This window comes from Clostridium pascui (genome assembly GCF_016908015.1).
Lineage (GTDB): Bacteria > Bacillota > Clostridia > Clostridiales > Clostridiaceae > Clostridium_AK > Clostridium_AK pascui.
The window spans coordinates 576715-780054 of the sequence record NZ_JAFBDB010000002.1; the positions used below are offsets into that span (position 1 = coordinate 576715).

189 protein-coding genes, 3 tRNA genes, 2 other RNA genes, 3 riboswitches and 1 other annotated feature (1 of these 198 only partly in view) are annotated in these 203340 nt (G+C 30.7%); of the genes, 170 read left to right on the forward strand and 24 right to left on the reverse strand.

Translation table 11 applies throughout. The features are described from left to right. From spoIIAB to spoVAE, 5 genes are all read left to right on the forward strand, one after another. Positions 1-401: the 3' portion of an anti-sigma F factor gene (gene spoIIAB, locus JOC70_RS07815; protein ID WP_204598318.1), read on the forward strand. Its footprint begins 28 nt before the window's first position; the window shows 401 of its 429 coding nt (coding positions 29-429); its start codon lies beyond the left edge, outside the window; the stop codon is at positions 399-401. A gap of 9 nt (positions 402-410) precedes the next feature. Beyond that, the gene (sigF, locus tag JOC70_RS07820) at positions 411-1163 is read left to right on the forward strand and encodes an RNA polymerase sporulation sigma factor SigF (protein ID WP_204598319.1); all 753 of its coding nucleotides are present in this window, start codon (positions 411-413) and stop codon (positions 1161-1163) included. Positions 1164-1244: 81 nt separating this feature from the next. Further along, positions 1245-1700, forward strand: coding sequence for a stage V sporulation protein AC (gene spoVAC, locus JOC70_RS07825; RefSeq protein WP_204598320.1), 456 nt, complete (start codon positions 1245-1247; stop codon positions 1698-1700). Positions 1701-1722: 22 nt separating this feature from the next. Beyond that, positions 1723-2757 (forward strand): stage V sporulation protein AD, encoded by a 1035-nt coding sequence (gene spoVAD / locus JOC70_RS07830; protein WP_204598321.1) that lies wholly within the window; start codon positions 1723-1725, stop codon positions 2755-2757. Between the two features lie 2 nt (positions 2758-2759). After that, a complete protein-coding gene (spoVAE, locus tag JOC70_RS07835; RefSeq protein ID WP_204598509.1) occupies positions 2760-3116 on the forward strand; it encodes a stage V sporulation protein AE in 357 nt (118 codons plus the stop codon). Between the two features lie 32 nt (positions 3117-3148). On the opposite strand, the gene JOC70_RS07840 is transcribed toward spoVAE, so the two are convergent. Further along, complete coding sequence (locus tag JOC70_RS07840; protein ID WP_204598510.1) at positions 3149-5527, reverse strand: transglycosylase domain-containing protein; 2379 nt, start codon at positions 5525-5527, stop codon at positions 3149-3151. 220 nt (positions 5528-5747) lie between these two features. On the opposite strand from JOC70_RS07840, the gene yunB reads away from it, so the two are divergent. Continuing rightward, a complete protein-coding gene (gene yunB / locus JOC70_RS07845) occupies positions 5748-6419 on the forward strand; it encodes a sporulation protein YunB (RefSeq protein WP_204598322.1) in 672 nt (223 codons plus the stop codon). A gap of 797 nt (positions 6420-7216) precedes the next feature. Here yunB and hpt read toward each other — a convergent pair. Further along, the gene (gene hpt / locus JOC70_RS07850; protein WP_204598323.1) at positions 7217-7744 is read right to left on the reverse strand and encodes a hypoxanthine phosphoribosyltransferase; all 528 of its coding nucleotides are present in this window, start codon (positions 7742-7744) and stop codon (positions 7217-7219) included. Between the two features lie 109 nt (positions 7745-7853). Here hpt and hflX point away from each other — a divergent pair, with 109 nt between their 5' ends. From hflX to JOC70_RS07895, 9 genes are all read left to right on the forward strand, one after another. Continuing rightward, entirely contained in the window at positions 7854-9632 is a 1779-nt protein-coding gene (gene hflX, locus JOC70_RS07855) for a GTPase HflX (RefSeq protein WP_204598324.1), read from the forward strand. A gap of 174 nt (positions 9633-9806) precedes the next feature. After that, positions 9807-9968 carry a rubredoxin gene (gene rd, locus JOC70_RS07860; protein WP_081957132.1) on the forward strand — a complete coding sequence of 54 codons (162 nt, stop codon included), beginning with the start codon at positions 9807-9809 and terminating at the stop codon, positions 9966-9968. A gap of 415 nt (positions 9969-10383) precedes the next feature. Further along, entirely contained in the window at positions 10384-13824 is a 3441-nt protein-coding gene (locus JOC70_RS07865) for a pyruvate carboxylase (RefSeq protein ID WP_204598325.1), read from the forward strand. A gap of 188 nt (positions 13825-14012) precedes the next feature. Further along, on the forward strand, positions 14013-14234 hold the full coding sequence (locus tag JOC70_RS07870; RefSeq protein WP_204598326.1) for a hypothetical protein: 222 nt from the start codon (positions 14013-14015) through the stop codon (positions 14232-14234). A gap of 82 nt (positions 14235-14316) precedes the next feature. Then, the gene (locus JOC70_RS07875) at positions 14317-15213 is read left to right on the forward strand and encodes a nucleotidyltransferase domain-containing protein (RefSeq protein WP_204598327.1); all 897 of its coding nucleotides are present in this window, start codon (positions 14317-14319) and stop codon (positions 15211-15213) included. 70 nt (positions 15214-15283) lie between these two features. Next, complete coding sequence (gene pdxR, locus JOC70_RS07880; protein ID WP_204598328.1) at positions 15284-16681, forward strand: MocR-like pyridoxine biosynthesis transcription factor PdxR; 1398 nt, start codon at positions 15284-15286, stop codon at positions 16679-16681. Between the two features lie 20 nt (positions 16682-16701). Further along, the gene (locus JOC70_RS07885) at positions 16702-17370 is read left to right on the forward strand and encodes a helix-turn-helix domain-containing protein (protein WP_204598329.1); all 669 of its coding nucleotides are present in this window, start codon (positions 16702-16704) and stop codon (positions 17368-17370) included. Between the two features lie 20 nt (positions 17371-17390). Then, the gene (locus JOC70_RS07890; RefSeq protein WP_204598330.1) at positions 17391-18038 is read left to right on the forward strand and encodes a YigZ family protein; all 648 of its coding nucleotides are present in this window, start codon (positions 17391-17393) and stop codon (positions 18036-18038) included. 191 nt (positions 18039-18229) lie between these two features. Next, positions 18230-18970: a YebC/PmpR family DNA-binding transcriptional regulator gene (locus JOC70_RS07895; protein WP_204598331.1), complete on the forward strand. Its 741-nt coding sequence runs from the start codon at positions 18230-18232 to the stop codon at positions 18968-18970. A 376-nt stretch (positions 18971-19346) separates the two neighbouring features. On the opposite strand, the gene JOC70_RS07900 is transcribed toward JOC70_RS07895, so the two are convergent. After that, positions 19347-20144, reverse strand: a complete 798-nt coding sequence (locus JOC70_RS07900; protein ID WP_243429071.1) for a potassium channel family protein — start codon at positions 20142-20144, stop codon at positions 19347-19349. A 194-nt stretch (positions 20145-20338) separates the two neighbouring features. Here JOC70_RS07900 and JOC70_RS07905 point away from each other — a divergent pair, with 194 nt between their 5' ends. The 19 genes from JOC70_RS07905 (at position 20339) to ssrS (ending at position 39129) form a co-directional block, all read left to right on the forward strand. After that, a complete protein-coding gene (locus tag JOC70_RS07905; RefSeq protein ID WP_204598332.1) occupies positions 20339-20953 on the forward strand; it encodes a hypothetical protein in 615 nt (204 codons plus the stop codon). An 85-nt stretch (positions 20954-21038) separates the two neighbouring features. Continuing rightward, positions 21039-21629: a Holliday junction branch migration protein RuvA gene (ruvA, locus tag JOC70_RS07910; RefSeq protein WP_204598512.1), complete on the forward strand. Its 591-nt coding sequence runs from the start codon at positions 21039-21041 to the stop codon at positions 21627-21629. 15 nt (positions 21630-21644) lie between these two features. Then, the gene (ruvB, locus tag JOC70_RS07915) at positions 21645-22682 is read left to right on the forward strand and encodes a Holliday junction branch migration DNA helicase RuvB (RefSeq protein ID WP_204598333.1); all 1038 of its coding nucleotides are present in this window, start codon (positions 21645-21647) and stop codon (positions 22680-22682) included. Between the two features lie 24 nt (positions 22683-22706). Further along, positions 22707-23732 carry a tRNA preQ1(34) S-adenosylmethionine ribosyltransferase-isomerase QueA gene (gene queA / locus JOC70_RS07920; RefSeq protein ID WP_204598334.1) on the forward strand — a complete coding sequence of 342 codons (1026 nt, stop codon included), beginning with the start codon at positions 22707-22709 and terminating at the stop codon, positions 23730-23732. A gap of 80 nt (positions 23733-23812) precedes the next feature. Continuing rightward, a complete protein-coding gene (gene tgt, locus JOC70_RS07925; protein WP_204598335.1) occupies positions 23813-24943 on the forward strand; it encodes a tRNA guanosine(34) transglycosylase Tgt in 1131 nt (376 codons plus the stop codon). A gap of 68 nt (positions 24944-25011) precedes the next feature. Further along, a complete protein-coding gene (gene yajC / locus JOC70_RS07930; RefSeq protein ID WP_204598336.1) occupies positions 25012-25407 on the forward strand; it encodes a preprotein translocase subunit YajC in 396 nt (131 codons plus the stop codon). A 60-nt stretch (positions 25408-25467) separates the two neighbouring features. Further along, entirely contained in the window at positions 25468-25836 is a 369-nt protein-coding gene (locus tag JOC70_RS07935) for a TIGR04086 family membrane protein (RefSeq protein WP_204598337.1), read from the forward strand. Positions 25837-25905: 69 nt separating this feature from the next. Further along, on the forward strand, positions 25906-26043 hold the full coding sequence (scfA, locus tag JOC70_RS07940) for a six-cysteine ranthipeptide SCIFF (protein WP_035308289.1): 138 nt from the start codon (positions 25906-25908) through the stop codon (positions 26041-26043). A 55-nt stretch (positions 26044-26098) separates the two neighbouring features. After that, positions 26099-27466: a thioether cross-link-forming SCIFF peptide maturase gene (gene scfB / locus JOC70_RS07945; protein ID WP_204598338.1), complete on the forward strand. Its 1368-nt coding sequence runs from the start codon at positions 26099-26101 to the stop codon at positions 27464-27466. A gap of 681 nt (positions 27467-28147) precedes the next feature. After that, entirely contained in the window at positions 28148-29413 is a 1266-nt protein-coding gene (gene secD, locus JOC70_RS07950) for a protein translocase subunit SecD (protein WP_204598339.1), read from the forward strand. 1 nt (position 29414) lies between these two features. Next, on the forward strand, positions 29415-30290 hold the full coding sequence (secF, locus tag JOC70_RS07955) for a protein translocase subunit SecF (protein ID WP_204598340.1): 876 nt from the start codon (positions 29415-29417) through the stop codon (positions 30288-30290). A gap of 212 nt (positions 30291-30502) precedes the next feature. Then, positions 30503-31357 (forward strand): DHH family phosphoesterase, encoded by an 855-nt coding sequence (locus JOC70_RS07960; protein WP_204598341.1) that lies wholly within the window; start codon positions 30503-30505, stop codon positions 31355-31357. 182 nt (positions 31358-31539) lie between these two features. After that, positions 31540-32058: an adenine phosphoribosyltransferase gene (locus JOC70_RS07965; RefSeq protein ID WP_204598342.1), complete on the forward strand. Its 519-nt coding sequence runs from the start codon at positions 31540-31542 to the stop codon at positions 32056-32058. Between the two features lie 168 nt (positions 32059-32226). Then, on the forward strand, positions 32227-34416 hold the full coding sequence (locus tag JOC70_RS07970) for a RelA/SpoT family protein (RefSeq protein ID WP_204598343.1): 2190 nt from the start codon (positions 32227-32229) through the stop codon (positions 34414-34416). A gap of 11 nt (positions 34417-34427) precedes the next feature. Next, positions 34428-34877, forward strand: a complete 450-nt coding sequence (gene dtd / locus JOC70_RS07975; RefSeq protein WP_204598344.1) for a D-aminoacyl-tRNA deacylase — start codon at positions 34428-34430, stop codon at positions 34875-34877. Between the two features lie 17 nt (positions 34878-34894). Continuing rightward, positions 34895-35500, forward strand: a complete 606-nt coding sequence (locus tag JOC70_RS07980; protein ID WP_204598345.1) for an MBL fold metallo-hydrolase — start codon at positions 34895-34897, stop codon at positions 35498-35500. Between the two features lie 20 nt (positions 35501-35520). Continuing rightward, complete coding sequence (locus JOC70_RS07985) at positions 35521-36957, forward strand: coproporphyrinogen III oxidase (RefSeq protein WP_204598346.1); 1437 nt, start codon at positions 35521-35523, stop codon at positions 36955-36957. A gap of 95 nt (positions 36958-37052) precedes the next feature. Continuing rightward, the gene (gene aspS / locus JOC70_RS07990) at positions 37053-38837 is read left to right on the forward strand and encodes an aspartate--tRNA ligase (protein ID WP_204598347.1); all 1785 of its coding nucleotides are present in this window, start codon (positions 37053-37055) and stop codon (positions 38835-38837) included. Positions 38838-38911: 74 nt separating this feature from the next. Then, positions 38912-39129, forward strand: a non-coding RNA gene (ssrS, locus tag JOC70_RS07995) — 6S RNA. Between the two features lie 112 nt (positions 39130-39241). Here the strand turns inward: ssrS and brnQ are convergent. Beyond that, the gene (gene brnQ / locus JOC70_RS08000) at positions 39242-40528 is read right to left on the reverse strand and encodes a branched-chain amino acid transport system II carrier protein (protein ID WP_204598348.1); all 1287 of its coding nucleotides are present in this window, start codon (positions 40526-40528) and stop codon (positions 39242-39244) included. A 478-nt stretch (positions 40529-41006) separates the two neighbouring features. On the opposite strand from brnQ, the gene ndk reads away from it, so the two are divergent. The 9 genes from ndk to JOC70_RS08045 all read left to right on the forward strand — a co-directional run bounded on the left by ndk (position 41007) and on the right by JOC70_RS08045 (position 45064). Beyond that, a complete protein-coding gene (gene ndk / locus JOC70_RS08005) occupies positions 41007-41429 on the forward strand; it encodes a nucleoside-diphosphate kinase (protein ID WP_204598349.1) in 423 nt (140 codons plus the stop codon). 87 nt (positions 41430-41516) lie between these two features. Next, the gene (locus JOC70_RS08010; RefSeq protein ID WP_204598350.1) at positions 41517-41792 is read left to right on the forward strand and encodes a hypothetical protein; all 276 of its coding nucleotides are present in this window, start codon (positions 41517-41519) and stop codon (positions 41790-41792) included. Between the two features lie 82 nt (positions 41793-41874). Next, the gene (locus JOC70_RS08015; RefSeq protein ID WP_204598351.1) at positions 41875-42027 is read left to right on the forward strand and encodes a hypothetical protein; all 153 of its coding nucleotides are present in this window, start codon (positions 41875-41877) and stop codon (positions 42025-42027) included. Between the two features lie 121 nt (positions 42028-42148). Then, positions 42149-42295: a CPC_1213 family protein gene (locus tag JOC70_RS08020; protein ID WP_204598352.1), complete on the forward strand. Its 147-nt coding sequence runs from the start codon at positions 42149-42151 to the stop codon at positions 42293-42295. A gap of 88 nt (positions 42296-42383) precedes the next feature. Then, positions 42384-42527 (forward strand): hypothetical protein, encoded by a 144-nt coding sequence (locus tag JOC70_RS08025; protein WP_204598353.1) that lies wholly within the window; start codon positions 42384-42386, stop codon positions 42525-42527. 169 nt (positions 42528-42696) lie between these two features. Next, entirely contained in the window at positions 42697-43356 is a 660-nt protein-coding gene (locus JOC70_RS08030) for a DUF4397 domain-containing protein (protein ID WP_204598354.1), read from the forward strand. A gap of 277 nt (positions 43357-43633) precedes the next feature. Then, the gene (locus tag JOC70_RS08035) at positions 43634-44068 is read left to right on the forward strand and encodes a gamma-glutamylcyclotransferase family protein (RefSeq protein WP_204598355.1); all 435 of its coding nucleotides are present in this window, start codon (positions 43634-43636) and stop codon (positions 44066-44068) included. Between the two features lie 426 nt (positions 44069-44494). Then, positions 44495-44635: a hypothetical protein gene (locus JOC70_RS08040; RefSeq protein ID WP_204598356.1), complete on the forward strand. Its 141-nt coding sequence runs from the start codon at positions 44495-44497 to the stop codon at positions 44633-44635. 57 nt (positions 44636-44692) lie between these two features. Next, on the forward strand, positions 44693-45064 hold the full coding sequence (locus JOC70_RS08045) for a pyridoxamine 5'-phosphate oxidase family protein (RefSeq protein ID WP_204598357.1): 372 nt from the start codon (positions 44693-44695) through the stop codon (positions 45062-45064). A 105-nt stretch (positions 45065-45169) separates the two neighbouring features. On the opposite strand, the gene JOC70_RS08050 is transcribed toward JOC70_RS08045, so the two are convergent. Beyond that, positions 45170-45256 (reverse strand) — tRNA-Leu (locus JOC70_RS08050). Between the two features lie 303 nt (positions 45257-45559). On the opposite strand from JOC70_RS08050, the gene glsA reads away from it, so the two are divergent. The 12 genes from glsA to JOC70_RS08110 all read left to right on the forward strand — a co-directional run bounded on the left by glsA (position 45560) and on the right by JOC70_RS08110 (position 58438). Continuing rightward, positions 45560-46477 carry a glutaminase A gene (glsA, locus tag JOC70_RS08055; protein ID WP_204598358.1) on the forward strand — a complete coding sequence of 306 codons (918 nt, stop codon included), beginning with the start codon at positions 45560-45562 and terminating at the stop codon, positions 46475-46477. 96 nt (positions 46478-46573) lie between these two features. Continuing rightward, the gene (aroC, locus tag JOC70_RS08060) at positions 46574-47719 is read left to right on the forward strand and encodes a chorismate synthase (protein ID WP_204598359.1); all 1146 of its coding nucleotides are present in this window, start codon (positions 46574-46576) and stop codon (positions 47717-47719) included. Positions 47720-47799: 80 nt separating this feature from the next. Beyond that, complete coding sequence (gene polA / locus JOC70_RS08065) at positions 47800-50433, forward strand: DNA polymerase I (RefSeq protein WP_204598360.1); 2634 nt, start codon at positions 47800-47802, stop codon at positions 50431-50433. A gap of 85 nt (positions 50434-50518) precedes the next feature. Continuing rightward, positions 50519-51118: a dephospho-CoA kinase gene (gene coaE / locus JOC70_RS08070; protein ID WP_204598513.1), complete on the forward strand. Its 600-nt coding sequence runs from the start codon at positions 50519-50521 to the stop codon at positions 51116-51118. A gap of 5 nt (positions 51119-51123) precedes the next feature. After that, positions 51124-51666: a lytic transglycosylase domain-containing protein gene (locus JOC70_RS08075; RefSeq protein ID WP_207755252.1), complete on the forward strand. Its 543-nt coding sequence runs from the start codon at positions 51124-51126 to the stop codon at positions 51664-51666. A 71-nt stretch (positions 51667-51737) separates the two neighbouring features. Then, a tRNA-Leu gene (locus tag JOC70_RS08080) sits at positions 51738-51822 on the forward strand. A gap of 131 nt (positions 51823-51953) precedes the next feature. Further along, a complete protein-coding gene (locus JOC70_RS08085; protein WP_204598361.1) occupies positions 51954-54167 on the forward strand; it encodes a YhgE/Pip domain-containing protein in 2214 nt (737 codons plus the stop codon). 563 nt (positions 54168-54730) lie between these two features. Then, positions 54731-55153 carry a hypothetical protein gene (locus JOC70_RS08090; protein ID WP_204598362.1) on the forward strand — a complete coding sequence of 141 codons (423 nt, stop codon included), beginning with the start codon at positions 54731-54733 and terminating at the stop codon, positions 55151-55153. Positions 55154-55340: 187 nt separating this feature from the next. Next, a complete protein-coding gene (locus JOC70_RS08095; protein WP_204598363.1) occupies positions 55341-55889 on the forward strand; it encodes a GNAT family N-acetyltransferase in 549 nt (182 codons plus the stop codon). Then, on the forward strand, positions 55861-56499 hold the full coding sequence (locus JOC70_RS08100) for a lactate utilization protein (protein WP_204598364.1): 639 nt from the start codon (positions 55861-55863) through the stop codon (positions 56497-56499). Before JOC70_RS08095 ends, JOC70_RS08100 begins: the two co-directional genes overlap by 29 nt. Before the next feature lie 169 nt (positions 56500-56668). Further along, positions 56669-56816, forward strand: a riboswitch (cyclic di-AMP (ydaO/yuaA leader). A gap of 3 nt (positions 56817-56819) precedes the next feature. Continuing rightward, a complete protein-coding gene (locus JOC70_RS08105) occupies positions 56820-57425 on the forward strand; it encodes a C40 family peptidase (protein WP_204598365.1) in 606 nt (201 codons plus the stop codon). A 278-nt stretch (positions 57426-57703) separates the two neighbouring features. Continuing rightward, positions 57704-58438, forward strand: coding sequence for a hypothetical protein (locus JOC70_RS08110; RefSeq protein ID WP_204598366.1), 735 nt, complete (start codon positions 57704-57706; stop codon positions 58436-58438). 95 nt (positions 58439-58533) lie between these two features. On the opposite strand, the gene JOC70_RS08115 is transcribed toward JOC70_RS08110, so the two are convergent. Both JOC70_RS08115 and sigI read right to left on the reverse strand, forming a co-directional pair. Next, complete coding sequence (locus JOC70_RS08115; protein WP_204598367.1) at positions 58534-59424, reverse strand: anti-sigma factor domain-containing protein; 891 nt, start codon at positions 59422-59424, stop codon at positions 58534-58536. Beyond that, positions 59417-60103 (reverse strand): RNA polymerase sigma-I factor, encoded by a 687-nt coding sequence (gene sigI / locus JOC70_RS08120; RefSeq protein WP_204598368.1) that lies wholly within the window; start codon positions 60101-60103, stop codon positions 59417-59419. The genes JOC70_RS08115 and sigI overlap by 8 nt, the downstream gene beginning before the upstream one ends. A gap of 188 nt (positions 60104-60291) precedes the next feature. Between sigI and JOC70_RS08125 the strand changes: the two genes are divergently transcribed. The 26 genes from JOC70_RS08125 to JOC70_RS08250 all read left to right on the forward strand — a co-directional run bounded on the left by JOC70_RS08125 (position 60292) and on the right by JOC70_RS08250 (position 84040). Beyond that, positions 60292-61422: a DUF5667 domain-containing protein gene (locus JOC70_RS08125; RefSeq protein ID WP_204598369.1), complete on the forward strand. Its 1131-nt coding sequence runs from the start codon at positions 60292-60294 to the stop codon at positions 61420-61422. A gap of 348 nt (positions 61423-61770) precedes the next feature. Then, a complete protein-coding gene (locus JOC70_RS08130; protein WP_204598370.1) occupies positions 61771-62337 on the forward strand; it encodes a Maf-like protein in 567 nt (188 codons plus the stop codon). A gap of 116 nt (positions 62338-62453) precedes the next feature. Next, a complete protein-coding gene (gene radC, locus JOC70_RS08135; protein WP_204598371.1) occupies positions 62454-63140 on the forward strand; it encodes a RadC family protein in 687 nt (228 codons plus the stop codon). Positions 63141-63159: 19 nt separating this feature from the next. Continuing rightward, positions 63160-64173, forward strand: a complete 1014-nt coding sequence (locus JOC70_RS08140; RefSeq protein WP_035308344.1) for a rod shape-determining protein — start codon at positions 63160-63162, stop codon at positions 64171-64173. 2 nt (positions 64174-64175) lie between these two features. Next, complete coding sequence (gene mreC / locus JOC70_RS08145) at positions 64176-65021, forward strand: rod shape-determining protein MreC (RefSeq protein WP_204598372.1); 846 nt, start codon at positions 64176-64178, stop codon at positions 65019-65021. 10 nt (positions 65022-65031) lie between these two features. Further along, positions 65032-65523 (forward strand): rod shape-determining protein MreD, encoded by a 492-nt coding sequence (mreD, locus tag JOC70_RS08150; protein ID WP_204598373.1) that lies wholly within the window; start codon positions 65032-65034, stop codon positions 65521-65523. 14 nt (positions 65524-65537) lie between these two features. Next, positions 65538-68381, forward strand: a complete 2844-nt coding sequence (locus JOC70_RS08155) for a penicillin-binding transpeptidase domain-containing protein (RefSeq protein ID WP_204598374.1) — start codon at positions 65538-65540, stop codon at positions 68379-68381. Between the two features lie 207 nt (positions 68382-68588). After that, entirely contained in the window at positions 68589-69221 is a 633-nt protein-coding gene (gene minC / locus JOC70_RS08160) for a septum site-determining protein MinC (protein WP_204598375.1), read from the forward strand. Between the two features lie 13 nt (positions 69222-69234). After that, complete coding sequence (minD, locus tag JOC70_RS08165) at positions 69235-70032, forward strand: septum site-determining protein MinD (RefSeq protein ID WP_204598376.1); 798 nt, start codon at positions 69235-69237, stop codon at positions 70030-70032. Between the two features lie 11 nt (positions 70033-70043). Then, positions 70044-70310, forward strand: coding sequence for a cell division topological specificity factor MinE (minE, locus tag JOC70_RS08170; protein ID WP_204598377.1), 267 nt, complete (start codon positions 70044-70046; stop codon positions 70308-70310). 102 nt (positions 70311-70412) lie between these two features. Further along, positions 70413-71534 (forward strand): rod shape-determining protein RodA, encoded by a 1122-nt coding sequence (gene rodA / locus JOC70_RS08175; RefSeq protein WP_204598378.1) that lies wholly within the window; start codon positions 70413-70415, stop codon positions 71532-71534. 18 nt (positions 71535-71552) lie between these two features. Further along, complete coding sequence (locus JOC70_RS08180) at positions 71553-71924, forward strand: methylglyoxal synthase (RefSeq protein WP_204598379.1); 372 nt, start codon at positions 71553-71555, stop codon at positions 71922-71924. Positions 71925-72124: 200 nt separating this feature from the next. Next, entirely contained in the window at positions 72125-72886 is a 762-nt protein-coding gene (locus JOC70_RS08185; protein ID WP_204598380.1) for a M23 family metallopeptidase, read from the forward strand. 18 nt (positions 72887-72904) lie between these two features. Continuing rightward, on the forward strand, positions 72905-73750 hold the full coding sequence (locus JOC70_RS08190) for a M50 family metallopeptidase (protein WP_204598381.1): 846 nt from the start codon (positions 72905-72907) through the stop codon (positions 73748-73750). Between the two features lie 74 nt (positions 73751-73824). Continuing rightward, complete coding sequence (locus JOC70_RS08195; protein ID WP_204598382.1) at positions 73825-75681, forward strand: TIGR03960 family B12-binding radical SAM protein; 1857 nt, start codon at positions 73825-73827, stop codon at positions 75679-75681. Then, the gene (locus tag JOC70_RS08200; RefSeq protein ID WP_204598383.1) at positions 75650-76363 is read left to right on the forward strand and encodes a TIGR03936 family radical SAM-associated protein; all 714 of its coding nucleotides are present in this window, start codon (positions 75650-75652) and stop codon (positions 76361-76363) included. Before JOC70_RS08195 ends, JOC70_RS08200 begins: the two co-directional genes overlap by 32 nt. A 15-nt stretch (positions 76364-76378) precedes the next feature. After that, positions 76379-77821: an Rne/Rng family ribonuclease gene (locus JOC70_RS08205; RefSeq protein ID WP_204598384.1), complete on the forward strand. Its 1443-nt coding sequence runs from the start codon at positions 76379-76381 to the stop codon at positions 77819-77821. A gap of 123 nt (positions 77822-77944) precedes the next feature. Further along, positions 77945-78259 (forward strand): 50S ribosomal protein L21, encoded by a 315-nt coding sequence (rplU, locus tag JOC70_RS08210; RefSeq protein ID WP_035308372.1) that lies wholly within the window; start codon positions 77945-77947, stop codon positions 78257-78259. A gap of 2 nt (positions 78260-78261) precedes the next feature. Further along, a complete protein-coding gene (locus tag JOC70_RS08215) occupies positions 78262-78588 on the forward strand; it encodes a ribosomal-processing cysteine protease Prp (protein WP_204598385.1) in 327 nt (108 codons plus the stop codon). A 3-nt stretch (positions 78589-78591) separates the two neighbouring features. Further along, positions 78592-78897 (forward strand): 50S ribosomal protein L27, encoded by a 306-nt coding sequence (rpmA, locus tag JOC70_RS08220; RefSeq protein WP_035308377.1) that lies wholly within the window; start codon positions 78592-78594, stop codon positions 78895-78897. Between the two features lie 159 nt (positions 78898-79056). Further along, entirely contained in the window at positions 79057-80331 is a 1275-nt protein-coding gene (gene obgE, locus JOC70_RS08225; protein ID WP_204598386.1) for a GTPase ObgE, read from the forward strand. Positions 80332-80353: 22 nt separating this feature from the next. Continuing rightward, the gene (gene yhbY, locus JOC70_RS08230; RefSeq protein WP_204598387.1) at positions 80354-80644 is read left to right on the forward strand and encodes a ribosome assembly RNA-binding protein YhbY; all 291 of its coding nucleotides are present in this window, start codon (positions 80354-80356) and stop codon (positions 80642-80644) included. A 23-nt stretch (positions 80645-80667) separates the two neighbouring features. Beyond that, positions 80668-81270 carry a nicotinate-nucleotide adenylyltransferase gene (gene nadD / locus JOC70_RS08235; protein WP_204598388.1) on the forward strand — a complete coding sequence of 201 codons (603 nt, stop codon included), beginning with the start codon at positions 80668-80670 and terminating at the stop codon, positions 81268-81270. Between the two features lie 19 nt (positions 81271-81289). After that, positions 81290-81862 carry a bis(5'-nucleosyl)-tetraphosphatase (symmetrical) YqeK gene (gene yqeK, locus JOC70_RS08240; RefSeq protein WP_204598389.1) on the forward strand — a complete coding sequence of 191 codons (573 nt, stop codon included), beginning with the start codon at positions 81290-81292 and terminating at the stop codon, positions 81860-81862. A 1-nt stretch (position 81863) separates the two neighbouring features. Further along, a complete protein-coding gene (locus JOC70_RS08245) occupies positions 81864-83111 on the forward strand; it encodes an LCP family protein (RefSeq protein WP_204598390.1) in 1248 nt (415 codons plus the stop codon). A gap of 23 nt (positions 83112-83134) precedes the next feature. Beyond that, positions 83135-84040, forward strand: coding sequence for an RluA family pseudouridine synthase (locus tag JOC70_RS08250; RefSeq protein ID WP_204598391.1), 906 nt, complete (start codon positions 83135-83137; stop codon positions 84038-84040). Here the strand turns inward: JOC70_RS08250 and JOC70_RS08255 are convergent. Then, a complete protein-coding gene (locus JOC70_RS08255; RefSeq protein ID WP_204598392.1) occupies positions 84037-85287 on the reverse strand; it encodes a D-alanyl-D-alanine carboxypeptidase family protein in 1251 nt (416 codons plus the stop codon). The two genes, JOC70_RS08250 and JOC70_RS08255, sit on opposite strands and share 4 nt — an antisense overlap. A 132-nt stretch (positions 85288-85419) precedes the next feature. On the opposite strand from JOC70_RS08255, the gene JOC70_RS08260 reads away from it, so the two are divergent. From JOC70_RS08260 to holA, 15 genes are all read left to right on the forward strand, one after another. After that, complete coding sequence (locus JOC70_RS08260; RefSeq protein WP_204598515.1) at positions 85420-86019, forward strand: helix-hairpin-helix domain-containing protein; 600 nt, start codon at positions 85420-85422, stop codon at positions 86017-86019. A gap of 102 nt (positions 86020-86121) precedes the next feature. Continuing rightward, positions 86122-87129, forward strand: a complete 1008-nt coding sequence (gene selD / locus JOC70_RS08265; protein WP_207755274.1) for a selenide, water dikinase SelD — start codon at positions 86122-86124, stop codon at positions 87127-87129. A 32-nt stretch (positions 87130-87161) separates the two neighbouring features. Beyond that, a complete protein-coding gene (selA, locus tag JOC70_RS08270; protein ID WP_204598394.1) occupies positions 87162-88547 on the forward strand; it encodes an L-seryl-tRNA(Sec) selenium transferase in 1386 nt (461 codons plus the stop codon). A gap of 32 nt (positions 88548-88579) precedes the next feature. Then, positions 88580-90487 (forward strand): selenocysteine-specific translation elongation factor, encoded by a 1908-nt coding sequence (gene selB, locus JOC70_RS08275; RefSeq protein WP_204598395.1) that lies wholly within the window; start codon positions 88580-88582, stop codon positions 90485-90487. A gap of 48 nt (positions 90488-90535) precedes the next feature. Beyond that, positions 90536-90632: transfer RNA gene (locus JOC70_RS08280), tRNA-Sec, on the forward strand. 246 nt (positions 90633-90878) lie between these two features. Next, on the forward strand, positions 90879-91001 hold the full coding sequence (locus tag JOC70_RS19395; protein WP_279381240.1) for a hypothetical protein: 123 nt from the start codon (positions 90879-90881) through the stop codon (positions 90999-91001). A gap of 185 nt (positions 91002-91186) precedes the next feature. Beyond that, positions 91187-91498: a hypothetical protein gene (locus JOC70_RS08285; RefSeq protein ID WP_204598396.1), complete on the forward strand. Its 312-nt coding sequence runs from the start codon at positions 91187-91189 to the stop codon at positions 91496-91498. A gap of 232 nt (positions 91499-91730) precedes the next feature. Further along, positions 91731-92849: a glucose-1-phosphate adenylyltransferase gene (locus JOC70_RS08290; RefSeq protein WP_204598397.1), complete on the forward strand. Its 1119-nt coding sequence runs from the start codon at positions 91731-91733 to the stop codon at positions 92847-92849. Between the two features lie 22 nt (positions 92850-92871). Next, positions 92872-93981 (forward strand): glucose-1-phosphate adenylyltransferase subunit GlgD, encoded by a 1110-nt coding sequence (glgD, locus tag JOC70_RS08295; RefSeq protein ID WP_204598398.1) that lies wholly within the window; start codon positions 92872-92874, stop codon positions 93979-93981. A 13-nt stretch (positions 93982-93994) separates the two neighbouring features. Beyond that, entirely contained in the window at positions 93995-95434 is a 1440-nt protein-coding gene (glgA, locus tag JOC70_RS08300) for a glycogen synthase GlgA (protein ID WP_204598399.1), read from the forward strand. A gap of 151 nt (positions 95435-95585) precedes the next feature. Next, positions 95586-95867, forward strand: a complete 282-nt coding sequence (locus JOC70_RS08305; protein ID WP_204598400.1) for a DUF503 domain-containing protein — start codon at positions 95586-95588, stop codon at positions 95865-95867. Between the two features lie 140 nt (positions 95868-96007). Next, complete coding sequence (locus JOC70_RS08310; RefSeq protein WP_204598401.1) at positions 96008-98515, forward strand: P-type ATPase actuator domain-containing protein; 2508 nt, start codon at positions 96008-96010, stop codon at positions 98513-98515. Positions 98516-98578: 63 nt separating this feature from the next. Beyond that, positions 98579-98863: a hypothetical protein gene (locus JOC70_RS08315; protein ID WP_204598402.1), complete on the forward strand. Its 285-nt coding sequence runs from the start codon at positions 98579-98581 to the stop codon at positions 98861-98863. Positions 98864-98922: 59 nt separating this feature from the next. Beyond that, positions 98923-100632, forward strand: coding sequence for a ComEC/Rec2 family competence protein (locus JOC70_RS08320; RefSeq protein WP_204598403.1), 1710 nt, complete (start codon positions 98923-98925; stop codon positions 100630-100632). 5 nt (positions 100633-100637) lie between these two features. Then, positions 100638-101657: a DNA polymerase III subunit delta gene (gene holA, locus JOC70_RS08325; RefSeq protein WP_243429085.1), complete on the forward strand. Its 1020-nt coding sequence runs from the start codon at positions 100638-100640 to the stop codon at positions 101655-101657. A gap of 31 nt (positions 101658-101688) precedes the next feature. Here holA and rpsT read toward each other — a convergent pair whose 3' ends face one another. Then, complete coding sequence (gene rpsT / locus JOC70_RS08330; RefSeq protein WP_204598405.1) at positions 101689-101955, reverse strand: 30S ribosomal protein S20; 267 nt, start codon at positions 101953-101955, stop codon at positions 101689-101691. A 201-nt stretch (positions 101956-102156) separates the two neighbouring features. Here rpsT and gpr point away from each other — a divergent pair, with 201 nt between their 5' ends. From gpr to ppdK, 26 genes are all read left to right on the forward strand, one after another. Next, the gene (gene gpr, locus JOC70_RS08335; protein WP_204598406.1) at positions 102157-103131 is read left to right on the forward strand and encodes a GPR endopeptidase; all 975 of its coding nucleotides are present in this window, start codon (positions 102157-102159) and stop codon (positions 103129-103131) included. Positions 103132-103194: 63 nt separating this feature from the next. Beyond that, complete coding sequence (locus JOC70_RS08340; protein ID WP_204598407.1) at positions 103195-104295, forward strand: stage II sporulation protein P; 1101 nt, start codon at positions 103195-103197, stop codon at positions 104293-104295. 63 nt (positions 104296-104358) lie between these two features. Beyond that, a complete protein-coding gene (locus tag JOC70_RS08345) occupies positions 104359-104730 on the forward strand; it encodes a hypothetical protein (protein ID WP_204598408.1) in 372 nt (123 codons plus the stop codon). Between the two features lie 62 nt (positions 104731-104792). Next, positions 104793-106601, forward strand: coding sequence for a translation elongation factor 4 (gene lepA / locus JOC70_RS08350; protein WP_204598409.1), 1809 nt, complete (start codon positions 104793-104795; stop codon positions 106599-106601). Between the two features lie 279 nt (positions 106602-106880). Beyond that, the gene (gene hemW / locus JOC70_RS08355) at positions 106881-108011 is read left to right on the forward strand and encodes a radical SAM family heme chaperone HemW (protein WP_204598410.1); all 1131 of its coding nucleotides are present in this window, start codon (positions 106881-106883) and stop codon (positions 108009-108011) included. Positions 108012-108216: 205 nt separating this feature from the next. Further along, a complete protein-coding gene (gene hrcA, locus JOC70_RS08360) occupies positions 108217-109242 on the forward strand; it encodes a heat-inducible transcriptional repressor HrcA (protein WP_204598516.1) in 1026 nt (341 codons plus the stop codon). A gap of 49 nt (positions 109243-109291) precedes the next feature. Beyond that, positions 109292-109906 carry a nucleotide exchange factor GrpE gene (gene grpE, locus JOC70_RS08365; protein WP_204598411.1) on the forward strand — a complete coding sequence of 205 codons (615 nt, stop codon included), beginning with the start codon at positions 109292-109294 and terminating at the stop codon, positions 109904-109906. 78 nt (positions 109907-109984) lie between these two features. Continuing rightward, the gene (gene dnaK / locus JOC70_RS08370) at positions 109985-111832 is read left to right on the forward strand and encodes a molecular chaperone DnaK (protein ID WP_204598412.1); all 1848 of its coding nucleotides are present in this window, start codon (positions 109985-109987) and stop codon (positions 111830-111832) included. A 137-nt stretch (positions 111833-111969) separates the two neighbouring features. After that, positions 111970-113082: a molecular chaperone DnaJ gene (gene dnaJ, locus JOC70_RS08375; protein ID WP_204598413.1), complete on the forward strand. Its 1113-nt coding sequence runs from the start codon at positions 111970-111972 to the stop codon at positions 113080-113082. Positions 113083-113304: 222 nt separating this feature from the next. Further along, a complete protein-coding gene (prmA, locus tag JOC70_RS08380) occupies positions 113305-114252 on the forward strand; it encodes a 50S ribosomal protein L11 methyltransferase (protein ID WP_204598414.1) in 948 nt (315 codons plus the stop codon). 12 nt (positions 114253-114264) lie between these two features. After that, complete coding sequence (locus JOC70_RS08385; RefSeq protein ID WP_204598415.1) at positions 114265-115017, forward strand: 16S rRNA (uracil(1498)-N(3))-methyltransferase; 753 nt, start codon at positions 114265-114267, stop codon at positions 115015-115017. Further along, positions 115017-116318: a tRNA (N(6)-L-threonylcarbamoyladenosine(37)-C(2))-methylthiotransferase MtaB gene (gene mtaB, locus JOC70_RS08390; RefSeq protein WP_204598416.1), complete on the forward strand. Its 1302-nt coding sequence runs from the start codon at positions 115017-115019 to the stop codon at positions 116316-116318. The genes JOC70_RS08385 and mtaB overlap by 1 nt, the downstream gene beginning before the upstream one ends. A 131-nt stretch (positions 116319-116449) precedes the next feature. Next, the gene (locus JOC70_RS08395) at positions 116450-116794 is read left to right on the forward strand and encodes a histidine triad nucleotide-binding protein (RefSeq protein WP_204598417.1); all 345 of its coding nucleotides are present in this window, start codon (positions 116450-116452) and stop codon (positions 116792-116794) included. A gap of 135 nt (positions 116795-116929) precedes the next feature. Further along, positions 116930-117106: a 30S ribosomal protein S21 gene (rpsU, locus tag JOC70_RS08400; protein ID WP_010292600.1), complete on the forward strand. Its 177-nt coding sequence runs from the start codon at positions 116930-116932 to the stop codon at positions 117104-117106. A gap of 27 nt (positions 117107-117133) precedes the next feature. Further along, the gene (locus tag JOC70_RS08405) at positions 117134-117580 is read left to right on the forward strand and encodes a GatB/YqeY domain-containing protein (RefSeq protein WP_207755253.1); all 447 of its coding nucleotides are present in this window, start codon (positions 117134-117136) and stop codon (positions 117578-117580) included. Between the two features lie 105 nt (positions 117581-117685). Next, positions 117686-117970, forward strand: a complete 285-nt coding sequence (yqfC, locus tag JOC70_RS08410) for a sporulation protein YqfC (RefSeq protein ID WP_035308446.1) — start codon at positions 117686-117688, stop codon at positions 117968-117970. Continuing rightward, positions 117963-119108: a sporulation protein YqfD gene (yqfD, locus tag JOC70_RS08415; protein WP_243429072.1), complete on the forward strand. Its 1146-nt coding sequence runs from the start codon at positions 117963-117965 to the stop codon at positions 119106-119108. Before yqfC ends, yqfD begins: the two co-directional genes overlap by 8 nt. 20 nt (positions 119109-119128) lie before the next feature. Next, a complete protein-coding gene (locus JOC70_RS08420) occupies positions 119129-121228 on the forward strand; it encodes an HD family phosphohydrolase (protein ID WP_204598419.1) in 2100 nt (699 codons plus the stop codon). Further along, the gene (ybeY, locus tag JOC70_RS08425; protein ID WP_204598420.1) at positions 121225-121725 is read left to right on the forward strand and encodes an rRNA maturation RNase YbeY; all 501 of its coding nucleotides are present in this window, start codon (positions 121225-121227) and stop codon (positions 121723-121725) included. The genes JOC70_RS08420 and ybeY overlap by 4 nt, the downstream gene beginning before the upstream one ends. 22 nt (positions 121726-121747) lie before the next feature. Next, the gene (locus tag JOC70_RS08430) at positions 121748-122449 is read left to right on the forward strand and encodes a diacylglycerol kinase (RefSeq protein WP_035308455.1); all 702 of its coding nucleotides are present in this window, start codon (positions 121748-121750) and stop codon (positions 122447-122449) included. 114 nt (positions 122450-122563) lie between these two features. Continuing rightward, the gene (locus tag JOC70_RS08435; protein ID WP_423880668.1) at positions 122564-122968 is read left to right on the forward strand and encodes a cytidine deaminase; all 405 of its coding nucleotides are present in this window, start codon (positions 122564-122566) and stop codon (positions 122966-122968) included. Between the two features lie 10 nt (positions 122969-122978). After that, on the forward strand, positions 122979-123860 hold the full coding sequence (gene era / locus JOC70_RS08440) for a GTPase Era (protein WP_204598422.1): 882 nt from the start codon (positions 122979-122981) through the stop codon (positions 123858-123860). Positions 123861-123875: 15 nt separating this feature from the next. Next, positions 123876-124631: a DNA repair protein RecO gene (gene recO / locus JOC70_RS08445; protein ID WP_204598518.1), complete on the forward strand. Its 756-nt coding sequence runs from the start codon at positions 123876-123878 to the stop codon at positions 124629-124631. Further along, on the forward strand, positions 124624-125226 hold the full coding sequence (locus JOC70_RS08450; protein ID WP_204598423.1) for a DUF4342 domain-containing protein: 603 nt from the start codon (positions 124624-124626) through the stop codon (positions 125224-125226). The genes recO and JOC70_RS08450 overlap by 8 nt, the downstream gene beginning before the upstream one ends. 307 nt (positions 125227-125533) lie before the next feature. Continuing rightward, positions 125534-126169, forward strand: a complete 636-nt coding sequence (gene ccpN, locus JOC70_RS08455) for a transcriptional regulator CcpN (RefSeq protein WP_204598519.1) — start codon at positions 125534-125536, stop codon at positions 126167-126169. 79 nt (positions 126170-126248) lie between these two features. Beyond that, positions 126249-128882: a pyruvate, phosphate dikinase gene (gene ppdK / locus JOC70_RS08460; protein ID WP_204598424.1), complete on the forward strand. Its 2634-nt coding sequence runs from the start codon at positions 126249-126251 to the stop codon at positions 128880-128882. A 42-nt stretch (positions 128883-128924) separates the two neighbouring features. Here the strand turns inward: ppdK and JOC70_RS08465 are convergent, their stop codons facing one another. Then, entirely contained in the window at positions 128925-129992 is a 1068-nt protein-coding gene (locus JOC70_RS08465; protein ID WP_204598425.1) for a CotS family spore coat protein, read from the reverse strand. Between the two features lie 135 nt (positions 129993-130127). Between JOC70_RS08465 and JOC70_RS08470 the strand changes: the two genes are divergently transcribed. The 7 genes from JOC70_RS08470 to rnpB all read left to right on the forward strand — a co-directional run bounded on the left by JOC70_RS08470 (position 130128) and on the right by rnpB (position 137149). Continuing rightward, positions 130128-131162: a deoxyguanosinetriphosphate triphosphohydrolase gene (locus JOC70_RS08470; protein WP_204598426.1), complete on the forward strand. Its 1035-nt coding sequence runs from the start codon at positions 130128-130130 to the stop codon at positions 131160-131162. Between the two features lie 239 nt (positions 131163-131401). Beyond that, positions 131402-133168: a DNA primase gene (dnaG, locus tag JOC70_RS08475; RefSeq protein WP_204598427.1), complete on the forward strand. Its 1767-nt coding sequence runs from the start codon at positions 131402-131404 to the stop codon at positions 133166-133168. A 24-nt stretch (positions 133169-133192) separates the two neighbouring features. After that, positions 133193-134257 (forward strand): RNA polymerase sigma factor RpoD, encoded by a 1065-nt coding sequence (gene rpoD / locus JOC70_RS08480; protein ID WP_204598428.1) that lies wholly within the window; start codon positions 133193-133195, stop codon positions 134255-134257. A 68-nt stretch (positions 134258-134325) separates the two neighbouring features. After that, a complete protein-coding gene (locus tag JOC70_RS08485) occupies positions 134326-135033 on the forward strand; it encodes a tRNA (adenine(22)-N(1))-methyltransferase (protein ID WP_204598429.1) in 708 nt (235 codons plus the stop codon). Next, entirely contained in the window at positions 135033-135842 is an 810-nt protein-coding gene (locus tag JOC70_RS08490) for a Nif3-like dinuclear metal center hexameric protein (protein ID WP_204598430.1), read from the forward strand. Before JOC70_RS08485 ends, JOC70_RS08490 begins: the two co-directional genes overlap by 1 nt. 125 nt (positions 135843-135967) lie before the next feature. Continuing rightward, on the forward strand, positions 135968-136693 hold the full coding sequence (locus JOC70_RS08495; RefSeq protein ID WP_204598431.1) for a zinc ribbon domain-containing protein: 726 nt from the start codon (positions 135968-135970) through the stop codon (positions 136691-136693). A gap of 113 nt (positions 136694-136806) precedes the next feature. Further along, an RNA gene (gene rnpB, locus JOC70_RS08500) (RNase P RNA component class A) lies at positions 136807-137149 on the forward strand. A gap of 94 nt (positions 137150-137243) precedes the next feature. On the opposite strand, the gene JOC70_RS08505 is transcribed toward rnpB, so the two are convergent. Together JOC70_RS08505 and mscL are read right to left on the reverse strand one after the other, a co-directional pair. Continuing rightward, positions 137244-137390: a polynucleotide phosphorylase gene (locus tag JOC70_RS08505; protein ID WP_204598432.1), complete on the reverse strand. Its 147-nt coding sequence runs from the start codon at positions 137388-137390 to the stop codon at positions 137244-137246. Between the two features lie 186 nt (positions 137391-137576). Then, positions 137577-137999: a large-conductance mechanosensitive channel protein MscL gene (mscL, locus tag JOC70_RS08510; RefSeq protein WP_204598433.1), complete on the reverse strand. Its 423-nt coding sequence runs from the start codon at positions 137997-137999 to the stop codon at positions 137577-137579. Positions 138000-138163: 164 nt separating this feature from the next. On the opposite strand from mscL, the gene JOC70_RS08515 reads away from it, so the two are divergent. Continuing rightward, a complete protein-coding gene (locus JOC70_RS08515) occupies positions 138164-139129 on the forward strand; it encodes an aromatic acid exporter family protein (protein ID WP_204598434.1) in 966 nt (321 codons plus the stop codon). Positions 139130-139132: 3 nt separating this feature from the next. Here the strand turns inward: JOC70_RS08515 and sdaAA are convergent, their stop codons facing one another. The 3 genes from sdaAA to JOC70_RS08530 all read right to left on the reverse strand — a co-directional run bounded on the left by sdaAA (position 139133) and on the right by JOC70_RS08530 (position 143922). Further along, on the reverse strand, positions 139133-140005 hold the full coding sequence (sdaAA, locus tag JOC70_RS08520; RefSeq protein ID WP_204598435.1) for an L-serine ammonia-lyase, iron-sulfur-dependent, subunit alpha: 873 nt from the start codon (positions 140003-140005) through the stop codon (positions 139133-139135). Positions 140006-140321: 316 nt separating this feature from the next. Beyond that, on the reverse strand, positions 140322-142502 hold the full coding sequence (locus JOC70_RS08525) for a cell wall-binding repeat-containing protein (RefSeq protein WP_204598436.1): 2181 nt from the start codon (positions 142500-142502) through the stop codon (positions 140322-140324). A 121-nt stretch (positions 142503-142623) separates the two neighbouring features. Continuing rightward, the gene (locus JOC70_RS08530) at positions 142624-143922 is read right to left on the reverse strand and encodes a hemolysin family protein (protein ID WP_204598437.1); all 1299 of its coding nucleotides are present in this window, start codon (positions 143920-143922) and stop codon (positions 142624-142626) included. Positions 143923-144121: 199 nt separating this feature from the next. Between JOC70_RS08530 and JOC70_RS08535 the strand changes: the two genes are divergently transcribed. The 9 genes from JOC70_RS08535 (at position 144122) to trpA (ending at position 153943) form a co-directional block, all read left to right on the forward strand. Continuing rightward, positions 144122-145843 carry a [Fe-Fe] hydrogenase large subunit C-terminal domain-containing protein gene (locus tag JOC70_RS08535; RefSeq protein ID WP_204598438.1) on the forward strand — a complete coding sequence of 574 codons (1722 nt, stop codon included), beginning with the start codon at positions 144122-144124 and terminating at the stop codon, positions 145841-145843. Then, positions 145840-147012 (forward strand): SpoIIE family protein phosphatase, encoded by a 1173-nt coding sequence (locus JOC70_RS08540; protein ID WP_204598439.1) that lies wholly within the window; start codon positions 145840-145842, stop codon positions 147010-147012. Before JOC70_RS08535 ends, JOC70_RS08540 begins: the two co-directional genes overlap by 4 nt. A 148-nt stretch (positions 147013-147160) precedes the next feature. Beyond that, positions 147161-147414 (forward strand) — a binding site (T-box leader). A 127-nt stretch (positions 147415-147541) separates the two neighbouring features. Continuing rightward, entirely contained in the window at positions 147542-148969 is a 1428-nt protein-coding gene (gene trpE, locus JOC70_RS08545; RefSeq protein WP_204598440.1) for an anthranilate synthase component I, read from the forward strand. Further along, entirely contained in the window at positions 148970-149566 is a 597-nt protein-coding gene (locus JOC70_RS08550; protein WP_204598441.1) for an anthranilate synthase component II, read from the forward strand. 19 nt (positions 149567-149585) lie between these two features. Further along, on the forward strand, positions 149586-150605 hold the full coding sequence (trpD, locus tag JOC70_RS08555; RefSeq protein WP_204598442.1) for an anthranilate phosphoribosyltransferase: 1020 nt from the start codon (positions 149586-149588) through the stop codon (positions 150603-150605). Continuing rightward, a complete protein-coding gene (gene trpC, locus JOC70_RS08560) occupies positions 150602-151378 on the forward strand; it encodes an indole-3-glycerol phosphate synthase TrpC (protein WP_204598443.1) in 777 nt (258 codons plus the stop codon). Before trpD ends, trpC begins: the two co-directional genes overlap by 4 nt. Further along, positions 151378-151989, forward strand: coding sequence for a phosphoribosylanthranilate isomerase (locus JOC70_RS08565; protein WP_204598444.1), 612 nt, complete (start codon positions 151378-151380; stop codon positions 151987-151989). The genes trpC and JOC70_RS08565 overlap by 1 nt, the downstream gene beginning before the upstream one ends. Continuing rightward, complete coding sequence (trpB, locus tag JOC70_RS08570; RefSeq protein WP_204598445.1) at positions 151986-153161, forward strand: tryptophan synthase subunit beta; 1176 nt, start codon at positions 151986-151988, stop codon at positions 153159-153161. Before JOC70_RS08565 ends, trpB begins: the two co-directional genes overlap by 4 nt. Then, positions 153158-153943 (forward strand): tryptophan synthase subunit alpha, encoded by a 786-nt coding sequence (trpA, locus tag JOC70_RS08575; protein ID WP_204598446.1) that lies wholly within the window; start codon positions 153158-153160, stop codon positions 153941-153943. Before trpB ends, trpA begins: the two co-directional genes overlap by 4 nt. Before the next feature lie 106 nt (positions 153944-154049). Here trpA and JOC70_RS08580 read toward each other — a convergent pair whose 3' ends face one another. Genes JOC70_RS08580 through nuoE form a run of 3 tightly spaced genes read right to left on the reverse strand, consistent with a single transcriptional unit; the run spans position 154050 to position 158202 of the window. Beyond that, positions 154050-155786: an NADH-dependent [FeFe] hydrogenase, group A6 gene (locus tag JOC70_RS08580; protein ID WP_204598447.1), complete on the reverse strand. Its 1737-nt coding sequence runs from the start codon at positions 155784-155786 to the stop codon at positions 154050-154052. A 24-nt stretch (positions 155787-155810) separates the two neighbouring features. Then, positions 155811-157706, reverse strand: a complete 1896-nt coding sequence (locus tag JOC70_RS08585; protein ID WP_204598448.1) for an NADH-quinone oxidoreductase subunit NuoF — start codon at positions 157704-157706, stop codon at positions 155811-155813. 13 nt (positions 157707-157719) lie between these two features. Next, positions 157720-158202: an NADH-quinone oxidoreductase subunit NuoE gene (gene nuoE / locus JOC70_RS08590; protein ID WP_204598449.1), complete on the reverse strand. Its 483-nt coding sequence runs from the start codon at positions 158200-158202 to the stop codon at positions 157720-157722. A gap of 484 nt (positions 158203-158686) precedes the next feature. Here nuoE and JOC70_RS08595 point away from each other — a divergent pair, with 484 nt between their 5' ends. The 3 genes from JOC70_RS08595 (at position 158687) to JOC70_RS08605 (ending at position 162808) form a co-directional block, all read left to right on the forward strand. After that, positions 158687-159229 (forward strand): ECF transporter S component, encoded by a 543-nt coding sequence (locus JOC70_RS08595; RefSeq protein WP_204598450.1) that lies wholly within the window; start codon positions 158687-158689, stop codon positions 159227-159229. Between the two features lie 199 nt (positions 159230-159428). Then, a riboswitch (glycine riboswitch) is annotated at positions 159429-159499 on the forward strand. A 14-nt stretch (positions 159500-159513) separates the two neighbouring features. Further along, positions 159514-159613: riboswitch (glycine riboswitch) on the forward strand. A gap of 98 nt (positions 159614-159711) precedes the next feature. After that, positions 159712-161115, forward strand: coding sequence for an alanine/glycine:cation symporter family protein (locus JOC70_RS08600; RefSeq protein ID WP_204598451.1), 1404 nt, complete (start codon positions 159712-159714; stop codon positions 161113-161115). 247 nt (positions 161116-161362) lie between these two features. Further along, a complete protein-coding gene (locus JOC70_RS08605; protein WP_204598452.1) occupies positions 161363-162808 on the forward strand; it encodes an NCS2 family permease in 1446 nt (481 codons plus the stop codon). Between the two features lie 419 nt (positions 162809-163227). Here the strand turns inward: JOC70_RS08605 and JOC70_RS08610 are convergent, their stop codons facing one another. Further along, positions 163228-164151: an AraC family transcriptional regulator gene (locus tag JOC70_RS08610; RefSeq protein ID WP_204598453.1), complete on the reverse strand. Its 924-nt coding sequence runs from the start codon at positions 164149-164151 to the stop codon at positions 163228-163230. Positions 164152-164382: 231 nt separating this feature from the next. Between JOC70_RS08610 and JOC70_RS08615 the strand changes: the two genes are divergently transcribed. From JOC70_RS08615 to JOC70_RS08635, 5 genes are all read left to right on the forward strand, one after another. Further along, positions 164383-164763 (forward strand): RidA family protein, encoded by a 381-nt coding sequence (locus JOC70_RS08615; RefSeq protein ID WP_204598454.1) that lies wholly within the window; start codon positions 164383-164385, stop codon positions 164761-164763. 27 nt (positions 164764-164790) lie between these two features. Further along, positions 164791-166011, forward strand: a complete 1221-nt coding sequence (gene dpaL, locus JOC70_RS08620) for a diaminopropionate ammonia-lyase (protein WP_204598455.1) — start codon at positions 164791-164793, stop codon at positions 166009-166011. Positions 166012-166114: 103 nt separating this feature from the next. Then, positions 166115-167527, forward strand: coding sequence for an alanine/glycine:cation symporter family protein (locus JOC70_RS08625; RefSeq protein WP_204598456.1), 1413 nt, complete (start codon positions 166115-166117; stop codon positions 167525-167527). Between the two features lie 92 nt (positions 167528-167619). Next, positions 167620-168867, forward strand: a complete 1248-nt coding sequence (locus tag JOC70_RS08630) for a Zn-dependent hydrolase (protein ID WP_204598457.1) — start codon at positions 167620-167622, stop codon at positions 168865-168867. An 80-nt stretch (positions 168868-168947) separates the two neighbouring features. Further along, on the forward strand, positions 168948-170111 hold the full coding sequence (locus tag JOC70_RS08635; protein ID WP_204598458.1) for a M20 aminoacylase family protein: 1164 nt from the start codon (positions 168948-168950) through the stop codon (positions 170109-170111). 235 nt (positions 170112-170346) lie between these two features. On the opposite strand, the gene JOC70_RS08640 is transcribed toward JOC70_RS08635, so the two are convergent. After that, complete coding sequence (locus JOC70_RS08640) at positions 170347-171102, reverse strand: ATP-binding protein (protein WP_204598459.1); 756 nt, start codon at positions 171100-171102, stop codon at positions 170347-170349. Between the two features lie 177 nt (positions 171103-171279). Here JOC70_RS08640 and JOC70_RS08645 point away from each other — a divergent pair, with 177 nt between their 5' ends. The 3 genes from JOC70_RS08645 to JOC70_RS08655 all read left to right on the forward strand — a co-directional run bounded on the left by JOC70_RS08645 (position 171280) and on the right by JOC70_RS08655 (position 173445). Next, a complete protein-coding gene (locus JOC70_RS08645; protein ID WP_204598460.1) occupies positions 171280-171960 on the forward strand; it encodes a Crp/Fnr family transcriptional regulator in 681 nt (226 codons plus the stop codon). 97 nt (positions 171961-172057) lie between these two features. After that, on the forward strand, positions 172058-172630 hold the full coding sequence (locus tag JOC70_RS08650) for a YdcF family protein (RefSeq protein ID WP_204598461.1): 573 nt from the start codon (positions 172058-172060) through the stop codon (positions 172628-172630). Positions 172631-173199: 569 nt separating this feature from the next. After that, entirely contained in the window at positions 173200-173445 is a 246-nt protein-coding gene (locus JOC70_RS08655; protein WP_204598462.1) for a hypothetical protein, read from the forward strand. A gap of 102 nt (positions 173446-173547) precedes the next feature. Here JOC70_RS08655 and JOC70_RS08660 read toward each other — a convergent pair whose 3' ends face one another. Then, entirely contained in the window at positions 173548-174222 is a 675-nt protein-coding gene (locus JOC70_RS08660) for a hypothetical protein (RefSeq protein ID WP_204598463.1), read from the reverse strand. A gap of 335 nt (positions 174223-174557) precedes the next feature. Here JOC70_RS08660 and hisS point away from each other — a divergent pair, with 335 nt between their 5' ends. From hisS to JOC70_RS08675, 3 genes are all read left to right on the forward strand, one after another. Beyond that, entirely contained in the window at positions 174558-175880 is a 1323-nt protein-coding gene (gene hisS, locus JOC70_RS08665; protein WP_204598464.1) for a histidine--tRNA ligase, read from the forward strand. A 138-nt stretch (positions 175881-176018) separates the two neighbouring features. Next, positions 176019-178307, forward strand: coding sequence for an RNA polymerase recycling motor HelD (gene helD / locus JOC70_RS08670; RefSeq protein ID WP_204598465.1), 2289 nt, complete (start codon positions 176019-176021; stop codon positions 178305-178307). A gap of 9 nt (positions 178308-178316) precedes the next feature. Next, positions 178317-179549 (forward strand): NRAMP family divalent metal transporter, encoded by a 1233-nt coding sequence (locus JOC70_RS08675; RefSeq protein ID WP_204598466.1) that lies wholly within the window; start codon positions 178317-178319, stop codon positions 179547-179549. 155 nt (positions 179550-179704) lie between these two features. On the opposite strand, the gene JOC70_RS08680 is transcribed toward JOC70_RS08675, so the two are convergent. Then, the gene (locus JOC70_RS08680) at positions 179705-180592 is read right to left on the reverse strand and encodes an MBL fold metallo-hydrolase (RefSeq protein ID WP_204598467.1); all 888 of its coding nucleotides are present in this window, start codon (positions 180590-180592) and stop codon (positions 179705-179707) included. A 388-nt stretch (positions 180593-180980) separates the two neighbouring features. On the opposite strand from JOC70_RS08680, the gene JOC70_RS08685 reads away from it, so the two are divergent. The 9 genes from JOC70_RS08685 to pepV (JOC70_RS08725) all read left to right on the forward strand — a co-directional run bounded on the left by JOC70_RS08685 (position 180981) and on the right by pepV (JOC70_RS08725) (position 190922). Continuing rightward, entirely contained in the window at positions 180981-182276 is a 1296-nt protein-coding gene (locus JOC70_RS08685; RefSeq protein ID WP_204598468.1) for a GntT/GntP/DsdX family permease, read from the forward strand. 13 nt (positions 182277-182289) lie between these two features. Continuing rightward, on the forward strand, positions 182290-183072 hold the full coding sequence (locus JOC70_RS08690) for a serine hydrolase (protein WP_204598469.1): 783 nt from the start codon (positions 182290-182292) through the stop codon (positions 183070-183072). 250 nt (positions 183073-183322) lie between these two features. Next, entirely contained in the window at positions 183323-184705 is a 1383-nt protein-coding gene (gene pepV / locus JOC70_RS08695) for a dipeptidase PepV (protein ID WP_204598470.1), read from the forward strand. 44 nt (positions 184706-184749) lie between these two features. After that, the gene (locus tag JOC70_RS08700; protein ID WP_204598471.1) at positions 184750-185910 is read left to right on the forward strand and encodes a DUF819 family protein; all 1161 of its coding nucleotides are present in this window, start codon (positions 184750-184752) and stop codon (positions 185908-185910) included. A gap of 30 nt (positions 185911-185940) precedes the next feature. Further along, on the forward strand, positions 185941-187353 hold the full coding sequence (locus JOC70_RS08705) for an SH3 domain-containing protein (RefSeq protein WP_204598472.1): 1413 nt from the start codon (positions 185941-185943) through the stop codon (positions 187351-187353). Between the two features lie 34 nt (positions 187354-187387). Next, a complete protein-coding gene (locus JOC70_RS08710; protein ID WP_204598473.1) occupies positions 187388-187714 on the forward strand; it encodes a DUF3870 domain-containing protein in 327 nt (108 codons plus the stop codon). A 133-nt stretch (positions 187715-187847) separates the two neighbouring features. Then, on the forward strand, positions 187848-188936 hold the full coding sequence (locus tag JOC70_RS08715) for a dipeptide epimerase (RefSeq protein ID WP_204598474.1): 1089 nt from the start codon (positions 187848-187850) through the stop codon (positions 188934-188936). Between the two features lie 226 nt (positions 188937-189162). Further along, positions 189163-189423, forward strand: a complete 261-nt coding sequence (locus JOC70_RS08720; protein ID WP_204598475.1) for an ATP cone domain-containing protein — start codon at positions 189163-189165, stop codon at positions 189421-189423. Between the two features lie 107 nt (positions 189424-189530). Further along, a complete protein-coding gene (gene pepV, locus JOC70_RS08725) occupies positions 189531-190922 on the forward strand; it encodes a dipeptidase PepV (protein ID WP_204598476.1) in 1392 nt (463 codons plus the stop codon). 466 nt (positions 190923-191388) lie between these two features. Here the strand turns inward: pepV (JOC70_RS08725) and JOC70_RS08730 are convergent, their stop codons facing one another. Next, complete coding sequence (locus JOC70_RS08730; RefSeq protein WP_204598477.1) at positions 191389-193245, reverse strand: LTA synthase family protein; 1857 nt, start codon at positions 193243-193245, stop codon at positions 191389-191391. A gap of 431 nt (positions 193246-193676) precedes the next feature. Between JOC70_RS08730 and JOC70_RS08735 the strand changes: the two genes are divergently transcribed. From JOC70_RS08735 to JOC70_RS08745, 3 genes are all read left to right on the forward strand, one after another. Continuing rightward, entirely contained in the window at positions 193677-193991 is a 315-nt protein-coding gene (locus JOC70_RS08735; protein WP_204598478.1) for a hypothetical protein, read from the forward strand. A gap of 54 nt (positions 193992-194045) precedes the next feature. Next, on the forward strand, positions 194046-195446 hold the full coding sequence (rlmD, locus tag JOC70_RS08740) for a 23S rRNA (uracil(1939)-C(5))-methyltransferase RlmD (RefSeq protein WP_204598479.1): 1401 nt from the start codon (positions 194046-194048) through the stop codon (positions 195444-195446). Between the two features lie 76 nt (positions 195447-195522). Further along, positions 195523-195798: a flavodoxin gene (locus JOC70_RS08745; RefSeq protein ID WP_204598480.1), complete on the forward strand. Its 276-nt coding sequence runs from the start codon at positions 195523-195525 to the stop codon at positions 195796-195798. Between the two features lie 130 nt (positions 195799-195928). On the opposite strand, the gene JOC70_RS08750 is transcribed toward JOC70_RS08745, so the two are convergent. Then, the gene (locus tag JOC70_RS08750; protein WP_204598481.1) at positions 195929-196927 is read right to left on the reverse strand and encodes a linear amide C-N hydrolase; all 999 of its coding nucleotides are present in this window, start codon (positions 196925-196927) and stop codon (positions 195929-195931) included. Between the two features lie 413 nt (positions 196928-197340). Here JOC70_RS08750 and JOC70_RS08755 point away from each other — a divergent pair, with 413 nt between their 5' ends. From JOC70_RS08755 to JOC70_RS08775, 5 genes are all read left to right on the forward strand, one after another. Then, on the forward strand, positions 197341-199062 hold the full coding sequence (locus JOC70_RS08755; RefSeq protein ID WP_243429073.1) for a sigma 54-interacting transcriptional regulator: 1722 nt from the start codon (positions 197341-197343) through the stop codon (positions 199060-199062). A gap of 299 nt (positions 199063-199361) precedes the next feature. Next, positions 199362-200906, forward strand: a complete 1545-nt coding sequence (locus tag JOC70_RS08760; protein WP_204598482.1) for an acyl CoA:acetate/3-ketoacid CoA transferase — start codon at positions 199362-199364, stop codon at positions 200904-200906. A gap of 37 nt (positions 200907-200943) precedes the next feature. Continuing rightward, complete coding sequence (locus JOC70_RS08765; protein ID WP_204598483.1) at positions 200944-202314, forward strand: GntP family permease; 1371 nt, start codon at positions 200944-200946, stop codon at positions 202312-202314. A 19-nt stretch (positions 202315-202333) separates the two neighbouring features. Further along, complete coding sequence (locus JOC70_RS08770; RefSeq protein WP_204598521.1) at positions 202334-202753, forward strand: MaoC/PaaZ C-terminal domain-containing protein; 420 nt, start codon at positions 202334-202336, stop codon at positions 202751-202753. A 47-nt stretch (positions 202754-202800) separates the two neighbouring features. Continuing rightward, a partial coding sequence (locus tag JOC70_RS08775; protein ID WP_204598484.1) for an acyl-CoA dehydrogenase family protein occupies positions 202801-203340 on the forward strand: 540 nt, incomplete at its 3' end.

The window sequence follows — 203340 nt, forward strand, 5'->3', positions numbered from 1 at the left end:
TTGCAAGTAAGTCACAAAATGAAAGCTTTGCTAGAGTTGCAGTGGCAGCTTTTGCATCTCAATTAGATCCCACTATTGATGAATTGACTGATGTAAAGACTGCAGTATCAGAAGCGGTAACTAACTCAATTATACACGGATATGAAAGTAAGGATGGCACTGTAAAAATAGAAGCTTATATTAAAAACAGAGAACTTACCATAATAATTTATGATGATGGCAGAGGAATAGATAATATAGAACTTGCCATGCAGCCATTGTACACTTCAAGACCAGATCTAGAACGTTCAGGTATGGGATTTACTGTTATGGAGTCTTTTATGGATGGGCTAAAGGTAGAGTCTGAAAAGGGCAAAGGAACTAAAATAATAATGAAAAAAACTTTTAGAGCTATAAGTTAGGTGAATATTATGAGTGAAGAAGCAGTAAACAGGAGTACGTATGGTTATGAAGAAAACCTAGAGCTCGTTGAAAAAGCACAAAAAGGAGATAAAAATGCCTTAAATAAACTAATAGAGATAAATCTACCTTTAGTATCGGCCATAACTAAAAAATTTTTAAATAGAGGATATGAGTATGAGGATATATATCAAATTGGATGTATGGGGCTAGTAAAGGCAGTAAATAATTTTGATGCTAGTTATGGGGTAAAATTTTCTACTTACGCTGTTCCTATGATAATGGGCGAAATAAAAAGATTTATAAGAGATGATGGAATGATTAAGGTAAGTAGAAGTGTAAAAACAACAGCTAGAAAGTTACATTATGATAAAGAGATACTTACTAAAGAATTAAATAGGGAACCTACTTTAGAGGAGTTATCCAATTATTCTGGTGTAGAAAAAGAAGAAATTATATTTGCTACAGAATCAGCAAATAGTATGCAGTATTTATATGATACTATACATCAACAAGATGGTGCACCTATTATGCTTATAGATAAGATAAGTGATAATTATGAAGAAGATTCAGAACTCGTAAATAGGCTTGCTTTAAAAGAAGTTATAGGAACTCTAGATATAAAATCGAGGCAAATAATAATGCTTAGATACTTTAAAGATAAAACTCAAGTAGAGGTAGCGAAGATGCTTGGAATAAGCCAAGTTCAAGTTTCAAGAATAGAAAAAAAGGTACTTAAAATATTGAAAGAAAAATTGGAGTAATAGGATAAGGGAATTATCCTATTACTTCTTTTTTGAATTAAAAATCTTTTTATGCACAAAATAAGTATCGGAGGGGATTTTATGAAAAAAAGTGAGAAAGAAGTTAAAGAGAAATTTGATGAGATTTCTGTTCAAGCTGAACCAAAGCATAACTTAGTTAAAAATTGTGTGTATGCTTTTATCATAGGAGGACTTATATGTGATGTAGGACAGTTTTTTAATAATTTCTTTATAAATATGGGGGTACCCAGCGAAGAAGTTGGTACTTATGTGGCAATAGTTATGGTATTTATAGGAGCTTTTCTGACTGGACTTGGAATATACGATAAAATAGCAAGCTATGCAGGAGCAGGTACAGTAGTACCTATAACTGGTTTTGCCAATTCTATTGTTTCTCCTGCTATGGAATTTAAAAGAGAGGGTTATGTATTTGGAGTAGGAGCTAAGATGTTTACTATTGCAGGACCAGTGCTAGTATATGGAATAAGTAGCTCGGTAGTTATAGGAATTATATATTACTTTTTTAAAATGCTATAGATAAAAGAGGGTGGTGTTAGCCTTGGATAAATTAAAGTTGATAGGAAAGCAAACATTGAAAATAGAAAGCAAACCTAGAATAATTTCAACTTTTAGTGTAGTTGGACCTAAAGAAGGGGATGGACCACTTAAAGATTATTTTGATTTAATTTTAGATGATGATCTAAATGGTGAGGATAGTTATGAAAAGGCAGAAAGTACTTTGTTATATACATCTGTAACAGAAAGCATAAAGAAAGCGAAATTAAAGCCTCAGGACATCAATTTTTTATTTGCAGGAGATTTGTTAAATCAGATTATATCATCTACTTTTGCTGCAAGAGATTTAGAAATTCCCTTTATAGGATTATATGGTGCTTGTTCTACAATGACAGAATCATTATGTATGGCATCTATTACAATGGACGGAGGTTTTGCAAGGAATGTTATAGCAGCTACATCATCCCATTTCTCAGCAGCAGAAAGACAGTTTAGATATCCATTAGAATTTGGAAATCAGAGGCCGCCTACAGCTCAATGGACAGTGACTGGGTCTGGATCAATGGTGCTTGCTAGGGAAGGTAATTATCCGTATATTACTTACGTAACTATTGGAAAAGTCAAAGATTATGGTATAAAGGATGCAAATAATATGGGAGCAGCCATGGCACCAGCAGCAGTTTCAACTATATATCGACATTTTAAGGATACAGGGAGAACTCCTCAAGACTATGACTTAATAGCTACAGGGGATTTAGGGAAAATAGGCAGAGAAATTACTCAAAAACTTTTAAAAGAATATGGGTATGATATGTATTCTAATTATATAGATTGCGGAGAAGAGATATTTGATAATGAAAGACAAAAAACTGATTCTGGTGGGAGTGGATGTGGATGCTCAGCGGTAGTAGCTAGCGGATATATATATAAAAACATGCGCAAAGGAAAATTTAAAAGGGTGCTATTGGTTTCAACAGGAGCTCTGTTAAGCACGACATCTTCACTCCAAGGTGAGAGTATACCAGGTATTGCTCATGCCGTATCTATAGAATATGGTACTGGAGGAGATAAAGCATGAATATGGATTATGTGAATGCATTTGTAGTTGGAGGAATAATATGTGTAATTGCACAAATACTTATGGATACTACAAAGCTTACTCCAGCAAGAATACTTGTTAGCTTTGTAACTATAGGAGTAATACTTGGAGCTTTAAATGTTTATGATGTTGTAGTTAAATACGGCAAGGCAGGTGCAACAGTGCCCCTACCTGGATTTGGATATTCATTAGCTAAGGCTACAATAAAAGAAGTTAATGAAAAAGGATTAATAGGGGCGTTCACAGGAGGAATAAAAGGAGCGTCAGGAGGGATAAGTGCAGCTATAATATTTGGATACATAATGGCACTATTATTCAATCCAAAAACAAAAAAATAAAAGATTAAGATGCTATTTAGCATCTTAATCTTTTATTTTTTACCCTTAGGTTTAATGAAGTTATTGATAACATTGTTATTATTAGAATCAGTGTTGTCTGGTGGAGTACTATTATTGGTATTGCCTTCATCTGTATCGGTGTTAGTATCATCACCAGAATTATTATTTGAATCTGAAGAATTTTTATCCTTATCTATGTCATCTTTATCTTGGACTTTATCTTTATCATCTTTTGAATCATTATCATCTTTATCAGGTTTTTCATCAGGGACTCTAATATGATAATCGCATATTTCAGTAGGTACAGTACCTTCTATAAATAGTTCATTACGAATAGTAGTAGAAGGACAGGCATCTGTAGGAATTTTTCCTGTAACTGTGCATATAGGAACTTGAACAATTCCAGAAGGCATAGGTATTTCTTTATATGCTAAGTTTTTATGCGCATCTTGCATAATAATTCCCCAAAGTCTTGCAGCATCATTACTTCCTATATATTTTCCGAATGTATAATTTTCATTAAAACTTCCATGATCATCCTTACCAATCCATACAGCAGCAGAGTAGTAAGGGGTTAAGCCTGTGAACCATAAATCTATGGACATATTAGTTGTACCTGTTTTACCGTGTGCCATAGGACTAAAGTTTGCAGCAGTACCTGTACCACCTACTCCAGAAACAGGACCTCTTAAAAGATCATACATAATATAGGCTGCTTGTGGAGATAAAACCTTAGTAGAATTAAATTTGCTTTCCAATATAGATTTACCTGTTCTATCTAGCACCTTTGTATATATAATAGGATCTACTTTCATACCACCATTTCCAAATACCCCATAAGCTGCAGCCATAGCTAGTGTATTAGTACCACTAACTCCAGGATTACCCCCAAGCTGTCCAAGTGACATAGCGGCCATACTTGCTTCATCTGTATTTTTATCTATTTTAAGTCCAAATTTTCTAGCGTAATCAGCACCAGTACTAAGACTCAATTCATGCTCGATTCGAACAGAAATAACGTTCTTAGACTTAGTTAATGCTTCTCTTAATGTCATAGGACCCTCATAAATAGCAGGGCTATTACTAGGATTGTAAGGCTTACCGTTATCAGGATAAAATCTTCCTATTTCTGCAGGAACTGGAGCATCGTCGTATATCTTAGCAGCGGTTGCAAGTTTTGAGTCTATAGCGGGGCCATATACACTTATTGGCTTTATACTTGATCCCGCAGCTCTATAAAATTGTGTAGCCCTATTAAAGGAAAGGGGGGGCTGATTGCCGCGACCGCCAACAATAGATTTAACTTCACCAGTACGATAATCCATAATAACTGCAGAGGCCTGAGGTTGAGCTATCTTATCTACATATTTAGACTTCATGCCAAGTATAGAATCCATATTATCTAGTGTGGTTTGGGTATGTTCTTGCATATTCTTATTCATGGTCGAATATATTTTAAGTCCACCATACATTATCATTCTATTTGCATCATCTTCATCTATATGATATTGAGCCATAAGATCTTGTTTTACTCTTCTTATTACTTCTCTGGAAAACCATTCATACTTAAGGCTATTACTTTGTCTAGTAAAGTTAAAAGCTAGTTTTTTATTGTTTAAATCTGATAATGCTTTACTATATTCAGTTTGAGATATATATCCATTTTCAAGAAGTTTGCTTAAAACTGATTTAGTTCTATTTGTATATGAAGAAGTATTCTTTTGCGTTACAACTGCGTTATAAAACACAGATGGACTTTGAGTAAGACCGGCTATAAATGCACACTCTAATAAACTTAATTTGGAAACACTTTTATTAAAATATTGGAGTGATGCAGCTTCTACACCATAAGCAGGTCCTCCTAGTGGAATAGTATTCATATAGGCTTCTAAAATCTGATCTTTACTTAATTGCTTTTCTAGCTGTAAAGATAAATAAGCTTCTTGTACTTTTCTCTTTAACTTAACTTCATTACTAAGCATAGTATTTCTTACAAGCTGTTGAGTGATAGTGGAAGCACCGTGGAGCCCTCGCTTTCCTGTAAGCTTATTACTTATATTTGTAAGTGTAGATCCAACTATTCTTTTAATGTCTATGCCATTGTGCGTTTTAAATCTCTCATCTTCAATAGCAATAAAGGCATCTTTTAAATCTTGAGGCATATCTTTAAAAGATACTACTTTTCTATTTATATCAGAAATAACAGTATCCATAAATTGTCCACTATCATTATATATTATCGATGGTTCATTTAAACTTAATACTTTATTTACATCAAGTGTCGGAGCTGTCTTTATCATGGCAAGTACTACACCCATAGTTGCTACAGCTCCAAATACAAAAAGTAAAATGAGAGTAACAATGGTAATTTTAAAAACTTTAAAACGGGTATTCTTTGCTTTCTTCCCCATTTTTGTGTTGCTCATAATTTTCCTCCTGAAATTTTATATTATTAATTCTAACCAACTTTAAAATATTATAACACATAAAAGGATTTTAATAAAATATATGTTCAGCCATGGATATATATATATACTTGGAATAAAAAAAATAATAAGAAGGGTTATTTAGTAATAAAATTAAAAATCTCGTAATAAGTAAGTATTAGAAATATGTTAGTAATACAAGGAAGTGAGAATTATTAAGAGAAGAAAAATTAGCCTTAAGATTAAAGTATGGATAATTATAATGCTTATAGGTGTTATGATAAATGTTTTTATATATGCTTTTGATAAAATAGTTGCTTCTAGGGTATTAGATGTTGCAAATGTTGAAATGAAAAGAAAGGCAATAGAAACTTTAAATCAGTCTATTATGAGTAAATATTTGGAAAGTTTTCAGTATGATGACATAATTAAGATAGAAAAAGATAATTCAGGAAATATAACATTAGTTAAGTCTGATACTTTAAAATTAAATAAATTGGCTTGCGATGTAGCATTAGAATCTCAGCAAAAGCTAAAGGATATGGGTGATGTTGGAATGAAAGTTCCTATGGGATATATTACTCAAAATAATGTGATTGCCTATTTTGGACCAAGTATCACAGTAAAAATGAATCCTATCGGATACATTGAAACAAAATATATATCTGATTTTGAATCTGTAGGATTTAATCAAACAAGGCATAAAATTTATATACAAGTAAAGAGTAATATAAGGGTTATAATACCTACCAAAAGTGAGGATGTACAAATTTTAAGTGAAATACCAGTTTGTGAAACTATAATAGTAGGAAAGATACCGGAAAATTTCCTAGGAGGAAGTCTAGAAAATTCAGGATTTAGAATTAGGGGAAATTAAAAGGATATTACGACATATTTAATGTTGAACCTATCGTATGGGATTTGTATTTAAGAAGGCGTTCACTACGTAAAGAAGCTCTAATATTTATGAATTTAAATCACCTAAACTTTTCAAACTCGCTGTCGCTCAGACAGTAAAAAGTTCTTTACGGTGTTTTAAATTCATAAATAAAGAGCTTCTAATTGCTTGTTCAAAGTCTTCTACAATGCAAATCCCATACTAAATTCAACATTAAAATGTCTTCATGCACACTGCTGAAGGAAGAAATTTCGCTTTGGGGAAATTTCTTTTCAATTACCACTTATCAAAGGGCTGATAAGCCCACAGACCGATAGATTGGAAAGCATTAATGATGTAATTTTTTATTAAGAACCATTAATCATATTATTTTATCTTTGACTTGTAAATTAAATTTACTCATTTATTTAATATAAGTTCTTGTAACGTTACGGGCTACCGCCCTAAAAGATCTTTAAGTGCTACTTCGTAAAACATCTTAGAAATTCAGTTAGCTGAATTTCTTCCTTCAGCAGTTCATATGAAGAACTTTTTAATGCTCTGGGAGTATAGAATTTTCATCGTAGAAGAGATTGAATAAGCTTTAAAACGGCTTTATTTATAAATTTAAAATACCGTTAAGAGCCACCTACTGGTTGAGTGATAGCGAGTTTAGGCGGCTTAGGGATTGTAAATTTATAAATATTAGCCGTTTTAGCGAGATGAACGTCTTCCTAGATGAAAAATATATGAAACCCAGAGCATTAAAAACCGTCGTGATATTTCTATAATATGTATTATTTTTCTTCCCAATTAAATATGTATGGAACATTTCTGTAGTAATCTCCATAATTAAGTCCATATCCTACAACAAATACGTCTGGGATTTGGAAACAACAATAATTAGGAGTAATATCTACTTTTCTTCTCTCTGGTTTATCTAAAAGTACGCAACAGTTAACAGAAGAGGCACCTAAGGATTTAACATGATTAACTACAAAATCCATAGTAATTCCTGTATCCACTATATCGTCTACAATTAAAACATCAAAGCCTTCGATATTGTCTGGAATGTCGTTAACAATTTTCACACTTCCTGTAGAAACTTCAGAATGACCATAGCTTGAAGTAGTCATAAATCCTATTTTTGTAGGAACAGTAATATGTCTTACTAAATCCGCAGCAAAGATAAAGCTTCCTCTTAATAGAGATAAAACATATAGATTTTTGCCTTCATATTCTTTAGAAATTCTGGAACCTAATTCTGCAACCTTTTTTTCGATTTCTTCTTTAGAGATTAATATATTTTCTTTTTTTCCTTCCATAAGTGCCCTCCAAATATACATAATTATATGTTATTTACAATATTGCTTTTATAGTATAAAATAATATGAAAGTTGTCAAGGTATAGTAATTTTTATGGGAGTGATTTAAATGATAAATGGGAATATAGAAGGTATAAAAGACAGTACATTGAAAAAATTAGAAGCTATATATGATTTGAAGATTCCGAAAGATGAAGTATTTACGGAAGAATTAATTAATATAATTGTAGGTGTCACATTAGATGTTAATAGAGAGGTAAGTGTAGCTATAAGCAGGAAGGGAATGGTTGAAGGGGTCGCAATTGGTGACAGTACTTCTGTAGAAATGCCTATGATAGATATAAAGGAAAGAAAACTATCAGGAGTAAGAATTATTCATACTCATCCAAATGGTAATTCTCATTTATCTGCTTTAGATATATCAGCCTTAATAAAGTTGAAATTAGACTGTATTGCAGCAGTTGGAGTGGATGAAAATGATATTACAGATATAACACTTGGATTTTGCAATGTAAAGGATAACATGCTTGTATCAGAAACTACTAAGAAACTTATCCTAGAAGAAGCTATAAATTATCCTATATTAGATAAAATTAGATATATAGAAGAGTTAATTAAAAGCACTTCTGTAGAAGAAGAAACTGGTGAAAAGGCAATACTTGTAGGAGTAGAAAGTGAAGAAAGTTTAGATGAATTAGAAGAGCTAGCAAGAGCTTGTGATGTAGAAGTAGTAGATAAAATGCTTCAAAATAGATATAAAATAGATACGGCTTATTATGTTGGAAGTGGTAAGGTAGAAGAAATAGCGCTCTTAAGGCAAGCGAAAAGGGCGAATGTAGTTATATTTGATGATGAACTTACAGCATCTCAAGTAAGAAATTTAGAAGATATAATAGGAGTTAAAGTTATTGATAGAACTACATTAATACTTGAAATATTTGCAAAGCGAGCTAAGAGTAAAGAAGGGAAAATACAAGTAGAGCTAGCTCAGCTTAAATACAGACTTCCAAGACTTTCAGGGCTTGGAACAGTGCTTTCAAGAACAGGTGGAGGAATAGGCACAAAGGGACCTGGAGAAAAGAAACTTGAAACAGATAAAAGACATATAAAAGAAAGAATATATGACTTAAAAAGTGAGTTAGAAAAGACAAAACAAACAAGAATGACGCAGAGAGAAAGTAGAAGCGAAATTCCTAAAGTATCCCTAGTTGGATATACAAATGCAGGAAAGTCAACTTTAAGAAATACTTTATGCACTATAGCTGCAAAGGAAACTATTAAAAAAGAAAGCGTTTTGGAAGCAGATATGCTTTTTGCTACACTGGATACTACAACTCGTGCAATAGTTCTTCCAGATAACAGAACTATCACACTAACAGATACAGTAGGTTTTATAAGAAAACTGCCTCACGATTTGGTAGAGGCATTTAAGTCAACATTAGAAGAGGTTATATATTCAGATTTATTACTTCATGTAGTGGATGTATCTCAAGAAAATTATTTAGAGCAAATTGAAGCAGTAAATAAGGTTTTAGAAGAATTAGGAGCTATTGATAAGCCTTATGTTTATGTTTTAAATAAAATTGATAAACTTAGTGAAGAAAAGCTTGAGGAAATAAATGAATTATTTAAGGATAAAATGAATATTAAAGTTTCAGCAAGGCATAATATAAATCTAGAGGAACTTTTAAGCCTTATAAGTTCAAAACTTCCAAATAAGCTTAGAAAAGCAGAATATTTAATTCCTTATGACAAACAATCTATGGTAGCTTATTTTCATAGAAATTCTAACGTTATATCTGAGGAATATAAGGAAGATGGAACTTATATATGTGCAGAAGTAAGCGAAATGGTATATAACACTTGTGAAGAGTATATGACTAAGTAACATATTATTTATTAAAAGCATTAAAATAGATAATATAAGTAATTGGTTTTCAAAAAATGAAATTAAACTATTAACAAATAACAAATATTACATGATAAATATTGATAATTAAAGTTTTGTGTAGTAAAATAAAGGAAAGAAAATTTTACATGAAGCCTTAAGGAGGATTTAATTATGGATAAGTACGTTTGTGTAGTATGTGGATATGTTTATGACCCAGCAGAAGGAGATCCAGATAATGGGGTAGCTCCAGGAACATCATTTGCCCAAATACCAGATAGTTGGGTATGTCCACTTTGTGGAGTAGGTAAAGATCAATTTGAAAAAGAAGCTTAGTAAATAAAAAACTAAAAGGTCACATCAAAATGAATTGATGTGACCTTTTAGTTTTAATCAGTAGTAACCAATCTTTAATATAGATAATAATATAATTTAAGAAACTAGAGACTAGAAATTATAGATTATAAAAATTATGTTGTATCTTTTTTAGTATTGATTATTATGCAACTTTGAGATATTATATTTGCAAGAGGGTTTCGTTATAAATTTCAATTTTGTAAAATAAAATAATGTAAATGTATTCATAAATCGGATTAAATATTAGCTTTTTCAATTTCAAAGTTAATTATAAGTGAAGTTTTTATATAATTATTAATTCATATACATAATAAAATGGGAGATATATGCAGTTAATATTCACGAAAATTTATAATTATACATAAAGTATTAATGCAAAAGGAGTTGTTTAAGGGTGGTAAAAAAGTTTAAAAGAGTTTTAGTTGCTAACAGAGGAGAAATTGCCATAAGAATATTTAGAGCATGCCATGAATTAGGCATTAGAACAGTGGCTATATATTCAAATGAAGATAAATGCGCTTTGTTTAGAACAAAGGCAGATGAATCTTATTTAATAGGTAAAAATAAGGGACCAGTAGAAGCGTATTTAAATATAGATGAAATAGTTGAATTAGCGCTTAAAAAAGGTGTAGATGCAATTCATCCTGGATATGGATTTTTATCTGAAAACCCTGAATTTGCACGTAAATGTATTGAAGCGGGAATAGAATTTATAGGACCTACTCCAGATATAATGGAAAGATTAGGAGATAAGATAAATTCTAAGATAGTTGCAAAAGAGGTGAAAGTTCCTACAATTCCAGGAGTAGAGAGAGCTATCGCATCAGAAGAAGAAGCTTTAAATATAGCGGAGGAATGTGGATATCCTGTAATGATTAAAGCTGCGGCTGGCGGCGGCGGCAGAGGTATGAGAATAGCTAAAAACAAAGAGGAACTTGTAAAAACTTTTAAAAATGCCAAGGATGAAGCAAAAAAAGCATTTGGAATTGATGATTTGTTTATAGAAAAATATATAGAAGGACCTAAGCATATTGAAGTTCAAATACTTGGAGATAAATATGGAAATATAGTTCACTTATATGAAAGAGACTGCTCTGTTCAAAGAAGGCATCAAAAGGTAGTAGAGTTTGCACCAGCTTTCTCATTAAGTAAAGAAAAAAGAGAAGAAATATGTAATGATGCACTTAAAATTGCTAAGCATGTGGGCTATAGAAATGCAGGAACAGTAGAGTTTTTAGTGGACATTCATGGGAATCATTATTTTATTGAGGTGAATCCTAGAGTACAGGTTGAGCATACAGTTACTGAAATGATCACAGGTATAGATATTGTGCAAAGTCAAATACTTGTGGCCCAAGGATATAAATTAGATTCTAAAGAAATTAATATAAAATCTCAAAGTGATGTAGAAGCAAGAGGATATGCTATACAATGCAGAATTACCACAGAAGATCCTGCTAACAATTTTGCTCCAGACACAGGAAGAATAGACATATATAGAAGTGGTTCTGGTTTCGGCATTAGACTAGATGGAGGAAATGGATTTACAGGTTCTGTAATAAGTCCTTATTATGACAGCTTACTTGTAAAGACAACTGCTTGGTCAAGAGATTTTAAAGATGCAGCAAGAAAAGCTATAAGATCTATAAGAGAGCTTACAGTTTCAGGGGTAAAAACCAACGTAGGATTTTTAATAAATGTGCTTAATCATGATATATTTCTTGATGGAAAATGTACTACTAGCTTTATAGCTGATAATCAGGAACTTTTAGAAATAAAACCTAAAGCAGATAAAGAATTAAGAGTACTAACATATATAGGCGAAAAAGTAGTAAATGAAACTCATGGGAATAAACCAAGTTTTGATGTGCCTCATGTACCTAAGTATAATCATGAAGATAAATTAAGAGGAACAAAACAAATACTAGATGAAAAGGGTGCTAAGGGAGTAGTTGATTTTATTAAGGATCAAAAGAAGCTTCTTATAACAGATTCTACAATGAGAGATGCTCATCAATCTTTAATGGCTACAAGAATGAGAAGTAAGGATATGATAAAGATTGCTAAGGCGGAAGCAAATTTAGCAAGTGACCTTTTCTCTATAGAAATGTGGGGAGGAGCAACCTTCGATGTAGCATACAGATATTTAAAAGAAAATCCTTGGGAAAGACTTGAAGAACTAAGAAAAAGAATTCCTAATGTATTGCTTCAAATGCTTATAAGAGGATCAAATGCAGTAGGATATAAAAACTATCCTGATAACGTAATAAGAAAATTTATAAAGGAATCTGCCGATAGAGGAATAGATGTATTTAGAATATTTGACTCATTAAATTGGCTTAAAGGCATGGAAGTTGCAATAGATGAAGTACTTAAAACTGGTAAAATAGCAGAGGCTTGCATATGTTATACAGGTGATATATTAGATGAAAAAAGGGATAAATATTCACTTAAATATTATGTTGATATGGCAAAAGAAATAGAAAAATCAGGAGCACATATTTTGGGAATTAAAGATATGTCAGCATTATTAAAGCCTTATGCCGCATCAAAACTTATAAAAGCGTTAAAAAATGAAATTTCAATTCCTATACATCTTCATACTCACGATACTACAGGAAACGGAGTAGCCACAATACTTATGGCTGCAGAAGCGGGAGTTGATATTGTAGATAGTGCTTTTAGCAGTATGTCAGGACTTACAAGTCAACCTTCTATGAACTCTATAGTAGCTGCACTTAAGAATACTGAAAGAGATACACTACTTAATATAGACAATCTACAAAAGGTATCTGATTACTGGAGTGCTGTAAGACCTGTATACGCAGGATTTGAGACAGGATTAAAGGTGGCTTCTGCTGAAATTTATAAATATGAAATTCCAGGAGGACAATATTCAAATTTAAAGCCTCAAATTGAAAGTTTTGGATTAGGTCATAGATTTAATGAAGTAAAAGAAATGTACAAAAAGGTAAATGATATGGTAGGAGATATAGTTAAAGTAACTCCTTCATCTAAAATGGTAGGAGATTTGGCTATATTCATGGTTAAAAATGATTTAACTCCAGAAAATATATATGAGAAGGGTAATAACATGGCATTCCCGGATTCCACGGTTTCATATTTTAAAGGGATGATGGGGCAGCCTAGCGGAGGATTCCCTGAAAAATTACAAAAGCTTGTATTGAAGGGAGAAGAACCTATAACAGTTCGCCCAGGTGAATTACTTCCTCCAGAAGATTTTGATGGTATAAAAAATCATTTAGATACTATGTACAATATAAAAGCTGATGATAAAGATGCTTTAAGTTATGCTCTTTATCCAGATGTATTTGATGAATATATCAAGTATAAAAAAGAATATGGTGATTTGAGCCATATGGGAAGTGATGTGTTCTTCCATGGATTGTATGAAGGTGAAACTAGTGAAATAGAGATTGCAGAGGGTAAGACATTAATAGTAAAATTACTTCAAATTGGAAAACTTAACAAAGGAAAGAGAAGCTTAGTCTTTGAAGTAAATGGAAATAGAAGAGAAATAGAAATAACTGATAAAGCAAATCAAATGAAAAATTTGTTGGAAGATGTAGAAGCTCCTATGGCAGATCCTGAAGATATATATGAAATTGGAGCAAGTATACCTGGAAACATGTATAAGATATTAGTTAAAGAAGGAGATATAGTACAAGAAGGGGATAGTATAGCAATAATTGAAGCTATGAAGATGGAAACCAATGTAGTATCTTCTGTAGATGGAAAAGTAGAAAAGATATATGTAAAAGAAGGAGAGCAGGTTAAGACTGGACAGCTGGTTGTTAAGTTGAGCAATCAATAAGAAAGTATTAGATAAAATAAAAGGAAGTTTGAGAAAACAAACTTCCTTTTTAATATACTAACATAACTTCAGATGGATTTATACTTAAAGTATAGAGACTATTAACTAAAGTATAAATTTTTATGTATAAATATCAGCTAAAAAAGGTAAAGTAATATATGGTAAAAAGTCTCAAGGAGGAATTTTAAATGAGTAAGGTTTGTCCGGTGTGTAATGAAATAAAAGATATAAGGACTATATGTGGTAACTGTGGGGGGAACTGCGTAGATAAGGGTAGAGTACAGGACTATTTTGATGATTATAGTGCGGATATGCCAATACAAGATACAGAAAATTATTGCTTTCACGTATTCCAGTGTGAAAGTTGCAATGAATTAATGCGTAAAAGTGTGTTAAAAGTTGATATATAGTATTTTAATTTACTTAATAATATTATATAATTAAGAATAATTTAATTTTTAGTTGTGGATATACCAAAAAGGGGGAAGACGGGTGGAAAAGACAATTTCTCAATACCAAAAGGCGTTCAATTGTATGGTAGAAAGATTAAAAAATAATGAACAAATTCTTGCAGCTATGGTTTTTGGGAGTATGGTTACAGGAGATTTATGGGATAAATCCGATATAGACATGTTTGTTGTAACTAGCGAAAGAATTAGTGATATAAAAAATATATACATGGAAGAAATAGAAATACCAGTACATGTAAAATTTATGAGCAAAAGTAAGTTCTTGAAGCTTCATACAATGGATTTAAAGGGGGGCTTTATGCACAGAATTTTTGCCTCATCTAGATTAGTATTTTCAAAAGATCAAGATATAACTGGTTATTATGATAAAGGTAGATTTTATCCGGACCTAGACAGAGAAAGATGGAATATGGTTTATTTTGGAAAACTATTAAAATGTATTGATGTTTGTAGGAAGTATTTACATAATGATGGTGTATATACTGCGTATACATCAGCTATGAAATGCTCTGAAGAATTTGCAAAATTATATGTAAATTTATTAGGATATATGATAAGTAAAGATGCTACTATAATGGCTATGGATTTAAATGATGCTTTTAAAGAAAGAGTAGATGAGCTTTTCTTTAATAAAGAAGATACAATAAAAGCAATTGAAAATATGTTAGCTTTTATAGAAAAATATGTGGAGGCTAATCTAAAGGATATAAATTCAATATTATTAGAGTATATGCAAAGTAAGGATTCATTTTTAAGTGCGGAAGATATAAAAAAGGATGCCCTTTTTTCAGATTTTGATATAGCTATAGAAGCTGTTTTGGAAAAACTTTCAGAAAAGGAAGTTATAAAGAAAGAAACAAGACCATTTAAAACTAATAATGGCAAAGTGTTGTTTAATGAAATAGTATTCTTTGTATAACATTTTAATTAAAAGCGAACTTGATTTTAAATTAAGTTCGCTTTTAAAATAAGTAATTGGGGATAAATCTATGAAAAAATATAAAATAAGTTTTAAAGATAATGATACTCCTAAGTATGTTCAAGTAGTTCAGCATATAAAAAAGTTAATAGAGGGAAATGTGATAAGAGATGGTGAAAAGCTTCCCCCTATTAGAGATATGGCAAGTATTCTTAATGTAAATAGAATTACTGTAGTAAATGCCTATAAGAAGCTAGAAGGTGAAGGATACGCCGTTCAAAAAATAGGTAGCGGGACTTATGCCAAAAGGAAAGAAATTGTTTTGAATTTTAGAAGGAGATATGGAGAGGTAATAAGAAAAAGCTTGGATGATAAGTCTCTCAATTATATAGATTTTACTGGAGAAAGCATATCAAGTGAATTATTTCATATAGATATTTTTAAAAATATAATAGATGAAGTTTTGGAAAGAGATGGAGTAAAAGCTTTAGTGAATCAAGAGGCACTAGGATATGAAGGGCTTAGAAAGACCATTGATGATTTTTTTTGGAATGGAAATGTGGGCAGTGATAATGTTTTAATAGTTTCAGGGGCCCAGCAAGGAATAGACATAGTTTCTAAAGCTTTGATTAACGTAAATGATAATATAGTTGTTGAAAAGCCAACCTATGGAGGAGCGCTTACTGTATTTAAGTGGCGTAGGGCAAATATATTTGAAGTGCCTATTGAAGAGGATGGAATGAATCTTGACCTATTAGAAAAACTAGTAAAGAAAAATAAGATAAAATGTGTATATATTATGAGTTATTTTCAAAATCCAACGGGTATAAGCTATAGCATTGAGAAGAAAAAAAGACTTCTAAATATGGCAGAAATATATGACTTTTATATTATAGAAGATGATTATTTATCAGAACTCATATATAATGATATGGAATATAAAAGCTTTAAAAGTATGGATATAAATGATAGAGTTATATATATAAAAAGTTTTTCTAAGGTGTTTTTACCAGGGATAAGACTTGGGTATTTAATAAGCCCTAAAGTCTTTAGAGAAAATATACAAAATTCAAAGGTGAGCACAGACATAGCTACATCAAGCTTAATGCAGAGGGTATTGGAGTTATATGTGTGCAATGGACTTTGGAAAGGATATATAAGTAATCTAAATAAATTTTATAAAGAAAAATATGAGATTATTGCTAATCAATTAAAAATAAAGCTTTGTAACAAAGCAGAAATCATATATCCAAATGGAGGACTTTATTTTTATATTAAAATCTTAAATGATAATATAGATTGTATAAAGTTGTTTTATAAATGCAGAGAAAACGCACTACTTATAACTCCTGGGGTATTATTTTATTTAAATCCTGAAGAAGGGAAAAAATATTTTCGAATGGGATTTTCTCAAGTTAAAGATGAAGATATAGAAAAGGGAATTGACATATTAAATACACTATTATGAAAAGAATAGGGGAATTTTAATTGAGTTTAGGATTTGTAAAGGTAAATTGGGATGATATAGACTTATATTCTAATGAAGAAATAACTTATTTTTTATTCCTAGAAGGAAAGTCTATAAATGCTATATGTAAAATAAGAAACTTAGATAAAAGCATAATTCAAAAGCATATCGTAGAAGGTAAGATAAAATATAGACTTCTTGCTAGAAGTAGTAACGAAAAAGAACTCATCCATAATATAAGCAAGGCAGGAAAGATGGATAAACTGGACATTATAAATTCATTAGATGAAGATACTAAGAATAGATTAATTCAATATATAAAAAGTAATTATGTAGACATGTATTCAAGAGATAAAGAAACTGCTATATGGATTATAGGTGAGCTTAAAGAAAGAGGATGTAATGAAATACTTACAAAAGCCTCTGTTCATAAATTTGTAAATGTAAGAAGAATGGCAATATCAGCCATGAGAAAAATAAATGATAAAAGCTTTGAAAGAGCCTTAATTAGGGCACTTGAAGATGAAAATCCCCAGGTGCTATTATATGCCATAAAGGGACTCGCAGAAATTAAAAGTGATTTTGCAAAGGGAAAAATTTTAGATATTTTACAAAATACTGACAAGGAATATTTAAAAAAGGCTTGTGAAGTTTTTCTAAGTGAGAAGGATAATTCTGAGCAAGAATAAAGAGCATAAGAGGTGATTGTATGGGTTACTTTACTATAAAAAATGAAGTTAGTAGTGAATTTGAAGAAAAGAAATCTATATTTATAGGACATGCCAAAAGAGTGTATACTGATGAAGAAGCAAGAGTCTTTGTGGATAAAATAAAAGAAGAATATAAAGATGCAACTCATAATGTTTATGCCTATATTATAGGAGAAAATATGGGAATTCAAAGATATAGCGATGATGGGGAACCTCAAGGTACTGCAGGCGTACCTGTACTTGATGTAATAAAAAAAAATGGTGTTACAGATGTAGCGGTAGTTGTTACAAGATACTTTGGCGGAATACTACTTGGCAAGGGAGGCTTAGTGAGAGCTTATAGTAAAGGTGCTGCAGAGGCTTTGAAGGAAGGAGAAATAGTAGAAAAGGTTATAGGATGTGCTCTACATATAACAATAGAATATGATCTTTTGGGGAAAGTTCAATATACCTGTGTACAAAACATGTGGTACATAGAAGACACAGAGTATACAGATAAGGTAAAGATCATTATTTTATGTACCTTAGAAGATGCAGAAGTTATAAAAAAAGAAATAACACAAATTACATCTGGGAAATGTGAATTTAGTGAAGTAAATAAAAAGTATTATTTTAGATTAAACAATAGACTTATTGAAGAAGTTTAAGTTACTAATGTGAGCTTTGAGTCATAAAATTCACTTAAATTTGAGTTTATATTATAAAATATGATATAATATTTGAGGTATTTTTATGAAAATTAGTGATGGTTTAGCAGAATATTGATTTATTATTATGTTGTCCTAAACTATTACTTAGGAATTTCTAAATTTTTTAATTTTATGAGGAGGAAGGTACTATGTCAGGACATTCTAAGTGGCATAATATACAAGCTAAGAAAGGTAAAACAGATGCAAAAAGAGGTAAAATATTTACGAAGATAGGAAAGGAACTTGCGATAGCTTCTAAAAATGGCGGTTCTAATCCTGACACTAACTCTAAATTAAGAGATGTTATAGCAAAAGCTAAGTCAAATAATATGCCTCAAGACACTATTATGAGAGCAATTAAAAAAGGTGCAGGGGAAATGGAAGGTGTAAACTATGAAGAAATAGTTTACGAAGGATATGGCCCTTCAGGAGTTGCTGTAATAGTAAAGGCTTTAACTGATAATAAAAATAGAACTGCAGGTAATGTAAGACCAGCATTTTCAAAATATGGTGGAAATCTTGGAGCAACTGGCTGCGTAGGCTGGATGTTCCAAAGCAAGGGACAGATAGTTATAGAAAAGAAAGAAGATATGGACGAAGATGAAATGATGATGATAGCACTAGAAGCTGGTGCTGAAGATATGCAAGTTTCAGATGAAGTATTTGAAGTTATTACAACTCCAGAAGATTTCTCATCTGTAAGAGAAGAGCTTGAAAAAGCAGGTTTTGAATTCTTATCAGCAGATATAACTATGATTCCTGACACAACAGTTAGTCTTTCTATGGAAGACTCAGAATTATTCCAAAAGCTTGTAGATAAACTTGAAGATGACGATGATGTTCAAGATGTTTATCACAATGCTGAATTCCCAGATGAGTTTGAAGGATAGCAGTAATATCAAGGATTTTCAGAGTTGAATGATTTTAAAGTATGATGATATACGTCTTTTTAATCGTTTTGTGATGAAATACAACACTTCTAAATGTATGTATAAAAATTACTACATTTAGAAGTGTTTTTATTTATGGTAACTGAATAGTTATGCAAGTTATTTTAATAACCTTTATAGACTAGGATATAATTTATTGTGCAGTGACATTATTAAGTTCAATTGTAATTGCATGTACAGTTGCAATTGTTGATGCTATAAAAAAGAACACTTAATAAAATATTGTATATAAATATTAAAAAGTAAGAAGTGATAGTAAAAAATCACTCTTTGAGTTATATGAAAACAGCAAAAGGAGTGATTTTTTATTTATAAATTATTTTAATGACTTTAATAATTTGTAAATATTGTCTATATCTTCATTGCTAAGATTATCAAAATCATCAAGACTTCTTTTTATACTTTCTATCGTATTTACTTTAAGGGATTTACTGCTGACTTTTTTATTTATGAAAAATGTTGAAATTGTACCAGTGAGCATACCGATAACCCCTATCCCAATTAACATAATTATTGAAGCAAGAACTTTTCCACCACCTGTTTTAGGTGACATATCTCCATATCCCACGGTTGTTACAGTAACGAAACTCCACCAAAGTCCATCTAAAAATGACTTGTTTTCTATTATTGAAAAACCTAAAGCTCCAATTATTACAGTGAAAATAGAAATCCAAAGTACATAATTAAAGTTATTAGTTTGTAAGAACTTATCCATATTCTTTTTAAACTTCCGAATCAAAACAAGTGCTCGAAACAAGCTTGTCAATTTTGTAAGCTTTGAAAGTTTGATAAATTTTATTATTCTAAGGATTCTTGCAGTTTGAAACAAGTAATTAAAAGGAATTATTGAAATAAGATCTATTATATTGTTTTTAAAAAAATGAAGTTTATTTTGAGATAAAATAAGTCTTATAAAGTAATCTAATGCAAATACTACTAATATAACAGTATCAATTATATTAAAAACATAAACTTCATAAGATTTTTGTTGAGTAAAATAGTTTAATACAACTATAACAATTGCAATTATAGTTAGAATTGTCATAATTACTTCGTAAAGCAAGATAATATTTTTATTTTTAAGTTTATTCATTATTTTCATAGAGGAATCCATATTTTCTCATCCTTTTTAGTATGAAATAAGCTAGAATTCTAAAATTAATTATTTTTATAATCATATCATATAAAAACAGAGCTATTTTGTAAATTCATTTTAGTTTAATTTAGGTAATTTTTAAATACAAAAATTTGTTGAGTAATGAATAAAAGGTTAGCGAAAGGTCCATAATAATCCCTAGGAGGGATAATATGGAAAAGAAGTATTCAAAAGGTATGTATGTAATTTTAGCAATTATGCTGGGTATAGCAATTTTTAGTATAAGCTATTATATAACTTCGGAAAGATTTAAGACTAATAAAGACAATTATGGCAATGGAACTGAGGTAAAAAATAATACTTATGAAGAAGATAAGATGGCTTTAAGTAGTGGAGAAAATTATGTGCTTGATTCTAAATGTGAAATTTTATTTTATACTAAGTATAAGAAAAGTGGAGATTTAATTCTTGTTAAAAAAGAAGCTGCAAGTGCTTTAGGACTAAAAGATAAGAAGCAAGTTGAAGAAAAATATAAACCGGAAGGATACAAAATTCAAGAGGGTTCTAAAACTCAAATTAAGCTTCAAAATGAAGTAGAGAAATATGTTCCTAATAAATATGTGTTAGGTATATATGGAGAATATCTTGCTATTTTTAAAACAGATAAAAATGGTGACATGCATATTGAAAACGAAAAGGAAGATATTACAGAAAAAAAAATAGAGAACTTGAAAGAACAGGATATATATTTGCTTACTACAGGAAGTAAATATTTTCAATGTGACACTAGAGACGAAGTACTAGCACGCCTTGAGGATTATGAATAATCCTTAAGGTTTTTTTGTTGAATTAAACTTCTTTAAATGATAAAGTATTAAGAGGAAAACTTTGATAAATGAAAGGACGAATACTGTGTACGAGTATATAAAAGGTATTTATAAGGGATTTAATAAAGAATATATAGTAGTAGAAAATAGCGGAATAGGATATAAGGTACATACATCTGGAAATACCATTGCAGATATGCCTAAAATAAATGAGGAAGTAGAAGTTTATATTCAACAAATTGTAAGAGAAGATTTTATAGGATTATATGGATTTTCATCTCAAGATGAAAGAGATATGTTTAATTTACTTTTGAGCATAAATGGAGTGGGCGCAAAGGCTTCATTATCTATATTATCTATAAGCAATATAAATAATTTAAAATATGCAATATTTACTGGAGATGAAAAGGTTCTTATAAAGGCTCCAGGCGTTGGTAAAAAAACTGCTCAAAGAATTATATTAGAATTAAAGGATAAGATAAAGTTGGATGAATTCATAGAAAATGAAGATGAAGAAAATATTCAAGGAATATCTAATAGCTTAGATGAAGCATTGGAAGCTTTAGTTTCATTAGGATATTCCGATAAGGAAGCAGCTAAGGCATTAAAAATGGTAGATGAGAAAGATTCCATAGAAAATATAATAAAGCAGTGTTTAAAGTTTTTAATGAATTAAAGGGGGTAATGGTTTATGGAAAACAGATTTGTTACCGCTGAAACTCTCAATGAAGATAATGATATAGAATATAGTTTAAGACCTCAAAGGCTTAAAGAATATATAGGGCAACGTAAGGTGAAAGAGAAGCTAGATATTTTTATAAAAGCTGCAAGGATGAGAGAAGAGGCATTGGACCATGTATTATTATATGGGCCTCCTGGACTTGGTAAGACAACACTTGCTAATATAATAGCTAAAGAAATGACTGGAAATTTAAAGGTAACTTCAGGCCCAGCAATTGAAAGAGCAGGAGATTTAGCAGCAATTCTTACAAGCCTAAATGATTATGATGTGCTTTTTATAGATGAAATTCATAGGCTAAATAGGTCTGTAGAGGAGATACTTTATCCTGCTATGGAAGATTATGCTTTAGATATAGTAATAGGGAAGGGAGCAGCAGCTAAATCAATAAGATTGGACCTTCCTAAGTTCACATTAATAGGTGCTACAACTAGAATAGGACTTCTAACAGCTCCTTTAAGAGATAGGTTTGGAGTGTTATGTCCTATGGAATTTTATGAAGAAGAAGAATTGAAAGAAATAATAGTGAGATCTTCTAGTATATTAAATGCTGAAATAGAAGAGGATGCTGCTTATGAATTAGCTCGCTCATCTAGAGGAACTCCCAGAATTGCAAATAGAATACTAAAAAGAGTAAGAGATTACTCAGAAGTAAAGGGAAATGGAGTTATAAATACTCAAATAGCAAGAGATGCTTTAGATTTATTAGAAATAGATAGAGAAGGGTTTGATAGTGTAGATAAAAGAATACTTTTATCTATAATTGATAATTTTGGCGGAGGACCTGTAGGTATAGAAACACTAGCCTATTTTATAGGAGAGGAATTGGGTACCATAGAAGATGTATATGAGCCATATTTATTGCAAAAGGGATTTATATTAAGAACCCCAAGAGGAAGAGTTGCAACTGATAAGGCATATACACATTTAAAAAGAAGAAGAGGGAAAAGTAGGAAGATAGAACAGGTTGGCATTGATTTAAATGATTGATAATTTTACTAAAGGAGAGATAACATGCAAGTAAAGGATTTTGATTATTACTTACCAGAGGAGCTTATTGCACAACATCCTACAGCAAAAAGAGATGAAGCAAGGCTTATGATTTTAGATAAAGCTACAGGAGAATTAGAACATAAAGTTTTTAAGGATATAATAAATTACTTAAACCCAGGAGATTGTTTGGTTTTAAATGATACAAGAGTTTTACCTGCAAGACTTATAGGGGAAAAGGAAGAGACTCATGGAAAGATTGAGTTTTTGCTTTTAAAAAGGACTGATAAGGATACTTGGGAAACTTTAGTTAAACCAGGTAAAAGAGCAAAAATAGGAAGTAAATTTGCTTTTGGTAATGGAGAACTTAAAGCCGAAGTAATAGGGCTTGGAGAAGAAGGAAGCAGAATTGTAAAGTTTGAATATGAAGGTATTTTTGAAGAAGTTTTAGATAGGCTAGGACAAATGCCACTTCCTCCATACATAACAGAAGCATTAGAAGATAAGGAAATGTATCAAACAGTTTATTCAAAGGAGCAAGGCTCGGCGGCAGCACCTACAGCAGGACTTCATTTTACAGAAGAACTTTTAGAGGATATAAAAAATAAAGGGATAAAACTTGCATTTTTAACTCTTCACGTAGGACTTGGAACTTTTAGACCTGTAAAGGTAGATGAAATCGAAAATCATACTATGCATTCAGAATACTATAGTATGTCTAAAGAAACTGCAGAGATAATAAATTCTACAAAAGAAGCAGGTGGAAGAGTTATAGCAGTAGGAACAACTTCTAATAGAACATTAGAAACTATAGCTGATGAAAATGGTAGAGTTAAAGAACAATCAGGATGGACAGATATATTTATTTACCCAGGATATAAGTTTAAAGTGGTAGATGCATTAATAACTAATTTTCACTTACCACAGTCTACTCTTTTAATGCTCATAAGTGCTTTAGCAGGAAGAGATAAGATTATGAATGCATATGAAACAGCAGTAAAGGAAGAATATAGATTTTTCAGCTTTGGAGATGCAATGTTTATCAAATGATTCTTATAAAATAGTTAGTAGAAAGATTAGAAATTTTATATTTGTTGTTTTAAAATTGATAACTAAGAAGGAGTGTACATATGTATAAACTTTTAAAAAAAGACGGTAATGCAAGAAGAGGAGAGTTTACGACACCTCATGGAGTGGTTCAAACTCCAGTATTTATGAATGTTGGAACCTTAGGGGTTATAAAGGGAGCAGTTTCTTCTATGGACTTGAAGGAAATAGGATGTCAAGTAGAACTTTCAAATACCTATCATTTACATTTAAGACCAGGAGATAATGTTATAAAAAAATTAGGTGGTTTACATAAATTTATGAATTGGGATAGACCAATTCTTACAGATTCAGGTGGATTTCAAGTGTTTTCTCTTGCAGGTATAAGAAAAATACAAGAAGAAGGAGTCTACTTTAACTCTCATATAGATGGAAGAAGAATCTTTATGGGTCCTGAGGAAAGTATGCAAATACAAAGTAATATTGCATCAACTATTGCTATGGCTTTTGACGAGTGCATACCAAACCCTTCTACAAGAGAATATGTAGAAAATTCTGTAGCAAGAACAACAAGATGGTTAGAGAGATGCGTAAAGGAAATGGATAGATTAAATACACTTCCTGATACAATAAATAAAAAACAAATGCTCTTTGGTATAAATCAAGGAGGAACTTATGAGGATATTAGAATAGCACATGCTAAAGAAATTGTTAAGATGGATTTAGATGGATATGCCATAGGCGGCCTTGCAGTAGGAGAAACTCATGAGGAAATGTATAGAGTTATAGATGCTGTAGCCCCTCACCTTCCAGAGGATAAACCAATATATCTTATGGGGGTTGGACTTCCAAGTAATATATTAGAAGCTGTTGATAGAGGGATAGATTTCTTTGACTGCGTACTTCCAGCTAGAAACGGAAGGCACGGGCATGTATTTACTAAGGAAGGTAAGATAAATTTAATTAATGCTAAATTTGAATTAGATGATAGACCTATTGATGAGGGATGCCAGTGTCCAGCTTGCAGAGATTATTCAAGAGCTTATATAAGACACTTATTTAAAGCTAAGGAAATGCTTGCTATGAGATTATGTGTACTTCATAATTTACATTTTTATAATAATCTTATGCAAGAAATTAGAGATGCTATTGATGCTGGTAATTTTAAAGAGTATAAAGAAAGAAAATTAGCTGAGTGGGGCGGAAGAGCGTAAAATGGAAATAAAAATACTTTACAAATTTTTCTAAAAATTATAAACTATAGTTAGGGGGAGGTGAGTATATGGCGGCAGCACAACAAGGAGGAAGTTTAGTAGGATTGATACTGCCTTTTGTTCTAATGTTAGCTTTCTTTTATATAATAGTATACATACCAGAAAATAAGAGAAAGAAAAAGTATAAGTCAATGCTGGATACTTTAAAAGTAAATGATGAGATTATAACTAAAGGTGGTATTTTAGGGAAAGTTATAACTATACAAGATACATTTATAGTATTAGAAACAGGTCCTAGCAAAGCTAGAATTAAGCTTGACAAGAATGGAATATTATCAGTTTTGAATACCTCAACTGTTTCTGAAAAAGAAGCTAAAAGGGAAGATAAGAAAATAGAAGCTAGTAAAGAAGAAGCAGCAAATGATTCAATAAATGAAAATACAGTTGAGTTTAAAGAAAATTAAAAATTAATCATAAAACACCTCCATTTAACATAGATAGTATTAAGTGGGAGGTGTTTTTATATGGGGAGAAGTACTTTTTTACCAATAGGAGATGGACTTCTTAGAAGTACAATACTTACAGTGGCTTTGATGGTTGTGTATGCTATAATCATGACATTTTCAGAATTAAGCCCGCAGGCAAATTCATTATTTTTTTTAGCGACAACTATTCTTAGCATAATGTATGGCACAATTTACTCTGTAAGAAAAATAAATAAAAAGGGATGGCTAATTGGCATTATAGTAGCTGCATTATATATGCTTATAATCTATGTATTATCTATTGTAGCAGGTAATTCACCTATCATAGAAGTTACCAGATTGATTAGATTTTTACTTGCTTTGGGCGTTGGGGCTTTATCTGGTATGCTTGGAATAAATCTATCCTAGTTACTTTATTTTCTTATTATTATATGATATAATCAAACAGAAATATTTTTGGGAATGGAGGATTACGTAATGAAACACATAAAAACTATAAACAAGACAAATATAAAAAATAGCTTGGCAAAGCCAGGTTGCAAAGAATGTGCAAATTCATGCCAATCAGCATGTAAAACTTCTTGTACAGTTGCAAATTTAGCATGCGAAAATTAATATAAAAGCAGTAACGTAAGGTTACTGCTTTAAGTTTAGTTAGGAGGAAAATAAATTGGCTGATATTCATAAGTTTATCCAAGATGGTGAGTATTATATTGTAGACGTTAATTCAGGTGCAGTACACATTGTAGACGAGCTTGTATATGATTTACTTGATGAAGATGGAATAAAAGAAAAAGAAGAACTCTTAGCAGAGTATGCAGAAAAGCACAACAAAGAAGATATAGAGGAAGCTTATGAAGAGTTAAAAGAGTTAGTAGAAGAAGGGGTTCTTTACTCAAAGGACTTGTATGAAGATATAGGACTAAAGGCTTATGAAGGAACTTCTTATATAAAAGCTTTATGTTTAAATATAGTACATGATTGCAATTTAAGATGCAAATATTGTTTTGCAGATGAAGGAGAATATAGAGGACATAAGGGTATAATGACCCCAGAAGTGGGAAGAAAAGCAATAGACTTTGTTATCAAAAATGCAGGACCTAGAAAGCATATAGAAGTTGATTTGTTTGGTGGAGAACCTTTAATGGCCTTTGATGCTATAAAAGAAATTGTTGAGTATGCAAAAACACAGGAAAAAATACATAATAAAACTATAAGATTTACTATGACTACAAATGCTACTTTACTTAATGATGAAATAATGAATTACTTAGATGAAAATATGGGTAACATTGTTCTAAGTATTGACGGAAGAAAAGAAATAAATGATAAAGTAAGAATGAGAGCAGATAAAAGCGGAAGCTATGATGCAATACTGCCAAAAATAAAAGAAATGGTAAATAGAAGATCAAAGGACAAGCAGTACTATGTAAGAGGTACTTTTACCCATGAAAATCCAGACTTCTTTGAAGATGTTATGCATCTTGCAAAAGAAGGCTTTGATGAAATATCTATAGAACCTGTAGTACTTCCAGACGACCATGAACTTGCTCTAAAGGCTGAAGATTTACCTAAAATATTCGAGCAATACGATAAACTTTATGATGAAATGTTAAAAAGACATAGAGAAGGTAGTGCTTTTAAATTTTATCATTTTAACATAGATCTTCAAGGGGGACCTTGTGTATATAAGAGAATTTCAGGTTGTGGAGCAGGACATGAGTATGTAGCTATTACTCCAACGGGAGATATATACCCTTGCCATCAATTTGTAGGAAATGAAGATTTTAAAATGGGAAATATTTTTGACAATACTTTAGACTCAAAAATATCAGATGACTTTAAAAAGGCCAACATTTACTACAAACCAAAATGTTTAGATTGCTGGGCAAGATTTTATTGCAGTGGCGGATGTCAAGCTAATAACTACAACTTTAATAAAGATATGAATGTTCCTTATGAACTAGGCTGTGAAATGCAGAAAAAGAGAATAGAATGTGCAATTGCACTTAAAGCAAAAATTATGGAACAACAATAGAAATATTGCGACGGCTTTTAATGCTCTGGATTGCATAGAATTTTTATCTAGGAAGACGGTCATTTTGCTAAAAATAGCTAATATTTATAAAATAAAAATTCCTAAAACTCCTAAGCTCGCTGTCGCTTAGACAGTAGGAGGATCTTAACGGAATTTTCAATTTATCAATAAAGCCGTTTTAAAGCTTATTCAATGCTTTCTACGATGAGACTTTTAATGTGGAACACAAGTATGTAATTTGCAATGTAGAAAACACTGAGCAAGCAATTAAAAAGCTCTTTATTTCTGACTTTAAAGCACCGCTAAGAACCTTCTACTGTTTGAGCTGAAGCGAGTTTAGAAGGTTTATGTGCTTTAAAACGAAGAAATATTAGAGCTTTTTTGCGTAGCGAACGGTTGCATAATTTATACAAATCTATGACTTTGTTATAAATTAGCATATCTCAGTATCTGAGATGTTTCATTAATTATGCAAAGCCCATATTATAGGTTCAACATTAGAAACGTCGTAATATCCTTTTTGGTTGACTATTATTTACAGAAGCTATATAATTTTTGTATGCGTGGAACGTAAAAAATAGTAATTAATATAAAACATACTATAGTTTAGAAGAGCTTTTAATAATACGGCTAAAACTGTAGTAAACTAATTAACAATGGATAAAGTAAAGGGGGAGAAAGATGAAAAATAACAATACAGGAAAAAGTGCACTAATCTTTATTATTTTTGTTCTACTTATAGGTTTTATAGCATATGTAGGATCTTATGGAGTGGGAAATATATTTGGCTCAGGATATAGAATAAAGCCTTTTTCAGAAGCTATTAAAAGAGGCCTAGATCTTCAGGGTGGTGTATCCTTAGTAGAAGAAATACAGGATGAAAATGTTGATAATGATACTATTGAAAGAACCATAGAACTTTTATCCATGAGAATAAATAAGCTTGGAGTAAGCGAAACTGTAGTAACACGTGAAGGACAAAAGAGAATAAGAATTGAAATTCCAGGAGTATATAATGCTAAAGAAGTTATAGATACCGTTGGGAAAACTGGAGAACTTAAATTTGTAGGACCGGATGAAAAGGTAATACTTACAGGAAAAGATGTAAAGAATGCAGTAGCACAACTTAATTCAGATACCAATCAACCTATAATAAGTTTTGAGTTAAATGACGAAGGAACTAAAAAATTTGCTGAAGCCACAAAAAAGTTTATAGGTCAGCCTATAGCAATTTATATGGATGAAGAAATGCTTACTAATCCCACAGTAAATAGTATAATTCCAAATGGAAAAGGTATGATTGAAGGAAGTAAGTCTCTAGAAGAAGCCAAAAGACAGGCTAGTATTATTAAGTCAGGTGCTCTTCCTGTTGTAGTAAAACCTGTGGAGGTTAAAACTGTAGGTGCAACACTTGGAGCTAATGCATTGCCATTGAGTATTAAAGCTGGTGCAATAGGAGTAGGACTGGTATTATTATTCATGCTCTTATACTACAGAGTACCTGGTTTTATTTCGGATATAGCACTAGTATTTTATATAATATTGCTTTTGGGTACATTTGTAGCTATTGAAGCGACTTTAACATTATCCGGTATAGCAGGGTTCTTATTAACTGTAGGTATGGCGGTAGATGCAAATGTACTTATATTTGAAAGAATAAAAGAAGAGTTAAGAAGTGGAAGATCTGTAAGAGCTGCAGTAGACACAGGATTCCATAATGCACTTTCCTCAATAATGGATTCTAATATAACAACTATAATATCCGGATTGGTTTTATATAATTTAGGGTCAGGTGCAGTAAAAGGTTTTGCCCTCACTTTAATGATAGGTGTAATTCTTAGTATGTTTACGGCGATTGTAGTAACTAAGCATCTTTTAAAACTGGCTGTAAACATAGGACTATTAAAGAATTTATCAGCTTTTGGCGTGAAAAGGAGGGTGGAATAGCATGAAATCTTTTAAAATTATGGAGAAAACTAAAGTATGGTTTGCAATTTCATTGTCAATAATTATAATAGGTTTTATATTTTTTATAAAAAATGGATTAAATTACGGTATAGATTTCCGAGGTGGGACATTAGTTCAAATAAATATGAAGCAGGATTTTAATAAACAAGATGTAGAGAAAATAATTGCTAAGTATGCAAATGATTATACGACCAATACTGCTGTAAATGAAAAGAATGAGGTTCAATTAGAAATAAGGAGTAATTCTTTAGAAGAAGGCGAAGTACAACCTTTATTTAAAGAAGTAAAGGATAAATATAAGTTGGTAGATAAAGATTTAATTTCTCAGCAGACAATAGGACCTGCCGTAGGCCAAGAATTAAAACAAAAGTCAATATTAGCCTTTATACTTGCTAATGTGGCAATGCTCATATATGTTGCAATAAGATTTGAATTCAAATTTGGAGCAGCTGCAATACTGGCTATAGTACATGATATATTAATAACAGTATCTGTGTATGCAATATTTGAAATCCCTATAAATTCAAGCTTTATAGCGGCTATACTTACTATAGCAGGATACTCTATTAACGATACTATTGTTGTTTTTGATAGAATAAGAGAAAATTCTAAGAAAATTAGAAGAGTTGGCAGTAAAGAAATTGCAAATATAAGTATAACTCAAACTATGTCTAGATCTATAAATACAACTCTTACAACTTTAATTACTATAATATCGGTATATATATTTGTACCATCTGTAAGAGAATTTGCTTTTCCGATAGCAATAGGAATTGCTTGCGGAGCATATTCTTCCGTGTTTATTGCGAGCCCAATATGGGTTCTACTTAAAAATAGAAAGATAAGAGAAGCTTAAAATAGGGACTAAGAATTAGGTGCTAGATAACAGGTACTAGGATAAAAGAAATTTTGCTAGGGTAAAATTTCTTTTATCCTAGTATCTTAATCCTAGCACCTTTTTTAATCGTTAATAAAAGTTATTTGTAAAAAATCCTCGAAAATGTTTGTAAAATCTCATATTTTAAATTATAATATATATTGCTTTTTACTTTTTTGGAGGATATTATTATGGAGAAAAAGATTTGCAATATTGGACTACAGAAGCTTTCCTCCTTACATAACCCATTTTTATTAAAGGGCATGGGGGAGGCCTTAAGAAGAATAGTTAAAGCTGTTAATGAAAGAGAAAAAATAGTTATATATGGTTGTTATGATTTGGATGGTGTAACAGCTGTGTCTGTGCTTTTTTTGGTATTAAAATACCTAAATGCTGATGTAGAATACTTTATATCAGAGGGTAGTGATGGAAGTTTTGATATAGATGCAAATACCATTGAAAATCATGTAAAATTTTTAGGAGCAAATCTTCTTATAACTGCTGGATGTGGTATAAACTCTTATAATCAAGTAGAGCTATGTAAAAGCCTGGGTATAGATGTAATAATTACTGATAGTCACCATGTCAGCAATATTATTCCTGAAACCATAGTAATAAATCCAAATCAGATAGATTGTAATTATCCCTTTAAGGAGCTTTCGAGTGCAGCAGTAGCCTATAAATTGGTACAGGCAATTTCATCTTATTATCAAATGAAGAGTGTAAGTAAATATTTAGACTTAGTTATGCTTGGTTCTATAGCTCGTAATGTTCCTTATGTAGGTGAAAATAAGATTATTATAGATGAGGGGATTTATCACATGAATTATACAAATAATTATGGATTGAAAGCTCTCATGAATTTGAATAATATGAAATATGTAAATATAAATAATTCCTATAGCCTTGCGAATAGTCTTATGCCATTTTGGAATAGTTCAAGGGGACTTGACAATGCACGGATAGCAGTAGAATTATTTACTACAAGCAATAGTGATCGTGCTTTGCAAATTGCTAAATACCTAAAAAATGAAACATCTCAATAATTTCAGACATGATGATTTATAACAAAATCATAGGTTTCTATAAATTATAGAAATCATGAGTAAAACGTTTTAGTAAAATGTTTTTAAGATTATGTTATTATATTGAATATCTATCATAATTTAATATATAATAATAAATGCTAAGAAGGATTATATATTTAAGTAGTAGGGGGAAAAAGTAAATGGAATTAAAGGAAAAGATTCGTATTATAGAAGGATTTCCAAAGGAAGGTATTAGTTTTAAAGATGTAACAACAATACTTGATGATAAAGACGCTTTTAAATATACTGTAGATACTATTGCTGAACATCTTAAAAATAAAAATGTAGATGTAGTAGTGGGACCAGAGGCTAGAGGATTTTTATTTGGAGCACCTATAGCATATGCTTTAGGAGTTGGTTTTGTTCCTGTTAGAAAGAAAGGTAAACTGCCTTGCGAAACTGTAAGTGTTAGTTATGACTTAGAATATGGAACAGATATATTAGAAGCTCATAAGGGTTCCATAAAGCCAGGGCAAAGAGTGGCTATTGTTGATGACTTGCTTGCAACAGGAGGAACAATACAGTCCGTAGCAAAGCTTGTAGAAGCATTAGGTGGAGAAGTAGTGGCTATGGATTTTGTTATTGAACTTACTGAATTACACGGAAGAGATAAACTTGAAAAATATGATGTAATGTCTCTTGTGGAGTATGATATATAAATTAATATACACTAAATAAATTGGCGTATGTTAATTTATAATGAGTAAAAGTCTTTACAAATTATGAAAAAATAAAAGTTTGAAAGTCTATACTAAATAGTATATAATGGTAAGTAAAATATGATGGCTGGTTAGTTAAACCAGCCTTTGATTTTAGGGGAGTAAAATATGCTTGAAAAACTGTTAAATAAAGTAGAAAAAAATTGTATAAATTATGATATGGAACTTATAAAAAAGGCATATAATTTTGCTTTCAATGCACATAAGGATCAAAAAAGAGAATCTGGAGAGCCTTATATTATTCATCCTATAGAAGTGGCAGGAATACTTGCTGAAATGGGGTTAGATACCAGTACTATTGTTGCAGGTCTTCTTCATGATGTAATTGAAGATACTGAGTATGGATATGCATATTTGGAAAAAGAATTTAGTAAAGAAGTAGCAGATTTAGTAGAGGGTGTAACAAAACTTGGAAAAATTCAATATAAAACAAAAGAAGAGCAGCAGGCGGATAATGTAAGAAAGATGCTCTTAGCTATGGCTCGTGACGTAAGAGTTATACTTATAAAATTAGCAGATAGATTACATAATATGCGAACCCTAAGGTACATGACCATAGAAAAGCAAAAGGAAAAGGCTAAAGAAACATTTGACATATACGCACCACTTGCACATCGGCTAGGTATTTCCAAGATAAAATGGGAATTAGAAGACCTAGCTTTTAGATATATAAACCCTAATGAATATTATGACTTAGTGAAAAAAATTGCAGAAAAAAGAGCTGAAAGAGAAGCGTACATAGAAATGATAACAAAATCGCTTAAGGAAAATCTCAAAAAAACAGGTATTGAATCTGATATAGAGGGACGCCCTAAGCATTTTTATAGTATTTATAGAAAAATGGTAAATAAAAATAAAACTTTGGAACAAATTTTTGATTTAACAGCAGTAAGAATATTGGTTGATAGTGTGAGGGATTGCTATGCAGCACTTGGAATCGTACATACTATGTATAAGCCAATTCCAGGTAGATTTAAGGATTATATTGCCATGCCAAAACCTAATCTTTATCAATCTTTACATTCCACAGTAATAGGTCCACAGGGAAAGCCATTTGAAATACAGATAAGAACTTTTGAAATGCATAAAACGGCTGAATATGGTATTGCTGCACATTGGAAGTATAAGGAAAACAAGAGCCCTAGTACTAACATGGATTTAAAGTTATCTTGGCTACGAGATATGTTAGAATGGCAAAGAGAAACTTCTGATGCAGCAGAATTTATGGAAGGTTTTAAAATAGATTTGTTTTCCGATGAAGTATTTGTATTTACTCCAAAGGGAGCAGTTATAGATTTACCAAGTCATGCAACACCTATTGATTTTGCTTATAAGATACATACTGATATAGGAAACAAGTGCATAGGAGCTAAGGTTAATGGGAAGATGGTACCTTTGGATTATAAGCTTAAAACTGGTGAAATTATAGAAATTGTAACAGCATCAAATTCAAAAGGACCTAATATAGCTTGGCTTAATATAGTAAAAAGCAATCAAGCAAAGAGTAAAATAAGGGCTTGGTTTAAGAAGGCAAAAAGAGAAGAAAATATTAGTAAGGGAAAAGAACTTCTAGAAAGAGAAACTAAAAAACACGGATATAATTTTGGTGAAATAGCTAAAGGAGAAATATTATCTGCTATTCTAAAAAGATATAACTTTAATAGTATAGATGATATATATGCAGGAGTAGGGGTAGGAGATATTAGTTCATCTTCGTTGGTGTCTAAGATAAAGGAACAATATGAAAAGGGTCATAAAACATCTATTAGTAATGAAGATGTGATAAATACTTCCTTGGGCAAAAACTTAAAGCAGTATGATGAAAGAATAATAAAGAAAAAGTCAGCAGATATGGGAATCATAGTAAAAGGAGTAAGTAATCTTTTAGTTAGGTTTTCTAAATGCTGCAACCCAGTACCTGGAGATGAAATAGTAGGTTATATTACCAAGGGAAGAGGAGTATCCATACATAGAAAAGATTGCAAAAACGTTGAAAATCTTATGAGTGATTTGGAAGGGAAGCTAGTAGATGTAAGTTGGGGGAATGCTAAGGCTTTATCATATATTGCAGAAATTCATGTTAAGGCTGAAGATAGAGATGGAGTTTTATCAGAGATAATGGATATTATTTCTCAATCAAAGGCACATTTATATGCTATAAATGCTAAAACCACTAAAGACAAATTAGCTTTTGTAAATATAAAACTTAAGATTTTCGATATAGAACAATTAAAAGAATTAATAAAAAAGGTTAAAAAATTAAATGGTGTGATGGAAGTTTATAGAACAAAAAACTAGAGGGTGATGATTTGAGAGCAGTAGTTCAAAGAGTTAATTTTTCCAAGGTGGAAGTAGAGGGAAAAGTAATAGGAAGCATCAATAAAGGACTTAATGTTTTATTAGGTGTGTCAAAAGAAGATTCTATAGATGACATAAAATACTTAAAAGATAAGATATTAAATTTAAGAATATTCGAAGACGAAGAAGGTAAAATGAATAAATCCCTTATAGATGTAGCAGGAGAACTTTTAGTTATTTCTCAGTTTACGTTATATGGCGACTGTAGAAAGGGAAAAAGACCAAGTTTTATAGAAGCCCTAGGTGGAGAAGAAGCCAAAAAGTTTTATGAGGAATTTGTAAAAGAGTGCAAAGAAGTGCTAGGAAATGTGGAAACAGGTGAATTTGGAGCCGATATGAAGGTTACAATTGAAAATGATGGACCTGTAACTATAATTTTAGACAGCAAAAAAACATTTTAATATAGGAGTGTATGGATATGAAGATTTCAAGAATACCAGTAGGTGCATATGCGGCTAACTCATACATTGTAATGGATGAAAACACAAAGGATGCGTTAATAATAGATCCCGGTGATGATTATTTAAGTATAAAGCATGCTATAAGCAAGCTTGAGGTAAATCCAAAGTACATATTTATTACCCATGGACATATTGATCATACAGGGGCAGTAGCAGAACTTAGAAATCTATATGAAATACCTGTATGTATTAATGAAAAAGATGAGTATTTAATTATGAATGGAGGTTATATGTTCGGAAATCCTGAAAATTGTGGAGCGGCAGACATTAAAATAAAAGAAAATGATACTTTTGATATAGGAAGCATGAAGCTTAAGTGTATTGAAACACCAGGACACTCAGAAGGAGGAATGTGTTTTCTTATAGATAACGTAGTATTTACAGGAGATACTCTGTTCCAAAGTTCCATAGGAAGAACAGATTTTACAGGTGGAGATTTTGATACAATAATTAATAGTATAAAAACTAAGCTATTAACCCTACCAGATGAAACGATAGTTTTGCCAGGACATGGTCCTGAAACCACTGTGAAAAATGAAAAGGTGTATAATCCATTTTTATAGGAAGGAAGCATCTCAGTAAAATGAAAATAAATATAAATTTAAATGAATTAGCTTATAGGTATGAAATATATCAAATAGTCAATATATTTTATCCTTTTAGCGAAATAAATTTTAATATTAGTGATTCCTGTGATTTAAATATAGATATAAATGTTAGTGTTAGCGAAGATTTAGCAATTATATGGGATGGATTCAATAAGGATGAATTTAACCTTAAATGTGAGTTTACTAAAAAAGAAGTAATAAAAAATCACCTTTACCTGTTTTTAAGTTTAAAGACAGGTAAAAGTTTTCCATGGGGTACTCTTATTGGTATAAGACCAAGCAAAATAGCACTCGCACTTATGAATGAAGGCAAAGATTACAATGAAATAATTAAATACTATGAGAAGCGCTATTTAGCTAGTAAAGAAAAAGCAGAGCTATGCATAAAGATAGCTAAGCGAGAAAAAGATATAGTCAATAAATCAAGTAAAAATATATCAGTTTATATAGGAATGCCATTTTGCCCTACAAGATGTTTATATTGCTCTTTTGCGTCTAACCCAATTAAAGGGTGCAGTAAACTTGTAGAGCCATATTTAGAGGCGTTAACATATGAAATTGAGAGAATAAGTGAATTTATAAATAAAAAGCGTTTAATAATAGAAAATGTGTACTTTGGAGGGGGAACCCCTACATCGGTAAGTAATGATCAGTTTGAACAAATAATGAAAAATATATATAATAAGTTCATATACAAAAATAATATAAAAGAATTTACGGTAGAGTGTGGGAGACCTGATAGTATAAGTTTTGAAAAGTTGGATACTATGAGAAGATATAAGGCTACACGTATAAGTATAAATCCACAGACTATGAATGATGAAACTTTAAAGCTTATAGGCAGAAATCATACTTCGGAGGATGTTGTTGAAAAGTTCAACTTAGCGAGAAGTATGGGATTTGATAATATAAACATGGATTTAATAGTTGGACTTCCAGGTGAAAGATTAGTACATATGAAAAAAACTTGTAGTGAAATACTGAAATTAAAGCCTGATAGCTTAACAGTGCATGGTATGTCTGTTAAAAAGGGATCAAAGCTTCTAGAAAATTTAAAGCAAAATCTTAACCTCGTGGATTTGGATGAGCTAATTGGAATGCATAATGAAACCGTTAAACTAGCAGAAGCTTTAAAAATGGAACCATACTATATGTATAGACAAAAGAATATGCTTGGGAATATGGAAAATGTAGGTTATTCATTGGCTGATAAGGAAAGTCCTTATAACATACAAATGATAGAAGAACGTCAAACCATAATTGCAATGGGTGCAGATGCTATTACAAAAATTGTATTTTTAGAAGAAAATAGAATTGAGAGAGCTCCAAATTTAAAGGATATAAGAGAATACAATAATCGAATAGAAGAGCTAATTGAAAAAAAGATAACCATGTTAGAGGATCTATATTAATTTACAAACTATTTGATATAGGAGACATAATTGTCCCTGATATTTTAATATAAATTTTAATTACTAACTTCGGATTAATATGAGGAGGAAAACAAATGGGAGAAGCATTAAAAGGATTGAAAAGAACCATAATGTGTGGCGAATTGAGAGAATCCCATGTAGGTAATAAATTTACTGTAATGGGTTGGGTACAGAGAAAAAGAAACTTAGGAGGATTAATATTCGTTGATTTAAGAGATAGAACAGGAATCCTTCAAGTAGTTTTTGGAGAAGAAATAAATAAGGAAGCTTTTGAAAAGGCAGATACTGTTAGATCAGAGTATTGCATAGCAGTAACTGGAAGCTTAGTAAAAAGAGAATCTGCAAATGAAACATTACCAACTGGTATGGTAGAGCTAAAGGGAGAGAGCATAAAGATCTTATCAGAATCAGAAACTCCACCAATATACATAAAGGAAAATTTAGATGCAGGTGAAAATATAAGGTTAAAACATAGATATTTAGACTTAAGAAGACCAGATATGCAGAAAATTTTAATGATAAGACATAAGGCATCTAAGGCAGTAAGAGATTTTATGGATGGAGAAGGATTCCTTGAAATGGAAACTCCAATACTTACTAAGAGCACACCAGAGGGTGCAAGAGATTACTTAGTACCAAGTAGAAATTATCCAGGAATGTTTTATGCACTGCCACAGTCACCACAGATATTTAAGCAACTTTTAATGGTGTCCGGTTATGATAAGTATTTTCAGATAGCAAAATGCTTTAGAGATGAAGATTTAAGAGCAAATAGACAGCCAGAATTTACTCAGGTTGACTTAGAAATGTCTTTTGTAGAAGCAGATGATGTTATGGGATTAACTGAAAGATTAATTCAACATGTATTCAAAACTGTAAAGGGAATAGATGTTAAGCTTCCAATGGAAAAAATACCTTACAAAGTAGCTATGGAAAAATATGGTAGCGACAAACCGGATTTAAGATTTGGAATGGAAATTAATAATTTAACTGATGTGGTTAAAACGTCTGATTTTAAAGTGTTTAAGGATGCTATAGAAAATGGTGGTTCTGTTAGAGCTATTAGAGTAGAAAACTCAGCAGATATGGGAAGAAAGCAGTTAGATAAGTTAACTGAATTTGTTAAAGGGTTTAAAGCTAAGGGATTAGCTTGGATTGCTTATAAACAAGATGAAATAAAATCTCCAATAGCTAAGTTTTTATCTGAAGATGAATTAAAGGCTATTTTAGACACAATGAATGCTAAGGTGGGAGATCTTATACTAATAGTTTCAGATGCTAAAGATAAGGTGGTTTTCCAAAGTCTTGGACAGTTAAGATTACATGTTGCCAAAGAACTTGAGATTTTAAAGAATAATAAAGAATATAGATTTGCATGGATTACAGAATTCCCACTAGTTTCATATAATGATGAAGAAGAAAGATGGGAAGCAGAACATCATCCATTCACAGCACCAATGGATGAAGATATTCAGTATTTAGATACTAATCCGGGTAAAGTAAGAGCCAAGGCTTATGATATGGTGTTAAATGGAGAGGAACTAGGCGGAGGAAGTATAAGAATACATGACTCAAATCTGCAAGAAAAAATGTTTGGTGCTATTGGATTGACTAAAGAAAAGGCTTGGGAAAGATTTGGATTCTTACTTGAAGCATTTAAATATGGCCCACCACCACATGGTGGATTAGCATTTGGATTTGATAGAATGACAATGTTCCTTGCTGGGACTGAGAACATAAAGGACGTAATCGCATTCCCTAAGAATCAAAATGCATATTGCCCAATGTCAGAAGCTCCTAATGTAGTAGATGAAGATCAGATAAAGGAACTTGGAATAGAAATAATAAAAAATTCATAAAGAATTTTTGATAAATTTAAATAAAAAATGCTTAAATTGAGTATAATAATATTATAAAAATAGATAATTAAATAAAGATCCTGCTGTGTGCGTGGAGTGAGTTAATATTGAGCCAACATATTTTTGAACGGGAATCTAACTCTTTTAGTGGAATGATGCTTAAGCTAAACTTAGTCGTTAATAAATATATTAAGGTTAAGTTTATATACTTGAGAACAAGAAGCAAAAAGGTGATGCCCACCTGCTTAGTCAGGTTCAACAATAACTCACATAACGGCATGGCGGGATTTTTTAGTTTTTTAGAAAATAGGTTCAAGAAGATAGGAAATTTGTGTAGAAAAGGCTTCTAATCTGAGCACAAATTACGTTAAATCTAATTATAAAAATAGAGTTTCGGTTTAATATTAAACCGAAACTCTATTTTTTGTAACTAGGCTTGATATGATGAATGATATTAAAGCGGGTATAACCCAGCTAAATCCTTGTCTAGAAAGCGGAATATATGAAATAAAATTTACTATAGGAGATATAGTAAATCCTATGTTCTTAAGATTATCTAATATACTTATTGCTAAAGTAGTATAAACAGTAGCTTTTAATACAGAATTGTTTCTTACTAATTTGCTCATTAATGTAAGTATAACAAGTACCATTACTATAGGGTATAATATTTGTAAAATAGGTACAGCTAAAGCTACGATTGTATCAACTCCAAGCAGTGATATTAAAATACTTATAACAGATATAATTATAGCGTTAAAGGTATAAGAGACTTTATTATTGAAAAGATCACTAAAATATTTTGCAGCAGATGATGTTAAACCTATAGAAGTAGTTAAACAAGCTAGAGCTACAACAATACTTAAAAATATAATTCCTGTATTACCGAGTACCCTTTGTACTATATCTGTAACTAATTGAGTTTTTGTAATATCTTGTGGAAATATAGAAACGGTTTGACTTCCAAGATATAAAAGTCCACCATAAATTACTCCAAGTCCTATTACTGCTATTATTCCAGCTAATGAGGTTATTTTTATTATGTCAGAAACCTTAGAATATCCTTTAGCTCGTACAGAAGATAATATTATAGATGAAAATATAACTGAGGCTATAGCATCCATAGTTTGATAACCTTCTATTAATGAAGTTGAAAATACATTTTTTACATTTGTATTTACAATAGGTCCGATAGGAGATAATACTCCTTTGGCTATTATTACAAGTAAAATTACAAGTAATAGAGGGGTGAGTAACTTTCCAATATTGTCTATTAGTGATGAAGGTCTTAAAACAAATACTAATGTTATTATAAAATATATAATAATAACAGGAAGCATTCTCACATTTGGAAATAGTGGTAAGACACTTAATTCATAGGTAGTAGCTGCAGTTCTAGGAATAGCAAGCATAGGACCTATGGCAAGTATTATACTTGTAGTAACTATAATAGAAAATACTTTACTAATAGGACTAGATATTTCTTTAAATGTACCATTTATTTTAGCACAAGCAAGAATGCCCATTAACGGAAGTCCTACTCCTGTAATAACAAAGCCTAAAATGGCTGTAAAAAAATCACTACCAACAGTTTTACCTAAATACGGAGGAAATATTAAGTTTCCAGAACCAAAAAACATAGCAAAAAGGGCAAGTCCGATTATTAATGAATCTTTAATAGATTTACTCATATAATTCTCCTTTTCTAAATGATATTAATTATCATAAATTATAAGCATAATTATAGCATATAAATAGTTTAACACGCATTTTTAGTATTATATGAAAATTGGAAAAAATAAATATTTAGATATAAACTAAGCCGGCAAAAATGGATTCATACTTACAAAAAACAACTTTATATACTTAAATTATACATTAAAAACATATATAAAGATACATGTAAATAATATCAGAAAATTTAAGGGAGATACTTGAGTATACTTATTAATATATTATATCTAAAAGAATGCCTAAAGGAAAATGGATTAGAAATAAGTACGTGAATATATTTGTAAAATAATAGGAAGTTGATGAAAAATTGTGAAAAATCAAAAAAAACCGAGTATTTGCTTCCATTTTTTTATAAATCTGCCTTAGAAATATTTAACATTTCCATAAATTGTTGTATAATATATATACAACAATTTATGGAAACGGGGAGATTATATGGAACGTACTTTAGCTTTAATTAAACCAGATGGATTTCAAAGAGGACTTATAGGAGAAATTATATCTTTATATGAAAAAAAAGGATTAAAGGTTACTGCTTTAAAAATGACAAAGCCTGAAATTAATATGGTAGAAGAACATTATATAGAACATAAAGGAAGGCCATATTATAAAAGTTTAATAAAATATATTACAGAAGATAATATTATCGCTATGATATTAGAAGGAGAAAATGCAGTAGAAGTTGTAAGAAAAATAAATGGAGTTACTAATCCTTTGGAAGCAGATCTTGGAAGCATAAGAGGAAGATTTGGATTAAGTAAAGAAAGAAATTTAGTACATGGTTCGGATTCTACAGAAAATGCTTTAAGGGAAATAAATATATGGTTTCCAGAAATAACATTAGAAAGCTATCAATAATTGAGATTTAACTCAAATTTTCGAACTATTTTGAAATATAAGTGATGTATAAATCAGATTAAGAGAGCAAGGAAAGGCGTGTGGTTTATGTTTCGAGTTGAAGAGGAAGTAAAAAAGATAGCAGAAGAAATATTATGTATGCTTGTGGTTGACGGATATAATATAGATATAATGACTAAGGAGGAAGTGGGACAGCTTGTGGACAGGTATCTTCAAGAAATATATGATGATTATTTGAATGATGATAATTATAATGATACTTGCTTTGAAGAAGAAACCTACGATGGATTTGAAAGCTTTTATAAAAATTTTACAACGAAAGTAAAAGGAAAAAATGTACATATTGAAGAATATTTAAATTAAAAATTACATATTTAGCTTAAAATTGATTGAACAAAAATATCAGGTAAACAAAATATGCTTATTTATAAAGAGGTTAAAACATATGAAGGCATTAATAAGTTACAAAACAAATGAACATATAATTTGTTTGAGAGAAGATGGAATAATAATAGAAATACTTAAAAAATTCTTAGACAAATTCTATGAAGGAGAAATTATAAATTTACCAGATAACAAAAAAACTAATATAAATTAAAATTAATTTAAGTACATGTTGACTTATTGAATTGAGATGTTTAATCTAAAACATGAATTAATAGCCAGGTATAAAACTCCTTTTTGTACAAAAAATATGTGTACAGAAAGGAGTTGTTTTTATGTCTAATAATAAAATGAGATGTACTAAAAATAACAAAAAACAAGATGGTCATTTTAAGAAAAAGAATATAAAACATGATCCTCAAGCAGAAAGTGCCAGATCGGTTTTTGAAGATCCAAAAGCATATCCAGAAAATGATTTTTAAAATATATGGTTTGTAAATATTAGGATGAAACTCAACATTAAATTTGCTGAAAAATATGTTTATATTGAAATTTAAGGAGTGATTATAGATGAATGAAAATAAGGAACAATTAAAAGAAAGAGCAAGGCAAATGCTTATAGAGGGAAAAACACATAAAGAAATAAGGACAGAAACTCATTTAAGAGAAAAAGATATAGGAAGAATACAAAGAGAAATCACTAATAGATTCTAATGACTAAAGTTAGTAGTTGGTAGCCAGTAGTTTGCTAAGATTAAATATACGCTACTGGTTGCCTTTATACTGATTGTTAAAAAAAGTCAGTGTATAACTTTTTGTGAACACTTTTAATAAATGTTTCATACTTTATTAGGGTGAGATATTTTAAGAAAGGTGTTAATATATGTTTTATTGTCCATATGAAATATGTGATCCTTATTTTTATAGACAACAACAATTACAACCTAATTCTTTTGTAAGGGTGCTTCATGCTGCACCTGGTGCTCCAATAGTAGACATATATGCTAATGATAATTTAATTATAAAAAGAATTAGATATCAACAATTTACTCCATATTTTCAATTACCAGCAGGTAGATATAATATTAAAATTTATCCAAGTGGTACAAAAATAAATCCTATATTAAATTCTGAGGTAAATATACCATCTAATATGATTTTCACAGTAGCTGCAATTGGAAATTTACCCAATATAGAATTATATGCTGTGCCAGATGTAGCAACTATTAATCAGAGTAAAACTCTTATAAAATTTGTGCACTTATCACCTAATACCCCCAATATTGATATTGCATTATCAAATGGTACAAAGCTTTTTGGCGATATAGGTTATAAAGATACAACAAACTATATTACTGTCAATCCGTCTACTTATACAATACAGGCAAGGCCTACAGGTGCTCAAAATGTAATTCTGACTGTCCCCAACATAAGATTAAAACCAAATAGATCATATACAATTTATATAGTGGGACTTACCGGGGGTGACCCACTGATTCAAGTGCTTATACCACTAGATGGATCTTCCTACATTGGAAGATAACTGATAATTTAGTATCTAAATGGGCTAGTAAGGTTGCGAAGTAATTTATTTATAGTTAATAGGTAAAGAATTCACTATTAACTATAAATTAAAAGTTGCTTCGTAATTTTTATTTTTATATTAATATTAATTACTTTTATTAATATTGATAAAATGCTTCATTTTTTAAAAATGAAAAGTTAAGTATAGAACTAAAGATTAAGTATAAACAATAAAATTTAGAGAAAAATAAATTAGTAGTTTTTCATAAATATATAAGAATCGAGGGAGTGAGATTATGCTAGGGCCAAGGGAAAAACTTCCATTGTTTGTTTATGGGAGTTTATCAGAAGGATTTTATAATCACGATATATATTTAAAGGGAAAGGTTTTAACAAAACATGAAGCTAAAACAAAAGGAAAGTTATTTCATTTGGAGAATAAAGGATATCCAGCAATGATTGATGGTGATGAATGGGTTTATGGAGAATTAATTACTATAGAAGATTATGAAAAAACAGTAGAAGAAATGGATGAAATGGAACATTATTATGGAAAGGATAATAATCAAAATGAGTATAATCGTGTTATATTAGAAGTAGAACTTATAGGTACAAGCGGAAAAGTTAAAGCATATACTTATAAGTATAATGAAGAAAGTGAACATGAACTTAAAAATAGACATGAAGAAGTATCGCATGGAGATTGGAGAAAGTTTATGAAAGACGAATGAAGATAAGAAGAAAACATAATTGAGAGGATAAATTTTTAGATTTATCCTTTTTAGCATTTGTAACATAAATTGGGTTTTTTAAGATTTTAAAAAGATTAAGCTATAGGTACTTGTTAAAATCAATTAAATTGTTATATTATCTGATTTTAATTTTTGTATGATAATTATCTTCGGTACAGTCAAAATACAAAAGAATAGAACTAGAAAGGGGTCTAGTCTATCCTTTATACATTATAGGGGGCGGGGACAATTTATTTTATATCTTAATTATATCCATGCTTTTAAATCTTAAACATAATTTATAAAAATATCAATGAGAAAATTTACATCGCTGAATAGGTAAGAATTAAATCTGAACTGTAGGTAAAACTATAAAAAAATATCTTTTTTACAAATAAAATTTAACCATAGAAAGGAGTAATTAAAATGGTTAACAAACGCAGTTTTACTCAAAAGCAAATGGCATCACTTGGAATTAGAAAAAATGAAAGGGGAGATTACGAATATATAAATTCTGAAGATAAGAATAAGTCAAAATATAAAGAAATAAGGAAAGAAAATAAATAAGAAATATAAGCAGCAAGAAAATATTATAAAATTGAATAATTAAGGAGGGCTATAAATATGATTCCACAGAAAATGAAAGAAGTATTAAAATATGAAGGGGTAGTTGCTATTGCAACACAAGGAGAAGGTAAGGCGCATTTAGTAAATAATTGGAATAGTTACATACAAGTTATTGATGATAAAAAGGTATTATTTCCTGTTGGTTTTATGAATGAAACTGAAGCTAATATAGAGAAAAATAATAAAGTTGAAGTTACAATAGGAAGCAGGGAAGTTCAAGGATTTCAAGGCCAAGGCACAGGGTTTTTAATTAATGGAACCATGTGCTTTATAAAGGAAGGTAAAGAATTTGATTTAATTAAACAAAAGTATCCATGGGCAAGGGCAGCAGGAGAAATAAAAATTAATTCTATAAAACAAACTTTATAACATCGTAAATCAGTAGTGTAATGAAAGATATGGTTATTAATAATGAGGAAGGTATTGTTTATATAGAATAAAAAGCACTTTAGATTAAATCTAAAGTGCTTTTTATGGTGCCGAAGGCGGGAATCGAACCCGCACGGTATTGCTACCTCCGGATTTTGAGTCCGGCGCGTCTGCCAGTTCCACCACTTCGGCATATCGTATATCAATAATACCATATATAGGGTTATAAGTCAAGAATATTTAATGATAAGTTTATACAAAGGTTTATTTATATAATTAGGCAAATATTTTTAGCTTTAGTTATTTAATATATAAACAATCATATTCATTAAATAGAAAGAAATGATATTTATCGTAAAAAGGAAATTGATAATGAGGTATGGAATATATTTAATATTAAAGATTATGTTGAGGTTAGATTAATACATTAAGGTGAAAAAATTGCCTAAGAAGACTTTAAAGCTATAGAAGATTATACTATAGGAGGAGTATGTTATGAGTAGATTGCTAAAAACTATAATTGAAAACAATAAAAATTATACTAAAGACGGGGAAGTAGCATCTTATATACCAGAGCTTGCTAAAGCAAACAGGGATGCTTTAGGGATATATATATGTAATATTGATGGAGAAGAGGAATTTGCAGGAGATTTTGAAACAAAATTTACTATGCAAAGTATTTCAAAGATAATATCTCTTATGGTTGCTATTTTGGACAATGGTGCTGATTATGTTTTTTCAAAGGTAGGAGTAGATTCTACTTCAGATGCATTTAATTCGATAGTAAATTTAGAAATAAAAAACTCACATAAACCATTAAATCCAATGATAAATGCAGGAGCTATTGATACTGTAGGGTTAATAGAAGGGAAAAATTCAGATGAAGTTTTTAATAAAATATTGAAGTTTACAAGAATGATAACTAATAATGCTGATATTACAATAAATGAGGAGGTTTATAAATCAGAAAAAATAACTGGTAATAGAAATAGATCTCTTGCATATTTTATGAAAAGTACAGGAGTTATAACAAAAGATGTAGAGGAAATTCTAGATGTATATTTTAAACAATGTTCAATGGAAGTGACTTGCAGGGATATTGCTAGGATAGGAGCAATGCTTGGAAATGATGGGGTAATGCCATGGAATGGTAAAAGAGCTATTCCAAGACATGTTGCTAAAATAATAAAAACAATTATGGTAACCTGTGGTATGTATGATGGTTCTGGAGATTTTGCAGTTAATGTAGGGGTGCCAGCAAAGTCAGGAGTAGGTGGCGGAATACTTGCTGCTGTTCCAGGAAGAATGGGAATAGGGGTTATAGGGCCTTCATTGGATATTAAGGGGAACAGTATAGCGGGAATAAAGGTTTTAGAAGATTTATCGAGGGAACTTGATTTAAGTATATTTTAAGAAATTGCCTAAGGGCAATTTTTTTGTGGGTGATTTTTTGGCTAAAAATGTGTAAACTATATATAGTTACCAAAGTAAATTTTAGGAGAGATAATTATGTTGAGATTTTTAGATGCTGGGGAATCCCACGGAAAGATGATTTTAGCTATAATAGATGGAATTCCATCCAATTTTGATGTTGATATAGATTTTATAAATAGTGAACTTAAAAGAAGACAGTACGGATATGGACGTGGAGAAAGAATGAACTTTGAGGATGATAAAATAGAAATTATCACAGGGCTTAGAGGGGATAAAACTACGGGAAATCCAATAACTTTAGCCGTATATAATAAAGACTATGAAAATTGGAAACATATATTAGAGGTTAAAGCGGGGCCTGAGGATAGAATAACTGTGCCAAGGCCTGGGCATGGAGATATGGTTGGGTATTTTAAATATGGCACAGGAGATATAAGAGATGTTATTGAAAGAACCTCAGCTAGAGAAACCACTATAAGAACTGCTGTTGGAGCAATGTGTAAACTTATATTAAAGAGTATTGGAATAGAAGTTAGAAGTGTTGTACATAGCATAGGAAACTTCCATGAAGAAGAAATTGATTTGTTTGACGATAATATATATGAGAAAATAGAAAAAAGCCCAGTTAGATGTTACAATGAAGAAATGTCAAAAAACTTTATGAAAAAGATAGACATATGTAAAGAGCAGGGAGAAACTATAGGAGGAAGTGTGAAGATTTCTGTAAAAGGAGTACCTCTAGGGATTGGAAGTTATACTCAATGGGACAGAAAACTAGATGCTATATTAAGCTATGCGATTATGTCTCTCCAAGGGGTAAAGGCAATAGAATTTGGAAATGGACTAGATTTAAGCCGTAGAGGAAGTAATTTTAATGATGAAATATATTATGATGGCAATAATATAAAAAGATATTCAAATAATTCAGGAGGAATAGAAGCAGGAGTTTCCAATGGAGAAAATATAGAAGCTAAGGTATTTATAAAACCTATTCCTTCTGTAAAAAAGGATTTAAGAACCATAGACCTTAGAAAAAGAAAAAATACTGAAACTAGATATGAGAGATCGGATGTGTGCGCAGTAGTACCGGCTTCAATAGTTCTTGAAAATATAGTAGCCTTTGAAATTTTAAAGGAAATTTTAAATAAATTTCCGGCAGATGAATTTTATGAGCTTAAAAGAAGTATAAATTTTTATAGAGAAACCGTATATTTAAGGTAGATAGCTAATAATTACAATCACAAATGTTATTAAGATATTGGATAGAGATTAGTGATTTAAAAATAAGGGAGATGAACTAATTGAACAAAGAAAAACTGATAATTTTAGATGGAAATAGTCTTATGAATAGAGCTTTTTATGCATTACCACTGCTTACGAATAGAGAAGGCATTCATACAAATGCTGTGTATGGATTTACAAATATGCTTTTAAAAATGAAAGAGGAAATAGAGCCAAATTACATAGTATGTACCTTTGATAAAGCTGCTCCTACCTTTAGACATAATGAATATAAAGAGTATAAAGCAGGAAGAAAAAAGATGCCATCAGAGCTTGCAGAGCAATTTCCTATAGTGAAAGAACTTTTAAGTAAATTTGATATAAATATATTTGAAATAGAAGGATTTGAAGCGGATGATTTAATAGGAACGTTATCTTGTAAGGCGGAAGAACAAGGGATTGAGGTTTATATTGTTACAGGAGATAGGGATGCACTTCAGTTAGCAAGTGATAACATAAAAGTGGTTTTGACTAAAAAAGGAATTACAGAAAAAGAGATATATGATGCAAATAGAATGGTTGAGGAATATGGTGTTACCCCTAAGCAATTTATAGATGTAAAAGGGCTTATGGGAGACGCCTCTGATAATATCCCTGGAGTTCCTGGTGTTGGAGAAAAAACTGCTTATAAGCTTATTAAGGAATATGGCAGCATAGAAAGTGTACTAAATAATATTGAAAATATAAGTGGGAAAAAGATTAAGGAATCTCTTATAGAAAATAGTGAGCAGGCTATATTTAGTAAAAAACTTGCTACAATAATGTGTAATGTTCCAATTGAAATAGATTTAGATTCTATAAAATCCAATGAAAATTATGATGCAGAAGCTATAAGAAAGATGTTCTTGGATTTGGAGTTTAAATCATTGCTAGATAAAATATATTATGAACAAAAGGAAGAAAATAAAATACTTGAGGAAGAAACAATTGAATTTAACGTAATACATAATAATGATCAATTAAAAAATCTTATAAACAATATAAACGATAATAAGGAAAAAGAAATATTATTTTTATTATTTAATACAGAAAATGAAAGTACTTATTCCTTAGTAAACATAAAAGATATATACATAAATTTTTTAGGTAAAAACTATGCTATAAATATAGAAAGTTTACAGGATAAAGAAGAGTTTTTAAAAGATTTTAAATATATTTTAGAATCAGGGGATATTAAAAAAGTATCTTATGATGTAAAGGCTCCTTATGTGGTTTTAAATAAATGGGGAGTAGATTTTAAAAATGTAATATTTGATATTAAGATAGCAGCCTATTTAATCGAGCCTTCAAGAAGTGACTATAATTTAAATATTTTAATTCCTCACTACTTAAAGCGTGAAATAAGAGCAGAGGGAGAAGAAAAATTCATAAGACAAGTTTCAGCTTTAAAGGATTTATACGAAGAAATAAGAGACGAAATAAAGTCACTAGATATGGATATGCTTTATTATGAAGTAGAGTTACCGCTAGTTAAAGTACTCTCTTTTATGGAACAAGAAGGATTTAAAGTTGACAGAGAAATGCTTCAACAAATAGGAGAAAAATTTCAGATAGAAATAGATAAAATGCAAAAGGAAATTTATGCTCTGGCTGATGAAGAATTTAATATAAATTCACCAAAGCAGCTTGGAAAAATACTATTTGAAAAACTTGATTTACCTGTAATAAAGAAAACAAAAACGGGCTATTCTACTAATGCAGAAGTTTTAGAAGCACTTAACGACAAACACCCTGTTATAGAAAAAATAACATATTATAGACAGCTTACAAAGCTTTATTCAACTTATGTGGAAGGACTTAAAAATGTGATTGATACCGATGAGAAAATACATTCAACATTTAATCAAACAGTAACTACTACAGGAAGGCTTTCAAGTACAGAACCAAACCTTCAAAATATACCTATTAAATATGAAATGGGTAAGGAGATAAGAAAGGTATTTGTAGCAGAAGATAAGAGTTCACTATTGTTATCTGCGGATTACTCTCAAATAGAACTAAGAGTACTTGCTCATATTTCAGAAGATGAAAATTTAATTGATGCTTTTAAACATCATGATGATATCCACACAAAAACTGCTTCAGAAGTATTTAACGTACCATTAGATGAAGTAACATCTACCATGAGGAGTAATGCTAAAGCTGTAAACTTTGGAATAGTATATGGTATAGGAGACTTTAGTTTAGCCCAGGATTTAAAAATTTCTAGAAAAGAAGCAAAAGCATATATAGATGCTTATTTTGATAGATATCCTAAGGTAAAAGAGTATATGGATAAAACTATACAGCAGGCTCATAGGGAAATGTATGTAACAACTATATTAAATAGAAGAAGACATATTCCTGAAATAGCAGACTCTAAAAAAATGATAAAGGCACTAGGAGAAAGGCTAGCGATGAATACTCCTATACAGGGAAGTGCTGCAGATATTATAAAAATGGCTATGGTTAAGGTATATAATAGCCTTAAAGAAAATAAATTAAAGAGTAAGCTGATTTTACAGGTACACGATGAACTTATATTAAATGTAGAAAAAAGTGAATTAGAACAGGTAAGGGAAATTGTAAAAAATTCCATGGAAAATGTAATGCCTCTTAATGTGCCATTAGAAGTAGATATTCATGAAGGAGAAAGCTGGTATGATGCAAAGTAGAGAACTGAATGAAGATGGGAAGAATATCAGATTATATAGTTTTTACCAGTTGAAAACAGAGTGCTTAAGAAGGTATAATGGCAATATGCTAAGAATTGGGTTAACTGGAGGGATTGGTAGTGGAAAAACTACCATATCTTCCTTATTAAAAGAAAAGGGTATACCTATAGTTGATGCAGATATTATAGCACGAGAGGTTTTAAAGGAATATCCCATAATTATTCAAACTATTAAAGAAAAATTTGGATCGGAATTTATAGATAAAAATGGAGAACTAATTAGAAGAAAATTTGGGAACTTTATATTTAAAAACCCACTAAAAAGGTTAGAGTACGAAAAAATTATAATTCCATATATAAAAAAAGAAATATTTGATCAAATGAATCAATATGAAAAGCTGGGAGAGATGGCATGTGTAGTAGATGCACCAACTCTTATAGAGCAGGGACTTAATGAATGTATGGATTTTAATATATTAGTTTGGGTAGATAGGGAGACTCAAATTGAAAGAGTTAAGGAAAGAGATAAATTAAAATATGAAGAAATTTTGGACAGAATTAACTCGCAAATGTCATTAAACGAAAAAAGAAAAATGGTAGATTTTATTATAGATAATACCTTTACTATAGAAGAAACTAAAAAACAAGTTGAAAAGCTTGTTAGAGTGATAAAATCGGGGGTGTAAGTTTTTTGAAAAAAGTCATAAAAATCATCTTAGTAATAGTTGTAGCATTTTATTTGTTTAAAGTTCCATCTATAGTGAGAAGATTTTATCCATTAAAGTACTCTGAAAGTATATATAAATATGCAGATAAATATAAAGTGGATCCATATCTAATAGCTGCAATTATAAGGACAGAAAGCAGTTTTAATCCAGGGGCTGTTTCTTCAAAGGGTGCACAAGGATTGATGCAAATCATGCCTGAAACCGGAGAGTGGATTTCCATGAAAATGGATATAAAGGATCATAGCGAAGAAAAACTTTTTATACCAGATTATAATATAAATATGGGATGTTGGTATATAAGTGATCTTATTAAGCAGTTTGATAATTTTGATTTAGCATTAGCTTCGTATAATGGGGGTAAGGGAAATGTACAAAAATGGCTAAAGGACACTAGATATTCAAAGGATGGAGAAACTTTAAGTTATATTCCATTTAAAGAAACAGATAAGTACGTGAAAAAGGTTAAGGTAAGTTATAATATTTATAAGTTTTTATATGGAAGATAAAATTTAATCTATGCCACTTGACTGTTAACAGTGATGTTGATATAATGAAAATGCATAATTAATAATGATTTGCAGATGTGGTGGAACGGCAGACACGCTATCTTGAGGGGGTAGTGTCCACAGGGCGTGCGGGTTCAAATCCCGCCATCTGCACCAAATATGATTTAAGACTACCTACTAGATAGGTAGTTTTTTTGCATTTCCTATTTAAATTTGTTGTACTCAGTAGTATAATAAATGAGGTGAGTTTATACTATTAATTTTATCGAAGAAGGGTTGCAAAATTTATGAAAAAATTTAAAGATAGCTTAAAAAGGATTTTTAAAATCTACAAAAGGGATATAAAAAATATAACTACAAATTATGTGGCAATAATTATAATAATTGGAATAACTGTACTACCGTCTCTTTATGCGTGGTTTAATATTAAAGCTTCTTGGGATCCTTATTCAAATACAAAAAATCTTTCTGTAGCAGTGGTGAATTTGGACAAGGGTACTGAATTTAGAAACGTGAAAATTAATGTTGGAAATGAAGTGATAAATAAATTAAAAAGTAATCAGAATATAGGATGGAAATTTGTAAATGAAAATGAAGCTGAAAATGGTGTAAAAAGTGGAAAGTATTATGCCACTATAACAATTACAAAGGATTTTTCAAAGAACTTGCTTTCTATTGTAACTGAAAAAAGTCCTAAAAAATCTGAACTAATTTATACAGTTAATGAAAAAGTAAATGCTATAGCTCCTAAAATCACTGGAAAGGGAGCAAGTAGTTTACAAGAAGAAGTTACAAAAACATTTATTAAAACAGCTAGTGATACAATCTTATCTATGAGTAATCAACTTGGAGTTACATTAGAAAATAATAAGCCTCAACTAAAGAAACTTGCAGATAGTATTATTGAAATAGATAATAGAATGCCTGAAATTGCAAAACACATAGATAATGCTTATTCAGGATCATTAGTTTTTAAAGAGTATATGGAAAAGGTTCAGGGCAATACAAAAAATATATCTGATACATTAAATAAAACTATTAATATTGCTAAAACAGGAGATGAAGCTTTAGGAAAATCAATAAATATCATGGATAATATATCTCCAGCTATTAAGTCAGATTTAACTCTTTTAAAAGACACAACAAATTCCGCTAAAACACTTTTAAATTCAGCATATGGCTTTCAAAATAATAGTGGAAGTTTGAGAAGGATTTTAGATAATGTAAGTGATATATATTCAGATGGAATAAAGAAACTTAATTCACAAATAAATCGCCTAAATTCACTAGATAAAAAACTTAATAGTGTTGATACAATTATAACAAAAAATGGTAGTAAAATTATAAGAAAATTTGTTAGTAATCTTTCAGCTATTAAAAGTGAAATGTCAGGACAAAGGAAAGTTATTAACTCTATAATCACAACGATAGACGAAGGAAATGAGGTTTTACCTGAGAGCATACGCGCAGCAATTCAAGGTGCTGATGATATTATGGATTTTACAGATGAAATTATTAACACTTTTGATACTGAAACTGAACCTGCAATTAATGATTCTCTAAAGGATCTTCAAGGTATATCTAGTAATGGCATTGCTATGCTTGAAAATTTTCAAGATAATATTCCTTTAATTGATAGTTTACTTCAACTAGCCAGCGATGGAGTAGCCATGGGAAGTGACAGATTGAAGGAAATAAAAGAGGAGTTTCCTGGGATTCAAAATGATATGCATGAAAGAGCTGAAAAATTACGAGGATTAAGTGATGATGAAAAAATTAATGAGGTCATAAATATATTAAAGAGAGATGCAAAGGCAGAAAGTGAGTTTTTAGCAAATCCTATAGAGATGAAGGAGAATAAGCTTTTCGCAATACCTAATTATGGTTCAGCTATGGCTCCGTTTTATACAGTGCTTGCTTTATGGGTAGGGGGACTTATTGCGCTTGCTTTACTATCGGTAGAGGTAAATAGTTTTGAGGATGGATTAGAAATATCTCCAACCCAAGAGTTTTTAGGAAGATATCTTACATTTGTAACAATTGGAATTATGCAAGCGTTAGTAGTGACCCTAGGTAATTTATACTTGCTTAAAACTTATGTTATAGCACCACTTCCGTATATAGTGTTTGGAGTATATACAAGTATTATATTTATGATGATTATATACACATTGGTTTCTGTATTTGGGAATGTGGGTAAAGCTATAGCCATGGTAGTTATGGTATTACAAGTCGCAGCATCAGGAGGCACGTTTCCAATACAGCTAACTTCCCCATTCTTTCAAAGTATAAACCCTATGCTGCCTTTTACTTATGCTATAGGAGGCATGAGAGAAACTGTAGGGGGAATTTTGAAGGAGTTATTAATTTTCAATATATATAAATTATCTATATATTTTGTTATATCTTTAGTGATTGGAATATTCTTAAAGGAAAAGGTAAACAAAATAATGAAAAAGTTCATCTTAAAATTCAAAGAAAGTGGACTTGCAGAACATTAAAAGGAAATTGCGACGTTTTTAATGCTCTGGGCTTTATAAAATTTTCATCTAGGAAGACGTTCATTTCGCTAAAAACGGCTAATATTTATAAATTAAAAATTCCTAATCCTCCTAAACTCGCTGTCGCTCAGACAGTAGGAGGTTCTTAACGAAATTCCTTGAGTTAGTAAGCCTGAAGGATATTTTTAATGTTGAACACAAGTATGGGATTTGCATTGTAGAAAGCATTGAGCAAGCAATTAAAAGCTCTTTATTTCTAATTTTAAGGCGCCGTATAGAGCCTTCTATTGGTTGAGCTGTAGGCGAGTTTAGAAGACTTAGGTGCCTTAAAAGGAAGAAATATTAGAGCTTTTTTGTGTAGCGAACGGTTGCATAATTTATAGAAATCTATGATTTAGTTATAAATTAGCACATCTCAGTGTGCTGAGATGTTTCATTAATTATGCAAATTCCATACGACCTGTTAAACATTAAAAATGTGTCGTCTTATTTCTAAAAGTTGTAACTAATTTTTAACTTTTGCATATATATATAATGATGAGAAATTTATTTTAGGGGGAAATATGCAATATAATTGTCCTTACGTATGCTATTGTGGAATGCCTATGTCTAACATGCCAGAAGAAATTGATAGAGATGAAGATGATGAAAAGCTAAAGGGAATGTATCCTGAGCTTTATAATCAAGTTATGCCTATGATAAAGTATCATTGTAATGTTATGGAATATAAATATGGTAAGGAATATTGTCCATCCAAGGACTGGGTTAAAAAAGTTTGCGATGACATAATGGATAAATGCCATATAAAAGATGATGATAATGATAATAATTTAAACGATTATAGAAGCCCTAATGGAATATGGTGGGGGCCAAGATCTTTACTTGAAATACTTTTACTTAGCGAACTTCGTGGAAGAAGAAGACGTAGAAGAAGACGAAGGGGAAGAAGACGTAGAAGAGATCGTGATTGGAGAGATTGGGATTAGTAAGTTTAATGGCTGCTTTTTAGCAGTCATTTTTATTTTAAATCAATAGTTAAAAGTAAATTAAATTTTATAAGTAATATACAAGGAGATTTAAATTATATGTAGAATAATTTAATAATGAAATGCCTGGAATGAATTTAACCATGCTGATTTGTAATAAAATCATGTAGGAAATGGGGTGAGGGTAATGTTAGGTATAAATTTAATTATAGATAATATGACTATTTTGAGTATACAAAAAGAGGATGTGATATATGTAGGTGATTATTTAAAAAATCAATGCATATCACAGAATGAAGAATTAGAAATAAGTGATATTTATGAAAAGTTTTTAGAGTATTATGTAAGTGAAAATGAGTTCTTTTTGAAGATAAATGATAAAGAAACTGACGAAATTTTAGGAATCATAAAAGGTAGAGTTGAGTTTAAAAATCCTCATGAAGCATGGATATGGTCTATTTCTTTAAATAAGTCTATAAGAAGTAAGGGAATAGGAAGCATAATTTTAAAAAAATTGAGTATTTATTTAAAAGAAGAGTATGGAGTAAGAGATTTTTATACACGAATTATAAAAGAGGATGGTTCTAAGTTTAAATTTTGGACTAAAAATGGATATGAAGTTATAAGAGTTTCCGAAGAACTTTATAACACAAATGATAAAAAAACCAGTGTGTTTATATTAAAAAAATCCTTAGGGAGGTATAATAATGGACAAATTTATGCAATGGAGAAATGAAAATTTAATAGAAAGAACTATTGAAAATTTAAAACGAAATAATATGGAAGCAGTTTTAGTGCAGGATGAAGTAGAACTAATTGAAAAGTTAAAAGAGTTAATAAAAGAGGGATCTGTAGTATCTGTTGGGGGGTCTGAGACTTTATTGGAAACGGGAGTAATAGATTATCTAAGAAGCGGTAAATTTACATTTTTAGATAGATACAATCCTAATTTGACAGTCGATGGAAGAAAGGAACTTAATAAAAAAGCTTTTGGTGCTGATACTTATTTATGTAGTTCTAATGCTCTGACTGAGAATGGAGAACTATTTAATGTGGATGGAAATGGCAATAGGGTAGCAGCTATGCTTTTCGGACCAGATCAAGTTATTGTAGTATGCGGTGTAAATAAAATAGTAAAAGACTTAAAGGAAGCAGAAGAGAGAGTAAAGAAAATTGCAGCGCCTGTAAATGCAAAAAAATTAAATAAAAATACCCCCTGCGCAAAAGTTGGATATTGTATGGATTGTAATAGTGATGATAGAATTTGTTGCGATTATGTAGTAATGAAAAAACAAAGAAATGATAGAATAAAGGTTATCATATTAAACAAAGACTTAGGATATTAAAAAATTAAACGAAATATACTGATAATTTTAAAAAAGGTGTTAACTTTTATTGACTAAGTATTAACAAATCATGTATAATAAAACAAGGAAATATATGAAACAAACTCAAACTAATCATTTCGATAAAATCATATATAAAAATACTCATGAAAATCAAGAAAATATAAACTATACAAACAAGCTGAATCCCGGAAAATATCTGGGTACGGAGGAACCAATGTATTGGGGTTAATCTTAATATGCTATTAAATATATTAAGTAGGGTTACCTTTACCCGAACCCGTCAGCTAACTTCGGAGGCAAAGAAAGGCGGATAATAAATGAATAACAAAAGACAAAGCATAGTGATAAGTGTAATTTTCTTCTTATCATTGACATTTCTAGGAGCGCTAAAAAATAATAGTGTACAAGCTGATTCGGTAAATTTAACTTCTAAAAATTTAGCTGTTCGTGCAGCAACAGTTAACAGGAATAAAGTTATAGTAGTACCTAAAAAAGAAACTGTAAATCCAACTGTTAAAGCAACAGCCAAAAAAGCTACTGTAAGCAGAGGCTCAAATGGAAGAGTAGATGTAGTGTCTTATGCATATAAATTTATGGGAAAACCATATGTTTGGGGTGCAGCTGGCCCATCAGCTTTTGATTGTTCAGGGTTCACTTTGTATGTATATAGAGCATTTGGCGTGAATTTAGGCCATTATACAGGAACTCAATTTTCTACAGGACAAGCTGTATCTAAAGAAAATTTATTACCAGGAGATTTGGTGTTTTTTAATACAGATTCCTCGATTTCACATGTTGGAATATATGTAGGTGAAGGACAATTCATTCATGCATCATCAGGAAGTGGTAAAGTTATCGTAAGCAGTCTTTCAGGAAGTTATTATGATTCCAGATATGCAGGAGCTAGAAGAGTACTTCAATAAATGATAGATAATAAGTAATGATTAATATATAAAGTCAGTTTTTAACTGACTTTTATTTCATTTAGGAGCAATATATTATAAATTAGTAGTAAGTTTAGTACTAAATGATTAGGAAGTTAAATTTTAATATTAATGATAGAATCTCTTAATCATAATTTTAAGTAAAGTGTAATATTATTATATAGGTAACATATGAGGAAAATTTATATATAATTTTTATAATAAGGTGGAGGATATTTTAGCATGGTTTCAATGTATTGAATACTTAAGAGGGAGTGGTGAATATAAAGTATACAAGATATGATTTAAAGAAAAAAAGAAAAGATAATGTTATTTTTTTGATTATACTTATAATGATACTTATACTTTCATTCTTAATAGGAAGTATATTCTTCAAATTATTTATTAAGAATTCCTCCATAATAAAAACACAAGGAAAGGTTACAGAAACTAAAGTTAATGATAAAAATATAAATAATAAGGGTAAAGCACCTAAGGAATCCATAGTAAGTAGTAATAGCTTTATTTATGTGGCAATACAGGGCGGAATGTTTGGGAATGACACTGGCGTAGAAAAAACTAGAAGTCAATTAAGCGCTTATGGAAACCCATTTGTTATAAATGATGATAAATATAAGAGGGTTTTTCTAGGTATATATACAGAGGATGCTGCAAAAGTTGTAATAAACACTTTAAATACTAATAAAATATCAAATTCAACTATGAAGTTTGAAATAAAGGTAAATAATTTATGTGATATGGAAATAAGTGAAATATTAAATGGATATATACAAGTCCTTGGGAAACTATCTGAAAAGAATGTAAAGGCAATACAAACTCAAGACTTTAAGAATTGGTGTAAATCCCTAGAAGTAGTAAACCAAGAAAGCCCCAATATTAAAACATTAAATGAATTAAAGGATAAAGTGGCAAAATTGCCAAATGAATTAAGCAATGATAAAACAGCAGAAAATTATACATTTATCTATTCTATACTTCAAAAAATGAAATAAAAATGCGAAGCGTTTTTAAATTAATAATCTCTAATCTTCAACTGCTAGAACATAGATTTAGCAATTGTGATTAGAGATTAAAAATGCCCGTATTTTTATTTTTCCTTTTTTAAGGATTTATCTGAAGAAGCCTTATTTTTTTTTTTAGGTTCTGAGTTAGAATTATTAATTTCATTAAAATTTTTCTTAGAATTTGCATCTTTTATATTCTTACTATTAGCATTGCCATTGTTTTTGTTATCATTGGTTTCTGTTTTTATATCATTGTTTTTGTTATAGGAGTTATTAGTAGATGGTTCAGAGTTTTTTATGTTAGAATTTGAATTAGTGCTTTCTGAATTATCTTTTGTTCTATTTTCAATATTTAATTTATTAGAGTCTTTATTTGTATTTATTAAGTTAGTGTCTTTGTTATTTAATTTTTTATTGTTTTCAGAAGTTTTATTATTAATTTTTACTTCAAGTGAAATTCCATGTTCCTGAACGATAGTTTCGAAGGCAGATACATTTAAATTTTTACCTGTTACTTCTAAATTAATAGATTTACTTGCCTTATAATCTTCTGTGATAAATTTTTGATGTTCACTTTCTGTTACGATTAAGCATAGTGCATCATTAAAATTTTTATTTTTGATATTTATACTATCTAATATAACTTTACCATCAGAATTTAAGGCACTAGATTGGATAACTTTATTAAATAAATTAGTCTTTAATTGAACAGATGGGTTTATGTTGAGATTTAAAGTTGCAACTGGAGTATAATAAGCACCCAATCCACCGCCCAACACTGTAAACATAATAAGTGCAGCAACTAATGCCTTAGGTATATTTCTAATAAAGTTAGTATGACTGATAGTTTTAATATACTCCTCCCCTACATTCATGTCTTTAGTAGCAAGCACTTCTATAAATTCACCTGTAGAGGTTAAAAGCACTGCTTTATTTTTTTGAATTTCAATTATTATACCTTTAATACTATTCATTTTTATCACCTACACTTATATTAAGATAAGACTTTAGATATAAATACTCATCATTTGACATTATTAAAAAAAGTACAATTATGTATTTTCTCCATCGTTCTAATAATTTTCTGTTGCAACCAGTTAAAACAGTTATTTGCTTTATAGGAAGAGCTTTATTTTCTCTTATATATGTACTTATATCATCGCTTTTAGTGCAGCATAAGGCGATGTTTAACAGATGACTTCTTGTATCTATGTGTTTAGGAGAATGATTTATCAAATCCGTAAATGTCAGCTTAAAATTAGCAAGCTCATTTTTAAGTGCATTAATTTCATCAATTCTTTGTTCGCTTTCCTTTTGGATTTCATATTGATTAATAGAGTTTTTATAATCAATATATGTAAAAGATTCTTCATTATTATCAAATACTAGTAAAGAATTATTCTTATCTTTTCTAAAAAAATCAATTATTGAATTATTTATAAGTACTTTAGCGTAGCTATGAAAGTTTCCTTTAGTATGATTATAAGTATCTAAGGCTTTATTAAATGCAATCATTGCTATACTTAATTCATCATCATTTTCCCAATGAAGTATTCTTTTGCATATTTTATAAGTGCACCCATATATAAAATTTTTATTTTCTTCTATAAGTTTATTTTTATCTTTAACTTCAGAAGGATTTATATTATCCATAATCTCACCCCTTCTTATAAGTATATACGTTCATTATAATAAATTTTAGAGGGTTAGGTAAAACTTAAAATTTGGCAATGCTCACCCCCTTAAAAAATATATGACTTCCCGTATTGATAAGTGAAAATGATAAACAGTGAAATGTTTCAAGTACTTGAGATGTGACAATTTAAGGAGGATATTAAATTATGAAAAAATCTATAACATTATTAACAGCTTTAGCAATTGCTGCTACAATTAACACTAATACTTTTGCTGCAGGGGAGGTATCTCTAAAGGAGACTGCTGGTGTGACACCTGACAGTATTATGTATAAATTAGACTGCCTAGTTGATAGTTTTAAAATAAAATTATCCAAGAATGGGGAAGCAAAAATTAAATTATTACTAAATATTGCTCAGGAAAGACTTGGAGAAAGTCAAGTAATGGCAGAAGAAGGTAATGAAGAGTTAGCAAAAGAATCTATTGAAAAATATGAAGAGAATATGGAAGAAGCTGAAAAAGCTTTAGAAGAAATGCAAGAAGATACTGTAATAGGCGATGAATCACAAGATGATAAAGATTTAGCAGATGAAGAGAATGTTGAAGAAGCAACTGAAGAAAATACTCAGGAAAATGAACAGGTTGAAGATAATAATACAGAAGATACAGAGGTTGTAGAGAATGAAGAATTGGAAGAAATTGAAGATGAAATATTAGAGAGCCAAAAAAACTCAATTGAAGTTTTAAAAATCGTTAAAGATAAAGTTTCTGAAAATGCACAAGATGTAATTGCAAAAGTTATAGAAATGCAAACACAAAAGATGGAAGCTATGGTTGAAATAAAACAAGCAAGAGAAGAATTAAAGGAAGCTAAAAGAGACCTTAATATAGTTAAAGGGAGTCTAAACGAAGCTAATAAATCAGGAGATGATGAAGCAATAAAATTAGCTAAAGATTCTTATGAAAAAAGTCTAGCTGATTATAATAAACAAAAAGAAGAGCTGAAGGTTTTAGTACAAGCTAAAAATGCAAATAAGATGAGTGTAGGGCAGTTAAAGAAAGAAGAAAAGAAATTAGAAAAATCAGCAAGCGATGTAAACGAAACAAAAACTAATACTAAAGAAACACAAGTTAATAACAAAGAAGATAGCTCCAATGATGATATAGTTGATGAAACTAATACTACAGTTAAAACTAAAAATGTGAATAATAATCAAACTAAAATAAAAGCCGAAGTTAAAGATAAAGATGAGTCCATAAATAATAAAAGAAAAGACATTAATCCACCATCAAATAATGAAAAGGCTAAGGAAAAAACAGCAAAAGAAGCTAAATAAATAACTATAAAAATAAATAAAATTTAAATGCGAAGTACTTTCAAGATGTTAGTTTCTACTATTTAATCGCTTAAAGGATTATTAAATCCATTATTAGTGATTAAATAGTAAAGATTAGTAATTGAAAGTTATTTCGCATTTTTTCAATATACGACAATACTCTCCATAAACAAAAAAAATTTAACAATATTGTATATGGACTTGTTTAACAAATTATTAAATGTTAAACTATTAAAAGACATAAAGTAAATGATATTAATTTATTTATAAAACCTGTTCTGAATAAGATATAAATCAGGTGAAAATGGAAATAATATTACATGCAAAACTTAAAAAGGTGATGATAACATGGAAATTATATTAGCATCAGCTTCTGAAAGAAGAAAAGAACTGCTAAAAAGAATAATTAATGACTATGAAGTAATTACAAGTGATTTTGATGAATCTGAAGTTGAATTTCATGGAAATGAAGCTGAGTATGTAATGAAAATTGCGGAAGGAAAATCTTTAGCAGTAGCAAAAAAATTCTCAAACTCAAACAAGATAGTCATTGGATGTGACACAGCAGTATTTTTTGAAAACAACGTATTAGGTAAGCCTAAAAATTCTCAAGATGCTTTTGAAATGCTTAGTATGTTAAGTGGTAATATTCATAAAGTGTATTCAGGGTTAGCTATAGTTGATATATCAAAAAATATAGTGAAAAAAGACTATGTGTGTACAGAAGTAAAGTTTTCAAAGCTATCTACTGACCAGATATTAAATTACATAAAAACTGGAGAGCCTATGGATAAGGCAGGGGCGTACGGTATACAAGGTTATGGTGGAATTTTTGTTGAAAAAATTCACGGATGTTATTATAATGTTGTAGGATTACCAATAAACAAATTGTATGGAATGTTAAAAGAATATTAGTACAGAATTAAAATTAAACATGAGCTATATGATAGATATGGATTTACAAGAAATTTGTAAATTTCTGAAGGTTATACAGGGATGGGGGTAAAACTGATCTATAGGGAGTAATTAAAATGAATGATTCTTTAAAGATTATGGATTTACCTGAAAGTGAAAGACCTAGAGAAAGACTTTTTAGATATGGTCCAGAGGCGTTGTCCAATACAGAACTTTTGGCAATTATCCTTAGGACAGGAACTAAAAAGGATAATGTGTTGAACCTCTGCAGTAAGCTTATGAAGGGTTTAGGAGGATTAAATGGTCTTATAAATTCTTCAACAAATGAGCTAATGAATATCCAAGGTATAGGAAGTGCTAAGGCTTCTCAAATAGTGGCATTAAGTGAACTATCAAAGAGATTTAAGGCCTATAAGTCTGGGGAAGAGTATAAAATTACTAAACCTCAAGATGCAGCAACCATTGTAATGGAAGAAATGAGATGCTTAAAAAAAGAAATTCTGAAAGTAATAATGCTAAATACAAAAAATGTAGTAATAAGGGTTAAGGATGTTTCTATGGGAAGTTTAAATTCTTCTATTGTTCATCCTAGAGAAGTATTTAATGAAGCAATTAAAAATAGCAGTTTTTCAATAATTATATGTCATAATCATCCATCTGGTGATCCGAGTCCAAGTAATGAGGATTTAAATATTACGAAAAGACTCAATGAATGTAGCAAAATAATAGGAATAGAGCTATTAGATCACATAATAATTGGAGATGGAGTTTATATAAGTTTAAAAGAAAAAGGTATATTGTAAATTGAAAGGAGAAAATTAGATGCGTTTATTTGGAATGTCTAGGGATTTAGGTATAGATCTTGGAACAGCTAACACTCTTGTATATGTAAAGGGAAAGGGAATACAGCTCCGCGAACCATCAGTAGTTGCTATAAATACTAATACTAAGAAGGTTTTAGCTGTAGGGGATGAAGCAAAGCAAATGATAGGAAGAACTCCAGGGAATATTGTAGCCATAAGACCAATGAAAGATGGAGTTATTGCAGATTTTGACGTAACACAAGCGATGATTAAGAAATTTATTGAAAAAGTAAGTCCTAAGAGTGCTTTTACAAGTCCAAGAATAGTAATATGCTATCCATCAGGAGTAACACAGGTAGAAAAAAGATCTATTGAAGAAGCTGCAAAATCTGCAGGAGCAAGAGAAGTGCATCTTTTAGAAGAGCCAATGGCTTCAGCAATTGGAGCAGGTCTTCCAGTAAATGAGCCAACGGGAAGCATGATTGTAGACATTGGAGGAGGAACTACAGAAGTTGCTATTATATCTTTAGGAGGAATAGTTACAAGTAAATCCTTAAGAGTGGCTGGAGATGAACTTGATCAATCTATAATAGATTACGTGAAGAAGCAATATAACCTTATGGTAGGTGAAAGAACGGCTGAAAATATAAAAATAGAGTTAGGTTCTGCTTATGTATTAGAAGAAGAAATTTCAATGCAAATAAGAGGTCGTGATTTAATAACAGGACTTCCAAAGGTTATTGATATTACAAGCACTGAAGTTAGAGAAGCGTTAAGAGAGCCCATAGCAGCTATTGTTGATGCTATAAAAAGTACGCTAGAAAAAACACCACCAGAACTTGCAGCAGATATAATGGATAAGGGTATAATGCTTGCAGGTGGAGGAGCAATGCTCAGAGGACTTGACAAGCTTATATATGATGAGACACACATGCCTGTTCATACAGCTGAACTTCCTATTGATTGCGTTGCTCTTGGAGCAGGAAAAGCATTAGATACTTTAGATAAGCTTTCAGCAAGCAAGAAAAGGTAAGTATGAGATTTTTCAAAAATAAACTGACAGTAACAATAATTGTTCTGTCAGTTACATTTTTAATATTAATTGGTTACAGTGCAAAAAGAGATAAGGTATCTTTTGCTGAGAGTAGTGTAGGTGGAGCTTTAAATACTGTACAAGGAGGCTTGTACAATTCAGGCAGTGGTGTGAAGGATTTTTTAGGGTTTATTTTAAATTTTAATGTAATAAGAGAAGAGAACAATAACCTTAAAGCTAGGAATAATGAGCTAGAAAGTAAGGCGTTAGAGTATGATGCTTTAAAAAATGAAAATGAAAGGTTAAGAGAAATGCTTAACTTTAAAAATCAAAACTCCCAATACAATTATATAGGATGTGACATAATTGGTAAAAGTGGAGGAAATTTTTTAGATGAATTTACTATTAATAAAGGAAAAAATGACGGAATAGAGAGACAGATGGTAGTAGTTACCTCCCAAGGATTAGTAGGGCAAGTTACATCTGTAGGCAATAGTTGGGCTATTGTACAAACTCTTTCTAATGAAAATATTGCAGTTAGTGGAATTGTTCAAAGCACTAGAGAAAGTGTAGGAATTATAAAAGGATATAGGGATAGTGATAATACACAGTTAGCAAAAATATATTATTTACCTTTGGATTCAAAGATAAAGGAAGATGATGTGATACTTACATCAGGACTTGGCGGACTATATCCTAAAGGTATCAGAATTGGTTATGTTATAGGTGTAGAGGAAGATAAAGGAAAAGTAATGAAAAATGCAATTATTAAGCCCTATATAAATTTAAATAAGTTAGAAGAAGTTTTTGTAGTAGTTCCCAAAAATAAAATAGACAAAACATATTAAGGTGATAAAAATGAAAAAAATTTTAACTTTGGCAGGTTTGACTATTATTATGCTAATTTTAGATAATTCGGTGGTGCCCTTTTTTTCTATAAAGGGGTTTTCACCTAGTTTATTATTTACATTTATAATTAGTTATTCTATAGTAAACGGATATTCAGAAGGACTTTGGCTAGGGGCATTTGCAGGATTGTTTCAAGATATTTATTTTGCAAATATTCTTGGAGTAAATGCTTTAACTAATATGATATGTGCTGTGATATCAGGTTTTATAGGGGTGAGTATATTTAAAGAAAAAACTCTTATACCTGTACTATCAAATTTTGCTATAAGTATATTTAAAGGAATTTTGGTTTTTGTAATTCTATATGTAGTAGGAGTAGGAATGAGTTTTAGATTTGTGTTTTTTAACAGCTTATATAATTTATTTTTATCTATACCTGTATATAGATTAACTCATAAGTTATGTAGTATAGATTATATGAGGCGAAATTGGAAATTTTAAAGGAATGGTGAGCTATGAAAGAAAAAAAGAAAAAACTTAATAGATATACCGCTTTTTTTGTAGTAATGGCTGTAATTTATTCTATCATTGGAAGTAAACTTATTAGCCTACAAGTAATTAAAACAGAGGAATACAAAGAAAGAGCAAATACTAGAGCAATTACAGAAGTGCCAGATCCAGCTCCTCGTGGAAATATTGTAGATAGAAATAATATAGTGCTTGGGACTAGCCGTCAAAGTTATATGCTTGTATACAATGAAACAGATGAAAGTAAAAAGTACTTTTTTGAAACTATGGATAAGGTGTTTAAACTTCTTGATGATAATAAAGAGCAACAACAAGATGAATTTGAATTAAAGGTAAACCCTTTTAGATTTGAATTTAAAACAGATGATGTAAATGCTAGAAAAACTTTAGAAGTAAGATTTAAAAGAGATAGAGGATTGAATGAACAAGTACAAAAAGAATTATTTCCAGGTAAAAAGGAAAAGTTAACTAAAGAAGAAGAAAAGCAAATAGATGAAGAATTACTGAAGATTTCTCCTGAGGAAACCTTTAACTATTTGATAAAACAATATGATATAACTCCAAAAAGTGATTTTAAAAATCTTTTAGCCCAATACAAGATATCACCAAATGAAGCTCTAAGTGATATTATTAAAAGGTTTAATATAAAAGATGCTGCAAATTTAAAGATTAAACTAGATGAGTATAAAAACAATACTAAAGATTCAAAGGCTATTTTAGAAGGATTAATAGAACAATATGATATAGAAAAGTTTCAATATAGTCTAGAAAAACAGCGGAAATATATGATTATAAAAGATACAATTAAAATGCAGAGTTTTTCTGGCTATAAACCTGTAACTATAGGAAGTAATATAAAAAAGGAAACCGCTTTTATATTTTTGGAAAGATTAAATGATCTTCCAGGTATAGATGTGAGCACACAGCCACTAAGAACGTATCCTTATGGAGAACTTGGTTCAGCATTTTTAGGATATATATCAAAAATTAGTGGAAATACAGAAAAATACAGCGAAAAGGGATACGATGTAAGCAGTGATTATGTAGGAACTGCAGGACTTGAGTATGTATATGAGGATAGACTTAAGGGTTCTAAAGGTGGAAGAATAGTTAAACTTAATAAGCAAGGTAGAATAATAGAGGAACTAGGAAGAAGAGAACCGTATCCTGGAGAAACACTTAAACTTACTATTGATAAGCATGTACAATTAGCAGCAGAAAAATCTCTGGACCAAGTAATGGCAAATTTAAGAGCAAATCCAATAAGTTATGATGGAGCCAATTCTAGTAATGCAACCAGAGGAGCCGCTGTAGCTATCGATGTAAATACTGGTGGAGTATTGGCACTGGTAAGTAGACCAGGCTATGATCCAAACATATTCTCTACCCCAGGGAAACTTACTACAGAACTATATAATAAGTTTTTTAATCCCGATTTAGAGGCGTTTGCAAAAGATTATATAGGTAGTAGAGGACTTCCTGTAACTGTAGATGAAATATTTCCCCCAGTAGATAAATCAAGTAAGGGAAGTAAAGTTTTAAGAAAGGATCCATACGATATTTATCCGAAGCCTTTTTATAATTATGCTACTTCATCACTTACTGCGCCAGGATCTACCTTTAAACCATTGACTGCTATAGCAGGTATGGAAGAGGGCGTATTGTCGCCTAATGAGACAATATATGATGCACTAGTATATACAAAACACGGATACAATGGTAGAAGTTGGAATGCATCAACTAAAGGAAATATAAATGTAGTTGAAGCATTAGCATATTCTAATAACTACTTTTTTTATGAGGTAGGAGATAGACTTTACCAAAGGGGACTTGATACTTTAGCAGAATATGCATGGAAATTTGGACTTGGAGTAGACCCAAATTCAAAAGAAGATCCATCTACAGGTATTGAAATACCAGAGAACTACGGACAAGTATTTAATGTTCAATCTGTAAAAAATACATCTTCTATATATCATTTATGGAATTTATATGAAGATCTAAGGAAAATTAAGAAAAATAAGAGCACAGGTGAGTATGAAGGAATAGACATTGAGATAAAAAAGGGAGAAGGCAAACAGTTAACAGAGCTTAAAGAAAAAATACAAAATACCATAAGACAACAAATGAGATATAAGAATGTTAAAGACTTTTCTAAGACTATAACGGGATTGTTCAAAGAACTCATATCAGCTGATGAAAAATTAAAAAATAAAAGTTTTACAGATGGTGATATAAATATTGCAATAAGTAAGATTAATCAATCAGTAAATTCGGTAACTGAAGAAGCAACTAGACCAGGTAATGTATATAATGCATCTATAGGTCAGGGTACAAATCAATTTACGCCACTTCAATTAGCAAATTATATGGCTATGATTGCTAATGGAGGTAAGAGATATAAGCTTCATTTAGTAGATTCATTTTTAGATTCAAATAGTAAATTAATTCAAAAGGTAGAGCCAGAAGTTATAGATGAAATAAAATTAAAGCCTGAAACGTTAAAGACAGTAAAAGAGGGAATGCTTGCGGTTACGTCCTATGATGAAGGAACAGGATCTACAGTGCTTAAAAGCTTTCCTATCCAAACTGCAGGTAAAACTGGATCAGCTACATTTAACGAGCAGATACAGGATAGAATAGGTAGAACTTCATCTGGAGTATATGTTGGATTTGCGCCATATGATAATCCTCAAATTGCGATATGTGTATTAATATTTGATGGAGCTCATGGAGGTTCTGTCGCTCCGGTTGCAAAGGCTATGTATGAAGCATATTTTAAAGAAGAACTAGCTAAAATGAATTACACACCAGAGTTTAAATTTGACTAATTAATAATAGGGCATGTACATAATAATGTATGTGCCCTGCATGATTTACATGATCTATAGGGATCTATGATTTCGTTATAAATCAGCACATCTCAGCCATGGTGAGATGTTTCCATTAAAAATTTTTCAAGATTTATCGTTATGGTTAGAAGGAATTGAGAAGAATTTGTTGAAATATAAACATAAGCCCAGTTTTGGAGGTTAGCTATGATAGATGACAGCATAATTATTAAGGGAAATAGAGAAGGCTTAAATGCAGTTATTAATATGAATAAGTTCAAAGACGTTGACGAAATGCTGGACTCGCTCATTGAAAAGTTGTCTAGAGGAAAGGTATTTTATAGGGGGGCTACTCTAAAAGTAACTACTCAACTAAAACACATTAATGAAAGAGAATTAAGGAGACTTAAAGACATTCTTTTTGATGAGTTCTTGATAAAAGATTGTATATTTGAAAATTCTGAGGAAACAATAACTAAAGTATTTTCAGGTGTGAACGAAGGTAGAACTAAGTTTGTAAAAAGAACTGTAAGAAGTGGACAAGTTATAAATTACCCAGGAAATTTAGTCATAATAGGCGATGTAAATTCAGGAGCAGAAATTTATGCTTCTGGTAATGTAATAGTTCTTGGCGCATTAAGAGGCTATGTTCATGCAGGCTATGAAGGTAATTCAAAAGCAATTGTAGCAGCGTTTTATCTTCAGCCTCAAATACTACAAATTGGCGATGTAGCTACTAGGGCACCTGAAGATAATATTAAGCCTCAATATCCTGAAGTAGCAAAAGTAAGAGGAAATAGTATAATAGTAGAGCCTTACTTGCCAAACAAATTTATCTAATGGAGGGAAATATATGGGAGACGCTATTGTAATAACATCTGGTAAGGGGGGAGTAGGAAAAACTACTACTACTGCCAATATTGGAACAGCCCTTGCAGCAATGGGTAAAAAAGTAGTTGTTGTTGATGGAGATACTGGACTCAGAAATCTAGATGTTTTAATGGGACTAGAAAATAGAATTGTGTTTACGTTGATGGATGTTATTGAAGGTAACTGTAAATTAAAGCAAGCACTTATAAAAGATAAAAGATTTCCACACCTTTTCTTATTGCCTACTGCTCAAACAAAGGATAAAGATGATATTTCTAAAGAAAATATGTTAGATTTAGTGGAGACATTAAAGAAGGAATTTGACTACGTGCTGTTAGATTGCCCAGCTGGAATAGAGCAGGGGTTTGAAAATGCTATAGCAGGTGCAGATAGAGCACTTATAGTAGTAAATCCTGAAGTTACATCTATAAGGGATGCTGATAGAGTTATAGGAAAGCTGGAAGCTAAGGGAATAGAAGATCATCAGCTTATAGTGAATAGAATAAATGCTGAAATGGTTAAGAATGGGGATATGTTAGACGTAAACGATATATTAGATAGTTTAGCAATAAAACTTATAGGAATAGTTCCAGACGATAGAAATATTACTGTTTCTACAAACAGAGGTGAGCCAATAGTGCTTACTGAAGGTACAATATCAGGACAGGCCTTTAAGAACATTGCTTGCAGGGTTCTAGGAGAGAATGTTCCGTTTTTATCTTTAGAAACAGAAAATAAAGGATTTATACAATCCTTAAAAAAGTTATTTGGAATGAAATAGGGGGGATATAAATGGATTTTCTTAATTTTTTCACTCCTAAATCAGCATCCAAGAATGTAGCGAAAGAAAGACTTAAACTAATACTTATACATGATAGGGCAGATTTTTCTCCAGAATTACTAGAAAGTATAAGAGAAGATATTATGAAGGTAATTTCAAAGTATGTTGAAATAGACAGGGAAGATATGGAGATCAAAATGACATCCAGTGATGAAGAACAGAGTTCTTCTCCAGCACTAGTTGCAAGTATTCCTATAAAGAGTCTCAAAAGAAGATAATAAGGATTTAATTTAAAGCTATGTATAAATTATACATAGCTTTTTTCGATGTATATTGTTATAATTTTATAAGTAACATGCCAAGTGAATGGGGGGAGAAATGTGCTAGAAAAATTAAAAATAAATAAGAAATTATTGAGAGAATTAGATTTTAGCATAATTTTAATAGTAGCGATTATAGGATTGTTTGGAGCTTTAAATATATATAGTGCAACCAATACAAGGGCAGGGATAGCTGTATTTAAGTCTCAGCTTGTATGGCTTACCATGGGATTTGGTGTTATGTATTTTATATTAGTATTTGATTATTCTTTGATACAAGGATATGCAAATATAATATATTGGTTAGGCGTTATACTTCTTTTTCTAAATGATACTATATTTAAGTCTACAGTAAATGGGGCAGGGTCATGGATGAAAATCGGTTCTGTAACAATAGGACAGCCTTCGGAGCTGGCAAAGTTAGGGCTTATAATAATGCTTGCTAAAGAATTAGATAGTATGGAGTGTAACATAAATAATCTTAGAAACTTCTTTAAGTTATTAGGATATGCTGCTATTCCGATGATACTTATAATAATACAGCCAGATATGGGTATGACCATGGTGTGCTTCTTTATAGTTCTAGGAATATTTTTTGCTGCAGGACTTGATTCTAAAATTATAGGCGGTGGAATAGCATCAGTTGCAGTTTTAATTGCTATAGTATGGAATTCACCTATTATGCATGAATATTGGAAAGTGCGACTTACCTCCTTTTTAAATCCAGAGAAAGATGAGTTAGGATCAGGTCTTCAACTTATACAATCTCAAATAGGAATAGGGTCTGGTGGAATGCTAGGTAAAGGATTTTTAAAAGGAACTCAAATAGAGGGTGGATTTATACCGGAGTCTCATACGGATTTTATATTTTCAGTAGTAGGAGAAGAATGGGGACTTATAGGAGCTATATTTTTATTATTAATGTATGGAATACTTATATACAAGTTTATAAATATAGCCAAGACCTCAAAGGACGTGTTTGGGTCAATGGTTACTATTGGAGTGGTTTCTACATTTTTATTTTCAATAATGCAAAACATAGGTATGACTATAGGAGTTATGCCTATTACAGGAATTACATTGCCGCTTATGAGTTATGGAGGAAGTTCCATGCTGACGGCATTTATGTCTATTGCATTAGTAATAAATATTGGGATGAGAAGGAAAAAAATTAACTTCTAAATATTTGGAGGGATTTAAATGAATATAGCTTTTATAGCGCATGATAAGAAGAAAGATGACATGGTGGATTTTGTAAAAAGATACAGGGAAGTATTTGAGGATCATAACTTATTTGCAACTGGAACTACGGGTAAAAGAATAAATGTGGAATTAGATCTTGATGTAAAAAGACTTTTATCAGGTCCTCTAGGTGGAGATCAACAAATAGGAGCAATGGTAGCTGAAGGCAGGATGGATTTTGTAATGTTTTTAAGAGATCCCCTTACATCTCAACCTCATGAACCAGATGTAAATGCACTACTTAGAATATGTGATGTACACCATGTACCTCTAGCTACAAACTTAGCATCAGCAGAAGTTTTTGTTAAAGCATTGAAGGCATATATGTAGGATATTACGGCGTTTCTAATGTTGAACATATAGTATAAGATTTGTATCGTGGAAAGCGTTGAATGAACTTTCTTAGATGCAAATCCTATACGGTAGGTTCAACATTTTTTATGTAATAACTTTCCCTTCTTATAAATATATATATATCAGAGATTTTTACAAGTGTTGTAAAAATGAGTGATACTGAAGGAGGAGAAAGTATGGGAAACTATAATAATCAGTATGAGGATTATTATAAAATCTTAAGAAAAAGTTTTAATACAGGATATACAAGCTCACAAAGGAAAAGTTCAAGTGGAGTAGGAGAATATTTGCTAAAGAGGCTTCCTAGAGATTTAATTGGAGCTTTAAGTATTATATTTGTTATTATGTTTTGCAAATTAGTTGTAACTCCTCAAACCCAGGCGGTTTATAATTATTCTAAGAATTTAGTAAATGAAAACTATGATTATAAGAGTGCCTTTGTACAAGTGAAAAGCTTAAATGTAGTAAAAATAGAAGATAAGGTTACAAATTGGATTGAGGCAATCAAAAGTAAGGTTAGTGGTGAAAAAACTTTAAAAGATAAGGTAAAAGAGAACTTTACACTTCCTGTCCAGGGACAAATAACATCTCCTTATGGATATAGAATTGATCCTATAGACAAGAAAAGAGCTTTTCATGAGGGGATAGATATAGATGTAAAAGAAGGAACGGAAGTAAAATGCTCCTTTGATGGTACGGTTAAGGATTCTGGACAAGATGAAAAATTAGGCAATTATATAGTAATAGACCATGGTGATGGCATAGAAACTAAATATGGTCATTTAAAAGAAATAAAGGTTAAAAAGGGAGATGTGGTAAAAGTCGGTAGCATAATTGCTTTAAGTGGGAATACAGGAAAATCTACAGCACCTCATTTACACTTTGAATTTTTATATATGGGTGAAAATAAAGATCCGAAGGAATTTATAGCAATTTAAGAAATGGAGAATATAAGTTTGATAAAGGTCAGTAAATATTTTTTTCCTTATATAATAGTACTTATATTAATAGGGTATAGAGAGAAGATACTTATATCTTTTCTAATAGTTTTTTTGCATGAACTAGTACATTACAAAACTGCTAAAATACTTGGATTTAATGGTTTTGATATACAAATAATGCCTGTGGGTACTGCACTTGAATTAATAGATATAGATGAAGCATCACCAAAAGAAGATTTAATAATTTCTTTGTCTGCTCCATTTATGAATTTAATTTGTGCAGTACTTTTTTATATGCTGTATCATAAATATAAATTTAACATTTTAAATGAGCTGTACCAGTGTAATTTTACCATAGGTTTTATAAATATGATTCCTGCATTCCCATTAGATGGTGGAAGGGCATTAAGAAATATTATAAATATAAAGTTTATATATAAAAAAGCAAATAATATAACTATTTATACAAGTATTATTGTAGGAATTTTACTTATGACATATTATCTTTTTTTGTTTTTGGGTGGAACACTCAATATAAGTATAGGAGTTATAAGTATATTTATAATAGCTTCAGCCTTGAAGGAAAGGGAAAGGATATGTTATGTTATTATGAAAGATATAATAAAAAAGAAGATTAAATTTTTGAAAAGAGGGTATATAGAAAATAGGGGAATATCTGTACACTATAAAAAAGATTTACTTTTTATATTAAGCTTGGTGGAAAAAAATAAATACAATATGTTTTTAATATTAAATGATGACATGAAGCTTATAAAAACTATATATGAAGAAGAAACGATTGAGGCCTTAAAAGTTTATGGAAATATAAGCATAGAAGAGTATATAAACATAAAGGAATAATTAATAAAATAAATTTCAATTTACAACTAGATGTGCTAGAATATAAAATTGAGTACGTAAGAGGAGGTAATTAGATGAATTTTATTTCAGACGATATTTTATTTAAAGTAGAAAAACCAGCTAGATATATAGGCGAGGAGCTAAATTCATATAAAAAGGACAAAAGTAAGGTAGATATAAGATATGCATTTTGCTTCCCAGATGTTTATGAGGTTGGAATGTCTCATTTAGGTACAAAGATATTATATTACTTGTTAAATGAAAGGGAAGATACCTTTTGTGAAAGAGTTTTTGCACCATGGCCAGATATGGAAGAACAATTAAGGAAAAATAACATACCATTATACGCACTAGAAAGCAAAGATTCACTAAAGAATTTTGATATTTTAGGTTTTACACTGCAATATGAAATGAGTTACACTAATATATTAAATATGTTAGATATGGCAGGAATCCCTGTAAGAGCTTCACAAAGAGGAGAAGAGGATCCGATCGTAATGTTTGGAGGACCATGTGCATATAATCCTGAGCCTCTCTATGATATAGCAGATTGCTTTGTGCTGGGTGAAGGTGAGGAAATTACAAATGAATTATTAGATGTATATAAGGAATTTAAGGGAAAGTCAAAGAAGGAATATTTGAAGGCAATATCAAAGATTCAAGGTATATACGTTCCGTCATTATATGAAGTATCTTATAACGAAGATGGAACTATACGGGAATTTAAGCCTACAGAAGAAGGCGTACCTAAAACAGTTAAAAAAAGAATAATAAAAAATCTAGATGATGTAGCTTATCCGGATAAATTAATAGTTCCTTATGCCGAAATAGTACATGACAGAATTACACTTGAAACTTTTAGAGGGTGTACACGTGGATGTAGATTTTGTCAAGCGGGGATGATTTATAGACCATTAAGAGAAAAGAAAACAGATACACTAATGGAACTTGCTGATAAGCTTATAAGAAATACAGGTTATGAAGAAATTTCACTTACTTCATTAAGTATATGCGATTATTCAGATATTGGAAATTTAATTAATTCTTTAATGGAGAAGTATAAGAATGAGAAGATAGGAGTATCACTTCCGTCTATTAGAATAGATTCTTTTTTTGTAGAACTTATAAATGAAATTCAAAAGGTTAGAAAAACAGGGCTTACCTTTGCTCCAGAAGCTGGAAGTCAGAGAATGAGAGATGTTATAAATAAGGGAGTTACAGAGGAAGATTTAATAAGATCTGTAAGCAGTGCTTTTAATTCAGGATGGTCTACAATTAAGCTTTACTTTATGTTAGGACTTCCATATGAAACTCTTGAGGATGCTAAGGGTATAGCAGACCTTACTGAAAAGGTTGTAGATGAATATTATAAGATTCCTAAGGATAAGAGAAAAAAGGGGTTAAAAGTTACAGCAAGTGCTGCTATTTTTGTTCCAAAGCCTTTTACTCCGTTCCAATGGGTAGCACAAGCATCACAGGAAGAAGTTATGGAAAAAGTTTATGCAGTTAAGGATAATATTAAGAGCAGAGCTATAAGTTTTAACTATCACGCCTCTAAAGTTAGCTTTTTAGAAGCTATTTTTGCAAGAGGGGACAGAAAGCTTTGTGATGTATTAGTAGAAGCCTTTGAAAATGGAGCAAAGTTTGATGGATGGTCAGAGCATTTTAAATATGATATTTGGATGAATGCTCTTGAAAAATGCAATGTATCCGGGGATTTTTATGCTTATAGAAATAGGAGTTATGATGAAATATTACCTTGGGACTTTATTGATATAGGAGTTAATAAAAAATTCTTAATAGATGAAAATGAAAGAGCAAAGAGAGCAGAGGTGCTTCCGGATTGTCGTCTTGGATGTACTAACTGTGGAGTAAATGTAAATCTTGAAGGGAAGTGTTTTGAAGGTGCGTTATTTAATAAAGTTCAGTAAGGAAAGCAATATAAAATTTATATCTCATTTAGATTTAATGAGAACTATACAAAAAATAATAAAAAGGGCAGCACTTCCAATAGAGTATTCAAAGGGATTTAATCCACATATGACAATTTCTATAGCCCAGCCTTTATCTGTTGGAGTATATTCTTCAGGAGAATATATGGATGTAGTATTAAAAGAAGAACTAGATGAAAATGAGATAAAGGAAAGATTAAGTAGCAATGTTCCTTCAGGAGTAAAAATACTTGAAGTTGTAAAGGTTACTAGCTTAAGTGATAAAAAGGTACCTCAATCTATGGCAGCTATTGAAGCAGCTAAATATGAAGTAGCTATAAAGTATACTAATTCTTCCATTTTAGGAGAGGAATTAAAAAAACTTCCGAGATTAAGTGAATGGAATGTCATTAAAAAAAGTAAAAATGGAGAAAAGGAAGTAAATATAAAACCTTTAATCAAAGAATTTAAATATAAATTAGAAGATAATATATTAAGATTACAAGTGTTATTAAGTGCAGGAAGTAGTCAGAATTTATCTGCTGATCTACTCGGAAAGTTTATAAAAGAAAATACTACAGGGGTTAATGAGGAAGCATTTGTTGATATTCAAAGAAAAGATATGTACGGACTTAAAAATAATAAATATATACCTCTAATTGAGTTACTTTCTAATTATTAAAGGGTGTGAGATAGTTTGAAGGAAATCTTTATTGAACGCAGTGATAAGTTATTAAGAATTGCTGTAAAGAAAAATAATAAGTTAAAAGAATGTTTTATCGAAGAAGAAAACATGGAGCCTTCCCCAGGAGAAATTTATAAGGGTGTCGTGAAGAATATTGTACCTGGTATAAAATGTGCATTTATAGATGTAGGATTTAAAGAAAACTGTTATATGTATATGGATAGAAAGTTTAAAAATACTAATCTTAAAAAGGGAGATGAGGTATTAGTACAGGTAGTAAAAGAGAAAGTAGGCAAAAAGGGACCTAAAGTTACTAGTGCTATATCTATTCCAGGCAGATTTTGTGTTTTAAATACCTTAGACAATGAAATGGTGTTTTCTCAAAAAATTAACGATGAAAATGTGAAAAGTAATATAAGAGATAACATAATCAAGCCAGAAGATGTAGGAGTTTTAATAAGAACAAAGGCTTCAAATGTAGATATTAATATTATAAATGAAGAAATAAGAGAACTCTATGATACATATAAGAATATAAAAAGTAAACTTGCCTTTTCAAGCAAGATGGGCATTGTGTATAAGACTGGCGGAGTATTTGGAAGAATAATAAGGGATAAGCTTGACTTAGAAACAACTAAAATATATATAAATAGTGAGGAAGATTATAAGGAAATATCTGATTATTTGATAAAAAATACTGATAATAATACTCACTTAGAATTCCATGACAATGAAAGAGAGTTATTTGATTACTATGGGATAGAAAAGGATATATTAAAGCTTAGAAATCATAAGGTTCAACTAAATTGTGGTGGATATATAATAATTGAAAAAACTGAAGCTATGTATGTAGTAGATGTTAATTCGGGAAAAAACATAGGAAATGGATCACTTAAGAAAACTGCATTCATTACCAATCTTCAAGCGGCAGAGGAAATTGCCCATCAAATAAGACTTAGAAATTTAAGTGGGATTATACTTATAGACTTTATCGATATGGAAGATAGAGAGAATAAAGATAAAGTATATGAAAAACTTTTAAAGGGATTTGAAGATGACAAAAGCAAAACTGTAGTATATCCTTTTACAGAATTAAACCTAGTGCAAATTGCTAGAAGAAGAATGGGAAAATCTATATATGAATATATAGAAGAGGAGTGCTCTTCATGTCATGGTAAGGGAATGAGATTAAAACTTTCTTATATAGAACTTTTAATAAAAAATGAAATAGAAAAAATAGCTAATCACAAAGAAATAAAAAATATATACATCGAAGTAAATGAAATATATAAAAATGATATAAAGAACGATATATTAGAATTTATAAAAGACATAGATGCATTAGATAAATGTATATATTTAAATTATATTTCAGGGGAAGAATTTTTTAGTGTGGAACCATTGTTATTTATCAATCAAATGGAAAACTTAAAATTATACAAAGTATATGGATAAATAACTTTACAATCACCATTATTTATGATAAAATGGCTTTTGTAGACCGCTCAGAAAAGGTAGAAACCACAAGAAATTTCTGTGTACCTTAATTGGCGAGACTGGTTTGAGGAGGTGTTTTGAATGTACGCAGTTATAGTTACTGGAGGAAAGCAATACAAAGTTGCTGAAGGAGACGTAATATACGTTGAAAAGTTAAATGCAGAAGCAGAAGCTAATGTAGAAATTACAGAAGTTCTTGCTGTAAGCAAAGAAAATGGTGAATTTGTTATTGGAAAGCCTGTAGTTGAAGGAGCAAAAGTTACTGCTAAGGTTGTAAAGCAGGGCAAAGCTAAAAAAATACTTGTTTTCAAGTATAAGAGAAAGAAAGACTACAGAAAGAGACAAGGACATAGACAGCCATACACAATGTTACAGATAGAAAAGATTAATGCTTAATTATGATTAGCATTATTTTTCAAAGAAAAGAAGAAAAAATAGTTTCTTTTAACATAAGTGGGCATGCAGAGTCTGTAGACGAAGGATACGACCTTGTTTGCTGTGCAGTCTCAGCTATTTCTATTACGATTGCTAATGGAATTACTGAAATATTGAACATAGATGCTCCTACTAAAGTAAAGGATGGTTTTCTAAGCTTATGCTTAGAAGGTATTTCTAAATCTAAAGTGGAAGAGTGTCAGGTGCTTTTAGAAACTATGCTTTTAGGATTAAAAAATGTAGAATATAGCTACGGTGATTATATAAATATCATAGTAGAGGAGGTGTAACTCATGATACTAATGAACCTTCAGTTATTTGCTCATAAAAAAGGGGTAGGTAGCTCAAGAAATGGTAGAGATAGTGAATCTAAAAGACTTGGAGTAAAGTCTGCTGATGGACAGTTCGTTTTAGCTGGAAACATATTAGTTAGACAAAGAGGTACTAAGATACATCCAGGTAACAACGTAGGTAGAGGATCAGATGATACTTTATTTGCTAAAATAGATGGTATAGTTAAGTTTGAAAGATTAGGAAGAGACAAAAAGAAGGCTTCTGTTTACCCAGTAGATGTAGAAGAAGTTGTTGTAGCTGAATAATTTAAAGCACCCTTAATATTTTAGGGGTGCTTTTTTTAAGTGAATTAATATTATCAGCATTAGCCTAACAGAATATTTGGATAGAATTTTATCAAATTGCTAATAATTATATTATTAATGATATAATTATAATTAGTTTTACATAGGAGAGATGAATGTATGTTTATAGATAAAACCAAAATTTTTGTAAAATCTGGAGACGGCGGAAATGGGGCTGTTTCTTTTAGACGTGAAAAATATATTCCTTTGGGAGGACCAGATGGAGGAGATGGAGGAGATGGTGGAGACGTAATTTTAGTAGCTGACCCTAATATGACCACTCTTTTAGATTTTACATATAAAAGAAAGTATAAAGCTGAAGCAGGGCAAAGCGGATCAGGTTCTAAATGTTATGGAAAAGATGGAGAAGACTTATATATAAAAGTTCCAATGGGGACTGTTATAAAAGAAGCAGAAAGTGGCAAAGTAATGGCTGACTTGTCTCATGCAAATGATAAGTTTGTAGTAGCTAAAGGTGGTAAAGGGGGTAAGGGTAATGTTAAATTTTGTACCCCTACTAGACAGGCGCCTAATTTTGCAGAGCCAGGTATGCCAGGAGAAGAATTCAATATAGTATTAGAGCTTAAGCTACTTGCTGATGTAGGACTACTTGGCTTTCCTAATGTAGGTAAGTCAACTATGCTGTCCATGGTTTCAAATGCTAGGCCTAAAATAGCTAATTATCATTTTACAACCTTAAGTCCAAATTTAGGAGTTGTAGGATTACCAGGTATAGAGCCTTTTGTTATAGCAGATATTCCAGGTATTATTGAAGGAGCTGCTGAAGGTGTAGGACTTGGACTAGACTTCTTAAGACATATAGAAAGAACTAGACTTTTGATACATGTAGTAGATATTTCTGGAATAGAGGGAAGAGACCCTTATGAGGATTTTTTAAAGATAAATGAAGAATTAAAAAGATATAGTGTAAAGCTTTGGGATAGACCACAAATAGTGGCTGCCAATAAGATAGATATATTACAAGACGAAAGTAAATTTGAAGAATTTAAAGAAAAGGTAGAAAAGCTTGGATATAAAAATATATTTAAAATTTCAGCAGCTACAAGACAAGGTATTGATGAGTTAATGAAAGAAGCAGCAAGAATACTTTCAACAATACCTGTAGTTGATCTTGAAATAAAAGAAACAGATAAATTTGTACCTGAAGAAAAGAAATTTACTTATAATATAAGGCAAGAAGAAGATACATTTATACTAGAAGGAAGCTTTGTAGATAGATTACTTGCTAGTGTAAATGTGAATGATCCAGACGGCCTTAGATATTTCCATACTGTACTCAAGAACAAGGGCATAATAGATGAATTAGTACAAATGGGAATTGAAGATGGCGATATTGTAAGATTAAATCATTTTGAATTTGAATTTATATTGTAATTTTAGTATTGGAGGGGTAAGTATGATTACTAGTAAACAAAGAAGTTATTTAAGAGCTATTGCTCATGATATGCAACCTATATTCCAGATTGGAAAGGGTGGTATAGAAGAGAGCATGTTAAGACAAATAGATGAAGCATTAGAAGCAAGAGAGCTTATAAAGATAAAGGTATTAAACAATAGTGGTTTAGAGGCAAGAGAAGCATCAGATATAATATGCGAAGAGTTAAATTGTGAAGGAATTCAGGCAATTGGAAGCAAAATGGTTTTATATAGAAGATCAGTTAAAAAACCAAAAATTGAATTACCGTAAGTGAGTTTAGGGGGGAGAAAAGTATGAAGAAACTAGCTATATTTGGAGGTACATTTGATCCTATTCATAACGGGCACCTCCATATAGCCTATGAGGCTCTATATAAACTTAATCTAGATGAAATAATATTTGTGCCAGCTGGCATTCCCCCTCATAAAACTAAAAGAAAACTTGCGAGTTCAGTTTTTAGATATGAAATGGTAAAAGTGGCTACGAGAAATGAAAAAAGGTTTAGTGTAAGTGATTATGAAATAAATAAAAAAGATATAAGTTATACTTTTGAAACTCTTAAGCATTTTACAACTAAATATCCTAATGTATCTTGGTACTTTATTACAGGTGCTGATGGATTAATGGATATAGAAAATTGGAAAAATGTAAAAGAAATATTTAAGCTCTGCAATTTAGTGGTATTTAATAGACCAGGAAATAATAAATATGATATAATCTTTCAAAAGAGAAAATTAGAAGAAAAATATAAAGGAAATATAATTTTTTTAGATATACCTTTATTAGATATTTCATCTACAAATATAAGAAAATTAGTTTCAGAGGGAAGAAATATAAGTTATTTTGTTCCAGAAAGTGTATACAATACTATAAAAGAATTAAAGTTATATGATTAATTTTATGGGAGTGATAGGGATGTGGAGCGAAGAAAAAATGGAGCAGTACTTAAAAGGAAATTTAGACTCCAAAAGATATGCCCACAGTGTAAGTGTTAGAGATACAGCTGTAAAAATGGCAGAACAGTTCAATGAAGATATAAGTAAAGCAAGAATAGCTGGACTTCTTCATGATTGTGCTAAAAATTTAAGAGGTTATGAACTTATAAATACTGCTAAAAAATATGGATATAATGTATCAGAAATATATCAAAAAAGTCCTCAGCTTCTACATGGTCTCGTTGGAGCTATAATCTCAAAAGAAATTATGGGTGTAAAAGATAAAGAGATTTTTAATGCTATAGCTTATCATACTACGGGAAGAAGAAATATGACTATGCTAGAAAAAATGATATATTTAGCAGATTACATAGAGCCTTTAAGAAAATATCCTGGGGTAAGTGAGATAAGAGAGTTAACTTATAATGATATTAATAAAGCTGTGTTACGTTCTTTCGATAATACAATAAAATATGTAATAGATAGAGGGCAAATGATCCATCCAAATACCATAGAAGGAAGAAACTACTTAATTAAAATATTGGAGGATTAAAATGGAAGAAAAGAATAAAACTAAAAAAAATACAAAAAGAAGAAAAAAGAGATCTCGTAAAGGACCTGTACTTCTTATAGTTTTCTTTTTAATACTTGCTGCAGTTGGAGGATTCTATGTATATCTTTTAAATTTTAGCAGTAATTCATCTAAACTTCCAAGTCCTAACATCAGTAAACAAGTTGAAAAAGATGAGCCAGTTAATATTTTAGTTATGGGAGTTGACATAGGAAATCCTAAAAATTCTGCAGAACCTAAGAGAACAGATACTATAATTTTGCTTCATTATAATCCAGTAAATCAAAGGGCGGAAATAATTTCGATTCCTCGTGATACTTTGATACAGATTAATGGGAAAAATCAAAAAATAAATGCTGCTCATGCTTTTGGTGGAGTAAATTTGTTAGTTGAAGAAGTAGAAGAATTGCTTAGCATAGATGTAAATTATTATGCTAAGGTAGATTATGATGGATTTAGAAATGTAATAGATAGTATTGGTGGAGTTGATGTAACAATACCTAATAATATGTATTATGATGATGCTTCGCAAAACCTACACATCAACTTTAAAAAAGGTGAAAATGTGCATTTAGATGGTAAAAAGGCAGAAGAATTTTTTAGATGGAGACAGAACAATGATGGTACAGGCTTGGCGAATGGAGATATTGGAAGAATAGACAATCAGCATATGCTTATGGAAAAAATAATAGATAAGTTTAAAAGCCCTGCAATACTTCTAAGAATACCAAGTTTAATGTCAGCCCTCCCAAAGTATGTTGAAACAAACATGAATCCAGATGAAATTATTAAATACGCCTATAATTTTGGATATAAAGTAGATAAATCTAATATGAAAATGGCTACACTTCAAGGCGAAGGTGAATATATAAATGGAGTATCTTATTATATATTCAAAAAAAGTTTAAATAAACAAATACTTACAGTTTTACATGAAGAAAGTAATGTAGAAACTTTTGATAAAAGTAGTTTTAAAATTGATATATTAAATGGAACAAATAGAAATGGATTAGCAGCTAGAGTATCTTCTAAGCTTCAACAAAAAGGATATGTAAATATCAAAACGGCAAATGGCAATAAAAGTACTAAATCTAAATTAGTAGTTAATGGATTAAGTAAAGAAGTAGAGCAGATACTAAAAAGAGATTTTAATATAGAAAATATTGAATATGATGAAGATGGGGAAAATAATTATATCAAAGCTATATTAGGAGATGATTTTAAAGAATAGTCATAGCCAAAGGAGAAATAATAATGAGCAATAAATTAACTTTTAAAATAAGGGAACATGAAGGCTCAAAAATAAAGGATTACTTGAAATCAGTAGAACTTTTATCTAGTAGATTAATTAGAGGAGCAGCAAAAGAAGGACGAATTAAGGTTAATGGTAAAAGGGTAAATTTAAGATATATTTTACAGGCAGATGATGTGGTTGAAGTTGATATAAATAAAGAAGAAAGCCAAGACATAGATCCAGAGGATATGAATTTAAAAGTTATATATGAGGATGATGATATAATTGCTGTAGATAAGCCATCAGGGATAGTTGTGCATCCTACCAAAAGTCATCTTTCAGGAACTTTAGCTAATGGAATATTATATTACTTTAAGGCAAAGGGAGAAAATTGTATAGTAAGATTGGTGAGTAGACTAGACATGGATACATCTGGAGTTATAATAATAGCTAAAAACCAATTTTCACATGCAGCTTTGTCTAGGGAAATGCAAGAAAATACTTTTAAAAAGGAATACATAGCTTTAGTTCATGGCGTAATGGATAAAAGTGAAGGCACAATAGATTTACCTATATATAGAGTAGGGGAAGGAACAATAAAAAGAGTAATAGATGAAAGAGGCCAAAGAAGCATAACACATTACGAGGTTTTAGAAACTTTTAAAAATGCTACTTTAGTTAAACTTTTGTTGGAAACTGGAAGAACTCATCAAATAAGAGTTCATTTAAGCTATTTAGGATTTCCTCTTTTTGGGGATAAGATATATGGTGAAGAAAATAATGACGAAGAGTATATTAATAGGCAAGCGCTTCATGCATACAAAGTAGGATTTCCACATCCAAAAGATAAACATATCGTAAATTTAGAAAGCCCTTTACCTGAAGATATGAAAAGCTTAATAGAAAAATTAAAGGCTTTGGGTTAATATCTACCCCTTAGCCTTTTTTTGCGTCTATTTTGCTTAATTTTTTCAATTATTAAGAGTAAAATTAATAACAGGAAAGTAAAGAATGCTATATATTTAATTATAGGAAGCTTTTCTGGAGAAGTAGCAGTATTCAAAAATTTTTTAGGTTCATAGTCCTGTCCAGCTAAAAGCTTCAGTGAGCCTAGGGATTTATTATTTAGAGTTATAGTTCCTTCTGATAAAATATCGCCCCTTTTAAATGCATTATCAAAAATAGTGGTATCTTTATTATTTAAGCTTATAGCAGGTACAGAAGATGAATCTTTTTCTTTTACATAATAAAAATCCTTCTCTGCTAATAATGGAATAGATAAGTTATCCTTTTCATAATTTGTTACAATCTCGCCTTGAGAATAAAGTTTCGCAACCTCAAAATTATTAAAACCATAATCAAATAAATTAGATGCATCTGTAAAATAAGTTTTATTTTTGTCGTGAATAAGTGCGAGTATAAGCTTTTGCCCATTCCTTTCAGCAGTAGCTACATAAGAATGCTCAGATTGAATAGTATATCCTGTTTTACCACCTTGGCAATCTTTATAATAATATTCAGAGCTTTTTTGAATAAGTCTATTTCCATTCCATAAAGGTCGTTCTTTGTTCATTTTATTTGTAGGTGCAATTTTATAGGATGAAGTTGTAGAAATTTGGGTGTATTCAGGATGCTTAACTAGTTCTCTCATTATTAGCGCTAAGTCCTTTGCAGATGTCTTATGATTAGCATCATACAATCCATTTGTATTCACAAAGTTAGTGCTTGTTGTACCAAGTTCTAATGCGCGTTTATTCATCAACTTCACAAAATCTTCCTTAGATCCTGATATATGTTCAGCTAAGGCATCAGCAACATCGTTTGCTGATGCAAGTAGAAGAGCATATAATAGATCCTTTACTTTAAACTGCTCTCCTTCTGATATGTATATTTTGCTTCCATCCGCAAAAGGAGGCTTCGCTCCAACAGTTACTACATCTTCTAAATCACAATTTTCAAGAGTAAGTAAAGCTGTCATTATTTTAGTAGTAGAAGCTGGGGGATATGGTGTAGTCATATTTTTACTATAGATTATTTCTCCAGTGGAAGCATCTATTAATATAGCACCATCTGCAGACACCTGTGGCGGATTAACAGCAGCAGAAACAGTATTATTTAAAAGTAATGTTAGCAATATGATAACGTTTAAGAAAAATTTGCATATTTTTTTCATTTCATCTCCTCCAATTATTATAAAAATAATTATAACAAAAAAATTATTTTTATGCGATATTAATTATTGAAAATTGACAATAATTCTAAATAGCAATATATTCAGAAGGAGGAAAATTCCTTGAAAATTAAGATGCAAGATAAAAAAGTGTATGGGTCCTTATTCATATTATGTATATTTATTATTTTTTTAATTGTAGGATATAAAGTTTCTAACGGCAACAAACCTGTTAATAATCAAGATATATTTGAAGAAGAGGCAATAGAAGATAAAGATAAAGGTGGTAATATAATAGTATATGTAAATGGAGAAATAAAAAATCCTGGAGTATATACACTTAAGGAAAATAGCAGAGTTGAAAATGTAATAGAAGCTGCAGGGGGATTTACTGAAAAAGCTGATAAAGAAAAAATAAATTTAGCTAAGAAATTAAAGGACGAAGATTATATACTAATAAGTAAAAGGGGAGATGAATCGAGTAATAATATATCAAATAAAGAAACAAAAGCTAAAGAAGAACCTTCATCTAAAAAGTCTGATAAAGTGAATTTAAATACTGCAACTAAAGAAGAACTAAAAACCATCCCGGGAGTAGGTGACGTAACTGCACAAAGAATAATAGATTATAGAGAGGAAAAGGGAAGTTTTAGTTCTATTGAAGAGCTAAAAAATGTAGAACGAATCGGTGATAAGACATTTGAGAAAATAAAAGAATATGTAGATGTCATGTAATTGTCTAAAGCAAATCGTTGATATATAATTAAACTAAATTACACTAAGCTAAATTATAAAGAAAGAAGGTGTCTTGGCGTGGACATAAAAAGACTTACTGAGATGTCAGCTCATTCTGGATGAGCGGCTAAGATAGGCCCAGAAACTCTTTCGAGTATCTTAGGTAGGCTGCCTAAGATGAAAGATGAAAATTTATTAGTAGGAATTGAGACTTCAGATGATGCTGCTGTTTATAAGATAAATGAAGATACTGCTTTAATACAAACTTTAGACTTTTTTACTCCAGTTGTAGATGACCCTTATACATATGGTCAAATTGCAGCATGTAACTCTTTAAGTGATGTATATGCTATGGGAGGTAAGCCAACAATAGCTTTAAACATAGTAGGCTTCCCAAGCTGTCTTCCGATAGAAATGTTAGGTGAAATACTTCGAGGGGGAGCAGAAAAGGTAATAGAGGCAGGGGCAGTTGTAGTAGGTGGACACTCCATTGAAGATAATGAGCCTAAGTATGGGTTATCTGTTACAGGAATTGTACATCCAAATAAAATACTTAAAAACTATGGAGCAAACGAGGGGGATATATTGATTCTTACAAAACCCTTAGGAACAGGAATAATGAATACTGCAATAAAGGCCAATATTGCCACCGAACGTGGATATGATGAAGCGGTGAAAATAATGACAACTTTAAATAAATATGCAGCAGATATTATATTAAAATATGAGATAAGTGCTTGTACTGATGTAACTGGATTTGGACTTATGGGACATAGTTATGAGATGGCTTCTTCTTCAGAGGTGTCCTTTCAAATATATAAGGATTTAATTCCATATATCGAAGAAGCAAAGGAACATGCTAACATTGGAATGATTCCAGCAGGAACTTATAAAAATAAGAATTATTTAAAGGATAAGTATGCGCTTAATGAAGTTTCAGAATGGATGGAGGATATTTTATTCGATCCTCAAACTTCAGGAGGGCTTTTAATATCTTTAGACAGTAAATATGGAAAAAGTATTATGGAGGAATTATCTAAGTTGGAATTAGAAAGTTCCATCATAGGAAAAGTAGTTAAAAAGCAAGAAAAAACAATAATAGTTGAATAGTTATATAGGTGAATACGTGGATAGGTGAATTTATGAATAAGAATGCTTTATTGAGAAATCTCCCTAAAATAGATGAAGTTCTTAAGGAAGATAGATTAAATTATGCTTTAAATAATAGTTGTAGAATCATAGTCTTAGAAGCTACAAGAAAAGTTATAGACAGCTATAGAGAGAAATTATTAACAAAAGAGATTGAAGACTATAGTAAAGAAGAAATTATAGAAGAAATCTTAAAAGAAATAAATAACAAATCTCTAAGCAATTTAAGAAAAGTAATAAATGCTACAGGAGTAATTATTCATACAAATCTTGGTAGGTCCATTTTATGCAAAGAAGCTATTAAAAATGTAATGAATGTAAGTGAAAGCTACTCTAATTTAGAATATAATGTTGAAAAAGGCTCAAGAGGAACAAGGTACGAGCATATAGAAGAACTGATTACTAAACTGACTGGATCAGAGGCAGCATTAGTTGTAAATAACAATGCTGCAGCTGTTATGCTTGCATTAAATACATTATGTAATGATAAGGAAGCTATAGTTTCCAGGGGAGAGTTAGTTGAAATAGGTGGGTCTTTTAGAGTGCCAGATGTTATGAAATTTAGTGGAGCAAAACTTGTAGATGTGGGAACTACTAATAGGACACATTTATATGATTATGAAAATTATATAAATGAAAACACAGGAGTGCTTTTAAAGGTACATACTTCTAATTTTAAAATATTAGGGTTCACAGAAAGTGTACCCTTAGAAGAAATGGCAAGACTAGGAGATAAATACAACATACCTGTTATGGAGGACATAGGAAGTGGTACCTTAATAGATTTTTCCAAGTATGGATTAAGTTATGAGCCTACAGTTCAAGAAAGTATAAAGAAGGGTATAGATATAGTAACTTTCAGTGGAGATAAGATGCTTGGCGGACCCCAAGCAGGAATAATAGTAGGAAAAAAGAAATACATAGATGAAATGAAAAAAAATCAGTTAACAAGGGCTTTAAGAATAGATAAAATGACACTTGCGGCTCTTGAAGGAACTTTAAAAATGTATCAAGATGAAAATTTAGCAGTAGAGCAGATACCTACGTTATATATGATACTAAGTGATAAAAAAATACATGAAAAAAGAGCTTATAAATTATTAGAAATGTTTAAAAAAGAGCTAGATAGCAGTTGGGAAATAAAAGTAGATAGGGATTATTCCATGGTCGGAGGCGGCTCAATGCCAGAGGAAAAGATAAGTACTTATGTTGTTAAAATTAAAAACGCTATTTATAAGCCAATACAATTAGAGGGAATGCTAAGGAAAAATGAACCGCCTATAATTATTCGTATAAGTAGAGATGAAATTATAATGGATTTAAGAACTATTTATGATAAAGACTTTGAAATAATAGTAGAAGCTTTAAAAGATAAATAACTTTATAAAATAAAAAGGAGAGGGGGGCATGAATGAAACATATTGTAATTGGAACGGCAGGACATATAGATCATGGCAAAACTACTCTTATTAAAGCGTTAACAGGTAAAGATACAGACAGATTGAAGGAAGAAAAACAAAGAGGGATATCCATAGATTTAGGATTTACTTTTTTTGATTTGCCGTCGGGCAATAGGGCAGGTATAGTTGATGTTCCAGGACATGAGAGATTTATAAAGAATATGCTTGCAGGAGTTCAAGGAATAGATATAGTTTTAATGGTTATTGCAGCAGATGAAGGGGTGATGCCACAAACCATTGAACATCTTCAAATACTAAGAATTTTAGGAATAAAAAAGGGATTGATAGTCGTCACTAAATGTAGAAAAGTTGATAGGGAATGGCTAGAAGAAATTAAGTTGGATATTAGAGAAAAGTTCAAGAATACATTTTTAGAAGATGTTGGTATACATGAAGTAGATTCGATCACAGGAGCAGGGTTAAAGGAACTTGTTATATCTTTAGATAAAGCTTCAGCTGAAGTAGCGGAAAAAAATATAAGTGGTCATTTTAGAATGCCTGTTGACAGAGTGTTTTCTATAAGCGGTATAGGAACAGTAGTAACAGGAACCATTTTAAATGGAAGTATAAACGAAGGAGATACTATTGAAGTATATACTAAAGGGGCTACAAGCAAAGCTCGCAGTATACAGGTGTATGATCAAAGTGTGAAAGTAGCAGAAAGTGGAGAGAGGTGTGCATTAAATCTTTCTGGAATTAAAACTTCAGAAGTTAAAAGAGGAGATATAATAGCTGAGATACATTCACTAAATCCTTCGTTTATAATAGACTGCAAATTCAACTATCTTAAAAGTAATGAAAAGCCACTTAAAAATAATCAAAGAGTAAAAATTTATCATGGTACATCCGAAATAATAGGAAGAGTAAGTATTTTAGATAAAGAAGAAATTATTCCAGGAGAAGAAGCGTATGTACAAATAAGGCTTGAGGAGAAAATTGCATGTAAAAGGGAAGATAAATTTGTAATAAGAAACTATTCTCCAATGGTGACTTTAGGGGGAGGAACAATAATTGAACCATTAGCTAAGAAGGCAAAGAGATATAATGAAAGTTATATAAATGAATTGATTATAAAGGAAAAGGGAGAAAATAAGGACATATTAGAAAAGCTTATAGAAAGCTTAAGTGATGATTTTCCAACTGAAAATGAATTGTTGAAATATCTTTCAATAAGTAAAGATGAATTTAGCAGTCAAATAAAATTTTCGTTAGAAGACAAAAAAATATTTAATATATTATTAGATAATGGAGAAGTATATGTTCACAATAATTTTTTACAAGATAGATTAAATAAAATGGTTCACGAATTAGAATTATTTCATGGTAGGAATCCTTTGAGGCCGGGTATGGATAAGGAAGAGCTAAAAAGTAAAATATTTAAACAGGGTGTAAAATCTAAAATATATGATTATATACTTTGTTATGGTATAGAACAAGACTTAATTAGAAAGAATGACAATCACATATCTTTAAAAGAATTTAATATAAAATATACTGAAGCACAAAATAAGATTAGAAATCATATCATAATAGAATATAAAAAAGATTTGTTTAATCCTCCAAAATATAGTGATTTAATAAAATTTGAAAAAAGTATACAAGATTTTGAGAAAATATATAATTTACTAATAGAATCAAGATATCTTATAAAACTTCCAGAAGAAGTTGTTTTAAGTATTGAGGCAGTGAATCAAGCTAAAGACAAACTTATAAGTTATATTGAAAAAAGTGGTAATATTAATGTAGGAATTCTTAGGGATGAATTAAAAACTAATAGAAAAGTGGCAGTTGCCCTTTTAGAGTATTTTGATGAAATTAAATTAACTAAAAGAGTAGAAAATACAAGAATACTATTTTAAAGTTGATATTGACTTACTATACTATTTAATTTAAAATATATCTATCTTGGGGGTAGATAAGTGCTGGTGTGCTTACTGGTCTTCAACACTATGTTGCCGTGCTAATACCACGACGGGTGGGTTCGATTCCCACATACTCCCACCAAATAAATTGTATTGAAGCGTTTAACTGATTTAATTAATTGGTTAAGCGCCTTTTATTTGATAAGCCATGAATTCAATTGGTTTTTATGCGATACAATTGTTCATTTGTATATTTATAAAAAATTAATAATAAAAAATGACATTGTGGTTATAATAATTATTGTACGATAACCTCTTCATTTTTAATTTCCCGCGTAATGCGGGATTTTTTGTCTAAAAATATGAAAAAACAGGAGGGAAAAGAGATATGCATAAAGAAAGTAAAAAAAGAAATGGAAGAGAAAATAAAGATTATAACAAAAACGGTGGAAGACCTGAAATAATATCTGATGACGAAATTAAGAAAAATCCTATAAAAGGGGCAAAATAGCAACTAGGTACTAGGTACTAGGTTTTGTATAAGTAAAATTTCATATTTCCTAGTACCTAAAACCTTAGTTCTAATTTACATAGCTGATTGTCAAATAAAAAGGAAATTAGTTTTTAATGTAGAATATATATTAATCTAGGAGATAAAAATAGTACAAATTTTTTGCTAAGAAGGGAGCAATATATATGGAAAAAGGAATTGTATTTAATTATGGAGATTCAGAACAGTTTATTGATTATAATCCAGGGGACAAGTTTGAATTTAAGTTTCCAAATGGAGCTATATTTTTTGCAACAAGCAATGAAGGTATGGTTTTTTGCAATAAAATAAACATATTTAAAGAAGAAATAGGAACACAAATACATACAAAAATAGGTTTGTACAATAATGAAAGTTTATTAGGTTTCTTTTTTGTAGATGCAGAGAAAAAAATAAACATAATATTATCATCAGATGATACTGTATTTAAAGGAGTATTTATATATAACGCGTATTAAAAAAAGCTGTCTTAATAAAGACAGCTTTTTAACAATTTGCACATATGCAATTTGTTAATCTGTTAACATTATTTTCAATAAATGGTAGAAAACAAATGGTTTATCTGGTAAAATATATAAATAAAATATCTCAATAAACTAACATCACGAATTCTAACGAAATCAGGGATTTCTTTAAGTTATGTAATTATGTAAGCAAATATGTTAAATTAAAACATCAGGGGGGATAAAGGTGCGTAAAAAGGAAATTGTGGCAATGATATTAGCGGGTGGACAAGGTACGAGATTGGGGAATTTAACAAAAGAAAATGCAAAACCAGCTGTTCCTTTTGGAGGTAAGTATAGAATAATAGATTTTACCTTAAGCAATTGTTCAAATTCAGGTATTTATACAGTTGGAATACCTACACAATATCAACCACTTATTTTAAATTCTCATATAGGAATAGGAAGTCCTTGGGACTTAGATAGGGCTAATGGAGGAGTTGTATTATTACCACCTTACCAAACTAAGACAGGTGGCGATTGGTATAAAGGTACTGCAAATGCTATTTATCAAAATATAGGATTTATAGATCAGTATGATCCGGAGTATGCCCTTATATTGTCAGGAGATCATATATATAAGATGGATTATTCTAAAATGTTGGATTTCCATAAGGAAAAGGGAGCAGATGCAACAATTGCAGTTATAGAAGTTCCATATGAGGAAGCAAGTAGATTTGGAATTATGAATACAGATGAAAATGATAATATATATGAATTTCAAGAAAAGCCTAAAGAGCCTAAAAGCAACTTAGCATCCATGGGAATATATATATTCAATTGGAGTAAATTGAAACAATTTTTGCAAGAAGATGAAAAGGACAAATTATCTTCAAATGATTTTGGTAAAAATATAATTCCTAAAATGCTTGGTGAGAATGAAAAACTTTGTGCATATAGATTTAATGGTTACTGGAAAGATGTGGGAACTATTGAAAGTTACTGGCAAGCTAATATGGATTTAATAAAGGATGATATAGATTTTAATATATATGATAATTCATGGAAGATATATTCAGTAAATCCAGTAAGGCCACCTCAATATATTTCTTCAGAGGCTTCTATAAAAAATTCACTTATAACAGAAGGATGTTATATATATGGTGAAGTTGTTAATTCGATAATATTTCCAGGTGTATATATAGAAAAGGGAAGTAGAATAGAAAACTCCGTAATAATGTCTAATGTTCATATAGGAAAAAACTCTACAGTTAAAAAAGCAGTAATAGGAGATAATGTGAAAATTTTAGATGACTCAAATATTGGCGATGGACAAGAAATTGCTGTGATAAGTTTTGAGGAATAACTATCCTAAAGGAGTGAAAGATATGCTTAAAGATTATATGGGGATTTTAAGTTTAGATGAAAATGAGGATAATATAAGACCTCTTACTTTTGGAAGACCATTAGCTTCCATACCAATAGGTGGTAGATATAGAATTATAGATTTTATATTATCAAATATGGTTAATTCAGGAATAGATAATATAGGTATATTTACGAAAACCAAGTCTCGTTCCCTTTTAGATCATTTAGGTTCTGGTAAACCTTGGGACTTAGATAGAAAAATAAATGGATTGTTTGTATTCAACTTTGGTCCTATTGCATCCTATGATGGAGATGTAGATTCCTTAAAAAATAATATGGAATATTTTACAAGAAGTAAACAAAATTATGTAATCCTAGCATCCTCTAATATGATATGTAATATTGATTTTAGTAAGGCAGCACGATATCACGAGGAGTCAGGTAAAGAGGTAACATTTGTGTATAAAAAGGTGCAAGATGGAAGAAGGAATTTTATAGGGACAGATGTTATAAATTTAGAAAGGGATAATAGAATAGTAAGTATAGGGAAAAATATAGGCAAAGAAGATAATCTTAATATATTTATGGGCATAATGATTATGAAAAAGGAATTTGTAGTTGAGATAATTCAAACTTGTCTCCAAACAGGTTGCGCTAAGAATATTAAGGATTATATAAAAAACAATCTTAAAAATATAACCACTAATGCGTATGAATTTAATGGGTACTTACAGTGCATAAATTCGGTAAATGCATATTTTAAAGCTAGTATGGATATGCTGGACGAAAAAATAAGCAGAGAACTTTTTTATGAAAATGGACTTATATATACAAAGGTAAAGGATGAAGCACCAACAAAATATGGTGAAAATGCAGAAGTGTCGAATTCACTAATAGCTAATGGATGTATAATAAATGGTAAAGTAAGAAATAGTGTAATTGCTAGAAGAGTAAAGATACACAAAGGGGCACAGATTGAAAATTGCATAATCATGCAAGGTGCGGAAATTCATGAAAATGTAAAACTTAAAAATGTAATAATAGATAAGAATAATATAATCGAAAAGAAGAAAGAATTAAGAGGAGATAAGGAATTTCCAATAGTTATAGAAAAAAGATCTTTATACTAGGGAGTGTAGCATTATGAAAGTATTATTTGTAACATCAGAAGCTCACCCGTTTTTTAAAACGGGGGGGCTCGCCGATGTAGCGTTTGCTTTACCTAAAGCATTAAGAGCTCTAGGAATAGATGTAAGGGTTATCATGCCAAAGTACAGTGATATAAGTGAATGCTATAAAAATAACATTGTAACTCTTAAGGAATTTAATATAAATTTAGGATGGAGAAATCAGTATGGAGGACTTCAATATACGGAAGAAGAGGATATACCTTTTTATTTTATAGATAATGAGTATTATTTTAAGAGAAAAGGTGCTTATGGATATGATGATGATGGAGAAAGGTTTTGTTATTTTTCTAAGGCAGTACTTGAAAGTATAAGGTACATGAATGACTTTAAACCTCATATAATTCATAATAATGATTGGCATACTGCAATTATTCCAGTGCTTTTAAAAGAAAACTATATTAAGGATCAGTTATATACTAGTATACAAACTATACTTACTATACACAATTTAAGATATCAAGGGGTGTTTTCTAAAGAATTTTTAGGAGATTTACTTCCCCTTGGAGAAGAGTGTTTTGTAGAAAATAAGCTTAAATATTATGATGCGATATCTTTTATGAAAGGCGGCATAGTGTACTCAGATAGAGTGACTACGGTAAGTGAAACCTATGCTAAGGAGGTGCAAACACCTTTTTATGGAGAAGGTCTTGACGGACTTTTGAATAAAGTAAGTTATAAGTTAAGTGGGATAGTAAATGGTATAGATTATGATATATATAATCCTAAAAAAGATAAGGATATATATTTAAATTATAGTGAAGAAAGCATAGTAAATAAAAAGAAAAATAAAGAAATGCTTCAACAGCAGTTAGGATTACCAGTAAACAAAGATATTCCTATGATTGGTATAATATCTAGGCTTGTAGATCAAAAGGGATTTGATTTAATATCAGAAGTAATGGATGATATAATGAACTTGGATTTACAAATTGTTATATTAGGTACTGGCGATAATAAGTATGAAAAAATGTTTAAATATTACGCAGAAAAATATCCAACTAAAATATCCTGTAATATATACTTTAGCAATGATTTATCTAAAAAGATATATGCAGCATCAGATTTGTTTTTAATGCCTTCTTTATTTGAACCCTGTGGGATAGGGCAGCTTATTGCAATGAAATATGGAACTCTTCCTATAGTAAGGGAAACGGGAGGGCTTAGAGATACAGTGATACCATATAATGAATATACAGGAAAAGGTAATGGATTTTCTTTTACTAATTATAATGCAAAGGATATGTTATATACTATAGAAAGAGCTATAAATTTTTATAAAGATAGATCAGTATTCAATAATATAGTAAGAAATGCTATGAGAACAGATAATAGCTGGAATAGCTCAGCGTACAAATATATAGAACTTTATGATGATCTTTTGTGGAATAAATAAAATTGCAAGGAAGTTTTTGTTTAGTAACTAGTGACTAGTAACCAGTGGCTAGAAAGTGTAGTTTTGCTATGCAAAATGTTCATAACTGGTTACTGGTTCCTAGAAGCTGATTACTAAAAAATGCTTTGCATTTTTTAGTGGGGTGATTTAAATGATAATAGGTACTGGAGAAGTATACTTACAGGCAAATTGGGTTCATTCCTTAAAGGAAAAGAGAATGATAGTACAAAGTTTAATAAAAAGAGTTCAAAACAAGTTTAATGTTTCTATTGCTGAAGTAGATAATCAAGATAAACATCAAATTGTTACTTTAGGAATTTCTTGTGTAAGTAATTCAACTGCACATGCAAATGAGGTAATACAACATGTAATTAATTTTATAGAATCAAATACAGATGCAGTGTTAATTGACTTTCACATAGAAATAATTTAAAATTTGTTTAACAATAAAATAATTAAGTTGAAATTTAAAATGAAAACATCTCAATATAAATTGGGATGTTATTAATTTTTTCAATAAATTATCGATAATATGACTATAATAATACCATTATATGGAGGAAACACAGTGTTATGAATTGGTACAACAAAAGTTGGAATGATGTAATAACAGAGCTTAAAAGTGATGTTGATGAAGGATTGAATATTACTGAAGTAGAGGAAATCAATAAGGAGAATGGTGGGAATATAATTAAAATACCTAAAAGTAATAGTTTTTTTAATATTTCATTAAAGCAAATATTTGAACCTTGGTCAATGATTATGCTCTTATCTTTTAGTATATATTTATATTTTAATAAGTGGATAGAAATGTTTCCATTTATAATTATGTTTCTCATAAGTATAGGAATTTTAAGTATATTCAAGTACAAGGAAGGAAATGAGTTATTAGAATTTAAAAAACTAGAAGCTTTTAAATGTAAAGTAATAAGGGATGGAAAAGAAGAGATAGTTTTATCAGAGGAATTAGTTAATGGTGATATAGTAATATTAAATAAAAATGAAATAGTTCCAGCAGATATTAGAATTATAGAAGCATACTCCTTAAAGGTAAAGGAAGGGGCAATAACAGGAGAAGGTGGTTTAGTAGAAAAATACTCTACAATGATAGAGGAAAGAGAAATACCACTAAGTGAAATGAGAAATATACTTTTTAAATCATCCGTTATTATAGATGGATATGCTAAGGGTATAGTAATTTCAACTGGTATACATACAAAAATAAGTGAAATAATTTCAGCAAGTTTTAAAGCACGAGATAATAAGGCTTCTTTTATAAATACTCTAAAGAAGATTGTTAACCAATTTGTGTTATATGTTTTATATATAAATTTCATGTTTTTGTTAATAAGAATTCTAGTTTTAAAAAAATCTATCACTAACTCGTTAATTTTATTTGCCAATACAAATTTTGCAGGAATTCCAATTAGTTTAATATTTATATTTATAATTATAATTTCATTTGCGCAAGAACATTTTAATAAGTGGAATATAAATTTAAAAGATATATCTGTTATAGAAAAGCTTTCTATAACAAATTTGATATTGAAGGAAAAGGTAGGAGCTTTTTCAGAAGAGTATGTAAATGTAGAAAAAGTTTATACAAACAATACTTTAATACATCATAAAGATATAGATAACTATTATGATAAAGATGAAAGTCATATGATTAAAAGGCTATTACATATTGGAATATTGTGTAATGATACTAAATTTATAGATGATAATTATGTAAATGAAAAGATGGATTTATCAGAAATTGAACTTGTGAGATTTTCTCTTCAATTTGGTATAAAGAAACATGTTCTAGAGGATAAATATAAAACGTTGTATAAAATTCCGTATGATAAAGAAAGAAGAATGATGACTACCATAAATTACATAGATGGAAATTATAGAGCTCATGTTAAAGGATCAGTTAATTCAGTTTTATCCACCTGTACACATATATTAAAAAATGGCATAGAAAGAGAAGTAACTGATGAGGAGATACGTAATATAAAAAATATGCATAGGATTATGTCTACTCAAGGTCTTGCTGTTACTGCATTTGCCTATAGAAATTTCAACTATGAACCGAGCCTTAAGGAAAATATAGAAAGTAATCTTGTATTTGTAGGCATTATAGGATTTTTAAATCCACCGAAAGAAAATATAGAGGAAGTTTTAAGAGAGTTTAATTTATTAAATATAAAGCCAATTTTAATTACAGAAGAAAATAAATTAACAGCGGAGGCATTTGGCAAAGAAATAGGAATTATAAACAATATTAAAAAGTCATTAACAGGAGCAGAACTTGATAATATAACCTTAGAAGAGCTAAAAAGAATACTGAATAAAATAAATGTATTCTCAAGGATAAGTGTAAAACATAAATTAAAAATAGCAGAGCATTTTAAAGAAAATAATTTGATATTTATGGAAGGAAGCAAAGTTTCAGACCTTCCATACCTAATGCTTAGCAATGTATCTTATTCCTATGGAAAAAGTAATATACTAAAGAACATATGTGACATGTCAGGAGAAAAAATATCATTAGAAACTCTTTTGAATATAGTTAAAAGTTCTCGTAAAATGATAAATAAAATAAATAGTACAATAGAATATCTATTTACTATGTACACTTGCAATGTACTAAGTATTATTTTGTTGGATTTGCTCAACTATAGTATTGGAATTAATTTAATAGATATATTTTGGACAAGTTTTTTAACCATATCTATAGGTGGACTTTGTGTATTTTTAGATTTTCTTAATGAAGAAGATATTCATTACGGAAATCTCTTGGATAAAAATATTTTAAAAGACAATAAAGTTAATTTCTTTTTAATAGGAATACTTATAAATGCATTGTTGGGTGTGATTATTTACATATTACTAAGACAAAATTTTCAGTATATGATGTTGATAGTGAATTTAGTGAACAATATAATATTTGCAGTTTATTCATTAAAATTCTTTAAGTTTAATCCATTTAAAAATAGTATTTGTAGAAATATATTTATTTTGAACTTAATACTACAAATGTTATACATAGGAATAAAATATTACCATAATCTGATTAGTATGGTTAGCTCATAATATACTTTATCTCATATAATGAATTATAAAAATATAATAATTCACTATATGGGAGGGAAATGTATGGAGTTTAGTTATAAAGGAGTTGCTCTTATTCCGATAATAACTTTTTTAGTAGATGTGCTTAAAAGTTTAGGGTTAAAGCCTAGATATGCTCCTTTTGCATGCTTAGTACTTGGAATATTATTTGGTATGTTTTTTTTAGAATGTAGAGATATAAGGGAAAATATACTTCAAGGAATACTAATGGGAACTAGCGCTACTGGATTATATTCTAATGGTAGACGAGCTAGTAATACAATGAAGGATATAAAAAATAAAAGAGAAAACAAGAATAAAGAATCATGATAAAATGATTAAACCTCCATATTAATGGCCAAAATTTAGTGTGGAGGTGTATTTTTGTTATGGAATATTTAATTGTATACTACTCCATGGCACTATTAATTGGATGTTTTACAGCATACTTAATCAATTTCAATATGCTTTATGCTATGATTTGTATCATATGCTTTCTAGTAGTAATGTACTTTACTATGTCTAAAAAATTTTTTTGTTTGAATATAGCCTTTTTTATGTGTGGCTTTTTAAGCTTTAACTTTTACTTTAACTTTTATCGTGTTAATAATACAGAAGTAAGAATTTTAGAAGTTAAGGGAGATACTGCTTTAGGCTCTGTAAGTGGAAGAAATATTTTGCTTAAGGGAGATATTAAAGATTTGAAAGTTGGCTATAAAACCTTTATTACTGGAAGCTTTAAAAAGCAGAATATATATGAAAGAGGTATTATAGGAATTTATGATATAAAGAGTTATAAGATTCGTGAGGAAGATTTGAAATCTTTATCTTATAGATTAAAGGAACAGATTAACAAGTCCTTAGCTGTGTCATTAACAGAAAATGAAGCAGCTCTTACTAGATCATTAAGTTTTGGGGATACAAGCCTTCTTTCAGAGGAACAAAAATTAACATTTAAAAAGCTAGGGGTTGTGCATGCAGTAAGTGTTTCAGGCCTTCATATATCTATAATATATAAAGCAGTGGAAGGGATAGCAGGTGCTTATTTAGGAGTTCTTATATCTTTATTATATGTATTATTTTCAGGAAGCAAGTCCTCGGCATTTAGAGCATTTATAATGATCTTAATTTTAAAATTATCTAAAAAGATATATAAAAATTATAGTGGAATTTGCGCATTAAGTTTTGCATTTATGCTGTTGTTATTTGCTAAACCTTATTATTTTATGGATATGGGATTTTGCCTATCTTTCCTAGCAACACTTGGAATTATTCTGTATTATTCTAATCTCCAAAGAGCCCTCTACAGGCTTCCAGATGTGCTAATAAGTCCTTTGAGTTTAACTTTAAGTGCACAAATATTTACCCTGCCGTATCTTGGACTTAGTATGGGAAACTTTAACTGGAGCTTTATTGCAGGCAATATATTTCTCATACCTATATATTCTGTATTAGTTATACTTGGAAACTTAGGTATTTTGTTTTTATGGTTACCTAGTGTATTTAAGCTTATTTGTTACGGTATAAAAGTAATTTGTATGGCTCTTGAAGGAGGGTATTATTTACTTCTGAACGGAACATCTCTAACTACAAATTTTGGACAAAGAGAAGCTATATGTTTTTTTATAATATATTTAAGTTTTGTAATGATAAAGTATGGATATAAGAAATTTAAATTTATTCCAATATTTATAGTTATAAGTTTAATTTTTAGTTATTGCACATTGTTTCCTGAAATAAATATTATAAAATTTAAGGACATAGAAGCAATAATAATTAAGGATAAGTTCAATTCTACTATGGCCATTTCATATCCTACAACTGAAGGGAAATATGTAATTAAGCTTGAAGAATATTATAATATACACGATATAGTAAGTTATACATATAAAGATATACCCTTATCTTATAAATTGAAGGATTTAAAAATAAGTAACAGTATAAATGACAATATAATAAAACTTAAAAATCAGAGTAATAAACATGGTAAGAAAAATATTTATTATCACTATGATATAATAGATAAAGATGTAATAAAGGTATCTACTTATAAAATATTTTTTGGAAGACCTATTAATTGGAGGTGGGATAAAATTTGATAGATATGTCTAAGTTAGATGATCAAATAAAAAAAGATGAATTTCACAATTGCTATATATTTTGTGGATATGATGAAGAACTTATTAAAGAAAAAATAAATGGAATAGTAAGTAAAAACATAGATGGAAATTTTATGGATTTAAATTATGTAAAGTTTGATGGGAACAAGCTAGAAAGTTTTGATGTAGTTATAAATGCATCAGAAACATTACCATTTATGGGTGATAAAAAAGTTGTATTAGTATATAGAGCGAGTTTTCTTGAAGATGGTGAGGAGACTGCAAAAAAATCCATATACAATAGTTTTGAGGCATATATAAAGAATGTACCTAGTTCTTGCATATTAATTCTTTATTATGTGTTTAAGGATAAGAGAGAAAAGCCTAGTAAAAAACTAAATAAATTAGATAAAAATTCATGTGTAGTTAAAATGGATAAGATTTATGGAAGAAGTTTAGAATCAAAGGTAAAGGAATTTTTTGAAAAAAGAGGTAGGAATATAGGTAGCGCAGAGTTAAAGCTTTTTTGTTCAAATCTGCCTAGCGATCTAGGAATAGTGGAAAATGAAATAGAAAAGTTATGCTGTTATGCCATGGATAGAGAAATAACAAAAGATGATATTTTGCAATTATACCCCAAGAAAAGGGAGAATGATATATTTGATTTGGTTGACTATATGGGAGATAAAAAATTAAAAGAAACCATAGATGTAGTAAACGAGCTGATGTTTAAGGGGCAGGAGGAAGTTTACATATTATATATGATTGAAAGACAACTTAAGCTTTTATATAAAATAAAGCACAGTATAGATAATGGAAAGAGTAGAGCTACACTAGGCACAGAATTAAAGCTGCCGCCTTTTATTGTAGATAAGTTAGTTTTACAAAGCAAGAAATTTACGGCAAGGCAATTAAAAGAAGCTATTAAAATATGCTTAAATTCTGAACAGTTAATTAAAAGTTCTACAGTAGATAAAAGAACAGAATTAGAATTACTTATAATAAACGCTATAACTTTGAAATAAAATAAACCGGTGAAATTCACCGGTTCTTTTATTATGCATTTAAAGCATTTAATTTTGCAGCTAATCTTGATTTAGCTCTAGCAGCTTTGTTTTTATGTAGAACACCTTTACTAGCAGCCATATCTAAAGCTTTAGTTGTAGCTCTAAATTCTACTTTTGCTTCTTCAGCGTTTCCAGCAGTAACAGCAACTAAAAACTTCTTCATTGTAGTTTTTAGAGCAGACTTAACCATTCTATTTTGCATAGTTTTCTTTTCAATAACTTTTATTCTTTTTTGTGCTGATTTTATATTTGCCATTTCTTTTCACCCCCTTGTATTTTAATAGGGTCTCAGCAGTTTTTGGGGAAATCTGCGTATGAGTTTCACTTTATTAACAAATGCTATTATAGCATTTATTTTTGTGTACTTCAAGTATAATTTAACTTTTATTTATGAATATGAGATACATGCAAGGGAATAATAGGATTAAAATATTAGGTATAGAAAGGAAGAAATGCTATGCTAAATATAAGAACGGACTTGGCGGTAGAAGCAAAAGAGATATATGAGGAACAGAATAAAGGTAAAATTCCAGGTGTTGAAGTAAAAGATTATGTTGAAAAAGATATAAAAGTTACAGAAGTAAGTATCTTAGATGATGTAGGAGAAAAGATCATGAATAAGCCTAAGGGTAAGTATATAACCTTAGAAATACCAGAGGTCACAACTTATGATCAAGAGGGATTAGAAGAAATAAGTAAGGTTTTTGCAAAAGTATTGTCAAGTTTAGTGAAACTAGATGAAAGTATGACAACCATGGTAGTAGGGCTTGGTAATTGGAATATTACACCAGATGCATTGGGGCCTAGAGTTGTAGAGAAAATTATGGTTACAAGACACTTAAAACAGTTAATTCCAGATCAAATAGATGAAGGAATAAGACCAGTATGCGCGTTAGCTCCAGGAGTGTTAGGACTTACTGGAATGGAAACAGGCGAAATAATAAAAGCTGTATCACAAAAAATAAAACCTAATTTAATAATATGCATAGATGCATTGGCTTCGAGAAGACTTGAAAGGGTAAATAGAACTATACAAATAGGGAATACAGGGATTTCACCAGGATCTGGTATAGGAAATAAGAGAATGGAGATAAGTGAGAGAGCATTAGGAATACCTGTCATAGCTATAGGAGTGCCTACTGTTGTGGATGCAGCAACTATTGCAAATGATAGTATAGATATGGTATTAGATGAAATGATACGTGGAGCAACTCAAGGCGGGAAGTTTTATAGTATGTTAAAATCTATAGATAGAACTGAAAAAGAAAGAATGATACAGGAACTTTTGAGACCTTATGTTGGAAGTTTAGTTGTAACTCCTAAGGATGTAGATATGGTAATAGATTCGGTATCAAAGGTATTATCAGCAGGAATAAATATAGCTCTTCAACCAGCTCTTGAACTAAAAGAAATAAATCAATATATAAATTAATAGTCTAAAACTAGCCCTTGCCTCATATATATAGTATATAATTTTACATAAGAGGTGAGGGCTATGGATATTAAAGAGCCAAAAGAGAAAAATATTCTAAGTTACTATAAGGTAAATAATCGTCAAAATTTAAAATTTATATTTGCTATCTTTTCTTTTATAGCAAGCGTTATTTTAATACTTCCTTTTGCAGTAAAAGCAACCTCAGGGGGAGCAATTTCAAGGCAAAATACTTTTTATATACAAGTACTTAATAATGCTATGCCAATAGTTAAGACTTCAATTTTTAATGAAGAGGATTTAGCTGAAGGAGGATTTTCTATAAAAAAAGAAGTGCTTAGTGTATTTAATATAGATTTAAACAATCCTCTAGCTTTAGTTCTTAGAGAAATTCCTTCCATGTATCAAGAAGGTGAAGAAGGAGAAAATCATGAAAAAAGTGTAATATTTAATCCGTTTAAGTTAAGTGAAAAGGATATATCTATTGAGCAAGAACAAAAATTGGACTTGCCTGATAAAACAGTGGGGGTATATAATCCTAAACTTAAAAAAACGTTAAATAAAGCAAAACCAGAAGTGTTGATTTATCATACCCATACTACTGAAAGTTTTGCTGGCATTGGGAAAGATAGTCTTCAATCAGATAAAAATATATGTGCAGCAGGTGATGCATTGGCTAAGGAATTAGAAGAAAATTACGGTATATCTGTTATTCACGATAAGACCGTTCATAATGCAGCATCATATACTGAAAGCTATGCTAGGTCAGGACCTACTGTAGATAAATATTTAAAGAAATATGGAGACTTTAAACTTATAATAGATTTACATAGAGATTCAGTAGAAAATAAGAAGGCTGTTACTACAAGGATGAATGGAGAAGACGTAACTAAAATAATGTTTGTTATGGCTAAGAAAAGTCCCAGATATAAGAATAATTTAGCAGTAGTAAATAACTTAGTACAAATATCTGATAGCTTATTTCCAGGTTATTGTAGAGGTATATATGACTATAACTATGGAACTAAATATTTTCATCAAAATAAGAGTGATAATGCAGTGCTTATAGAGATGGGATCGTATGTAAATACTATTCAAGAGGCTAAAGATTCTACTAAATATCTAGGAAGAATTATTGCAGAACATATTAATGGTAAAAAGTGAATAAAAGATATATAAAAGGACATCCTTATATAATGAAATATAGTATAGGGGTGTTTTTTTATTATGAAAAAAAGATATATAGTTATAATTTTAATGGCTATATTTATAATATTTTTAGGTTTTATAGTTGTATCAAATAATACACCTAAGTTTATAAAAAATAATTCTCCATTCAAAATTTATTTTACAGCCAAACCTTTTGATTTTAAAATAGAAACAAAGAAATATGTATTTTATGTAAATAAAAAAGCTAGTGAAAATATAAAATCAAGTACATATAACTTATGTGATAGCTTAAATGACAAGATAAGTTATGTTGTAAGTAAATTAGAGGATGCTTCAAATGTAATTAAAGGAAGCTTAATAGAAGTTTTAAAAAGCATGCCAATACTTAATATTATTGTTATAAAACCTTTAATTCAACATAATTATTGACAGTCCCCCTTTTGGTTGTGCTATAATTTACAGTGAATTATTCTACATTGGAGGGTACGTTGATGCAAAGTGAAAGACAAAAGCATATTAGAAATTTTTCTATAGTAGCGCATATAGATCATGGTAAATCAACTCTTGCAGATAGATTGCTAGAAAAGACAGGAACTCTTACGGAAAGAGAAATGGATGAGCAAACATTAGATACAATGGAACTTGAGAAAGAAAGAGGAATTACAATAAAATCTCAAGCTGCAAGACTTGTATATAAGAGAGAAAATGGAGAAGAATACATACTTAACTTAATAGATACTCCAGGCCATGTGGATTTTAACTATGAGGTATCTAGAAGCCTGGCAGCTTGTGAAGGAGCAATTCTTATAGTAGATGCTACTCAAGGGATACAAGCACAAACTTTAGCAAATTGCTATCTTGCTTTAGATAATAACTTAGAAATAGTGCCGGTAATAAATAAAATAGATCTACCAAGTGCAAGACCAGATGAAATTAAAAAAGAAATAGAAGATGTAATAGGATTAGATGCCCATGATGCACCTCTAGTATCTGCTAAGACAGGGTTAAATATACAAGACGTATTGGAAGCGGTTGTGGAAAAGGTACCTGCACCTGAAGGAGATGAAGATGCTCCGTTGAAGGCACTTATATTTGATTCCTATTATGATACTTATAAGGGTGTAGTATGCCATATAAGATTGAAGGATGGAAACATAAAGGCTGGAACTAAGATAAAATTTATGGCTACAGGTAAAGTGTATGATGTAACAGAAGTAGGAGTATTTGTACCGCAGTATATGAAAATGGAGGAACTTGGAGCAGGGGATGTTGGATACTTTACAGCTTCTATAAAAAATGTTAGAGATGCACGTGTGGGTGATACAATTACATTAGCAAACAATCCAACTAAGGAAGCAATGCAAGGATACAGGCCTGCCATTCCTATGGTGTTTAGTGGTATATATCCTGTAGATGGAGCAAAATATGATGAGTTAAAGGAAGCTTTGGAAAAACTTCAAATCAATGATGCAGCATTATCCTTTGAACCTGAAACATCCATTGCACTAGGATTTGGATTTAGATGTGGATTCTTGGGATTACTTCATATGGATATTATACAAGAAAGAATAGAAAGAGAATTTAACTTAGATATTATAACTACTGCACCATCTGTTGTATATAAAATAATAAAAACTGATGGGACAGAGTTAGAAATAACTAATCCTACTAATTTACCTGATGCAACAGAAATAGATTATATGGAAGAGCCTGTGGTTAAGGCATCTATAATAACGCCTTCTGAATATGTAGGGGCAATTATGGATTTATCTCAAACAAGAAGAGGAACATTTAAGGATATGCAATACCTTGAAACTACAAGAGTAGTTTTAAATTACGATATTCCTTTAAATGAAATAATATATGATTTCTTTGATGCTTTAAAATCAAGAAGTAGAGGATATGCTTCCTTGGATTATGAAATTAAAGGATATCAAAGAACCGAACTTGTTAAACTTGATATACTTTTAAATGGGGATATAGTTGATGCATTATCAATGATAGTACCTCAAGAGAGGGCATATGCAAGAGGAAGAGGTATAGCTGAAAAATTAAAGGAAATTATACCAAGACAGATGTTTGAAATCCCAATACAAGCAGCAGTAGGCTCTAAGGTGCTTGCAAGAGAAACTGTTAAAGCATTAAGAAAAGATGTACTTGCTAAATGTTATGGTGGAGATATTTCCAGAAAGAAAAAGCTTTTAGAGAAGCAAAAAGAAGGTAAAAAGAGAATGAGACAAGTGGGAAGTGTTGAAGTTCCTCAAGAAGCCTTCATGTCTATTTTAAAAACGGAAGAATAGAAAATTGCTACATTTTAAGATAATGTTGAACCTACGGTATGGGTTCTGCATTTGTAGAAAGCATTGAACAAGTAATTAGGAGCTCTTTATTTATCAATTTAAAGCACCGTTAAGAATTTTATACTGTCTGAACGACAGCGAGTTTATAAAATTCAGGTGGTTTAAATTGATAAATATTAGAGCTCCTTTGCGCAGTAAACTGATTTCTTAAATGCAGAATCTATATGGAAGATTCAACATTAAAAATGCCGTATTATTTCTAAAGGGAGCTGATTAAAAATGAAAAAAGAACTTTCATTATACATACATATACCTTTTTGTAAACAAAAGTGTCTTTATTGTGATTTCCCATCCTATTGTGGAGAAGAAACCTTAATGGATTCTTATGTGGATGCTTTATGTACAGAACTTGATGATTTAGGAGATTATAAATTTAACACTATATTTATTGGAGGTGGAACTCCATCTCATTTAGATATAAGACATTGGGAAAAATTGAAGTATAGTATAGATAAGTTAGATAAGAGTGATGACTTAGAATTTTCTGTAGAAGTAAATCCAGGTACTGTAAGTAAAGAAAAACTTTGTAGGTTTAAGGAAATGGGCGTTAATAGATTAAGTATAGGACTTCAAGCATGGCAAAATGAGCTACTGCAAGGTATTGGAAGAATACATAAATTAAAAGACTTCTTGGAAACATATAAGGAGGCAAGAAAGCTTCATTTTGATAATATAAATATAGATTTAATGTTTGGTCTCCCAAATCAAACGTTAGAACAAATAGGTGAAACATTAGTGGAAATAATTAAATTAAATCCTGAGCATATATCATGCTATAGTTTAATAATTGAAGAAGGGACTCCGTTTTATACTAAGTATGAAAATGATGAATTGACTTTACCAAGTGAAGAAGTAGAGAGAGAAATGTATTCAAAGATTAAAAATAAACTACATGAAAATGGATATAATCAATATGAAATATCAAATTTCTCAAAGCCTGGAAAAGAATGCATACATAATTTGGTGTATTGGAATTTAGATGAGTATATTGGCTGTGGAGCATTTGCTCATTCATATATAAATCATAACAGATATAAAAATGTAGAAAGTATAAAAGAGTATATAAAAAAAATAAATAATAATGAGGAAGTTAAGCTAGAGATTAATCATAATACTTTAAAAGATGATATGGAAGAATTTATGTTTATGGGCCTCCGAAAAATAAATGGAGTAGATATAAATGAATTTCAAAAGAGATTTAATAAAAATATATACCAAGTTTATGGAAAAATAATAGATAAATATTTAAAAGATAAATTACTTATATTAGAAGATAATAAATTATATCTATCCCCTAGAGGAATAGAGGTTTCGAATATGATTATGAGTGATTTTATATTAACTGTTTAAAATGAAATTAATAAGTATTAGTAATAAAGAAGAGATTTTGAAAGAAATATAGTTAAAAATTAATTTATAAGGGATAATTACCTATATTTCTTTAATATTTAAAATTAAATTAATTTGACAAATGATTTCGATAATGATATTTTTTAATCATAGCAGTTAGCACTCAACAGGAGTGAGTGCTAATAAAAGAGGTGATATTATGGAAATGGATGAGAGAAAAATAAAAATACTTCAGGCTATAATACTTGATTACATAGATACAGCAGAGCCTGTAGGTTCCAGGACCATAGCTAAAAAGTATGATCTAGGTATAAGTTCTGCTACCATAAGAAATGAAATGGCTGATCTTGAGGAAATGGGATATTTAGAGCAACTTCATAGTTCTTCAGGAAGAAAGCCTTCTGACAAAGGATACAGGTTATATGTAGATAAATTAATGCAGGTTTCGCGTGTAACCTATGAAGAAGAAGAATTTATAAAAAAGCATATAATAAAATCTACACTACACGAAATAGATAAGGTAATAAAAGAAGCATCATATTTACTTGCGGAACTTACAAGACTTACATCAGTAGTAAAAGCACCATCATTTAGAAAAGGCAAGATTAAATCTATACAACTTATACACATTGATAACAATAATATCCTATCAGTAATTGTGATAGATACAGGAATAATAAAAAACAATTTAATAAGGATGACAAAGTCTATAGATACAGAATTATTAGTTAAAATTAATAATTTATTAAATATAAGATTAAGTAATTTAAATATAGAAGAAATTAATATAGAAGTTATAGATAATTTAAAAAATGATTTATTTGGGTATGAAGAGATATTTAATTCTATTATGCCAGTTATATATGAAAGTTTAAATAGTATGGGGTCTTCTGATATTTATTTTGAAGGAACTACTAATATATTTCATTACCCTGAATATAACGACATACAAAGAGCTAAGGAGTTCTTATCATTAATTGATAATAAGAAGAAAATAAATGATTTAATAAATTCTACTGAAAGTATGGATATTAAAATTGGAGGAGAAAACTTTTTGGAAGATGCTAAGGAGTGCAGCATAGTCTCTGCAGTTTATAGCATTGGAGGGCGTCCGTTGGGCTCTATAGGAGTGATAGGACCAACAAGAATGCCTTATGATAAGGTTATCTCTATTTTAGCAGCAGTTGTGAATGAATTAAATAAAACCCTTACAGATGACTATATAAGATAAATTAGGTTTAAATTACCTTAATATAAAAGTAAGAAACGGAGGCAGTCAAATGGAAGAAATTAAAAAAGAGGATTTTAATAATGAAGATAAGGTATTTTCAGAAGATATGAAAATAGATGAATCCTTAGAAGAAGCTGAAATAAAAGAAGATAAGGAATTTGAGGAAATTGACGAAGAATTTGAAGGGGAAAGTATAGAAGAATTGAAAGAAAAGAATTCTAACATTTTAAATGAGAATAATAAATTAAGTAGTGAATTAGAAACATTCAAAGAAAGACTTTTAAGAACAATAGCAGAATATGATAATTACAGAAAAAGAACTTCTAAAGAAAAAGAAGGAATATATACAGATGCTTGCAGCGATGTTTTAAAATATATGCTTCCAGTACTTGATAATTTAGAAAGAGCTGTAAGTGCTGAGGGAAGTTTTGAAGATTTAAAGAAGGGTGTTGAAATGACACTAAAGCAATTTAAAGGATCACTTGAAAAGCTAGGTGTGGATGAAATCAGTATAGATAATGGATTTGACCCTAATTATCATGAAGCTGTAATGCATATACAAGACGAGAATTATGGCAATAATGAAATAGTTGAAGTATTTCAAAAGGGATATAAAAGAGGAGACAAAGTAATAAGACACAGCATGGTAAAAGTTGTTAATTAAAATTTAAATAGAAATTCTATTTAATATTCATATATAAAAATATTATATTGTTTGATTTATAAGGAGGTAAAAAATACTATGGCAAAGGTAATAGGTATAGACTTAGGAACTACAAACTCTTGTGTAGCAGTTATGGAAGGTGGAGAGCCTGTAGTTATAACAAACGCAGAAGGAGCTAGAACAACACCATCAGTTGTATCTTTTCAAGCTAATGGAGAAAGACTAGTAGGACAGGTGGCTAAAAGACAGGCTATAACAAATCCTGATAAAACTATAATTTCTATAAAAAGACATATGGGAACAAATCATAAGGTTAATATAGATGGAAAAGACCATACTCCTCAAGAAATTTCAGCTATGGTGCTTCAAAAGTTAAAAGCAGATGCTGAAGCATATTTAGGAGAGAAAGTATCACAGGCGGTAATTACAGTGCCTGCATATTTTAATGATAGTCAAAGACAGGCAACTAAAGATGCAGGGAAAATAGCTGGACTTGAAGTTTTAAGAATAATAAATGAACCAACAGCTGCAGCTTTAGCATATGGTCTTGATAAGATGGATAAAAATCATAGAATATTTGTTTATGATTTAGGTGGCGGTACATTTGATGTATCTATACTTGAACTTGGTGATGGGGTATTTGAGGTTAAATCCACTAATGGTAACACAAAACTTGGTGGTGATGACTTTGATGAAAGAGTTATGAATCATATAGCAGATACATTTAAGGCAGAATATGGTATAGACTTAAGAAATGATAAAATGGCTCTTCAAAGATTAAAGGAAGCAGCAGAAAAAGCAAAGATAGAATTATCCTCATCAATGCAAACTAATATAAACTTACCATTTATCACTGCTGATGCAACTGGTCCAAAGCATATAGATATGAATTTAACAAGAGCTAAATTTAACGAATTAACTCATGATTTAGTAGATGCTACTATAGAACCAATGAGAAAAGCCCTAAGTGATGCTGGATTAAGCATAGGGGACGTTGACAAGGTAATACTTGTAGGTGGATCTACAAGAATACCAGCTGTTCAGGAAGCTGTTAAAAACTTTACTGGAAAAGAACCTTCTAAGGGAGTAAACCCAGATGAATGCGTAGCAGTTGGTGCAGCTATACAGGCTGGAGTTTTAACTGGAGATGTGAAAGATGTATTACTTCTTGATGTTACTCCATTAACACTTGGAATTGAAACTCTAGGTGGAGTAGCAACTGCATTAATAGAAAGAAATACAACTATTCCAACAAGAAAGAGTCAGGTATTCTCTACAGCTGCTGATAGTCAAACCTCTGTTGAAATCCACGTAGTTCAAGGGGAAAGACAAATGGCAGGAGACAATAAGACTCTTGGAAGATTTACGCTTTCAGGAATAGCACCAGCTCCAAGAGGAATCCCACAAATAGAAGTTACATTTGATATAGATGCTAATGGTATAGTTAATGTTTCTGCTAAGGATAAGGGAACAGGAAAAGAAGCTAACATTACAATTACGGCTTCAACTAATTTATCAGAAGATGAAATAAATAAAGCAGTTAATGAAGCAAAACAATACGAAGAAGAAGATAAGAGGAGAAAAGAATCTATTGAAGTTAGAAATAATGCGGACCAAATGGCGTATCAAACTGAAAAAGCATTAGCTGATTTAGGAGATAAGGTTTCAGCAGAAGATAAATCTAATATAGAAGCAAAGCTTAATGCTTTAAAAGAAGTTAAAGAAAAAGAAGATTTAGAAGCAATTAAAAAGGCTACTGAAGAATTAACACAAGCGTTTTATGCAGTTTCATCTAAGATGTATCAAGGCGCAGAAGGTGCTGGATTTGATCCAAATATGGCTGGAGGAAATCCAGGTGCTGGAGCAAATGGTCCTAAAGATGATAATGTAGTAGATGCAGATTATAAAGTAGAAGATGACAAATAGTATATAATTGACATATAATATAAAAGTAAATTGTAATTTAATTCAGATGGGGAGTATTCTCCATCTGAATATTTATGTTACATGATTTATGGAAATTTTTAATTTCGATATTTCAATTCATTAAAGGTGGTAAAGATATGGCTAAAAAAGATTTTTATGAAATACTAGGACTTCAAAAAGGTGCAAGTGAAGAAGATATAAAGAAAGCTTTTAGAAAACTAGCAATAAAATATCATCCTGATAAAAATCAGGGAGATAAAGAAGCTGAAGAAAAGTTTAAAGAAATAAATGAAGCATATCAAGTACTCTCGGACCCACAAAAGAAAGCTCAATATGATCAATTTGGAACTACAGACTTTAATGGAGGAGGATTTGATCCATCTGGCTTTGATTTTTCAGGTTTTGGAGGCTTTGGAGACATATTTGATTCATTTTTTGGAGGCTTTGGTGGAGGTAGAAGAAGAAATGGACCTCAAAAGGGTGACGATGTAGAATATGCTATAAATTTAACTTTTGAAGAAGCAATGACTGGAATAGAAAAAGAAATAAATATAACAAAGAGTGAGACTTGTGAAACTTGTAAGGGTAGTGGTTCTAAACCAGGGAGTCATTCTAAAACTTGTACTAAGTGTGGAGGCACTGGTCAAGTTAAGGTGCAAAGAAATACTCCACTTGGAAGTTTTGTAAGTGTAAATACTTGTGATGAATGTAATGGTAAAGGAACTGTAGTTACAGATCCATGTCCAGAATGTAAAGGTAGGGGTATATTAAGAAAATCTAAAAAAATAAAAGTTAATATACCAGCTGGAGTTGATACTGGGAATGTTATTCCTATAAGAGGACAAGGAGAAGCAGGGGTAAATGGCGGGCCTCCAGGAGACTTATATGTTGCAATAAGGGTAATGCCACATTCGTTCTTTAAAAGAAAGGGAGATGACATATATGTGGATACACATATAAGTTTTGGCAAGGCTTCACTTGGAACAGAACTTAAGGTGAAAACTATTGATGGAGAGGTTAAGTATACTGTTCCAGCAGGAACTCAGCCAGGTACGGTATTTAGACTAAAAGGAAAAGGAGTTCCGCATGTAAATGGAAGAGGAAGGGGAGATCAATACGTAAATGTAGTAGTTGATATACCTAAATCCCTAAATCAAAAGCAGAAGGAAGCACTAGTTGCTTATATGGAAGCTAGCGGTGAAATAAAGAGTTCTGAAAAAGAAGGGTTTTTAAAGAAATTTTTTAAATAAAAATTGCGAAGCGATTTTTAGTAACCAGTGACCAGTATTCAGTGACCAGAAAAATGTTGTTTTGCATTGCAAAACCTCCGTAACTGGTAACTGGCTACTGGCATACTGATTGTTAAAAAAATGCTTCGCATTTTTTTAAAGACTGTTTACTTTAAAAAAGTAGGTCAATAATGTATAATTGATAAGTAATTTAGGAGAATAAAAATTGGAGGGTATTTTATTATGCATAATGAAGATAAGGATTGGTTAGAGGTAAGCATTATAACTAGCAGTGAAGCTACGGAAGCAGTGGCTGGAATAATGTATAATACAGGAGTAAAGGGAGTTTCAATTGAGGACCCTGAAGATATAGAATATAAGAAAAATCATCCTGGAGATTGGGATTATTTTGATGAGACATTGCTTATTGTAAAAGATGGCGTTGTAATTAAAGGGTATTATAAAGATGATGAAAGTTTTGAAGAATATATATCATACATAAAAGAAAGTATAGGCAATTTACATACATATGGAATAGACAAGGGAAAGGGAATAGTTACTGTAACTAAAGTAAATGAAGCTGATTGGGAAAATAACTGGAAGAAATATTATAAGCCTACAAAAATAGGACAAAAAGTAGTAGTAAGGCCTATATGGGAAGAATATAAGGCAAGCCCAGAAGAATTAGTTATAGATTTAGATCCAGGTATGGCATTTGGTACAGGTACTCACGAAACCACGCGCATGTGCGTGAAGGCATTAGAAAAGTATGTTAAAGAGGATTCAACGGTATTTGACATAGGAACAGGGTCTGGAATACTTGCTATTGCCGCAGCAAAACTTAAGGCTAATAAGGTTATAGGTGTTGATTTAGATCCTGTAGCTGTAAAATCTGCGAAAGAAAATATATCATTTAACAAAGTAGATAATATAGAAATACTTCATGGAAATTTGATGGATGTAGTTAATGGAAAAGCAAATATAGTAGTTGCTAATATAATAGCAGATATTATAATATTTTTAACTGATGAGGTGAAGAGTTTTATAGAGAAGGATGGATATTTCATTTCATCTGGCATAATCAAAGATAGAAAGCAAGATGTAATAAATAAGTTAAAGTCAAGTGGATTTGAAATAATAGAAGAAAATACTGAGGGAGAATGGGTTTGTATTGTTGCAAAATGTAACTAAGGAGTGTTGAATTTGCATAAGTTTTTTGTTCCTAAAGAAAATGTAAATATGCATCAGGCTGTAATTGAAGGAGAAGATGTGAAGCATATATATAAAGTATTAAGGCTTGAGGCAGGAGAAGAAGTAAGCATTAATAATTGTAATGGAGAAGAATATTTAGGTATAGTAGAGGAAGTAAATAAAAGTCAAGTAATAGTAAAGATTAAAGAAAAGCTTTCTATAAATAATGAAGCACCTATTAACATTTTTTTATTTCAAGGACTGCCTAAATCTACTAAAATGGATTTAATAGTACAAAAGAATTGTGAGCTTGGCATAAAGGAAATAACGCCTATAATTACAGATAGAGTAGTTGTAAAAGGGGAAATTGGACAATTTAAAAAGGTAGATAGATGGGTAAGAATTGCATTAGAGGCAGCAAAGCAAAGTAAGAGGACTATTATTCCAGAAGTAAGAGAACCCATAGAATTTGATGAAGCATTAGCTGAGTTAAAAGACATGGATTTAGTTATAGTGCCTTATGAAAATGAAAAAGGATACGGAGTAAGAAAAGTAGTAGATAGCATAATTAAAGATGAAGTTAAAAATGTAGGTATTGTAATAGGACCAGAGGGCGGATTTGAGGAAAGTGAAATAGAAAAGCTAAAGAATATGGGTGCTTTTATAGTGACACTAGGACCTAGAATACTTAGAACTGAAACAGCAGGGTTTGTAGCCGCATCTTTAATTATGTATGAATTAGGAGATTTAGGAGGAAATATTTAATGAGAGTTGCATTTACTACCTTAGGTTGTAGAGTAAATCAATATGAAACAGAAGCTATGACAGAAAAATTCATGAAATCGGGATATGATTTAGTAAACTTTGATGAGTGCGCCGACGTATATGTTATAAACACATGCACTGTTACAAATATGGGAGATAAAAAATCCCGTCAAATGATAAGTAGGGCTAGAAGACTTAATGAAGAAGCTGTTATAGTAGTTGCTGGATGTTATTCTCAAATTGCACCAGATAAGGTGGCTGAGATTCCAGGAGTAGATATAGTAGTAGGGACTAGAAATAAGGGCGAAGTAGCAGAACTTGTAGGAAAATTTTTAGATAAGAAAAGTCAAATTGTAGAAGTAGCTGATGTTCTCAGAAATAATATATTTGAAGAATTAAATATAGAAGAATATCAAGATAAAACAAGAGCTTTTTTAAAGATTCAAGATGGATGTAATAGATTTTGTTCATATTGCTTAATTCCATTTGCTAGAGGCGCGGTATGCAGTAAAAATCCCGAAAAGGTAATGGAAGAAGTACATAGACTTGCAAATCATGGATTTAAAGAAGTTATTTTATCTGGTATACATATAGCTTGTTATGGAGATGATATTGGTGAAGGTTGGAATTTAGTTAAATTATTAGAAGAAATTGATAAAGTAGACGGAATAGAAAGAGTGAGAATAGGATCTATAGATCCTCAATTTTTCACAGAAGGTATAATAGAAAGACTTTCTAAGTTAAATAAGCTTTGCCCTCATTTTCATTTATCTCTTCAAAGTGGATGTGATGAAACTTTAAAAAGAATGAATAGAAAATATACTATTAAAGAGTATAAGGATATAGTTGAAGGATTAAGAAAGTCCATAGCTGATGTTTCTATAACTACTGACATAATAGTAGGATTTCCAGGAGAAACGGAAGAAGAATTTAATAAGACGTATGAGTTTTTAAGTGAAATTAAGCTTTCAAAGATGCATATATTTAAGTTTAGTCCAAGAACGGGAACTAAGGCAGAGCACATGCCAAACCAAGTAGATGGAACTATAAAAGATGAAAGAAGTGCTAAACTAATAGAATTAAATAGACAAAATGAAAAAGAATTTATGGAGAAGTTTATTGGAGTGAATTTCAAAGTTCTTTATGAGCAAAAATTTAATGGAAATGATGATTTATATGAGGGATACACCCCAAATTATATAAAGGTAATATCAAAATCTGAAGTTCAGATAGATGAAAAAATATTAGATACAAAAATTATTGAAGTAAAAGATGAATATATTATTGGAAATATTATGTAGATTGAGATATAATAAATGTAACATTTAACTATAAGGAAGCATCTCAAGTACTTGAGATGTGCTGATTTATGACGAAATCAAAGATTTCTATAAATCATGCAAATCATGTAAATCATGCAGGAGGTGAAATAATGGAGAACTGTATATTTTGCAAAATAGTAAAAGGTGAAGTGCCTTCACAAAAGGTATATGAAGATGACAAGGTTTTAGCATTTAAAGATATTAGCCCCGAAGCGCCAGTGCACGTGATTATAATTCCCAAAAATCATATAGAAAACGTAAATGATCTTACAAAAGAAAATAGCGAAATAATATCTCATATATTTATGACAGTAAAAGATATAGCGCAAAAGCTTGATTTAGCTGATAGAGGATATAGAGTTGTTACTAACTGTGGAAAAGATGGAGGGCAGACAGTAGAACATATTCACTTTCATTTGTTAGGCGGAAGAACTCTACAGTGGCCACCAGGATAAAAAGATTTCAAACATTAAATGAAATTGTTGACAGTATCTTAAATAGTATTATATAATAGAATATGTGCTATGCGACCCACGAATTACCTGTTCAATTTTTTAAATTAAATTGAAATAGCGGAGGGAGGGAGATCAATGTCAGAAATAAAAGTTGGAGAAAATGAATCACTAGAAAATGCATTAAGAAGATTTAAGAAAAAATGCGCTAGAGCTGGTGTTCTTTCTGAAGTAAGAAAAAGAGAACATTATGAAAAGCCAAGCGTAAAAAGAAAGAAAAAATCAGAAGCTGCTAGAAAGAGAAAGTTTAAGTAATATTTCTTTTGAAAGAAGGTACTAATTATGGCCCTAAAAGAAAGACTACAACAGGATTGGAAAGAAGCTTTAAAATCAGGTAACAAATTTAAAGCAAATACTATTAGTACGGCTAGATCAGCTATACTACTAGGTGAAAAGACTGATGGAAGAATTCTTGAAGATGATGAAATCGTCGATATTTTAGCTAGAGAAGTTAAACAAAGACGTGAGGCTATGCTTGAATTTGAAAAAGGAAATAGGCAGGATTTAGTTGATAGCGTAAAAGCAGAAATTGAAATCTTGTTAAGTTACCTTCCTCAGCAATTAACTAATGAAGAAGTAAGAGGTATCATTTTACAGGTAATTGAAGAAGTTGGGGCAAATAGTATAAAAGATATGGGCAAAGTAATGGCCGTAGTTGTGCCTAAAACTAAGGGTAGAGCAGACGGGAAAGCTGTTAGTGAGATAGTAAAAGAGCTTCTAAATAAATAGAATTAACATAAAGGCTGAGGTAACTCAGCCTTTTTTTACATATATAAATCATAACCTTCTCTTAACATTCATAAATTAATATGAAAGTATTTTTAGGAGAAAGATATGGAGGAAAGAATAGATAAGACTAAAAATGAACTAGCTGAAAAACTGGACTTGCCAAGAGATATAGTGATGGATTTCCCTAAAATAATAATAACAGGGGATAATGAAATAATAATAGAAAATCATAAAGGAATAGTTGTTTTCGATGAAAAGCAGGTTAAAATTAAATCAAGGGTTGGATTGGTGTGTATATACGGCAGTGATTTTGAAATACCTTTCTTAGGGGGGAGTACCATAACCCTTAAAGGAAAATTTAAATCCATAGTGTATGAAAAAAATGATTAAAATAAATTTAGAAAATTATAAAAGAAGTAGCATTGAAATTGAAGCCCAATCCTTAAATATTGAAAAATTTATAAACCTGCTTTGGAAAAATAACATAGGAGTAAAAAATATAAGAAAAAAAGATTTAACAACTGTATCTTTAGAGATTTCATTAAAAGATTATCTCAAGTTAGACAAAATATCAAAGAAAACACATACTAAGTTAAAGGTAATAAAAAGAAAAGGGTTAGCATTTTTATTTATAAGAATGAGAAAAAGAAATGCATTAATTTTTGGCACAATATTTTTTGTTTGTATACTATATTACTTATCTACCTTTATATGGAAGATAGACGTAGTTACAGAAAAAAGACTTTCGCCCTATGAACTCAGAAGAGAACTTGCAAGTTATGGGATAAAAGAAGGAATTAGAAAAAAGAATTTGAATATGGGGATTATAGAAGAAAGGTTAACAAAAGATAATGATGAAATTTTGTGGGTGAGGGTTAGAGTAGAGGGGTCTGTGCTTAAAGTTGTGGCATCAGAAAGAGCCACTCCTCCAATGCTTGTACATGAAACTACTCCTGGTAATTTAGTAGCTATAAAAGATGGGGAGGTAGTAAGAGTATATACTACTTCGGGTACGGCTTTAGTTAAAAGAGGGGATGTAGTCAAAAAGGGACAGCTTCTTGTAAAAGGGGAACAAGGAAGGGAAGGAAATATATATCAAGTACCTGCTAAAGGGCATGTGATAGCAAGAACCTTTTACGAAGATATGAAAAAAATACCGGTTGTTGAAAAGATAAAAGAGAGAACTGGGAATAAAGTTAAAAATATATATATGCAAATAGGAAATAAAAAGATATTTTTGAAAAAGGAAATGAATAACTTTTCAAATTATGATAAAATAGTAAATAAAAAAGGTTTTTTTATAACAGAAGAATGTTTTGAAATTCAAGAAAAAAACAAGACTATCGATAAGAAGAAAGTTATAGATAATTATTCTAAAGAAATGATAAAAAAAATTAAAGAATCTTTAGATAAAAACACTGAAGTAGTAGACGAGATTGTAGAAGAGAAAGCAGAAAATGAGTTTATAATTCTTAGAGTACTTGTTGTAGGGGAAGAAAATATTGCATCACAAGAGAAAAATAATTAACATCAAAGGGATGGTAATTCATGATTAAAATTAATTTAAGAAATTTATATAAGAATAAGAATACAAATAGAATAGCAATTTTCTTTTGTATTTTTATTTTTATATATTCTGTATTAGTGACATCATTAGTAACACAAAAGTATAGTTTACAAGAAGGGGATATAGCAAAAGTAGATATAAAGGCACCAAGAGAAATTATAGATGAAGCTGCAACTAAAACTAAGATACAGCAAGCATTACAAGCGGTTCCGCTTCAATATAATAAAAATCCTGAAGTTAAAACTCAAGTGTTAAGTGATATTAATGAATTGCTTAATAATGTGTATACCTTGAAGGATAGTGCTTATGAAAACGATGAGAAAGTAGAAAATTTAAGGGCTGCTTCCAAGATAACATTAGAAGAAGAAGATTATTTATCATTACTATCCTTAAATAAAGAAGAAATTAAAGTAATACAAAGTTTTTTAACTGGCGTAATGTCGGAGCTTTATGACAATATAAATATAAGTGATAACAAGCAGAAAAGCAATCAAGAAGATATAAAAAAGGCTCAAGAATTTATAAATGTAAAGGTAAATTCTTCAACACTACCGAAGAAAATACTGAAGAATTTAGTTATATCAATCGCATATAAGCAAATTAAACCTAACTTTTTTTATAATGAAGAAAAAACTGAAGAGCTTAGGGAGGAAATTAGGAAAAAACCTCCTATTGTTATAAAAAAAGATCAAACAATAGTTAAAGAAGGAGAACCAGTAACAAAGACACAATTAGACATTTTGGAAAAATTAGGATTGCTTAACACTAAGGATAGCCATAAATGGTATATATACATCAATATGGGCATATTTGTGTTTTTGATACTGTCTTTACAGTGGTTTTATGCATATAAGTTTAAAAATGAAATATATGAAGATAATAGTAAAATTATATTAATTGGTATATTGAATTGTTTAGCTGTTGCTATTGCAAGATCGCTTAATATTCAGCCGTTTTTAATTCCTTTTGCCTTTGTACCTATGATTACTACTTTGCTATTGGTAGATAGGAAAATATCTTTAATAATAAATGGTTTTAACTGTGTGTTTATAAGTTGTGCTGTAGGATTTAATGCTGAAATTACATTGCTCGCTATAGTTAATGCAATACTTGGCTCTGTAATACTTAGGAAAATGCAACAAAGAAATGACATATTATATTGTTCATTGTATATAGCCGTAATAAATGTTATTTTTTCGTTTTCTTTAGGATTACTTTTAAGTGATAATATAGCAGAGGTTGCTAGAAAGGCATTCTTTACTTTAGCAGGAGGCATAATTTCAGGTGTACTTACTATAGGGTTTCTGCCCTTCTTTGAGAGTACGTTTGACATAGTTACCACTATAAAACTTCTAGAACTTTCTAATCCCAATAATCCGTTACTTAAAAGGCTTTTGATGGAGGCTCCTGGTACTTATCACCACAGCATTTTGGTTGGAAATTTGTCTGAAGTTGCAGCCGAAGAAGTTGGAGGGAATCCAGTGCTTGCAAGAGTAGCTTCTTATTATCATGATATAGGGAAAATAAAAAGACCTTATTTCTTTAAGGAAAATCAAATAGGAAATGATAATCCACATAATAAGATTTCTGCGAATTTAAGTACGTTGATAATAACTTCCCATATAAAGGATGGAGAAGAATTAGCCAAGGATTATAAGATACCTTCAGTTATCCAGGATATAATAAAACAGCACCATGGTACAACATTAGTAAAGTATTTTTATCTAACTGCAAAAAACTCTAGTGAAAATCCAGATGAAGTTAATGAAGAAAGTTTTAGATACCCGGGTCCAAAGCCTCAAACTAAAGAAGCAGCTATAATAATGCTTGCAGATAGTACTGAGGCAGCGGTAAGATCTATAAGCGAGCCAACTAAAGGGAAAATAGAAGAAATGGTAAACAATATAGTTAAAGCAAGATTAAATGAAGGTCAATTAGATGAATGTGACTTAACTTTAAAAGAAATAGAAAAGATAAAGAAAACCTTTGTAAAAGTACTAATGGGCATATATCATCAAAGAATAGAATACCCTACAGATAAGTGGGATAATAAAATTAACGGGAGTGATAAAAGAAAATGATATATATTGAAAATAGTCAAGATAAAGTAGAAGTAAATAAGGAACTACAAAATACTATAGAAAGTATAATAGATTATGCACTAAAGGAAGAGGAAGTAAATATAGATTACGAAGTAAGTGTTATATTTGTAGATAATGAAGAAATAAGAGAAATAAATCTGGACAATAGAGGAATAGATAAAGAAACAGATGTACTTTCATTTCCTATGCTTGAGTACAGTGATGGGAAGGTATTTAAAGAAATATATAAAGGGTATAAGTTTTCACCTATATATTTAGATGATGGAAAGTTAGTACTTGGAGACATAGTTCTTTCTTTAGAAAAGGCATTGGAACAAAGCGAAGAATACGAACATTCTTTTCTAAGAGAAGCTTGTTATTTAACAATACATTCTGTGCTTCATCTTTTAGGATATGATCATATGGATGAAGAAGAAAAGTTGGTAATGAGAAAGAGGGAAGAGGAAATTTTGAGTAAGTTTCAATTAACAAGATAATATACTAAAAGTAGGTGCCTGAATGAAAAGTGTGAAAAAATTATTAGATAGCTTTAATTATTCAATCGAAGGTATACTATATGCGGTAAGAACCCAAAGAAATATGAGAATACATATGATAGCAGCTCTTGCAGTTCTCACTATTTGCTTTTTTTATGATATAAGTAAGACAGAGCTTTTAATAATACTTTTATCAGTTACAATGGTAATAACTGCAGAACTTATAAATACTGCTATTGAAGCTTCTATAGATGCTACAACCAATTACTATCACCCTTTAGCTAAAATTGCAAAAAATGTAGCAGCAGGGGCAGTTTTAGTTACTGCTATAAATGCTTTAGCAGTGGGTTATATTATATTTTGGAGCAAACTTGTATATATAAATTTTATGGTGATTAATAAAATTAAAAACTCTAATCCATATACTATATTTATAATTTTTATTATTGTACTTATAAGTACTTTAATTGTAAAAGCTATATTTGGTGAGGGCACTCCGTTAAAGGGAGGAATGCCAAGTGGTCATAGTGCTATATCCTTTTCTATAGCAACTATGATTGCCCTAATAACTGAAGATGTTGAAGCTATAATTTTAAGCTTTTTTTTAGCAATAATTGTTGCTCAAAGCAGGGTAGACTCAGAAGTACATTCGATTATAGAAGTTATAGTAGGAGCGGTATTTGGAACACTAATTACTCTGTTATTATTTAAGGTTTTTGGGTAAACTAGTATGTAGATATTAAAGGGAATTGATTTAATATTTTATTAATTAAACTGTAATGAAATAAAATGATATAATTGTTTAAGGACTAAGATGGAAATTGGAGGGATGAGGAAAGTGAAAGGGGAATATGATAAATTAATTGAAGAAGCTATAAATGCTAGAGAATTTGCATATGTACCTTACTCTAACTTTAAGGTGGGCGCAGCAGTTCTTATGGAAGATGGAAGTATATATTCAGGATGTAATATAGAAAACGCATCTTTTGGAGCTACTAATTGTGCAGAAAGAACAGCTATATTTAAAGCTATTTCTGAAGGCAAGAAAGAAATAAAAGCTTTAGCTGAGATTGGAGATATAGAAACTTATACAATGCCTTGTGGTATATGCAGGCAGGTAATTAGTGAATTTATATCTGAAGATATAGATGTTATTTTAATAAAAAATAAAAATGACTTTGTAATAAAGAAGTTTAGTGAAATATTCCCATTATCATTTTCTAAAAAAGACCTCAACAAATGAAGGAGGATATATGTTTAAATCAGGATTTATAACAATAATAGGAAGACCTAATGTCGGAAAGTCAACTTTGTTGAACTATATAATGGAGGAAAAGCTGTCCATTGTATCTAGTAAACCACAAACTACAAGAAACAATATTCAAACTATCCTTACAGATAAGGAATCACAAATAATATTTGTGGATACTCCAGGAATCCATAAACCACGACATAAGCTTGGAGAATATATGGTAAATGTAGCTACAGACGCTTTGAAAGAAGTAGATGTAGTACTTTTCTTAACTACTCCAGAAGGAGAATTTGGAAAGGGAGATGAATATATATTAAACCAGCTTGAAGCAGCAAAGGTGCCTGTATTTCTTGTAGTAAATAAAATAGATGAAAATACTCAAGAAAGAGTGGCGAAGACGCTACAAATTTATGCAGAAAAGTTTAAGTTTGCAGAAATTATACCTATTTCTGCAGCTAAGGGAAAAAATGTAGATAAATTAATGGAAATTGTAAAAAATTACATTCCAGAAGGGCCTATGTATTATCCAGAAGATATGATAACAGACCAACAGGAAAGATTTATAGTTGCGGAAACAATTAGAGAAAAAGCATTAAGACTTTTATCAGAAGAGGTACCTCATGGAATAGGTGTTGATATTATAACTATGAAGAAAAAGGAAAACGGAGCATATGAGATAAATGCAGATATGCTTTGTGAAAAAGATTCACACAAAGGAATAGTAATAGGAAAAAATGGAGAGATGTTAAAAAAGATAACTCAATACTCTAGACAGGACTTAGAAACATTCTTACAATGCAAGGTTTACTTGAAAATTTGGGTAAGAGTTAAAAAGGACTGGAGAGATAACAATACAGTATTAAGAGAGCTAGGATATAAATAGCAAGGAGATGATTTTCTGGCTATATTTCAGACAAGAGCGCTAGTACTTAAAACTCAAGATTATAAGGAATCAGATAGATTGATCTGGCTTTATACAGAGAAACTAGGGAAAGTTTCTGCTATAGCTAAAGGTGCTAAAAAAAATAGAAGTAAGTATTTCTCAAATACTTTAACATTTACATATGGTGATTATATACTTTATAGAGGGAAGGGTATGTATACACTAAATGAAGGTACTATTATAGATTCTTTTCAAGGAATTTTAAGTGATTTTGATACTATATCCTATGCTTCATATCTTTGCGAACTTATAGATATAAGCATGGCTGAGGAAGAAAGTAACAGAGAGCTTTTCAAGGAACTTGTAACAGCTTTTTACCTTATGAAGAATAATGCTTGTGATTTAGAAACATTAGCTAGAGTCTTTGAAATGAATGTACTAAGAGCTACAGGATATGGACTTAATTTACATAAGTGTTCGATATGTAAAGAGCCTATAAGTTCAGCAGATTATATTAGTATTCAATATCTTGGGGGGGTATGTATTAAGTGCCCAAAATTAAATGGTATGAGGGTAAGCCCTGCAGCTTATAATATTATTAAATATCTAAATAATTTAGCACTGGAAAAATCCTATAGAGTTACAATACCTTCTAATTTAAAAGAAGAAATTGAAAAATTGTTAGGGGCTATTATAGCTCAAAGTTATATTAGAAAACCTAAGAGTTTAGAAACATTAAACTTTATTAAAAGGAGTGAAAAAAGTGAGTGAAATAACTTTAGAAAAAATTGATATTGTAAGAGATAGAACTGGAGTTAGTTATGCTGAAGCAAGAGAAGCCTTAGAAAAGTCTGAAGGAAACGTAGTAGATGCATTAATATTTATTGAAGAAAGTAAAAAAGCTCCAAAGGAAAATTTATATACTAATAAAGATGAATTTGTGAAATGGTTAAAAGATCTTATAAGCAAAGGTAATGTTGCTAGAATAAGAATAAAAAAAGATGAGAAGGTATTATTAGATATACCAGTAACTGCAGGGCTTGTAGTAGCTATACCAAGTCTAATCTATGCACCGCTCATTACATTAGGTGTATTTGCAGCAGCCTTAACACAGATTACTATAGAAATAACTAAAAAGGATGGCACCGTTGAGGTGGTTAATAAAATATTGAAATCCACTGTGGAAGATGTAAAAGAAAAGGCTCAAAATGCTGCATCTAAGGTACAAGATAGTGCATTAAATGTAAAAGATAAATTTACTGGTGAAAAAAGTAATACTAATGATGAAAATAATAATGTATACACATATACAGTTGACTTTGAAGAGATTGACGAGGAAAGTAACTCGGAAAATAAGGAAAAGTAATAAAAAAGGTCAGCAGAAAAAATCTGCTGACTTTTAGTTTTAAAGGCAAAACAGTTGAATAAAAAATGAAGATTTGGTAAAATTTATGTAATGAGTATCTTTGTAATATATGTATCCTAAATTATAAAACTATAATCTTTTGATTTTTTTAAGCTTGTTAAATGGCAAATTTATATGCAAATAGAAACAAAATGCGTAAAATATTAAAAAATAATAGACACATATAAATAAAAGTGTTATACTATTTATGAATTAAAGGGAAATAATACATATAATTGTTGGTTATGTGTGAAAGAGGGTGAAATAAATTAAACTATCACAAAGACAAGAAGAAATTATTAAATTAGTAAAGGAACACGAACCTATAACTAGTGAACAGCTTGCAGGTAAACTAAGTGTTACCAGAGCAGCATTAAGACCAGACTTAGCTATTCTCACCATGACAGGAATTTTAGAAGCAAAGCCGAAGGTAGGATATATATATTCAAGGAAACCCTCTTATAGTTTGGTTTATGATTACATAAGAAACATACAGGTAAAGGATGTAATGGGAAGTCCTGTAGTTGTTAATGAATCTACAATGGTTTATGATGCTATAGTAAATTTATTTTTAAATGATGTTGGTACACTTTTTATAGAAAATAATGGGTTACTCGTAGGTGCAGTTTCAAGAAAAGACTTTTTAAAGTCTGCTATGGGAGGAACTGACATGCATAAGATACCTGTAGGTATTATAATGACTAGAATGCCTAATATAGTATTTGTAAAAGAAGAAGAGAGTGCTTATGAAGCAGCTATAAAAATTATAGAGCATGAAGTAGATAGTTTGCCAGTTGTAAAGAAAGTTGATGATAATGATAAAAAAGAAGCTTATAAAATCATTGGTAAAATATCAAAAACTAATATTACAAAACTTTTAGTGAAAATGGGAGAAAACTCATAAAAAGAATTTAAGGAGTATATTAATAAGCTCTTTAATATAATAAATAGATAAATAAACATACAAAAGGGGTTGTTTATAAATGGAAAGCAAAAAGTATGTATACCTGTTTAACGAAGGCAATGCCTCAATGAAAAACTTACTTGGTGGAAAAGGTGCTAATTTAGCAGAGATGACTAATTTAGGTATACCTGTACCACAAGGTTTTACAGTTTCTACGGAAGCTTGTACTAGATATTATGAAGATGGCAAAAAAATATCTGATGAAATAGTAAATGAAATTTCTAATGCTATGGCAAATCTTGAAAACATTACAGGAAAGAAATTTGGAAGCATAGAAAATCCTCTTCTTGTATCAGTAAGATCTGGAGCAAGAGTTTCTATGCCAGGTATGATGGATACAATTTTAAACCTTGGTTTAAATGATAATACAGTAGTAGCTTTAAGCAATTTAACTAACAATGAAAGATTTGCATATGATTCTTATAGAAGATTTATACAGATGTTTTCTGATGTAGTTATGGGAATAGAGAAAAGAAATTTTGAAGATATTTTAGATGAGGTTAAGCAATCTATAGGAGCTAAGTTTGATACGGATTTAAAAGCATCTGATTTAAAAGAAGTAGTAAAAAAATACAAGGCTCTTTATAAAAGAGAAATGGGAGAAGATTTCCCTGAAGATCCTAAGGCTCAGTTAATAGAAGCAGTAACTGCAGTATTTAGATCATGGGATAATCCAAGAGCTATTGTATATAGAAGATTAAATGATATTCCAGGCAGCTGGGGTACAGCAGTTAATATTCAAAGTATGGTATTTGGCAATATGGGAGATACATCAGGTACAGGGGTTGCATTTACTAGAAATCCTGCTACTGGTGAAAAAGAAATCTTTGGTGAATACCTTATAAATGCTCAAGGTGAAGATGTTGTTGCAGGAATTAGAACACCTCAGCCTATAACTAGATTACAGGAAGATCTTCCTGAATGCTATAAAGAATTTATGGATATAGCTAATAGATTAGAAAATCACTACAAAGACATGCAGGATATGGAGTTTACTATTGAACAGGGTAAATTATATTTCCTTCAAACAAGAAATGGTAAGAGAACAGCTCAAGCAGCACTTAAAATAGCCGTTGAAATGGTAGAAGAAGGACTTATAACTAAAACAGAAGCTGTACTTAAAGTTGACCCGAAGCAGCTAGATACATTACTTCACCCAAACTTTGATTCACATCAACTAGAAAATGCTAAGGTTATAGCTAAAGGACTTCCAGCTTCTCCAGGAGCAGCTTGTGGAAAGGTATATTTCACAGCAGAGGATGCAAAGGCACATCACGAATTAGGGGAAAAGGTTGTGCTTGTAAGAGTTGAAACATCCCCCGAAGATATAGAAGGAATGATTGCATCAGAAGGTATACTTACTGTAAGAGGAGGTATGACATCTCATGCTGCAGTTGTGGCTAGAGGTATGGGAACTTGTTGTGTTGCAGGATGTGGAGAAATAGTTGTACATGAAAGTACTAGATGCTTTGAAGTAAATGGAGAAATGTATAAAGAAGGAGATTATATATCCTTAGACGGAAGTACAGGATATGTATACGGTCAGGCTATTAAAACTGTAGCTCCTGAGATAAGCGGATATTTTGGAACGTTTATGTCATGGGCAGATGAAATAAGAGCTATGAAAGTTAGGGCAAATGCAGATACTCCAAGAGATGCAGCTCAAGCTGTTAAGTTTGGAGCAGAAGGTATAGGACTTTGTAGAACAGAGCATATGTTCTTTGATGAAGATAGAATTCCAGCGGTAAGAGAAATGATAGTATCAGAAACAGAAGAGCAAAGAAGAAAAGCTTTAGAAAAGCTTTTACCAATGCAAAGAGAAGACTTTATAGGAATTTATGAGGCTATGGAAGAAAGACCAGTAACTATAAGATTCTTAGATCCACCACTACATGAATTCCTTCCAACAGAAGATGAAGATATTGAAGAATTAGCAAAGGATATGGGAATAACATTCCAAACTTTGAAATCAAAGGTTGAATCTTTACATGAATTTAATCCAATGATGGGTCACAGAGGATGTAGACTTAGTGTGTCATATCCAGAAATTGCAGAAATGCAAACAAGAGCGGTTATAGAAGCGGCTATAAAAGTTAAGAAAGACAAGGGATTTAATATAGTTCCTGAAATAATGATACCACTTGTAGGTGAAGTAAAAGAACTTAAATATGTAAAAGATATAGTTGTAAATGTTGCAAATTCTATAATACATGAAGCAGGAGTAGAATTAAAGTATCATGTGGGTACTATGATAGAAATTCCAAGAGCAGTTATAACTGCAGATGAAATTGCAAAAGAAGCAGAATTCTTCTCCTTTGGAACAAATGATTTAACACAAATGTCATTTGGCTTCTCAAGAGATGATGCTGGCAAATTCCTAAACGATTATTATGAAAAGAAAATATATGAGTTTGATCCATTCCAAAAGTTAGATCAAAAAGGAGTAGGAAAACTTGTAGAAATGGCTTGTGAATTAGGTAAAAAAACAAGACCAGATATAAAGCTTGGAATATGCGGAGAGCATGGAGGAGATCCATCTTCAGTGGAATTTTTCCATGAAACGGGATTAAATTATGTATCTTGCTCACCATATAGAGTTCCAGTTGCAAGGCTTGCAGCAGCTCAAGCACAAGTGAAAAATCCAAGAAAATAAACTCATTAAAAGAGCTAAGTCCTAAATATTTAGGACTTAGCTCTAATTTATTGTAGTTTGAAATTTGTCTTCTATATATTTTGCAAATTCATAAACAAATTCACAGTGTTCTTCAGTTTTATTTACAGATTTTTTTAACAATGTAAAGAAAGAAGTTTTATTACATTTTCTTATATTATTATAATAATCTCTGGAAATTTTCCAATACTTTTGTGGAAAACTTAAATATGATAAAATGTATTTATATTCATCTAAATTTAAAGGGCGCATTTTTTCATACATATTTAAGCATCTTATACACAAATCAAAATTCCATCTAGTTTTATCGCGTTTTAATATTCTTCTTAAAAAATAGGATATATCATGAACGCAATAGTCAACCTTACATTTATCAAAATCAATTACCCAAATTGAGTTGTTTTTGTCAAATATTATATTTTTATTTACGTAATCTAGATGGCATAAGGAAGCACCTAAGTTATTGAAATTTATGCTATTTGATATGGAAAGAGAAGTTTTAGCAAGTAAAAAGTTGTCATGAAAATTTTGAAGAAATAATCTTGAAAAATTATCCTTATACCTAAATGCTTTATTTGAGCAGTTTAAAAGATCACCAAAATGTTTAGAGGTAGATATAGTTATATCTTCAAATTCTGAGCGTAAATTGCTTCCTTTGATAGGTTTGAAGTTTATTGTACACCTGTGTATTCTTCCAAGATTTAAGGCAGAAAGTAAGGTATCTGAGTCATCATCATAACTACATTTTCGACCTTCAATCCAATCTGTTAATATAAAAAGCATGTCATTATAATTTACAAACCTACTTTTATTGTATGTAGGTAGTACTCTAGGAACAAGTACATTGTGTCTATAAAGCCATTCTATAGCTGAGTATACAAATAACAAGTCTTCTTTATTAAAGTAAACTTTTTTAAGGCAGTAGCTTTTATTTGTATCTAAAACTTTATAAACGGCTCGTTGTTTATCTGTATCTTTAAATTTTACCCTCTCAATAGAGCAATTTTCCAGGTTATAATAAGGAAGTACGGATTTTTTTATATTTTCTTCGGATAATAAATCATAACTATATGTTGAAGCCATGCTTGGCATATAAACACTCCTTATCTATTAATCTATTATAATGATATTACTTACAATTTAATATTATACATAGTAATTTCTATATTGCTAAAAATAAAAGGAGTTTTGCGTATTATTATAGAATACATAAAAGTGGTGATGAATATGTTAGTTAGAGAAACAATAGAAGAAAATGAAAGTAAGATTTTAATAAGGGGGGCTTCGTTATCTGTAAACTCCAAAGGGAGGGAAAGTGATGAGAATAATGATGAAATAAGAACTTGTTTTATGGTAGATAGAGATAGGATAATTCATAGTAAGTCCTTTAGAAGACTTAAGCATAAAACTCAAGTATACATAAAAACTTGGGGTGACCACTATAGAACTAGGCTTACTCACACTTTAGAAGTAGCCCAAATAGGAAAAACCATAGGTAAAGCCATAGGTTTAAATGAGGATCTTATTGAAGCGATAGCTTTAGGACACGATATAGGGCATGTAGCTTTTGCACATAATGGTGAAGATGTATTAAATGAGTTACTTCCAGGAGGATTTAGACATAATGAAAACAGTATAAGAGTACTTACAAAGATTGAAAGACAGGGAAAAGGATTAAATTTAACAAAGGAAGTTTTAGATGGAATATTGAATCATAGCGGCTTTTCTAAGGCAGAAAAAGGGGCTAAAGCATTTACATTAGAAGGGCAAGTAGTAAGATATAGTGACAAAATTGCATATGTAAATCATGATATAGACGATTCTATAAGAGCAGGACTTTTAAAGGAAGAAGAAATACCACCAGAGCTTCTTAAAGTTCTTGGAACAAGTCATGGAGAAAGAGTAGATACGTTAGTAAAAGATCTTGTATATAATACTTTAAATAATATAAAAGGCAACAAGGTACAAGTATGTTTAAGTTTGGAAGTTGAAAAGGCTTTAATAGAACTTAGAAAGTTTATGTTTGAAAAGATATATAAGGGATCTATATTAAAAGAAGAAAGAGATAAGGCTAAATTTGTATTGAAGCAAGTATTTACATATTATACAAAATACCCCGAAAAGATGCCTGAATTTTATTTAAAGATTGTAGAAGAAGAAGGACTGTATAGAGGAGTTGCAGATTACATATCAGGAATGAGTGATGATTATTGCCTTATTATATTTAATCAAATATATGTTCCTAAAATTGTAATTTATTAGTATAAAACTCGCGTTAATTGGAAAAATAATGTTTGTGTCTAATGAAAATAAAAAATATAAATATGAAGGATATTTTGAATTTTTACAGAATATATAAATATAATATAAAACTTACACTAATATTTGATTTAGGAGAAGGATTATAATTCTTTTTGTCGAATATATAAAATAAAACGGATATTTTGTTGCAAAACCATATAAAAGTTTATTATAATTAAAAGGTTAGGTGAAATAAATAATTGATATCGGAAGATGTCGTTCAAAAGGTAAAAGAATCTAGTGACATAGTAGAAGTGATAGGAGAGTCAGTAAAGTTGAAAAGAGCTGGCAAGTATTATGTTGGGTTATGCCCATTCCATAATGAGAAATCTCCTTCCTTTACTGTAACACCAGATAAGCAAATCTACAAGTGCTTTGGCTGTGGTGAAGCTGGGAATGTCATAAGTTTTGTTATGAAAACCAGAAATATATCATTTACAGATGCAGTACAGGTTCTTGCAGATAAAGCGAACATAACTATAACGCATGGTAACAATAATGTACAACAACAAAATAATTTGAAATTGTATAACATAAATGTAGAAACAGCTAGATTTTATTTTTATAATTTAAGAGAAAATAAAAATGCAATGCAGTACTTATCAAAGAGAGGTGTCACTACTCAAATAATAAATAAGTTTGGTATTGGGTATGCCTCAGAGAGTTGGGATTCGCTAATTAAATTTCTTAAAGGGAAGGGTTATACAGAACTCGATATGTTAAGCGCGGGGCTCATTATAAAAAGTGAAAAAGGAACTTTTTATGATAGATTTAGAAATAGAATAATATTTCCTGTGTTTGATTATAGGAATAAAGTAATTGGTTTTGGAGGAAGAGTATTAGATAATTCTAAACCTAAGTACTTAAATTCGCCTGAGACTCCAATATTCCACAAGGGAACTAATTTATATGGACTGAATTTTGCAAGTAAGGATGTTAGGGATAGAACGCTTATAATTGTAGAAGGATATATGGATTGTATATCACTTTATCAATATGGAATAAATTATGCTGTAGCTTCACTAGGTACTGCTCTTACACCATCTCAAGCAAAGCTGTTGAAGAGATTTGTAGATAAAATAATTATTTCATATGATGCAGATGCCGCAGGGCAAAATGCAACTTTAAGAGGACTTGATATTTTAAAGGATGAAGGACTTGAAGTTAAGGTGCTTATAGTTCCAGATGGAAAGGATCCAGATGAGTATTTAAAAAACCACGGAAGAGAGGCCTTTGTAAGTTTAATAAAAGATGCTCTTCCAATTGTAGATTATAAATTAGATAAGATAGAAGAAAAAACCAACTTTCAAAACTCACAAGAAGTAGTAAAATATACAGAAGAAGCAACTGAAGTAATCAGAAATCTTCATCCAGTAGAAAAGGATAAATATATAAAGAAGATTTCAACTAAGGTAAAATTAAGTGAAGAAATTTTATATCAAATAGTTAATAAAAAGCACCAAAAGGATGGAAATAATCAAGGAGAAGTGAATATTGAATCCATTTTGGGAAATAAATTATATATAGAACCTACGTATATAAAGGCAGAGAGACTTCTTATAAGGATAAGTATAAAAAAGAGGGAATTAATTTCTTATATTAAGGATAGGATTGAAATAGAGGATATGATATTAGGGTCTCATCAATATATATTTAATACTATACTAGAAAATGAAAATTTACCTTTGGAAGAAATAGGAAGTAAGGTTGAATTAAATAGTCAGAAGTCTGAAATCATAAAGGAGTGGGTAAATATACTTCAAAGTGATATAAGCAATGGGGAAATAGATTATAAGTTGCTTATAGATGATTGTATACGGGAAATAAAAAGATATAAGCTAGAAGAGAAAAAAAATGAAATAATGTCAAGAATAAAACAATATGAAGCTAATGGTAATGTAACTGAATCCATGAAAGTCGCTAAAGAACTTATGAATGTTCAGAAGCAGCTAAATGGTTTGCAGTAAGGGCGGAAGGAGGCCATATATACAATGAAAGATAAAAATGAAAAGATGCAACTTGTAAAAAAACTTATTGAAAAAGGGAAAAAAAGCGGGAGCTTAACCTATAAAGAAGTTATGGATGAATTAGAGGATGTAGAGTTAAGTCCTGAACAAATAGAAAAGATATATGAAGTATTAGAATCTATGGGCATAGATGTTATAGGTGATATACAAGATGCAGATGTGCCACATGAGGAGTTAGATTTATCAATTCCCGAAGGTATTGCTATAGATGATCCTGTAAGAATGTATTTAAAGGAAATAGGTAAGGTTCCATTACTGTCTTCAGAAGAAGAAATGGACTTGGCCCAAAGAATAGAAAATGGAGAACAGGCAGCTAAGAAAAAACTTGCAGAGGCCAATTTAAGGCTTGTAGTAAGCATAGCTAAAAGGTATGTTGGACGCGGTATGCTATTTTTAGATCTTATACAAGAAGGAAATTTAGGACTTATAAAAGCTGTAGAAAAATTTGATTATAGAAAAGGCTTTAAGTTTAGTACCTATGCTACATGGTGGATTAGACAGGCAATAACAAGAGCTATAGCTGATCAAGCAAGAACTATTAGAATACCAGTTCACATGGTAGAAACTATAAATAAATTAATAAGAGTTTCAAGACAGCTATTACAAGAACTAGGAAGGGAACCAATTCCAGAAGAAGTAGCAAAGGAAATGGAAATGCCTGTAGATAAAGTAAGAGAAATAATGAAAATAGCTCAAGAACCTGTGTCTCTTGAAACACCAATAGGGGAAGAAGAAGATAGCCATTTAGGTGACTTTATTCCTGATGATGATGCACCAGCACCAGCAGAAGCTGCAGCATTTACAATGCTTAAAGAACAGCTTATAAATGTGTTAGATACATTAACTCCAAGAGAAGAAAAGGTGTTAAGGCTTAGATTTGGATTAGATGATGGAAGAGCAAGAACACTTGAAGAAGTAGGAAAAGAGTTTAATGTAACAAGAGAAAGAATAAGACAAATAGAAGCAAAAGCTTTAAGAAAATTAAGACATCCAAGTAGAAGTAAAAAATTAAAGGATTATTTAGATTAATATTAATAAAGCACCTTAGGGTGCTTTATTTCTTTCAAAAGTTGGAAAGTGAAGAAAGGAAAGTGTATATGGAATTAAGTTTAAGACTAAGAACTATTTGTAATATGATAGACAGCTGTAAAACTATAGCAGATATAGGTACTGATCATGGATATATTCCAATATATCTTATAAAAAATAAAATATGTGATTTTGCTATAGCTTGTGATATAAATAAAGGACCATTAGAAAAGGCTAAAGAAAACATAAAGTTAGAAAACTTAGAAGATAATATAAGTCTTAGATTAGGTTCTGGATTTGATGTTATAACTCCAGGAGAAGCCAATATGGCTATAATAGCAGGAATGGGAGGACACTTAATAAAAGATTTGATTGAAAGTGGAATGGAAGTATTTAAATCCTTAGATTACTTAATACTTCAGCCAGTGCAAAATCCTGATGTTTTAAGAAAGTATATATATGATAATGGATTTGAAGTTATAAAAGAAGAATTATGTATTGACGAAAAAATATTTTATGAGATAATAAAAATTAGATATGCAAATAAAGAGAAAGATATAAATAATATTGAAAACTCTGTTGAAAATGATATTTTTTATGAAGTAAGTCGAGATTTGATTAATAAAAAACATCCATTAATAGATGAATTTATTCAATATAAGATAAACAAGTATAGTAATATACTTAAATATATACAAGAAGACTCTTCACTAGCAAATCTCAGAAAAAAAGAAGTTAAAGAAAAAATTTATAAATTGGAGGAGTTGTTGAGATAATGTCTTTAAAAATACAAGATATAGCAAATATAATCGAAGAATTTGCTCCAATAAAATTAAAAGAAGACTTTGATAATGTAGGTCTTATGGTAGGAGATGCACAAAAGGAAGTAACTTCTATCTTAATAGCTTTAGATTGTACTTTAGATGTTATTCAAGAAGCAAGTGATAGAGGCTGTAATCTTATAATTTCACATCATCCATTACTTTTTAAAAGACCATCATCTATAACAACAGAGACTATCTTAGGAAGGAAAATAATAAGTCTTATAAAAAATGATATAAGTCTTTATTCAAGTCATACTAATTTAGATGCAACAAAGGATGGCATAAATGATATAATAATGAGTTTACTGGACTTTAAAAACTATGAAATTATTTGTCCAAATAAGAATAGTACAGATAATTTTACGGGATTGGGTAGAATGGCTACGTTAAGTATGCCAGTTACATTAGATGAACTTTGCGATAGAGTGAAAGATTCTTTGGATATAATATCTTTAAAATATATAGGAGATGAAAAAAAGCTAATAAAGAAAGTAGCAGTTATAAATGGAAGTGGGAATGACCTTTTGATAAAAGCTAAAGAATTAGGGGCAGAGTGTATAATCACAGGGGATACTACATATCATTATGCTTCAGATTTGGCTGAAGAGGGGATTTGCCTAATAGACGCAGGTCATTTTCATACAGAATGGCCAGGTATGCAAATAGTTGGAAAGTGGTTAAAAAACAGAATAAAATTAATGGGACATAATATAGAAATAATTCCATCAAATAAGACTATATGTCCTTATAAGTATAAATAGAAATGAGTAGGTGTCTGTTCAAACGAATGGATATCTATTCATTTTTGTTTTTTATTATATAAATTGTAAGTCAAATCATGATAAAGTAATATATCAATCATTTAATATTTAAGGAGGGCTAAGATATGAGTTTAAATAAAAATATTTATGAATTACAGAATGAGTATAATAAAATCAGTGAATGTGATGAAATTTTAAATAATAATTCATATAAATATGAGTTGAAAAAGTTAAAGAAGGAATTTGAAAATTTGAAAATTGAACTTATAAATAAAAATGAAGGATTAAAACAAATAAAGCAAGAAATACTTGAACTTAATATCAATATAAACAATTTAAAAAAGGAAATAGAAGAAGGAAACTATAACTTATATAATAAATCAGGATCCAATTTAAAGCTTATTGATATTATTAACAATAAGCTAAATAATGATAAAAAGATGCTTGTAGAGTTAGATGATAAGATTATAGATATGTTAGAGAGAGAAGAAAAAATACAAGAGGAAAGAAAAGTATTAAGAGATAAGTTAGATAATATTAAAGAAGATTTTTATAACTATAAGGAAAAAGAAAGCAAAAAAATGAATCAGGCTAGCACAGATAAGAAGCTTATTGAAAAGAAAATTACTAATATAAGAGGAAGCATACCTGAGAGATATTTAGATATATTTGATGAAATAAAAAGTAGAAATAAAAAAGTAGCAGTGAAGTTAAATGATAGAATATGTGAAGGATGCAAAATTGAGGTATCAGCAGTAACAATAGATAATATAAATAAAGATAACGAAATAACATTTTGTGATAACTGTGGGAGAATGTTATTTTCTGATAAGAAACCAGAAAATAAATAAGATATTGAAATAAATAGATTTTCAAGCTATGGATAATACTTCTTAACTAATAGATAATATTACCACTAAAAAATAGGTTGATTTTTATGTTCAATGTGTTATAATAGAATTCGCGAGTAAGCCAGACAGTCGCTGCTGTGGAAACACAGGAGAGGAAAGTCCGAGCTCCGTAGGGCAGGGTGCTGGGTAATACCCAGTCAGGGTGACCTGAAGGAAAGTGCAACAGAGATATACCGCCTATTTTATATAGGTAAGGGTGGAAAGGCGAGGTAAGAGCTCACCAGCGCATAGGCGACTATGCGGCTATGTAAACCCCATCTGGAGCAAGATCGAATAGGGAAGCATTATGGGGCTGCCCGTCCCGCTTCCGGGTGTATCGCTTGAGCCTATTGGTAACGATAGGCCTAGATAGATGACTGTTTAACACAGAACTCGGCTTATAGACTTAGTCGCAACATGAAAAGCATCAGGTTAACGCCTGATGCTTTTGTGTTTTATAAATTTGATGATGTATTAATTATAATATATATTTTGGGGCAGATAAAAAATATTAATCCTTTTTCATAGCCATTAAATAATAGTCTGTTCCAAATTCAGAGTTAAATTGGTTTTCTACTTCTCTAATTCTTTTTTGTTGTTGTTCTTGTAAAGCAGCAAACTCAAGATTTTTGTTAGAGTTTGTATTGTTATTATTCATATTTATCACCTCATCTTTAATTGTTTCCAGCAGATTTAATAAATATGTATTGATGAGTTAGAATTTTTGAAAGTATTAAAAAGTGACAAGAGTTAGATGGGTAGAGATATTAATACAGAACTTGGCTCATACGACTTAATCTCGATATAAAAAAGCATCAGGTTAATGCCTGATGCTTTTATGTTTCTACTCAAGTGAATTTGGCATGTCCTCTTTTTTTAATAAATCTCTTATTTCTGTTAACAACTGAATATCAGCTGGAGGAGTAGGCGATTCTACTGGCTTAACATCTTCAATTTTCTCACGCCTAAATTTATTTAATGTTTTTACAACCATAAAAATAGAAAATGCAATTATTAAAAAGTCAACAATGTTTTGTATAAATTGTCCGTAATTCAAAGTTATAGCAGCGTGGTTACCCTCAGCAGCTTTTAAAGTTGTCTTAAGAGATGTAAAGTTTACTCCACCGGTTAATATACCTATAACAGGCATTACTATGTCATTTACTAGTGAAGAAACTATTTTATTAAAGGCGCCACCTATGATAACACCAACTGCTAAATCTACTACATTTCCTTTCATAGCAAATTCTTTAAATTCTTTTAGCATTTAATCACTCCTTGATAATTTTGGCTTAAGCATGATTATATTATATTTAAACTTAAAAACATAGTCAAAGCAAATTTTGATTAACATAATTTACAACATAATACCTTGCTATATAAAAATCATCTTATTATAATATATTTTAGTAGGATGATTAAGGAGGAAATATGAATTTTATTGGATATAGAACATTAAAAACTGCAGTAGGTGCATTTTTAGCTATGATTATAGCGAAAGAAATAGGATTAAAGTATTCAGTAGCTGCAGGTATAATTACTATTTTGAGTATACAAACAACTAAAAGACAGTCGTTACAGGTTGCTATTAAAAGAGTGATTGCATCTATACTTGCATTAGGTATTTCTTTTTTAGCTTTTAATATATTAGGGTATAATGAAATAACCTTTGGGATTTTTATATTAACTTTTATACCTTTAACAGTAAAGTTAAAAGCTGAGGACGGAATAGTTGTAAGTTCGGTACTTGTAACTCATTTGCTAGTAGAAAAATCTACAGATATTTATTGGATGAGAAATGAGCTGGGGCTTATGTTTATAGGAATTGGGGTAGCTCTAATATTAAATCTTTATATGCCAAGTATAGAAGTCCAAATAAAAAAGGATCAAATTTATATTGAAAAAACCATGAAAGATATTTTCATGAAAATGGCAGAAGCAATGAGGGGAGAAGAAACTGATATAAGAAATAAACAATCCATTAGAAGTTTTGAAAAAAAATTAAATAATGCTAGATCACGTGCCTATGATAACTTGAATAATTATTTTACTAAAGACATGAGCTATTATGTAAAGTATATGGAAATGAGAATAAGGCAGTTTGAAGTTATAAAAAGAATGATAAAAAGTTTTAGAAAGTTTTTTGAAACCTATGAACAAACCATTATGATAGCAGATTTTACAGAAAAAGTAGCACGTTCAATATATGAAGAAAACACTGCAGAAAAACTTATAAAGGATTTATATAAATTAAAAAGTATATTTAGAGCTATGCCTCTTCCGACAACTCGTGAGGAATTTGAAAACAGAGCATCATTATTTGAATTTTTAGATGATATGGAGCACTTTTTAAAGATAAAACGTAAGTTTAAAAGAAAATGGGGAGCTAGTATCTAGCTCCTATTTCAAAATCTGCTCTTTTAATCTTTGCCCTGTAGGAGTATCAGCAATGCCTCCTAAGGCTGTTTCTCTAAGTTCCATAGGGAGCTGTCTTCCGACTTTATACATTGCAGCGATGGTTTCATCAAAAGGAATAACACTTTTAATGCCTGCCATAGCCATGTCTGCAGAAGTCAAAGCATTTACTACACCATTTGCATTTCTTAGAGCGCAAGGCACTTCTACAAGTCCTGCAACTGGATCGCATACAAGTCCCATAATATTTTGAATACAAATCGTAGATGAGTGTAAACTCTGGCTAGGAGTACCTCCCATCATTTCAACTATTGCTGCAGAAGCCATGGCAGCTGCCGATCCGCATTCTGCCTGGCATCCACCTTCAGCCCCAGATACGCTGGCATTTTTAGCTATAATTACTCCTACTGTAGAAGCAGTAAATAGAGCTTTTATCATGTCATCTTCACTTTTATTTAGCTTTTCCCCAGCAGAAATTATAGCGGCTGGAAGGATTCCACAGGAGCCTGCAGTAGGACATGCAACTATTTTACCCATGGCAGCATTTATTTCAGAAGAAGAAAGAGCACGGGCCATAGCTTTAGTTACAAACTCTCCTGTAAGACTTAAGCCACCTTGAGAATATTTATAGAGTCTATGAGCGTCGCCTCCAATAAGGCCGCTTACAGATATTACTTCTGTATGAAGAGCCTCATTTGATGAGTTTATCATGACCTGAAAGTTTTTTCTCATTTTTTCAAATATAACATCCTGAGAAAGTCCACTTTCTTCGCTTTCTGCTTCTAAAGCATACTCCCATATGTTTATGTTTTTTTCATCACACATTTTTACTAATTCTTCGCCAGTATTTACAAACATTTTTTAACTCTCCCTTTATATTGAATTTTTATAATTTAATTTATGATAAGCGATTTGTTTTATAGTTGATAGTCTCTAGTTACTAATCACTATGTATATTACTTCTACTAAGGTAATTTATTAGTTTATGCAGTATTTAGTATTAAACTAAAATTTAAAGACTAATCAGATTTAAATACTTTGCATTTTTATTATATCCTAAAAACAAAAAATGGTGGAGGTAAATATGAAATATCTTTAAAAATGTCATTTTAAAGAAAAAAATAGAAAGCCATCTAATAGATGACTTTCATTAAAAATTATAATTTGTGATATACTACTTTATTTCAGTTTCCTCTTTTACTTCTATAGGTGCATACATACTATTCATTAAATCTACAAAGTCTATAGAGTTTGTATTAGTCAATGCTGGTATGTTAATATCTACAGTTTCATTTATTTTAGTTAGGTTTGTGTTAAAGTTTACGTTTAAGTTTAATACACCTTTTAAATCACCTGATGGTTGTGGAGATAATGCAGCGAATTTAGCTAAGTCAACTTTTAGATCCATAGATCCAGTTTCATACATAACATGGCCATCTTCATTTAAGTAATAATCCATCACTATACCTTTGCTGCCTAATAATTCTAATGAAGATAGTTTATTTACAAAATTACTATATTGTAAACTTACATAAGGCATATTTGACATTAAATTTTCTATTTCTACTTTATAGTCTGGCTTAGTCTCGCCTTCAGGATTAGGCATAGCTTCAGTAATAGCACTCATATAAGCTACTATAAATTCCTTAACAGCATCTTTTTGTATAAAGTTTAAAGCGTTATTTCCTGTATAGCTCATAAGTGAGGATAAAGTGCTATTATTTAGTGTAAGTCTATAAACCTCTGCATTTCTTCCATCAGGTGTTTTAGTAACGTCTGATAGCTTTGAAATTATGTTAAGGTTAGGTTTGTAACCTAAAGTATATTCTTTAGCTAAAGCTTCTATTTGAGGAGTAAACTCTTCAACGACTTTATTTAATTTTTCAAAGTCTATAGTAGTTTCTTTAGGATCAGACATTTGTCCCATTTTATTAAAATCAAGTACTAGGTAGTCTTTATCTTTAAGAACTGCCATATTTGGATCAGATGCTGATATTGGCGCTATCGTTTCCTTAGGAAGTTTATAGAGCATTTTCATATTGTTACTTGAATAATCAAGCCACATTGAAGTTTCTTGTGCAGGCATAGCACCCATCATTCCACCAAATTTTACTGATGTTTTTACTTCTTCTTTAACTGTAGTTTTAGTTGGAGAATTAACTTTAACATTAGATGTAAAATCTATCTTATTGCCAATCATAGATACAACCTGATTATAGCCTTCCTGCATTTCTGATGATAAACCAGAAGCTGAAAAGTTTATTGTCGTATTAGAGGAAGCTTCTACAGATTGCATTTGTTTTGCCTCAGCTAATTTACTCCAAAATGCCTGACCCTCTTTTGTATTTGGAAGAGGCTGGTTTAAAGTATCTTCTATGGAGTTACTTATAGAGCCTATTTCTCCAAGGATATACTGAGAAGTATAAGTTGTACCACTTAAATATTGAGTTTGGGCACTGAAGTCCTTGCCGTCTGTAAGAAGTATTGGAGCATTTAATTTAGCAGCTAATACACTTCCAGCTAAAGCATCAGGAAAGTTTTCGCCAGAAGCTATTACAGCATTATTAGTATCTAAGTTAAATGCATTACATACTGCTAAATTAGTAAGATATTTAGTTTTACCTGCAATTCTTACTATATCAGTATCGGTTAAAGAAGGATTAATAGCTTGTACCTGTGAAGTTATTTTAGAAGAAAGCATATTTTCTCCACCGATTATATAAACCTTAGAAGGTTTTATTACATTAAGTTGTGATTTCATAGTATCAGAAATAGAATCCTTAGCACTCATAATAATAGGATAGCCCTTTATAGCCGATATACTAGATATACTTAATGCATCGGCAAAAGCATTGGAATTTACTATAAATACTGGAGTGCCTTTTTTTACAGAAAGCTTACTTACAATATTACTATTTGTTTCAAATCTATTATTGCCAGTTAACCTTTCTGTACTATATCCTAGAGATTTAATTTTGTTTTCGATTTCAGCATCTACACTTGAAGTTCCTCCAAGAATATACACCTTACCTGAAGATTTTAAGTATTTTTGAATATAATCAAATGCGTAGTTATTATCTTTTTCAGTCGTTCCCATAAGAAGAATAGGGGCGTTTAAATTTTTAGCAAGTAAACTTCCGTTTAATGCATCAGCAAATCCTTCACCACTCGCTATTACTACATTGTCTAAGGAATTTGCAACATTATTAAACTTTTCAGCAATAGCATAAGAAGTTGCATAACGGTTTTCTCCACCGAGTCTATTTTGTACTTTAGCACTAGCTGGGCTTGTACAAGTGACGCTAAGCATTACTGCTAAGGTAGCTGATGCCACTAAAGCCTTAATTTTTTTCATAATATAATCTCTCCTTTATGTTTGTAAAAAATTACTTCCTACTAATTTTTCGATTAATAGGAAGTTTATTCCTATATTAGATTATACATCTAATGTTGGTAAATATAAAGAATAATTTAAATTAACTGATTGTAATCTTTAAGGTTTTAATTCGCTTATCTTCTGCTTTTTCAATTTTAAATGTTATATTTTCATATTCTACTATTTCATTATCGTTAGGCATAGCTCCTAACAAATTTACCACAAATCCTCCTATGGTATCTGCATTATCTGTAGGTAAATTTAAATGAAATACTTCATTTATTTCATCTATAGATAAAAGTCCGTCTATCATATATGTATTTGGATCAATTTTAGTAATACTCATATGCATTTCATCATATTCATCGAATATATTTCCCACTATTTCTTCTAGTAAATCTTCCATAGTAACAATACCTGAAAAACCACCGTATTCATCTATAAGTATTGTCATATAGGTTTTGTCCTTTTGCATTTCTTTAAAAAGTACGTCTATAGGTTTAGTTTCAGGTACAAAATAAGCAGGTCTTAAAAGTTTTGTTAAATCTTCAGCTAGGAATTTATTATGTCTTAAACCAAAGAATAAGTCCTTAACGTAGAGTATGCCTATTATATTATCTACATCTTCTTCATATACCGGAACCCTTGAGTATTTTTCTTCTAATATTTTATCTAAAACATCTTCAGTAGGTGCAGTTAGGTCTACGGCAAATACATTAGTTCTTGGAGTCATAATTTCCTTTGCTAAAGTATCATCAAAATCAAATATGCCATTTATCATTTCTTTTTCAGTTTCATTTATAACACCAGTTTCCTGACCAACTTCTATCATCATTTTTATTTCTTCAACGGACACATCTTCTTCGATATTATCGCTATTAATTCCAAATAATCGTCCTAGTACGCTAGTAGAAAGGGTAAGTATTTTAACAAAGGGAAGTGCTACTTTCGAAAAATAAACTATGGGCTTCACCACAGATAAAGCAATATTTTCTGAATTTTGAAGAGCTATTCTCTTTGGTAAAAGTTCTCCAAATACTAGTGTTATATATGAAAGAAGTATTGTCACAATTATTAAGGCAATATTAGAGCTTCCGGGAATATTTAAATTGTTAAGAATCTTAGTCAAAGGTTCAGAAAGTTTTGTGGCAGCAGAAGCACTGGCCAAAAATCCTGCTACAGTTATACCAACTTGAATAGTTGCTAGAAATTTACTAGGCTCATTAGTTAACTTTAAAAGAAGTTTTGCCTTAGAATTATCTTCATCTTCGGCCATACGAGTAATTTTATTTTTATTTATAGACACTATTGCCATTTCGGAAGCGGCAAAAAATGCATTTATAAGTATAAGTATCAAAATAAACAACAAATCAGGTAAAATACTGGGGGAATCATTCATTAAATATAACAGTCCTTTCCAATTAAATAGTATATATATTAAATCATATATTTGGTAAAATTACAATATTTACAACCTATAGAATACATGGCATATTTATTGTAAAATTAGTATGTGGAATTAATATAAAGAAAAAACAAAAAATATAAAAAATTTTCATTTATAATTATACATTTTTGATTATGAGGAGGAATAATAAATGGCTCATATGAATTTTTCTACGGCTAACTGTAAAAATTGTTATAAATGTTTAAGAACATGTCCTGTTAAAGCTATAAGATTTAAAAATGAACAAGCTGAAATAGTGGAAAAAAGATGCATTGGATGTTCTCATTGTCTTGTTATATGTCCACAAAATGCAAGATATATAGAAAGCGATTTGGATAAAGTTAAAAATGCAATAAGTTCAAAAAAAAGAATTATCGCATCTCTTGCGCCATCCTTTGCAGGGTATATTGACGCAGACTATAAAAAGTTCATAGGAGCATTAAAAAAGCTTGGAATTGAAGTTGCTACAGAAACCTCTCTAGGCGCGGAAAGAGTGACGCAGGAATACAAAAAATATATTAAAGAAAACAAAAAGGAAATATATATATCTACCTGTTGTCCATCAGCGAATTACTTAGTGCAAAAATACTATCCAACATTAATACCTTATATAATACCTGTGGTAACTCCTATGACAGCCTCAGGAAAGATATTAAAGGATGTTTATGGCCAGGATAGCTTTGTGGTATTTATAGGCCCTTGTACTGCCAAAAAAATGGAATCAGATAAAGATAAAAATGAAAATGTAGATGGAGTTTTAACTTATGAAGAAGTTTTCAATTGGATGAATGAGGAAAAGATAAACCTAGAAGATGTGGATGAGCAGGAGTTTTATAATATTTCTTCAAATGATTCTAGATCGTATCCTATCACAGGTGGCATTTTAAATGCTATTGGAGAAATAGATAATACCAGTGGGTTTCAGAAAATATCTGTTTCAGGGTTAGAGGAGTGCATGGAAGTTTTTAATTCTTTGTCTAAAGGGGAAATAACAAATGTGCTTTTAGAAGTTAGTGCTTGCTCAGGAAGTTGCATTGGAGGTCCAAGCAGTATAAAAGAGAATAATGGATATTTTAAAAGACTTTCAAGAGTTAAAAGTTATATTAAGAGCAAAGAAGATACTACGCAAAGTGGCAATTATGTACTTAAAGATGGTATTGATTTTTACTGTGAATTTAAAGATGAATCCTTAGGGAAAATTAATCCACATGAAGAATACTTAAAGGCAATAATGAAAAGTATGGGTAAGTTCGGTCCAGATGATGAATTAAATTGCGGGGTATGTGGGTATGATACTTGCAAAGATAAAGCAATTGCTATATATGAAAATATGTCAGAACCTACTATGTGCCTTCATTATATGCGAAGCAAGGCTGAAAAAATTACTAATATGATATTTAAAAACTCAAATGCAATAATGATATTATTAGATGGTGAACTAAATATAAAGGAAATAAATCCAGCGGGAGAGCAGCTTTTTCTTGTAAAAAATGAAAATATAAAGGACAAACCAATATCTGCGCTTATGCAAGATGAAGATTTTATGTATGTAAAAGAAACGATGGATAGTATAAAAGCTAAAAGAGTTGTTCTTTTCAAATATAATGCAGTACTTATAGAGAGTATAGTGTATTTAGAAAAGGAAGACTTGATACTTGCAATAATGGTAAATGTTATGGAGGAAGAGAAGAAAAGACAGGCTTTAGTTAAAGTTAAAGAGAATACATTAAATGCAGCTCAAGAAGTTATAGAAAAACAAATGAGGGTAGCTCAGGAAATAGCAAGCCTTTTAGGAGAAACTACTGCAGAAACAAAGCTTATACTTACAAAGCTTAAGAAGGTTGTTGAAGGGGAAGAAGGTGAAATTAGATGAGCCTTTTCTTAGATGTTGCTTTTCAAAGCCTAGTCAAGTATAATGAAGAACTTTGTGGAGATATAGTAGAGGTTATAAGACTTAAGGACAGGCTTATAGTAGTTATGGCAGATGGGTTAGGAAGCGGAGTCAAGGCTAACATATTAGCAACACTTACGGCAAAGATAACATCTACTATGTTAAAAGGAGGAGCAGATATATATGAAACTATGGATACTGTAGTAAATACACTACCTATTTGCAAAGAAAGAAACATAGCATATGCTACATTTACTTTAGTGCAGATATACGAAGATGGAGAAACATATTTAGTTGAGTATGAAAACCCATCATTCATACTTGTAAGAGCAGGAAGCCACATGGACATGCCTAAAAAAGAAATTGTTATAAATGAAAAAAAAATTGTAGAAAGTAGATTTTATATTAAAGAAGGAGATGCCCTTGTCATATTAAGTGATGGAGTTGTAAATGCAGGACCAGGAAATACAATGAATATGAATTGGAGCGTAGATAATATAAGAGATTATCTAGAAAGAAGCATATCAAGTCAAATTGATGCAAAAATCACAACAGAAGATTTAATAGACATAACCTATAGTTTATATAGTGGAAGATGCTATGATGATGCCACAGTAGTTACTATTAAAGCGGTAATGCCTAAATATGTAGATTTATTTACAGGACCTCCATTAAATAAAGAAGTAGATTCAAAGCTTATAAAAGAATTTATGAAATCTCGAGGTAAAAAAATAATATGTGGAGGAACTGCGGGAAATATTGCAGCAAGGGAGCTTAAAAGAAAAATTAAGGTAAGCACAGAAAAAATATATAATGGGGTACCGCCAACAGGAAAAATGGAAGGAATAGATCTAATAACTGAAGGAGTAGTTACATTAAATAGAGCTATAGAAAATATTAAAAAGTATAAAGATAATTTTGATAATGGAAATAAAGGAATGAAGATAATTGGAGAAGATGGGGCTTCAAAGCTTACAAGAATACTTATAAATGAATGTACTCATTTAACTTTATGGATAGGAAAAGCTACAAATCCTGCCCATAAAAAGGACGACTTCCCAAAGGAGCTAAGCATAAAATTAAAACTGATAAAGGAACTTAGAGATATAATGGTGGAGCTTGGGAAAAAGGTAGAAGTGAAGGAGATATAAATACTAAATAATAATTAAATTAGATATATGTTTTAATAATTGAATTAATTGATTAATGATGTTTAAGATGTTTATAATATTTAAGATAATAAATTATAAAAAAATTAAAAACCTATTGACATTATATTAACTGTGATTTAGAATTGGATTACAGTCAATGATCAGAAAGAGTAGATATGGAAGTTTAGTTTTAGCGAATCTGGGGTGGTGCAAGCCAGGTACTGTAGTCTATATTGAATGGGTCTGTGAGATGAAATGCCAATTAGGTTTAAGTTGTAATTACCTATAGTAGCATTATCCGGGAATCCACCGTTAAAAGGATAGGATATCGAGAAAATCTGTATCTGATAAAGATGATTTTATATTTAGGTGGCATAACGAGTGTAACACTTCGTCCTAGCAGGGATGAAGTGTTTTTTATTTTATAAATGTGCTACTGTAATGTGAAATTAACATGGGTGGTACCACGGCCACTTCGTCCCATTATTTGGACGAAGTGGCTTTTTTTGTTTATAAAGGAGGGGGCATTATGATTAACATTACTAAAGAACAGTTTAAAAATTTAAAAAAGGAAGGAGCGGTTTTCCCAGTTGTTTTAGAAGCTAATGGTGATGAAGTAACACCGATAAACATTTTTTATAGTCTTAAAAGCAGTAATCGGTGTTTATTAGAAAGTGTATTTAGTGATAAACAAGGTGGAAGATATTCTTTTATTGGGGCAGAACCTTATATGACTATTACAAGCAATAAAGATAATATAACAATAAGAAATGATAAAGATGAGATAGAGAATAAAAAGGGTAAAGTATTAGAGGTTTTAAAGAAGTTATTGAAGGTGAAGTATAATCCTTTAGGTTCTAAAATTCCTTTTAGTGGAGGAGCTATAGGGTATGTAGGCTATGACGTTATAAGACAATATGAAAGGATTCCGGATAATAATGTCAAAGAAATAGATATTCCTGAAGCTGCCTTAACTTTTTATAAAATCGTTATATGTTATGACCATTATAGACACAAGATTTATTATATCTATAATGTTCAAAAAGAAGATATAGATTATGATGAAATATATATAAAACTTAATACATTAAGTAAAGCTATAGAGAATTTTGAAGGTAAATTTCCATTGCCAGCATCGGAAAATAAAGAATTTTCTTCAAATTTAACTGAAAAAGAATACTGTGCAATGGTAGAAAAGGCTAAGGAATACATTAGAAAAGGAGATATTTTTCAAGTTGTACTTTCTCAGAGACTCTCTGTGAAAACTAATGATAATCCTTTTGAAATATATAGAAGACTTAGAAGTGCTAACCCATCTCCATATCTTTTTTATATTGAGTTTGATGGATTTCAAGTAGTTGGTTCTTCACCAGAAAGCTTAGTAAGTGTTCAAGAAGGTGTTGTCACAACTAATCCTATTGCAGGAACAAGACCAAGAGGAAAAACTAATGAGGAAGATACGACTTTAAAAGAAGAACTATTAAAAGATGAAAAAGAAGTGGCTGAGCATGTAATGTTAGTAGATTTAGGAAGAAATGATGTTGGCAAAATAAGTGAATTTGGTTCTGTAAAAGTTAATAGATTTATGGAAGTAGATTACTATTCCCATGTAATGCATATAGTTTCAACGGTATCAGGAAAACTTAAAGAGGGTTTAGATTGTTTTGATGCTTTAACAGCTTGTTTGCCAGCAGGTACAGTTTCAGGAGCTCCTAAAATAAGAGCTATGGAGATAATAGATGAATTAGAAAAGGTAAAGAGGGGACTATATTCTGGTTCATTGGGTTATTTCTCCTATGATGGAAACATGGATGTGTGCATAGCAATAAGGACTTTAATCATTAAAGATAATTATGCTTATGTACAGGCTGGAGCAGGAATAGTATATGATTCTGTTCCAGAAATGGAATATAAAGAAACTTTAAATAAGGCAAGAGCTTTAAGAGAGGTGATTTAAATGCTTTTATTAATAGATAATTATGATTCATTTACTTTTAACTTATATCAAATGATTGGAGAAATATATCCCAATATTAAAGTAACAAGAAATGATGCAATAAAGGTTGAAGATATAAAAAATTTAGATTTAAAAGGAATAATTATTTCTCCAGGGCCAGGAACTCCAGAAAAGGCAGGAATATCTGCAGAGGTGATTAAGGAATATGGTAAAACTATCCCTATCCTTGGAATATGCTTGGGACATCAAGCTATAGGCTACGCTTTTAATGGTAAAGTATTGAGAGCAGATAAAATAATGCATGGTAAGACATCTTTTATAAAAAATAATGGACAGGGGCTTTTCAAGGGATTAAAAGAAAATTTTAAGGTGATGAGATACCATTCTTTGATTGTGGAAAAAGCTTCATTACCAGAGGAATTAGAAGTTACAGCTGAAACAGAAGACGGAGTTATAATGGGACTTAAGCATAAGAAGTATCCAATATATGGACTGCAATTTCATCCAGAGTCTATTTTTACAGAATACGGCTCTGAGATGTTGAAAAATTTTGTTATGAATGTATTAGCAATTGATGATTGTTATGAACAGAATTAGAAATATAGGAGGGGCATAAATGTTAAAGGAAAGTATAAAAAAAATTATATCTAAAGAAAATCTTTCAATAATGGAAGCAGAAGAAGCAATGAATGACATTATGACAGGAACAGCTACTCCTTCTCAAATTTCAGCTTTTTTAGTAGGGTTAAGAATGAAAGGCGAAACTATAGAAGAAATTACTGGCTGTGCAAAGGCTATGAAGAAAAATGCTATAGCTTTTAATACTGAACTACAAAATACAATAGATACCTGTGGTACTGGAGGAGATGGAGGAAGAACCTTCAATATATCTACAGCGGTGGCGATAGTTGCAGCAGCTGGTGGAATTAAAGTAATAAAACATGGTAATAGAGCAGTATCCAGTAAAAGTGGTAGTGCAGATGTATTAACAGAATTAGGGTTTAATATAAATCTTGATTTTGAAAGATCAAAACAATGTTTGGAGAAAACGGGTATGACTTTTCTCTTTGCTCAAAAATATCATGTAGCCATGAAAAATGCAGCACCAATAAGAAAGGAACTAGAAACAAGAACCATATTTAATGTACTTGGTCCTATCTGTAATCCAGGAAATATTAAATCTCAAGTAATGGGAGTTTTTGATAAGAGTTTAACTCATCCTATAGCAGAGGTTTTGTCAAAACTAGGAAGAGAAAGAGCTATGGTTCTTAATGGTAATGATGGATTAGATGAAATTACATTAACCACTACTACTACTGTCAGTGAATTGAAAAATGGTAAAGTAATAGATTACATTATAAATCCTGAAGACTATGGGATGAAGCTTTGTAATATACAAGAACTAGCAGGAGGTGATGCTAAGGAAAATGCAGAAATAATAAAAGAAATATTCCAAGGTGGTAAAGGGTGTAAGAGAAATGTAGTTTTATTGAACTCTGCTGCGGCTTTATACGTTGGAAAAGCTACTGATTCTTTTGAAGAAGGATTAAAGATGGCAGCTGATTTAATAGATAGCGGAAAGGCACTAGAAAAATTACAAGAACTTGTGAAGTGTAGTAAGGAGCTGGCATCATGATATTAGATAAAATAGTAGAAAATAAAAAGCTGCAGCTTGAAAAAGAAAAAAAAGAAACTTCTATAGAAAAATGGATAGAATTATCTCAAGGAAAAATAATAAAAAATTTTAAAGAAGCCTTACAAGGTGAGGAGATATCTGTTATAGCAGAGATAAAAAAAGCTTCACCTTCAAAGGGAATTATAAAAGAGGATTTTGATGTAGAAGCTATTGCAAAGGTTTATGAAAAAATAAAAGTTGATGCTATATCTGTATTAACAGAGCAGCAATTTTTTAAAGGTAAGGACAGTTTTATCGGGATTACTAAAGCTGTTAATTCTAAACCAGTATTAAGGAAAGATTTTATAATAGATGCTTATCAAATATATCAAGCAAAGGCTATTGGTGCCGATGCCATTTTATTAATTGCAGCACTATTGCCTGGGAAACTAAAGGATTATTATGATTTGGCTACTTCCATTGGACTTCATGTTTTAATTGAAGTCCACAATGAAGAAGAAGTAGAAGAAGCATTAAAAAGCGGAGGGGAAATAATAGGAATTAATAATAGAGATTTAAAAACTTTCAAAGAAGATTTAACAACTACAGAAAAGCTTATAAAGTATATCCCTAAGCACAAAGTTGTAGTTTCTGAAAGCTCTATAAAAACCCCAGAAGATATAAGATATTTAAAAAGTTTAGGAGTATCAGCAGTACTTATAGGTGAAACTTTTATGAGAAATATTGAAGATATAGAAAGGGTAGAGCAGTTTTTAGAAAGGGCAACAGAGTAATGATTGAGATAAAGGTATGTGGTTTAAAGAGAGAAGAAGATATAAAATATGTTAATGAATTAAAACCAGATTATGTTGGCTTTGTCTTTGCTAAAAGTTCTAGAGAAATTACCTTAGAACAGGGAATAAATTTGGTTAAAAAACTAGATAAAAATATTAAAGCAGTTGGAGTATTTGTAGATAAAAAGCTTTCAGAAGTAGAAAAGATAGCCTCTACTTTAAAACTTGATGTACTGCAGTTTCATGGTAAAGAAGATAATGAATATATGAGTTGCTTTAAATCATTTGAAGTTTGGAAGGCTTTAGGTGTAACTAGTAAGGAGGACTTAAAAGAAATCAATAAATATAAAGTAGATGGAATATTATTGGACTCAAAAGTATTAGGAAGAATAGGTGGCACTGGAGAGAGTTTTAACTGGGATATAATTTCAAATTTTAAAATAAACAAAAAGCTTATTTTAGCTGGCGGACTTAATAGCGATAATGTTAAGGAAGGAATAAGCAAAGTAAACCCTAATATAGTAGATGTATCTAGCGGCATTGAAGTAGATGGCTTCAAGGATTTTGATAAAATAAAAGAATTTATAGAAAAAGTGAGGGAAACAGTATGAAAGGAAGATTCGGAATATTTGGTGGACAGTATGTTCCTGAAACAGTAATGAAAGCTTTATTAGAATTAGAAGAGGAATATAATAAAGCTATAGCAGATGAAAAGTTTATGCAAGAGTATAGGTATTATTTAAAAGAGTATAGTGGAAGAGAAACACCCCTTTACTATGCAGAAAATTTAAGCAAGACCTGTGGTGGAGCAAAAATTTACTTGAAAAGAGAAGATTTAAATCATACAGGAGCTCATAAAATAAATAATGTTTTAGGGCAAGTATTATTAGCAAAGAGAATGGGAAAAAAGCGAATAATAGCAGAAACAGGAGCAGGTCAACATGGAGTAGCTACAGCAACTATTGCGGCTATGTTTGGACTAGAATGTGAGATTTTCATGGGAGAAGAGGATATAACAAGACAAGCACTTAATGTGTTTAAAATGAAGATACTTGGTTCTAAAGTTAATTCAGTAACTAGCGGTACTGGAACTCTTAAAGATGCAGTAAATGCAGCTATGAGAGATTGGGTAGCAAATATTGAAAATACTTTCTACGTTATAGGTTCAACAATGGGACCACATCCTTATCCAACTATGGTAAGGGATTTTCAAAGAGTTATAGGCGACGAAACAAGAACACAAATATTGCAAAAGGAAAGTAGATTACCAGATTACGTAATAGCTTGTGTAGGGGGCGGAAGTAATTCTATGGGTATGTTCTATCCTTTCATTGAAGATAAGAATGTAAAATTTATAGGTGTAGAAGCAGCAGGATTAGGCGTTAATACAGATATGCATGCAGCTACTATTACAAAAGGTTCTATAGGTGTTATTCATGGTATGAAAACTTATGTGCTTCAAGACAATAATGGACAAATAATGCCTGTATATTCTATTTCTGCAGGATTAGATTATCCAGGAGTAGGGCCAGAACATGCTTATTTAAATGATATTAACAGAGCACAATATGTTCCAGCAACAGATAAGGAAGCTTTAGATGCTTTTAAAGCACTTTCTCAAATAGAAGGGATTATACCTGCTATAGAAAGCTCTCATGCTGTAGCTTATGCAATAAAACTGGCTAAAACTTTAGATAAAGATAAAATTATAGTAGTATGTCTTTCTGGTAGAGGAGATAAGGATATAGACACAGTGGCAAAGGAAATGGGGGTTACATTATGAATAGAATAGATAATAAATTTCAAGAATTAAAAAAGAAAGATGAAAAGGCTTTAATAACCTTTATAACTGCAGGGGATCCTGATTTAGACAATACAGTTAGATTGGTTTTGGCAATGGAAAAGTCAGGATCAGACATAATAGAATTAGGAATCCCTTATTCAGATCCAATAGCAGATGGCGAAGTTATTCAGGCATCTTCCCAAAGATCCTTATCACTAGGGTCAAATATACAAAATATAATGGATACAGTAAAGAAAATAAGGTTAAGTTCACAGGTTCCGCTGCTATACCTTGTATATTATAATTGCATATTCAAATATGGTATAGAAAAATTTTTATCTCAATGTAGTGAGGTAGGGATAGATGGTTTAATAATACCAGATTTACCTTTAGAGGAAAGAGGAGAAATAAGCAATAATGCACTAGAACACAATATTCACCTAATACCAATGGTAGCGCCAACCTCTAAGGAGAGAATAGGAGCTATAATAGAAAGTGGAAGAGGATTTGTATACTGTGTCTCTGTAAATGGAGTAACAGGAGTGAGAAATGACATAAATACTGATTTAAAAGAATATATGGAAACAGTAAAAACATTTAGTGATATTCCTGTAGCCTTGGGATTTGGTATATCTGATGCTTCCATGGTTAAAAAATATAAAGAGCATTGTGATGGAGTTATAGTAGGTAGTGCCTTAGTAAAACTCATTGCTGAAAATAAAGGTAAAGAAGTAGAAATTGCAGCTAAGTTTGTAAAAAAACTAAAAGAAGCGGCATATTAAAGTGGGAATGAGTAATCTTAATATTTCTATTGTAGTATGCTAAGTTATACAATATAGAAAAAAGCTGAATGCCAACTAATCTGGAAAGTTGGCATTCAGTATATTTTTATTTTCTTTTAACATAAGTTGTATGAAGAAGCTCGTGAGCTTTTTCTCCATAAGGTTTTCCTAAGAAGTCTTTGTATAATTCTTGAATAAATGGATTTTCATGAGACTTTCTTAAAGTTTTACTTCTGTCTTCTGTGTAAAGAGCAACTCTTCTCTTTTTAATAATATCTGTATTACCTCTAATGTAAGGCTGACCACCACCATCGATACAGCCACCAGGACAAGCCATTATTTCTATCATGTGATAATGTTCTTTTCCTTCTCGTATTCTTTCAAGAAGAGTACGTGCATTTCCAAGACCGCTTGCTATAGCAACCTTTACATCAGTATCTTTAATAGAGATAGTAGCCTCGCGTATTCCTTCAGCACCACGTACGTTACCAAATTCAACATCGGCTAATTCTTCTCCTGTAACCCATTCATAAGCAGTTCTAAGAGCTGCTTCCATAACTCCGCCTGTAGTTCCAAATATTACTCCAGCACCTGTGGATTCTCCTAATGGATTATCAAAATTTTCTTCATCTAAAGAGTTAAAGTCTATTCCGGCTTCTTTAATCATTTTAGCAAGTTCACGAGTACTTATAACTAAATCTACATCTGGAATTCCGTTGGTGCTCATTTCAGGTCTTGCAGCTTCATATTTTTTAGCAAGACAAGGCATAACTGAAACTACTATTAAATTTTTAGGATCGATTCCCATTTTTTCAGCAAAGTATGTTTTTGCTATAGCACCGAACATCTGCTGAGGTGACTTACAACTGGATGGTATATCTAAAAGATCACTAAATTGGTGTTCGAAGAAATTAATCCATCCAGGACAACAACTAGTAAGCATAGGAAGAGTTCCGCCATGCTCAAGCCTATGAATTAACTCAGAAGCTTCTTCCATTATAGTTAAGTCAGCAGCAAAATCTGTGTCAAATACTTTGTCAAATCCAAGGGATCTTAAAGCTGCAACCATCTTACCGGTAACTGCAATGCCAGGTTCTAGTCCAAATTCTTCACCAAGTGCTGCACGTACTGCTGGAGCTGTCTGGACTATAACTGTCTTCTTTTCATTATTTAATACATTCCAAACCTTAGAAGTATTATTTAATTCTGTAAGAGCACCAGTTGGACATACTGCTACACATTGACCACAAAATGTACAGTTAGTTTCGAGCATAGGAGCTGAAAAAGCTGGAGCTATTATTGTTTCGAAACCTCTATCTATAGCGGATAAAACCCCAACAGTTTGAACCTTGTTACACATAGTTACACATCTTCTGCAAAGTATACATTTATCTAAATCACGCACTATTGAGTAGCTAGAATTATCTACTGGATATTTGGATTTTTCTCCTTTGTATTTAATTTCACGTATTCCCATTTCAGCTGCAAGCTTTTGAAGTTCACAGTCTGTATTTTTTTCACAAAGAAGACAATCTTGAGGATGATCTGATAGTAGAAGTTCTACCATAGTTCTTCTTGCTTTTATAGCTTTTATGGAGTTGGTTTTAACTACCATACCAGGAGTTATAGGAGTACAGCAAGCAGGAGCTAGGTTTCTTCTTCCTTCTACTTCAACTACACATACACGGCAAGAACCAGGATGATTTTCAGTCTTATTATCGTGAAGATGAAAATGACATAAAGTAGGTATATTTATGTTAAGTTCCTTAGCAGCATTTAATATAGTAGTTCCTTCTTGAACCTGAAATTCCTTATTATTTATAGTAATATTAACTAAACTCAAACTTCACACCTCTTTTCGTTAAGTCTACTTTCTTATTATTGCACCCACAGGGCAGGCGCTAAAGCAGCTTCCACATTTTATACATTTATCTTGCATGATTTTATGCTTGTCCTTTACTTTTCCTTCAATGCATGAAGTAGGACATACTCTTGCGCATTTAGTACAACCTATACATTTATCTGCAACTTCATAGCGAAGTAAGTTTTTACAAACTCCTGCAGGACATCTTTTTTCTTTTACATGAGCTTCATATTCATCATAGAAATATTTCATTGTACTAAGTATTGGATTAGGAGCAGTTTGTCCAAGACCGCAAAGAGAAGTATCTTTTATGGTTTGAGCAAGTTCCTTAAGATCAACTAAGTCCTCTTCAGTACCTTTTCCTTCAGTAATTTTTGTAAGTATTTCTAAAAGTCTTTTATTTCCTATTCTACAAGGAGTACATTTTCCGCAGGATTCATCTACAGTAAACTCAAGATAGAATTTAGCTATATCAACCATACAGTTATCTTCGTCCATTACAATCATTCCACCAGAACCCATCATGGAACCTATATTAGATAAGGATTCATAATCGATTTTAGTATCTAAATGATCAACAGGGATACATCCACCAGAAGGACCACCAGTTTGGACAGATTTAAATTTACGACCATTTTTTATACCGCCGCCAATATCATATATTATTTCTCTTAAAGTAGTTCCCATAGGTACTTCTACAAGTCCTACATTGTTTATTTTTCCTGCTAGAGCAAAAACCTTTGTTCCTTTAGAAGTTTCTGTACCAATGGAGCTGAACCAGCCTGGACCTTCGTTTATAATTGCAGGAACTAAAGCTAAGGTTTCTACATTGTTTACACAAGTAGGTTTGTTCCATAATCCACATTCAGCAGGGAATGGAGGTTTATTCGTAGGTTCTCCTCTTTTTCCTTCTATGGAGTGAATTAAAGCTGTTTCTTCACCACATACGAATGCTCCAGCACCATATTTAATATTTATATTGAAGCTAAAATCTGTACCTAAAATATTTTCTCCTAAAAGTCCATATTCATGAGCTTTCTTTATAGCAATTTCTAACCTGTAAACTGCAAGAGGATATTCAGCTCTAATGTATATGTTTCCTTCATTGGCGCCAATAGCATAACCTGCTATAGCCATTGCTTCTAATACACTGTGAGGGTCTCCTTCAAGTATGGAACGATCCATAAATGCACCTGGATCACCTTCATCTGCATTACAGATTATATATTTTTTAGAGCTTTCATATTTCTTTGCAAATCCCCATTTTGTTCCTGTAGGGAATCCACCGCCCCCACGTCCACGAAGCCCTGAATCACTAATAGCTTTTATAACATCATCAGGAGTCATTTCGGTAAGAACTTTTCCCAATGCTAAATAAGCTTTTTCTCCGATAGCCTCTTCAATATCTTCAGGATTTATAAGTCCGCAATTTCTTAGTGCAATTCTTTTTTGCTTTTTATAAAAGGACATCTCATCTTGTCTTTTAACTCTCTTTTGAAGAGTAGGTTCTATAAATAAAAGTCTTTCAATAATTTTGCCTTGCAGTAGATGGCTTTCTACAATTTCTTTTGCATCTTCAGGTCTAACGTGTACATAGAATGCGTTGTCAGGATTTATATTAATGATAGGACCTTGTTCACAAAATCCAAAACAACCTGTTAGGCTTACCTGTACTTCATTTTCAAGGCCTGCAGTTTTGATTTCATGTTTTAAATTCTCAACTATTTGATAGCTATCTGCAGATTTACAGCCTGTACCTGCGCAAACAGATATTGAACGTTTACATCTCTTGTTTTCTGCAGCTAATTCGGCCTCATGAGAAACTTGCTTTATTGCCACTAACTTTTTGCAATCTTCATGATATTTTTTTAATGCTTCAAAAGATTTTATTTTATTCAAGGTATAATTCCTCCTATTCGCTATACTCTTCTAACAATTTAGAGACTCTATCTTTGGTAAAATGACCATATACTTTATCATTTACAGTGACAACAGGTGCAAGGCCGCAAGCACCAACACAACGCAGCACATCTAAAGTAAATTTTCCATCTTTTGTAGTTTCTCCAACCTTTATATCTAACTTCTGCTGTAATTCGCTTACTACATCTCCAGCACCTCTTACGAAACATGCAGTACCCATACATACGCTTATAACATATTCACCTTTAGGTTCTGTATTGAAGTAAGAATAAAAAGTTACTACGCCATATACACTAGAAACAGGCATATTTAATTTATCAGCTACAAATTTTTGAACTCGTTCAGGTAAGTAACCGAATAACTGTTGAGCTTTATGAAGTACACTTATTAATGCTCCTTCTTTATCCCTTAAGGAATCTATATACTCACTTAATTCTTGGAATTTAGCTTCTGCTAGTTCGTTTCTGCAACTCAATTTTAAGTGCCCCCTTTGCAAATGATTTAATATTTTCCATAATTCAATTATATCAGAATCTTGTTTAAATATTAACAATTTTTATTTTTAACTTTATTTTAAATATACTAAAAAATACTCGGAATTTCAATAATGATAAAGTAGGTTATATAATGTAAATATTGGTACTTGTTCGATATAAGAGCTGATATGAAGCTGAATCTAAGCAAAATAGCAGTACTGTCAATAATTGCTGTTACATGTATAAGTTTTTTTATTTTTAAAATAATTTAATACAAATAACTTGATATACTCTGAAAATGAGAAAAGTGACTGAAAAGTTTGATAATTTTAAGATAATCCATATTTTTTTCTTCACTACCAGAAAGAGCGCCTATATATTAAAACTCGACTATTATTGTATCGGTACATTTGAAAAGAAAATATGTATAACCTATAATTAAAGATAATTTAATGAATTTGATTTGGAGGAGAGGAGAAAAGTATGGAAACACATGTTAAGACTCGTTCAATGGTAGAAATGGCACTTATGATTGGTATTATATGCTTAGTGACCATGACAATGAAAATACCAACAGTTATAGGTTATACTCATCTAGGTGATGGATTTGTATTTGTAGCTGCTGTGATATTTGGAAAAAAAAAAGGTGCACTAGCAGCAGCACTTGGAATGACTCTTGCAGATATTTTAGGTGGATATGCCATATGGGCACCATTTACATTTGTTATAAAGGCAGTTATGGCATATATAGCAGCAACTATAGCATACAGAAATGATTATAATGGAGAAAATGTAAAGAACAACACATTTGCTTTTGCAGTGGCAGGAGCATGGATGGTTTTGGCATATTATTTAGCTAATGCTGTAATTGTACGCTTTGTATATGTGGAATCAGCAAGTTTCTATGAAAGCTTAGTTTTAGCTTTGGCAGATATTCCAGCAAATACAATGCAAATAGCTGTAGGTATTGTTATAGCACTTCTTTTGATAAAAGGTGTTAAGGGAAAAGGGGTTTTTAATCGCTAATAACTATATTTCATAGTTAATATTTAATTTTTATATGAGTGAGAATTTCTTTGTTAATTAATTATAGTTTAGTAAAATAAAGCGGTAAATGAAGAGAATAATAATAATATACAGTTTAAAATGTTTACATGACTTAAGATTAATATTGATAAATTATATATATTATCTTATAATTAAATAAATTTAATAATTGTCTCGGATGAAGGTAATAGGAGAGAGGCTTTTGTAGCCCACCGAAGATGTTAATCTTTCAGGTACCATTATTTATGGGGAGGACTGTTACTGGACGAAACTCTGGAGAGACTCTATTTAGAGCACCGAAGGAGAAAGTTGGGATATTGTTATTCCAATGAAACTCTCAGGTAAAAGGACAGAGAATAGAACAGTATATCCAGAGGTCTGTTTTTTGCAGTACCTCTATTTTATTGTCACGAATCTATTCTTTTGCTGTCCTCAAAAATAATTATATTGGAGGATGGATCATGGAAAATCTAATTCAAATCTTTAACAAAATCGACTCAATAGTATGGGGAGCACCTTTACTAATTCTTCTAGTGGGAACAGGAATTTATCTCACACTAAGACTTAAATGTCTACAAATCATAAAACTACCATTAGCACTTAAATATTTATTTTCTAAAGAAGATGAAGATAGTTCAGGTAAAGGTGATGTTACAAGTTTCCAAGCACTGTGTACAGCACTTGCTGCAACTATTGGTACAGGTAATATTGTAGGAGTAGCTACTGCAATTAAGGCCGGAGGTCCAGGAGCATTATTTTGGATGTGGATGGCAGCTTTCTTTGGGATGGCTACAAAATATGCAGAGGGACTGCTTGCTGTAAAGTATAGGGTAATAGATAAAAATGGACAAATGTCTGGCGGCCCTATGTATTATATAGAAAGAGGACTTAAAAATAAATGGATGGCTAAGTTGTTTGCTATATTTGGAATAGGAGTAGCCTACTTTGGAATAGGAACTTTTGCACAAATAAATGCAATAACAGAATCTCTAAAGGATTCATATAATGTACCAACTATAACAACAGGTTTTATAATAACTTGTCTAGTTGCCTTAGTAACTTTAGGCGGTATTAAAAGCATTGCAAAGGTTTCAGAAAAGGTAGTTCCTTTTATGGCTATAATGTATATAGTTGCAACACTTATAATACTTGTTGTAAACATTAAATTAGTACCAGCAGCGTTGGTATTAGTTATAAAAAGTGCATTTACTCCTAGTGCAGCGGTAGGAGGATTTTTAGGAGCTACAGTTAAACAGGCTATTCAAAATGGTGTGGCAAGAGGGGTGTTTTCTAATGAATCAGGACTTGGAAGTGCACCTATTGCAGCAGCAGCAGCAAAAACAAAATCCTGTGTAAGACAAGGCCTTATATCTATGACAGGAACATTTATAGATACTATAATAGTGTGTACAATGACAGGTTTAACCTTAATTTTAACAGGAGCATGGAAATCAAATTTAGCTGGAGCTGCAATGACAAATGCAGCATTTACACAAGGTATGCCTATAGAAGTTTTAGGAAAATTTATAATAACTGTAGGACTTATGTTCTTTGCATTTACAACTATATTAGGATGGAATTATTATGGTGAAAGATGTGCAGAGTATTTATTTGGAGTAAAGGGAATAAAACCATATAGATATATATTTATAGCAATTGTAGCAGTTGGTGGATTGTCTATATTAAAGTTAGACTTGATATGGATAATTGCAGACATAGTCAATGGACTTATGGCTATACCTAATTTAATAGCATTAGTAGGATTAAGTCCTGTGGTAATTCATGAGACAAAACTTTATTTTGAAAAATTAAAAAGTGAAGAAAGTCCGGAGGATGAAGAGATAATAATGTCTAAGGCATTATAATGTATAAAAGCTTCCTATGTAGTTAATATATATAGTAAATATATTAACTACATAGGAGGTTTTTGTTTATTTACGAACAATATCTATAAAATTACTTGCAAGAACACTATATACACGAATAATAATAATAAAATTAAAAAGCAATGTTGACAGGTTGCAAAAATGATGCTAATATTAGATTAGAAATTATAATACATTGTTCGTAATGATAAGAAGATTATAAGGTGATTATAAGGAGGGTTAAATAATGCAGCAGTCAAAAGAAGAAAGATACGGTCAGAAACCACCTAAAGGTTTTTTAGATTCGTTTTTTAAACTAAGTGAAAATGGAACTAATGTAAAAACTGAAATTATAGCAGGTATCACTACTTTCATAACAATGGCCTATATAATATTTGTAAATCCAGGAATACTTATGCAGGCAGGGATGAATACACAGGGGCTTTTAGGGGAAGCAGCAGTAAAGGCGGGACTTAGTGCTCTAAACGACCCAATGGTTGCTTCAGTTTTTGCAGCTACATGTATTTCCGCAGCAGTTGGTACGTTTGTAATGGGTTTATATGGAAATGTACCGTTTGCCCAAGCTCCAGGAATGGGACTTAATGCTTTCTTTGCATTTAGCGTTTGTCTTGGAATGGGATATAGTTGGCAGCAAGCATTAGCAGCAGTGTTTATTTCAGGTATTTTCTTTATATTGCTTACTTTAACTAACGTGCGTGAAGCAATAGTAAATGCAATACCTACTAATTTAAAATTTGCGATTTCTGGTGGTATTGGATTATTTATTGCTCTAATAGGATTTAAAAGCGGTGGAATAGTAGTATCAAATCCAGCAACACTAGTAGGCTTTGGAGACTTCATGTCGCCAAATACAATGCTTACGTTAATTGGTCTTGCAATAACAGCAATACTTATGTCTAGAAATGTAAAAGGTTCAATACTTATAGGTATTTTATTAACTACTGTTATAGGTATTCCATTAGGAGTTACTAAAACTGTTCCGTTAGCTAATCTTGTTAGTGCACCACCTTCTTTAAGTCATACTTTTTTAAAGTTAGATTTGCCAGGATTATTAAATATAGGACAACATGGATTACTTAAAGCTATATTAAATGTAATTATGGTTGTTATATCATTTAGTCTTGTAGATATGTTTGATACAATTGGAACATTAGTTGGAACAGCTCAAAAGGCAAATATGCTAGATGAGAACGGAAAGATGAAAAATATGGATAAGGCATTACTTGCTGATGCAGTAGCTACTACAACAGGAGCATTACTTGGAACAAGCACAGTTACAACTTTCGTAGAATCTACTGCAGGTATTTCAGAAGGTGGAAGAACTGGACTTACTTCCGTAGTAACAGGTATCATGTTTTTAGTTGCAATGTTCTTTACAGGACTTGTTGGAATAGTTCCAGCAGAAGCAACAGCTCCGGCTTTAATAGTAGTAGGAGTACTAATGATGGGCGCTGTAACTAATATAAACTTCAATGATTTTACAGAAGCTTTACCAGCATTCTTTACAATATCAATAATGCCATTTAGTTACAGTATAGCAAATGGAATAGCAGCAGGAATTATATTTTATCCAATAGTTAAAATAGTAACCGGAAGAAGAAAAGAAGTTCATCCAATAGTTTACGTTTTAGCAGCGCTATTTATAATAAGATTTACAATACTTCCTAAATAATTTTACGATATTTTTAGTGTTAAAAATATCGTATGGAATTTGCATTTAAGAAAGCGTTCACTGCGTAAAGAAGCTCTAATATTTCTGAATTTAAATCACCTAAACTTTTTAAACTCGCTATCGCTCAGACAGTAAAAAGTTCTTAACGGTGATTTGAATTCAGAAACAAAGAGCTTCTAATTACTTATTCAATGCTTTCTACAATGCAAATTCCATACTGTTTTCAATAGTAAAAATGTATTTATTTAAACTATTTAAAAAATAAATAATTAAGAAGCAATGTAACTCTTTATCAAAATAAAGGGGTTATATTGCTTTAAATTTCTAACTAAGCATTACTAACTATAGTAATGCTTTTTATATTATTAGCTTCTCTTTTAATTATTTTAATTGCATCTGTTGAGCATTCTGACTAAAAATTAATCGGCATTTTCAGAGGGGGCAATACAATAATTCCTAAATTCCTTTGGAGTATAATTTGTATGTTTTCGAAACTTTTCTATATAATAGCTTACACTTCCAAATCCAACTTCCTCCGCAATTTCTGTAATGGATAGACTGCTATTTTTTAATAGCAGCATACTTTGATTTATACGGTAAGAAATTAAATATTCAAATGGAGTTGATTTTATCATTCGTTTGAAAAACCTACAACATTCAGACCGACTGATATTTGCAGCTTTTGCCACATCGTCTAGTGCAATCTTTTGTTTATAATTTTGATGAATATAAGATAACATTTCTTTAATTCGGTTATTTTCAGCAAAAGCATTGGTGTTTACCTCCTTAATATAATCAGGTGTGTTGGTAATAATTAAATGCCATATACTTGATAATTTGGAATGCATGTCTAATTCAAATCCAAATTCATTATTTATATAAACTCTAAATAGATTATCTAAAGTATATAAAACTTTTTTTTGCCAAGGAATTGAAGTATTTAGTGCAATGGCTGAATTTGAACTTGATTTTAAAAAAGGTTCTACATACTTTTCATGAATAATATTTTTTGAAGAACCAGAAAGAAAATTCGGAGATATATCGAAGCAAATATATTCACTGTCTTTATTTTCTGAATTATATGGTTTTGCTGAATGAAGATAACCAGAATTGATAAAGATACCATTTTCTTCTTCAATATTATATATAGATTGATTCACAGTAAAACTCACGAAGCCCTTTGTTACAAGGCAAAACTGTATTTCATCATGCCAGTGCAAAGGGACATATCCAAGTACATTTCTACTCAACTGAGTTTTATAAACTCCTATTGGAAATAATGTGCTTCCATGTCGTGTTATCTCTTTAAAGTCTCTGGCAATTGGAATATCGGGTACTTGCAAATGAATTACCTCCCTTAAATCAATATTGCGATATTAATGAATAATAAAATTATATAAAACTCAATATTACGATATTAATGGGTAATAGCTTTATAGAAGGTGTAAACGATATACAATATAATAGTACTATAAAAATGTGTTAACGACATAATAGTAACATATTTATATAATTTATTAAATACTGGTTTGAAAGAAAATTCACAAAACAAATTTATAAGGAGGTACTTAAAATTGTCTAAAAAAGTAATTTCAACTAAAAACGCACCAGCAGCCATAGGTCCATATTCACAGGGGGTTAAATTTTCAAACTTTGCTTTCTTGTCAGGACAACTACCAGTTAATTCAGTTACTGGAGAAATGCCAAGCGATATAGAGGGACAAACAAAACAATCTCTTGAAAATGTTAAGGCAATATTAAAAGAAGAGGGACTTGCTTTAAATAATGTAATAAAAACTACAGTGTTCTTAAAGGATTTGGAAAATTTTTCAAAAGTTAATGAAATATATAGTCAATATTTTGAAGGCTTTTATCCTGCAAGAAGCTGCGTAGAAGTAGCAAGACTCCCAAAAGATGCTCAAATAGAAATTGAGGTTATAGCAATCAAAGAATAATTTGAAATTATTATGGAGGATGAACATATGTTAGAAAAAAGTTTAATAAAATATGTATTTAATGACAAGGTGAGAAATACTGAATATAAAAAAGCAAATATAGATTTTATTTCAGATGAAGAGATTAAAAAAGCAAAAAGTTTTCATGAAAGTTTTTCAGAGTATTCTGTAACACCATTACACAAATTAGATAACCTAGCTAAAATATTAGGGGTTAAGAACATATTTCTGAAAGATGAATCCTATAGATTTGGACTTAATGCATTTAAAGTGCTAGGAGGGTCTTATGCCATAGGAAAATATTTAAGTGAAAAATTAAGAATAGATATTTCTGAAGTTTCTTTCGATTATTTAAGATCAAAAGAAGTTAAAGAGAAGTTAGGGGATATAACCTTTGTAACAGCTACAGATGGAAATCATGGAAGAGGGGTTGCTTGGGCAGCTAATCAATTAGGACAAAAATCAGTAGTTTACATGCCAAAAGGTTCATCTAAAATTAGACTTGAAAACATTAAGAAAGAAGGGGCAGAAGCTAGCATTACAGAAAAAAACTATGACGAGACAGTTAGATTTTCTAATGAAATGGCTGAGAAACATGGATGGGTAGTGGTACAAGATACTGCTTGGGAAGGCTATGAAGATATTCCTACATGGATTATGCAAGGATATGGAACCTTAGTTCATGAAGCTATGGAGCAACTTGCAGAATATGGAATAGGCAAACCAACACATGTATTTGTACAAGCTGGTGTAGGGTCCTTTGCAGGAACAGTTCAGGGATATTTAGCTTCAAAATTTGGAGTGGAAAGGCCTGTTACAGTAGTTGTAGAGCCAGATTTAGCACCTTGTATATATGAGTCTGCAAAGCTTGGTGAGAGATATATAGTTACAGGAGACATGCACACAATAATGGCAGGACTTGCCTGTGGAGAACCAAATACAATAAGCTGGGAAGTTTTAAAAGATTACTCTGATGCATACTTCTCTTGTCCAGACTATGTATCAGCCAGGGGAATGAGACTACTTGCAAGTCCACTTAAGGGAGATCCACAAATAATATCTGGGGAATCAGGAGCAATTGGAGCTGGAGTAATAAGCCTAATTATGGAAAAAGGTTGTTACAAAGAATTAAGAGAGAAACTAGGACTTAATGAGAATTCCAAAATACTCATAATAAGTACGGAGGGAGATACAGACCCAAAGAAATATAGAGATATAGTATGGGATGGCGACTATTCGTCAATATAAGCTAGTACAAATTTAGATGAAATAAGAATGATATACATTTATATATTGGAATTTTGATTTTCCTTTTACCTAGCATGCACTAAAACTAATAGGAGGTTGAAATATGGGAATTATTAAATCATTGAACGGTATATTTTGGGGATGGTTAGTTGCTGGAATATTGTTAAGTACAGGTGTTTTTTATACAATTCTACTTAAATTCCCTCAAGTAAGGCATTTTAAGCAGCTTTTTACAAACATTATTGATGGAATGAAAAAGAAAGATGGAGTATCTGGTTTTGGTGCTCTATGTGCAGCAGTAGGTGGACAAGTTGGAACCGGTAGTTTAGTTGGAGTTGCAACAGCTCTTGCATCGGGAGGACCTGGAGCGATATTTTGGATGTGGGTAACTGCCATTTTAGGGATGCCAATTAACTTTGGTGAAGCAGTTTTAGGACAAATATTCCGTGTGAAGAATAAGGACGGGACCTTTCGTGGTGGTCCGGCCTATTATATGGAAAAGGGGTTTAAAAGTAAGTTATTAGCAACTTTATTTTCTATTTCGCTTATTTTAGGAATTGGATTTAATTATGTAATGATACAAAGTAATTCAATTTCCAATGCAGTAACAGGAGTTATAGATATTAATCCTGCTTTTGCGGGAATAGCCCTTGTAATTCTTGTTTCTATGGTAATATTTGGTGGAGTTAAACGACTTGCTGGTTTCTCGAGTTACGTTGTTCCATTTATGGCTTTGGTGTATATTTTAATTGCCGTTTTTATTGTTATTACCAATTTTAATATGTTACTATCAGTTTTTGCTTTGATATTTAAATCAGCTTTCAACTTCAATGCAGCAGCAGGAGGAGTTGCTGGATATACCATAAAAGAGGCTTTCAGATTTGGAGTAGCAAGGGGCTTATTTTCAAATGATGCTGGAAATGGTACAACACCAAGCATGCATGCATCAGCTAACGTAAAACATCCAGTAAATCAAGGATTTGCTGCTATGTTAGGAGTGTTTCTTACAACAATGATTGTTTGCAGCTGTACCGCATTTGTTATTTTATTTACTGGAGCATTGGATACTGGCGCTACTGGAATTGCTTTAACCCAAGCTGCATTTGGAAGAGGAATTCCGTTTGGGAATATGGTTGTATTTGCCGCTATGTTTTTGTTTGGATTTACTACCTTATTAGCAGATATCTATTATGGTGAGGTAAATTTAAGATGGTTATTTCCTAAGATTGGTGATAAGTTGATAACACCTTACAGAATACTCAGTTGTGGCGTTATTCTTGTAGGAGCCATTGCACCTGTTACATCTCTTTGGGAGTTGGCTGACTTCTTCGGAGCACTCATGGTATTCTTTAATGTAATTGCATTGATTGGATTATCAAAGCATGTAAAGAGGGTTTATATGGATTACAAAGATCAAAAGAAGAATGGAATTGAAGAACCAGTTTGGGATTATGAGGATTTCATAAAAGAAAGCGAAGAAACGACTAGAAGTCATGAAAAAAATATCAAAGGCTAGATACCATAAAATCAGACAATTTAATCTATGGTCTAACAAATTTATTAACCTAGTTATTTACAATATATTTTACATTTTAGGGGGAAATAAACATGAATACTAAATTAAATTTATCAATTAATTCTGAGCGCTTACTTAACCGGATTCAACAACTTGGTAAAACTGGTAGGGGCAATGACAATAAACTATCGAGAGTAGCTGCTTCAGATGCAGATAAAGCTGGACGTGACCAATTAGTTACTTGGATTAAGGAGGCCGGATTAGAAGTAGAAATCGACAAAATCGGTAATATCTTTGGTATTTGGTATAGTACCCAAAATAGAAATGAAGCACCAATTTTGCTAGGTTCCCACATCGACACAGTTATTAATGCCGGTATTTACGACGGATGCTATGGAGTTATTGCTGGTCTTGAAGTAATAAAGACTTTACAGGAGGCAGGCTTTGTTCCAACTCGTCCGATTGCAGTAGCAGCATTCACTAATGAAGAAGGTGTTAGATATGCACCTGATATGATGGGCTCCCTTGTATTTGCGGGTGGGCTATCAGTTGATGAGGCTCTTGCAACAGTAGGTATCGATGGCACAATATTGGGCGAAGAGCTTAAACGTATTGGATATGCTGGAACGAAGGAACCTGGCTTTTTAAAACCACAATCTTACATTGAGCTTCATGTAGAACAAGGTCCAATTCTTGATAAAGTTGGCACCCCAATTGGTGCTGTTGAGGATCTTCAAGGTATTTCCTGGCAGCGCGTTACCATTGAAGGTGTTGCAAATCATGCTGGTACTACACCAACTGATATGCGACGTGATGCAGGACTTGCGGCGGCAAGGGTGATAACATATTTACGCGATCGTGCTAACGCTTCCAATGGGAAAACTGTTGCGACAGTTGGAACTATTGAATTTAAGCCCAATGCTGTTAATGTCATTCCATCTTTAGCAACATTTACAGTTGATTTGCGTAATCCAAATGAGAAAAAATTGCAAGAGGAAGAGCAAGCACTTGCGAACTACCTCAAAGAATTAGCGGCATTAGAAAAAGTATCAATTAATTCTGAACAATTAGTACGCTTTCAGCCAGTTACTTTCGATGAGAATATTGTTAGGTTAGTAGAGGAGGTTGCTAGTGAACATGGACTCCAATCAAGACGAATGACGTCTGGTGCAGGACAAGATGCTCAAATGATTGCTCGTGTTTGCCCTTCAGCTATGATTTTCGTTCCAAGCGTTGATGGAATAAGTCATAACCCTAAAGAGTTCACAGCAGAACCTGATTTAGTGGCTGGAGCCAACGTGTTACTGGATTTAGTTGCTAAACTCACAGAGGCTGAGTAAATTTCTGTTAGTAAGCTTTAGGTGGAGCTAAAACTCCATCTAAAGCTAAAAGTTTGTCTATATATAATGGAGGAAAATATATGAGAAATATTGATTTTAAAAACCAACTTAATGAGTGGAGGCACTATTTGCATATGCATCCTGAAAGTGCTTTTGAAGAAAGGAACACTTCTGAGTATTTAGCCAAAGCATTGACAGATATGGGACTGGAGGTTCATAAAAATATTGGAGAGACTGGTATTGTAGCAAATCTTACAATCGGGGATGGAAAAGGCATTATTGGTCTTAGAGCTGATATGGATGCTATTAACCTTACTGAAAAAGGACAACATCTATATAGTTCTCAAAATCCAGGGAAAATGCATGCATGCGGACATGACGGACATATGACTACACTGTTAGGAGCTGCTAAATTACTTTCTGAGAGGAAGAACTTTAACGGTACGGTAAGATTTATTTTTCAACCAGCGGAAGAACCGGGTAAAGGTGCAATGGCTATGATGGATGACAAGTTATTTGAGCGTTTTCCTGTAGATGAAATTTACGGAATGCATAATATGCCACAATTACCTGCAGGAACAATATGGACCAAAGTAGGCGGAATTATGGCAAGTGAAGATAACTTTGTAATTCGTATTAAAGGAAAGGGGGCACACGCATCTGCTCCTCACATAGGAGTTGACCCACTTGTAATTGCAGCTGAAATTATTCTTGCACTACAAACTATAGTTTCACGTAACGTTAATCCAATTGACACGGCTGTTGTTTCCTGCACGGAAATTCATACAGATGGAATTAGAAACGCTATTCCTACTAATGTTGAAATTAAAGGAGATACTAGAAGCTTCACACCTGAAGTTCAAAAACTGATTGAAGATAGAATGAAAAGAATTTGTGAAGGTATATGTGATTTTTATGGGGCAGAATGTCAATTTGAATACACTCATGAATTTTCACCTACTCTTAATTGGGAAAAATGTACTGAAATTGCTGCACAAGCGGCAAGAAATATCGTTGGAGATGAAAATGTAAATGCAAACTGTGATCCAATGATGAGTTCAGAAGATTTTGGCACATTCTTACAGAGGATACCAGGCTGTCTTGTATTTCTAGGGGGTGCAAACAGTGATAATAAAAATGACGTCATTCCTTTGCATAATTCTCTTTATGATTATAACGACTCAATATTAGAAACTGGTGCAGAATTTTTTGCAGAGATAGTTAGAATTCGCCTTTCTAAATAGTATGTAATATTTCAACTCAGGTTTATAAGTGCTTAAATTGGATTCTGAAAAGAATAGTTAGACCTCAATAATATTAGGTTTTTTAGGCCAGGATACAATTTTTATCTAGTGTAATTGTGTCCTGACCTCATTAAATTATTATTTTAAATGTTATAGAATTTATAAGTTTTTATATTTAAAAGTTTATCAATAGAATAATATAATTGGAGAATAGAGAATAGCTATTCTAGATTTCTTAAATAACTTCTCCATCTGTTGAAATTATAACTTCTCTGTATGGTACTATTACCCCTGATTTTAACATTGCGTTTTTTACAGCAGATACAATTCCACTACAGCATGGTACTTCCATTCTAACTACAGTGATGCTTTTTATGTCATTGTTCTTAAGCATATCAGCTAATTTTTCTTCATAATACTTGTTATCGTCAAGTTTTGGGCATCCTATTACTGTAATATGGTCTTTTATAAAATCTTCATGAAAGTTTTTATAAGCATAAGCTGTACAATCAGCAGCAACTAAAAGGTTAGCTCCATTTAAGTAAGGGGCTTTACTGTTTACTAGGTTTAATTGTACAGGCCATTGTCTAAGTTCTGAGTTTGAACTAGAATGTAAGTTTTCAGCCATCTGCATAGGAAGGGCCTTTGGCTTTTGAACCTTAGGTTGTCTTTGTATAAGTTTTGCAGCACTTCCAGGGCATCCGCATGGCATATCAGGAATTAAAGCTTTCTTTGCTTCTTCAGCAGCTTTTTTTTCAGCTATTTTTTGTTTAACAAGTTCATCATCATATTCCTTAGCTTCTCTTTCAATTATTTCAATTGCATCCGTTGGACACTCTGGAAGACAGTCTCCAAGTCCATCACAGTATTCATCGCTTATAAGTTTAGCCTTTCCGTTTATAAGTTCAATTGCACCTTCGTGGCAAGCCTTTACACATAATCCGCATCCATTACATTTATCCTCATGTATATGAACTATTTTTCTCTTCATAGTATGATCCTCCTAATTTTTATATTTATTTAAATTCATATAAAATTAATATCGTTTTAATCTTAGATATTCTGTTTTCAATTGATTTCATAAATTTATTATATTAAAATTAGAATTATAAATCCGTAACACATGAAACCAAGTTAAAATTTAGTAGATATTTTAGGAGAGAATAACATGAAGCAAGTATTATCAGTACTTAGACAATGTATATTATTTAAAAATTTGAATGGAGAACAATTAGAAAATATATTAGATAAAAACACATTTAAGATTAGCAGTTATAATAAAGGTGATGTAATAGCTATTGAGGGAGATGACTGTAATAGTATAGGAATAGTAATAAAAGGTAAAGTTGAAATTAGTAGACTATTTGCATCCGGCAAAACTGTAACTATGGACAGACTTCAACCAAATAGAATATTTGGAGAAGCTATAATATTTTCTAATTTTCACAAGTATCCAGCTACTATAACTTCAACAGAAAAAAGTGAAGTGCTTTTTATATTTAAGGAACAATTGCTTAAAATATGTAGTGAAAATAATATAGTTTTAAATAGTTTTATGAGCTTATTATCTAACAAGATACTTATGCTTAATAAGAAAGTCAAAGTGTTATCTTATAAAAATATAAGGCAAAGAATTGCAAGTTTTATATTAGAGGAATATAGAAAGCAAAATAGCCTTCATATTAAGTTAAAAGTAAATAGGAAAGAAATGTCTGAAGAACTTGGAATTCCTCGGCCATCACTTTCAAGGGAAATGATGAATATGAAGGATGAAGGAATAATCGATTATGATAAAAATTCTATTACTATAAATGATTTAGAGGTTTTAGAAGAATGTTTAGTAGAATAAGAATTAGAGTCAATTCCATCCTTAAGGGAAGTATTTTGTTTTTCATGCTGCACTTTTGTATGTAAAGATTTATTGAAGTATATAAGGAGTAATAGGAATGAAAATGGGTATAAAGATAGGTATAAGCATAGTTTTATTAATTATGATTTTTGTTGTGAGTATTGGTATACAAATTTATAAGTTTGGAAAGTTTTCTAAGGCTGAGAAGTCTGATTGCGTAATAGTACTTGGATGCAGTGTTTATGGAGAAACCCCAAGCCCAGTTTTAGTAAGCAGAACGGAAGAAGCTTTTAGATTATATAAGGAAGGATATGCAAATTATATAATTGCATCAGGAGGAATGGGAGATGGAGAAGAAATTTCAGAAGCTGAAGCGATAAAAAGACACTTAATAGGGCTTGGAATGGATGAAAAGTACATAATAAAAGAAGATAAGTCAACTAGTACCATGGAGAACTTAAAGAACTCTAAGGAAATAATGCAAGAGAGGGACCTTAATTCTGCTATAGTAGTATCCAATAAATATCATCTAAAGAGAGCCTCACTTATGGCAAAACGAGTAGGAATTCATGCAAGTTTTTCTGGAGTATTTGTAAAGGACTATATCAATCATGAACGTTATGGATTTATTAGGGAAATACCAGCACTTATTAAGTTTTACTTAACCTAAAAGGATATTACGACATATTTAATGTTGAACCTATCGTATGATATTTGCATTTAAGAAGGCGCTCACTACGTAAAGAAGCTCTAATATTTATGAATTTAAATCACCTAAACTTTTTAAACTCGCTGTCGCTCAGACAGTAAAAAGTTCTTTACGGTGTTTTAAATTCGTAAATAAAGAACTTCTAATTCCTTGTTCAAAGCCTTCTACAATGCAAATCAAATACTAAATTCAACATTAAAATGTCTTCATGCACACTGCCGAAGGAAGAAATTTCGCTTTGGCAAAATTTCTTTTCAATCACCACTTATCAAAGGGCTGGTAAGCCCGCAGACTGATAGGTCGTACGATATTAAGCATTCTATTTTTATCAGAAATCTTTTGTTGTACTACCTTATCTTTAACTTGTAAATTTTTTTATTTATTTAGTGTAAGTGCTTGTAACATTAAGGACTTCCGCCCTAAAAACCGTGGTAATATTTCTAGAAGTAGGCATATTCTAAATTCCTTAAGTATAAATATATATTAGTATAAAATATACGAATGTACAAAAAGAGGTGGAGGGGTTAATGATGGAGAAGTTATATTATTGTAAGGATTGCAAAAGAATATTAAAGGATTCAGAGGAATGTGAGTACTGCAATAGCAATAATTTAAAAGAGCTTACTCACGGAGCACCAGTAAATATCATGGGAAGCAAATTAAAAGGTAAGGTATTAAAAATCAAAAATGATTTAGTAAAGCTTTTAATAAGAGATGAAAATAATCAAACATATATTAAAGAATATGGATTTGATAAATTAAAAAAGGTACTTTAAATAATAGTGGCCAATTACTAATCTCTAAATGATTAACGAAATGAGGATAGCGATTAGTAATTAACGACTATAGATTAAATAAAAAGTTGCGTGGTCAACTTTTTATTTTTTGTTTTCTGCTTTAAATGGTATTAGTTTTTTTAGCATTTCGAAGGATGCTAAATTAAATTTTAACTTTTTAATTTCTTCATTATCAGTATATTCAATCACGGTACCAGCAAAGGTCTCATTATCTTCTTCATAATAACTAGTGATATTTTGTATATCTATTGCTAACGGAGTTATATACACAAATAAGTTATCTAGGAAATAAAGCTTCTCATCTTCAATCCATACAAATACATATCTTCCATCTTTAAGCTTACCTTTTTGTAGTTGCTTATTATATGCCTTAGCTTCTTTTTTAAATCTATCAAGATAATTGGTCAAGAAAATTCTTCCGTTTTCTTTTAGAAAATCTAAAAGAGCATTATTATAAAATAAATTTTGATTTTGTTTTATATTGTTTAGAGCAACAAAAAAGGATTTTCTCATTTTAGAATTTTCATTTAAAATATCTGAAAGATTTTTATTTTTATAATTTAATTCGTGAAAGTTAAATTCCCTAAGCTCTTTATTTATTTGATTATCTAATAAATCTGAACCGCCTAAATACAATGTTACAAAAGCATCTTTAGGAATAAAGCATTTATTAAATTCATCTTCATATTCATCAAGTAAGTTCGATAGGCCTTGAATTATTTCATCGTCAACAGTTTTCTTACCAAAAAACAACATTAAATCAGCTCCTATGTTTAATATTAGTATAATGCTTATATTATATATATTTTTAAGAAAACTTGCAATTTTTTAAAAGTAAATATAAAAGTTAAAGAACAAATAAATATTGTATAAAAGAGAGCAGTATGTGAAAAGATATCCACATTTATATAATATACAGATATTGTATAAATAAAACACAAGTTTTTCTTGATAATATGATAACTATTAAATAAAAAATATGTTATAATACGATGTAACAGTAAAAAAAATTTAGAAAATATTTGAAATTTTGCCTGTGATAGTGTAAAATATTCATAATTTATCATACTAAAGTATATGGAGGGATAAAAATGGCTAAAAATATAGTAAGGCCTTCAATACTGCCAGGATTTATGGAGTTGCTTCCTGCAGATCAAATACTTTTTAATAAAATGATGGATACTATAAGACATAACTATGAAAAGTGTGGCTTCATTCCATTAGATACTCCAACTATAGAAAAATCTGAAATACTTCTTGCCAAGGGTGGCGGAGAAACAGAAAAGCAGATATATAGATTTACCAAGGGAGATACAGATTTATCTTTAAGATTTGATTTAACTGTACCACTAGCAAGATATGTAGCACAGCATTTTTCCGATTTGACATTCCCTTTTAGAAGATATCATATGTCAAAGGTATATAGGGGAGAAAGAAATCAAAAGGGACGTTTTAGAGAATTTTACCAATGTGATATAGATATAATTGGAAATGGGAAATTAAACGTAATAAATGATGCGGAAATTCCAAGTGTTATATATTCTACATTTAAGGAACTTGGTTTTGAAGATTTTACTATACATATAAATAATAGAAAAGTATTAAATGGCTTCTTTGCATCCTTAAATGTCGATAATAAAGCAGAAATCTTAAGAACTATAGATAAGCTTGATAAAATAGGAATGGATGCAGTAATAGAAGAGCTAAAATCTTTAGGTTTAGATGAGGTAAGAGTAAATAAGATAATAGGATTTATACAAATAAAGGGCAGCAATGATGAAATGTTAAAATCCTTAGAAGAACTTAATATAGAAAATGATGAGTTTAAAGAAGGATTAAAAGAATTATCTCAAGTTGTATACTATATAAGATGTTTTAAAGTTCCTGAAAACAACTTTAGCATAGATTTAACTATAGCAAGAGGTCTTGATTATTATACAGGTACTGTATATGAGACTATATTGAATAATTATCCTAAAATAGGAAGTGTATGTTCTGGTGGAAGATATGATAATTTAGCAGAATACTATACTGAGCAAAAGCTTCCAGGTGTAGGAATATCTATAGGTCTTACAAGATTATTTTATCAGCTAAGAGAAGCTAATATAATAGGAGAAAATGCTTCATCAACTTTATCACAAGCACTTATTATTCCTATGGGAGATGATTGTGTAGAACATTCTATAAAGGTTGCTAGTGATTTAAGAGAAAATGAAATAGTGTGTGAAATTTATTTTGAGGATGGCAAGGTAGGTAAAAAGTTCGGTTATGCAGATAAGCTTAATATACCTTATGTAATACTTATAGGTTCTGATGAAATAAATCAGAATAAGGTTACACTAAAAAATATGAGTACAGGCGAACAGCAAACTATTACTATCGATGATGCCATGAGTATAATTAATAATAAATAATAATTTTTCACAAAGGTCAGCTTTAGGCTGGCCTTTATTAATTTGACTTAAATTCTTAAGTGTATTATCATAAAATTTTGTTATATAATATAATTATAGTAAAATTTTACATAAGTTAATGATTGGAGGCATACTAGAGTGGCAATACATCCAGAAGAATTACAAGGTGAAAAGGAAAAGCTAGAAGAAACAAAAAACTGGCTTAAAGACGAAATAAAATATTTAGAAGGTAATGTTAAGGAATTTAATGAAAAGGTTCAAAAGCTTAAAAAAGAGTCTAAAGGTAAATATAGCTTTGAACTTGATACTGCAATTCATATTCAAGAAGCCAATAAAGAAAAGGTAAAAAACTATAAAGAAGTAAAGGGAGCACCATATTTTGCGAGGATAGATTTTAGAGAAAGACTTAGAGATGCAGAAAGTTTTTATATAGGTAAAATTGGATTAAATGATGAAAAAGAGCAAGAAGAAAAGGTAATAGATTGGAGAGCTCCTATCGCAGATTTGTATTATAGTGGTACTGAAGGAAAGAGCTCTTACTATGGTCCGTATGGCGAAATTGAGGGAGAATTATCTTTAAAGAGAAAGTTCTTAATAAAGGGTGGTAAGATTAAGGATGCCTTTGATGAAGGAGCTAATCAAATCATATTAAAGGTAAGTGAAAATGCTGAAGAAGCTCTTCAAGATGAATTTTTAAGAATAAATTTGGAGGAAAGTGCAAATAAAAAACTTAAAGATATAGTTGCTACAATACAAAAAGAGCAAAATGACATAATAAGAAGTGAAAAGAATAGGTCGCTTATAGTGCAGGGGTCAGCAGGTTCGGGTAAAACTACTGTAGCACTGCATAGACTCGCATATCTTCTATATAAGTACAAGAAAAATATCACTGGTGAAGATGTGCTTGTAGTTGCACCTAATAATTTATTCTTAGATTATATATCAGAAGTGCTTCCAAACCTTGGGGCAGGGAAGGTAAATCAGTTTACCTATGAAGAACTTGCTTTAAAGATATTAAAAACTAAACTTGAAGTATATAATAAAGATAAGAAACTTGCTTATGTGATTGAAAGCAGCGCGGATAAGGAAGTAGAATTTATAACCAAAGCAAGTAAAGTTAAGGGAAGTATTCTCTTCAAAAATATAATTGATAGATATATAAAATATATTCAATTGAATAATTTAGATTATGAGGATATAGAGGTTTGTGAATATACCCTTTTTAAAGGAAGAGATATAAAAAAGTTGTTTTTAGAGGGATTAAAGCATCTTCCTATGGAACAAAGGAAAAAAGAAATAAACAGTTACTTTAATAAACAGCTAGATGCAAAAGTAAAAAACATACATGCAATAATCGATGGGCAATATGAATTTTTATTCAAAGAGTTAAGAGAAATGCCTGAAGGAGAAGAAAAGAGAACTCAAATTAAAGCAGCATATGAAGAAAGAGATAATTTAAAGGGGAAAATTAAGGTAGATAGTAAAAAGATAATAAAAAGTTACTTTAGTGATTTAGGTAAGATAAATATAAATAAAGTATACTTAGGTTTATTTGAAGAAGAAATTTATGAAAAGCTTACAGAAGGTAAAATTCCTAAAAATATTTGGGAAGGTATGAAAAAGGAATCAGAAGAAAACTTTGAGAAGGGTTTTGTAGATAGTGATGACTTAGCTGCTCTTTTATATTTAAAATTTAGTTTAGAGGGAGTGGACGAAGAAGATAAGTTTAAGCACATTGTAGTAGATGAAGCTCAGGATTATAGCTTGTTTCAATTATATGTTTTAAAGTCTATGGTATCAAACAATTCATTTACGATAGTTGGAGATACAGGTCAAAGCATTTATTATTATAAGGGAATAGATGATTGGAAAAAGCTCATTGAATTTGTATATGATGGAGATGCAAATTATGTTGCATTATCTCAAAGTTATCGTTCTACAGTTGAAATAGTTAATTTTGCCAATATAGTACTTAAAAAACAGAAAAATAGTTTGAAGTCAGCTAAACCTGTATTAAGACATGGCATGATACCTGAAATTATTAAGTATGATGATTATAATGTGTTCATAGATATAATCAAAAGCATTGAAAATAAAATGAACGAGGAAAATAGAAAAACCATTGCACTTATAGGGAAAAATTCGGAGGAATGTGAAAATATAAAAAATATGTTTGATATTCATGGAGTAGAAGGATGGAAGCTTATAAATGAAGAGGATAAAAGAGTAAATTCAGAAAAGATAATAATTCCATCTTATATGACTAAGGGATTGGAGTTTGATTGTTCAATAATCATAAATGGAAATGATGAAAACTATAAAGAAGATGAACTGGATAAAAGACTATTATATGTTGTCCTTACAAGAGCGCTTCATAATGAGTATGTTTTATATAGCGGAAATTTGACAACTTTGCTTAAGGAGTAGTTGGTTGTTATGAAAAGATCTAAGAATAAAGCATTGTCCACAGTATCTACTATAATTTCAGGAGTAATTGTTATTAGTTCTGCAAGTTATGGAGGGAAAATAATTACATATATAAATGGGGGATTTAGATATGGCTATAGATTATTTCCACTTATTATATTTCTGACAATAAGTTTTATATTCATACAAGAAATGAATATAAGAATGGCAAAGATAACTGGTAAAAGTTTTGCAGATCTTATAAGGGAATGGTATGGAGCAAAACCGGCATTTTTTGCTATGATTATGGTTTTAATATCAAGTATATTTTTGACTATTTCAAGCTTTGGAGCAAGCTTAATAGGGGTAGAGCTTATGGGTGTAAATAAGTATATAGCTATACTTATAATTTCTATATCCATATGGCTTATGATAACTAAGAGATATTATGAAAGTGCTCAAAATATATTTTTTTTATTAAGTATTATATTTATAATGTATATAATTTCAGCAATTGACGTTAATAATTCGAGTAAAGTCATGATTAAATCTGTGCAAAACATAGACTTTTGGCAAAGTGATTATATATACTATTCTTTAAGTATAATAGGAGCTTCCATTCCAACTTACATGATGTTTCATCTTCAATCATATTTAGTTCAGGAAGATTTGAGTTTCAAGGAATATGGAGAACAAAAGATAGGTATATATATAGGGATTTTAATAATGTTTTTAATTTCATTGCTTATTATGATTGTAGGGATTGAAAGTTTCCAAAGGGGAGGGGAAATTGCCATAAGTAATAAGAATCTAGGGGTGATTTTTATAAAGGCTTTTGGAAAATATGCTAAATATATATTTGGCATGGGAATATTAAGTTTTACAACTATAACATTAGCTTTAATCCCATTAGCTGGAACACTTGCAATATGTGATGCTTTTGCATTAGAAAATGGATTTGAAAAAAGTTGTAAAGAAGCACCGCTATTTTATATAATATTTACATTTATTCTAGTTATAAGTGGCATTTTTGTTTTATTAAACCAGAGTTCCCTTATAAATTTGATAATTTTAGCTCAAGCATTAGCCTCTATGATAGTGCCTGTAATTCTTATATATATGATTATAATAACAAATAACAGTGAGATTATGGGGAAAGAAGTAAATAAGCCAATACAAAATATAGTTGTATGGTTTACAGTGATAAGTATAGTAGTGTTTTTTATAGCTTTAATGATATATAAAATTATGGCAATGTTTTGAAAACATTGCCATAATTTTATTCGAGTTTTTATGAGCATAGGGAAATTTTCCATGGATAGTTATATTAAAAAAGCAGGAAGTATTCCAAGTATAGGGCCTACTTTAGGTTGTTTTTTTATAAGCCCTGAACAGTATCATAAAAAGCTGCTATAAAATTATACATAAAAATAAAGTTTACCATCTTGTACAGAAGAATTTATTTTACCATTATTATAAAGATAAGATAAAAAAGAACTTACTGCAGATAGATTTAGGTGATATTGTCTAAATTCCATATCTAAGTTATTTAAAAGAGCTAGATTTTCTAAAACATCTTCTTTAGATAATGGTTGATCTAATAATTCCAATATATCATTCAAATATCTATTTATATTTTCTATATTCTTTTCAGCTAATTGAGTTATTTCTAACTTTTCATAAATTTTATCACTGTGTCCTATTACAAAATAATCTGCATCTATCTCTTTTATAAATTTTAAGGTGTTTAGACTCTCCTCTATATCATATAAGTATGGTAGGGAATATTTATCTATTGTGGTATCACTAAAGAGTGAGTCGCCTAAGAAACATACTTTTTCAGGAGTAATAATTCCAATTTGCTCTATGGAATGTCCTTTAAGAGAAATTATTTCAAGTTTTTCATCATTTATTTTATTTGTTCCATATTCAAGTGAAAAGTCTGTAGATAAAGATTTATTGCTTTTATCTAAACCTTTAAAAGGATTTCCAGTGGAAATTATGGCAGCGTGAAGTTCCTGGTTTTCCATAAATAGTTTTTCCTTTAGAGAAGAATAAACTAGGCATCCAGGATAATTATTTTGAAAATATGTATTCCCACCACAATGATCTAAATGGCTGTGGGTATTTATTATATATTTAGGATGAAGGCCATTTTGTACTAGTAGCTCATCTATTTTTTTTGTAGAAGAATTATTCATGCCCGTATCTACTAAAAGACAGTTTTTATTTTTAAATACGTAAACACCGATATTTGTAGGGGCATTTATGTAATAAGTGTTACCCTTAATCTTGCTAAGCTCCATAGTTTTCAGCTCCTTACATGATGTATAAAACTTTCTAATTATAATGTTATATATAATATATCATTTATGTATTGATATGTAAATTTTATAGTATTTAAAATATATAGTAACTTTATAAAACCTATAATAAAATTAGTCATATAAATCTTATTATAGAATATATTTATTATATAAATGTAAATTAACTATGAAAATAAATTAAAGAATAAATTTCGATTTACTGCTTTATCTAATAGGATGTAGAATTATCATCTATGTCTCCATAGGTAAAATCCAGTAAAAGCAACTCTGTATGCTTTTATTGGATTTTTTGATTTTCTAGTAAATAATTCAATTCATTTAATTTAAAATGTATTGAATTAAATAATATAACTAAGGGGGTATTTATATGTTATTGGGAATTTCACCTTTGTTTGCACTTATACCGCTAATACTTTATATAGTTCTGGCTTTCAAGGATATTAATCCAATCTTAAATGTTTTATTATGTGTCATTATTACAGGAATTTTAACAAATAAACCTTTATTAGGTATGGGAGCAGTGATTGGAGAATCATTAGGATCTTTCCTTGGATTAATAGGATTTATAATTATGTTAGGCTCTGCGCTAGGGGCAATCTTGAAAAAGACAGGTGTTGCTGAAAACTTAGTAAGAACAGTTATGAGAAAGATAGGAATAAATACAGAAAAAAGAGCAATATTAGCATCTATGATTGCTTCTATGGTGTTAACTGCTTTACTTGGAACCTTGGCAGGAGCAAACGCAATTATAGCACCAATAGTAATACCATTAGTAGCAGCTATTGGAATAACCCCATCTTCTTTATCAGCAGTGCTTATGGGAGCAGGACTAACAGGAATGTTTATAGGACCTTTTTCACCACAAGTTGTTACTATAATGGGGTTAACTAGGCTAAGCTATGTAGAATACTTAATATCTGCTGGATTGCCTGTAACAGCAGTGTGCTTAATAGTAACTTATATCATGGCTAATAAAATTCAGAAGGATACAAAGGGCATATATTCTTATGAAAGTACCGAAAATATTGATATCAATGAAAAGGCAGGAGAAAACGCTAAGAGAGCTACCTATGGTTTTTTAATCACATTAACTCTTTTAATAGTTTATGGTATTTATGTAAAAAGTGGAGCTTCCTATGCCATAGTTGTAATGTTTACTACAGCAGTTATAACAGGAGTTACAGGGAAGTTAAGCTTAAATGAAATATTTAATACGTTAGTTGAAGGGGCATCACGTATGATGTGGCTGTTTATAATGTTCATATTATTCAATCCGTTCATAACTTTTATAGAAGAATCAGGAGCTTTTAAATCATTAGTAACCTTGCTAGAGCCATTATTAGGCTCAGGTAATAAGATAGTTTTTTCTTTAGTCTCTACTTTAACCGGAATTTTTGGAATAGGAGGGGCCGCTGTAGCTCAATCGGTAGTAATGGACAAAATGTTCAATGGATTTGTACAAGATTTAGGAATGTCAACTGGCTTGTGGGCAATGATTTTACTAGTTGGTTCTCAAATAACTTCCTTTGCATATCCAGAGGCAGATATGTTAGGACAAATGGGACTTGCTAGATCAAAAGATTTAAAGAATATGGTTAAGTTTGGAGTTATTGTTGTTATAGCTAATGTTTTACTTATATTTATAAGAGCTTTCTTTGGTTAAGGAGGGAAACATAATGGAGTTAAAAAACAGCATTGAAAATATAATTGGCAATTCTAATGGAAATATAGCAGTAGCGTTAAAGATGATGAATGATAAGTGTACAATAATGATAAATGAAAATATGATATTTCCTTCAGCTAGTACTATTAAGCTCATAATAATGTCAACTGTTATGAGAGAAGTAAAAGAAGGCAGAATGTCATTAGATGATAAAATCAAATTGCTAAATTGTTCAAAGTGCGGAGGAGACGGAATATTAAAGGAATTAGAAGAAGGACACATATTTACTTTAAAGGAAATTGTAACTTTGATGATTATACTAAGTGATAATACAGCAACCAATATATTAATTGATATGTTAGGAATGAAAAAAGTAAATGAAGAAGCAGAAAGATTAAAATTATATAATACTCAATTACGAAGAAAGATGATGGATTCAGCTGCGGCAAAAATGGGAAGAGAAAATGTAACAACAGCTAAAGACTTATGCAGTGTATTAGAAAGCATTTATGAGAGAAAGTTAGTAAGTAAAGAATATAGTGAAATAATGCTTGACATATTAAAAAGGCAGCAAGTTGGAGGAAGATTAAATTTATATTTACCAGAAGATTTAGTAATTGCTCATAAGACAGGTGATTTAGATAAACTAGAACATGACGTAGGAATAATTTTTCATCCAAAGGATAATTATATAATTTGTGTATTAACTAACAGGATAGACACAAACAAGGAAGGAAGAGAAATCATAGGGAGTATATCTCGTGAGGTGTATAAAAGTATAGAAGGAATTAAATAAAGAGATAGTTCTACAATGTTTATTTAAAATATTCAATTAATTCTTGAAATTACAATCAAGATGGATTATAATAACAATATAAACATTAATATACAAATAATTAAATAAAATATGTTTTACTGCTTAGTTTATTTAGGTGCCTAAAGCATTTGTCGTAGACGAAGTCCAGTAGATGAGTTACTCATTTACTGGACTTTTTATATTTCGAAATATCTAAAGTAATAAGTTTAAAAGTTAGGAAGTGATAATTTTGACACAATTAGATAAAAAAATAGAGGAAATGAAGGATGAAGTCATAAGGGAAGTACGAAATGTAGTGAAAATTAAAAGTGTAGAGGAAGATCCTAAAGATGAAATGCCCTTTGGGGAAGGATTATATAAGGCGTTGAATTATACTTTGGAATTAGCGGATAATATGGGATTTAAAACCAAAAATATGGACAACTTTGTTGGATATGCAGAATACGGTGAAGGCCAAGAAATGATAGCAGTGCTTGGACATTTGGATGTAGTACCTGAAGGTGATGGTTGGAAATACCCACCGTATGCAGCGGAAGTACATGATGACAAAATTTATGGAAGGGGTACCATTGATAATAAAGGGCCACTTATAGGAGCACTATATGCGTTAAGAGCCTTAAAGGAGCTAAGGCTTCCAATAAGTAAGAGAATAAGAATAATATTTGGAACTAATGAGGAGACGGGAAGTAACTGCATTAAGTATTACCTAGATAAGGGGGGAGAAATACCAGTAGCAGGATTTACTCCAGATGCAGAGTACCCTATAATAAATGGAGAAAAAGGGATTATAACTTGTAAATACGAAAGAGATATATGTACAGACGGAGATGTAAAAATAAAATGTATAAAGGGTGGCATTGCACCAAATGTAGTTCCGGATTATGCAGAAGTGGTTATAAGTGCTCCTAAAGATAAATTAGAATGTATTAAGAAACAAGTATTAAGCAAAGATAATTTTCAAGCTGAAGTTGAAGATTGGGAGTATTTAAAAATTAAATCTTATGGGATATCAGCTCATGGAAGTACTCCAGAAAAGGGTGAAAATGCAATTTCAAGTTTATTAATTCTATTAGAGGAATTCGATATAAAAGGGGATATGGGAGAGGTTATAAGATTTATAAATAAATATATAAATACAGAAGTAAATGGACAGTCACTAGGTGTTTATATGGAAGATGATATATCAGGAAAGTTTATATTGAATTTAGGAACAATACAGGGCAATAATAACAAAATAAGTTTTGAGTTAAATATGAGATATCCTGTCACAAAAGATTATGAAGATTTCAAGCATATATTACAGCAGAAATTTAAAGAGGGTAAATTAAAGCAGGTATATTTAAGACATAAAAAGAGCTTATATGTTGCTCCTGAGACAGATTTTATAAAAAAGCTTCAAAAGGTCTATGAAGAAAAAACAGGGGAGGCAGCTAATCTAATATCTATAGGAGGAGGAACTTATGCTAAAGCTATGCCAAATGTAGTAGCCTTTGGTCCAATATTTAAGGGGCAGGAAATGGTAGAGCATAAGCCTAATGAATATATTGAGATAAGTCATTTAATAAAAAATACAAAAATAATGGCAGAGGCTATGTATAAATTAGCAAAGTAATAAAATTAAAATATCTATAATGTCAATAAAAGGGAGGAGTACCTATGATAACGAAAGGCTTTACTTATGTAGCATTTTTGCTTTTCTTTGCAAGTTTGCTAGTGCTAGCAGAAAAGAAATCAAAATCTAAATTTTTTAATTATGTCCCAGCTATTGTTCTTTTATATTTTACAGCTATGCTTCTATCAACATTTGGAGTGTGGCAAAATAACAAAGAAATAACAGCAGTATATAAGGGATTAAAAGATAATCTTTTACCTGCTATGATATTTTTAATGCTTTTAAGATGTGATCTTAGAAAGATATTTAAACTAGGACCAAAGATGTTAATTGGATTTTTTTCAGCAAGTATAAGTATTATGCTTGGATTTGTAATAACTTATGGGTTGTTTAAAGGATTTTATGAGGAGGATACATGGAAGGCATTTGCAGCTCTATGTGGAAGCTGGCTTGGTGGAACTGGTAACATGGTAGCAGTACAAGGAGCCTTAAATGTATCAGATGCAAAACTTGGATATACACTGCTTATGGATTCTATAAATTATTCTATATGGGTTATGTTCTTATTATGGTTAGTATCATTTTCACCTAAGTTTAATAAGTGGACAAAGTCTAATACAAAACTTATAGATGAAATAGGAGAAAAATTAAGCAAAGATAGTGAAAATATGAGAAAAGAAATAGAATTTTCAGATATTATAATTTTGCTTGGATTAAGCTTATTTGTTTCTGCAATATCTCAGTATATAGGTGGAATGCTTCCACAATCAGTATTTTTCCAGGGAACTACATGGACAGTGCTTATAGCAACCTTAATAGGGGTAGTATGTGCTATGACTCCTATCGCTAAGATACCAGGAGCTTCACATCTTTCAAACCTTATGTTATATACAATAGTTGCATTAATAGCTTCCAGGGCAAACTTCTTAGAACTTACTCAAGCACCTATATATATAATTTCAGGATTTGTGATACTAGGTATACATGCGATAGTTCTAACAATTTCTGCAAAGATATTTAAGCTAGATTTATTTACATGCGGAGTTGCAAGTTTAGCGAATATTGGAGGGGTAGCATCTGCACCAATACTTGCGGCAGCTTATAGTGAAGCATTGGTTCCTATAGGGGTTCTAATGGCGCTTATGGGATATATTGTAGGCACAGGTGGAGGACTTATAGTAGGAAAGATACTTTCTATAATGTAATTTATAAATTATGGGGGGAATATAATAAATATGAGAAAACTTAAATTAAGGAGTATTTTAGTTTTGGCGTGTACTGCTCTTATTTCCACTAATGTTTATGCGGCTGGAGAAAATTATGTTCAATATCAGACTAATGTACCTAAAGTTAGCGATGAGATGATGAAAGCTGACTTTTGGATAAACAATACTGAAGATCCAGATAAAATTATTATGGATAGTAAATCTATAGAAAAATATAATAAAGTAATTGAAGAAAAAGAGTCAGCAATTGTGGATCTTGAAAAATATAATGAATCATTTAAAAAAGATGAATTAACAAAATTAATATTAAACATCAGCTCATCTTCATCTACACCTAGATATGATGCAGAGGGTAAGCAAGCTACAGAAGTTTATTATAATAAGCTAAAAGAAAATTTAAATTTAAATGCATTACAAGAGGTTAATAAGGTCAAATATGGTATTACAGTAAAAAGAACGATTATGAAGACTTATCCAACATATGATGTATTATTTAAAGAAGGAGATAATTATGAATTTGACAGATTAATGGAAACAGCTCTTTATCCTTTAGAACCATTAGTTATATTAAGCCATAGTAGAGATAATAAATGGTTTTTTGCACAAATGTATAATTACTTAGCTTGGATACCAGCAGAAGATGTAGCTATAACTACCAAGGAAGAATTATTTGATTATATTAACTCAAAGGATTTTATAGTAACCACAGGTAAGAGAGCATTTACTGTTAATAACCCATTAAATTTGCAAATTTCTGAATTGAAGTTCGATATGGGAGTAAGAATTCCTCTTGCCACTCATGATGAAATTGGAGACGATATTTATGGGCAAAATCCTACAGGAAATTATGTAGTTAAACTTCCTACAAGAGATAACAATGGTAAGATGGCATTAAAGCTTGCATTAATGTCCAAGTCAGAGGATGTAAATGTAGGATATATATCTTATACGAAGAGAAATATATTAAGCCAATCTTTTAAACTGTTAGGTGAAAGATATGGCTGGGGTGGAATGTTTAATGGAAGAGATTGCTCTGCTTTTATAATGGACATATATAGGACTATGGGATTTAAATTACCTAGAAATACAGGAGAACAAGCTGAAATAGCTATGGCAAAAGATTATAATATGTCAGAAGAAATGAAATTAGATGAAAGAGAGAAGTTATTTGATGGTATGAATATTGGAGCTGCATTATACATGCCAGGTCATGCCATGTTATATCTCGGCAAATACAATGGAGAACACTATATGATTCATGATTTTTCAGGATTTTATAACAAAGATCAAAGTGGGAAATACAAATATTACAGATCGCGTCAAATCATGGTTACACCTGTAACTATAGTTTCAAGTGAAGATGGGAAAACTTATTTGGAAGAAATGACCATTGGGAAAGAGTTTATATTAGACAAGCAATAAATATTATTTTATAATATTTATTGGGGTGGTTTTAATGTATAGTTCTGATACGGTATATGTAGTTGGAAATTCAAAGACAAATACTGAAAATGCAATAACAACTATGTACAATTCATTTTATATTGGTTTTGTAGTAGATATAACTACAGATAAAGTAGTAGACTTAAGTTGTTCTTCTACTATAAGAACAACAGATGAATTTGTCCAAAGCCTTTTGATAGGTAAAATGTTAAATTACTATGATGAAAAGGTAGAGAGTGAAGTGAAAAGAAGGTATCATGGATCTTCACAAAGAGCAATTTTAGTAGCATATAAAGATGGTATAAAAAAATATAATGAAATAAAACAAAAATATTTTTAAAATTACTGCTTTGTTTAATAAGATATAGTCATTTACTACTGTATCTACCTAAATAAAATCCAGTAAAAGCAAGTTTTGTTACTTTGCTTTTGCTGGATTTTTGCATTTAATTTAATTTTGGGAGGAATAAATTATGAAAATAACAGATATAAGAATAGGATTAATTTCAGTACCATTAAAAACACCTTTTAAAACCGCTTTAAGAACAGTAAATAGCGTAGAGGATGTTATAGTTGAGATATATACAGACACAGGCAATATAGGATTTGGAGAAGCACCTCCTACTGGAGTAATAACAGGGGACACCACTGGTGCAATAATTGGTGCAATTAAAGATCACATTAGTAAAACAATTATTGGAATGGATATAGAAAACTTTGAAGAAATAATATTAAGATTGGATAAATGTGTAGTAAAAAATACTAGTGCTAAAGCAGCTGTAGATATAGCTTTGTATGATTTATATGGACAAATGTATAAGGCTCCATTATATAAACTTCTAGGAGGATATAGGAAAGAAATTGTTACTGATATAACTATAAGTGTAAATGAGCCTGAAGAAATGGTTAAGGATAGCCTAGATGCAATTAAAAGAGGATATGAAACACTTAAGATTAAGGTTGGGAAAGATTCTATAAAAGATATAGAAAGAATGAAAGCCATAAGAAAGGCTATAGGATATGATGTAAAACTTAGAATTGATGCAAATCAAGGATGGAAACCTAAAGAAGCGGTTAAAGTTTTGAGACAAATGGAGGATGCAGGACTTGATATAGAATTTGTAGAGCAGCCTGTAGCTGCACATGATATAGAAGGACTTAAATTTGTAACAGATAATATTTCAATACCAGTGCTTGCAGATGAAAGTGTATTTTCTCCAGAAGATGCATTAAAAATACTCCAAACAAGAGCTGCAGATTTTGTAAATATAAAACTTATGAAAACAGGAGGGATTCATAATGCACTTAAGATATGTTCTATGGCAGAAATATATGGAGTTGAATGTATGATAGGATGTATGCTTGAGGCAAAAGTAAGTGTTACTGCAGCAGTACATTTAGCAGCAGCAAAAAGTATTATAACAAAAATAGACTTAGACGGACCGGTGCTTTGCAGCGAAGATCCAGTAGATGGTGGCGCAATTTTTAATGAATCTATTATAACACTAGAAAATACCCCAGGATTAGGAATAAAGGGGATACAAGGGTTAAAGTATATTTAATTCTTGTATACACATAATACTAAGGCATAGGCACATGAAGGCGTCTATGTCTTCTATGCTTTATAGAAAAAATATTAAATAATTATTTTATTGCATTGTATAAATGCTATAACTTCAATAAATTATGAAAGGTTTACATGGTTTATAAAATTTCATAATTTTGTTATAAATATTATGGTATAATAAATCTTAATAAAATAAGTAAAAGTTTGGGGGTATATATTGTATGAAAGTTATAAAACGTGATGGAAGAATTGAGGAATTTGCGATTGAGAAAATAAGAACTTCACTAGCTAGAACTTCTGATGAAGCTAAAAATCCCTTAACAGATGGCGACTTAAAAGTTATTGAAGAAAGAATAATGAGAGATTTAATGGCACTTAAAAAAGATAAAATAGAGTCACGTGAAATAAGAGATATTATACTAGAAAAGCTTAATTATTGTGGATTTAGTGGAATCGCTAAGAAATACGATTCGAGAAAATAAAATACTTTAAAGAGAAAAATAAGGACATTAATTTTTGTATAATTTTGTATAATTGAAGCTCTAGCATGAGAGTTTATCACAGACAAGTTTTACTGGAGGAAAATACTATGGAGTTAAACAAAAAAGTTGATGAATTGAAGGAAGAACTTATAAAATCTACTCAAGAAATTATAAAAATAAAAAGTGTTGAGGATGAGCCGAAAAATGGAATGCCTTTTGGAGAAGGAGTAAATAGAGCACTTGAATATGCATTAAAGATATCTGAAAAGTTAGGCTTCAAAACCAAAAATTTAGATGGATATGTAGGATACGCTGAGTATGGAGAAGCAGAAGATTATGTTGCAGTGCTTGGGCATTTAGATGTGGTTCCAGAAGGAGATGGATGGATATATCCACCGTATGCTGCAGAAATTCATGATGATAAGATGTACGGAAGGGGAACTTTAGATGATAAGGGACCTATAATGGCAGCGCTTTATGGACTTAAGGCAATTAAGGATTTAAACTTGCCTATTTCTAAAAGAGTGAGAATAATATTCGGAACAAATGAAGAAACAGGATCAAAGGAAATGCATCATTATATAGAAAGAGAAAGTATGCCAGTATCAGGGTTTACTCCAGATGCTATGTATCCTTTAATACATGCAGAGAAGGGGTTAATGAGCTTTAATTTAGTTAAGGACATAAATACCTGTGGAAATGAAGAAATAAGTATAAATTATATTAGGGGTGGACATAGAGTAAATATGGTTCCAGATTACTGTGAAGCTGGAATATGGTCAAGAGAAAAAGATGTTATAATACATGCATTAGAAAAATTCAAGCTGAAAAATGATTTTAATATAACTGCTCATATAAAAAGTGATATGGTAGTTATTAAATCAGTAGGGGTTTCAGCTCATGGAAGTACTCCGGAAAATGGAATAAACTCAATAATGCAGTTGTTTAAGTTTTTAGAAACGCTTGCATTTGAAGATACAGAATTATATGAGTTTGTCAAATTTATGAACAAATACGTGGGTTTTGAAGTAAATGGAGAATCTTTTGGAGTTTATTTGCAAGATGAGGTGTCAGGCACACTTTCTTTTAATATTGGAACAGTGAACTTCCAAGATAAAAAAATATCTATGGGACTTAATTTAAGATATCCTGTAACAAAAAACTTGGATGATGTATTAACTGGACTTAATAATACTATAAATAAAATAGGGATAAAAGTGGAGAATATGGATCATCAAGCGTCGTTATACTTCCCTAAAGACCATCCGCTAATTAAAAAACTTTTAGGTGTGTATGAAGAAGTAACAGGAGATAGTGGTGAAGCTTTTGCTATAGGTGGAGGAACTTATGCAAAAGAAATGAAAAATATAGTAGCCTTTGGGCCTATATTTCCTGGGAAACCCGACTTAGATCACCAAGCAAATGAGTATATTGAAATAGAGGATTTAGTGATGAATGCAAAAATATATGCAAAAGCTATATATGAATTAGCAAAATAAAAGTATATTACGACATTTTTAATGCTCTGGGTCATATAGAATTTTCATCTAGGAAGGCGTTCATTTCGCCGAGAACGGCTAATATTTATAAATTAGTACAGAAAGATCTTTTAGGGCGGCAGCCCAGGGACGGTACAAGAACTTATAAATTAAATGATGAAATTTAATTTATAAGTTAAAGATAAGGTATCACAATAAAGGATTTTCGATAAAAAATAGAATAGAGAACGTTAATTATAGAAAGTATATTTGCATTAAAGAAAGGCGCAAAAGTTATTAAGCCTATATTTGTAACCATGTCATTAGGTGTGGCTTTAAAAATGCTTTATGAAGTAGTAAGACCGCTAATTTAGCTAACGATAAATGATTATAGCTAGAGTGGCATTTAATTACTAAAATTGGTGGATGTCAGCTGAAGAATAGAGATTACGTGGACTAGTGACTAAAAGAAATTGGCGACTATCGTTTAGTCGCCAATTTCTTTTAAAAGGTTGTGTTTTAATATCAAGTCCGAATATTCTAATTGATTTAAAACAGAGTCTTTTTTATTTTTAATTTCAGGTGTTTCAGGTATTACGGATGAAGATTTTATATCATAGTAGGTATTTTGCTGAGATAAGTAAAATATATTACCATCCGTAAAGGAGCCATTTCTAAATATAGTAAGTCCTTCTTTAGCATTAAAAAGGTCCTTTCCCATGATGTAACTAGCTTCCACTCCAAGTATATTTGCTAAGGTTGGATACAAGTCAATTTGACCTCCATATATATTATAAGTCCCATTATACATATCATTAGGAAAGTGAATGAACATAGGTACCTTTTGGATTTCAGCCCATTGTAAATCAGTAAATTTATCTATATTTAAAAAGCTTGCTAATTCATTTTCATTAGTTTTTGTAATTGCATGATGATCACCATAAAGTGCTACAATACTATTTTTTAGTGTACCTTCTTTATCTAACTTATCTAAAAACATTCCTAACTCTTTATCTGTATAGTGGACTGCCTTAAGATAATTTCCAAGAAGTGTATTTTCATAAGGTGCTACATTAAATTCATCGTATTTTTTAATATCATCATAGGGAAAGTGACTACTTAATGTGATTAAAAGAGCGTAATAAGGTTTCTTTAAATCTTTCATCTTTTCGAAGCTTTGATTTAAAAAGGATTTATCACTTAAACCAAGTCCTATATTTTCATCTATTGTATAATTTTTTTCTCCATAAAAATTGTCAAATCCGTACTTGGGATATATTACATTTCTATTCCAGAAACTTTCTCTAAAGCCATGGAATACGGAGGTTGAATACCCATTTGCCTTTAGCACTTTAGGAAGTCCTTTAAATTCATTATTATAATAAATAGAAGTAATAGCTCCAGAATCTGCGGGATATAAGGAATTAATAGATAAAAATTCTGCATCAGAAGTTCCACCTGAAGCTGTCTGATAAAAGTAATTATTAAAATAAGCACTTTTATTTATCCATTTATTTAAGTTTGGGGTAACTTCTTTGCCATTTATAGATTTATTTATTACAAAAGCTTGCAGTGCTTCTACTTGAATTACAATTAGGTTTTTACCTTTACCAATTCCCTTTAAATTTGAGGAAGTGTTTAGAGTTTTATTTTGTAAAAATGTCTTAATTTCTCCCTCCTTCTCATAGGATAGTGGAGTTCGTTTTGCAATGGTGTTAGTTAGTGAATTAAAAACATCCAAAAAATGATAATTTAAGTTTCCAAGATTTTTAGCTACATAAATTCTATTGTACATAGTACTTATAAGTTTAGGTTGATCCAATGAAAGTGTAGATATTTTCCATGCATCAATTCCTACAGCAACTAAAAGTACAAGTGTGAATGAAATGACCCTATATTTTAAAGATGATGTAGTTAAATTTTTGTATTTATATTTATTTATTTGAGGAACAATAAGAACTATATCTAATATAAATAATAAATCAGTAATTTTAAATAAGTTTGCTACACTAGATTTTACGTCACTTAACAATTGAAGACCATTTAATATCACCGAAACAGATATTACATCCTTGAAATACCTAAAATAGTTTAAATCAGCTATTATAAATAATGATATAAATATATTTAAGATAAAAAGAGATTTAACTCTTTGTTTATCTTTAAAAAGTAAAGCTATAGAACATACAATCATTACAGATGCAAATACTGCAAGAAAAATGTTCTTATAAGTAAAATATTGAGTTTCAATTTGTCTGCCATAAATTAATATTTTTAATGTAAGAATAAAAATAAAGAAAATCACATCTATATATTTTAAAATTTTATTTTTAAAATTTAACATCTTTTAAAGCCCCTTTAAAATGTAATTTGTCTATATAATAAAATTAGAAAATTTTACAAAACATTCAAATGTGCTATTATATATAATAATAGCACAAACTAAAGTGAAAATTCCATGTTAACAATAATTTTGCAAGTATAGATTCACAAATTATTATAATACAATAAAATATGAGATATCTCAATAAATTACGATGTGGTGATTTATGACAAAATCATATAAATGAACAATATATTAAAATAGCCATTATTTTAAATAATTGTATAGCCGTGTATTTACAATAATAAAATACTGGTGCATAATTATATAGTAAAATATTATGAATATAATTGAGAAACAACAAAGTATCTCAATTTATTTAAGATGTGCTAATTTATAATCAAATTCAAGATTTCTATAAATTATGCAATTAACAGATTGGAGGATTAATTATGGAAAGTGGAACAGAAAATAATAATGTAGAAGAAGTTAAGGACGCAGGTAATATAAAATTTAGTAATTTAATTTCAGCTTCAATTACAGATACAGCTATAATGCTTATAACATCAGGAGTACTTTTCTTTGTTTTACAAGTTATTTTAAGGATGGCAGGATATAATATATTAAAGCCATACATAGGAACATTTGTCTTAATCATATTTGTTATAGTAAGCATACTTTATTCACCTATAATTAGAACAAAGAAAGCTGCAACAATAGGAGAAAAGGGTTCAAGACTAGAAGTAATAAAAAAAGAAACATTATAATAAAGATTTATGTAGGAATTTAGAGCAATATTAGAAATGGAGAGATAAAATAAGATGAGAAAAGGTAAGGAATATGAATTTTTAATAGAGGATATAGAATTTCCAGCTACAGGAGTAGCTTATGCGGATGGACTAAAGGTATATATAAAAAATTCCCTACCAGGTCAAAAGGTTTTGGCTAGATTAAGTAAAAAAAGAAGAGAATATGCTGAAGCAAAAGTTATAAAGGTTTTAGAAGATGTGGCATTTAAGAGGGAAGCACTATGCCCTATATTTAAAGGCTGCGGTGGATGTAGTGCTCAAGATGTGCCTTATGATATTCAATTAAACTTAAAAGAAAAGCAAGTATTAAGACTTTTCGAAGAAGCAAATTTATCAGGATTTGAATATTTAGGTATAGAAGGCAGTCCTAAAGAAGAAGAGTATAGAAATAAAATGGAGTTCACCTTTGGAGACATGGAAAAGGGCGGAGAGCTTACATTAGGAATGCATGCTAAAGGAAGAAGCTTTGGAATAATAACTGCAGATTATTGTAAGATAGTAGATGAGGATTATAGAAATATACTTTCTACTGTTTTAGCTTACTTTAGGGAGCAGGGATTTCCTCATTATAGAATAATGAGTCATGAAGGATATTTAAGAAATTTGGTCATAAGAAAAGCTGATAATACAGGAGAAATACTTATAAACATAGTTACAACTTCTCAAGTAGAATTTAACTTTGCTGAAGTAACTGAACTCCTTAAAAACTTAAGCTATAAGGGTACTTTAGTAGGAATACTACATACAATAAATGATTCATTATCTGATACAGTTCAAGCGGATAAGATAGAATTGCTTTATGGAAAAGATTATATTATAGAAGAAATTTTAGGTCTTAAATTTAAAATAACACCATTCTCATTTTTTCAAACAAACTCTAAGGGAGCAGAAAAACTTTATAGCATAGTAAAGGAGTTTTTAGGAGACTCAAAATCTAAAACAGTATTTGACCTTTACTGTGGAACAGGAACTATAGGGCAAATAGTAGCTCCAGATGCTGAAAAGGTAATAGGAATTGAACTTATTGAAGAAGCAGTAAAATCTGCTAATGAAAATGCAAAACTTAATAACTTAAGTAACTGCAAATTTATAGCAGGAGATGTTGCTAAAATTATAAAAACTATAAATGAAAAACCAGATGTTATAATATTGGATCCGCCAAGACCAGGAGTGCATCCAGTAGCGTTAGAATATGTAGTTGATTTTAATGCACCAGATATAATATATGTGTCCTGTAATCCTAAAACTTTAGTTACGGATTTAAAGTATTTAACTGATCAAGGTTATAAAATACAAAAGGTAAAAGTAAAAGATATGTTTCCTCATACACCGCACGTGGAGACAGTTGTTAAGCTTACAAAAATAAGTGACAGTAGTACGGAAAATGGTGAGTGGGAAGAGTTGAAGTTCTAGATTTATAAAAATAGGTGTTCATAAATTATGACAAATGAAGGGTAAATTTTACCCTTCATTTTTTATCTTCTAATCCATGAAAAAATATATTCAAACAATATTTATAGGTTCACCTAACTGGTTTAAAACATTAGCCCCACCAGTTATGAGTTTTCTTAGACAACATAATTTTATAGGTAAAACAATAATTCATTTTTGTACTCATGGAGGCGGTGGATTAGGTGAAATCGGAAATGATATAGCTAAAGAGTGCTCAAAATCAAGAATTTTACCTGGTATTGCTGTAAATGGCACTGTCCAATCGAAAGAGGTCAGGAATTGGCTTGAGGCAATTGAATATAAGTTTCAATAAATTCCAAGAAAAGCATTTAATTAATCCAGTAGAAAAGCGTATGTTTGCTACTGGATTTGGTTTGTTAAAAAATTTAGAATAAATACAGAGAAATTTTATGCTTATGGTTTAGAACTACAGGCTAAACATATTATATTTTTTGAAAGATAACTGGACGACTTAATTTTCCTAGGCAGATTGGCTGTGTGCTATATTTATAATTATGATTATCCCAAAGACTTGCGGTTGAAATCTGACTATTATCATAAGTTTTAAAGAAATATTCACAAGTATTTGTATTAATAAAAGCTGTATATTTCGTATAATCATAAGTATTTCGATCTGTTACAACAACCCCCTTTGGAATGGAAACACCCTCCATAATATGAAAGCAGGCGATTACTGCCTCTACCCTGTTTTTAGGCATTTCAATGTGTGTTTTTTGATATGCTGTTCTTACAAATCGTTCTGGTGACGTATAGCCTCCAGGCAATAGCATGGTTCCCCCAGCTTGACCAAATGGCTCTAATTGAAATTTTCCCCAGTACGCTTCATTAGTCTGCTTTGAAGAAACATCCATGTAATTTCTTAAATTAGTCATATGCCAACTGAAATCAGGACTGTTGGCCATAACACCTATGGGATTTTCAAATAACTTTATACCTTTTCCTGTTTGCTCAATAACAACACATTTCCCGCTTTTATCTGTGGCGATCCAATGCAATGGTGCAACTGTTTGCGTTATTGGATCTGACATACCAACGAGAGATATTTGACGAAGTACTTCTTCCAATTCATCTATAGATCCGCATCTGCCCAAAATATAATGGAGAAAATCTAAAGCTGCAACAGGTTCTTTTTTCGTATTCTTTGCAGGTATATTGTATTTGGCATAACCGGCAAAATATAATGCTGCTGCAGCAAATCCCTTTTCATTTACTCCGTCAAAAAAACCAAGTATTCCATCAGTTTCTTGCCCTATTCCTATAAAACTATAGTAATCAGAAAATTTATGCATGTTTAAAATATTATTCCATACATAATTTTTTGGTACCACATAAAGCTGTGATTCAATGGGATAAGAAAAATCCATGGTTCGTCCAAAAAAGTTTTCCATTTGTTTGGACTGTAGAGTTATTGCTGTGCACATATTAAATTCCTCCTTATGAGCTATAAAATTTGATTTTAAGAAAAGCATAGTTTATACCTAGATTTGAAAAATAAAATTCATCCGTTTGGTAATAAAAGAAATGAACATTTATTAATATGCTTCTTTAGATTAGAAAATTCGGTGATTTTTGGAAGTTTATCTAGTGTATAGATGGGGTGGAGGTATAATGCAAGTATAACTTGTTGTAAAAAAGTATGAATATGATATAATTTATATAAAAGTTTGCATTAATTAACATTAGAGAATAATTTAATGCATTTATAAGAATCAAAATAAAATTTATGAGCCCATGATAAGGCTCTTTTATAATTTTAGGTTGAAAATAGATATTATCGCATGGAAATGAAGTTATATATATTATAAATAAAATATTTACATAGGAGGTAAAATATATGAATAGTTACGAAAATGATTATAAATTAGATATTTTTTTTAACATAATTAATAATATGAGTGATGGAATAATAGTCACAGATACTAATGGAAAAATTAATATAATCAACAAAATAGCACAGGAAATTTTAAATATTGATGAACATTATAGTGTTGGTAGGGTTATAAGTGACTTAATTCCGGAAGTTTTGGAATTTCAATTACCTAAAATGAATTATAGAAAAACTAATAAAAATATTAATATGGGTGAAAAGGTAGTTTTAACCACAAGAATCCCAATGATTGAAAATAATGAAATTAAAGAAGTAATATATGTATTTGATGATATTACTGAGAAAGAAATAATAAAAGAAGAATTAAAAAAAGAAAAAAATTGGAGCTATATGTTAAAGAAAGCTTTAAATATGGCTTATGAGGGAATAGTAATTGTAGATAAGCATGGATATATAACTATGATAAGTAAGGGGTATGCAGAATTTTTAGGAATAGATGATAAGAAAGTGATAGGAAAGCATGCTACAGATGTAATTGAAAATACAAGAATGCATATTGTACTTAAAACAGGAAAAGAAGAAGAAGCTCAGCTACAAAAAATAGGCAATAAATATATGATGGCAACAAGAACGCCTTTATTTATTAATGGAGAAATACAAGGTGCTGTAGGTAAAGTGCTTTTTAAAAATGTAAAAGAATTAGAGTTTTTACACAAGAAATTTAGTAAAGTCCAGAAGGAATTAGAAGCATACAAGGAACAGTTTCAAGAAAAAAATAGTGCTAGATATACTTTTGCTGATATTGTTGGAAATAGTGATGGCATTATGGAGGCTAAAAAGCTATCTAAAAAAGCAGCGTTAACTGATTCCAATGTATTACTTATTGGTGAAAGTGGGACAGGAAAAGAACTATTTGCACATTCTATACATAAAAATAGCAATAGAAAATATGGACCCTTTGTGAAGGTTAATTGTGCAGCAATACCTTCCGATTTATTGGAATCAGAATTATTTGGGTATGAAGGAGGAGCCTTTACTGGAGCTAAAAAAGAAGGCAAAATGGGTAAGTTTGAATTAGCTGATGGAGGGACTATTTTTTTAGATGAAATAGGAGATATGCCACTGCATATGCAAGTGAAACTTTTGAGAGTGTTACAAGAAAAGGAAGTTGAAAGGGTAGGTGCTGTTTCTCCTAAAAATATAGATATAAGAATTATAGCAGCAACTAATCAAAAGCTTGATGGCATGGTAAAGGAAGGGAAATTTAGAGCTGATTTATATTACAGGCTTAATGTAGTTACTGTAAAAATTCCACCTTTAAGAGAAAGAAAAGACGATATTATATTATTATCTAAGTTTTTATGTGAAAAAATATCCAAAAAATTAAATAAAGAAAATTGTGCAGTTTCAGCAGAAGCTTTAGAATACTTAAAAAGTTATAAATGGGAAGGAAATGTACGACAATTAGAGAATGCAATTGAAAGAGCCATAAATATCATGGATAATACGAGTACTTTATTATTGCCAAAGCATTTACCAAAGGAAATAACAGGAGTTGAAATAGATATTAACATATCAAAGCTTGAAGATATTATATGGCAAGCGGAAAGAAATGCAATTGTAAATGCTATAAAAATGTGCAAAGGCAATAAACAAAAGGCAGCTAAAGAACTAGGAGTAAGTAGAACTACTTTATATGAAAAGATTAATAAATATAAAATATTATAAAAGATTTCGTGAAAATTATGCAAAGTGTATGTGAAATCGTACACATTTTTAAACTTATTTTAAAAGTGTTCGGTTTTACATACACTTTTTTGCCTTTATCTGAAAAATGTAATGATATGTTTACACTTTTTAAGTAATTGGCTAAATATTTATAAAATTTAATTTTTATTATATTACTAAAGAATTCAGGTAAATCAACGCTAATAAAGAAAAATATAAAGAAAATTTCATATTGGCACAGTTTTTGCTTATTAATTAAAGTGTAAGTTTGTAATTACTATGAGAAAGGAGAAGTATTAATGATTAAAGTAAAAACTGTTTCAGAAGCAGTACAAATGATTAAAAGTGGTAGCACTATTGCCATAGGCGGCTTTATAGGAATTGGACATCCAGAGGAGATAACATCAGAAATAGAAAAAAGTTTTATTGATACAGGAGTACCTAATAACCTCACACTTGTATATGCTGCCGGACAAGGAGATTCAAATGAAAAAGGATTAAATCACTTAGGTCGTGAAGGATTAGTCTCGAAAGTAGTAGGGGGGCATTGGGGTCTAGCGCCTAAACTTCAAAAACTAGCCTTAGAAAATAAAGTACAAGCATATAACCTTCCTCAAGGTGTAATATCTCATCTTTTTAGAGACATAGCAGCCAAAAAGGTGGGAACAATTACTCATGTTGGTCTTAAAACTTTTGTTGACCCTAGAGTTGAAGGGGGAAAATTAAATAAAGTTACTAAGGAAGATATTGTAAAGGTTGTAAACATTGAAGGGGAAGAAAGACTATTATATAAGGCCTTTCCTATAGATGTTAGTATTATAAGAGCTACCTATGCAGATGAAAAGGGTAACCTATCCTTTGAAAAAGAAGCAGCAACTGTAGAAGCTTTATCAATAGCTCAAGCTGCTAAAAACTCTGGAGGAGTAGTAATAGCTCAAGTTCAAGCTGTAGTTAGTAATGGAACATTAGATCCAAAGCTTGTAAAGATTCCGGGAATATGTGTAGATGCTATTGTTGTTGCTAAGCCTGAGAATCATATGCAAACGTTCTCGGAACATTTTAATCCTTCATATTGCGGGGAAGTAAAGATTCCATTAAATTCTGTAAAGCCTATGGAATTAGATGAAAGAAAAATAATTTCAAGAAGAGCAGCTATAGAACTTACGCCTAACGCAGTAGTAAATTTAGGTATTGGTGTTCCAGAGGGAGTGGCTGCAGTTGCAAATGAAGAAGGTATTGGAGAAATAATGACATTAACTGTAGAGGCTGGACCAATAGGTGGAGTACCAGCAAGTGGTTTAAGCTTTGGTGCATCTGTAAATGCGGAGTGTATTTTAGACCAGCCTTATCAATTTGATTTTTATGATGGTGGAGGTCTTGATGTAGCATTTTTAGGGCTAGCGCAGTGTGATGAAAAGGGAAACATTAATGTTAGCAAGTTTGGGCCTAAAATAGCTGGTTGTGGTGGATTTATTAATATTACGCAGAATTCAAAAAAAGTAATATATTGTGGAACATTTACAGCTGGAGGTTTAAAAATAAAAGTTGAAAATGGGAAGCTAATAATTGGACAAGAAGGAAAGACTAAAAAGTTTATTAAAGATGTTGAACAAATAACCTTTAGTGGAGAATATGCAAGAGAAATAGGGCAACAGGTTATATATATAACTGAAAGAGCAGTATTTGAGTTAAAAGCAGAAGGATTAGTTTTAACAGAAATAGCTCCAGGTATAAGTTTAGAGAAGGATATTTTAGCAAATATGGACTTTGAACCAATAATATCTGAAAATCTTAAGATTATGGATGAAAGAATATTTAAAGATGAATTAATGAGATTAATTTAATTTATAAAATAAGTGAAAAAGTGAAAGGAGAATTATTATGATAGGTGTTATAGGTATTTTAATTTCTCTAGCATTATTAATGTATTTAGCTTATAGGGGAATCACAGTATTACTTTTAGCTCCAGTACTTGCGCTGCTTGCAGTAGTATTTTCTGGAGAGATGCCATTACTTGCAACGTATACAGAACTATTTATGAAAGACTTTGCAGGTTATGCAAAAACATATTTTCCATTATTCTTGTTGGGAGCAGTATTTGGAAAAATAATGGATGACTCAGGAGCAGCTAAATCCATTGCAAATTTTATAGCACATAAACTTGGAAAAGATAAAGCAATACTTGCAGTAGTATTATCCTGTGCAGTATTAACTTATGGTGGTGTTTCATTATTCGTTGTTGCATTTGCAGTATATCCAATAGCAGTTGAGTTATTTAAAGAAGCTAATTTACCAAAAAGACTTATACCCGGAGCTATAGCTCTTGGAGCATTTACTTTTACAATGACTGCATTACCAGGTACTCCTCAAATTCAAAATGCTATACCAATGACTTATTTTGGAACAACTGCTTGGGCAGCACCAGTGTTAGGTATAATTGGTTCAATAGTAATATTTGTTTTAGGTATGATGTGGCTTAATAAGAGAGCAAAAGGTGCGGCAGATGCTGGAGAGGGATATGGAAATCACAAAGAAGAAAATCTTGAATCAGTAGATGCATCTAATCTTCCAAACATTGTTGTAGCTATTTTACCAATAATAGTAGTTTTGGTGTTAAACTATATAATCGGTGTGTATTTACAGAAAATTCCTTCAGAATATCTTAAATCTTATGGAACATCCATAGATAAAGTAAAAGGATTATGGAGCTTAATTGTTGCTCTTGTTATATCATCAATACTTGCAGTAGTTTTAATGAGAAAGAATTTCAAAAGTATAATAAAGACTATTAATGATGGGGCAATTGGTTCATTACTAGCAATTGCTAATACTTCATCAGAAGTTGGATATGGAAATGTTATTAAAGCATTAGGAGCTTTTGCATTAGTAAAAGGAGCAATACTTGCAATACCAGGAACACCTTTAATTTCTTTATCAGTTTCAACAAGCGTATTAGCTGGTATAACTGGATCAGCTTCAGGTGGAATGAGTATAGCATTGGGAGCTTTAGGAGACATTTATATGCAGAAAGCATTAGCCATGGGTATGAATCCAGAAGTGTTCCATAGGATAGCAGCTATTGCTTGCGGAGGGTTTGATACACTTCCACATAACGGAGCTGTAATAACATTACTAGGAATTACAGGTCTTACTCATAGGGAGTCTTATGCAGATATAGGAATGTGTACAGTAGTTATTCCAGTTGCAGCTACAGCGGTATGTATAATTGGAGCTAGCTTTGGATTAGTATAAAAATAAGGAGGTGATATTTATAATGGGAAAAACAATAAATGAACTAAAGATAGGCGATAAATCATATATAGAAAAGACTATAAGTGAGACAGATGTATATCTTTTTGCAGGAATAACTGGAGATTTAAATCCAGCGCATATAAATCAAATAGAATCAGAAAAAACTATATTTAAAGGCAGAATTGCTCATGGAATTTTAGTATCTGGATTAATTTCAGCAGTTTTAGGAATGCAGCTGCCTGGACCAGGAACAATATATTTAGGGCAAGAATTAAAGTTTATGGCACCGGTAAAAATTGGTGACACAATAAGAGCAGAGGCAGAAATAGTAGAATTAATCACAGAAAAAAATAGAGCTAAATTAAGGACAACCTGTACTAATCAAGATGGTAAAATAGTGATTACAGGTGAAGCTTTGGTTATGCCGCCCAAAGCATAAATATGATTGATCCAGTTAATTAATTAACAATGAGGAGGGAAATTACAATGAATTTTTCATTAACAAGAGAGCAAGAATTTGTAAGACAAATGGTAAGAGAGTTTGCTGAAACTGAAGTTAAACCATTAGCAGCAGAAATAGATATAACAGAAGAATTTCCAATGGAAAACGTAAAGAAGATGGCTAAGCTTGGAATGATGGGAATACCATTTTCAAAGGAATACGGTGGAGCAGGTGGAGACGTTATATCCTATGCAATAACAGTTGAAGAATTATCAAGAGTTTGTGCTTCAACAGGAGTTATCGTTTCAGCTCACACTTCATTATGTGCATCAGTAATAAATGAACATGGAACACCAGCTCAAAAAGAAAAGTACTTACCAGCACTTGCTAAGGGTGAAAGAATAGGTGCTTTCGGATTAACTGAGCCAAACGCTGGTACAGATGCTGCTGGACAGCAGAGTTTAGCTGTTGATATGGGAGATCACTATGTATTAAACGGTTCAAAGATATTTATAACAAACGGTGGAGTAGCTGAAGTATTCATAGTATTTGCTATGACTGACAGAAGCAAAGGAACTAAAGGA

Bases quoted from the DNA above. Each gene is read 5' to 3' on its own strand.
- JOC70_RS08090 (WP_204598362.1), top strand. From the start codon at position 54,731: ATGCAATATAATTGTCCTTACGTATGCTATTGTGGAATGCCTATGTCT.
- JOC70_RS08635 (WP_204598458.1), top strand. From the start codon at position 168,948: ATGAGAAATATTGATTTTAAAAACCAACTTAATGAGTGGAGGCACTAT.
- JOC70_RS08250 (WP_204598391.1), top strand. From the start codon at position 83,135: ATGAGCAATAAATTAACTTTTAAAATAAGGGAACATGAAGGCTCAAAA.
- JOC70_RS08685 (WP_204598468.1), top strand. From the start codon at position 180,981: ATGTTATTGGGAATTTCACCTTTGTTTGCACTTATACCGCTAATACTT.
- lepA (WP_204598409.1), top strand. From the start codon at position 104,793: ATGCAAAGTGAAAGACAAAAGCATATTAGAAATTTTTCTATAGTAGCG.
- JOC70_RS08025 (WP_204598353.1), top strand. From the start codon at position 42,384: ATGAATGAAAATAAGGAACAATTAAAAGAAAGAGCAAGGCAAATGCTT.
- mreD (WP_204598373.1), top strand. From the start codon at position 65,032: ATGAAAAAAATTTTAACTTTGGCAGGTTTGACTATTATTATGCTAATT.
- trpC (WP_204598443.1), top strand. From the start codon at position 150,602: ATGATATTAGATAAAATAGTAGAAAATAAAAAGCTGCAGCTTGAAAAA.
- brnQ (WP_204598348.1), bottom strand. From the start codon at position 40,528: ATGAGTAAATCTATTAAAGATTCATTAATAATCGGACTTGCCCTTTTT.
- JOC70_RS08750 (WP_204598481.1), bottom strand. From the start codon at position 196,927: ATGTGCACAGCAATAACTCTACAGTCCAAACAAATGGAAAACTTTTTT.
- JOC70_RS08015 (WP_204598351.1), top strand. From the start codon at position 41,875: ATGAAGGCATTAATAAGTTACAAAACAAATGAACATATAATTTGTTTG.
- dnaK (WP_204598412.1), top strand. From the start codon at position 109,985: ATGGCAAAGGTAATAGGTATAGACTTAGGAACTACAAACTCTTGTGTA.
- aroC (WP_204598359.1), top strand. From the start codon at position 46,574: ATGTTGAGATTTTTAGATGCTGGGGAATCCCACGGAAAGATGATTTTA.
- JOC70_RS07905 (WP_204598332.1), top strand. From the start codon at position 20,339: ATGGAAAAGAAGTATTCAAAAGGTATGTATGTAATTTTAGCAATTATG.
- hflX (WP_204598324.1), top strand. From the start codon at position 7,854: ATGATAAATGGGAATATAGAAGGTATAAAAGACAGTACATTGAAAAAA.
- JOC70_RS08255 (WP_204598392.1), bottom strand. From the start codon at position 85,287: ATGAAAAAAATATGCAAATTTTTCTTAAACGTTATCATATTGCTAACA.
- JOC70_RS08640 (WP_204598459.1), bottom strand. From the start codon at position 171,102: ATGAAGAGAAAAATAGTTCATATACATGAGGATAAATGTAATGGATGC.
- mreC (WP_204598372.1), top strand. From the start codon at position 64,176: ATGAGATTTTTCAAAAATAAACTGACAGTAACAATAATTGTTCTGTCA.
- JOC70_RS08340 (WP_204598407.1), top strand. From the start codon at position 103,195: ATGGATATTAAAGAGCCAAAAGAGAAAAATATTCTAAGTTACTATAAG.
- mscL (WP_204598433.1), bottom strand. From the start codon at position 137,999: ATGCTAAAAGAATTTAAAGAATTTGCTATGAAAGGAAATGTAGTAGAT.
- JOC70_RS08730 (WP_204598477.1), bottom strand. From the start codon at position 193,245: ATGTTAAATTTTAAAAATAAAATTTTAAAATATATAGATGTGATTTTC.
- spoVAE (WP_204598509.1), top strand. From the start codon at position 2,760: ATGGATTATGTGAATGCATTTGTAGTTGGAGGAATAATATGTGTAATT.
- JOC70_RS19395 (WP_279381240.1), top strand. From the start codon at position 90,879: ATGCATAAAGAAAGTAAAAAAAGAAATGGAAGAGAAAATAAAGATTAT.
- JOC70_RS08745 (WP_204598480.1), top strand. From the start codon at position 195,523: ATGAAAAAATATATTCAAACAATATTTATAGGTTCACCTAACTGGTTT.
- yqfD (WP_243429072.1), top strand. From the start codon at position 117,963: ATGATTAAAATAAATTTAGAAAATTATAAAAGAAGTAGCATTGAAATT.
- JOC70_RS08310 (WP_204598401.1), top strand. From the start codon at position 96,008: ATGAATTGGTACAACAAAAGTTGGAATGATGTAATAACAGAGCTTAAA.
- JOC70_RS08215 (WP_204598385.1), top strand. From the start codon at position 78,262: ATGATTAGCATTATTTTTCAAAGAAAAGAAGAAAAAATAGTTTCTTTT.
- JOC70_RS08155 (WP_204598374.1), top strand. From the start codon at position 65,538: ATGAAAGAAAAAAAGAAAAAACTTAATAGATATACCGCTTTTTTTGTA.
- trpA (WP_204598446.1), top strand. From the start codon at position 153,158: ATGAATAGAATAGATAATAAATTTCAAGAATTAAAAAAGAAAGATGAA.
- rpoD (WP_204598428.1), top strand. From the start codon at position 133,193: ATGAAAGATAAAAATGAAAAGATGCAACTTGTAAAAAAACTTATTGAA.
- JOC70_RS07900 (WP_243429071.1), bottom strand. From the start codon at position 20,144: ATGGATTCCTCTATGAAAATAATGAATAAACTTAAAAATAAAAATATT.
- obgE (WP_204598386.1), top strand. From the start codon at position 79,057: ATGTTTATAGATAAAACCAAAATTTTTGTAAAATCTGGAGACGGCGGA.
- minE (WP_204598377.1), top strand. From the start codon at position 70,044: ATGGATTTTCTTAATTTTTTCACTCCTAAATCAGCATCCAAGAATGTA.
- JOC70_RS08180 (WP_204598379.1), top strand. From the start codon at position 71,553: ATGAATATAGCTTTTATAGCGCATGATAAGAAGAAAGATGACATGGTG.
- JOC70_RS08755 (WP_243429073.1), top strand. From the start codon at position 197,341: ATGAATAGTTACGAAAATGATTATAAATTAGATATTTTTTTTAACATA.
- JOC70_RS08245 (WP_204598390.1), top strand. From the start codon at position 81,864: ATGGAAGAAAAGAATAAAACTAAAAAAAATACAAAAAGAAGAAAAAAG.
- JOC70_RS08515 (WP_204598434.1), top strand. From the start codon at position 138,164: ATGAATTTTATTGGATATAGAACATTAAAAACTGCAGTAGGTGCATTT.
- trpE (WP_204598440.1), top strand. From the start codon at position 147,542: ATGATTAACATTACTAAAGAACAGTTTAAAAATTTAAAAAAGGAAGGA.
- radC (WP_204598371.1), top strand. From the start codon at position 62,454: ATGAATGATTCTTTAAAGATTATGGATTTACCTGAAAGTGAAAGACCT.
- sigF (WP_204598319.1), top strand. From the start codon at position 411: ATGAGTGAAGAAGCAGTAAACAGGAGTACGTATGGTTATGAAGAAAAC.
- JOC70_RS08085 (WP_204598361.1), top strand. From the start codon at position 51,954: ATGAAAAAATTTAAAGATAGCTTAAAAAGGATTTTTAAAATCTACAAA.
- hpt (WP_204598323.1), bottom strand. From the start codon at position 7,744: ATGGAAGGAAAAAAAGAAAATATATTAATCTCTAAAGAAGAAATCGAA.
- JOC70_RS08035 (WP_204598355.1), top strand. From the start codon at position 43,634: ATGCTAGGGCCAAGGGAAAAACTTCCATTGTTTGTTTATGGGAGTTTA.
- sigI (WP_204598368.1), bottom strand. From the start codon at position 60,103: ATGGATAATATAAATCCTTCTGAAGTTAAAGATAAAAATAAACTTATA.
- JOC70_RS08645 (WP_204598460.1), top strand. From the start codon at position 171,280: ATGAAGCAAGTATTATCAGTACTTAGACAATGTATATTATTTAAAAAT.
- JOC70_RS08195 (WP_204598382.1), top strand. From the start codon at position 73,825: ATGAATTTTATTTCAGACGATATTTTATTTAAAGTAGAAAAACCAGCT.
- dpaL (WP_204598455.1), top strand. From the start codon at position 164,791: ATGTTAGAAAAAAGTTTAATAAAATATGTATTTAATGACAAGGTGAGA.
- JOC70_RS08505 (WP_204598432.1), bottom strand. From the start codon at position 137,390: ATGAATAATAACAATACAAACTCTAACAAAAATCTTGAGTTTGCTGCT.
- ybeY (WP_204598420.1), top strand. From the start codon at position 121,225: ATGATATATATTGAAAATAGTCAAGATAAAGTAGAAGTAAATAAGGAA.
- secF (WP_204598340.1), top strand. From the start codon at position 29,415: ATGAAATCTTTTAAAATTATGGAGAAAACTAAAGTATGGTTTGCAATT.
- JOC70_RS08660 (WP_204598463.1), bottom strand. From the start codon at position 174,222: ATGTTGTTTTTTGGTAAGAAAACTGTTGACGATGAAATAATTCAAGGC.
- minC (WP_204598375.1), top strand. From the start codon at position 68,589: ATGATAGATGACAGCATAATTATTAAGGGAAATAGAGAAGGCTTAAAT.
- JOC70_RS08020 (WP_204598352.1), top strand. From the start codon at position 42,149: ATGTCTAATAATAAAATGAGATGTACTAAAAATAACAAAAAACAAGAT.
- hrcA (WP_204598516.1), top strand. From the start codon at position 108,217: ATGGATGAGAGAAAAATAAAAATACTTCAGGCTATAATACTTGATTAC.
- JOC70_RS08405 (WP_207755253.1), top strand. From the start codon at position 117,134: ATGGCCCTAAAAGAAAGACTACAACAGGATTGGAAAGAAGCTTTAAAA.
- JOC70_RS07960 (WP_204598341.1), top strand. From the start codon at position 30,503: ATGGAGAAAAAGATTTGCAATATTGGACTACAGAAGCTTTCCTCCTTA.
- JOC70_RS08320 (WP_204598403.1), top strand. From the start codon at position 98,923: ATGGAATATTTAATTGTATACTACTCCATGGCACTATTAATTGGATGT.
- tgt (WP_204598335.1), top strand. From the start codon at position 23,813: ATGTATAAACTTTTAAAAAAAGACGGTAATGCAAGAAGAGGAGAGTTT.
- JOC70_RS07935 (WP_204598337.1), top strand. From the start codon at position 25,468: ATGGGGAGAAGTACTTTTTTACCAATAGGAGATGGACTTCTTAGAAGT.
- JOC70_RS08715 (WP_204598474.1), top strand. From the start codon at position 187,848: ATGAAAATAACAGATATAAGAATAGGATTAATTTCAGTACCATTAAAA.
- JOC70_RS08185 (WP_204598380.1), top strand. From the start codon at position 72,125: ATGGGAAACTATAATAATCAGTATGAGGATTATTATAAAATCTTAAGA.
- JOC70_RS07980 (WP_204598345.1), top strand. From the start codon at position 34,895: ATGAAGATTTCAAGAATACCAGTAGGTGCATATGCGGCTAACTCATAC.
- JOC70_RS07965 (WP_204598342.1), top strand. From the start codon at position 31,540: ATGGAATTAAAGGAAAAGATTCGTATTATAGAAGGATTTCCAAAGGAA.
- JOC70_RS08630 (WP_204598457.1), top strand. From the start codon at position 167,620: ATGAATACTAAATTAAATTTATCAATTAATTCTGAGCGCTTACTTAAC.
- JOC70_RS08525 (WP_204598436.1), bottom strand. From the start codon at position 142,502: ATGAAAAAAATTAAGGCTTTAGTGGCATCAGCTACCTTAGCAGTAATG.
- nadD (WP_204598388.1), top strand. From the start codon at position 80,668: ATGAAGAAACTAGCTATATTTGGAGGTACATTTGATCCTATTCATAAC.
- JOC70_RS08535 (WP_204598438.1), top strand. From the start codon at position 144,122: ATGGCTCATATGAATTTTTCTACGGCTAACTGTAAAAATTGTTATAAA.
- JOC70_RS08705 (WP_204598472.1), top strand. From the start codon at position 185,941: ATGAGAAAACTTAAATTAAGGAGTATTTTAGTTTTGGCGTGTACTGCT.
- JOC70_RS07890 (WP_204598330.1), top strand. From the start codon at position 17,391: ATGGGTTACTTTACTATAAAAAATGAAGTTAGTAGTGAATTTGAAGAA.
- mtaB (WP_204598416.1), top strand. From the start codon at position 115,017: ATGAGAGTTGCATTTACTACCTTAGGTTGTAGAGTAAATCAATATGAA.
- rd (WP_081957132.1), top strand. From the start codon at position 9,807: ATGGATAAGTACGTTTGTGTAGTATGTGGATATGTTTATGACCCAGCA.
- coaE (WP_204598513.1), top strand. From the start codon at position 50,519: ATGCTAAGAATTGGGTTAACTGGAGGGATTGGTAGTGGAAAAACTACC.
- JOC70_RS08680 (WP_204598467.1), bottom strand. From the start codon at position 180,592: ATGGAGCTTAGCAAGATTAAGGGTAACACTTATTACATAAATGCCCCT.
- holA (WP_243429085.1), top strand. From the start codon at position 100,638: ATGTCTAAGTTAGATGATCAAATAAAAAAAGATGAATTTCACAATTGC.
- ruvB (WP_204598333.1), top strand. From the start codon at position 21,645: ATGGAAAACAGATTTGTTACCGCTGAAACTCTCAATGAAGATAATGAT.
- JOC70_RS08735 (WP_204598478.1), top strand. From the start codon at position 193,677: ATGGAAAGTGGAACAGAAAATAATAATGTAGAAGAAGTTAAGGACGCA.
- dnaJ (WP_204598413.1), top strand. From the start codon at position 111,970: ATGGCTAAAAAAGATTTTTATGAAATACTAGGACTTCAAAAAGGTGCA.
- JOC70_RS07970 (WP_204598343.1), top strand. From the start codon at position 32,227: ATGCTTGAAAAACTGTTAAATAAAGTAGAAAAAAATTGTATAAATTAT.
- JOC70_RS08395 (WP_204598417.1), top strand. From the start codon at position 116,450: ATGGAGAACTGTATATTTTGCAAAATAGTAAAAGGTGAAGTGCCTTCA.
- pepV (WP_204598476.1), top strand. From the start codon at position 189,531: ATGGAGTTAAACAAAAAAGTTGATGAATTGAAGGAAGAACTTATAAAA.
- JOC70_RS08550 (WP_204598441.1), top strand. From the start codon at position 148,970: ATGCTTTTATTAATAGATAATTATGATTCATTTACTTTTAACTTATAT.
- glgA (WP_204598399.1), top strand. From the start codon at position 93,995: ATGAAAGTATTATTTGTAACATCAGAAGCTCACCCGTTTTTTAAAACG.
- JOC70_RS08105 (WP_204598365.1), top strand. From the start codon at position 56,820: ATGAATAACAAAAGACAAAGCATAGTGATAAGTGTAATTTTCTTCTTA.
- JOC70_RS08095 (WP_204598363.1), top strand. From the start codon at position 55,341: ATGTTAGGTATAAATTTAATTATAGATAATATGACTATTTTGAGTATA.
- yqeK (WP_204598389.1), top strand. From the start codon at position 81,290: ATGTGGAGCGAAGAAAAAATGGAGCAGTACTTAAAAGGAAATTTAGAC.
- rpmA (WP_035308377.1), top strand. From the start codon at position 78,592: ATGATACTAATGAACCTTCAGTTATTTGCTCATAAAAAAGGGGTAGGT.
- pdxR (WP_204598328.1), top strand. From the start codon at position 15,284: ATGAAAAAATATAAAATAAGTTTTAAAGATAATGATACTCCTAAGTAT.
- JOC70_RS08420 (WP_204598419.1), top strand. From the start codon at position 119,129: ATGATTAAAATTAATTTAAGAAATTTATATAAGAATAAGAATACAAAT.
- aspS (WP_204598347.1), top strand. From the start codon at position 37,053: ATGGGAGAAGCATTAAAAGGATTGAAAAGAACCATAATGTGTGGCGAA.
- hisS (WP_204598464.1), top strand. From the start codon at position 174,558: ATGGCTAAAAATATAGTAAGGCCTTCAATACTGCCAGGATTTATGGAG.
- JOC70_RS08540 (WP_204598439.1), top strand. From the start codon at position 145,840: ATGAGCCTTTTCTTAGATGTTGCTTTTCAAAGCCTAGTCAAGTATAAT.
- queA (WP_204598334.1), top strand. From the start codon at position 22,707: ATGCAAGTAAAGGATTTTGATTATTACTTACCAGAGGAGCTTATTGCA.
- JOC70_RS08605 (WP_204598452.1), top strand. From the start codon at position 161,363: ATGCAGCAGTCAAAAGAAGAAAGATACGGTCAGAAACCACCTAAAGGT.
- glgD (WP_204598398.1), top strand. From the start codon at position 92,872: ATGCTTAAAGATTATATGGGGATTTTAAGTTTAGATGAAAATGAGGAT.
- yqfC (WP_035308446.1), top strand. From the start codon at position 117,686: ATGGAGGAAAGAATAGATAAGACTAAAAATGAACTAGCTGAAAAACTG.
- JOC70_RS08650 (WP_204598461.1), top strand. From the start codon at position 172,058: ATGAAAATGGGTATAAAGATAGGTATAAGCATAGTTTTATTAATTATG.
- rplU (WP_035308372.1), top strand. From the start codon at position 77,945: ATGTACGCAGTTATAGTTACTGGAGGAAAGCAATACAAAGTTGCTGAA.
- JOC70_RS08315 (WP_204598402.1), top strand. From the start codon at position 98,579: ATGGAGTTTAGTTATAAAGGAGTTGCTCTTATTCCGATAATAACTTTT.
- trpB (WP_204598445.1), top strand. From the start codon at position 151,986: ATGAAAGGAAGATTCGGAATATTTGGTGGACAGTATGTTCCTGAAACA.
- grpE (WP_204598411.1), top strand. From the start codon at position 109,292: ATGGAAGAAATTAAAAAAGAGGATTTTAATAATGAAGATAAGGTATTT.
- JOC70_RS08285 (WP_204598396.1), top strand. From the start codon at position 91,187: ATGGAAAAAGGAATTGTATTTAATTATGGAGATTCAGAACAGTTTATT.
- JOC70_RS08345 (WP_204598408.1), top strand. From the start codon at position 104,359: ATGAAAAAAAGATATATAGTTATAATTTTAATGGCTATATTTATAATA.
- JOC70_RS08655 (WP_204598462.1), top strand. From the start codon at position 173,200: ATGGAGAAGTTATATTATTGTAAGGATTGCAAAAGAATATTAAAGGAT.
- JOC70_RS07985 (WP_204598346.1), top strand. From the start codon at position 35,521: ATGAAAATAAATATAAATTTAAATGAATTAGCTTATAGGTATGAAATA.
- JOC70_RS08600 (WP_204598451.1), top strand. From the start codon at position 159,712: ATGGAAAATCTAATTCAAATCTTTAACAAAATCGACTCAATAGTATGG.
- JOC70_RS08565 (WP_204598444.1), top strand. From the start codon at position 151,378: ATGATTGAGATAAAGGTATGTGGTTTAAAGAGAGAAGAAGATATAAAA.
- selA (WP_204598394.1), top strand. From the start codon at position 87,162: ATGAATAAGAATGCTTTATTGAGAAATCTCCCTAAAATAGATGAAGTT.
- yajC (WP_204598336.1), top strand. From the start codon at position 25,012: ATGGCGGCAGCACAACAAGGAGGAAGTTTAGTAGGATTGATACTGCCT.
- JOC70_RS08260 (WP_204598515.1), top strand. From the start codon at position 85,420: ATGCAAGATAAAAAAGTGTATGGGTCCTTATTCATATTATGTATATTT.
- prmA (WP_204598414.1), top strand. From the start codon at position 113,305: ATGCATAATGAAGATAAGGATTGGTTAGAGGTAAGCATTATAACTAGC.
- era (WP_204598422.1), top strand. From the start codon at position 122,979: ATGTTTAAATCAGGATTTATAACAATAATAGGAAGACCTAATGTCGGA.
- gpr (WP_204598406.1), top strand. From the start codon at position 102,157: ATGCTAAATATAAGAACGGACTTGGCGGTAGAAGCAAAAGAGATATAT.
- hemW (WP_204598410.1), top strand. From the start codon at position 106,881: ATGAAAAAAGAACTTTCATTATACATACATATACCTTTTTGTAAACAA.
- JOC70_RS08465 (WP_204598425.1), bottom strand. From the start codon at position 129,992: ATGCCAAGCATGGCTTCAACATATAGTTATGATTTATTATCCGAAGAA.
- yhbY (WP_204598387.1), top strand. From the start codon at position 80,354: ATGATTACTAGTAAACAAAGAAGTTATTTAAGAGCTATTGCTCATGAT.
- JOC70_RS08485 (WP_204598429.1), top strand. From the start codon at position 134,326: ATGGAATTAAGTTTAAGACTAAGAACTATTTGTAATATGATAGACAGC.
- JOC70_RS08010 (WP_204598350.1), top strand. From the start codon at position 41,517: ATGTTTCGAGTTGAAGAGGAAGTAAAAAAGATAGCAGAAGAAATATTA.
- sdaAA (WP_204598435.1), bottom strand. From the start codon at position 140,005: ATGTTTGTAAATACTGGCGAAGAATTAGTAAAAATGTGTGATGAAAAA.
- scfA (WP_035308289.1), top strand. From the start codon at position 25,906: ATGAAACACATAAAAACTATAAACAAGACAAATATAAAAAATAGCTTG.
- JOC70_RS08030 (WP_204598354.1), top strand. From the start codon at position 42,697: ATGTTTTATTGTCCATATGAAATATGTGATCCTTATTTTTATAGACAA.
- JOC70_RS08490 (WP_204598430.1), top strand. From the start codon at position 135,033: ATGTCTTTAAAAATACAAGATATAGCAAATATAATCGAAGAATTTGCT.
- minD (WP_204598376.1), top strand. From the start codon at position 69,235: ATGGGAGACGCTATTGTAATAACATCTGGTAAGGGGGGAGTAGGAAAA.
- JOC70_RS08625 (WP_204598456.1), top strand. From the start codon at position 166,115: ATGGGAATTATTAAATCATTGAACGGTATATTTTGGGGATGGTTAGTT.
- JOC70_RS08125 (WP_204598369.1), top strand. From the start codon at position 60,292: ATGAAAAAATCTATAACATTATTAACAGCTTTAGCAATTGCTGCTACA.
- JOC70_RS08140 (WP_035308344.1), top strand. From the start codon at position 63,160: ATGCGTTTATTTGGAATGTCTAGGGATTTAGGTATAGATCTTGGAACA.
- JOC70_RS08305 (WP_204598400.1), top strand. From the start codon at position 95,586: ATGATAATAGGTACTGGAGAAGTATACTTACAGGCAAATTGGGTTCAT.
- JOC70_RS08495 (WP_204598431.1), top strand. From the start codon at position 135,968: ATGAGTTTAAATAAAAATATTTATGAATTACAGAATGAGTATAATAAA.
- JOC70_RS07840 (WP_204598510.1), bottom strand. From the start codon at position 5,527: ATGGGGAAGAAAGCAAAGAATACCCGTTTTAAAGTTTTTAAAATTACC.
- JOC70_RS07870 (WP_204598326.1), top strand. From the start codon at position 14,013: ATGAGTAAGGTTTGTCCGGTGTGTAATGAAATAAAAGATATAAGGACT.
- JOC70_RS08690 (WP_204598469.1), top strand. From the start codon at position 182,290: ATGGAGTTAAAAAACAGCATTGAAAATATAATTGGCAATTCTAATGGA.
- spoVAC (WP_204598320.1), top strand. From the start codon at position 1,245: ATGAAAAAAAGTGAGAAAGAAGTTAAAGAGAAATTTGATGAGATTTCT.
- JOC70_RS08115 (WP_204598367.1), bottom strand. From the start codon at position 59,424: ATGAATAGTATTAAAGGTATAATAATTGAAATTCAAAAAAATAAAGCA.
- ppdK (WP_204598424.1), top strand. From the start codon at position 126,249: ATGGAAAGCAAAAAGTATGTATACCTGTTTAACGAAGGCAATGCCTCA.
- JOC70_RS08430 (WP_035308455.1), top strand. From the start codon at position 121,748: ATGAAAAGTGTGAAAAAATTATTAGATAGCTTTAATTATTCAATCGAA.
- rlmD (WP_204598479.1), top strand. From the start codon at position 194,046: ATGAGAAAAGGTAAGGAATATGAATTTTTAATAGAGGATATAGAATTT.
- JOC70_RS08045 (WP_204598357.1), top strand. From the start codon at position 44,693: ATGATTCCACAGAAAATGAAAGAAGTATTAAAATATGAAGGGGTAGTT.
- JOC70_RS08765 (WP_204598483.1), top strand. From the start codon at position 200,944: ATGATAGGTGTTATAGGTATTTTAATTTCTCTAGCATTATTAATGTAT.
- JOC70_RS08470 (WP_204598426.1), top strand. From the start codon at position 130,128: ATGTTAGTTAGAGAAACAATAGAAGAAAATGAAAGTAAGATTTTAATA.
- glsA (WP_204598358.1), top strand. From the start codon at position 45,560: ATGAGTAGATTGCTAAAAACTATAATTGAAAACAATAAAAATTATACT.
- JOC70_RS08710 (WP_204598473.1), top strand. From the start codon at position 187,388: ATGTATAGTTCTGATACGGTATATGTAGTTGGAAATTCAAAGACAAAT.
- JOC70_RS08720 (WP_204598475.1), top strand. From the start codon at position 189,163: ATGAAAGTTATAAAACGTGATGGAAGAATTGAGGAATTTGCGATTGAG.
- JOC70_RS08040 (WP_204598356.1), top strand. From the start codon at position 44,495: ATGGTTAACAAACGCAGTTTTACTCAAAAGCAAATGGCATCACTTGGA.
- JOC70_RS08760 (WP_204598482.1), top strand. From the start codon at position 199,362: ATGATTAAAGTAAAAACTGTTTCAGAAGCAGTACAAATGATTAAAAGT.
- ndk (WP_204598349.1), top strand. From the start codon at position 41,007: ATGGAACGTACTTTAGCTTTAATTAAACCAGATGGATTTCAAAGAGGA.
- JOC70_RS08700 (WP_204598471.1), top strand. From the start codon at position 184,750: ATGATAACGAAAGGCTTTACTTATGTAGCATTTTTGCTTTTCTTTGCA.
- trpD (WP_204598442.1), top strand. From the start codon at position 149,586: ATGTTAAAGGAAAGTATAAAAAAAATTATATCTAAAGAAAATCTTTCA.
- rpsU (WP_010292600.1), top strand. From the start codon at position 116,930: ATGTCAGAAATAAAAGTTGGAGAAAATGAATCACTAGAAAATGCATTA.
- selB (WP_204598395.1), top strand. From the start codon at position 88,580: ATGAAACATATTGTAATTGGAACGGCAGGACATATAGATCATGGCAAA.
- JOC70_RS08130 (WP_204598370.1), top strand. From the start codon at position 61,771: ATGGAAATTATATTAGCATCAGCTTCTGAAAGAAGAAAAGAACTGCTA.
- secD (WP_204598339.1), top strand. From the start codon at position 28,148: ATGAAAAATAACAATACAGGAAAAAGTGCACTAATCTTTATTATTTTT.
- JOC70_RS08675 (WP_204598466.1), top strand. From the start codon at position 178,317: ATGAAAAGATCTAAGAATAAAGCATTGTCCACAGTATCTACTATAATT.
- JOC70_RS07895 (WP_204598331.1), top strand. From the start codon at position 18,230: ATGTCAGGACATTCTAAGTGGCATAATATACAAGCTAAGAAAGGTAAA.
- JOC70_RS08100 (WP_204598364.1), top strand. From the start codon at position 55,861: ATGGACAAATTTATGCAATGGAGAAATGAAAATTTAATAGAAAGAACT.
- JOC70_RS08595 (WP_204598450.1), top strand. From the start codon at position 158,687: ATGGAAACACATGTTAAGACTCGTTCAATGGTAGAAATGGCACTTATG.
- rpsT (WP_204598405.1), bottom strand. From the start codon at position 101,955: ATGGCAAATATAAAATCAGCACAAAAAAGAATAAAAGTTATTGAAAAG.
- JOC70_RS08530 (WP_204598437.1), bottom strand. From the start codon at position 143,922: ATGAATGATTCCCCCAGTATTTTACCTGATTTGTTGTTTATTTTGATA.